Source organism: Pseudomonas sp. S9, assembly GCF_000222125.1.
Taxonomy (GTDB): domain Bacteria; phylum Pseudomonadota; class Gammaproteobacteria; order Pseudomonadales; family Pseudomonadaceae; genus Aquipseudomonas; species Aquipseudomonas segetis.
On sequence record NZ_AFFX01000011.1, the window covers coordinates 1 to 227463 of the forward strand.

A 227463-nucleotide genomic window follows, 5' to 3' on the forward strand; every position below is an offset into this window, starting at 1 on the left:
GTTCGCTTACCTGGTCCCAAGTGAGTGCAGAGCCGTTCAGGTCCTGCATTTCCTGTTGTGTGAGGGATACCAGCGAGCCGTTGCAGGTGGGCACGCCCTCTGCGCTGACTAACCAATCGCCCTCACACGCCAGAAAATTCATTCGTCGCTCGCCAGCTCAGCGACAGGTTTAATTTCAGGCTCGCCAGTTAGCGAGCAGTCAGGGCAGACCGTGTAGTAAGGCGGTTGAGACAGATCAGCCAAAAAGTCGGACTGATCAGGCGCTGTGTTATGCAACTGGCCCATCACACGCAGGCAGAGATTGCAGACGACGCGATCAACTATCAGCACGGTCATGCCCTCCGATTAGCTGGCTTTTGCCGAGTCGGATGGTTTGGCCGTGCCAGTGCTGGACGGGGTTGGTGTTGGGCTCGGTATTGGACGGGGTTGGTGTTGGGGTCGGTGCAGAACGAGTGCCGGGCTTTTCTACGGCCTCGATGTGGACAGCAAGATTGTTGCCTTTCTGTTTGCCAGCACGCGCAACCTCGAAGGTGATGCGCACTTGTTGCAGCGGATCAAACTGAGAACCGGCGGCGAACACTTCATCAGAGACTTCATTCGGCACGTCCATGCTGACAATGGACAAACCGTTTTCAGTGATGCCGTCGGGTTCATCGCCGTAGAACACTTTGACGATCTTTACATCGTTGCCGTTTTGGCTGAATGCCAGTTTCTGAGTGCCGAGAAATGCAACTTCCATAGTTGAACGAGCCATGTTTACCACCTCTTTGAAGTGCGCTTGATTGCGCGGTTTTGCCTTTCTTCGGGCTGAGTTTTCCCGCACCGGATAACTTTCAGTTTTTCCGGAGTGTGGTTTTCAGTTCGAAGCGGCGTTTCTGTTAAGTCGCTAAATTCGTGGTTTGTGTTGCCTGTTTAAAACCAAGGGCCATGCCCTTGTTATCCCGTTTCGCCCTCTAAGCCCGCGACGGTGAAGCTGTCCCGGACTCAGACGGCGATCTACTGTCAGGCGGTTGCTCGGCTACCCCGCAGGCTTGGACGGCTTGTTGAATCGCTTCATCCAGCACATCGGTTACCTGCATAAGCCCTTGCTGAATGCCCAGGATGGAAACGACAGAAGCGGCTAGACAGACAAACACAAAGGGAATCGACCAGTGCCAGAGCAGTGCGACTAGATAGCGTGCAGTGCGAAAGGCTGACTTTGATTTAGCAACCTCACTGCGACAGATCTCGAAGGCAGCAACGCAAAAGATGACTGCCAAGATGATTTGTAAAGTGATCATCGGAAAATCGCCCAAACAATACTGAGATTGATCGTGACGCAGGTGCTGACTATTGCTAGCTCAGTCCACGTTATGCCCGTTCCCCAAAAGGTCATTGGTGAACCCCCATGTTGGGACGTAAGGCACCGGCTTGCCCGAGTCGTGAATAACGCTCCAATACTTGGGAGGTCGGTTGCTGGGCGTGTGTTTCGCGCATTTGGAAGCCGTCTGGCAGTACCAGCGGCCATTGACGAGATACGGCAGCCCACGGGGTTTGCAGTCGTTGCAGGGTGTGGACTGGTAGAGAACGGGCTTTGCCATTTCGGCCAGTGTCCAACATACAGAGCAGGCGCAGTTCTCGGCGTGGGGTTGATGCAGGTAGCGGTTGAGCGTCATAGCACATGCTCTCCCCTAGTCGTCCGTTGGTGATGTTGATCACTGGGCGTCCTCCTGACTTTGTTTGACCTGGGCAAAGCTGGCTTCTAGACGAATGATTAGCTCTGCATTTATAGAGCGGCGTGATGCCTTTGCGGCTTGTTCGACCTGGGCACGTAGTGCAGCAGGTAAACGGAGCTTTAATTGGGCGTCTAGGCGGCTCATTAGCACTATTCCTTGTCGCTAGGTCGTTGAGTCAACTTGTCGATATCGATGTATCGGGTCTTGCCCACCTTTAACGATGGGATCTGACCTGATTGAACCCACTGGTGAGCAACGTAGGAGGGCACGTTGCACAACTCTGCCAAGGCGGTGATAGTGACGAGCTTCATGCTGTCCACTCCTGCTCCAGGAGCCAACTGCGAAGCATGGTGCTGTTGATCATCCGACGCTTACCGAGCTTCAAGGTTGGCAGCACACCTTTCATTGCCCAGGCGCGTACAACGCCGTAAGCGACTCCATTTCGCTCAGCCCAAGACTCAATGGTTTCAAGGTCTTGTTGAGGCCCGATCAGCTTTGAAGTATCTAGCTCTTCCAGTTCCATGCTTGTTCCGTCACTATTCGTGTCAGTAGAGATAAATAGCTAATAAACTATTTATCGGCAGGGGAATCCTAACATTAATAAATAATTTATCGATAAATTATTTATTAATCATTTAGAGCTTTTTGGAATGATAGAAGACAGGCTTAGAACTCTTGTGCGCCATATAGGCGCTGCAAAGCTTGCTGAGTGCACAGCCATCACTGAGCGCCAGAGGTGGCAAACAGTTGCGACGAACCGAAAGGTGAAAGCGCGAATTGAGGATATGGAAGAGGTGCTTAGAGTCTTTCCACAATACGAACTATGGCTGTGGAAGGGGGAGATAGACCCCGAACGCGGACAGATATCCCCAAGCTATAACGAAGCTGATTCAAACTTGAGCAGTCAAAGCGCGGGATAGCGATTACAAAAGAAGTTGCTAGGCGTTGGTATGCCCGTAATTAACCAGGAGTTTGATATGTTTATATGGATATTAACGGTAACGCTGGCCAATCCGCTGGCAACAACAGAACCGCAAGCTGTGGCAGCATCTACCTGGTCAACAGAAAAAGATTGCTTGCAAGCTTTGAAGTTAGAGAAAAAAATTGCAAGTTTTGAACGTCTTGATAAAAAAATTAGATGCGGCAAGGCAGAAGTTGTTGAGCAGGACAACTCAATATTTGGTCAAGATGAAATAGCATCTATGCTAGACGAGATAATTGTTGAGCGAGTAAGCAAGAACTGGAAGCAACCCGAAGCTTTACCAAAAGGGAAAAGTGTCGAGATACAAATCGATATTGATAGGTTGGGAAGAATCACAGGCGCTAAAATAATGCGTAGTAGCGGTGTGAATAGCCTTGATAGTTCAGCGCTTCAAGCTGTAATGAAGACAGGTGAGATACCTGAGATTTCTACAGTTGACTCAAAAACTTATAAAGATTTTTACTCCAAAAGAAAGTTTGTGTTTAGAACTGAATAAAAGCTTGTGTTGAAAGTGGTGATGCAGACTGTTAGTAAAGCACTCTGATGTGTTGTTTTTGTGACTTGAAATGCATTTGGTTATGTCTGTCAAATTAGATGTTCTTTGACTGAAAGGGGCGGTTGATGAATTTAATTGAAAAAGTAAAGAGCTTAGACAGAGTGTACTCATGGTCTTTTCATGGTTTTTTGCTTGCTGTGATTTTTGGTGGGGTTTCAATTTATACAGGCTTCTATAAGGATGATAAGCCTGACTTGAATTTTGTCGTAATTTCGGATTCAAGTGTTTTTGATGTTAAAGAAAAAATAGGATTATTGGATATTATTTATGATGGAAAAAGTCTGTCAAAATCTAATCAAGAACTAAAAGCTATAGTCGTTAATGTGGTCAATCAGGGGCGTGGGTCAGTACTTAAAAGCTATTATGATGAAGCTGATCCAGTAGGGCTAGTCATAGAGAATGGAGTTCTTGCTGCTCAACCATCATTAGTTTATGCATCAAATAATTATTTAGAAAAAGCACTAGATATAAAAAAGGTAGGGGGCGATAAGATAGAGTTTTCGAATGTGATAATTGATAAAGGTCAATCGTTTAGCATAAAGCTTTTAGTGCTGCATGATTCCGGTGTTGCTCCTAAAATTATACCTATTGGGAAGATTGCAAATATTGAAACGCTGGATTTGCTAATAAATAATGCCAAGGGTGAGAGTTCTTTGTCATCTGAAGCTGTCTTTAGCTCGTCTGTTAAAACTATTGTGTCGCGAACGCTAGTGTATGGGCCATTGTTTCTGATTTTGGTTATTGGTATTTTTGGTGGCGTTGTTCAGGTTTATGAATGGAGTAAGAGATATAAGCGCGGGAGGGTTGTGGCAGTTTATAGAAAATACAACAAATTGTTACTTGAGAAAAAAGATGACGCTATCCTTGATGCATATAAAAAATATGGTGTGACGCAGTTATTGATAGTCGGGTTTATATTGAAAAGCGAAATTCTTCCAACAATGCCGCGTGGGGTTCACTTTCTTGAAAATGAGTATAAGAAAAGAGTAATCGATGCGCTGGAAAGTTTAATCGATTCTAAGTTAGTCACAGTTTCTGGTCGCGAGATACAAGCTGATGAGGGGAAAGTTGAGGTTTTTAATTCGTTTTTTAGATATTTAAAAAAGAATGGCGAAGTTACGGATATGACAGGATTGAGGTGGTTTAATATTGAAATTGATCCAGATGCTGCTGGGCGTGGTCTTGTTGTAAACTTCAAAAAAAGCGTCGAAAAAGTGTCGAAATCATAGTGAGGTAAAGCAACGAAACGACACCTTGCTGCTTGAATGGCCCCCGGTATACGTTGTAATACAACATTCTAGAACGCTATATACTGAGTTCGACTCCCACTGCCTTCCGCCATTTTCTGGCCTCAACCGAGAGTCGTAGGGGCAAGCGGGGGTTGAATCGAAGGTGCTGGAAAACGTGGTCTGTCTCCTATTGCTAGTTCGCTCTGTGGAGCATGGTAACTATTCATGCCGGAGGCACCTAACGTTTGTTTAAGGGGCGGGCTTTAGTCCGTCCCAGTGAGCGAAGCGAACGATTTGAGCGCATTTAGGCATTAGCTTCGCTTTCAGGTATGTGACAAGCAATACAGATTTTGTTGCCATCAGGATCTCTGAAGTATGCGCCGTAATAGTTTTCATGATATTCAGGGCGCAAGCCTGGTTTACCCTCGCAAATACCACCGTTGATTAGTGCTGTTTTATGGGCGGCATCAACTATTGCACGGTTATTTGCTTGAAAAGCCACCATGCTGCCGTTGCCACAACTATGCGGCTGTTTATTGTATGGTTTTCCTATGAGGAAGAGAGGTTGAGTGCCTCCAGCGCTATGCCAGCCGGCCCAAGGCCTATTTCGATCACAGAAACGGGGTTCTAGGCCCAAGCAAGACATCAATAAGTTATAGAAAGCTAAAGCCCGTTCAAAGTCAGTGACACCAAAAAATACATGCGAATACATGAGGGCTCCCCGCCGTGCCTGCGATTGTTAGGCTATGCTCACTAATCCAAGACAATGAAAGTATCTCTTGCCACGTTTCCAATCGTATTTGTTGTGATTGAGTCGAAGCTGCCGCCAATTAGACCTCCAACCAAAGGAACGAAGTATCAGGGGACAGACCACGTTTTATTTTTCTGCTGCAAGCAGAAATACGGACTGATACGAATGTGCCACATCAGTCAAGTAGAGGGTAGATATCAAGACTCTATGTGTCGAAAAAATATCGAAAACAAAGCGCTTTTATGTGCAAATTCAAGCAGAGCAAAAAGCTCAAGCCCTTGCACTGAGCGGGTCAGAGCAGCAATGACATAGTAAATTGTAGGGTTCAACTTCCACTGTCTTCCGCCATTTCCCGCTCTCAATTTATCTGCACTCCGTAAAGCAATTTCGTGCTTGGGCTAGTGCTTTGGTGGACAAGCTTCGCGTTGTCGCACCCTAGGAAGTCTTGCTATCCGCTTTTTTATCCACCATTGGCCTGGTGTGGCTAGGGTATTTCTCGGTTGTGATCGCGGGGTCAGAACCTGGGCGGACAGTCTTTGAATTGTCGCGCCCTACGCGGGGAAGTGTTTCGCCAGAAACCCCAGCAGCAGCTTATTTACCTCTTTGGCTTTTTCGCTTTGTATCCAGTGGCCGCAGTCGCTTAGCTGGTGTTGTTCCAGGTTGTTGACGCGGCTTGGCATGCGGCTGATTGTGTGGGCTTCGAGGGTGGCGACTGGGTCTTTGTCGCCGACCAGGAACAGGGTGGGTTGGGTGATTTTTACATCCTGCAAATGCTCGATTTTCTGCCAGTTGCGCTCGAAGTTGCGGTACCAGTTGAGGGCGCCGTGAAAGCCGTGTTTGCGGAAGGTTTCAACATAGGCCTGAAAGTCGTTTTCACTGCACCATTGAGGCAGCTCATTGGGTGTTTCGATGCCGTCGAATAACCTGCTGTTGGCTGGGCGGTCTTGCAGTAGCAAGTCACTTGAACTGGCGCCTTGCATAAAGATGCGCAGGCTGCGCGCTATGTCGGCATCCAGTTCCTGCTCGGCCACGCCGGGTTGCTGAAAGTAGAGGATGTAGTTGAAGCGCTCGGCAAAGAGTTCGCGCATGACTTCGATTGCCGGGCGCTTGCCGCGTCCGGCGAAGGGCACGGACATGGCTACCAATGTGCTGACCCGCTGCGGTTCGAGTTGGGCGAGGTGCCAGGCGATCATCGCGCCCCAGTCATGGCCGATGATGCAGGCGTCGTGCTGGTTGAATGCGCTCATGCAGGCCTGGATATCGGCGCAGATTGTCAGCACGTCGTAGGCCTCGACGGCTTGCGGGGCGTCACTGCGGCCGTAGCCGCGCATTTCCGGGATAAACACGCGATAACCTGCGCCAGCCAGCGCCGGTATTTGCTCGCGCCATGAATGCCAGCATTCGGGGAAACCGTGCAGCAGCCAGACCGGCCTGCCATTTTCGGGGCCAGCCATGTGTAGATGCAGGTTGATGCCGTTTACTGCCAGGTCCTGCGCTTGCATGCCAATGTCCTCGCGATTGCCGATAAGCGCCACGCTAGCAGAGGAGGGTGCAGGCTCTAAGCAGCATTCATCAGTCGAATGGCAGGTTACGCAATGGGTCAGTTCAGCGCAGTGCTTGAACGCCGTTATCATCCGGGTTGAAGCCATCCAGGCGCATGCGTTCGGCGAAGGCGGCCAGGGCTTCATCGCCGGTCAGCAGTTGCTGGCGGGCGCTGGTCCAATCATTGGGTTGCAGGCGGATCATCCAGCCTGCGCCGTAGCAGTCCTGGTTGATTAGCGCCGGGCGACGCACTACTTCGCTATTGCTGGCAATCAAGGTTCCGGCGATGGGGGAGCGGGCAGAGGACGCCGCCTTGGCGAACTCGACGATACCAAAGCTGCGGTCCGCCTCAATGACCTGGCCGTCCCGCTTGGGGGTGAAGGCGAATATCTGGCCGTAACTGGCGCAGCCATAAGCGCTGAGGCCAATGGTTAGCGTGGCGTCGGTTTCCTCGCGCAGCCAGAGGTTGTGGTCCGGGGCATAGAGCAGGTTATCGGGGAACTCCAGGGTGTTCAGTTTCATAGGCTCAGGACTTTTTCGTACTCAAGAATCATCTGGGCCAGCTCGCCGCCGCTGGCGATGTCATCCAGCTCGGGGATAAGACCACTTTCGTCGATCACAAGGCCCGGCGCCCGGCACATCAACAAGCGTACGCCTGCGCTCTTGGCCTGCTGGATAAAGTGCCTGACGGACTCGCCATCTGCGGCGGCATAAAGGTTGTCGGCCACCTCGGCTTGCGCCAGCTGTGCCGCCTCGCCGCTGAGGAAGACAGTCACTTGCGCGTCCATGCAGGCCAGCAGGGTGGCGGTGTAGAACGGCGCGGCGCAACGTGCTGCCGTGCTTGGCCCGCTGGTGACTACTATCAAGACGCGCTGAGCGGTTGTGTTGGTCATAAGGCTTTGTCCATCTGGATTAATGCGGCGCGCATGCCGTCTGGGGTTTCGCGCTCGACTATGGCGTAGGGCTTATATCCCAGTTGGCTGTAGAGCAGCAGGCCTGCGGTATTGCCGTTGAAGCATGACAGGCGCATACGCTTGGCGCGCAACTGGGTGCGTGCCTGCTCCTCCATGATCATGATCAGGTGGCGCGCGATGCCTTTGCCACGGGCATTGGGCGCCACCATCACATTGCCGAGCGCGCAATAGAGGCCTTCCTGCCATTGATAATAGTTGGCAAAGCCGACTACTTCATCGTTGAGCAAGACAACCGTGCTGCCGCAGCGTTTGTCGATTGCATCGGCGACCTGAGCTGGCGTGAGTGGCCAGCTCGCCTTGGGATAGCTGTAGAACAGTTCTTCGGCACTCTGCATAAAGGTGGCAATGATGAGCAGGTCACGCGCCTCGGCAGGTCGGTGGCTGAGTCGATGAGGGGTGATCATCAATGCGGAGGGTATTGGCTGAGCACCTTGGCCACGGTTTCGCGGATCGCGGCTTCGCGCTCGGTTGGGCTAAGGGTATTGCGCGGCATGACTTGCTGTGCGCTGCCGCGCCATACCAGTTTGTTGTCCTTGCCGTCGTAGAGGTCTACCTGCAAGGTGCCGACCTTGTAGTCGACCGTCTGGGTTTCGGTGTAGATCGGTCCGCCCCAGTAGCCACCACCCCAGGCGTTATTCCAGCCTCCGCCGTAGTTGGTTGTGTACAGGTTTTGCCGGTCGTCTACGATAAGCGCAACCTGGACGCTGAGATCGCCCTGGGTGTTGGCCGGTGCCGCGCGTAAGCCTCGTTGCTCAAACTGGTCCTTTAGCGCATCACGGATGCGTTGCTCTGTCAGGTCGCTCTTGATGCGTGGATCATCTGGCGAGTAGGTCAGGGCAGGGGTTTTCCACGACCAGCTCTGGTAGCTGGCAAAGTCACGGTTGGTGTCGTAGTCGCGATCAACCTGGATGCCCTGGCAGGCGCCAAGCAGCAAGATACTGGCGAGTAATAACAAATGGCGTTTCATTGCGTGTCTCCGGCAGTAACTTAAGGTTTATTGATGCATGCAAGTCTGGCCTTGGCCACCTGGCGAAACAGTCGGTCTTGAAACTGAGCCGTTCAATTTGGCGGATAGCTTGAGAGCGCGTTATTCGTGGCTTCGCGCAGGGCTTTACTGCGTTCGCTTTCATCGCTGCCGCTGAGCGCCGTGGCCGAGCCGCTCCAGATGGGTTGGCCGTCGCGGCTGTCGAAAAGATCAATTCGCACCACAGCAACTTCTTCCTGATAGGTGCGCACTATGGGCACGCTGCCATAAGCGCCGTATCGATCATAGCGATCATAATAGCCGCTGCCAGCCCCGTAGTAGACCCCTCCTTGATCGTAGGCCTGGCGCAGGCGGGTTTCCAGGCGCACGCTGGCAGTGACCCACAAATCAGCGGTTTTACCGCTTTGAACCGGACGTAGACCGGCGCGGTCGAGGCTATTGCTCACTGCGCTGCCGATCATTTCACTGCTCGCCCAAGCGCTGCCGGCGGGGAGCTGCTTATTTGCGCAGGCCCAGCTGCGATAGCGTCCGTAGTCCCGTGGTGGGGCGGGATAGGCGCTCAGGCCGACATGCCCGGCTGCTTGCACCGGTGCAGGTGGCAATGGCTCGGAGGACGCTTGATACGGGTTGCCGGACTGGCAGCCAGCCAGGGCAAGCAGCGCTGTCAGGCTCAAAATCAAGGTTACTGCATGCTTCATCATGCGACTCCTTTAACGTGGACGGCAGATCCAGTGCAGGTAGCGACCTAAACCTGAAAATGTCGGGTGCCGTCGGTAAGCGAGTTCCATCTCTAAAAGGTCGATGAGTTCTGCCTTTAGCTGAAAATCCCGTGGCATGTAGTCGTGGAAAACCCTTACGCCACTTTGTATTTCGACTTGCCAGTCCTGACTAAGTTGCGTTGCGAGTTCATGCGGGTCAACCGGGCGTTGTGGTGTCAGGCTTTGTTTTTCACCGGAAAACTCGGCTTTGCGTAGCTTGCGAAAATGCCCTTTGAGCAGGTTGCGGTAGATCAAGGCATCCTTGTTATAAAAGGCCAGCGACAACCAGCCTCCCGGCGCAGTGAGCTGATGCAGCACCGGTAGAATGGCCTGTGGTTCGGCCAGCCATTCCAGCACTGCGTGGCAAATAACCAGGTCATAAGGTTGATGACCCTGGCCAAGCAGGTCTTGCCAGGGCGCCTGGATGAAAGTGGCCTCGATACCGGCCTCGGCGAATCGCTCGCGGGCGCCGTTCAGCATCGGTTCGGCAGGCTCGGCCAAGGTCAGCTGATGGCCGCGCTGCGCCAGCCACAAGGACATATGGCCCAACCCCGCGCCAATATCCAGCACCCGCAATGGGCGTTCGGGCAGGGCTTCGGCAAGGTCAGCTTGCAAGACAGCAAGGCGAATTGCACCTTTGGCGCCGCCGTAGATTTTCTCGGCAAAGCGGGTGGCGAGCTCATCAAAATGCCGGTCCTTCATGCCGAGAACCGCCTCTCGCTGTCGGCCAGCTTGGCGCGTACGACCTGGTCCATGTCCAACCCCAACTCGCTGCACAGCAGCACAAGATACAGAATGATATCGCCCACTTCCTGCCCGGCGTGTTCGAGTACATCGCTGGGCAGCTCGCGGGATTGCTGTTCGCTCAGCCACTGGAAAATTTCAACCAGCTCGGCCATTTCGACACTGGCGGCCATCGCCAGGTTTTTAGGGCTGTGAAATTGGCGCCAGTCGTTGTGATCACGAATAGCGTGCAGGCGGCGGGTGAGTTCGGTGATGTTCATGCTGCGCTCCTTTCAAGGCGCGTAGCTTGTGATGGATCTTGAGACTGTGCAAGCGCGCTTTGGCGCGCCGCTCAGGAAACACCGGCATGGGCCGTGATTGCACAGCGCGGCATGGGTTAGCCGTCTAGGGGCTGCCATTGCCCTTGCAAGTGCGGCACCCCATCGCTCCCGTTGAGTACGAACTGCCCGCTTGGAGCATTGGCGCTGGCTTTGAGGATAACGTCGCCAGGCAGCAGCAGCGGTTTTTTGAAGCGCACATAAAGCTGGTAACCGCTGTCTGGAAGCTGGTTGGCCAACTCGGCCAGCACGCGGCCCTTGTTCCACAGGCCATGGGCGATTGCCCGCGGGAAACCAAACAGCTTGGCGCTCAGTGCCGACATGTGGATAGGGTTGTAGTCGCCAGAAACCTTTGCATAGCGTCGGCCAATATCACTTGGCGCATGCCAGTGCGCGATCTCGTTCAGTTGCATGTCCTCCAACTCCGGTGCGGTTTCTGGGCTGGCATCGAGCTTGACGCCGCGACACAGGATCCGGCTGTCGCCTTGCCAAAGCAGGCCGAGTTGGTCTTCCAGGCGGGTGATGATGCTGAATACGGCGCCTTTGTCGTGGGGCTTGAGGTTTTCGGCATGCACGCTGATGGTGAACGGGCCAAGCCCCGCGAGCGGGCGTAATACCTGGATACTATTTTCCAGGTGAACCAGGCCGAGCAAGGGGAAGGGGAAACGCTTGTCGGTGAGCAGTCTCAATTGCAGGGGGAATGCGAGCACATGCGGGTAGGCTGGAGGCAACAGGCTGGACTCGACAATACCGCAGACTTTTCGATAGTCCGCCAGGTTGCGCGGATCGATGGTGATTTGTGCGCGCAGGCCGAGATCCGGCAGCGTCTTGCCCGTGACGCTGCGGTGCAATACCGCCTGCAGGTACAGCCCCGGATGTGCCGACACGGTATCAAGGTCACGCCATTGGATCGTCATTAGTATGCGCCTCATTTAAACGTTGTCAGCAGCTTAGTGGCTGCCAAGCCTCAAGCATTGGCCACTTCGCTCAAGCGCCTGTCATGCCAGTCAACAGGTGGTTGGACAATAGTTTGGCCTCAACCGTTCGGTAATGATGCAAGATGCCTGCTTGAACCGGCCTGGCAAAGCTGCATCGAGATGCAGCGCTGGTATCACACAGTCATAAGAAGTCATGAGCATGCGCGATCTTACGGATGATATTGCGTTGATGCGGCCGGTAATCGCCGCATTACAAGCCAGCGGGACTGATCCTGCCAACGTCCTGGCACGCATTGGTCTGCAAGCAGGGGAGCTGCCCCCCAAGCGTTTTCCTCACGCGCTTCAAGCCTTGTTTTGGCAGGCGGTGATTGATGAGACGGGCGAAGAACACGCGGGTTTGTTTCTTGTCAAGCACCTGCCTGTCTACCAGGGCCTGTTGCTGGAGTACTTGTTTTTCTCGAGTGAAACCTTCGGCGCAGGGCTGCGTCATGCCTTGCGTTACATACGCCTGCTTTCCGATACCTTGAATGCCCGCCTCGATGTCGAAGGCGACCGCGCGGTCCTGACCTTGGCGGCAGCCAGCGACCTGTCGCGTCACTTTGCGGAGGTGCTGGCCGGGGCTGTCATTCGATTGTTCAACGCCCTGACAGAAGATGAGTTCGTCCTTTACGAAGTGCATTTCACCCATCAACGGGGTGCATCGGCAGAGCAATATCGAGCGGTGTATGGTTGCCCTACATACCTGGGAAGCGAGCGTTATGCCTTGGTGTTTGACAGTTCAATCCTGAACAGGTCATCGGCGCTGGCGCAGCCTGAACTGCTGCAGATGCATGATCTATTGGCGCAACGGAAGTTGATTGAAATTGAGCGCATTGACCTGGTCAATAACGTGCGCGAGCTGATTGCCGAACTGGTGATTGACAACCGTGCAACCCTGGAGCAAGTGTCGCTGCGCCTGGGCATGACAAGTCGGCGTTTGCGCGAGCGCTTGACCACCTCCGGTGTGCGCTTCAATGACTTGGTCAGTGATTACCGCTGCCGCCTGGCCAAGGACCTGTTGCTCAATACTGATGAGCGTATCGAAGTCATAGTCGAACTCACCGGCTTCTCTGAGCCCAGCACCTTCTATCGAGCATTCAAGCGCTGGGTTGGCCTGACCCCGGTCGAGTTTCGGAACCGGGGGCGCAGCTAGGCCTCGCTTCACCTCGGGCAAGGTGAAGCGTTCGCGCCAGTTATTGGCGGCTCAGGCGCCCAGCAGGCTTTGTCCACAAACCCGCAAGACCTGGCCGGTCACTGCGCCTGAGGTGGGTTGGGCAAACCAGGCCACCGCTTCGGCTACATCCTGTGGCAAGCCTCCCTGGCCCATCGAGTTCATGCGCCTGCCCGCTTCGCGCAAGGTGAGCGGGATGGAGGCGGTCATTTGCGTTTCAATAAAACCAGGCGCCACTGCATTGATGCTGATGTTCTGCTTGCCCAAGACCGGGGCCATTGACTGGGTCACGCCAATGACCCCAGCCTTGCTGGTTGCGTAGTTGGTTTGCCCCATGTTGCCGGCGATGCCGCTAATCGAGGAAATAAGCACCAGGCGCGCCTCTTCATGCAGCTTGTTCGCATCAAGTAGCGCCTGGGTGAGAGCCAGGGGGGCGTTGACGTTAACGTTGATGACCGAGTTCCAGAAGCCGTCGCTCATTTTCGCCAGCGTTTTGTCGCGGGTAATTCCAGCGTTATGTACCAGGATATCGAGACCTTCAGGCAATGCTTCAAGCAGTATCTGTGCAGCGTTCTCGGCGCAGATATCCAGTGCGATGCTGCGCCCGCCCAGGCGCGCCGCCAAGGCCTCAAGGTCATCCTGCATGGCGGGAACATCCAGTAGGACGACATCGGCCCCGTCTCGGGCCAGGGTCTCGACGATTGCCGCCCCAATGCCACGGGAGGCGCCAGTGACCAGCGCGGTCTTGCCCGTCAGTGGACGTGTCCAGTCCTTGACCTCGGCGCTGCAGGCGCCCAGGTGCAGCACCTGGCCTGATACGTAGGCGCTTTTGGGCGACAGGAAGAAGCGCAGCGCACCCTCCAGCTGGGTTTCTCCACCTTTGCCGACATAGAGCAGTTGCACTGTGCCGCCGCGACGTATCTCTTTGCCCAGTGAGCGGGTAAAGCCTTCAAGCGAGCGCTGCACGCTGGCCGCGACAGGGTCCTTGATACTTTGCGGTGGGCGGCCGATCACTACCACATGGGGGCAACTGCCCAGCCCCTTGAAGGCAGGTTGGAAGAACTCACGCAGTGCGCCGAGCTGCTCGAAACGGGTCAGCTCGCTGGCATCAAACACCAGCGCCTTGAGTTTTGGCGAGTGCTCTGCGGTCCAGCGTGGCAGGTCGAAGCTGCCTTCTTCGTTGGCAAATATTTGATCGCTGAGCTTGTTGGCAAAGCCACTGATAACCTTGCTCATCGGGCCGCTGCTAAGCAGTATGGCGCCATCGACCGGACGATTGCGCCCGGCTGTCCAGCGTTCCAGCCTTAGCGGTGCGGGCAGGCCCAAGGCGCTGACAACGCGGCGGCCAGTGGCTGAGTTGGCGAAAGAGAGATAACGGTCAGACATGAAAGGCTCCTGCACGCTGAACAAAGAAGTGAGCTAAGGGTCTTCTGAAAACGGCTGGCAAAGGCAATGCGATACAGTTCTTTAGCCATCAGAAGTTATTCACTCTACTGTGACAACAGTATGCAGCAATTGACTTGAATCTTTATTGGGCTGGCGCGCTGGTCAATGCGAAACTGCGGTTACCGGCTAGCCTATGCGACACTCAAACTTTATTTTCGCAAGGAGTCACTCATGACCCAACTGCGTCGCGTTGCCATTATCGGCGGCAATCGTATCCCGTTCGCACGCTCCAATACGGCATATGCCACGGCCAGCAATCAGGAGATGCTCACCAGCGCGCTGGGTGGTCTGGTCGAGCGCTTCAACCTGCATGGCGAGCGTCTTGGCGAGGTGGTGGCTGGCGCGGTACTCAAGCATTCACGGGATTTCAACCTGACGCGTGAGTGCGTGCTGGGCTCTTTGCTGTCCCCGCAAACCCCGGCCTATGATATTCAGCAAGCCTGTGGCACCGGGCTTGAAGCAGCGCTACTGGTCGCCAACAAAATTGCCTTGGGCCAGATCGAGTGCGGCATCGCCGGAGGTGTCGATACGACCTCGGATGCGCCCATCGGGGTCAACGAGGGCTTGCGCAAGATTCTGCTCGAGGCCAATCGCAGCAAGTCCACCGCTGACAAGATCAAGACCCTGCTGAAGATCCGCCCCCGCCATTTGGCGCCCTCGCTGCCGCGCAATGGCGAGCCACGCACCGGCTTGTCGATGGGCGAGCACTGTGAGTTGATGGCGCAAACATGGATGATTCCGCGCGATGAGCAGGATCAGCTGGCCGTCGCAAGCCATCAGAAAATGGCGGCGGGATACGCTGAGGGTTGGCATGATGATTTGCTGACGCCATTTCGCAGCCTGACCCGCGATAACAACCTTCGTCCCGATATCGACATCGAAAAGCTCGCAACCCTGAAGCCCGTATTCGAGCGCAGCTCACGCGGTACCCTGACTGCGGCAAACTCAACCCCCCTGACCGACGGCGCTTCCCTGGTGCTGCTCGCCAGTGAAGAGTGGGCGAAGGCTCGTGGGCTACCGATCCTGGCCTATTGGCGTGATGGTGAAGCCGCTGCGGTGGATTTTGTCGATGGCGCCGAGGGCTTGCTTATGGCCCCGGTCTACGCCGTGCCTCGGCTGTTGGCGCGTAACAACCTGAGCTTGCAAGACTTCGACTTCTACGAGATTCATGAAGCCTTTGCCGCGCAGGTCTTGTGCACCCTCAAGGCATGGGAAGATCCCGAGTACTGCAAGACGCGCCTGGGCCTGGATAAACCCCTGGGTTCGATCGATCGCAGCAAGATGAACGTCAAAGGCAGTTCGCTGGCCGCTGGCCATCCATTCGCGGCAACTGGCGGGCGTATTGTGGCCAATCTTGCCAAGTTGCTGGCGGCTGCCGAGCAAACCCAGGCCCGTGGCTTGATCTCCATTTGCGCCGCTGGCGGACAAGGTGTGACGGCCATTCTGGAAAAATAAGACGGGTGCGCTGCGCACCTATCCCCAGGCAAAAAGCGGCGCCTTTCATGGCGCCGTTTTTTATGGCTGCATTTATTGGCGAGCGGCAGGTGTTTTCGCTCGCAGGGTCTAAGCTGCAACTAGTCAACTCAAGGACGGCTTGGGCAAAGGATTCGAACAATGGTGCGTATTGGTGGGTTGCTGCTGTGCTGGTTGCTGTGCGTTTCGGTACAGGCCGCGCAAGTACCGCTCAGTGAGGAAGACCGGGCTTGGGTCAAGGCTCACCCGGTTATTCGTGTAGGTGTTGAGCGTGATGGCTGGGCCCCCTTCGATGTGATCGACAAGCAAGGTGGCTATACCGGGCTCAGTGGCGAGTACTTGCAACTGATCAGCCGCCGGTTGGGAATGCGTGTCGAGGTGGTGCCGTTTGATAACTGGGATGCCGCCCTGGTCGCCTTGCGCACCGATAAGGTCGATGTGTTGCCTTCTGTGGTGCGTTCGCCCGAGCGCGACACCTTCATGCTTTTCACCCAACCTTACATTGTCAGCAGTAGCCTGGTGTTTACCCGCTCGGAAGAGCATCTGCAAACCCTGGCCGATTTGCAAAGGCACGAAGTTGCAGTTGAGCGCGGCTATTTGATTGAGTCGCGGCTCAAGGAAACCGTCCCGGGTATCAGGCTGATGCGGGTCGACAATACCGCTGAGGCATTGCAGGCATTGTCATCCGGACGCGTCGACGCCTATGTCGGCGATATGATCGTTGCAACCTACCTGATTCGTGAACTCAACCTGACCAATATCGAGGTCCGCGCCGAGTCAGGATTAAGCAGCAGTGAGTTGAGATTCGCCGTGCGCAAGAGCGCGCCACAGCTGCAGCGGGTTCTGGATAAGGCGCTGCAGACAGTCACCGATCAAGACACTGCAACTATCAAAGGCCACTGGTTGCCAGCACTGACCGAGTTCAACTGGCAGCGTTTGTTGGTGGTTGGCTGGCCCTATTTGCTCGGCCTCATGCTGTTGATGGGCTTTGTATTGGTGTGGAACCGACGGCTCAGCGTGCAAATTGCCGAGCGCGAGCGTGCAGAGGCAGAGGCTCAGCTACAGCGGCGCACGCTGATTGCCTTGATCAATGCAATTCCGGACCCTATCTGGTTCAAGGATGAAAAAGGCCATTACGGCGGGATTAACCAGGCCTGCGCCGAATTGTTTGGCATTACACCCGAAGAGGCCATCGGCAAGAGCGATCTCGAGTTGCTCGGTGCCGAGTGGGCAAGTGCCCGCGCCGGCCACGACAAGGTTGCCCTGACCCGTCAGGGCGCATTTGAAACCGAAGGCTGGGCGCGCTATCCGGATGGGCGTCGTGCGGTGTTCGATACCTTGCGCACGACCTTTCAGGACGATCAGGGCGCATTGCTCGGCTTGGTTGGCGTGAGCCGTGACATCACCTCGCGCAAACAGGCAGAGGAAGCGCTCTTGGCCGCCAAGGAGATGGCTGAGGATACTGCGCGGCTGAAGTCAGACTTCCTGGCCAACATGAGCCACGAAATTCGTACCCCGATGAATGCCATTATCGGCATGTCGCACCTTGCGTTTCGAGCCGACCCGTCTCCACGGCAGCGCGATTACCTGAACAAGATCCAGCAGTCCGGCCAGCACTTGCTGGGTATTATCAACGACATCCTGGATTTCTCGAAGATTGAAGCCGGCAAGCTGAATGTCGAGCATATCGATTTCGACCTGCGCCAGGTGCTGGAAAATGTCGCCAACCTGATCGCCGACAAAGCCAATGAAAAGAACCTTGAGCTGGTCTTTAACCTCGATCCGGCAGTGCCGCAGTTCCTGATTGGTGACCCGCTGCGCTTGGGCCAGGTATTGATCAATCTGTGCAACAACGCGGTCAAGTTCACCGAGTCTGGCGAAGTCGAGCTGCAAATAAGCCTCGACCAGCGCCGCGCCAAGGAGCTGCAAGTCTGCTTTGCGGTGCGCGACACCGGCATTGGCATGAGCAAGGAACAAATCGGCCGGTTGTTTCAGTCGTTCCAGCAGGCAGACACCTCGACCACTCGAAAATACGGCGGCACCGGGCTTGGCTTGGCCATCTGCAAAAAGCTGGTCGAGGCCATGGGCGGGGAGGTCGGCGTCGAGAGCCAGCAGGGCAAGGGGAGTTTGTTCTGGTGCTCGATACCCTTTGGCATCGGGCTTGCGCAAGATGCGCCACTTGAGCCGCCTGCCCAGCTACAAGGCCGCCGAGTCCTGGTGGTGGATGACAACAGCACCGCTCGCCAGGTACTCGATGGCATGCTCGGCAATATGGGCATGGTGGTTGATGTCGTCGAGTCAGGTGCCCAGGCGCTTAGCCGGATCCCCGAGGCGATTCGCCAGGGTGAGCCTTATGAGTTGGTGCTGATCGACTGGCAAATGCCGATGATGGATGGCATCGAAACCACACGCCGCCTGCGCGCGCTGAACCTGCCAAATCCTCCGCAGATCCTGATGGTTACCGCTTATGGCCGTGAAGAGCTGTTGGTAAGCGCAAATTCAGTGGGAATTGATGATGTGCTGTTCAAGCCTGTGAATCCCGTTCTGTTGCGTGATGCGGTGCTGCGCAGCTTCGATGTGGATCTGGCCGATCTTGATGTGCGCCCGCAGCGTGGCGAGGAACTGCCCGATTTCAGCGGCCATCGGGTGTTGCTGGTTGAAGACAACGAACTCAACCGCGAGGTAGTGATTGGCCTGGCCGAAGGCAGCGGCCTGCAGGTCGACGAGGCCGAACATGGCGAGATTGCCTTGACCAAGCTGCGGGCCAATCCGGATGGCTATTACTCACTGGTCTTGATGGACATGCAGATGCCCGTGCTTGACGGGATTTCTGCAACCTTTGCACTCCGTAAGGAGCCGCGTTTTGCCAGGCTCCCAGTGATAGCAATGACCGCCAATGCGCTGCCTGAGGATCGCGAACGCTGCATTCGTGCTGGCATGAATGACTATATTGGTAAGCCCATCGAACCTCGCGAGCTTTGGGCGACTCTAACGCGCTGGATACTGACCCAGCCCTCGGCTCCCAAGGCGCCCGTAACCGCCGATATGAACAGGGTGCCGAACGCCGCTCAGGCAGTGGTTGCAGGCTGGCGGCTACCCGGAATCGATGGCGATACCGGTTTACGCCGGGTGCTTGGCAAGGTCGGTTTGTACCAACGCCTGTTGACCAAGTTCGCCAGCAGTCAAAGTGATGCTGCAGAGCAAATCCGGGCAGCGATCCAGGCTGGTGAACTGCAGGTTGCCGAACGATTGGCGCACACGCTGAAAGGCCTGGCCGGTAATTTGGGCGCCAATGATTTGCAAGTGCAAACGATGGCGTTGGAGTCTGCAATCAAAGATGCCCAACACCAGGATTTGGAGGAGGTGCTGCAGCGGGTGCAAAACAGCCTGCACGAGCTGGTGAGTGCGATCCGCAAGCAGTTTCCAGAGTTTGATGCGGCCAGTGAGTCAGCGCAAGACGAGGCGGCAATGCGGGATCTGTGCGCCAGGCTTGAACTCTTACTGATCGATGATGATCCGCGCGCCGGGAAGTTTTTTGATGCACATGCACTGCAACTGCGCATCTTCTTCAAGGCTGATTACGATGTGCTTGCCAGTGCCATGCGGGCTTATGACTTCTCTGGTGCGTTACACATAATCCGCGAGCGATGCAGCGACTAGATACGAAGTATTCGGGAGATAGGATGATGGACGACAGTTTCAATTATTCAGATCAGCCGCTGGTGCTTGTTGTTGATGATATTCCTGAAAACCTTGAGCTGATGAGTGAGTTGTTGCTCGACAGTTACCGGGTGAAGGTGGCCAGCAGCGGTATCAATGCCTTGCGAATCGCGGCGAGCGGAACACCACCGGATTTGATTTTGCTCGATGTGATGATGCCCGGCATGGATGGCTATGAAGTTTGCCGTGCGCTAAAGCAAAACCCCCAGACCCAGGCTATTCCAGTCATCTTCCTGACCGCCAAGAGCGAGATTGCCGATGAGCAGCTTGGCTTCGACCTTGGGGCGGTTGACTACATCACCAAGCCGATCAGTCCGCCAATTGTGATGGCACGGGTCAAGTCACACCTGCAACTCAAGGCCGGCGCGGATTTCCTGCGTGATAAAAGCGAGTACCTGGAACTGGAGGTTCGCCGGCGCACCCGTGACATTGAAAAGCACCAGGAAGTCGCAATCGAGGCCATGGCCGGGTTGGCTGCCATGCGTGACAATCCCTGTAGCCAGCATTTGGCACGAATTAAAGCCTATATCGTCACACTGGCCACGGCATTGGCACGCCAGCAGCCAGGCTTGAGTGCGGAACTCGACGAAGAGCGAATCGTCCAGCTTGGACGCTCCGCCTTGCTGCACGGGATTGGCAAGCTGGTGCTGCCTGATCGTATCCTGCTGAGCCCGACCGAACTCAAAGGCCGTGACCTGGAACTGATGCGAAGTCACGCCAAGGCTGGCCATGTGGCTCTGGAAGCCGCAGAGCAAAAGCTAGACGGCGCGAATAGTTTTTTGAGCGAGGCCAAGGACATTGTCTACAGCCAACATGAAAACTGGGACGGTACAGGCTATCCGCAAGGTTTGCGGGGCGAGCAAATTCCGCTCTCGGCGCGACTGATGGCCGTGGCTGGGTGCTATGAGCAACTGACCAGCCATCATGCTTATCGCCAGCCGCTCACCCACGCCGCTGCCATGGCGCGGATTAATGCTGCCAGCGGCACCTTGTTCGACCCTTCGGTGGTGCTGGCTTTCATTGAGGCCGCGGATGCTTTCGCTGCGATCGCCCTGTCCCTGGAAGAAGACGCCGATGCCCTCAACTTCGAGCTTGAGCGCCTTAATGACTCTATGGGCGAAACGATAGAGTTGAGCTTGCCGACCGAGGAATAAACCGGTTACTCACTCCAGTCGAGGGTCAATGCTTCTTTCCAGGCAAAGCGCTCAAAGTGGCTGGCGACCACGCCCTTGAGGCGCTCCAGTTGTTCTGCGGTTTCGGCCTGTACGCTCAGCTGCAGGCCGGTTTCGCTGGCCTGGAGCAATGCCAGGCCGAACTCAAACTCGATACGGCCTTGTTGTTCGTCAAAGCTCACCGGGATCTTGTGGGCGAAATGTTTGCACAGCCGACTGATATAACGCGCCGGGCTATCGGTGCTGACGAATGCTGATGAAGTTAAGGTCATGGGTAATACCTTTTGCAGGTTTGTGAAAGGCCTAATAGGCGACGGTAAAGCGCTGGTGGATGTGCGCGGGTGCTTCCAGCTCATCGATAATTGCCACGGCCAGGTCGGCGACACTGATGCGAGCGGGGGCCTGGCCATCCATCAATAGCTGGTCGGTGCCAAGGCGAAACCTGCCCTTGCGCTCGCCTGGTTCGAGAATGGCAGGCGGCGAGATAAAGCTCCAGTCGAGATCAATTTTGTCTTGCAGCAGTTGCAGCACCTGGCGCGCGCCTTCAGCCCCTTCCTTGTAGGCCGCAGGAAACCCCGGGGTATCGATCAATTGCACGCCAGGGGCGACATACAGGCTGCCTGCGCCGCCAACAACCAGCAAATGCTTGACCCCGGCTTGCTTGGTCCCGGCATAGATCGCCTGGCTGCCTTGAACAAACAGCTGGCGGATATTCGCTTCGCCCCAGCCGGGATTGAAGGCATGCACCACAGCTTCATGCCCGGCAACGGCTTGGGCAATATTGTCCGCATCGTAGGCATCACCTTTGCACGCCTTGAGCAAGGGGGCACCCGGCAGCTTCTCGGGTGAGCGGACAATGCCGGTTACTTGATGTCCGCGCTTCAATGCTTCGGCCAGAACGGCTGCGCCGACAAATCCCGTAGCGCCAATCAGGGCGATTTTCATCTGCTGGATATCCAAGTGATTCAGTGAATACATGGTTTCATAGAGGTAAAGCCCGGATAAATAGGCTATAAACGCTTTTACTGATAAGCAGGGCTTAATAATGGAGCAGTTAAAACGCATGGCAATCTTTGCCACTGTGGTTGAGCGTGGCTCAATGGTTGCCGCCGCCGAGGTGCTTGGAATGACTGCATCGGCGGTCAGCCAGCAGATTCGCAAGCTGGAACAAAGCACCCAGGTCAGCCTGCTGCACCGCACCACGCGCAAGCTCACCCTGACCGAGGCCGGAGCCGCTTTTTACCAAAGCAGCGCGCAGGTCATGGCGCTGGCCCAAGAGGCTGAACAGCGCTTGGCCGAGATGCGGGATGCGGCTGTCGGTGAGTTGCGCATCGCCGTGCCTGTAGGCTTTTCAGGGCGTCATCTGAGTGATGCGCTGGCACCCTTACTGCAAGCGCACAAAGGCTTGACTGTGCAGTTGTTCTTTCAGGATGAGCGTATCGACCTGGTTGACAAGCGTATCGACCTGGCCATTCGCGTAGGCCCCCAGCAAGACTCCAGCCTGGTTGCGCGGCACATTGGCGATGCTGTCTTCGTATTTTGCGCGGCGCCGAGTTATTTATTGAACCGCCCACCGATAAACAGCCCGCAAGACCTGGTCAGCGCCGATTGGGTGATGCTCAGCACCATGCAGATGCATGAAACCCTGAGCCTACAAGGGCCAGACTCCCAGGTTGAGAAAATTCGCATAGAGGGGCGGGTGGGTTTCAACAAACTGTTTGCGGGGGGTAACTTTACACTGGCGGGGGTGGGCATATCGCTGCAGCCCGAGCATGAGATCCGTGATGAGCTGGCGACAGGTCAGTTGCGAGCAGTGTTACCCGGTTGGCAAATGCCGCCAGTGGGGATTTATATAGTGACGCCCAGGCGCGATGTACAGCCGGCCAAGGTGCGTTATGCGATAGAGGCGCTGCGTCGCCACTTGCTGGCCAATTGACAGGTTCCAGCAAGGTAATGGTCGTATAGACTGGGCGCTGTCGAAAGATTGCCGTATAACGAGCACAACAGGTGAAGTGAGCCACAAAGGACCCGTGATTAAAGCTGATGAAGACTCCAAAACGTCTTGAACCCTTGGTCGAAGATGGTCTGATCGACGAGGTGATACGCCCGCTGATGAGTGGTAAAGAGGCTGCGGTTTATGTAGTTCGCTGTGGTCAGGAATTGCGGTGTGCAAAGGTCTATAAGGAGGCTAACAAGCGGGGGTTCCGCCAGGCTGCGGAATATCAGGAAGGCCGCAAGGTGCGTAACAGTCGCGACGCACGGGCCATGGCCAAGGGCTCCAAGTACGGTCGCAAAGGCCAGGAAGATGCCTGGCAGAACGCTGAGGTAGGCGCTTTGTTCCGGCTGGCCAATGCCGGCGTGCGAGTGCCCAAGCCCTACGACTTCCTTGAGGGCGTGCTGTTGATGGAACTGGTCGATGACGGCGAGGGTGATGTTGCTCCTCGCCTCAATGATGTTGACCTGCATCCGGATGATGCCCGCGAGTTCCACGCATTCATGATCGAGGAAATCGTCAAGATGCTGTGCGCCGGCCTGGTGCACGGCGATTTGTCCGAGTTCAACGTATTGCTTGGCCCTGAAGGGCCGGTGATTATCGACTTGCCGCAAGCGGTCGATGCGGCGGGTAATAATCATGCCTTCAAGATGCTTGAGCGCGACGTGGGCAACATGGCTGCCTATTTCGGGCAGTTTGCCCCTGAACTCAAGTACACCAAGTACGCCAAGGAAATGTGGGCCTTGTACGAGGAGGGCAAGTTAACCCCCGAGTCGACCTTGACCGGTGAGTTTGATGACCCTGAAGATGCCGCAGATGTTGATGCGGTGATGCGTGAAATCAAGGCCGCATTGGCGGAGGAAGCGCGGCGCCAGGCGCTACTCGACGCGGATGATGCCCCGGCAGGGGAAGAGCCCCCGCCGCCGTGGATGCAATAGGCAAAAAGCCCCGGTAAAGGGGCTTTTTTGTGTCTCGCGTGCAGGTTATGGCTACAGGTTCGCCGCGCCAAAGGTGTCGCAACTGCCCAGCTTGCCGCTGTCAAACCCGGCCTTGAACCAGCGAGTGCGTTGCGCCGAGGTGCCGTGGGTGAAGGAGTCAGGCATCACCTGGCCGCGGGTCTGCTTTTGCAGGCGATCATCACCAATAGCATTGGCCGCATTCAAGGCTTCTTCCAGGTCGCCAGGTTCCAGCCAGTTCAGGCGGCGTTGTGCGCTGTTGGCCCAAACCCCTGCCAGGCAGTCGGCTTGCAGTTCCTGGCGGACCAGGAGGCCGTTGCTGCCTTCCATGCGCTGGCCAGCCCTGCGTGCGGCATCCACTTTTGCCGATACACCGAGCAGGGTTTGTACATGGTGGCCGATCTCATGGGCAATGACGTAAGCCTGGGCAAAGTCGCCAGCTGCGCCGAAGCGCTGTTCAAGTTCCTGGAAAAACGACAAGTCGAGGTAGACCTGACGATCGCCCGGGCAATAGAACGGGCCTACCGCAGCATCGGCAAAGCCGCAGGCTGAATTGACCCCGCCACTGAACAACACCAGCTTTGGATCCTGGTATTGGCGATTGGCATTTCTGAAAATTTCGCGCCAGGTGTCTTCGGTGTCTCCAAGGATTGAGCGTACGAATTCAGACTGCTGGTCATTGGCAGCCGGGTTTTTGGGCTGTTGCTGAGGGGCTGGCGCGCTGCTTTGCGTGGCCTGGCCGGCAATGTTGCCAAGGATCTGCAGCGGGTCCTGGCCCATTAGCAGCCCGACCACCACTATCACGGCGACCCCGCCGAGGCTCAGGCCACGGCCACCACCGAACCGTCTGCCTGCGCCACTACTGCCGCGGGCATCCACCACGTTGTCACTGCGTCGTCCTTTGCTCCAGCGCATTACTCGATTCCCTGTGATATTGCTGTTAATCAGTGTTGCTCAGTATAAGCCAGACGCCAGTCCAGTCGTCAGTCAGAGTCAATTATGCATATTGCTGGGCTTGGCCCCGGATGGCGCCTAAGCTGGCAGCTATAAATGGCTTGAAAGGGAGTTGGCGATGTTAGTGGCAAGAGTTGTTTTGACGATCCAGGTCATTATTTTGTTTGGCTTGGGCCTGGCATATTTTGTGAACCCGCAACCCATGGCCAACGTTTCCGGCATGCTGCTGATGGAGGCTGCGGCTGTGACCGACGTGCGTGCCTATTACGGCGGCCTGCAAATTGGCCTGGCAGCTTTTCTCGGATTGGCGTTGACACGCCTCGACCTGACCCGCAGTGCCCTGACCTTGATGGTGCTGCTTTACAGTGCGCTGGCCGTGGCCAGGCTGGGCGGCTTGTGGCTCGATGGTGGCGCGGGGCAAACCTTCAACCTCTACGCCTTGCTGGCAGAAGTGGTGGCCGGTGGGCTGAGTTTCTACGCCTTGCGCTGCCTCAATCGAGGCTAGGCGCTACTCAGCCTCAAGTCGTGCCTGAGGGCTGAGTATTGGCTTGAGCCGCGAGTTAGGCCATGAGCTTACTTGCGTACCAGCAGGACACCCGACTCCATGTGGTGGGTGTAGGGGAACTGGTCGAAGACAGCGCAGCGTTCAATGCGGTGCGTATCGCTGAGCTGCTCGATGTTGTCGGCCAGCGTCTGCGGGTTGCATGAGATATACAGGATGCGCTCGAAGCGTCGGGTCAGCTCGCAGGTGTCAGGGTCCATGCCGGCGCGTGGCGGGTCGACAAACACTGTGCCAAAGTCATAGCTTTTGAGGTCGATGCCAGCCAAACGGCGGAACGGACGCACCTCATTGAGCGCTTCGGTCAACTCCTCTGCGGACAAACGCACCAGGGTGACGTTATCGACTTGGTTGTCGGCAAGATTGGCCAGGGCGGCATTGACTGACGATTTGCTGATCTCGGTGGCCAGCACCTTACGTACGCGGGTCGCCAGCGGCAGGGTGAAGTTGCCGTTGCCACAGTAGAGTTCAAGCAAGTCGTCTTGCCGTTCGCCCAGGGCGTCGAAGGCCCAGTTGAGCATCTTCTGGTTGACCCGGCCGTTGGGCTGGGTGAAGGCACCTTCAGGCTGGCGATAACTGAAGCTGCGCCCGTTTACCTCCAACTCTTCAATCACATGGTCGCGGCCTATCACCAGGCGTTGGCCACGGGAGCGTCCGATCAGGCTGACACCCAGTTCGTTGGCCAGCTGTTGTGCTGCATTTTGCCAGTGTTCATCAAGCGGGCGGTGATAGCACAAGGTGATCAGCGCATCGCCGGCCAGGGTCGTCAGGAACTCAGCCTGGAACAGCTTGAAGTTCAGTGCCTCGTTGGCTTGCCAGGCGGCTTTGACACGCGGCATCAAGTCATTGATGCGTTGGCTGGCAATCGGAAAATCCTCGATCAGGATCGGGGTACGTTTGTCGCCTGCGGCAAACATTGCATAAAAGCGTTCATTGCCTTCACGCCACAAGCGAAACTCGGCGCGTAAACGGTAATGTTCGTGCGGCGAGTCGAACACATCAGGTGCAGGCGCGTTGAACGGCGCAAGTAGGCTGATCAGGCGTTGCTTTTTTTCTTCCAGCTGAGCGTCATAGCTGGCTGGATCGAATTGTGGCGCACTCATGAATAACTCTTCAGCGTGGTCGGAAAGCGGCAGGTTAACCTGCCGCGATCATCAGGTGTGGGTGTTACCGAGTACAGCGTATCAGGCGTTAAACCAGGCGAACTTGATCACAAACAAAATCGCCAGGATCACCAGCGCCGGGTTCAGCTCTTTCCAGCGTCCCGCCAGCAACTTGATCGCTGCCCAGGCGATAAAGCCGAAGGCAATCCCGTTGGCGATCGAGAAGGTCAGCGGCATCGCCAGTGCGGTGATTACCACGGGGGCGGCAAGGGTGATATCGCTCCAGTCAATCTCGGCCAGGCCAGCGGTCATCAGTACCGCGACAAACAACAGCGCAGGCGCCGTGGCGAATGCCGGAACACTGCCTGCCAGTGGCGAGAAGAACAAGGCCAGCAGGAACAGGATGGCGACTACTACGGCGGTCAGGCCGGTGCGGCCGCCAGCGGTGACACCTGCGGCTGACTCGATGTAGCTGGTGGTGGTCGAGGTGCCCAGTAATGAGCCGACCATGGCCGCGCTGCTGTCGGCTATCAGTGGCCGGCCCATTTTCGGCATGTAACCGTCGGCGCGCATCAGGCCCGCTTTTTTAGCAACGGCAATCAAGGTGCCGGAGTTATCGAACAGGTCAACAAAGAGGAAGGCGAACACCACGCTGACCAAGCCAATATCCAGCGCGCCCATGATGTCGAGCTGCATGAAGGTCGGGGCCAATGATGGCGGCATGGATAAAAAGCCGCCGAATTGCGAGACACCCAGGGCAATACCAATGCCGGTGGTCAGCAAAATACCGATCAGCACCGCACCTGTAACCCGGCGCGCTTCAAGCGCGACGATAACGAAAAAACCGAGGATTGCCAGCAGTGGCTCGGGCTTGGACAGATCACCCATGCCCACCAGGGTTGCCGGGTTGGAAACGACGATGCCTGATTCCTTGAGGGCAATAAGCGCCAGGAAAAGACCAATGCCCGCGGCAATGGCCGAGCGCAGCTCCAGCGGGATGCTGTTGATGATCCACTCACGAATCTTGAAAATCGATAACAGGAAGAACATGCACGCCGAGAGGAACACCGCGCCCAGGGCGACTTGCCAGGTGTGGCCCATATGCAGGACCACTGTGTAGGTAAAGAAGGCATTGAGGCCCATGCCCGGAGCCAGGGCGATTGGGTAGTTGGCAATAAACCCCATGATCGCCGAGCCGATTGCTGCGGCCAGGCAGGTCGCGACAAAGATCGCGCCCTTGTCCATGCCTGTTTCCCCGAGAATGCTCGGGTTGACGAACAGGATGTACGCCATCGTCAGGAAGGTGGTCAGGCCGGCCAGCATCTCTGTGCGAATGTTGGTGTTGTGTGCTTTGAGTTGGAACAGTCTTTCCAGCATCTGGAGTTCCCCGTGACGCTAAATGCGCCGAAAGTGGCCTGATCGATAGCTAACTACATCCATCCATGGCTGAACTGTATAGCTGGCGATTGTGAAAAAGGCGCGCATCATAGCAGTAAGCCCGCTGGCGGTGAATCAAGGCAGCGTAGTACAGGCGCCGCTATAGGCGCCATGTCGCTTTAAGCACCGATTCCCGACTTCTGGGTTGCGGCCAGTTCTTGCTCGGTCTGTTCCAGGGTGTCGCGATGAGCCAGTGTCGGGAACAGTTTGATCCAGGTGCCGGTGACCAGGAGCGTGCCGACGCCACCGAGCACCACTGCGGGCACAGTGCCGAACCAGTGTGCGGTAAGGCCGGATTCGAACTCGCCGAGTTGGTTGGATGCGCCAATAAACAAGCCGTTGACCGCGCTGACCCGGCCCCGCATGGCGTCAGGGGTTTGTAATTGCACAAAGGCACCACGGATAACCATGCTGATCATGTCTGCAGCGCCCAGCCCCACCAGTACCAGCAGGCTGGACCAGAAAGACGTCGATATTCCGAACGCGATGGTGTCGACGCAAAAAATCGCCACGGCGGTGAACATGGTCCGCCCGACATGGCGATTGATCGGAAAGCGCGCCAACCAGAAGGACATCAGCAAGGCGCCTACCGCGGGCGCTGAACGCAGCAGGCCAAGCCCCCATGGGCCGGTCATCAGGATGTCTTTGGCAAACACCGGTAGCAGGGCTGTTGCCCCGCCGAGCAGCACCGCGAACAGATCGAGCGAGATTGCCCCAAACACATCGGGGCGACTGCGAATAAAGCGAATGCCAGCCAGCAGGTTGTTCAGCGATGCTTTTTCCTTGCTTTGCTGTGCCGGATGCTTCGGCAGGCTGAGCATCAAGCCGCAGGCCAGGGCGTACAGGATTGCGGTCGGTACATAGACCCAGATGCTGCCAAAGGCAAACAGGAAACCACCCAGGGCAGGGGCGACAATGGTTGCGGTTTGCATGGCCGATGCCGATGCAGCAACCGCCGCCGGAAACAACGACGGAGGCACCAGGCGCGGCAGCAGTGCTTGCGTAGCGGGCATTTCAAAGGCCCTTGCCGCACCCAGGCTAAAGGCCAGCAGGAAGATCATCTCGCGGCTGATATCACCGCTGTAGCTGCTGATCACCAGCGCCAGGGCAATCAGCGCCTGAACTGTCTGGCATACGGCAGCAATGCGTGCACGGTTGTAGCGATCGGCCACGTGGCCGGTATGTAGCATAAAGAGTACGCGCGGCAGGAATTCGGCCAGGCCGACCAGGCCCAGGTCGAGCACGCTGCCAGTGAGTTTGTAGATATGCCAGCCGATGGCCACGGTCAGCATCTGGAAACCACTGGCGGGGGGGGGGGCGCGGGGCCCCACAGCCAGAAGGCTATGAAGGGGCGGTGATGGCGCAGCAGGGTTGGCGTGGTGTTTGACATAACAGCGTCAGCTCGGGCGTGGTCGGGCGCAAAGTCTAACTGAAACAAATTGTTTCGGCTGCTTCTGCGCAAATCACCATTAACCACAATGGCTTTATGGGGCCCAGGCCTGCCTGTGTCCTAAAGTCCTGATAAAGTGGTGCGCTATCTAAGGGACGGAGCCGTTAATGCAGCATCTAGATTTACTGGTCGTTCGCCAGGCACTGCAGTGGTCGCAGGCTGGCCAGCGGGTTTGGCTGTGCACAGTGCTATTTACCTATGGCTCGGCACCCAGGGCGCCTGGTTCTCTATTGGTCGTCAACGAACAGGGCAATTGGTTGGGGTCATTGTCTGGCGGTTGTGTAGAGGATGATTTTCTACAGCGTGTGGCTGAAGGCGCATTTGTCGAGCCCGCAACGCTGGTGCGCTATGGCGATGGCAGCGATAGCCACTCCAATGTCAGCTTGCCCTGCGGCGGTGTGCTGGAAGTGCTGGTCGAGAACCTGGCCTGCAGTTGCGAAGTGCTGGCGCATTTGCGTGAGCTGGAGGCTGCATTGCTCGGACAGCGGCGTTTGTTGCGTTCAGTCACTGTGCCACAGGGTTCATGGCAACTGAGTGCGGACCCCGACCACGGGCCTCGGGTACGCCGCGAGCTGGACACCTTGCATATCCGTGTTGGCGCCGCACAACGGCTACTGCTGGCCGGCTACTCCAGCGTCGCCCATGTCTGCGCCGAGTTTGGCAAGACCCTTGGTTTTGAAGTGGTGCTCTGTGATCCACGCGATGAGGTGCTGGACGGCGTCGAACTGCCGGGCGTCGAGATCCGCCGTGAGCTGCCTTCCATGGTAATCGCGGCAGGCGGTTGTCATGCCGATACCGCCGTTGTGGCCCTGACCCATGACCCGCGAATTGACGACCTGGCGATGATCGAAGCCGTGCGTACCGAGGCGTTCTATATCGGCGTGATGGGGTCGCAGCAAACCACGAGCAAGCGTTTCGAGCGTTTGTTGCGCTCGGGTGGACTGTGCGAGGCTGATCTGGCGCGAATACAGGCGCCGATTGGTCTTAACCTGGGCAGTAAAACCCCGGCCGAGATTGCCCTGGCTGTGCTTGCGGATATCGTCCGTCTGCGCAATGGCGTGGCCAAGGCGCAACTTTGAGTTGTCCGTCAAAGGCAGTTGTCGCCGTGGTGCTGGCTGCCGGGCGAGGGCGGCGTTTTGGCAGCGACAAGCGCATCGCGCGGCTCGGTGATGGCCAGGGTCTGCTGGCGATGACTGTTGCTCGCGCCCAGCCCCACTTTGCGCAGCTCTATGTGGCCCTGCGTGAGGATGACGAGCCACAGGCGCTGGGGCTGCCAGGGCACACCCGGGTTATACGCTGCGCCGATGCCGATCAAGGCATGGGCACCAGTTTAGCCGGAGCCATTACCCAGGTCGCAGCGCTGAACAGCCAGGCGTCTGCAATTGCCGTCTTGTTGGGAGATATGCCCTGGCTCGAGGACCAGACATTGCTGCGCCTGGTTCAGGCCGCAGGCAGCTCGCGTATTGTGTTTCCTATGTACAAGGGCGAGCGCGGTCATCCAGTCATATTCGGCCGCAAGTACTGGCCGCAGCTTCAGGGGCTCAAGGGCGAGCAGGGTGCCAGGGCGATACTTCACGAGCATGCCCATGCCTGCGTCGGGCTGGATGTTGCAGACCCGGCAGTCTTGCTCGATGTTGATTGTCCGCAGGCACTGCGCTGAAAACCGCAACTGATCGCGACAATGAACCACAGCGGTTAATTCCAGGTATGCAGCTATCCTTAGTTGGGTATTGATATGGATCAACATCAGGCTTATTGCTGGCGGATGGTTTTCACTGCAACTAGAGGCAAGGGAATGTGTCTGGCATCACTGTATGTGCTAACGATTAGAACGCTGGCGTCATTTGATGATCAGAGTCCAGTACGTTATTAGCGAACCTCGAATGAAGCGAGGTTTTGTATCACCTGATTGAGGACGCGCCATGTTTGGCTTAGAGGCATTGGAGTTAGCCCGGATCCAGTTTGCTTTCACCATCTCGTTTCACATTATTTTTCCTGCAATCACCATCGGTTTGGCGAGCTACCTGGCCGTTCTTGAAGGCTTGTGGCTGAAAACCGGCAAAAGCGTATACATGGATTTGTATCACTTCTGGTCGAAGATATTTGCCGTCAACTTTGGCATGGGCGTGGTTTCCGGCCTGGTGATGGCTTATCAGTTCGGGACTAACTGGAGTGCCTTCTCTGACTTTGCCGGTGCCGTTACCGGCCCCTTGCTGACGTACGAAGTGCTCACTGCATTCTTTCTCGAAGCGGGTTTTCTCGGTGTCATGCTGTTTGGCTTGAACCGCGTCGGGCCTGGCTTGCACTTCTTTTCTACCTTGATGGTCGCCATAGGTACGCTGATCTCGACATTCTGGATCCTTGCTTCCAACAGCTGGATGCAGACGCCCCAGGGGTTTGAAATCGTCGATGGTCGGGTGATCCCCGTAGACTGGTTCGCGGTGGTGTTCAATCCGTCCTTCCCTTATCGCCTGATGCACATGGCAACGGCTGCATTCCTGGCCACAGCCTTCTTTGTCGGTGCATCCGCGGCCTGGCACCTACTGCGTGGTCGTGACAACCCGGCAGTGCGCAAGATGCTTTCCATGGCCATGTGGATGGCGCTGATCGTTGCACCCATTCAGGCGGTGATTGGCGATGCCCACGGCCTCAATACGCTGGAGCATCAACCTGCCAAAATTGCTGCGATTGAGGGGCACTGGGAAAACCCTCCGGGCGAAGCAACGCCGTTGATTCTGTTTGGCTGGCCGGACATGGAGCGCGAGGAAACCCGCTTCAAGGTCGAGATCCCTAAATTGGGCAGCTTGATTCTGACCCACAGCCTTGACAAGCAAGTCCCCGCGCTCAAGGAATTTCCCAAGGAAGACCGGCCAAACTCGACCGTGGTGTTCTGGAGCTTCCGGATCATGGTCGGCCTTGGCTTGTTGATGATTATGATGGGCGCCTGGGCGTTGCTGCTGCGACCGCGCGGCAAGCTTTATGAGAATCGCGCTTTCTTGCACATGGCGCTATGGATGGGACCTTCGGGCCTGATCGCAATCCTGGCGGGCTGGTTCACCACGGAAATCGGTCGCCAACCTTGGGTTGTGTACGGATTGATGCGCACCTCGGACGCGGTTTCAAATCACACGGTCGTGCAGATGAGCGTGACCCTGGTGTTGTTTGTGGTGGTTTATTTCGCGCTTTTTGGTGCCGGTCTCGGCTACATGATGCGCCTGGTACGCAAAGGGCCAGTACCTGCAGAAGGCACTAACCATCAAGAAGGTGGCCCAGGCCAACAACGTACGCCGTCTCGTCCGCTGTCTGCTGCACCGGACGATGAAGACGACACCCAGACTGAAAGGAGCTGAACATGGTCGGCATAGATCTCTCGCATATCTGGGCGGTGATCATCGCTTTCGGTGTGATGATGTACGTAGTCATGGATGGGTTCGATCTGGGTATCGGTATCCTTTTCCCCTTCGTCAAGGACGATCGCGAACGTGACCTGATGATGAACTCCGTGGCACCGGTTTGGGATGGCAATGAAACCTGGCTGGTACTGGGTGGCGCGGCGCTGTTCGGCGCCTTCCCGCTGGCCTACGCGGTGGTGCTGGACGCCCTCTATCTGCCGCTGATCTTCATGCTGCTCGGGTTGATTTTCCGCGGTGTGGCCTTTGAGTTTCGCTTCAAGGCCAAAGCCCATAAGCGGCATATCTGGGACAAGGCCTTTATTGGCGGCTCAATCACCGCGACCTTTTTCCAGGGCGTTACCCTTGGCGCCTATATCGATGGCATCGAGGTGGTTGGCCGTACCTACGCGGGTGGTCCGCTGGACTGGCTAAAACCTTTCGCGCTGTTTTGTGGTTTGGCCTTGGTCGCCGCCTATGCCTTGTTGGGTTGCACCTGGTTGATCATGAAAACCGAGGGACGCTTGCAGGAACAGATGCATGACCTGGGCAAGCCGCTGATTCTTGTGGTCCTGGCGGTTACCGGTATCGTCAGCCTGTGGACGCCTTTGGCTCATCCCGAGATTGCCGAGCGCTGGTTCAGCCTGCCTAATATTTTCTGGCTCTCGCCTGTGCCGATACTGGTTCTGCTTTGTACCTGGGCCTTGTGGCGGGCTGTGCAGAAACGTCAGCACTACGCCCCGTTTTTGCTGACCCTTGGCTTGATCTTCCTGGGCTACAGCGGCTTGGGCCTGAGCCTGTGGCCGAATATCATCCCGCCTAGCGTGACTATCTGGGAGGCCGCATCGCCGCCGCAAAGCCAGGCGTTTATCCTGGTCGGCGCGTTGTTCATCATCCCCTTTATCCTGATGTACACCGCGTGGAGCTACTACGTGTTCCGCGGCAAGATAACCCACGAACATGGCTACCATTAAGGATCGCAGCATGACGGGTTCGCAGCAGAAGAAGCCCTTGTACCAGCGTATCGGCTGGCTGGTGGCAATCTGGGCGGGTAGCGTACTGGCGCTGGGGGTTGTGTCATTGCTGCTGCGCTGGTTTATGAGCGCAGCAGGCATGACCAGCTAAAGGCTTAATGATCTGCGGTGTTCAAGCGCCGTCCACCCTAGAGCAGTTTTGATAGGAACTGCTCTAGCCGCGGGTGCTTTGTGCTGCTGAAGATATTGTCCGGGTTGTCGCTGACCAGCAATTCGCCGTCTTCCATAAACAGCACGCGGTCGGCCACTTCGCGGGCAAAGCCCATCTCGTGGGTCACCACCACCATGGTCATGCCATCGTTGGCCAGGCTCTTCATTACATCCAGCACCTCGCCGACCATTTCCGGGTCCAGCGCCGATGTGGGCTCATCAAACAGCATTACGTCCGGGTTCATCGCCAGCGCACGGGCAATTGCTACGCGTTGCTGTTGGCCCCCGGAAAGCTGCGCCGGGTACACATCCAGCTTGTCCCCCAGCCCCACGCGCCTGAGCAGTTGCTCGGCATCTTGCTCTGCCTTTTTCGGCTCGCGCTTGGCGACCTTGATCGGTGCGAGCATGACATTGCCCTTTACCGTCTTGTGCGGGAACAGGTTGAATGACTGAAACACCATGCCGACGCGTTCACGCAGCTTGTTGATATTGGTGCCGGGGCCATACATGTTGATGCCATCGATAATGATCTGGCCGTTATTGATCTGCTCAAGCTGGTTGAGTGCGCGCAGAAAAGTCGACTTGCCTGAGCCGGATGGGCCAATAATGCCCACCACTTCACCACGGGAAATAGTGGCACTGACGTTTTTAAGGGCATGGCAGCCATTGGCGTAGATCTTGTTAACTTGGGTGGCAACGATCATGTCCTTGCCGGTATAGGCTTCAGTCACTGGCGGCTAACCTCTTTTCAATGCGGCGGACAACCCACGACAGCAAGGTCGTCAGAATCAGGTACAGGCCGGCTACGGTAATCCACACTTCGAATGTCGCGAAGTTGCCGCTGATAGCCTCGCGCCCGGCTTTGGTCAGGTCGGTGATTGCAATTACCGAAACCAGCGAGGAATCCTTGATCAGGTTGATCAACTGGCCCGCCATGGGCGGCAGCGTGCGCTTGAATGCTTGCGGCAAGATAACGTGCGTCATTGCCTTGGGGTAAGACATGCCCAGCGAGCGCGCGGCTTCCATTTGTCCGGGTGAGATCGACTGGATGCCGGAGCGCACGATTTCGGCAATGTAGGCACCGGTAAAGATCGACAGCGCCATGACCCCGGCAGAGAAACGGTCAAGGTTGAGCATGGTGCCGACAAAGAAGTACATGATAAATATCTGTACCAGCAGTGGCGTACCGCGAATCAAGCCGACGTAGGCAAATGCCAGGTTTTGGCAGGCCGGATTGCTGGAAATGCGCATCAAACCCGCCGCCAGGCCGAGCAGGGTGGCGAAGAACAGTGAAATCACCGATATCTTCAGGGTCACCCACAAGCCATGGAGTAGCGGGCCTGCGCGCCATTGCACGGTGCGTGCGACCACATCGCCTTCGAATATCAGGTCGCCCTGGGCCGCAACGGCCTGGTCATAGGATTTGAAAACCTGGGGCTTGTCGCCGGAATCGAGAGTGAGGGTTATTGCATCAGGGGTGACTTCAGTGATGGTGCCATTGCCGCTGGCCCGCAGGTCGAGTGGTGCGGTGTTGACGATATAAGGCAGCACACGTGCCCATTGCCAGCTGTAGTTGATCTGCTTGGAAGCTATGTACAGCGTGCCCATGAGGCCCGCTATGATAAGTACTGATAGGCCGTGCCAAAGCCATCGTCGGGGACTGGTCAACAAAGTGACCTCCTGGAAATTTAGGTTTTACGGTAACGCGCGGGGCAAGTGGAAATCAGGCCAGAGGTTGAGTCTGGCCTGATGGGCTTACTGAACCTGGTCGAGCCAGGCGTCGCTTTCGAACCACTTGGCGTAGAGGCGATCGTAGGTACCTTCACCCTTGATCTGACGCAGGAAGTTGTTCAGCACATTGAGCATTTCCGGGTCGCCCTGGGCAACAGCCCAGCCCAGCGGCTCGAAGGTGAATGGCTTGTCCAGGTGAACGATCTTGTCTTTGTTCTGCGCAAAGTAGATCGCGTTGAATGGCAGGTCGTAGATGAATGCATCCGCCTTGCCGTTGGTAACTTCAAGCACTGCGTCAGACTGGGTTTCAAAGACATTGATCTTGGCTTTGCTGAGCAGACGCTTGACCGCTTGCTCGCCGGTAGTCCCCAGTTTGGTGGTAATGGTGTACTGCGGATCATTGAGGTCTTTGTAGTCGTTGATCTTACCCTTGAGCTTAGGGTTCAGCAGAATGCTCTGGCCGATAACGATATAAGGGTCAGCGAAGTTCACGCGCATATTGCGCTGAGTATTGATGGTCATGCCGCCGTTGATCATGTGGCACTTGCCGGTCAACAGGGTCGGGATGATGCCATCCCAGGCCGTGTTGACCGGGACGTATTTAACGCCCATCTGCTTGGCCAGCAGTTTGCTCATGTCGATATCAAAACCGATGAACTGGCCTGCCTTGCTCTTCATTTCGAAAGGCATGTAGCCGGCGTCGAAACAAACTTTAAGTTCCCCTGATTTAACAATGTCATCAAGAACTGGACCCGCTTGAGCTGTGATTGAAGCACCTAGCAGGCTGGCGGTAATCGCCAAACCAGTAAAAAATTTTCTCATGTGAGAGTCCTTATTCTTTTTGAGCGCATTATTGCGTTCTTATTTGTTGGCATCGGCCTTTTGTAAAGGCTCTTTGTTATAACAGGTTAAGCCTTGAATGAAAAAGTCCGGAGCAGGCAGTTGGTCGCTTAGAGGGAAGTCGGTCGTTATCAGCTACTTGATGGCCTTGAGAATCACGAACTTGGGGTTCGACGCCACTTGTTCGACGCCACGAAACAGGCGCTTGAGCTTTTGGTGGTAGCCCAGGTGGCGATTTCCGACAATCCACAACTGGCCTCCCGTCACCAGGGCCGAATGCGCTTGCTGGAACATCCGCCAGGCGAGGAAGTCGCCCACCACCTGTTGCTGGTGAAAGGGTGGGTTGCACAGCACCCTGTCCAACGACTCAGGCAGTTGTTCAGCCAGGCCATCACCCGCGCGGATATCCACCGGCCGTTCGCCGAACGCGGCTAGCCAGTTCTCCCGCGCCGATTGCACCGCCATGTACGACTCATCAACCAGTGTCAGTTGCGCCTCGGGGTTGTTCAGAGCGTAGGCAAGAGCCAGAACACCGTTGCCACAACCCAGGTCTGCAACCCGTAGAGGCCGTTGATCCCTGGGCAGGTGCGGCAAGAAGGCCCGCGTGCCGATGTCGAGGCCTTCGCGGCAGAACACATTGGCATGGTTGACCAGGTTGAGCGGCGGTTTCTCCAGGCTGTAGCGGCTAGGGTAGGGGGAGACGGGCTGCGGCCTTGGTTCCGGCGATGCAATCAGCAGGCGCGCCTTTTTTACAGCCAGGGACGCCTGAACCGGGCCAATGTATTTTTCCAGCAGATCACCTGCTGCGCGCGGTAAATGCTTGACCATGGCCGCGGCCACAACCTGCGCTCCCGGTGCCAGTTGGCCGTGCAGGCGAATCAATTGCTCTTCAAGCAGGGCCAGGGTCTTGGGGATGCGGATCAGTACGCGATCAAAGGGACCTTGGGGCGATTGTTGTGCCGGTACGAAATTGACCGCATCTGCAGCCAACTGATTGCGCTGCAGGTTGATCTTCAGTGCCATGTGCCCCAGGTGCGAGTCAGAACTGCTGGTGATCAGATGGCGGGGCTGTTCAATAGCTGCCAGCGCGCAGGCCAGCGCGCCAAAGTTGTCGTTGAGAATCAACACGCGCAGATTCGTCCCGCCGCCTTGTTCGGCAAACTGGTTGAGCAGGTATTCATCCGCGGCGTCAAAGGCCTGCAGGGTCTCGTGCGACTGTTCTGGCTGGCGGATCAATTCCAGTGGTGCAAAAGGCGTAACGAATATAGGCATATAAGCTGCTGGTTTTTATCATTGAAAAAGTGCGCGACACTGCAGGTTCATGGGCCGAGCGGTTGCTTAGCTGTCGTACCCTGGTAACCGTGCCACACAAGGGAACTGCCAAAGCCTATCCGCCAACTCAATTGGGGAGCCCTATGAGCGCAAGTGATGACAAGTTTACCCGGCAAACGCTTAGCGATGTGCATGTCTGGTCGCCGACTTTATTCAGTTTGCGCTGTTCACGTGATCTGGGGTTTAGATTTGTTGCCGGGCAGTTCGCCCGTCTAGGCGTTTGCAAACCCGACGGCAGTATTGTTTGGCGCGCCTATTCGATGGTTTCGGCGCCGCATGACGAGTTTCTCGAATTCTTCTCAATCGTTGTGCCAGGCGGAGAGTTCACCAGCGAACTGAGCCGTTTGTCTGTCGGCGACACGCTGTTGGTGGACAAGCAGGCGTTTGGCTTTCTCACCCTTGATCGTTTCATTGATGGCCGTGACTTGTGGCTGGTGGCCAGCGGCACGGGCCTGGCGCCATTTCTGTCGATACTGCAAGGCCTGGAGGTGTGGGAGCGATTTGAAAGGATTATCTTGGTTTACAGCGCCCGGACCGAGCAGGAGCTGGCTTATCAGCAACTGATCCAGCAACTTGGCTCGATGGAGCACATTGCCGAGCATGCGCACAAGCTGGTTTATGTGCCGGTGGTCACCCGCGAGACACTGCCGGGCTGCCTCAACCAACGGATCACCACATTACTTGATAATGGTGAGCTGGAACGCGCTGCAGGTGTAGCGATGGACGCCGAACACTCAAGGGTGATGCTTTGCGGCAATCCCCAGATGATTGATGACCTGCGCCAGCTATTGAAGCAGCGCGACATGCATCTAAGCCTGACCCGCAGGCCAGGCCAGGTCGCCGTGGAGAATTATTGGTAGGGTACGACAGGTGCAGGGCGTGACAACGCGAAGCTTGTCCAGAGAAGTGGCGAATAGTGCGGAGATTTGGAGTTGCAAGCGGCGGACGAAAAAGCGCCCGCCGCGCTAGGAACTCAGGCCATCCAGGTAGGGTGCGACAACGCGAAGTTTGTCCACCGAAGTGGCGAGTAGTCCGGGTGTTTGGAGCTGCAAACGGCGGACGAAAAAGCGCCGTCCGCCCTATGGGGTCAGGCCATCCAGGTAGGGTGCGACAACGCGAAGCTTGTCCAGCGAAGTGGCGAATACTCCGGAGATTTGGAGTTGCAAGCGGCGGACGAAAAAGCGCCCGCGCCGGGGGCAACCAGGCTTGGCGTGATCACGCCAAGCTGTTCAGCAACGCTGACTGTGAAAGCTTATTCAGCTTTGTTTTTCAGCAGGTCGCGGATCTCGGTCAGCAATACTTGCTCCTGAGTCGGCGCAGGTGGCGCGGCCGGGGCGGCTTCTTCCTTGCGCTTGAGGCTGTTCATCACTTTGATTGCCATGAAAATGGCGAATGCCACTATCAGGAAGTCGACCAGCGTTTGGATGAATTTACCGTAGTTCATGGTCACGGCAGGGATATCGCCTTGCGCCGCTTTGAGCACGACGACTAAGTCGGTGAAATCAACGCCTCCTATCATGACGCCCAGCACGGGCATGATCAGGTCACCGACAAAGGATGCAACGATCTTACCGAACGCGGCACCAATGATAATACCGACTGCCATGTCGACTACATTGCCTTTGACGGCAAAAGCCTTGAACTCACTGATAATGCTCATGTTTCCTATCCCTGCGATATTGGGTGATGTATTCATTCTAAACACTCAAATACATTTAGCCACTCGTCAGACTGGGTTTGTCAAAAATATGGCTGTTGGTTTTCTGGTGCACGCCAGTGCTAAAAAACTTGACGCTGCCACGCTCTGGTCGAGTTTTTGGCGTGGGGTTTGTTCCGTGGCCAAGCAGAGCCCGCAGGCTCGACTAGTCTGAAAGTACATACATCAAGAGGGTGCAGACATGCCGTTGGAACATCACTCACTGAAGAACGAGTTTCCTCAATTCGCCTCGAAGTTCAGCACCTTGGCCCAGTCCAATAAACGTTTTGCCCGGCTAGCTGAAGAGTACGAGGCGCTGGACAAGCGCATTTATGAGATCGAAGACGGCCACGAGTCGATGGATGACTTGAACCTGCAGGGGCTCAAGATGCAACGGGTTACGCTCAAGGACGATATCTCCGCCATGCTCAATAGCCATCAGGACTGATTCGCCAGGCATAAAGGACAACACTTGCGGATTGTCGCTGCTTGCTCAGGAAAGGCTATGATGGGCGCTTTGCTCTGAGGAAGTCTGCCGATGGCTAAGGCCAAACGCCTGTATGGCTGCACTGAGTGCGGCGCCACCCTTCCCAAGTGGGCCGGCCAGTGTGGCGAGTGCAACGCCTGGAATACGCTGGTTGAAACCATGGTCGAGGCCAATGCCACGGCGCCTGGCGGGCGCAGTGGCTGGGCTGGCCAGCAGGCGCCGTTAAAAACCCTGGCTGAAGTCAGTGTTGAAGAGATGCCGCGGTTTTCCACTGCTTCCGGCGAGCTGGACCGTGTGCTGGGCGGCGGTTTGGTGGATGGATCGGTAGTGCTGATTGGCGGCGATCCGGGTATCGGTAAGTCGACCATCCTCCTGCAAACCCTTTGCAACATCGCCACGCGCTTCCCGGCCTTGTATGTCACGGGCGAGGAGTCGCAGCAGCAGGTTGACATGCGCGCTCGGCGCCTGGGTTTGCCGGAAGACAAGCTCAAGGTCATGACTGAAACCTGCATTGAGACCATCATTGCCACGGCGCGCCAGGAAAAGCCCAAGGTCATGGTGATCGACTCGATCCAGACCATCTTCACTGAACAGCTGCAATCCGCGCCTGGCGGTGTGGCGCAGGTGCGGGAAAGTGCCGCCTTGCTGGTGCGCTTTGCCAAGCAAAGCGGCACGGCGATCTTCCTCGTCGGCCATGTCACCAAGGAAGGCGCGCTCGCCGGGCCGCGGGTGCTGGAGCATATGGTCGATACGGTTCTGTACTTCGAGGGCGAGTCGGACGGGCGCCTGCGCCTGTTGCGGGCGGTGAAGAATCGCTTTGGCGCGATCAACGAACTCGGCGTATTCGGCATGACCGACAAGGGCCTCAAAGAGGTAACCAATCCCTCAGCCATCTTTCTTACCCGGGCCCAGGAAGAAGTGCCTGGAAGTGTGGTCATGGCAACTTGGGAGGGCACACGGCCAATGCTGGTGGAGGTCCAGGCGCTGGTTGACACCAGCCACTTGGGCAATCCGCGCCGTGTGACCCTTGGGCTTGATCAGAACCGCCTGGCCATGCTGCTGGCGGTATTGCATCGCCATGGCGGCATCCCTACTTACGACCAGGATGTCTTTCTCAATGTCGTCGGTGGGGTCAAGGTGCTGGAGACAGCATCGGACCTGGCCTTGATGGCTGCGGTCATTTCCAGCTTGCGCAACCGGCCGTTGGCCAATGATCTGCTGGTGTTTGGCGAAGTCGGTTTATCGGGAGAAATTCGTCCGGTACCAAGCGGCCAGGAACGTTTGAAAGAGGCCGCCAAGCACGGTTTCAAACGTGCAATCGTGCCCAAGGGCAACGCCCCGAAAGAGGCGCCGCAAGGGTTGCAGATCATTGCTGTCACGCGGCTTGAGCAAGCCTTGGATGCCTTGTTCGACTGAGCGCGCCGAGCCAGTGCGGCTCAGCTGTCCTTGCCGAGTGCGCTGAGGTCGCGTTCAAGCATGGATTCGTCGCCCAGGTTGAGCTCGACCAGGCGGCGCAGATGGCTTATGGATTCAAGGTCAATGTGTTCGCAAACAAACCCCAGCAAGCCGCTGTCGTCACGGGTCAGGGTCACTTCCATGCGTACCTTGGCAGCCTCGCTCAGGTTGATCTGCACATCGAAAAGCTGTTGCGGATCGGCCTGCCAATGAGCAGGGCGTTCGACCATCAGCCCTTTGAGCGACACGTCATGCAACTTGACTTCCCAGCGCTGCGCGCCCTGGGATATTTCTGTCGGTGCGTCAAAGGCGATGCGATGAAAGCGTCTACGCTCCGTGTCCGGGTCGCTCATATTTAACTCCTTGTTTGCGTTCTCAACACTATAGTCAAGCTTGAAGAGCTAAATACCCCGGTTGGCAGGAAAAATATTTTAATTGTGGTTTTTGGCTAAAACCCCTTTAAAAACTTGGTCGACACGGCGGGCGGCCTGCTCAATTGTGGTGCTGGCTCACGCAACTCATTTGACAGTTTTGCTACTTTAACCAAAGCTGCTAATGCAGTTTTATATTTATATTATGGTGGAGCACAAGAAAAATGGAAAAGCGATTGCTGAGCAAAGGCTTGATTTTCGGTTTGCTGACTGTTGCCAGCGTTGGGGCTTATGCCGAAGCGCCAGGCGGCCCGTCTTGCGGTTGGGGTAACATGCTGTTTGATGGTCAGCGTGGCATTGCACCGCATTTCCTTGCCAGTACAACCAACGGCACCTCCGGTAACGCCACCTTTGGCATGACGTCCGGTACCAACGGTTGCAGCACCAGCGGCAAGCTCACTTATGGTGGGCGTTCGATGCTTGCAATGAACGGCATGCTCGACTCTATCGCTGAAGACATGGCCCAAGGCCAAGGTGAGGCACTGGATGCCTACGCTGTACTGCTGGGGATTCCTGCAAGCGACCGCGCGCAGTTTGCCAAGGTCACGCACGAGAACTTCAACACGATTTTCTCTTCAGCCGACGTCACCAGCGAGCAAGTACTGGCTTCCACCATGGAAGTCATGAGCCGCGACAGCAAGCTGGCCGCCTACGCTAAAACACCTGCGTAAGAACCACTGGTTACGAAAAAGCCCGCCAAAATGGCGGGCTTTTTCGTTTAAACAAACTTGTGCGAAAACGCTGGGCGCCAAGGTTTAACGGATTAACAGCGCGTTACCCATCCGGGCGATTTACGCACCATAAACCGGGAAGCGTGCGCACAGGTCTTTGACTTGCTCGCGTACCTTGGTTTCCACTTCGTCATTGCCAATGTTGGCCAGGACTTCACAAATCCAGCCTGCCAACTGACGGCACTCCTCTTCCTTGAAACCACGAGTGGTAACGGCAGGGGTGCCGATACGCAGGCCCGAAGTTACAAAGGGTGAGCGCGGGTCGTTTGGCACCGAGTTCTTGTTGACGGTGATAAAGGCACGGCCCAGTGCGGCATCTGCTTCCTTGCCGGTGATGTCCTGCTTGATCAGGCTGAGCAGGAACAGGTGGTTTTCAGTGCCGCCGGAAACCACGTCATAGCCGTTTTCCATAAACACCTTGGCCATGGTCTGGGCGTTCTTGATGACTTGCTGCTGGTAGGTCTTGAACTCGGGCAGCAGCGCTTCCTTGAAGCACACCGCCTTAGCTGCGATCACGTGCTCCAGCGGGCCGCCTTGGCCGCCTGGGAATACTGCCGAGTTGAACTTCTTTTCCAGCTCTTCGTTCTTGCGCGCCAGAATCAAGCCGCCACGTGGGCCGCGCAGGGTTTTGTGGGTGGTGGTGGTCACCACGTCAGCAAATGGCACCGGGTTCGGGTAAACACCTGCTGCAACCAGGCCGGCAACGTGGGCCATGTCGACGAACAGGTAGGCACCGACTTTGTCGGCGATTGCGCGGAAACGCGGGAAGTCGAGAACCTGTGAGTAGGCCGAGAAACCAGCGATGATCATTTTGGGCTTGTGCTCGACCGCCAGGCGTTCGACTTCATCGTAATCGATCAGGCCGTCGTCGTTGATGCCGTATTGCACTGCATTGTAGATCTTGCCGGAGAAGCTGACGCTGGCGCCGTGGGTCAGGTGGCCGCCGTGTGCCAGGCTCATGCCCAGGACGGTGTCGCCAGCATTGAGCAGGGCCATGTAGACCGCGCTGTTGGCTTGCGAGCCCGAGTGTGGCTGAACGTTGGCGTAGTCGGCACCGAACAGTTGCTTGGCGCGGTCGATTGCGACCTGCTCGACGATATCCACGTATTCACAGCCGCCGTAGTAACGCTTGCCTGGATAGCCTTCGGCGTACTTGTTGGTCAGTACCGAGCCCTGGGCTTCCATCACCGCAGGGCTGGTGTAGTTTTCCGAGGCGATCAGCTCGATGTGCTCTTCCTGGCGCTGGGCTTCTTGCTCCATCGCGGCAAACAATTCGGCGTCAAAACGGGCAAGATTCAAATCACGGCTGAACATAGCAATCCCCTGAGAAAACAGCTGGGCTGAAGAAATAGGGTGCGGATTCTACCCCATACTGCAGGCGTGCGGGTATGAATGGCGGTCATGTGCCTGACAAGTGGGGCTCATGCCGGCAGCTTGATGACCTTGCCGTGGGCTTGGGGCTCATCAATTAAGAATGAATAATGCCGTGCCGCTGAACTGGGCGCTTATCTGGTGCGCGCGCATCGGCTGGCCGAGCAGGAAACCCTGGATTTCATCGCAGTTGTGGCGGCGCAGGAAATCAAGTTGGGCCTGGGTTTCCACACCTTCGGAAATTACAGCCAGGTTCAGGCTGTGGGCCATGGCAATAATCGCCCGGGCTATCTGAGCATCCTGCTCACCTTGCGGCAGGCCATCGACGAAGCTGCGGTCAATCTTGAGTACGTCGATCGGGAACTGCTTGAGGTAATTGAGCGATGAGTAGCCGGTTCCAAAGTCATCAATCGCAATGCTCAAGCCCAGGCGCTTGAGGCTTGTCAGGGTTTGCAGGGCATTGGCCACATCATTCATCAGGATGCTTTCGGTCAGCTCCAGTTCCAGGCTTGCTGCATCGACGCCGGTTTCGCCCAGAATTCGGGTGATGCGTTTGTCCAGGTCACCGTCGGCGAATTGGCGGGCCGATAGATTGACCGATATTTTAGGCACTCGCACGTCCTGTTCCTGCCAGGACTTCAGTTGGCGACAGGCCTCGGCAATCACCCAGTCGCCAATATCCGCGACCAGGCCAAGCTCTTCCAGCACCGGGATGAATTCGGACGGTGCGACCAGCCCACGTTTCGGGTGGTGCCAGCGCAACAGTGCTTCAACCCCGGTCAGGCGCTGGCCGTTCGCGGAAAACTGCGGCTGATAGAACAGCATCAGCTCGCCCTGTTCGAGTGCGTGGCGCAGGTCGCTTTCGAGCTCGATACGCTCCAGCGCGCGGGCGTTCATATCGCTTTGATAGAACTGGAAATTGTTCTTGCCGCGTTCCTTGGCGTGATACATCGCGGTGTCGGCGTTCTTCATCAACTGGCTGAGTTCCGTGCCATCTTGCGGGCTCAGGGCAATCCCGATACTGGCGGTCACGAAGAACTCGCGGCCCTCAAGGACGAACGCTCGGGCCAGGCTGGCTAGAATCTGCTCGGCCACGTGGATTGCACGATTGAGTGCGTTGTCGCGGCTGGGGCTGGAACTCAACAGCAAGGTGAACTCATCGCCGCCCATGCGCGCAACCGTGTCCTTGTCATTGACGCAGGCTGCCAAGCGCGTGGCGACGTCCTTGAGCATACGGTCGCCCGCCGCGTGCCCCAACGAGTCATTGATGGGTTTGAAGCGGTCAAGGTCGAGAAACATCAGCACCACCCACTCGGCATCGCGCTCGGCTTGATGCAATGAGGTGTGCAGCCGGTCCTGGAACAGGGTGCGGTTTGGCAGCAGGGTCAGGGCGTCGTAGTAGGCCAGGCGATGGATGCGTTGCTCGCTGGCTTTACGCTCGCTGATATCACTGAAGAAGCACACGTAGCTGACGAGATCGCCTTCGTCGTCCTGGACTGCGGTGATGCCGACCCAGGCCGGGAAGTTCTCGCCGTCGCGTCGCTTGAGCCACACTTCACCTTCCCAGCTACCGCGTTGGTTGAGCTGGGACAGGATGAAGTTCAGCTGGTTTGCCTGCTGTCGGTCGGCCGTCAACCGGCTCGGCAACTGGTCAATCACCTGGGTTGAGTTGTAGCCCGTCACGCGGCTGAATGCTTCGTTGACCTGCACTATATAGCCAGCGGGATCGGTAACCAGAATGGCGGCGGTTGAGTGCTCGAAAACCGTGGCCGCCATGCGTAGTTCATTCTCAACGCGACGGTGCTGAGTCACGTCGCGGGCCACGCCGTGCAGGCCCTTGAATCGATTGTTTTCGTCCCACATGGGGACTAAACGCACTTCCATCGGGACCTTGCGTTCGTCACTGCGCAGGCAGTCAAACATAAACAGCCGTGGTTGCAGCTTGCTGGCCAGTTCAGCCATGCGCATCGGATCGCCCAACGCCGTGCGCAACTCATCGACGATTTCCTTCAGCTCCTTGAGCTGCGCGGGCGTGGCGGCCAGGCTGAACATGCCTTGGGCTTTTACCTGCTCGGGCTCGTGACCGAGCAGGGTCTTGATCGAGGGGCTGATGTAGTCAACCTGCAACAGGCTGTCGGTCGAGAAAATCACATCCGAGGTGCTTTCAGCCAGCAGTCGATAGCGCTGCTCGCTATCGCGCAGGGATTCACTGTGCTCGATCTGCTCCGAAATATCCTTGGCTACGCCTATCAGTCGATCAACCTGGCCTGTTGCGTTACGCGACAGCGCTTGCTCACGAATGCTGAACCAATGCCAGTCGCCATTGCGATGGCGCCAGCGCAGCTGTGACTCAAGCAGGATACCGTTGCCGACCACGTGTTGCAGGTTGCGGATGCGGTGATAGTAGTCGCTGTCGTCGGGGTGCAGCAGATGTTCCCAGAAACGTTCGCCAAAGGCGTCCAGCTCCTGCAGGTCGTAGCCAAGCTGCAGGCCCAGATGGTGATTGCTGAAGAGCACTGACTTATTGCTCAAGTCATGCACGTAGAGTGTGTCGGGCACGGCCTGGACCACGCCTGACCAGAATCGCTCGCGTTCGATCAGCGACAGTTCGGTGTGCTTGCGACTGGTAATGTCGGGGATGCTCAGAGTTACCCAAATGAGGTTTTCTTCGTCCTCGGGCAGGTTGATCAGCAGCCACAGGTGGCGCTCTTGATCATCGGGCGTAAGCAGGCTGATTTCTTGATCAAACTGGCTTTTCCCGGTCAGCAGGGCGTTAAGCAATTCGCCGCGATAGTCGGCCAGATCCAGCTCGCCACGGTTGAACAACAGCTCCCAGATTTCGCCTGGCGTGTTGACCTTGAGCAGGCGCAGGGCGACATGGTTGGTTTCGCTCACGCGCATCAGGCGCGGCAGTTGCTGGCGCTGTTCAGGGTTGTCTTGCAGCCACTGCTCCAGCCCGTCGGCTGAGGTGACCTGCTGATCACCCAGGTATTGCATGAGCGTTGCAAGGTCGAGCACGCACAGTGCGGTGCTGGTGCCGTCGAAAATGTCCTGATAGCGGCGGCGCGCATTGAGCAGCACGCGCGTGGCGTGTTGCTCGTCTGTGACGTCACGCAGGACCCAGGCGTAGCCATTGCGATTCTCGCCATCGCTCAGGTTGCTGCGGTTGATATCGAATAAACCCTTCTGGCCCTTGAGCTCAATTTCCAGCGGTTCGGAACTGATGTCACTGCCGAACGCGTTGCCTTGCAGCAATAGCGGATCAAGCTGCGGCAACATTTCAAAGATATGTTGCCCGCGTGCTTTGTCGGTCAAGCCAAACAGGCTTTGCGCCTGGGGGTTCAAATATTCGATATAGCCTTGGCTGTCTGTAACCAGAACCCGTTCCTCGATGGCGCCAAGCGCGCTTGCTGCCTGGTGTAGCGAGCGTTTCGAGTCGGCATTGGCTTGGTGCAGGCGGCTTTGATCGAGCAGCAGCCTGTATAGCGCGAGCAGGGTCAGGCCCGAACACAGGATAAACAGCAGGAATTTACCGGCGAGCGTGGGGAGTTGCTGGGCCCAGACCAGGTCTTCGTCGAATAAGGCGCGCAGTTGCCAGTCGCTGTGTTCAATCGGCGAGATATGGATAGTCTGGGCCAGGTCGCTGGCGGTTACCGGTGGAAATACTCGGTTACCGGTCCTGGCATTGCTGTGCGGGCCGACAATGGCGCGTTGGGTCAGGCGGTCTTCCAAGAGCCACTGGTAAGCATCCAGTTGCTGGTTGCGTAGCCAGCTGGCGATGGCGCCACTGCCAAAGCGTAACAGCCAATAACCGTCTTCCTTGTTCAGCAGCAGGTAATAACGGCCGTCAGGCTCGGCAGTGAATGCATAGTGGTAGGCCGCGTCATGATGGCGACTGACAAGGCTGGCAATGAAGTCTGCGTCAGCCTTGCCGGCAGCGCTGTCGACGATAATCTCGCCGCTGGAGGAGAGGCTGGCGATGCTGTCGATGGCCGGGTAAATGGCGGTAAGGGTTTCGAGTAGCTTGTGTGCTTCATCCGCGCTTTCCGGATTCAGCCCTTTGGTGCGCAACAAGGTCTGCGCGGACTGGGCCTTGATCGACATGTTCATGCTCAGACTGTTGGCCAGTTGGCTGCTGTACACCAGCCCCAGCTGGCGTTGAGTCTGCAACAGGTTGCGCGATTCAAGCATCAGTTGCCAAAGCAGCAGTGCCAGCATTACCAGCACCAGAACCACCAGGCTACGCTTAAGCGAGCTACGCATTGGCGTAGCTTGAGGCTCTGGCGGCGGGAGCGGAGTCTTGGTTGAAGCGGTAGATGGCACTTATATGACCTGGCAACTACAAATGGCGCTGAAGGTTTGGCTCAACAGGGAAGTTTGCACACTGCGAACAGTCGATCGCGCACGGCCCGCAAGAATGCCACAATTGTGGCAAAGTGCCAGCCCGTCCGACGAGTGTAATTTGCCCTACAGCCTGCATTCCGGTAGCTTTGCAACTCACGCGCGAGCAATCCATGCTCGTAAGAACCTGTAAACAGATTCTCTGTGTAAGGGTTTAAGCCAGTCAGAATAGCTTGAAGCCTTTATTTGCTTAGGTAAATTGGCCTCCATAACTATTTGCTAGGTATTTAAAACCGGTCGTCGGAATCGTTATGCGTTCTCAATATTCACGGAGCCAGTAGCCGTAGCGAGTGTATCGCCCCGCTCTGTCCGTAAGGCGGCATGCCCGTGTCCCAGTTTCCTGTCTAAGTATCAAGGTTATCCATGGCCCAATACGTCTATACCATGCATCGGCTGAGCAAAGTTGTGCCACCGAAGCGGGAAATCCTCAAGAATATCTCCCTGTCATTTTTCCCGGGCGCCAAAATTGGCGTGCTTGGCCTTAACGGCTCGGGTAAATCCACGCTGCTGAAAATCATGGCGGGTGTCGATACCGAGTTTGATGGCGAAGCGCGCCCAATGCCCGAGTTGAACGTGGGTTACCTGCCGCAGGAACCGGTTCTCGACCCAAGCAAGACCGTGCGCGAAGTGGTTGAAGAGGCCGTCAGCGCGATCAAGGATGCACAGGAGCGCCTTGATCAGGTATATGCCGCCTACGCCGAGCCTGATGCCGATTTCGACAAGCTGGCCGCTGAGCAGGCCAAGCTCGAAGCCATCCTGCAAACCTCGGACGGCCATAACCTGGAGCGCCAGCTGGAAGTCGCGGCCGATGCATTGCGCCTGCCAGCCTGGGACGCCAAGGTCGAGCACCTGTCCGGCGGTGAGAAGCGCCGTGTTGCGCTGTGCCGCCTGCTGCTGTCGGCCCCGGATATGTTGCTGCTCGACGAGCCGACCAACCACCTGGATGCCGATTCGGTCGCCTGGCTCGAGCACTTCCTGCATGATTTCCCGGGCACCGTGGTTGCGATCACCCACGACCGCTACTTCCTCGACAACGTGGCTGGCTGGATTCTCGAACTCGACCGCGGCGCGGGGATCCCGTACGAAGGCAACTACTCGGGCTGGTGGCTTGAAGCCAAGTCTGAGCGTCTGGCCCAGGAATCCAAGCAGCAGTCGGCCCATGAGAAAGCCATGAAGGACGAACTGGAGTGGGTGCGCAAAGGCGCCAAGGCACGTCAGTCCAAGTCCAAGGCACGTCTGCAACGTTTCGAGGAAATGCAGTCGCAGGAATTCCAGAAGCGTAGCGAAACCAATGAAATCTATATCCCGGCAGGTCCGCGCCTGGGTGACAAGGTCATCGACTTCGTCAACGTCAGCAAGGGTTACGGCGACCGCGCTCTGATCGACAACCTGTCGTTCAGCATGCCAAAGGGTGCCATCGTCGGTGTGATCGGTGGTAACGGTGCAGGTAAGTCGACCCTGTTCCGCATGCTCATGGGTAAAGAACAGCCAGACTCGGGCAGCATCGAGATCGGTGAAACCGTGCAGATGGCCTGTGTAGACCAGAGCCGCGAAGACCTCGACGGCAGCAAGACCGTGTGGGAAGCCGTGTCCGATGGCTCCGACATGATCAAGATTGGTAATTATGAAGTGCCGTCGCGTACCTATGTCGGCCGCTTCAACTTCAAGGGTGGCGATCAGCAGAAGTTCGTCAAGGATCTCTCCGGTGGTGAGCGTGGTCGCTTGCATCTGGCGCTGACCTTGAAAGAGGGCGCCAACGTCTTGCTGCTCGACGAACCGTCCAACGACCTCGACGTGGAAACCCTGCGTTCGCTGGAAGAAGCATTGCTCGATTTCCCTGGCGCTGCCATTGTGATCTCGCACGATCGCTGGTTCCTTGACCGCGTCGCCACGCATATCCTGGCGTACGAAGACGACTCGCACATCGAGTTCTTCGAGGGTAACTACACCGAGTACGAAGCCGATCGCAAGAAACGCCTCGGCGATGCACCCGCCCAGCCGCATCGTGTGCGCCACAAGAAGCTCGCGCAGTAGCGCCTTCCTGGCTTGAGTCAGAAGCCGGCCTCCTTGAGGCCGGTTTTTTTTTGGCCTGAATTTGTATGGTGAGCCTGGCCCGAGGGCTTTGTGCTGGCCGACTTAAGCGAGGTGTGCACAAATTTTTCCTTGCGTACCCGCACGCAAGACAGGCCATGGGCCAAGTTAATAGTCTGCGCTCAACCTGAAATTGAGCGGAGCATTAGCGTGAACAACTGGCGCAACATCAGTCTGTGGATGGATCAGCTCGACCAGCCGCTGCATGCCCGCCCTGCATTGGGCGAGGACTTGCAGGCGGATGTAGCCATCATTGGTGCTGGCTACACCGGGCTGTGGACCGCTTATTACCTCAAGCGCCAAGCGCCGCAATTGAAGATTGTGATAGTCGAGGCGCAAACCGCAGGCTACGGCGCATCAGGCCGTAATGGCGGCTGGTTGATCGGTGACCTGCTCGGCAGTGACCGGCTGCTTGCCGGTCTGGGTGCCCAGGCGCGACAGGCTTCACACCAACTGTTGCATGGCATCCCCGACGAAGTTGCCGCCGTGTTGGATCGTGAGTCCATCGGTTGTGATTACCGCAAGGGTGGCGTGCTTTATTGCGCCGCCCGCTATCCGGAGCAGGAAGCCACGCTGCGGGCGCAGTTGCAGGCCGCTCGCGCGCAAGGGCTGGGCGAGGAGGATTATCGCTGGTTGACGCCTTCCGAGTTGGCGGGGCAGTTGCGTATCGCCAATCCATATGGCGCGCTATACAGCCCGCATTGCGCGACCATCCAGCCAGCACGCCTGGCCCGCGGCCTGGCTGAGTGCGTCGAGCGCATGGGCGTGAAAATCCATGAGCATAGCCGCGTCACTCACTGGGATTCGGGGCTTCTGCGCACCGCTCAAGGCTCGGTAAAAGCCGATTGGCTGGTGCCGGCGGTTGAAGGCTATGCCGCATCTCTGCCACCGCTCGGGCGCTATCAATTACCGGTGCAAAGCCTGATCGTCGCCACCGAGCCTTTGCCAGCCGAGACCTGGGCTCAAATCGGCCTGGAGCATGGCCAGGCGTTTAGCGAGAGCAGTCGCCAGGTTACCTACGGCCAGCGCAGTGCAGATGATCGCCTGGTCTTTGGTGCCCGTGGCGGTTATCAGTTCGGCGGTCGTTTGCGCAGCGACTTCACCCTCAAAGAGCATGAGCTTGAGTTGCGCCGCTACCTGTTTGGCGAGTTGTTCCCGCTGTTGCGCAACGTGCGCCTGACGCATTCGTGGGGCGGCAACCTGGGCGTTGCCCGGCGGTTCCGCCCGCACATGCTGATTGACCGCAAGGCCGGTATCGCCTTGTCTGGCGGTTATGGCGGCGAAGGCGTCGGTGCCAGCAACCTGGGCGGCCGAACCCTGGCTTCATTGATTCTGGGCCAGGACAACCTGCTCACCCAGCAACCATGGGTGCTGGGTGATACACCGCTAAGCGCCTTGTCTGGCTGGGAGCCGGAGCCCTGCCGCTGGCTTGGCTAAAACGCCATTATCAAAAGCTTTGTCCACGAAGATCGCGTGCTGGCCAACCCGGCAACGGCGCCTTGGCGGCGTCAACTTGCCCAGCGTCTGGCCGGATTTATGGAAGGCCTGATGCGCTGAGCGCATGGGCAACAATAGAACCACCTCAAAACCCAACGGGGCACAACCATGAGCATCACTCAATTCAAACAGACCGCAACTCTCTTGCTGGATGAATCCAATCCGGTTGCCGTACCGCTCGGTGAGCCCGTTGCGATTGCTTCGACCCACAGTGTCGAGCGTTCCGACGGCGTTGAAACCGGCGTTTGGGAGTGCACGCCAGGGCGCTGGCGGCGGCAGATTGTGCAACAGGAGTTTTGTCACTTTATTGCCGGTCGCGCCACCTTCACCCCGGATGGAGGCGAGCCCGTGGTGATTGAAGCCGGTGATGCAATTTTACTTCCGGCCAATTCAATGGGGGTTTGGGATATCCAGGAAACCCTGCGCAAAAGCTATGTGCTGATTTTTTAAGCAATACAAAACAACAAAAAACAGAGGTTAGCGTCATGTTCAAGAAACTCATTCCAATGCTGTTGCTGGCTTCCACATGCCATGCGGCGGAGACGGTTCGCATCTATAACTGGTCTGAATATATCGCTCCAGACACCCTGGAAAATTTCAAGGATGCCACGGGAATTGGTAATCACTACGACGTCTACGACAGCAACGAGACGCTAGACGCCAAGTTGATGGCCGGGCATTCGGGGTATGACGTGGTATTTCCTTCGGACCATTTCATGGCGCGGCAAATCAAGGGTGGAGCCCTGAAGATCCTGGACAAGAGCCAGCTACCCAATTGGAAAAACCTCAATCCTGCCTTGCTCAAGGCCTTGCAGACCAATGATCCGGGTAACCAGTATGGATTTCCCTATCTATGGGGCACCACCGGCATTGGCTACAACGTCGACAAGGTCAGGGCGGTGCTTGGCGATGATGTTCCACTTGATTCCTGGGACATCATTTTCAAGCCAGAGAACATGAAGAAACTCAGCAAATGCGGGGTTGCGATACTGGACAATGGTCCCGAACTCTTGCCTATCGCCTTGCATTACCTGGGGCTGCCCCATCACAGCAAGGACCCGGCCGACTATAAGAAAGCCGAAGCCCTGCTCCTGCAAATGCGTGAAAACGTTTTGTATTTTCACTCATCGAAATATGTCAGCGACCTGGCCAATGGCGACATCTGCGTAGCCGTAGGTTTTTCGGGCGACATCCTGCAGTCTGCGACCCGTGCCGCAGACGCCAACAACGGCGTGCATATTGACTATGTCGTACCCAAAGAGGGCGCGCCGCTCTGGTTCGACATGGTTGCCATGCCCGCCGACAGCAAGAACGAAGCCGCCGGCTATGCATTTATGAATTATCTGCTGCAACCCGAAGTGATGGCCAATATCACTAACTTCGTGCATTACGCCAACGGCAACAGCGCTGCCGACAGCCTGGTCGACCCGATACTGAAGGCCGACCACAAGATTTATCCACCGCAACAAACCATGGACAAGCTCTACACGCTCGAAGCCATGCCGCTCAAGATTGACCGCATCCGCACGCGGATCTGGAGCAAGGTAAAAAGCGGGATCTAACCAGGCTCAGCCACACAAAATATCCCGCTGTGTGCGGGATTTTTTGTGTGGCTATGATCAGTGCCCGGCCTGGGGGACTTTCACTTGCTGGTCGCGCGATATAGACGCAGGCTTTCGACCCGGTCTCGATAAGCGTTAAGGCGTTCCTTGAGTTGGTCTTTATGCTGCGTGGCCACGCAGTGCAATAGCACGTTGAGCGCACTGGTCAGGCCACCGGTCGACTCCAGGATCAAGCCGGTCTTGGTCTTCATGGTGATGATGCTGGGCGTGTCGATGTGTTTGGCAATCCCATATTCATCGGTGAAAACCACCAGGTCCGTGCCTTGCCTCAGGCAGTTCTGTGCGAAGGAGATCCCAGCGTCTGCATAGGGTGCAATGTCGATCAGGATCACGCAGCAGCGCTGGTCATGACTGTCGATCCATTGGCCGAGCACACCGCTGTACAGATCTAGAAATTCGACACCGGAGCGTACCAGGGCCAATCGGTTGGCAAAGTCTTCAGCCAAACCGCGAATCGTTTGGAAACCACAGACAAATACGCGCTCGGCCTGACTCACCTTGGCGACTATGTCGCGCCAATACTGACTACCAAGCTGGTCGGCGAACTCGTTGAGCGCGGCCACTTCCTGATGCAAGTGAGCAACCAGGTCTTCGGGTTGCTGCATACGTTCAATCAGTGTGGTGTTGAGTAGCGACTGCATTCGCACATCATCACGCAGCTCTTCCTTGAGGCTTTTCAAGCCTTTGTAACCCAGGCGGCGCAGAAAGCGGCTGACAGTATTCGGGCTGACACCGCTTTTGGCCGCAAGCGTTGCCCCAGTCTCGAACGCGAGCGTTTCCTGGTTGGCCTGGATATAGGCCAGCAACGTGCGTTCAGCCGGTGTCAGCTTGCCTTCGAGGCGTTCCATCCTGCTGTCGAGCATGTGCGTGTCCCTGATTATGATAAAAAGATCTGGAATTAATATATCAAAGTGTTGATCTTTGGAATAAATATATTCTACTCTCAAGCTGTATCGCAAGGAGATGCCGGTCGCAGGCAACAGGGGTCAGGCCTTGTTCAGCATAAAAAAGCCAACCTGCCGCGTCGCTGTCTCGGATTCCTGCCGCAACAACAATTACAGCGGTCGTGCTCGATCGGCGCGACCTCAAACGGAGAACAGGAACATGCTAACACTGCGTAAAACCACGCTCTGTGCCGCCCTTGGCGCTTTTCTCTTCGCCAATGGCGCCGCCGCGGCCGAAGAGCTGCACCTGTACAATTGGGGCGACTATATCAACCCCGAAGTACTAAAGCGTTTCACCGCTGAAACCGGTATCAAGGTGTCGCTTGATACCTATGGCAGTAACGAGGAAATGCTTGCCAAGTTACAGGCGGGGGCGAGCGGCTATGACATCGTCTTCCCGTCAGTGCATATGCACGACAGCATGGCCGCGCTGGATTTGCTGGAGAAGACCGATATCAACCAGAGCCCGGCCTTCGCCAATATCGACCCGCAGTTCCTGCGCGCAAAGTCTGACCCCAACGGCGAATATTGCATGCCGTATGCCTGGGGGACCGTGGGTATTTTTTACAACAAGACCAAGGTATCCAAGCCTATTGAAACCTGGGATGACTTCTTTGCTGAAGCCAAGGCAGGCAAGAAAGTCATCATGCTTGATGACATGCGCGAAACACTCGGTGTAGGGCTGATCGAGAACGGAAAATCAGTCAACAGCACCAACCGCGATGACCTCAAGCTGGCGGCCGACTGGCTACTGCAACGCAAGCCGTTAATCTCAGCATTCACCTATGACAGCGTGCCTATGGTTCAGTCTGGCGATGCAGTAGCTGCGCAGTATTTCGTGGGCGCCGAGATGTACGTCAAGCAAGAGCCGGAGAAACTTGCCTACGTGATTCCAAAAGGCGGCGCGACCATGTACCAGGAAGATATGTGCGTACTCAAGAGCGCCCCGAACAAGGCCAATGCCAAACGGTTTATGGAGTTCTTCCTTGATCCTGAAATCGCCGCGCTCAATACCGCGCAACAAACCAATGGCACGCCGAACAAGGCTGCGTTGAAGCTGCTGCCGAGCGATTTGCGTGACGATCCTCAGATCAATCCTCCGGCGGATGTAATGGCCAAGCTGCAGATCTTCGAAGATATCGGCAAGGCGCTGAAGCTGTACGACCGCACCTGGACAAAAGTTCGCACAGCCAACTGAGTCGCGAACCCGCGGCCAATTCTCCTGCAGTGAATCCCGGTCAATGAGGCCGGGGCGGAGTTACTCATGAGCGTCTACACCCGTATTGCGCCGGTCGTCGAGATTCGCGGCGCCGTAAAGCACTACCGTGCACCCGAAGGCCACCTGGTGCCTGCGCTCGACGGCATCGACCTGAGTGTCGGTGCCAACGAGTTTGTGACCTTGCTTGGGCCTTCAGGCTGCGGCAAGACTACCCTGTTGCGTGTTATCAGCGGTTTCGAGCAACTGGACGACGGCGAACTGCTGATTCAGCAAACCCAGATGAACAGCGTGCCGGCCCATCAACGGCCAGTGCACACGGTATTCCAGAGTTATGCGCTGTTTCCACACATGAGCGTCGGCGACAATGTTGGTTACGCGCTTGAGGTGCGTGGTGTCGGTAAGGCTGAGCGTCGTACGCGCATTGCCGAGGCGCTCGAACTGGTTGGGCTTGGCGGCCTTGAGCGGCGTAAGCCGGGACAGCTTTCAGGGGGCCAGCAACAACGCGTTGCGCTGGCCCGAGCCTTGGTTGATCGTCCGGCCTTGTTGCTGCTGGATGAGCCACTGTCGGCACTCGACCGCCAATTGCGCCAAAGCATGCAGCGTGAGTTGAAGAAGCTGCAGCATGAACTGGGCATTGCGTTTGTCTTTGTCACCCATGACCAGGAAGAAGCGCTGACCATGTCCGATCGGATTGTGGTGCTCAATGGCGGCCACATTCAGCAGGTCGGCACGCCAACCGAAATCTACGACCGCCCGGCTAATGCATTTGTCGCTGGGTTTATCGGTGAGAGCAATCTGTTCGAGGCCAGTGTCAGCGCAGGTAATGGAGATAACGCCGACCTGCTCAGCCAACGAGGCGACTTGCTGCAGGTCCCGCGTCGCGACCTGAAGGTCGGGCAGAAGCTGCAGGCCATGTTGCGACCTGAGCAGTTTCAACTCGACAGGCCGCAAGCCCAGGGGGCGGCGCTGGAAGGCAAGGTCGAGCAGACCCTGTTTATTGGCAAGGACTTCGAGGTTAGCCTGCGCACGGTTCATGGCAGCCAGGTAAAGGCGGTCATCCGTGATACAGGTCGTCATGATCTGCATCGCCTGCAGCCGGGCAGCAGCCTGCAATTATGGTACGCGCTTGACGCTGTTCACCTGATTCCCGAGGTCAAGCCATGAGCACGCTAGAGGGACGCAAGCGCCTGCAGCTGTTAGGTTTGTTGAGTCCAGCGACATTTGTCATCGGCCTGTTCTTCATCGCCCCGCTGGTGATCATGGCGACTTACAGCATGCTTGAGCCTGGCCTGTATGGTGGTGTCGAGTGGAACTTCTATCCGGACAACTTCGGTCGCGTACTGGGCTGGGCTGATGGCACGCTTGAAGAGTTTGACCCTGTCTATTTAGAAATCATCCTGCGCTCATTCAAGCTGGCGGCGATCACCGTGTTCCTGACGCTGCTGGTGTGCTATCCCGCAGCCTTCTGGGTCGCTCGGCAACCGGAGAAGATGCGCAATTTCTGCATGTTTCTCATCACCTTGCCATTTTTCACCAGCCTGATCATACGTCTGTACGCCTGGGTGCTGATCCTGCGTCCGAGTGGTTTTATCAACACCACGCTGCTGGCGCTCGGCATCAATACCCCGATCAACCTGATTTACACCGAAACGGCGGTGCTGATCGGCATGACCTACATTTTTATTCCCTTTATGTTCATGCCGGTTTACGCCAGTGTCGAAAAGCTCGACCGGCGCCTGCTCGAGGCCTCGGCTGACCTGGGTGCAAGCCGCTGGCAGAGTTTCTGGAAGATTATTTTTCCCATGACCCTGCCGGGTGTTGCCGCCGGGTCGATCATCGTATTCATTCCCAGCCTGGGCAATTTCATCGTGCCTTCGTTGCTGGGCGGTGCTCAGGTCCTGATGATTGGCAGCCTGGTTGAGCAGCAGTTCCTGGCAGCGCGCAACTGGCCCTTCGGTGCCGCGCTGGCGATGTTGCTGATGGTCGCGGTCCTGATCTGCCTGATTCTCAATGTGCTGGCTCAGAACCGCAACAAGGCAGGTGTTTCATGAACTCACTTCTTGCGCGTCTGGGGCGCGGTTTGTTGGGCGGCTACAGCCTGGCATTCTTTATCTTCCTGTACCTGCCTATTGCATTGATCGTGGTGTATTCATTCAACTCCAATCCGATCAACATGATGATCTGGAATGGCGCATCGCTCGACTGGTATCGCTCGCTGTTTGGCCTGTCCAACAGTCTCGGCTCAAGCAAGATGTACGTTGAATCCAGTGATCAGTTGTTGGCGGCATTGCGTACCAGCTTGACCATCGCCCTCAGCACCACGGCGATCTCGACTGTTGCCGGGACCTTCATGGCCTTGGCCTTGGCGCGCTACCGCTTCCGCCTGCAAGGTTTCTACCGGGTGTTGATGTTTATGCCAATGCTGATGCCCGACATTGTATTGGGCATCGCCTTGCTGATTTTCTTCGTCGGTATCGGCATGCCGTTGGGCAAGGCATCGATCATCATCGGCCACTGCACCTTTCTTATCAGCTATGTATTTCTGGTCGTCAGTGCTCGTCTGGCGGGCATGGATACACGACTTGAAGAGGCCTCGGCCGATCTTGGCGCATCACCCATGTACACTTTCCGGCGTATCACCTTGCCGCTGATTCTGCCGGGTGTGATTGGTGGCGCGCTCCTGGCCTTCATCATCTCGATGGACGACCTGGTGATCACTTACTTTATCTCCGGTGTCGACTCGACCACCTTGCCGGTCTACATCTACGGCATGATCCGCAGGGGCATCAAGCCCGAGATCAACGCCATCGCCACACTGCTGCTGATTGCCTCATTCATTATTGCTGCCGTCGGTTTGTACCTGCGCAGCCGTCAGCCCGCGACAACCAAGGAAGACACACATGGCTAAGCTCCGCGCCCGCGAACTCGGTCTGCCTATGCCCGGCAAGACCGGCCCGAACAATGCCATAACCGATGTGCCTGGTGTGCTGGTTGGTTATCAAACGCTCGACGCAGTTGCGGCCAACGGCAAACGGGTGAAAACCGGGGTCACGGCAATTTTGCCGCGTGGTTACCAGCCAGAGCCACAACCTGTATGGGCGGGCTTTCATGCGCTTAATGGCAACGGCGAAATGACCGGCACGCATTGGATAGAGCAGGGCGGATATTTTCTCGGCCCCATGTGCATCACCAACTCGCACAGTTTCGGTATCGTGCATCATGCAGCCACCCGCTGGACCATCAACCACTTCGCAGATGCCTGGCAGGCCGAACATTTGTGGGCCATGCCGGTGGTTGCCGAAACCTATGACGGGGTGATCAACGATATCAATGGCCAGCATGTGACCGAGGCTGATGCGCTTTGCGCTATAGATTCAGCCGCAAGTGGGCCCATCGCCGAAGGCAATGTGGGGGGTGGCAACGGCATGATCTGCTACGGCTTCAAGGGGGGGACTGGCACCGCCTCGCGTAGTCTGGAGATCGATGGCAAGCACCATATGCTCGGTGTATTGGTCCAGGCCAATCACGGTCAGCGCAGTTGGCTCAAGGTGCTTGGTTCGCCGGTTGGTGAGCGTTGGCCTCAGGCTGTGCCGGCAGGTCTGGATCGTGAGCGTGGTTCCATTATTGTGGTTATCGCGACCGATGCGCCGCTGTTGCCTCATCAACTCAAGCGCCTGGCGCAGCGTGCTGGCCTTGGTATTGCGCTGGGCGGCACACCAGGTGGCAATAACTCCGGGGATATCTTTCTCGCCTTCAGCGTCGCCAACCCGCGGCCACTGCCACAGCTGGCGCAGACCAGACAGAACCTCGACTACCTCAATGATGAGTGTTTTGATGCCATCTACATGGCGGCGGTGCAAGCCACCGAGGAGGCTGTGTTAAATGCCATGTTGGCCGCAGAGGATGCGCCCATGCAAAAGCCTGAAGGTACCTGCCCGGCAATTGATGGCGAACGATTGCTGGCGATGATGCAGCCGAACTGATGCCTGGGGCGGCCCCGCGAGGTATGAGTACAGCGGGGCTGTTGTCGCGCGAGTCAGCCTGTGGCGCAACTTCCTTATTCAGCGAGATTTTTCAGGTAAGCGATATACAGTTTGCCGGGGCTTTGTGCGCTGATGTCGAGGGCTTGTCCGGCGTCTGCCTCGTCGAGTAGCAGTCCTTCTCCTGGGGCCAACAGATGCTGGGCGCTGCTGGTTTGGCAGCGCAGCGGACCACCCGAATGGCAATAGATCATCAGCACTGTTGCCTGCTCTGTCGCGGGCAGGTTGTGGCCCTCGATGATCTCCAGCATCTGCAACTGGTGAGTCCAGTCGGCGCGGCGGCTGATCAGGTTGAAATCGGTCACCTCACCATCAATCAGTTCGGCGTAGATCGGGGTTTCGCCGCGAAACGACCAGGGCTCAGAGGCGAGTGTCAGCAACTTTGGTGCACTGCCTTGGCAGCTCAAGCGCAGGCCCGCACCACTCAATATCGCCAGGCTGCGATCCAGTCCGATAAAACTGGAGAAGGCCCCATCTGCGCCAACCCTGGCGCTGCTGATACGCCAGGCAAAATCATTGAGTTGCGCATCCACCGGGAAAATAGCCAGTTCTGCAGTGCTGCCTGCACCGTTTTTCCACGGCATGTGCTTGGCGGTTGCCAGGCCGATTCTACGGATACTCATTATTAATGCTCAATTCAATGTATATACATATTGCGGGCTTATGGAATTGTGAGCTGAAAGGGTCTTCGATTTTGTAGCTTGAAGCATAACCCTCTGCTCTTGTCAGCAATTTAGCGCTGATCATGGGGGCTGGGCAATAGCTTTCCTGCAATTAACAGGCTGAGAAGCGGTACGAAAAACTGACGGAAGGGGGCTTGACCCTTATTTGAATCACTTTTAATGTATATACATAAGAATTAAGGAGCTCCCTATGCCTTTATCCAGTCAAGATGCAAAGCTCTGGCGCGATGTCAGCGTTTTTGATGGCTTGCAGACGCTGCCTGAACCCATGGCTGTATTAATCAGGGGCGGTGTGATTGCAGGGCTGTGGCCTGAGTCAGTTTTTGCGCTGCAGGACGCCCAGGGGGCTCAAGAAGTTGGGCGAGGCGGGGTGATGACCCCTGGCCTGGTCGATTGCCATACCCACCTAGTCTTCGCCGGTAACCGCGCCGCAGAGTTTGAGCTGCGTCTAGAGGGCGCCAGCTACGCCGAGATCGCCCGTGCTGGCGGCGGTATTATCAGTTCGGTGCGCGCCGTGCGTGACGCCAGCGAAGAGGCGCTGCTGGAGCAGACACTGCCGCGATTGCAGGCGCTGATTGATGATGGTGTTACCAGCGTCGAAATCAAGTCGGGGTACGGTCTGACCACCGCCGATGAGCTGAAAATGCTGCGCGTCGCTCGGCGCCTGGCCGAACAACTTCCGGTTCATGTCACCACAACATTGCTCGGCGCCCATGCCTTGCCACCCGAGTTTGCTGACAACAGCGATGGCTATATAAGCCTGGTCTGTGAGCAGATGATCCCGGCTGCCGCCCGTGAAGGCCTGGCCGATGCGGTGGATGTGTTTTGTGAAAACATCGCCTTCAGCCCTGCGCAAACCGAGCGCGTCTTCATGGCTGCCCAAGCCCACGGCCTGGCGATAAAAGTACATGCCGAACAACTCTCCAACCAGGGCGCCAGTGCCTTGGCCGCTCGCTACGGGGCGCTCTCTGCAGATCATATCGAGTTTCTCGATGAGGCCGGGGTTAAAGCCATGGCGCAAGCCGGCACTGTTGCTACATTGCTGCCGGGGGCGTTCCACACCTTGCGTGAAACCCAATTACCGCCGATTCAGTTACTGCGCGATCACGGTGTGCCAATGGCCCTGGCCAGCGATGCGAATCCGGGTACCTCGCCTATTTGTTTCCCCACCTTGATGCTCAACCTGGCGTGCACGCTATTTCGCATGACGCCGCGTGAAGCCCTGGCCGGGGCGACTGCCCATGCGGCCACCGCGATTGGGCGCAAGGACCTTGGTCGTATCGCGGTCGGAGCGCCCGCCAACCTGTGTGTCTGGGATGTGCAGCAGCCTGCCGAACTGGCTTATGCGGTCCAGCCCGGGCGGATGCGCCAGCGTGTTTTTGCAGGAGTGCTGACCCATGACCGTTGATCGTCACTCTATGCAGCTCTGGGTTGGACGTACCGATCCTGAGGCAGACAGCCCACGCTGGCATCAGCGCATTCAACCACTGGCGCCCGATGTGCAGCCTGGTGTTGCCTTGATCGGTTTTGCCAGTGATGAAGGTGTGCGCCGCAATCATGGTCGCGTCGGCGCTGCCGCTGGCCCTGAAGCTATTCGCAAGGCGTTGGCGAATCTGGCCTGGCATCGCAATGGCCCGGCATTCGATGCCGGGGACGTGGTTTGCGCCGATGACAATCTTGAAGCGGCGCAAGCGCGCCTCGGGGCCAATGTCGCGGCGTTGCTCGACGCCGGACACTTGCCGATCGTCATGGGCGGTGGGCATGAAGTTGCTTTTGGTAGCTGGCAATGTATTGCCGGGCGCCTGGCCGGTGTGGCTGCACCAAGTATTGGCATCATTAATTTCGATGCCCATTTCGACCTGCGTGATCCTGCCTTTGTGCGTTCATCGGGCACGCCATTCGCGCAAATCGCCGAGCAATGCGCGCAGCGCAATTGGCCATTTCGCTATGCCTGCCTGGGCGTGAGTCGGGCGAGCAATACCCGCGCCTTGTTCCAGCGGGCCGAGGCCCTGGATGTGCTGGTGCGCGAGGACCGCCAAATCCGCGCCGACAGCCTCGATGAGATTGCAGCAGATGTGCAGGGCTTTATTGATGACTGCGATGTCATCTACCTGACCATTGATATCGATGTGCTGCCAGCTTGCGAAGCCCCTGGCGTGAGCGCTCCGGCAGCGCGTGGCGTGTCGTTGGCGTTGCTCGAGCCCTTGCTGGAATTAATCCGCGACAGCGGCAAGTTGCGCCTGGCGGACCTGGCCGAGCTGAACCCAAGTCATGACATCGACAGCCGCACCGCTCGGGTGGCGGCGCGCTTAATCCACCTGCTGTCACTGACGGGCTGAGGCGCAGGCCCCAACACCGTTTTTTCTCCAACAAAAACAACAGTGAGGAAATACCCGATGAATGTTTTCGCTAACCCGGACGAAGCTGCTTTGCAGCCTGCTTCAGGTGCGTTGTCATGAGTGAGCAACTGTCGTTGACCACTGGCGTCTCCAGGTCACGAGCCTTGGCGCGCCTGCTGGGGTACAGCCTGATCGGCTTGCTGGTCTTTTTTGTTCCATTCACCATCGGTGGACGTTCGACCATTCTTCTCGACCATGCTGCCAGCGCCTTGCAAGCCAATGCCCGGCCACTGGTCATCGTCATCGCATTGCTGTTTATGCTCTACGGCGCGCTGCAGCCCTGGTTCAGTGGCAACTGGCGCAAAGACTTGACCACCACTGTGTTCAGTGTGCTCAAGGTGTTTGGCCTGTTGGTCGGTGTTGCATATCTGCTGGAGCTTGGTCCGCAAGCCTTGTATGCGCCGGGCATGTTGCCTTTTCTGTTCGACAAGCTGGTGTTGAGTCTTGCCCTGATCGTTCCGCTGGGCGCGCTGGCGCTGGTGTTCCTCATCGGTTTTGGCCTGCTCGAACTGATCGGCGTTTTGATGCAGCCGGTCATGCGTCCAATCTGGCGTACGCCGGGCAAGTCAGCCATTGATGCGGTGGCCTCGTTTGTGGGCAGCTATTCGGTGGGTTTGCTGATTACCGACCGCATGTATCAACAGGGTCATTACAGCCTGCGCGAAGCGGCGATCATCGCCACGGGGTTTTCCACAGTGTCGGCGCCATTTATGGTCATTATCGCCAAGACGCTCGGCCTGATGGACAGCTGGAACCTGTATTTCTGGAGCGCGATGCTGGTCACCTTCAGCGTGACGGCGGTTAGCGCGCGTATTTACCCTCTGTCGAAATTGCCGGACGAAAGTGCTCCTGAGCCAGAACTCAAGGCCGGTCAAAGCCGTATTGCCAGCGCCTGGAACGCAGGCCTGACCCAAGCCAGCCAGGCGCCTGCCCTGTGGCTGTCGCTGCGTGAAACCTTTGTCGATGGCCTGCGCATGACGGCAGCCATCTTGCCGAGCATCCTGGCGGTGGGCCTGCTCGGTTTGCTGGCCGCCAAGTACACCCCCATTTTCGATGCCCTGGGCGTGCTTTTCTATCCGCTGACCTGGCTGCTTGGCGTGAGTGATCCAATGCAGGTGGCCGGAGCCATCGCGTCGGGGCTGGCCGAGATGTTTCTCCCCGCAATATTGCTTAAGGATGCCGAGGTGATGGTCAAGTTTGTCGTTGCCATCGTCTCGGTCAGCAGCGTGCTGTTTCTTTCCGCATCCATTCCCTGCGTGCTTGCCACGCGGATTCCCCTGCGTTTGCGCGACCTGTTGCTGGTCTGGCTGCAGCGCACTGTTTTAAGCCTGGTATTCAGCATAGTGCTGGCCTACCTGGTGCACTCACTCAACCTTATTTAAGCCTTGACGCTACTTCAAAGGAGCCTGTTATGAGCCTCTTCCGTGACACTGAAATCCGCGCTGCACGCGGTAGCAAACTGACCGCCAAAAGCTGGCTGACCGAAGCGCCATTGCGCATGCTGATGAACAACCTCGATCCTGAAGTAGCCGAGAATCCCAATGAGCTGGTGGTCTATGGTGGCATTGGCCGTGCAGCCCGTAACTGGGAATGCTACGACAAGATCGTCGAGGTGCTGACCCGCCTTGAGGACAACCAGACGTTGCTGATCCAGTCGGGCAAGCCGGTCGGTGTATTTGAAACCCATGCCGATGCACCGCGTGTACTGCTCGCCAACTCCAACCTGGTGCCACATTGGGCGACCTGGAAGCACTTCAATGAACTCGATGCCAAGGGCCTGGCCATGTATGGCCAGATGACTGCTGGCAGCTGGATCTACATCGGCTCGCAAGGCATCGTTCAGGGCACATACGAAACCTTCGTCGAAGCTGGTCGCCAGCACTACGACGGCAACCTCAGCGGGCGCTGGGTACTCACCGCCGGCTTGGGCGGCATGGGTGGCGCCCAGCCGTTGGCGGCAACGCTGGCGGGGGCTTGCTCGCTGAACATCGAATGCCAGCAGAGCCGCATCGATTTCCGCTTGAAGACCCGCTATGTCGATGAGCAGGCTTCGGATCTCGATGATGCACTGGCGCGCATCCACAAATACACCGCTGAAGGCAAGGCCATCTCCATTGCGCTGTGTGGCAATGCGGCTGAAATTCTGCCGGAACTGGTGCGCCGTGGTGTGCGTCCGGACATGGTCACTGACCAGACCAGTGCCCACGATCCACTCAACGGCTACCTGCCAAAAGGCTGGACCTGGGAAGAATACCGCGACCGTGCCCAGACCGATGCCGATGCGGTGGTCAAGGCCGCCAAGCAGTCGATGGCCGAGCATGTAAGTGCCATGCTGGCATTCCAGAAAATGGGGATTCCAACCTTCGACTACGGCAACAACATTCGCCAGATGGCGCTGGAAGAGGGCGTCGAAAACGCGTTCGACTTCCCGGGTTTCGTGCCGGCCTATATTCGTCCGTTGTTCTGCCAGGGCATCGGCCCGTTCCGTTGGGTCGCGCTCTCCGGTGATCCGGAAGACATCTACAAGACCGATGCCAAGGTCAAAGAGCTGATCCCGGACGACAAGCACCTGCACAACTGGCTGGACATGGCCCGCGGACGCATCAGCTTTCAGGGCGTGCCCGCCCGGATTTGCTGGGTCGGCTTGAAGGACCGCGCACGCCTGGCCCAAGCCTTCAATGATATGGTGGCAAGCGGTGAACTCAAGGCGCCTGTGGTAATTGGTCGGGACCACCTCGATTCAGGTTCGGTTGCCAGCCCTAACCGTGAAACCGAAAGCATGCTTGATGGCTCCGATGCTGTCTCTGACTGGCCGCTGCTCAACGCCCTGTTGAACACGGCCGGTGGCGCGACCTGGGTCTCGTTGCACCACGGCGGTGGTGTCGGCATGGGGTATTCGCAGCACTCAGGCGTGGTGATCGTGGCCGATGGCACGCCAGAAGCCCGTGCGCGACTGGGCCGGGTCTTGCGCAACGATCCAGGCACAGGGGTGATGCGTCATGCCGATGCCGGCTACGAGATCGCCGCTGACTGCGCGCGTGAGCAAGGGCTGGATTTGCCTATGCTCGGCGACCGCTAGGCGTTAGGGCCCAGCCGCTGGTGACAGCGGCTGGGCAATGGATGCAACATCCCATAAGGCAGACAACAATGAACTCCAAGAGTCAACAAAGCCTGAACCGTAGTGTATTTATCCCAACATTCCTGGTGGTCCTGGTCGCTGTAACCATCGGTTTGTTGAACAATGAAATGTTGGTCCGAGTGGCCAAGGACGTCTTCTACTTTTCACTTTCCGACTTCGCCTGGCTGTACCAGTTGTTAGCGATTTCGGTGCTGGGCCTCGTGGCCTATATCTTCTTCTCCAAGGCCGGGGATATCCGTCTTGGCGGCGCCAATGCAAAGCCGACATTTTCAATGGCATCGAACTTTGCGATGGCCTTGACGGGCGGGATCGCAACCGGCGTGGTGACCTATTCGGTCAATGAGCCAATCATTTATCTGGGCAATATCTACGGCGAAATTGCCAATCAGTCCTTTGCTCCAGGCAGTGCAGAGGCTGCGATTTTTTCCCTGGCGCGCTGTTTCCATAACTGGAGTTTCATTCCCTATGCAATGTATTCGATTGTCGGCTTGATGATCGCCTAAATGCATTACAACCGGAAAAAGGAATTTTCGATCGCCGCCACGCTGTCGCCTGTGATTGGCGCGCATAACCAGCGGCCAGTGGTTAAATCACTGATCGATATTGTTTCGGTGCTGGCTATCGCACTGGGCTTGGCATCGTCGCTGGGTGCGGGGCTGGCCCTGATCAGCTCCGGTATCGAGGCGCAGTACGGCATTCAATCAAGCCCCGTCACCTGGCTGATCCTGTCGCTGTTGATCACGGCTGTATTTGTCACCTCGGCGCTGTCCGGACTCAAGCGTGGCATCCAGTTCCTGTCGTCAATCAATGCCTATATCTTCTATGCCTTCGTTGTCATCCTGCTGATCGTCGGGCCACTGAGCTACATCTTCAATTTGTCGGTGACCTCCATTGGCTACTGGCTGGATAACTTCTTCCTCTGGTCGTTTGACACCAAGGAATCTGGAGGCGAGGCGCTGGTGACCTGGTGGACCATGTACGACTGGTCGATCTGGATTGCCTATGCGCCGCTGATGGGCTTGTTCCTGGCGCGTATTTCCTATGGTCGCACGCTGCGCCAGTTCCTGATTATCAACTGGATTCTGCCTTCGGTGTTCGGCATGGTCTGGTTTGCGATCTGGGGCGCTTCAGCCATCAAGTGGCAGCTTGATGGCAGCCTCGATTTGATCAAGGTAATTACCGATCATGGCGCCGTGGCGGGCCTTTGGGGCTTCTTGCAGCACTTGCCCATGTCGGCCCTATTGGTGCCGCTGGCAATCTTCACCTTGATTATCTCCTTCGCCACTGCGGCGGATTCCATGACCTCGACCATTGCCTCGATCTGCACCAAGAACATTCGTGCGGACGAGGAGTCGCCCAAGTCACAGAAGATTATCTGGGGGCTTTCGATCAGTGCGATTGCCTTCATCATGGTTGCATTCGGTGGTGGCGCGCAGGGGGTCGATGGCATCAAGTACCTCGCCGCTGCTGGCGGCTTCACCCTATTGTTCCTGTTTATCCTTATCGCGGCTTCGGCAGCTCGGGTTTTTGTTTTCAAAAAAAAAACACTGGACAGCCAAGAGCGTGTCAGTCGCGAGCAGTTAGGGGTGGTAAATGAACAACCCATTGCCTGATGTATTGCTGAGCGAAGCGCCGGTTACCTGGTCTGATGTCGTCAACGTCGCGCGCCATGGCGCGCGCATGGAACTGTCGGCTTATCGCTGGATGCGGGTTAATGAAGCCCGTGAGGCGGTGATGGCGATTGCACATTCAAGCAAGCCGCACTACGGCATCAACACTGGCCTCGGTGCCTTGTGCGATGTGGTGTTTGCCCCCAGCGAGCTGAGCAAGCTTTCGCGACACACCCTGATGAGCCATGCCTGCGGTGTGAGTTCACCGCTGCGCAGCGAGCAGGTGCGGGCCATCATGTGCTGCGCGGTGGTTAACTACAGCCACGGTTATTGCGGGGTGAGCGCCGATGTGGTCAACGGTCTGCTGAACTTGCTCAACCAGGGCATCACGCCGGTGGTGCCCGGGCAGGGCTCGGTCGGTTACCTGTCGCACATGGCGCATATTGGCCTGGCGCTACTGGGTATTGGCGATGTCGAGTTTGCCGGGCAGATTGTGACCGCCAGCCAGGCCTTGGCCAGTATCGACATGCAGCCTGTCGAGCTAGGCCCCAAGGACGGCTTGTGCCTGGTCAACGGCACGCCGGCGATGACCGGTCTGGCCTGCTTGACCCTGGCGGATGCTTATCACCTGGCGAGCTGCGCCGATGTGGTCGCCGCGATGAGTTTCGAGGCCTTGGGCTGCCAGTTGGATGCGATCAGTTTTGCAGCCATCCAGCGGAAAACCCATGCGGGCATGCAGCAGACCATGGCCAATCTGCATCAGTTGCTAGCGGGCAGTGAAGTGGTCGCCAAGAGCCAGGGCGCGCATCTGCAGGATGCCTTGAGCTTGCGTGCCATCCCGCAAGTGCATGGGGCTTGTCGGGATCAACTGCAGCACGCGGCGCGCCAGGTCAGTGACGAACTGAATTCGGCCACCGACAACCCATTGGTAGTCAAGGAAGGCGCTGAATATCGGATCATTTCCCAGGCCAACCCCCACGGCGAGTCGGTGGCCATGGCGTGCGACCTGTTGACCATCGCGGTGTGCGAGTGGAGCAGTATCTCCGAGCGCCGGGCTTACCGTCTGGTCACGCCGCAGGCCAATAAGCTGCCGCCGTTTTTGACCAAGGGTGGTGGGGTGAAATCCGGGATGATGATCGCGCAATACAGCGCAGCTTCCCTGGTGGCGGATAACAAGCGCCTGGCATTGCCAGCAGTGACCGACAACTTCCTGACTTCCGGGCTGCAAGAAGACCACCTGAGCCTGGGTGAAAGTGCGGCATTGAAGCTGGACAAAGCCATAGAAAATGCGTTTTACGTCCTGGCGATCGAGTATCTGCTGGCAGCCCAGGCGTTCGACTTCATTGAGGTCCGGCCATTCGGCCAGGGCACAGGTTGTGCCTGGGGCTTGTTGCGCGAACTGGTGGCCAGCTATGAAGAAGAGCATCCCTTGTATCAGGATATTCGTCACACCTATGAAGTGCTGCGCGATGTGAACACGCTGTTCGCCCTGCGTCAGGCGCTGCCGAATTTCGATCTCTGAGTGGATACCATTATGTCCGTTTTAACCTTGATACCGGGCCAGTTGAATCTTGCCCAATTGCGCAATTTTTACCAGCATCCACAACAGGTAGTGCTCGATGCGAGTGCTGACCAGGGGATTGAAAACAGTGTTGCCTGCGTGCAGGGCATTCTTAGCCAGGGCCGCACGGCCTACGGGATCAACACCGGTTTTGGTTTGTTGGCGCAGACCCGTATTGCGACTGAAGATTTGGAAAACCTGCAGCGCTCGCTGGTGCTTTCCCACGCCGCCGGTATTGGTGAGCCCCTGGATGACGCCATGGTGCGCCTGATCATGCTGCTCAAGGTCAACAGCCTGTCGCGTGGTTTCTCGGGTATCCGGCGCAAGGTTATCGATGCCTTGCTGGCGTTGATCAATGCCGAGGTATATCCGCATATCCCGCTCAAGGGGTCGGTGGGCGCATCCGGTGACCTGGCGCCATTGGCGCATATGTCCCTGGTACTGCTGGGTGAAAGCCAGGCCCGTTATCGCGGTGAATGGATGCCTGCAAAAGAAGCATTGGCAGTCGCTGGGCTGGAGCCTCTGACGCTGGCTGCCAAAGAGGGCTTGGCGCTGCTCAATGGCACGCAGGTTTCCACCGCTTACGCACTGCGCGGCCTGTTTGAGGCTGAAGACTTGTTTGCGGCCGCGTCGGTCTGTGGCGCCTTGAGTGGTGAAGCCATGCTCGGGTCGCGGGCGCCCTTTGATGCTCGGATTCATCAGGCCCGCGGCCAGCGTGGGCAGATTGATGCGGCGGCGGTATATCGCTATTTGCTGGAATCGAGCAGTGAGGTTGGCCGCTCCCACGAAGCCTGCGACAAAGTGCAGGACCCCTACTCGCTGCGTTGTCAGCCTCAGGTCATGGGCGCTTGCCTGACGCAATTGCGCCAGGCAGCTGAAGTGCTTGAGGTCGAGGCCAACGCGGTGTCGGATAATCCCTTGGTGTTCGCCGCCGAAGGCGATGTTATCTCGGGTGGTAATTTCCATGCCGAGCCAGTGGCCATGGCGGCGGATAACCTGGCGTTGGCCATTGCTGAAATCGGTGCGTTGAGTGAGCGCCGCATCTCGCTGATGATGGACAAGCATATGTCGCAGTTGCCGCCATTCCTGGTGGCCAATGGCGGCGTCAATTCAGGTTTCATGATCGCCCAGGTGACGGCTGCGGCGCTCGCCAGCGAGAACAAGGCATTGGCCCATCCGCACAGTGTCGACAGCTTGCCAACCTCTGCCAACCAGGAAGACCATGTTTCAATGGCGCCCGCTGCCGGTAAGCGCCTGTGGGAAATGGCGACCAATACCCGTGGGGTATTGGCGGTTGAGTGGCTGGGGGCCTGCCAGGGCCTGGATTTCCGCGCCGGCCTGACAAGTTCCGCACGCCTGGAGCAGGCGCGCAAGGTGTTGCGCGATGCTGTGCCTTATTATGTTGAGGATCGCTTTTTCGCACCCGATATCGCCGCCGCCGATGAACTGCTCAAGCAGCGCGTGCTGTCGGGCCTGATGCCTGCCAGGCTACTGCCATCGCAACCTGTGGAGGCGTAGCAGGCGAGTGGTCGCGACAGTTGTAACGGGCTGTGCATGTGGCTCGTCCTAATCTGTCGCGGCCTGTATTATTAGGACGACGCCCCCACACAAAGGAATCTACGTGGCCAGCAAGACCCCACGTTATCGTGTTATCGAGGAGCACCTGCTGGAGCGCATCAGCAGCGGGGCATATCCGGTTCATCACCAAATTCCTCCCGAGGAACAATTGGCCCGCGATTTTGGCGTAAGCCGAATGACGGCGAACAAGGCTATTCGCGATTTGGTGCAAAAGGGTTATCTGATCCGCCAGGCCGGGCTTGGCACCTTTGTTACCGACCGCAAGGCTGAGTCGTCGCTGCATGAGGTGCTCAATATCGCCACCGAGGTCATCAGTCGTGGCCATGCCTACAGCAATGATGTGATCCGCTGTGAGGCCATCGAGGCTGATGATGAAGTGGCGCTGCGCCTGGGTGTGCGTCTCGGCACCGAGGTGTTCCATACCATTTTGGTCCATCGTGAAAGTGGCGTGCCTATCCAGCTCGAAGATCGTTTCGTCAATCCGCGCTGGGTGCCTGATTACCTGCAAACCGACTTTTCGCAAAAAACACCCAATGAGGTGCTGGTCGCCAAATGCCCGATTTCGGATGTCGAGCATGTTGTCGAAGCCCTGTTGGGCGACAGCCAAACTGCCCAGTGGCTGGATATCGACACTGCCGCGCCGTGCCTGAGCATGGTGCGTCGCACCTGGTCGGATGAGCACTTGGTCAGTTACGCCCGGTTGATACATCCCGGTGACCGTTACAAGCTGCGCTCGCGTTCCAGCCGGCGTGGTTGAGCCGGGCTCGACTCGATAGCCGACAGTAAAATGCCGGGCCACAGTTGGCCCGGCATTTTTGCAATTGTCACAGGCGTCTATTTCACCCTGGTTGCCGGGAAGGCTTGGCTACCCAGGACGCTGCCATCAAGCTCCTTGCCGTAATAGCCGTTGTCATCTGCGTGAAACGTCTTGGCCGTAGTGGCTACATCCTTGGTGAAGCGCGGGTCCTGCGGGCGTTCGCGACTGTTCATGTAGGCGGCTACATCCCAGGCTTGTTGAGGGGTGAGCTGTACGGCCTTGCCCAATGGCATGTTCTCGAAAATGAAGGTCGCCGCAGTATTGACCCGGTGCATGCCGGCGCCCCAGTTATAGGACTGCGCTCCCCAAAGGGCCGGAATGACCGGCAAATCCGCCATAACCCTGCCTTGGCCTTCGCTGCCGTGACACAAGGCGCAGTGTTGCTCATAGACCTTGGCGCCCCGCGCAGGCGAGGGGGCTTGCGCAGGATTGTCGAGTGCAGCGAAAGCGCGCCCCGGCATATGACCGCGAGCGTCGAGCTTGACCTTGTCGGTCAAGGGACCGGGTAGTTTGAATGAAGCCACATTACCGCCTTCTTGCAGGGCTTTGTCGCTCATCTCTGGCACAGGCTGGTCCTGCATGCCGAATGCATCCAGCAAACCGCCCATCAGCAGCCAGTACGAATAGGCCGATATTGCGACCAGCTCTGGCGAGTCGATTGCCGGGGCCTTGCCGTTCATGGAAAAGTTGAAACAACCCTGGACGCGTTCGGCAAAGTTGCTGATCCTATTATTTTTCTTACGAAACTCAGGGTACGCGAGATACGCTGCCCACATTGGCGCTGCATAGGCCTTGCTGCCTGCGTCGAGATGGCAATTGGTGCAATTGAGTTGATTGCCCACATATTGGCCGCTCAGTTGCTGGCTGTTGACGAACAGTTGGTAGCCCTTGCGGATCTTGTCGCCAAAGGCGCCTTTAGGAATCTCACTCAGCTCACGGGGCTTGAAATAATCCAGGTTTGCCGCTTTGGGTTGCGCCGGGATTTCATCTTGCATGTCGGCCATCGGCACCTCGGCGCGAGCGAATCCGCTAGCAGCCAGTAACAGGAACAGCCACGCTTTGTTGATAGGCATAGGTCGCTCCTCTATTGGATGGCTGACAGGTAATCGGCCAAAGCCTGGATTTCACTGTCTTTGAGTTTGCTGGCGATGTGGCCCATGGTGTTGTCCGGGTCGCCGCTGCGTTGTTTTTTTTGCCAGGCGACTAGCTGGTCTTTCAAATAGCTGCTCTGTTGTCCCGCCAGGCGAGGAAAGGGGCCACCGCCAACGGCTGATGGGCCATGGCAGCTGTAGCAAGCAGGTAGTGAACGGTGCGGGTCACCTTGGTAATAGAGCTTTTCAGCACCTGACTGAACCAGGGCGTCACCGCGTTTTTGCAACTCAGGCGCAGTACCTTGCTCGGCGTAGTAGGCCAGTGCTTGTTGGCGAACATTGAGGTCGACCAGACTCTCAGCCATTAATGTCATGACCACGTTTTTTCGCTCGCCAGAAATGAAATGCTCGATCTGTGCGTTCATATACAGGCTGGTAAGCCCGGCGAGCTTGGGACCTTGTGATGTGCCTTGCCCTTGCGCGCCGTGGCAGACAACACAGCTTTGCGCGGCCTCGGGCACTTCAACTGCACTGGCGTGGTTTACCAGAAACAGTGTCAGCAGCGAGCTGATAACTAAGTGTTTGTTCATACGATCCTTCGAGTGAGCATGAATATGCCTTAATCATAGGCGCCTTCGTCAGCCCCGCCACTGTTTCATCGGTTGGTACTCGCAGGCAGGGCATGATCCCCAAGCGCTTGATCTGGAGCAGTAAGGCGGCCAGCAATAGCCCAGATAATGTTTGTGCTACTCGCAGTGCAAGGTGCGAGGACCTGCATAAATAACAGTCAGGCTCTGGCGTGAACGAGCTCCGGCCTTCTCACGCATAGGCCATGAGCAGCTATATTTTCAACCGCATGCCCGGTTGATGCCCGACCCGTTTAAGGAGCAACCATGAAACCGATCCCGGCGTTAATCGCCTTGACCATTGCTCTGTCGATTTGGTTTGTTATTCCTGTCCCTCAAGGCGTAACGCCCGAGGCCTGGCATCTATTGGCGATTTTTATCGGCACTATCGCCGGTATCATCGGCAAGGCCATGCCCATAGGCGCGCTGGCGATGATTGGCATCATGCTGGTGGCGATTACCGGGGTGACCAGTGATAAGCCCAGCGTTGCGATCAAGGATGCCTTGAGCGGGTTTTCCAATTCGCTGATCTGGTTGATCGGTATTGCCATCATGATTTCGCGGGGGCTGATCAAGACAGGCCTGGGCAACCGTATTGCGTATTACTTTATTTCGATATTCGGCAAGCGCACTTTGGGTATCGGCTACGCGTTGGCGCTTTCAGAGTTGACCCTGGCGCCAATCACACCGAGCAATACGGCAAGGGGCGGGGCGATCATGCACCCGATCATGCGCGCCATCGCCAGCAGCTTTGGTTCATCGGCGGAGCAGGGCACGGAAAAGAAAGTCGGCGAGTACCTGGCGCTGGTCAACTACAACGCCAATCCTATTACTTCGGCGATGTTTATTACCGCCACGGCCCCCAATCCCCTGATTGTCAGCTTGATCGCCAAGGGGACCGGCAGCCACATCGAGATATCCTGGGCCATGTGGGCATTGGCGGCCTTGCTGCCGGGGCTTGTGGCTATTCTACTGATGCCGCTGATTCTCTATGTCTGCTTCCCGCCAACGCTAAAGCAAACCCCGAATGCCACGCTGTTTGCCAAGCAAAAGCTGGAGGAACTGGGTGGTTTTAAAGGGCCGGAGAAGATCATGCTGGCTGTATTCGCCCTGCTGTTGTTGCTTTGGGCAGGGGTTCCCGCCATGGTCCTTGGCGAGGCCTGGAAGTTCGATGCCACCACTGTTGCGCTTTTAGGGCTTTCGATACTGCTGGTGACGGGTGTCTTGACCTGGGAAGACATTCTTAAAGAAAAGACCGCCTGGGACACCATTACCTGGTTTGCTGCCTTGGTCATGATGGCCAGCTTCCTTGGCAAGCTAGGCTTGATTGGCTGGTTTTCAGGGGTGATCCAGCAGCAGATTGGATCATTCGGACTGGGCTGGGTTGGAGTGATCGCCTTGCTGGTGCTGGTGTACTTCTATTCACATTATTTCTTTGCCAGCACCACGGCGCATATCACCGCGATGTACGCAGCTTTTCTGGCTGCGGGTATTGCCTTGGGCGCGCCACCATTACTCTTGGCCCTGATCCTGGCGTTCTCCTCATCCTTGATGATGTCACTGACCCATTATGCGACCGGAACCGCGCCTATTGTCTTTGGTTCAGGCTATGTGAGCCTTGGGCGCTGGTGGATTGCCGGGCTGGTCATGAGTATCGCCAACCTGGCTGTTTGGGGTGGAGTCGGTGCGTTCTGGTGGAAGGTTCTGGGCTATTGGTAAGCGACAGGCGGGACGGGTTGTTTCAGCCGTTGCATTGGCAAGCTTGATTGTGAACCCAGCGATGGTGGGCAAGCTTCGCCTTGCCGCACCCTAAGTATGGACACAACCGCGCGGGTGGATGAGGTGCTTTATCCACCCGCGAGTAGCTCTCAATAGTTGTACCACTTGAGTTCCAGCATCAAGGTGTTTTCTGGCGTGCTCAGGTGGCTGAAGTCACGGGCGGCGCTGAAACGCACACCAAGGTCGCGTGAGATCTCCCATTGCTGGGTCAGGTTGATGCTGCGACGTACCTCGCCGTTATAGAAATAGTCGGCCTTGCCTTCCAGGAGCAGGTTGCCCAGAGGGTTGCGCCATAACAGCCCGCTATTGAACCCGGCTGCCGGGGCGACAAAGGCGGCAAAGTCACGGTTGTTTTCAACGCGTGCAGTGGCCGGCGCAAAGCCGATGGTGTTGTCAGCCAGTTGCCATGTGCCGCCACCGCCGCCAGTCAAATAGGTCGCCAGGGATTCGTCGTCATCCTTGCCCGAGACGCGTTCCGCTCCACCTGAAACCTGCCATGACCAGGGTTGCAGCAGTTCATTGCGTGGTGTCAGCGAGCGAATCTTGGCCAGGTCGAGTTGCTGCAACTGCCAGTGGTTGTTTTCATATTGGCGCAGTTTGAGCTGGGCGATCTCAATCTGGGCGCCTATGGGGAAGCCGTAGAGGTTGTCGTTGAGTTCGTGATAAGCCATGCCCAAGCCATATTCGGCAAAGGCCTTATCACCACGGCTACCGGCACCCAGTTGCCATGTGCGTGACTCGTGCCCCTCTTCTGGCAAGTCGGGGCGCTCAAGGTCGAGCAACGGCGGCGGGTTCTGATTAATGGCCTTGAGTAGATTGAAGCTGCGCGCAGCAGTTGTTGCGTCACGTTCGCCACTGGTGGACTGGTAGCGCAGCAAGCGGAATGCTCCGTCCTGAATCAATGCCCGGCGCTTTTCGGGTAGTTGCCCAAATGCCGGGTCATCCAGTGCGGACTGATCGGCCGCCAGGCGCAGCACCCATTGTTGCTCGTCATCTGTGAGCTCAACGGCGCGGCCGAGCAGTTCGCGCTCACGGGATGGGCGGTAGTCAATGCGTTCGATCAGCCCGGCATCCTTGACTGCACGCACTGTGTCGGTCGGAATGGCTGTAATCGGGAAGTCGTCCGTCAGCTCGATGCCGGGCCGTGCGATTTCAAGTAATTCAAGCAGGCGATACGAGCAGTTTTCATCGAAAAAGAAGTAGTCGAACTCGATATCCTTGAGCTCCCAGACATGCTCCATCATGCGCCGGGTTTCCTGCGGGGTCAGGTTAAGCCGGTATTCCCACAGGTCGCGATTTTCCAGGCTGCGATATTCCGCCAGTTTTTCCCGGTAGGGCACCACTGCAAAAAAGCCGGGGTAGCCGCCCATCAGACCCTTCCAGGCGTAGAGCATGCTGTTGTCCATGCCCTCGATAAAGGCCCCGAAGTTGAGCGCGTAGCTGAGCAGGGCCGTGTTGTTGCTGTCCACGTCAGCCTGGTCGATGCGCAGCAATGTGTGGCCAAACATCGAGGACGGGCTGTTCAGATAGGCCGCTGGGAACACCAGTACGGTGCTGTTGGGCGAGACTTCAGTCATCCACTCGCTGTATTTCTGGCACTGCGGTTTCGGCAGGTCGGTCAGGGAAAGCTGCTCGCTCAGCCAGCGGGTGCGCGCCGGATATTTGCACTGGGCATGCTGGTCGGCGAGTGTGGCGGGTGCATACAGCGCTTTGACGGTGGCGCTCAGCTCAGCCGCAGGATCGCTGTCGCCATTGCTGGCGATAAAGAAGTCGTCGTCATCGATATAACTGCGCCAGCCGCCAAGCTTGCCGGTTTCATAATGGCCCAGGGATATCCAGAAGGTTGGCATAGCCAGTGCTTGCAGCTGAGCTTCAGGGGTATTCGGGGCGGCGTGTAGGGTTGCGCAGCAAGACGCCGCCAAGACTGCCAAAATCCGTTTCAATGTTTAGATTCTTATACGAAAAGTCAGACAGGAGCTTTGGCGATGCTGGCCGCTGGTGTCAAGGTTCTGAATCAAGATCTCAGCTATCCATCTAAATTAGTGGCTTGGAAGGTGCAGGTTTCCCAATAAAGACACACACTGTATGCAGATGATCAGCGAGGAACCAGCCATGACTGACTTCGATCCCTCTGCGTTACTCGATGCCTTGCACCACGAGTACAACGTGCGGGCGACGGCTATTCGGGCAAGTCTGTCCGGCAGCCACTCGCCGGACTTTACCGAACAGGCCGCGCAGCGCCAGAACGATGAGGTGCTTGAGGCCCTGCTGGCAGATGCAGAAGAGGGCCTGCATGCGGTCGGCCTGGCCAAGCTTCGCCTGGCTGAAGGAACCTATGGTCAGTGCATGAAGTGCGCCGCACCCATTGAGCTGGCTCGACTGCAAGTGTTGCCGACAGCTGTTTATTGCCTGGCATGCGCCGAGCAAAGCGCAATCAGCGACTGAGCCCGAAGGCAAATAGGCCCAGATCGGAATTAGTCGGCATTGATCCGCTGCTTTAGCTTGTGATCAGCGTCCGAAGCGGCGATTATTTCTATCGTATGTGCCCTCCGTACAAGGATCTCCAATGCCTGATTCTGTTGCTACCCAATTGCGGCTAGCGCCTGATGCTCTAACCCGTCCCTTTGCTCCCGAGCAGTTCAACTTTACGACCACAGATGACTTGGAGCCATTTCGCGGTATTTTGGGCCAGGAACGTGCAGTAGAAGCCCTGCAGTTCGGCGTGGCGATGCCCCGTCCCGGTTATAACGTTTTTGTCATGGGTGAGCCCGGAACCGGCCGCTTCTCGTTTGTGCAGCGTTACCTCAAGGCCGAAGGTAAACGCATGGACACGCCTGCCGACCATGTCTATGTCAATCATTTTGACGAGCCGCGCGAGCCCCGCGTGCTTGAACTAAGCGCGGGTTCCGCTGGCGAGTTCATTGCCGATATCAACCTGCTGATCGACAACCTGCTGGCGACATTCCCGGCAGTGTTCGAGCACCCCTCGTATCAGCAGAAGAAGAGCGCCATCGACCGCGCCTTCAATAAGCGCTATGACCAGGCGCTTGATGTGATCGAGCGCCTGTCATTGGAAAAAGGCATCGCGCTTTATCGCGACAGCAGCAACATTGCCTTCACCCCCATGCTGGAAGGCAAGGCATTGGATGAGGCCGAGTTTGCGCAACTGCCCGAAGCGGATCGCGAGCGCTTTCATCTCGATATCGCAATGCTTGAGGAGCGTCTGAACGAAGAGCTGGCCAGTTTGCCGCAGTGGAAACGTGAGTCGAGCAACCAGTTACGTCAGCTGAACGAAGAAACCATCACTGTTGCCCTGCAGCCGCTGTTATCGCCTCTGTCGGAGAAGTACGCCGAGAACGCAGAAATTTGCGCCTATCTCCAGGCAGTGCAGGTCAATCTGCTGAAAACCGTAGTTGAACAGCTGGTTGATGTTGAGAAGGTTGACGCCCAAACCCGCAAATTGCTTGAGGAGCAATACTGCCCAAGCCTGGTGGTTGGCCATCACGTCGACGGCGGTGCTCCGGTTGTTTTCGAGCCGCATCCGACCTACGACAACCTGTTCGGCCGTATTGAATACAATAATGACCAAGGCGCGTTGTACACCAGTTATCGCCAACTACGCCCAGGGGCGCTGCACCGCGCCAATGGCGGCTTCCTGATTCTAGAAGCCGAGAAAATGCTCGGTGAGCCCTTTGTCTGGGACGCGCTCAAGCGCGCCTTGCAATCGCGGCAACTGAAGATGGAGTCGCCGCTGGGGGATCTCGGCCGGATTGCGACCGTCAGCCTCAATCCGCAGGTTATACCGCTGCAGATCAAGGTCATCATCATCGGCGCGCGCCAACTGTATTACGCATTGCAGGACCATGATCCAGACTTCCAGGAAATGTTTCGCGTGCTGGTCGATTTCGACGAGGACATTCCCTTGGCCGATGAAAGCCTGGAGCAGTTTGCCCAGTTGATGAAAACCCGCACCTCAGAAGAAGGCATGGCGCCCTTGACTGCGGCAGCAGTAGCGCGCCTGGCCACCTTCAGTGCCCGGCTGGCAGAGCATCAGGGACGCTTGTCGGCGCGTATTGGCGACTTGTTTCAACTGGTCAGCGAGGCTGACTTTATCCGCCAACTGGCCAGTGAAACCGTGACCGATGTCGGCCATATCGAGCGCGCGCTCAAAGCCAAGGCAACCCGCACCGGGCGCGTTTCTGCGCGGATTATCGATGACATGCTGGCCGGGATTATCCTTATCGACACCAGCGGCGCGGCAGTGGGCAAGTGCAACGGCCTGACCGTTTTGCAGGTTGGTGATTCTGCATTCGGCGTGCCTGCGCGAATCTCGGCAACTGTGTATCCGGGCGGCTCCGGCATTGTCGATATTGAGCGTGAAGTTAACCTGGGGCAGCCGATTCACTCCAAGGGCGTGATGATTCTGACCGGGTATCTCGGCAGTCGTTATGCCCAGGAGTTTCCGCTGGAGATCTCCGCGAGCATTGCGCTTGAGCAGTCCTACGGTTATGTCGATGGCGACAGCGCCTCGCTTGGCGAAGTCTGCACGCTGATTTCAGCCTTGTCGCGCACACCGCTAAAACAGTGCTTTGCGATTACCGGCTCGATCAACCAGTTTGGCGAAGTGCAAGCCGTTGGTGGTGTGAACGAGAAAATCGAAGGCTTCTTCCGCCTTTGCGAGGCGCGCGGGCTGACGGGCGAGCAGGGCGCGATTATCCCGCAGTCCAACGTCACGACCCTGATGCTCGATGATCGTGTGCTGCAAGCGGTTCGTGACGGGCAATTCCACATTTATGCGGTGCGCCATGTCGATGAGGCGCTGAGCCTGCTGGTTGGCGAAGATGTGGGGTCGCCAAACGACAAGGGCCAGTTTCCGACGGGCAGTGTCAACGCACGGGTGGTTGAGCGTCTGCGCGAGATCGCTGAAATCGACATGGGCGAAGAAGACAAGGAGCCTGAAGCTCTAGCCGAAAAGGTCGCCAAGGCGGTGCCAACGCCGTCCGATAAAAAGCCGCCTGCCAAAAAGCCTGTGCCAGCCAAACCTGCTGTATCCAAGACGGAAAAGCCTGAGTAAGGCATTGCCCCTATAGCGTTCGGTACCGGGCAAGTTGCCCGGTATTCGAGGGCGGCGCGGCAGGCTCCTGGCGCGGGTCCATCCACACACTAACCCACGGGCGGGGCGACCGCGCCTGTGGCTTCCCTATCAGTGGTTTTCGGGTGTAGGCTGTAGACCTGATCATGAGAGGGTCGCCGCGATGTCGCGTAGTCTCTGCCTCACACGTCAATGCCTGGGCTTGGTCACGCGTATCGAATGCGTGGTGTTGCCACTGGCCGGCGAAAATGGACTTTGGACGCTGATCTGCGCCGCCGGTATTTCCGGGTCTCAACCTTCTGTAATCAAGGCGCAAGGCCCATTCTACGGGCCTTCTGTGGCAGAGGGGGTCTTGGCGGGAATTGCCGAAAGCCTGGCTGATCAAGGTTATGGCTGTTGTCCTGATCTGCTCATCTGGCGCTTGCATATACAGTCTGAGTTGCGTCAGTTAAATGGCCATCGCTGCCGTAATCTTGGCGACTACCAGTTCCATCCGGAAAACTGATCAAAGGATTGCCAAGGGCTTTTCGGCAAGGCTTGTATCTTCTGCGTTTGCGCGGTTAATCCCGAGCCTCTCCACAGAGTTATCCACAGTTGGCCGAATAAGTCTTCAAGGTGTTTCAGAGGGCTTTTACGGCGCAACCGCGCAGGTATAATCGCGAGCCAATCTATCCCTGGTGAGGCTTCATGGAACGCTTTATTGAAAATGCGATGTACAGCTCGCGTTGGTTGCTCGCACCTATCTATTTTGGCTTGTCGTTGGGGCTGCTGGCCCTGGCGCTCAAGTTCTTCCAGGAAGTCTTGCATATCCTGCCCAACGTGTTTTCGATGGCTGAAGCCGACCTGGTCCTGGTTATTCTTTCGCTGATCGATATGGCGCTGGTTGGCGGGCTGTTGGTCATGGTGATGCTTTCAGGCTACGAGAACTTTGTCTCTCAACTGGATATCGACGCCGGCAAGGAAAAGCTCAGCTGGCTGGGCAAGATGGACTCAGGTTCATTGAAGATGAAGGTCGCGGCGTCGATCGTGGCCATTTCCTCCATTCACTTGCTTAAAGTGTTCATGGACGCGAAGAACATTCCGGACAACAAGTTGATGTGGTACGTGCTGATCCACATGACTTTCGTGCTCTCGGCATTTGCCATGGGTTACCTGGACAAGCTCACCAAGCACGAGAACTGATCCAGTCCTTTACTTGCGTGCCGGTTAGAGCCTGGGCCTGGCTTTGTGCTAGGCTTGCCGGCCTTTTAAACCCGCAGCGGAGCAGTTCATGTCCGAACTTAATCTTTCTACTGACGAAACACGCGTCAGCTACGGCATTGGCCGTCAACTTGGCGGTCAACTGCGTGACAACCCGCCACCGGGCGTGAGCTTGGAAGCGATCCTGGCTGGCCTGACCGATGCTTTTGCCGGCAAAGAAAGCCGCGTTAGCGAAGCTGAGATGAACGCCAGCTTCAAGGTGATCCGTGAAGTCATGCAGGCTGAAGCCCACGCCAAGGCCGAAGCGGCAGCCGGCGCTGGCATCGCCTTCCTGGCTGAGAACGCGAACCGTGACGGCATCCAGGTTCTGGCCTCCGGCCTGCAGTATGAAGTGCTGGCTACAGGTGACGGCGCAACCCCGACCCGCGAAGACACCATTCGTGCCCACTACCACGGCACCCTGATCGACGGCACTGTTTTCGACAGCTCCTACGATCGCGGCCAGCCTGCTGAATTCCCAGTCGGCGGCGTGATTGCCGGTTGGACTGAAGCACTGCAGTTGATGACTGCAGGCAGCAAATGGCGCCTGTATGTGCCTAGCGAACTGGCTTACGGCGCCCAAGGCGTTGGCAGCATCCCGCCGCACAGCGTTCTGGTGTTTGACGTCGAGCTGCTCGAAGTCCTGTAATTCCAGTCCGTACTGAGTCCGGCAGCGGTTATGCCGGGCTCAGAAACGCTGAGTGCCGTGATTGCTGTGTTCTGGCATAGCGTTCACGCAGTGTGATTGCGCGCTTTTTGCGCAGAGCAAGGGTTTGATCGTCCAGGCGCAATGCCCGGGCGTAGCAGAACAGGAACAGGTTGCGCACCAGTTCTTTCAGTACCAGGGGTTCGCTCGAGCTCAGTTCGTGTAGATCCAAATCGCCCATGTCCCGCAGCTCATCCAATGCTTCTTCCTCAAGCACTACGCAGACTTCACCTGTGTCACGATTGAGGATGCGCAGATAAGGATGTGGCCGATCAAGCCAGGCATCAATCAAATAAGTCATATCTCATCTCCCTGTAAGTGTTAGATGATAATAATTCTTATTCGCATAATAGCAAGGATCAATTAGTGTTATTCGTCGGGCATCAAAAAGCCCGTCACTTGGACGGGCTTCGCGGGGAGCAGGCAATGCCTCAGTTCGTTCGAGCCACGGCAAAGCGGCTTAATTCGACCAGTGCATCGCGGTATTCGTTGGCAGGCAGCACATCCAGGCAGGCGATTGCCCGTTCAGCATAGTCGCGAGCCTGCCTGGCGGTGTAGTCCAGTGCGCCAGCGGCTTCGACTGCGTTGCGAATGCTTTCGAGGTTCTCGATGCCGCCTTTCTGGATCGCCTGGCGCACAAGGGCGGCTTGCTCGGCTGTACCTTCGCGCATGGTGTAGATCAGCGGTAGGGTCGGCTTGCCTTCAGCCAGGTCGTCGCCGACATTCTTGCCCAAAGTGGCCGCGTCGCCGCGATAGTCGAGCAGATCGTCAACCAGTTGGAAGGCAACACCAAGGTGGTCACCAAAGGTGCGCAGGGCTTCGGTCTGTTCTGCCGTGGCACCGGCCAATGCTGCAGCACTGTGGGTCGAGGCCTCGAAAAGCATGGCGGTTTTGCCGCGAATGACTTCCATGTAGGTCGCTTCAGTGGTACTGGCATCGCGAATCTTTGACAGTTGCAGCACTTCGCCTTCTGCAATCACGCGAGTGGCTTTGGAGAGGATTTTCATGACCGGCATCGAGCCAAGCTCGACCATCATCTCGAAGGAGCGCGAATAGAGGAAGTCACCGACCAGTACGCTGGGGGCGTTACCCCACTGGGCATTGGCGGTGCTGCGTCCGCGGCGCATATCGGACATGTCGACCACGTCGTCATGCAGCAAGGTGGCGGTGTGCAGGAACTCGATAGTCGCCGCGAGCAGGCGCAGGTTCTCGTCCTGCAGTCCAAGTGCCTTGCCGCTGAGCAGGACCAATAAAGGACGCAGGCGCTTGCCGCCGGCTGAAATAATGTAGTCGCCGATTTTCTCTACCAGCGGTACACGCGAGACAAGTTGTTGACGGATAATGCCGTCAACGGCGGTAAAGTCGTCCGCCACCACGCGGTAGAAAGCCTGGGGTTGCATCAGTTGCAGGTGCTCCTCTAAGGTTGCGCGGCATGCTAGGCGGCAGGCTCAGGGCTGTCAAGGTAATGGCCAGAGTCGCTTGAGCAGATTAAGGTGTTTGGATGACAGCTTAACAAAGGCTGAGCGCAGCTATATTACTGTCATAAAATGCAGCGCTGCATCAATATACTGCACAGCATCCCATGGCCTCCTGTTGCTTGGTGATTGTGGGGCTTGCGCGGCGTTACCAGCTTGCGTACAATCGCGCACCCTGAACTTCCCCCTGGGCATTTCCCTGCCTTACGCAATTGCAAGGGCGTCTTTTCCGGCCCCGAGCAGCCATGCCAGCCGATAACTATCCCTCTAAAGAGCTGGGTGAGCAGGATTAACGGAGATATACCATGTACGCTGTAATTGTTACTGGTGGCAAGCAATACAAAGTCACCGAAGGCGAATTCCTGAAGATCGAAAAACTCGAAATCGGCACTGGCGAATCCGTCACTTTCGATCGCGTTTTGTTGGTCGGCAACGGTGACGACGTTCAAATCGGTGCACCGGTTGTAGATGGCGCTAAAGTTGTTGCAGAGGTTGTGGCGCAAGGTCGTCACGATAAGATCCGCATCATCAAGTTCCGTCGTCGTAAGCACCACATGAAGCGTCAGGGCCACCGTCAGTGGTTCACTGAGATCAAAATCACCGGTATTTCGGCCTGATTCATTTCAGCCTGATCCCTTTATAGGAGTATTGACTCATGGCACACAAAAAAGCTGGCGGTTCCACCCGCAACGGTCGCGACTCAGAAGCCAAACGCTTAGGCGTTAAGATGTATGGCGGCCAGGCTATCAAAGCAGGCAACATCATCGTGCGTCAGCGCGGCACCCAATTCCACGCTGGTTACGGCGTTGGCATGGGCAAAGATCACACTCTCTTCGCTAAAATCGAAGGCGTGATCAAGTTTGAAGTAAAAGGCGCCTTAGGTCGCCGTTACGTGAGCGTTGTCGCGGCTTAATCGCGGCAAGGTTAAAAGCCCTGTCCTTGCGGCGGGGCTTTTTTGTTTTTGTATTCTTGGGGTTCTTGCCAAACTGTCCTGATAAAAGGCTTATGATTAAGCTCTTGTGCTAGGTCAATTTTGCAAGCACCTGTGTTCTTTGATTGTTGTTGACCCGCTGTACTGGTGGGAGGCGTGCTCATGAAATTCGTCGATGAAGTATCGATTTTTGTAAAAGCCGGTGACGGTGGAAACGGTTGTATGAGTTTCCGTCGTGAAAAGTTCATCGAAAATGGTGGGCCGAACGGCGGTGATGGTGGTGATGGTGGCTCGGTGTTCTTGATGGCCGATGAGAACCTCAACACCCTTATCGATTACCGTTACACCCGGCGTTTCGATGCTGAGCGTGGCTCCAACGGTGGCAGCACCGATTGCACGGGGCGCAAGGGTGAAGAGTTGGTCCTGCGTGTGCCGGTTGGTACCACGGTGATTGATGCGGGCACCCAGGAAGTGATTGGTGACCTGACCAAGGCGGGTCAGCGCCTGATGGTTGCTCAGGGTGGTTGGCACGGCCTGGGTAATACCCGGTTCAAGTCCAGTACCAACCGTGCGCCGCGCCAGACCACGCCGGGTAAGCCGGGTGAGTCGCGTGACCTCAAGCTTGAGCTTAAAGTGTTGGCTGATGTCGGTCTGCTGGGTTTGCCTAACGCCGGTAAGAGCACCTTTATCCGGGCGGTCTCGGCGGCCAAGCCAAAGGTTGCAGATTACCCTTTCACCACACTGATCCCTAATTTGGGCGTTGTCAGTGTCGATCGCTACAAGAGTTTCGTGGTTGCCGATATTCCAGGCTTGATTGAAGGTGCCTCCGATGGTGCTGGCCTGGGTATTCGCTTCCTCAAGCATCTGGCGCGTACGCGTCTGTTGCTGCATCTTGTCGATATGGCGCCGCTGGATCTCACTGATCCGAGCGAGTCGGCGGTCACTATCGTTGACGAACTGACCAAGTTCAGTCCGGCGCTGGCTGAGCGTGATCGCTGGCTGGTGTTGAACAAGTCGGATCAAATGCTCGAGGAAGAGCGTGATGAGCGTGTGGCGGAGATTGTTGCAAGCCTCGACTGGAAGGGGCCTGTCTATGTAATCTCGGCTATTTCTGGCGAAGGCACCCAACGCCTGTGTCAGGACATCATGACCTACCTTGAGGCGCGTACCGAGAAGATCGCTGAAAACCCTGTGTTTGCTTCCGAGTTGGCTGAGCTGGATCAGCGCATCGAAGATGAGGCGCGTGCGCGCCTGCAGGCCTTGGATGATCAGCGTGCGTTGCGTCGTTCGGGTGTCAAGAGCGTCGAGGATGTCGATGAAGACGACTTCGATGATGAAGATGACGACGACGGCCCGGAAATCTTTTACGTCCGGGATTAAGCCATTATCAACGCCGCTTAATAGCGGCGTTTTTGTATGTTTCGTGACTGGTAAATGTTTTGCATTTTGCTGCAAGGCTGGGGTTGAGGAATCATGCGTGACAAGGTAACTGGCGCACGGCGCTGGGTGGTTAAGATCGGCAGCGCGCTGCTGACTGCAGATGGTCGAGGCCTGGATCGCGCGGCGATGGCTGTGTGGGTCCAGCAAATGGTCGCACTGCGTGAGCAGGGTGTGGAGCTGGTGTTGGTGTCTTCGGGTGCCGTAGCCGCTGGTATGAGCCGTCTGGGCTGGTCGTCGCGGCCAAGTGCGATGCATGAGCTGCAGGCCTCGGCCGCCATTGGCCAGATGGTGCTGATCCAGGCGTGGGAGTCGAGCTTTGCCGAGCATGGCCGGCGCACAGCGCAAATTTTGCTGACCCATGATGACCTGTCTGATCGCAAGCGCTATCTGAATGCACGCAGCACCTTGCGCACCCTGGTCGAGCTCGATGTGGTGCCGGTGATCAATGAAAACGACACCGTGGTCACTGATGAGATTCGCTTCGGCGACAACGATACCCTGGCGGCGCTGGTGGCCAACCTGGTCGAGGCTGACTTGTTGGTGATCCTCACCGATCGCGACGGGATGTTCGATGCCGATCCGCGTAATAACCCAAATGCCAAGCTGATCCACGAGGCGCGTGCCGATGATCCGGCCCTGGACGCCGTGGCAGGAGGTGTGGGTGGTGCTCTGGGTCGTGGTGGCATGCAGACCAAGCTGCGTGCTGCGCGTCTTGCTGCGCGCTCGGGCGCGCATACGGTTATTGTCGGCGGTGCCATTGAGCAGGTCCTGGCGCGGCTCAAGTCGGGCGAGCGCCTGGGTACGCTGCTGGCGCCTGAGCGCGGTATGTTGGCGGCGCGCAAGCAGTGGCTTGCCGGGCACTTGCAGACCCGCGGGACATTGGTTCTGGATGATGGTGCGGTCAAGGCGCTGTCGACTGGGCGTAAAAGCCTGCTGCCTGTTGGTGTGCGCGCGGTAAAGGGCAGCTTTCGCCGTGGTGAAATGGTGGTCTGTGTGGCTGCTGATGGTCGGGAGATTGCGCGCGGCTTGGCCAACTACAGTGCGCTTGAGGCGCAAAAGATCATTGGTCAGTCCTCCGATGCGATTCAGGGTTTGCTGGGTTATGTTGATGAGCCGGAATTGGTTCATCGGGATAATTTGATACTGGTCTAGGAGGGCGCTTTATGCGTATGGCAAATGGATTGCTGGGTGCGTTGCTGATATTGCCTGTGCTGGCTTCGGCGGAGGAGATCGGCGAGGTATCCACCGTTTTCAAGTGGATGGGGCCCAATGACAAGATTGTCGTTGAGGCTTTCGATGATCCCAAGGTCCAGGGCGTAACCTGTTATCTGTCGCGCGCCAAGACCGGTGGTGTCAAAGGTGGCTTGGGGTTGGCTGAGGATCGTTCTGATGCCTCGATTGATTGTCGCCAGACCGGGCCGATCAGCTTCACTGGCAAGCTTAAAGAGGGTGAAGAGGTGTTCAAGCAGCGCACCTCGCTGGTATTCAAGACCATGCAGGTGGTGCGTTTCTTTGATCAGAAGCGCAATGCGCTTGTCTATCTGGTGTACAGCGACAGGGTGATCAAGGGCAGTCCGCAGAACTCGATGGCGGCAATTCCAATCATGCCCTGGCCGGCAGCCAAGTAGGGCGCGACAACTCCAAGCTTGTCCGGCTCAGGCGGCTGACCTTTAAATTGCAGGCAATAAAAAACCGGTCATGAGACCGGTTTTTTAAGGCGTTACGCCAAGAACTGACTGCTAATTAAGCAGCAGTGCTGAGTGCCTTGATGTGGGCATTCAGGCGGCTCTTATGACGAGCTGCTTTGTTCTTGTGCAGGATGCCTTTGTCAGCCATGCGGTCGATGACCGGAACAGCTGCAGTGTAAGCAGTTTGGGCCAGGCCAGCATCTTTAGCGTCGATAGCTTTCACAACGTTTTTGATGTAGGTACGGACCATCGAGCGCAGGCTGGCGTTATGGCTACGACGCTTCTCAGCCTGTTTTGCGCGTTTTTTGGCAGAAGGTGTATTGGCCACCGTCAAGCTCCTCGAAAATTTGGGGTTGCAAACAAATAAGGCCGCGAATCATGCCTAGAAGGTATTCGTCTGTCAAGACTAATGACGTTTCCCAGCTATAGCCTGACAAGTGGCAGGCCGCTACACTCGACGCCTTCGTGAGCCGGTGGATTGTCCGCTGGCTCACTTGCATGCGGAAAAATCATTATCTCATGAATTTGCTCAAGTCGCTGGCCGCCGTTAGTTCCCTGACCATGCTTTCGCGTGTTTTAGGTTTTGTGCGCGATACCATTATTGCCCGCACATTCGGTGCTGGCGTGGCTTCGGACGCCTTTGTGGTGGCTTTCAAGTTGCCAAACCTGCTGCGAAGAATTTTTGCCGAAGGGGCATTTTCGCAAGCCTTTGTTCCTATTTTGGCGGAGTACAAGACCCAGCAGGGCGATGAAGCGACGCGAACCTTCATTGCATTCGTCAGCGGATTGCTGACCTTGGTGCTTGCATTCGTGACCTTGCTTGGCGTCCTGGCGGCGCCGTGGATCGTGTGGATTTCCGCGCCGGGCTTTGCCGATGAGCCCGATCGCTTTGCGCTGACCACTGATCTTCTGCGGGTTACCTTTCCTTATATATTGCTGATATCCCTGTCGTCGCTCGCCGGGGCCGTGCTCAACACCTGGAATCGCTTCTCTGTGCCGGCCTTCGTGCCGACCTTGCTTAACCTCAGCATGATAGTGTTTGCCTTGTTTTTGACCCCTTTCTTTGCCCCGCCGATCATGGCGCTGGGCTGGGCGGTGTTGGTCGGTGGGGTGTTGCAGTTGCTTTACCAGTTGCCGCACCTGAAGAAGGTGGGGATGTTGGTGTTGCCGCGCCTGAACCTTAAGGATCGCGGCGTATGGCGCGTTCTCAAGCAAATGGGGCCAGCGATTTTTGGTGTGTCGGTCAGTCAGATTTCACTGATTATCAACACCATATTTGCTTCGTTTTTGGTCGCGGGCTCGGTTTCATGGATGTATTACGCTGATCGCCTGATGGAGCTTCCATCTGGTGTGCTTGGCGTTGCGCTGGGTACCATTTTGCTGCCGGCGCTGTCGAAAACCTATGCCAGCGCCAACCGTGAAGACTACTCGCGTCTGCTCGACTGGGGGTTGCGCCTGTGCTTTGTCCTGGTGCTGCCAAGTGCGGTAGCCCTGGCGGTATTGGCTGAGCCCTTGACCGTATCTTTATTTCAGTACGGCAAATTCAGCGCCACGGATGCACTGATGACGCAGCAGGCGTTGATTGCCTACGCCGTGGGGTTGCTCGGGATTATCCTGGTGAAGATTCTGGCGCCTGGCTTCTATGCGCAGCAGAACATCAAGACGCCGGTGAAAATCGCAATCTTCACTTTGTTTTCAACCCAGCTTATGAACCTGGCCTTTATCGGTCCGCTAGCCCATGTGGGTCTGGCCTTGTCCATCGGTTTGGCGGCGTGCCTGAATGCAAGCTTGCTCTATTGGCAGTTGCGCAAGGCTGATATGTTCCAGCCGCAGCCGGGCTGGGCGATGTATCTGGTCAAGCTGGTGGTGGCGGTAAGTGTGATGGCCGGGGTGTTGTTTGGCGTCATGCATTTCATGCCGCAATGGTCCTCCGGCGGAATGCTTGAGCGTTTGTTGCGCCTGGGGGTGTTGGTGGCGGCGGGCTTGCTCAGCTATTTCGCCAGCTTGCTGTTGATGGGCTTCAGGTTGCGCGACTTTTCACGCAAGGCCATCGCCTAGCTTGCAACTTAACTTTTCAGTCCTAAATCAGTAGGGTGGGTACCGCTTTTTTGCCCGCGATTTGTCTGCACAAATATTTGGATAATGGGTTGTGTTTGGTGGGCAAGCTTCGCGCTGTCACACTCTAGAGGTGATTTAGGGCGGACAGCGCTTTTCTGTCCGCCGTTTAGGGCGCGGAGCAAGGTTGTTTGTTGGCAGTGATGGAGCGGGTAACGTTTTTTACTCACGCTTGTCCGTTCGAAGAACCGAAACCGGGTTAATTGAGTAGCAGATTTCTGATCTGCTGCGACGTTGTTGCCTGTTGTCTGCGGTCGGGTATGCGTATAATCGACCACTTTATGAGCAAGAAGCGCGTTATGCAGCTGGTACGAGGCCTACACAATCTGCGCCCCCAGCATCGGGACTGTGTTGCCACCATTGGTAATTTCGACGGCGTCCATCGTGGCCATCAGGCTATTTTGGCGCGTTTGCGCGAGCGAGCCGCAGAGCTTGGCGTACCCAGCTGCGTGGTGATTTTTGAACCACAACCCCGTGAGTTTTTTGGTCCGGATACAGCGCCGGCACGGCTGACCCGCTTGCGTGACAAGCTCGCACTGTTGGCGGCTGAAGGGGTTGATCGGGTATTGTGCCTGGCGTTCAATCGCCGTTTGCGTGAGCTGAGCGCCGCAGAGTTTGTGCACAAGGTGCTGGTTGAAGGCCTGGGCGTGCGTCACTTGGAAGTGGGTGACGACTTTCGCTTCGGTTGTGATCGTGCCGGTGATTTTGCGTTTTTGTCCGCCGCCGCCAAGCGCGAAGGCTTCAGTGTCGAGGCCGCGACCACAGTTGAGCTTGATGGCATCCGTGTCAGCAGTACGCGGGTTCGTGAGGCGCTGCAAAACGCTGACTTCAGCCTTGCAGAGCACTTGCTGGGGCGACCATTCCAGATCGCGGGGCGCGTGTTGCACGGCAAGAAGCTGGGGCGCCAACTGAATGCGCCAACCGCGAATATTCAGCTCAAGCGCCATCGTGTGCCGCTGACCGGGGTTTATCTGGTCAGCACTGAAATTGACGGTAAGACCTGGCCCGGGGTTGCCAACATCGGCGTACGGCCCAGTGTGGACAGTGATGGTCGCGCCCACCTTGAGGTGCACCTTTTGGATTTTGCCGGTGATGTCTATGGCCGGCGTTTGACGGTGGCGTTCCACCACAAGCTGCGTGATGAGCAGCGATTTGCCTCTCTTGAGGCGCTGAAGACGGCAATTGCTGCCGATATTGCCGCCGCCCGTGCCCATTGGCAGGGCCAACCGCTTAAGTGAAGAGCCGAGATGACCGACTATAAAGCCACGCTAAACCTGCCTGATACCAAGTTCCCGATGAAGGCTGGCCTGCCGACGCGCGAGCCGGAAACCCTGAAGCGCTGGAACGACATCAACCTGTATCAGAAACTGCGCGAGCTGGGCGAAGGCCGTCCAAAGTTCGTGCTGCACGATGGCCCTCCATACGCCAACGGCAGCATTCACATCGGTCATGCGGTCAACAAGATTCTCAAGGACATCATCACCCGCTCGAAAACCCTGGCCGGCTATGATGCGCCTTACGTTCCGGGTTGGGATTGCCACGGCCTGCCGATCGAGCACAAGGTCGAGACCACGTGCGGAAAGACCCAGCCCGCCGATCTCACCCGTGAGCGTTGCCGCACCTATGCGGGCGAGCAGATCGAAGGCCAGAAAGCCGATTTCATCCGCCTCGGTGTGCTTGGTGACTGGGAAAAGCCTTACCGCACCATGGATTTCGCCAATGAAGCCGGTGAAGTGCGCGCTCTGGCTGAGATGGTCAAGCAAGGTTTTGTCTTCAAAGGCCTGAAACCAGTCAACTGGTGTTTCGATTGCGGCTCGGCCCTGGCCGAGGCTGAAGTTGAGTATCAGGATAAAAAGTCCGACGCCATCGACGTCGCCTTTGCCTGTGAAGACAACGATAAGCTGGCCGCTGCATTCGGCTTGGGCGGCCTGCCAAAGCCTGCCAGCATTGTTATCTGGACCACCACGCCATGGACCATCCCGGCCAACCAGGCGCTCAACGTTCATCCCGAGTTCAACTACGCACTGGTTGATGTCGGCGACAAGTTGCTGCTGCTCGGTGAAGAACTGGTAGAAAGCAGTCTTGAGCGTTACGGCCTGCAGGGCAGCGTCATTGCTACCGCCAAGGGCGAGGCGCTGGAACTGATTCGTTTCCGCCATCCGTTCTACGAGCGTTTATCGCCTGTGTATCTGGCTGATTACGTCGAGATGGGCTCCGGTACCGGTATCGTTCACTCCGCTCCGGCCTATGGCGAGGACGACTTCCGTTCGTGCAAAGGCTACGGCATGAGCAACGACGATATCCTCAGCCCTGTGCAGAGCAACGGCGTCTATGTTGAATCGCTGCCATTCTTCGGTGGCCAGTTCATCTGGAAGGCCAACCCGAATATCGTCGCCAAGCTCGATGAAGTGGGCGCTTTGCTCAAGCACCAGCCAATCCAGCACAGCTACATGCATTGCTGGCGCCACAAGACACCGCTGATCTACCGTGCGACTGCGCAGTGGTTCGTCGGTATGGACAAGCAACCCAATGAAGGCGGCACGCTGCGTGAGCGCGCGCTGGGGGCAATTGAACAAACCGAGTTTGTGCCAGCCTGGGGCCAGGCGCGTCTGCACAGCATGATTGCCGGCCGTCCTGACTGGTGCATCTCGCGTCAGCGTAACTGGGGCGTGCCGATTCCGTTCTTCCTGCACAAGGAAAGCGGCGACCTGCACCCGCGCACCGCTGAGCTGATGGAAGAAGTGGCCAAGCGCATCGAGGTCGAAGGTATCGAGGCCTGGTTCAAGCTCGATGCAAGCGAGTTGCTCGGAGATGAAGCAGCGCAGTACGACAAGATCAGCGACACGCTGGACGTCTGGTTCGACTCGGGCACCACACACTGGCATGTGCTGCGTGGTTCACATGCCTTGGGTCACACCTCTGGCCCGCGTGCGGACCTGTATCTGGAAGGCTCTGACCAACACCGCGGCTGGTTCCATTCTTCGTTGCTCACTGGTTGTGCAATCGATGGGCATGCGCCTTACAAGGAACTGCTGACGCACGGCTTTGTGGTCGATGAAAATGGCCGCAAGATGTCCAAGTCGCTGGGCAATGTGGTTGCGCCGCAGCAAGTCAACGACAGCCTGGGCGCAGACATCATGCGTCTGTGGGTGTCGTCGACCGATTACTCTGGTGAGATGGCGGTGTCTAACGTCATCCTGCAGCGCAGCGCTGACTCCTACCGTCGTATCCGTAACACTGCGCGCTTCCTGCTCTCAAACCTCAGCGGTTTTGACCCAGCCGAGCACGCATTGCCAGTCGATGAAATGCTTGCGCTGGATCGCTGGGCTCTGGATCGCGCCTTGCTATTGCAGCGTGAAATCGAGGAAGCCTACGACAGCTACCGTTTCTGGAATGTGTACCAGAAGGTGCACAACTTCTGCGTGCAGGAGTTGGGCGGTTTCTACCTCGACATCATCAAGGATCGCCAATACACCACGGCGGCCAATAGTGTTGCGCGCCGCTCTTGCCAGACAGCCCTGTTCCACATCGCCGAAGCGCTGGTTCGCTGGATTGCACCAATCCTGGCATTCACCGCCGATGAAATCTGGCAGTACCTGCCGGGCGAGCGTAACGAGTCGGTGATGCTCAACGGCTGGTACCAAGGCCTGACCGAGCAATCACAAGACGTGGAAATGAACCGCGAATTCTGGGAACGGGTCATGGCGGTCAAGGTTGCGGTCAACAAAGAGCTGGAAAACCAGCGCAAGGAAAAAGCCATTGGTGGCAACCTGCAGGCTGAAGTGACTGTATACGGTGAAGACAGCCTGATTGCTGACTTGAACAAGCTCGGCAACGAGCTGCGCTTTGTGCTGATCACCTCGACGGCAAGCCTGGCTCCACTCAGCGCTGCGCCAGCCGATGCGGTAGAAACTGAAGTGGCTGGCCTGAAGCTGAAAGTGGTCAAGTCGACTCATGCCAAGTGCGGTCGCTGCTGGCACCACCGCGAAGACGTGGGCGTGAACCCGGCCCATCCGGAGATCTGTGGTCGCTGTGTCGATAACATCGAAGGCGCGGGCGAGGTTCGTCATTATGCCTAATGTCTCAAGCCGCTTTGGGCGGCTTGCCTGGCTGTGGTTGGCGCTCTTGGTGTTCGTCATCGATCAGGCCAGCAAGTTCTATTTCGACAACACCTTGAGCATGTACCAGCAAATCGTGGTGATTCCTGATTTGTTCAGTTGGACGCTGGCCTACAACAAGGGAGCGGCCTTTAGCTTTCTTGCTGCCGAGTCTGGCTGGCAGCGCTGGTTCTTTGCTGCAATTGCGATTGTAGTGAGTGTGGTTCTGGTGGTCTGGTTGAAGCGCCTCAAAGCCGATGAAACCCTGCTTGCGGTGGCTCTATCGCTGGTCTTGGGCGGTGCTGTCGGCAATCTGTTCGACCGTATCGTGTTGGGCCATGTGGTCGATTTTATTCTGGTGCACTGGCAAAACCGTTGGCACTTTCCTGCATTCAACTTTGCTGACAGCGCAATCACTGTAGGTGCAATCCTGTTGGGGCTGGACATGTTCAAAAGTAAAAAGTCCGAGGAGCAAGCGGATGTCTGATGTACGTATTGGCCCGGACCGGCAAGTGACTCTGCATTTCGCCATAAAGCTGGAAAACGGCGACGTGGTCGACAGTACCTTTGACAAGCAACCCGCCACCTTCAAGGTGGGTGACGGCAACCTGCTGCCGGGCTTTGAAGCGGCCCTGTTCGGGTTCAAGGCTGGCGACAAGCGCAGCATTGAAATCCTGCCGGAGCAGGGCTTTGGCCAGCCAAACCCGCAAAACCTGCAGGTGATGCCGCGCAGCCAGTTCGAGGGCATGGATTTGTCCCCAGGCTTGCTGATTATTTTCAATGATGCAGCCAACGCCGAGCTGCCGGGTGTGGTCAAAGAGTTTGATGATGCCCAGGTAACGATCGACTTCAACCATCCCCTAGCCGGTAAAACCCTGAGTTTTGATGTTGAAATCATCGAGGTCAAGGCGCTCTAATCAGGCATCGGGGGCGGGCATCTGTAAGGTGCCTGCCTGCAAACAGGCCGTCACTCGGCGTTAAACTGGGCATTCCGTATCAATTCAATCGCACGGCGCAACGAGGCCAATATGCAGATCAAACTCGCTAACCCACGTGGCTTCTGTGCCGGTGTCGACCGTGCTATTGAGATTGTGAACCGTGCCCTGGAAGTCTTTTCGCCGCCGATCTATGTGCGTCATGAAGTGGTGCATAACAAGTTCGTGGTCGAGGATTTGCGCGCGCGCGGGGCAGTATTTGTCGAAGAACTGGACCAGGTGCCAGACGATGTGATCGTTATCTTCAGTGCTCACGGCGTATCCCAGACTGTGCGTGCCGAAGCAGACCGTCGCGGGCTAAAGGTCTTTGATGCGACCTGCCCGCTGGTGACCAAAGTGCATATGGAAGTGGGGCGCTATAGCCGGGAAGGGCGTGAATGCATTCTTATCGGTCATGCCGGACATCCTGAAGTCGAAGGCACCATGGGCCAGTACGACGACAGCAATGGCGGGGCTATCTACCTGGTCGAAGACGAGAAAGACGTCGAAAAGCTTGAAGTGCGCAATCCGGATGCCCTGGCTTTCGTCACTCAAACGACGCTGTCGATGGACGACACCAGTAAAGTCATCGACGCCTTGCGCAGTAAATTCCCGGCGATTGGTGGACCGCGCAAAGACGATATCTGCTATGCCACGCAAAACCGCCAGGATGCTGTCAAACAGCTGGCTGCCGAATGCGATGTGTTGTTGGTCGTCGGCAGCCCCAACAGCTCCAACTCCAACCGCCTGCGCGAGTTGGCAGAGCGCATGGGCACGCCAGCCTACCTGATCGACGGCGCCGAAGACCTCAAGCAAGAGTGGTTTGCGGGTGTGGATGGCATCGGCATCACCGCCGGCGCCTCGGCACCAGAGGTCCTGGTGCGCGGGGTTATCGCCCAGTTGCACGCCTGGGGTGCAACCGGCGAAAGCGAACTCCTCGGCCGACCCGAGAACGTAACCTTCTCGATGCCCAAAGAGTTGCGGGTGAAGCAGGTTTTGTTGTTCCGCTAATTTCTCCAATAAAAAACCGCACACAGTGCGCTGTTTTATTGGTAGTTTTGCGCTTACCAGCAGTCTTGGAAGCTGGCGGCGGTACCGCTTTCACCTTTGGTTCCGCGACTGTTGAGGGTTAGGGTGCCGCACTCGTTATCTCGGGCCTGGGCACCGCGAGGCGCTGCACTTAGCATCACGCAGTTGGCTATTGTTACGTTGGCGCAGGCGGCAGCTGTAATGCTGTAGCGCTGGTCTTCCGAGATTACAGCAGCGTTTGCGTTACCGGCCATTGCCAGTCCACCTGCGCCCAGATTCGTAGTGTAGGTCTGGTTTTGTGAATAGAAACGCTCCTGCGCCTGCATGATGCGCATCAGCCACGCCTGCCCATCTGAGCGGCCGCTGCGCAAGACATAGTTCTGATAGCTCGGGTAAGCAATCGCACTCAAAATTCCGATGATCGCGACGACGATCATCAGCTCCATCAGGGTAAAACCCTTTTGCCTAGACATTAATTCTCTCTCCAATACAGACCGCGAATTGGGTTCTTGATTTCACAGAGTTTTTCGCCTTCAGCGCAGGCTATATCACCCTCTTCATCGCCATCGCCACGGTCCTTTAGGCAGCTCTCGGCACCGCAAAGCAAGCCTACGGCATTGCCATCGCTTAATACAGTTGCAGGCACAGAAGGAATACCGCCGTGGGTGAGGTCAAAGCTGCGCTTGGGTGTTTTGGTTCCAGATATGGTCTGGGTAAACACCGCGCTTGCGTCCGTAATGTTCAAGGCGTAGAAGCGACCGCTACCAACGTCAGGGCCGCAGGTTGTCACTTGCGATCCGTTAGGCCGGAAGGTAGTGAACAATACAGCTCCAGCGAAGGTCGTCGAGTTCGCCAATACTTTCTCACCTGCCGGAAAGCTTATAAACCAGCCGCTGCTGTTGGCTAATGTAGTTGCATCAGGCGTGTAGTCGTCGCCTGGGGTGAGCTGAGCATACAAGTCATTGATCTCAGTGCGTTTGCCCGGTATTTGCGCCGCAGCTATCGCCTGGGCCTTGTTGATCAAGTAGTTGTAGGCATCAAACATGGTCAACGGAGCAACTGCGTCATTGGCGGTTGCATCGGCCAATTCGGTTGCTGTAAGCACATTGCTACTTGGGTCGTAGGCGGTATCAGCAAGGGCTTGGATATCAGCTTGTAGTCCGGAGGCCACACCAGCTAGCGCCAGGCGCTCGCTTTGCAGCGTTTGCAGCAGTTGAGCCTGAGTCACCAGGGGAGAACTGACCTCTTCAAGTGCAGCTTGGTCAGCTGCTACCGTTTGCGCCAGTAAGGCGGTGTTATCTATACCGCTTGGTGCCGCGGGCAAACCGGCAAGCAATGCTTCGAGTTCTGCTTGCTTGGACGCTAGTTGCGCTTTCTTTGCATCGCCTGTGGCTATGTCGCTTGAGTTATAGGCATTGAAGGCTTCCTGCTGTAGCGACTTGACCTCAGTCATGGCGGCGTTGATTGCGGCTGCTTGGTCAACGACTTCGGCGCGAGCCATAACATCTGACGAGTTTTGATAATTGTCGTTCAGAGTGTCCAACTCAGCTTCAAGTGCTGTGGTGTCGCCGTCTACTGCTCTGGTCTCAATGATCTGTTGTTGCTTGGCAATAATCGCGTTGTAGTCATTTTCCAGCGCAGGTGACGTGGTTAGAGCCGTTAATCTGGCCTGAATGGCGCCCCAGTCGGTGGCATCATCATTTTGCAACTGAGCGGCTTTGAATGCCGAGGCTTCGGCAGTGGTCGGCTGCAGGTCGGATATTTGTTTCAGGCCATCCTGGGCAACTACTGTCAGGCTGTGCAACTGCGTTTGCTGATCCGCTTCTTCTGCATGCGCTGTGACGTATGGATCGTTCGTTAGAATTGCATCAATTGCACTTTGTTTCTGGTTAATGCTGGCATTGGTCGTCAGCAACTGCTCTGCCTTGGCGGTGTAGCCGATAGAGCTTTGATAGTTACTGAAGCTTTCCCGCGCCGATGTCTCGTTGGCGGTAAGTGCATCGATTTCAGCACGTTTTACATCGATTTGGCGCTGCAGATCTGCCGCCTGGCTGGTCGACAAATTAACGCTACTAACGTCGGTCAGATTGCTTTCTGTTATCGAGGTGTAGGTCGATGGTGCGGCGTATACGTTCGTATCTTTGATTACATAGAAGCGATCAATGGCTGCTTCGCTCAATGGGTGGCCGCGATAGCCAGAACCGATGCTAGCCAGAACCGATGCTGATGGTGAAATAGGTTTTTCCGCCGCGCTCTTTGATCAGAGAAACGTCTGGTTTGTTGTAGAAACGACGGTTGTTCAACTGATCAGTGCCAGCAATATTGGCAATTCGACCACCGGTTGCAAAGTTGCCGGCTCCAGTGTTGTTGGACTTGATATCGAAGCGAAAGATTTGACCGCGGGTATCGGAGGTGAAGATGGTATCGATCAAACCATCGCCGCCCAGGTCAACCAGGGTTGGGTCAGCGGGCATGCTGTTGGTCATGGTTGCTAGCTTCAGGTTGGCATCGGTATCCCCGCTAGGACCAGCCATCCACAGTTTTTGTCCTGTCGCGGCGTCAACCACATAAAGCGCATTGCCATAAGAATCTTTTTTGGGCAGGTCCGGTGTGGTGTCGTTGTCTTGGATAGGGTCATATCCACCAGTGAAAATCAGTACGTCTTTCGCATTGCCATTCCAATTGACCTTGGCAACTTTAGGTGTCGACCAGGTTTGGCCCAGGCGAGCAAAGCCTATGCTTGCGCCGCCACGGATGACCCAATTCAGTTTAGGGCTGATGGACGATGGGTTGCCCGCTGTGTTGGGTGTTACGTCCAAGGAATAATAGTTACGACCACCACGGCCCATACCCGCATATAAGTTCACTGCAGTTACCGTGCGCAACTTGGTCGTTTGATTAACATTGCCATAGCTAACTTTCAGGTCGAACTGTCCATCAATACCGTATTTCTTATTAACGCTGCCCTGTGGGTCTTCGTAATAGGCCTTTAGGTTGCCCAGCAGTTCTTTAGGCACGAATGAAAAATACTCAGCGCCTGTCTCAGGATTGATTGCGCCAATGAAGCCTTCGTTGGTGCCATAGAACAGCGCCAGTTTATCCTGGTTGTTACTGGTGTTAGCCCGGGTCAGGTCTTCATCGCTGGTGTAAGCGACGACTTTGGGGGTGTTATGCAGAATATCGCCGATCTGGTAGCGAACCGAGTTATCTGCCGGGTTGGTTCCCCGTGCCCAAGTCAGAATGTTGGTTTTCTGGGTATTGGACATTGCGCTGTCACCGAGCATGGCCTTGGTGATAGCGCTGTTGTTTGTCGTCAGCAGATTCGCGCTGGTGGTCAAGTTGACAGGGGAAGGGGTTGCACTGGGCTCGAGGTTACTGCCCGTATAGGTGTATATATTTCGGGTCGATGGGTTGCTCAAGTGGCTGGCTGCACCACCCGCTTCGGCGTTTTTGCCATCAACGGACGGACTCCAAAAGCTTTGGGCGCTATCGCTAAAAAAGCCTGTGCTGGAATCGATCGCATTTTGCCCCCTGCTGTCGGTGACGACCAGGTCGCCATTGACGGTGGTGGCTTTATATTTCTTGACGTTGCCGACCCAGCGAGCACCCTCAGCCGGACGAAAAAGGGCGTAATAAAGATCATTGCGATAACCAAAGTTACTGTAGGCACTCACCGAAACTGTTGGTGTGGTGAAGGTGGTGTTTTCGGCCAGAATATCGGTAACGATGGATTTCAAGGAGCTGACCAGGCCAGATGTATCAGAGGTGACAAAGAATTTCCCCTGACCGTATGTAGCTGTGTCTTGTAGCAGTCGAGTGTCGCTGATGTGGCCGAAGCCAATGGTGTAGGTCGATACTGTCTGGTTGCCAGTCAATGAGGCAGGGCCGCTATCGTTATTGGCCATCCATTCTGCCAAGCCTGGCATCCAGCAACCCGCATTGCTTTCACCGTCAGTCGGGTAGCCGCGGTTGCATGATGTGTACTGGGTGTTGGCGACCCCGGTTCTTACCAAGCTGGAGATGGTGTTGTTACTGCTACTGTCTCCGTTGGGCAAGCCGTCGGTCAGTACAATGATGTTGGATTTCTGGCATGAATTTGTAATGGGCGATATATAAGTGTTGCCATTTCGAGAGCCGCTGTTAATGGTTTTGTTGCGTGAAGTCGAGCCTGTACCATTCTCATAGACGCCACGGGAGCTGTTGCCATAAATGAGATTGCTGCCGCGCATATATTGTACGGCTTCATGGTAACTCTCAAGTAAAGGCGTTGATCCACTTGCATAGTAGCTGGAAAGGTTCGATTTGAACGAGTTGGCAACAGTGCTGGCCTGCTTGACAGGGTTATTGATAAACCCGCCTTCGTTGTCAGAACTAAAGCGTGCCAGTCCGATATTTGAATCATCGGTGATCGCGAGTTCGTCGACTAATTGGTTGACGACTTGTTTTACAACTTGTAAACGTGTGAGTTGGCCATTGTTATTCTTGTTGCTCCGTCCTTCGGTGCTGGTACACCAGTCCCGGGGCATACCATTCCTGTCATTGTAAATAGGTGTGAGGCTGTCGCAGTCAGTACCGGGTACGCCGCTCTGCATTGAGCCTGAAGTGTCAATCAAAAATAGAATGTTTGGCCTGACCCGCTGATCTGCCGGAAGATCGCGGGTGGTATAAATTTCGGTGTCATCCGCCAGTGCAGTGCTGAGTGATAAGGCTAAATAGGTAAAGGCTGAGGCGCCGATTGCGAGTTTACGTTTCAGGCTCATGGACGAGTCCTCAGTTTTGATTCAAAAAAAGTTCAGTTGCAACCGGAATGCGAGACGGTGTGTAAAACACAGAGCCTTGCCAGTCAATTTTGAGGCCCAGTTGATTGTATTCCACGGGCTTGCCGTTTAAATAAACTACTGTGTTGTTATCTAACTTTAGTGTCAGTGGTGCACAGCCAGTGCAGGGTGTCGCTAGTACGGTGCCGTCAACACTTCCTGATGCTGAGTTTTTAATGTTTAAAATAAATACGGCGCTTTCAATATATTGCGGCTCTTTATCATCAGCATTTGAGCTGGTGGCTAATGCTGCAGTTGTAAGGATCAGGCCAATGAGTGCAATTAATTTTTTCATTAAGGGTCTTGTCCTTATTTAAGGTTGAAGAAAACAAAACCCTGAGTCTGATCAGAGTAAGCGCTGTCGGCTATTGTTGAGCGTGCTTTCAATTCATATTGCTGGCAGGTGTAGGCGTCGAAAGAATAACCCTCGCCGTATGCTGCGCAGTCGAGTTTGCCCATGCTGCGCAACTGATTAGCTTGGGTGAGGCCTGGGGCGGTGGTTAATGCCGTTAAATTAGTGAACACTCTCAGATCCGGGAAGCGTTGCCTTAATGTCGCATTCGGTTCAGCCGCCGCATTAGCTTTAGTGAGGTCGATTGCCGTTTGTAATTGTCCCCGGTTGGCTTGGTTGCCAAAAAATGCCATCTGCGATCTTATTTCGGTTTGCGCTAACTGAAAGGCGGTATTGCGAAACTGATTGCTGCTGGCCATTCGTTCTTCGTTGGTGGCGAAGCGTGCAGCGGTTATACCGGCAACTGTCAGTACAACCAGAAAGATAAGTGCCACTAATAGGGTTGCACCTTGCTGCTGCTCTAGAGAGTGTTGAGTGATTTTCATAATGATATCTCTAGATGTTTTTCAGCTGGATGGTGGTAGTGAAAATCTGTCGTGCCAGTCCGTCATCAGGTGCAATCGGTGGTGCATCGAGCAGGTAAAAGTTACGAACAGGTGGGGGAGGGCTGATTGTGTCTACGGAGGTTGCCAGCAGTGCAATACGCACCGAAAGGACCTTGCCCCAGTTAGTTACGCGATCTGCTGATACGAATTGATTGACGCTGGTGGAGTCGCCTCCTGCATCTATCCCGTATAGCACCTGCATATTCTCAACCCCGTCAATCAGGCGCGAGGTCGGGCTGACTGGCTGATTTGTCGTGCGATTGAAGGATCGGCAGGCCAGCGCCGGCGAGGGATTATTGGCATCCGGCGCGGCAATGAAGTAGGTGTTAATGATGATCTGGTTATCCGGTATAACCACGCCAGCGCAGTCGCGCTTTGCACCATCGATAGAAGGGGGTTCAAAGGTAAAGCTGACAGTGTCAGAGACATTGCCCCCGCCATTTGCCGAACAGGCGGTGCCACTGTTGAGTGCACAGTTGCGAGGTTCGATGGGGAAGGGTTTGCTCAGGGGCGTGCCGGGTGAGGTATAGCCTGCAATGCGCGCGCTTTGCGAAATGAACTCCAGGCCAAAGCGCCCATTCTCTTGAAGCTTTGACATCGCGTCATTGACAGCAAGGGTTTGGCGGCTCGAGAGAAAAACTTGAATCACGCCCAGCAGCAGGATAAGGCCCAAGGCCATGCCAATCATCAACTCAACCAGGCTGAGGCCGGACTGCCTGTTCTTGGCTGTATATTTTAGTGGGTTTCTCATCGTTCAACCTGCACAGTGCCGGACATGTTTTCTGGGGTTGCGCCGCTGGTGTTCGTGGATTTGCTTTGCCAGTTCGCGGTAATGGTAAATACGTTGCCATTCGCGCCAATGTCTAAAGGCGCAACACCTGCCGCTGCTGGTCCCAGAAAGTCGCGACTGGTGTAGCGCGCGTCTGCGGCTGTGGCATTAGCTCCATAGGCAGCGGTTGCACCGTAGCTGCACTGGGCTTCCCAGCGATCAAATGTGGCCATCTGTGCGGCCGAACAGTTGCTGGCGTTTACTTTCGCGCCACTCAGTGGGTCAAAATAGTCGCTGCATCGCTGCGGGGGTAAGCTTGCACAGTCGACCGCTGCGGTGTAGTCGGCAACATCGGCATCGGGGTTTGCGCGCATGCGTTCAGCCAACTCCTGCACCACCCAGGTGGCTTGAGTGCGAAAGCCACTGTCGCTTGAACTCTGCAATGCACTGAGCTGCAGAGCGGCAAAGCCCAGCAGGCCGACAGTGAATACCAGGAGCGTAACCAGGGCTTCAATCAGCGATGTGCCGTTCTGAAAGCGCCGCATCTCAGCAGTCATCATCACGATTTACCTTTTTGTAGGAGGCCTTGCCGATTGCGCCAATATAGATGCAGCGTGCTTTTGTACCCGTGGCCTCGAGTTTCGGAGAGGTTATTTTGAATGCCTGTGCACTCACCCCAGAAAGCAGTGTGCCGTCACGGCGAAACGTCAAGCGATTGGCCGACTGCAGATAAGGCGCGGTAATCTGTACGCCGCTGCTGGCCGACTGGAAGTTGCGGATGACGTTGTCACTGGTGCAGTTGGCCATGTCGGTTGGACCTACACACCAACCGTTGCTCCAGCCGGATGAGCTGTTCGTCGCGGGTATGACGGAGACATTGGCGTTAAGTTTGGTTGCCTCGGTACGAGCGAATGCCAAGGCATTCAGTAATTCACTGGATTGGCTGCTCACGCTCTGGGAGACAATGAATGTACTCATGTTGGGCGCCGCAACAGCGACTACGATTGCAAGCACTACAATCGTGACCAAAAGTTCTATGAGGGTGAAACCGCGTTCGCGTTGCATGAGTATCCCCTTTGCCGAGCCTGCAACTTAATCAGTCGCAATCATAGCTACAATCAGCAGTTTACTGACTGGCTGTTGCAAAGGGATGAGTGGTTTCGCACAGAATTATTTTGTCGGCTGCGTCACTTTTTTGATTTTTACTTTGCCGAGTCGGCTAACGATAACGTGGCGTCTTTGCTCGTTTGTTTTCACACCGAGACGAAATGTGCCGTTGCTGATTGATGTGATTCCTCGACCGTTGAAATGCAGCGATTTACCTGCGCCGACTCCGCGCCAATTCAGATCAATCTGATCTGGGATCTCAAGCACCTTCATCAGCCTGTCCTTAGGGTCTAGTTTACGATTGCCATCAAGGTCTTCGAATACGCTTATTTGTTTTGCCCAAACCTTGGTGCAATTTTGTGACTCATCGAGCGGGCACATTGTTATCCGTTTGCCCCTGGCCAATGCCTGGTGGCGGGTGAAGCGTATAAAATTGACTAGCTCGGCACTGAACGAGGACAGGGCGTTGGCCTGCTGTATACGTTGTAGCCCGGGAAGGCTGATACTCAGAATAATTGCTAAAACGACGAGTGTTATGAGCAGTTCAAGCAAGCTTAGTCCTTGCTGTTGTTTAATATGCATATTGCAATTTCCCTTCCTTGGAATCTTGCGGTAGATGCTTCTGGGAGTCTGATGTGGTCGCTGTAATCGTTGGTGGTGGTGTTATCGGTCTTTTGTCTGCGCTGAATCTGGCAAAACACTGCGATGTGGTTTTGCTTGATTCGACAGCCGTTGGTACAGAGGCGTCCTGGGCGGGTGGTGGCATCGTCTCGCCGCTTTACCCGTGGCGATACAGCGATGCGGTAACAGCCTTGGCGCAGTGGTCGCAGGACTTTTACCCAGGCTTGGGGGCGCAACTGCTTGAGACCACGGGCATTGATCCTGAGGTGCATTCAACAGGTTTGTATTGGTTGGATCTGGATGATGAAGCTGAGGCATTGGCTTGGGCCTGCGCTGCGCAAAAAAATCTCAGGTCCGTGGATATCACTGATGTCCAGGCACAAGTACCGGCTTTAGGGATGGGCTATCAGCGGGCGATTCATATGCCGGGTGTGGCCAATGTGCGCAATCCCAGGTTGGTCAAGGCGTTGCGTGCCGCCTTGTTGCAACTGCCCAATGTCAGCATCAAGGAACACAGTCCGGTCAGCGGCTTTATCCGGGATGGCCAGCGAGTGGTTGGCGTGCAAACGGTTTCGGGCGCGGTCATGGCCGATCAGGTTGTGTTGGCAGCAGGTGCGTGGAGTGCCGAGCTGCTCCGGCCAATTGGTATTGAGCTTCCGGTGGAGCCGGTCAAAGGGCAGATGATCCTGTACAAATGCGCTGATGACTTTTTACCGAGCATGGTGTTGGCCAAGGGACGCTATGCGATCCCGCGCCGTGATGGGCATATCCTGATCGGCAGCACACTGGAGTATGAAGGCTTTGATAAAACGCCTACCGACGTCGCGCTGCAAAGCCTGAAAGCCTCGGCCGAGGAGCTTTTGCCTGCGTTGGCTGATGCGCAAGTGGTTGGCCACTGGGCCGGTTTGCGCCCGAGTTCGCCCGAAGGTATTCCGTTTATTGGCCCGCTGCCTGGATTTGACGGGCTGTGGCTCAATTGTGGCCATTACCGCAACGGTCTGGTCCTGGCGCCTGCATCCTGCCAGTTGCTTGCTGATTTGATGCAAGGTCGCGCACCTATCATCGACCCGGCGCCTTATGCGCCAGAAGGCAGGCTTTGACTCGCGTGGTCGAGCAGGATGCGTCCCCACGTAGCTTGTTCGCCAGATAGCGCCAAACAAACAATCTGCGTGGCAAATGGCGGACAGAAAAGCGTTGTCCGCCCTACAGGATGAAATCGTCGCTTGGGGTTGGAGGGCGTGAAGCTTGTTCGGCAGTCATCGACAAATAACCAAGCTGCGCGTGGCAAATGGCGGACAGAAAAGCGTTGGCCGCCCTACAGGATGAAGTCGCCGCTTGGGGTGTGAGGGCGTGAAGCTTGTCCACCGGGCGTGGTCAGTCAATTCCGAGTTTCTTCAGCCTGTAGCGCATCGAGCGAAAGCTCAAGCCGAGGCGTTGTGCCGCCGCCGTGCGATTCCAGCGGGTTTCCTCCAGTGCCTGGACGATAAGCTTGCGCTCGATATCTTCCAGGTAGTCTTCCAGATTATCGATTTGCGCCAGGCTGGTTTCACCTTGCTCGGACGATGAACTCGTGTCTGCAAGGCGCAGGTCGCTCGCAGTGATCTGGTCGTTTTCGCAGAGGGTGTAGGCGCGTTCGAGCATGTTTTCCAGCTCGCGAACGTTGCCGGGAAAACGGTAGCTCTTGAGCTTTTCCAGCGCGTCTGGCTGTAGCGTTGCAGCGTTGGCGCCATCACCATTGGACAGGCGCTTGAGCATGATTCCTGCGAGTTCGGCGATATCTTCGCGGCGCTCACGCAGGGCAGGGACCCTGAGTTCGATCACGTTTAGCCGGTAGAACAAGTCTTGGCGAAAACGCTCGGCGGCAACTTCGGCAGCAAGATCCTTGTGGGTCGCGCAAAGTATGCGCACATCAACCACCACTTCATGCTGGCCACCGACAGTGCGCACGGCTTTTTCCTGGATCGCTCGTAGCAGCTTGACCTGCATGGCCAGTGGCAAGTCGGCCACCTCGTCGAGAAACAGGGTGCCGCCATTAGCCGCCTGGAACAGCCCTTGTTTATCTTCCACTGCGCCAGTAAAGCTGCCCTTTTTGTGGCCGAAAAACTCACTTTCCATCAGCTCGGACGGGATTGCGCCACAGTTGACCGGGACAAAAGGCTGTTCCGCGCGCGGACCTTGTTCGTGGATCAATCGCGCCACGAGCTCTTTACCACTGCCTGACTCGCCGCTGATGTAGACCGGCGCCTGACTTCGCGCAAGCTTGTGGATCTGTTTGCGCAGCGTGCGCATTGGTGGGGAATCACCGAGCAGACGACTGTCTACAGGCACTTCCTTGCCGTCAGCAGCCTGAATGCGCAGGGCAGTGGTGACCAGTTCGCGCAGACGCCCCAGGTCGACCGGCTTGGTGAGAAAGTTGAAGGCGCCTGATTTCAGTGCATTAATGGCAGTATCGAGGCTGCCGTAGGCGGTAATCATGGCGACGGGCATTTGCGGGTGACGCTGGGCGATGTATTGCACCAGATCCATGCCGGTCCCGTCAGGCAGGCGCATGTCGGTCAGGCATAGGTCGAAGGGCTCTTTGGCCAGCCATTCGCGTGCTTCTTTGACATTGCGTGCACAGCGTGTGTCGAGTTTCATCCGGCCTAGGGTTATTTCTAGAAGCTCGCGGATATCGGGCTCATCGTCGACGATCAGGGCTCTCTGGCGGGTCATTGTAAGCTCAGTTTGCTGGCGTGGGCGAAGGTGATGCGAAAGCAACTACCGCCCTCTTCGCGGGGTTTATAGTCAATGTGGGCCTGATTGCTCTCGCATAGTTCACGAGAAATATACAGGCCCAGGCCGGTGCCTTTGGCTTCAGTGGTGAAGAAGGGCTCAAAGATATTTTGGCTCTGTTCTGGTGAGACGCCCGGACCATCATCGAAGATCTCCAGCACGGGCAAATCGCGCTCAGGCTCGCGGAACAGCTGTAACCAGACCTGGCCTCGCGGGTTTTTTTGCGAGCTGTAGCGCAAGCCGTTTTCGACCAGGTTGGTCAGCACTTGAGTGAGCTGGTTGGGATCCATGCGGGTCTGGATCGTGCCCACTTGCGTGTCCAGGTGCAGGGTTTGGTTGGCGGGCATATTGCTGCGGAATTCGCTGGCAAAACGGTGCAGCCAGTACTTTAGGTCGAGAAGCTGTGGTTCGGCCTGGCGCCGACGTGAAAGTTGCAGAACGTTCTCGATCACCAGGTTCATGCGTCTTGTGTGATCGTGAATGATTTGTGCCAGGCGCTGGTCCGGCTGGCTGAGCTCTTCAGACTCTTGGAGCAATTGCGCGGCATGGCTGATTGCACCGAGCGGGTTGCGAATTTCATGGGCAATGCCGGCTGTCAGGCGGCCAAGCGATGCGAGCTTGAGCTGCTGGGCCTGCTGGGCGATCTGCGAGACGTCGTCCAGGAACACCAGAATATGACGTTGCTGGCCGCGCTGCAGGGCAATAAAGCTGGGTTGCACTATGGGGCCGTCCGCAACCGCTTGCAGGCTGGCCGGGCGCATGGCCGGGTTTTGTCGCCATTGCTGCAGGCGTTTCACCAACTCGGGTGTATGCGGGTCAAGTATCTTTCCGACCAGGGCGTCAGCTCCGACCAGGGTAAAGGCGCCCTGGTTGGCCAGCAGGACACGGTGCATGTTGTCCAGTACCAGAATGCCGGTACGCATGCGCTCAATAATCAGGGCGTTGAGGGTTTCCAGGCTGGCAACGTCCGCGGCACGCTCGCTGGCCAGTTGTTCGCTGTCATGCAGGCGCCGGGTAATGCCCTGGACAAACAGCGCCGCCGCGAAACAAAGGGCGCCAAGGGCACCAGCCTGGATATATTGGCTGGCAGCGGCGGGGCGACTGAGGCTCAGGTAGAAGGTCAGGTAGATCAAGCCAACGGCGGCGGTGGCGGCAATAAAGATGCCGATGCGCCCGCGCAGCAGGATGTTGGAGATGGCGACCGCGACGATCAGCAGGTTGCCTATGCCACTGGGCGTGCCGCCCGCTGCATAAAACAGGCAAGACAACAGGATAACGTCGACCATCGCCAGGCTGACAACCTGCATCGAGCGCTTTGGTTGCTGGACTGCAAGCGTGACCAGCACGTTGAATATCAGGTAGAACCAACTGATGCTGCGAAACAGTGTTGCATGGCTCATTTCCAGCAACTGGACGTCCATTTCGCTTGATATCAGTAGCACAAGCAGCAGGCCTATGATCAGCCTGTATAGGTGATACAGCTTGAGAATCCGTATGCCCTGGGTGCCTCCCAAGGCCAGAATGTCAGTGGTCACCTTGCTGAGGGCCTTGCTTCAGGTGCTCTGTACTGCAAAACCATTGCGGTCCATTTTGCTTTGCATGCTCGCGGGGCAGGTGCACGCCGCAATTAGCGCAGCGCACCATGGGTTCTGGCTTAGCAGGCGCTACTGGCTTGGTAGCGCTGCGGGCTCCAATATAGCGTCGCCACAGCCAGTAAAGGGTTGCGGCGATTGCCAGCACAAGTAACAGACGAAATAGGCCCATAACAGACTCTTCTTGATTGATAGCGGCAGTTTAACCAAGCACGCGTGCGCGGCACAGTCGTTATGTCACGCAACGAGCATCTGCTTTGGCGATTGTCATGGTTTTTGCCGGTTGTGAGTGACGCCTGGCTGCATCCGCACGCGCATGGCTTTTGCCGGCAATAAAAAAGGAGGCCAGTGATGGCCCCCTTTTCGGTCACGCAAGAGTGCAGGCTATATTCAGTCGAACAGGCCGAATGTCATGTAGCTGAACCATGAGCGGTCTTTGCCTTCGGCTTCATCGAGCTGCTGGTCAACATCCTTGAGTTCATCCGGAATCTCGTCTTCGGCTTCTTCGTACTGGCGGATGACATCTTGGCTGGCGCGTGTCTCGCCTGGCGGCAGTGGCGCGTCGTTTTCGATCAGGCCCAGGGTGACTTTACTCAGCCAGGTCCGGTCATCGTCATCCTGGCGCAGCGGTACAAATTCGCCGTCTTCGAGGCTGGCGTTGTCCGGATAGTTGAGCTTGAGGGTTTCCAGGCTGCTTTGTGCCAGGTCATTGAGCGTCAGGTGCTGGTAGGACTCGACCATCACCGCTAGGCCGTCACCGACAGAAGGGGTTTCCTGGAAGTTTTCCACCACATAGCGGCCACGGTTGGCGGCTGCGACGTAAGCCTGGCGGCTCATGTAATAGTGGGCTACGTGAATTTCGTAGGCCGCCAGCAGGTTGCGCAGGTAAATCATGCGTTGCTTGGCATCCGGCGAATAACGGCTGTTCGGGTAGCGGCTGGTCAGCTGGGCGAACTCGTTATAAGAGTCGCGTGCGGCACCCGGATCCCGCTTGGTCATGTCGAGCGGGAGAAAGCGTGCAAGCAGGCCACGATCCCGGTCAAAGGATGCCAAGCCTTTCATATAGTAGGCATAGTCAACGTTGGCGTGCTGCGGGTGCAGACGGATAAAGCGCTCGGCGGCAGAGCGCGCGGCTTCTGGCTCGGCGTTCTTGTAGTAGGCGTAGATCAGCTCCAGCTGTGCCTGTTCGGCGTAGCGGCCGAAAGGGTAGCGTGACTCGAGCGTCTTGAGCTTGGTCACCGCGCTGGTGTAGCTATTATTGTCGAGATCCGTTTGGGCCTGCTGGTACAGCTCAGACTCGCTGAGGTTGTCATCCACGGTTTCCTTGGATGAGCAGGCGGCAGTAACGGCGAGAATGGCGATCAGCAGCAGGTGTTTCACTTGCATGGCGGCTTGCGTCCCTGTGACGGCGGCTGTCTTGAACAAAGCCGTCCTGTTATGATGGGCGCCCCTGGCACTCCCGGGGCAAAGACGCCGTATTTAACCACAAGCGCGTAGCTGAAACCAAAGGCTATGCCCCCGCCGTTGCAGAGCATGTCATCTATAAATAAGCAGTCCATACAATTAAGTGCCGAAGTACCGAGTGATTTAGGCGGTCAAAGGCTAGACCAAATCGCCGCGCAGCTCTTTGCGGAGCACTCGCGTTCGCGCCTGACTGCGTGGATAAAAGAGGGCTTGCTGACGGTTGATGGCAAGGTCATTCGTCCGCGCGATATCGTTCACGGCGGCGCCCAGCTTGAGCTAAATGCCGAGCAAGAGGCCCAGGGTGAGTGGATTGCGCAGGACATCGCCCTGGATATCGTTTACGAAGACGATGATATTTTGGTGATCAACAAACCAGCAGGTTTGGTAGTGCATCCGGCTGCGGGGCATTCCGATGGCACCTTGCTGAATGCTTTGTTGCACCATGTTCCAGACATCGTCAATGTGCCGCGCGCCGGGATTGTTCACCGTTTGGATAAAGACACCACCGGCTTGATGGTGGTTGCAAAAAATATTCAGGCGCAGACGCAATTGGTTGATCAGTTGCAAAAACGTACCGTTAGTCGCATTTATGAGTGCGTGGTGATTGGTGTTATCACTGCTGGCGGCAAAATTGATGCGCCTATTGGTCGCAGCTCATCGCAGCGCCAGCGTATGACGGTGACAGACGGTGGTAAGCAGGCAATCAGCCATTACCGCGTGCTTGAGCGTTTCCGCTCTCATACCCATGCCCGGGTCAAGCTGGAAACAGGGCGTACTCACCAGATTCGTGTGCATATGAGCCATGTCGGCTTCCCGCTGATCGGTGATCCGGTCTATGCCGGGCGCTTCCGTATTCCGCCAGCGGCGAGCCCAACGCTGGTGCAAAGCCTGAAGGAATTTCCGCGCCAGGCCCTGCATGCACGGTTCCTAGAGTTGGATCATCCGGTGACGGGTAAGCGCATGAAGTGGGAATCAGCGCTGCCAGACGACCTGGTTTGGTTGCTGACCTTGCTGCGTCAAGACCGCGAGGCGTTCGTCGGGTGAAACGCGTTGCTCATGATTGGTTGATTCCTGACTGGCCGGCCCCGGTGCGAGTCAATGCTTGCGTCACAACCCGCAGCGGAGGCATCAGCCCTGAACCCTTTGCCAGCCTTAACCTGGGCCTGCATGTTGATGACGACCCGGTTGCCGTGGCTAAAAATCGCCAGCGCCTGATCAGCCAGGTGGGTTGTCAGCCCGCGTGGCTGAACCAGGTGCACGGTATCGTGGTCGCCGAGGCGGATACCCGTCGAGTGATCGAGGCAGATGCCAGCTGGACACAAGCGCCGGGCGTAGCCTGTGCAGTGATGACTGCCGATTGTCTGCCGGTGTTGTTTTGCGACCGGGCCGGCAGCCGTGTCGCAGCGGCCCATGCCGGTTGGCGCGGGCTGGCCAATGGCGTGCTGGGGGCGACCCTGGATGTGCTCGGCTTCGAGCCTACGGAAACCCTGGTCTGGCTCGGTCCGGCCATCGGGCCTGACGCCTTTGAAGTTGGCCCGGAAGTGCGTGAGGTGTTCGTCAGCCAGCACCCGCAAGCCGCCGAGGCCTTTGTGCCAAGTCGCAATGCCGGACGCTTTATGGCGGATATCTACCAGCTGGCGCGAATTCGCCTGGCCGCGCGGGGTGTGACCGCGGTCTATGGCGGCGGTTTTTGCACATTCAGCGATCCGCGCTTCTATTCCTACCGCCAGGCATCGCGCACTGGGCGCTTTGCTTCTTTAGTCTGGCTGACTGACTAAAAGCATTTATCGGGCAGACTTGAAAAACGGTCTTGACAGCCTCATCTATTATCCATCTCGGCAGGCTTCCTTGATTAAAAACTAATCAAGTGCTCACTAGCGCGATTTCTATAGCGCGGCCTGCTTTTTAAAGGAAGGATGACGCCATGCGAATAGACCGTTTAACCAGTAAGTTACAACTCGCGCTGTCCGATGCCCAATCTTTGGCCGTCGGCCTTGACCATGCCTCAATCGAGCCGCTGCACCTGATGCAAGCGCTGCTGGATCAGCAGGGTGGCTCGATCAAGCCGCTGTTGATGCAGGTTGGCTTTGATGTCAACAGCTTGCGCCAGGCGCTGAGCAAAGAGCTTGATCATCTCGGTAAAATTCAAAACCCAACCGGCGATGTGAACATGTCGCAGGACTTGGCACGTCTGCTCAACCAGGCTGACCGCCTGTCGCAGCAGAAAGGCGACCAGTTCATCTCCAGTGAACTGGTGTTATTGGCTGCATTGGACGACAACACCAAGCTTGGCAAGCTATTGCTGGGTCAGGGTGTGAGCCGAAAGGCGCTGGAAAACGCCGTCAATAACCTGCGCGGCGGCGATGCAGTCAACGACCCCAATATCGAGGAATCGCGCCAGGCATTGGATAAATACACGGTCGACCTGACCAAGCGTGCCGAAGAAGGCAAGCTTGACCCGGTTATCGGACGCGACGATGAAATTCGCCGAACCATCCAGGTGCTGCAGCGCCGGACGAAAAACAACCCGGTACTCATTGGTGAGCCTGGCGTGGGTAAAACCGCCATTGCCGAAGGTTTGGCGCAGCGCATTATTAATGGCGAAGTGCCGGATGGCCTGAAGGACAAGCGTCTGTTGGCGCTGGATATGGGCGCACTGATTGCTGGTGCCAAGTTCCGTGGTGAGTTCGAGGAGCGCCTCAAGGCGGTGCTTAACGAACTGTCCAAGCAGGAAGGCCGGGTGATCCTGTTTATCGACGAGTTGCACACCATGGTTGGCGCCGGTAAAGCCGAAGGTGCAATGGACGCGGGCAACATGCTCAAGCCGTCCCTGGCCCGTGGCGAGTTGCATTGTGTCGGTGCGACCACGCTCGACGAATATCGCCAGTACATCGAGAAGGATGCCGCCCTTGAACGGCGCTTCCAGAAAGTGCTGGTCGATGAGCCGAGCGAGGAAGATACCATTGCGATCTTGCGCGGTTTGAAAGAGCGCTATGAGGTGCATCACCGTGTAGCCATTACCGATAGCGCGATTATCGCGGCGGCCAAACTCAGCCATCGCTACATTACCGACCGGCAGTTGCCCGACAAGGCCATTGACCTGATCGACGAGGCGGCGAGCCGTATTCGTATGGAGATCGACTCCAAGCCAGAGGTGCTTGATCGCCTTGAGCGGCGCTTGATTCAGCTTAAGGTTGAGCGCGAAGCCCTGAAGAAAGAGGACGACGAGGCAACCCTCAAGCGTTTGGAAAAACTCAAGGACGACATTGCGCGCCTGGAGCGTGAGTACGCGGACCTGGAAGATATCTGGAAGTCGGAAAAAGCCGAGGTCCAGGGCTCTGCGCAGATTCAGCAGAAAATTGAACAGGCACGCCAAGAGCTGGAAACTGCCCGCCGCAAGAGTGATCTTGAGGCCATGGCCAAGCTGCAATACAGCGTGATTCCTGATCTTGAGCGCAGCCTGCAAATGGTCGATCAGCACGGCAAGACTGAGAACCAATTGCTGCGCAGCAAGGTAACCGAGGAGGAAATCGCTGAAGTAGTGTCCAAGTGGACCGGCATTCCTGTGTCGAAAATGCTCGAAGGCGAGCGCGACAAGCTGCTTAAAATGGAAGATCTGCTGCATCAGCGGGTTATCGGCCAGAACGAAGGGGTGGTCGCCGTCGCCAATGCGGTGCGCCGTTCGCGTGCTGGTTTGTCCGACCCGAACCGGCCAAGTGGCTCGTTCCTGTTCCTCGGCCCGACCGGTGTGGGCAAGACCGAATTATGCAAGGCGCTCGCCGAGTTCTTGTTCGATACCGAAGAAGCCTTGGTGCGCATTGATATGTCCGAGTTCATGGAGAAGCACTCGGTTGCTCGGCTGATTGGTGCGCCGCCAGGTTATGTGGGTTACGAGGAAGGCGGCTACTTGACCGAGGCCGTACGTCGCAAGCCGTACTCGGTGATCCTGCTCGACGAAGTTGAGAAGGCGCACCCGGATGTCTTCAACGTGCTGCTGCAGGTGCTTGAGGATGGGCGCCTGACCGATAGCCATGGCCGTACCGTTGACTTCAAGAATACGGTCGTGGTGATGACCTCGAACCTGGGTTCCGCACAGATTCAGGAGCTGGTGGGAGATCGCGAGGCGCAACACGCTGCGGTGATGGACGCCGTTACGACCCATTTCCGTCCGGAGTTCATCAACCGTATTGATGAGGTTGTAGTGTTTGAACCTCTGGCGCGTGAGAAAATCGGGGGTATCGCCAAGATCCAACTGGGCCGCCTGCATCAGCGTTTGGCTGAACGTGAGTTGAGCCTTGAGTTGAGTGACGAGGCGATGGATAAGCTCATCGCCGTGGGCTACGACCCGGTTTATGGCGCGCGGCCGCTCAAGCGTGCGGTGCAGCGTTGGGTCGAGAACCCATTGGCGCAGCTGATTCTGTCGGGCAAGTTTGCACCGGGAAGCACAGTTACCGGTACTGTTGTCGACGACCAGATCAGCTTCAGCTAAGCCTGAGTCATGACCTTGAAGCCCTGCATTATTGCAGGGCTTTTTTATTGGCCTGGGGATTTTGGTTGACAAGCTTCGCGTTGTCACACCCTGCGCGTGTGATGTAGGGCGGACAGCGCTAGATGAGGCAGGGCGTGTCTTACAGGTGTTTGAGCAGGGTTTCGAGCAATACTACCTGGTCATCGGCGATATCGATGATATGAAAGCCGGCCCAGCAATGCTGGCCATCCGCACCGGGGCGGCTCCACAGGCAATCCGCACCCAGCTGTACCTCTCCAATCCCCTCAATCAATTGCTCGCTGACAATCCGGCACTCAATAAGCGCATCGACCGCCAGCGGGGTATCGCTAAACAGCATGAATCCTTCGTTGGAAAGGTCTACAACTCGGCCCAAGCGTTGTCCTGAATGTAAGTCGAAGACTTCCAGCTGCAATTCGGTGCTTAGCCGATTGTGCTGACGACGATCCTCCATGTGAGCTCCTTAGGTTGTTTCGGCTGCGCGGCCGGTAAAGCGCTGCAGCACACGATAAATTGAAGACAGCGCCCGGTCGACCAGTGGTACGTTGCGCTCTGCTGGAACGACCCGGGCGAGTCCTTGCTCCATTTCTGTGGCGAGGGTCGCTAAAGGTTTGATCGCAACGCGCTGGCCGCTGTGATCGACAAACATGTAGTTACGGGTTGTCGGGCTAAACCACGAAAGCTTGAGGCGCTGGGTCTGTCCATTGCTGAAAAATTCAAACCAGGTGTCGAAATCGATCTGGCTGAGCTCCTTGGCGATGGCTTGAGCCCGAGATGACAGCCCGGAAACCGATGGTGCCTGGCTGGCCAGCGCTGCATCCTCTCCCAGCATGGCGCCGAGCTGGCTTTCCAGTAGTTGCGGGCTGAGCTTGGCAGCGACCTGGGGTTGGTTGGCCTGCACGGCATGCTGGCAGGTTACCAGGTCCTGGAGCAGGCGACGGATACCGTCCTCGTGATAGCCACCGAGCAGTCGCAGGCCCTTGCTCAAGTCTTCAAGCAGGCTCACTCGTATGCTTTGCAAGCGGCTCGCCCCGGCCTCATCAAGCACTGTGCCGCTCCAGGCAAGCTGTTCGGCAATCTCGCAGGAGCGCAGCCATTCTGTGCTTGTATCACCGTGGCGCAGTAGCACGAAGACCAATACATCGGCCCAGGTCAGTTCAAGGAAGTTGCGAATGATCGCGGGAGGCTGGCGATTGCTCAAAGACGCATTGATGACTTCGATGGCTTGCTGGCGAGCGCCGAGAAGTTTGTCGCGGCCCTTGGCGGCCTCTACTGCGCGCCGCTCACGCAAGTCCACCTTATGCTTGAGGGTTGCGACGAACTCATTGAATTCCTCGAGTAAATTATCAAACAGCTGCAGGTCACCGCTGAAACCATGGATTACACGCTCGACTACCCAATGCATTTTGGCCAGCAGGCCGCGTTCATCACCTTCGCCGCCATAGAGCACGCCGGCCTGCGCCATGCTGTTGAGCAGCTTGCGCGCCGGGTGGTGATGCTGGGTGAACAGGGCTTTATCAAGCAGCGCGACTTTGAGGTAAGGCGTATGCAGGTGGGACAGCGCGGTTTTGCAGTTGTCGGGCAGGTTGTCGTCATCAAGGATGAAGTCAAACAACATGCCGACCAGGTCGATAATATCGGCTTCTTGATCCGAGACTTTCTGCTGTCCCGGCAGTTCGCTATGTTCTTCGAGTTGGCTTTGCAAGTCAGCTTTCAGGCCATCGACCTGTTGCGGCTGATGCAGGCGCTGGGCAAAGTCATCCGCTGATTGACGTTGCATCCTGTTCAAGGCGTCAATCAGCTCGTTAGCACTGTAGGTGCGGGTGGCCTCGGCCGGGGCAAAACTGCTGATACTGCGTGTACTGCCTTGCAGTGGCGTATTCGGAGCGCGCCGCCGATGCTCGTTGAGCAGTGAGGCCAGGCTGTTAAGTAGCGCCGTGGGATCGCTGGGCAGCGGGGCATCCGCTGCGGGAAGTGGCGCGTAGCCGTGTTCGACGCTCGACATCCTCCAGCCCGTGCCTGGCTGCGCTGCGCCTGCAGGCTGTTCGGACGAGCCCTGTTCATGCGTCGCTTTGCTGGCAGGATTGCTGTTGCGCGGCGCCGTGTATTTCAGGTTTGGCAGGATCCCGCCCTCGATCAGGCGCTGGTTGAGTCCGTCATAAAGGCTGTCGAGGCTGCTCATGACATGCTGGTCGAACAAGGTGTAGAGAATGACCTTGATGCGCAGTGGAAAAGGGCAGGGTTCAAGGGCTTCACGAAATGCCATGGCGATCATCTGTGGCCCAAACGGATTATTGTCCTCCACCAGCTTTACACCGTTGTTAAGCAGTGCAAGTCGCTGTTCCAGGGCAAATAACGGTTGGGCGCAGCGCGCCTTTACCCGGCTCACCATATTGGTTACTTGCAGGCTTTCTTCATACTCCTCGTTCTGGATCAGGCTAAGAGCATCAGCCTTGATCTCGCTGACCGCATCGGCGGGCTTGAGCTTGCCTTCAAGAAATTCAGAAAAGTTATGCGCTATTTTCTGGTGGTACATGCGCTCAATTTGTGGCCGCTGCTTGCGGATCTCGCGCATGTTGTCAAAAAAAAGCGTCTGTACCTGGTTGTTTTCAGCCTTTTCGGCGCACTCGAACAGGGTATCGTCGATCTGGCCGAATACACCGGTCAGGTGCTCCGCCAGCCGGTTCATCACTAATTGCCTGCAATGCTGTACCAGCCCACCATAGCGCGGTTGAATGCCGCGGCTGGCGAGTGTGCGTCCAGATATTGGGTGAACGTTCGGTGGGCCTGGTTTGCTCATGTACTTTCCTAGCAAAAGTGCTTCTAGCCTTTGCATCCTGCGCTGGCTTTATTAGTAGAAGATATAGCAGGCGTTGGGCGCCGTGCAAAGCATTGTCATAAGAGCAAAAAAGGGGGTTGACAGTACGGCCGTAAAACGTGAAATGGCGCGCCTCAGATACGGGAAAGGACTTAAGTCCAGACGCATATCTGAGGCTTGAAGGTATGTAGTTCCGCGATAGCTCAGTCGGTAGAGCAAATGACTGTTAATCATTGGGTCCCAGGTTCGAGTCCTGGTCGCGGAGCCAAACTTTCAATATCGGGGTATAGCGCAGTCCGGTAGCGCGCCTGCTTTGGGAGCAGGATGTCGGGAGTTCGAATCCCCCTACCCCGACCATTTTTGGGTCGTTAGCTCAGTTGGTAGAGCAGTTGGCTTTTAACCAATTGGTCGTAGGTTCGAATCCCACACGACCCACCATTTTCGCTCTTGCTGTTGATAAGAGTTGAATCTTAGGAACAGAGTCATTCACTCTGTTCCAATTAAAAAAGCGCCGATAAGGCGCTTTTTTAATGCCTGCAATTTGCTGCCGAGCCTCTGTCACATCCAAGGTACTGATATGTACCTTGTAGGGCGGACAGTGCCTTTCTGTCCGCCACTTGTGCCTATGGTTGTTGGTTCTGTGTGTCGATTAGTGCAGCTTGAGCCTTGGTTCTGTGCTGCGGCCTATGCGGTCGCTGAGCATCAAGAGCGCGGTGCGAAAGAAGCCGTACAGCGCCATTTGGTGCATGCGATAGAGCGATACATAAAACATCCGTGCCAGCCAGCCTTCGAGCATCACGCTGCCGGTCAGGTTGCCCATCAAGTTGCCCACTGCCGAAAAGCTCGACAAGGAAATCAGAGAGCCGTAATCGCGGTACTGGTATTGCGGCAACTCTTTATCCAGGCCCAGTACGCGGATCTTAAGGGTTTTCGCCAGCAGCGATGCCTGTTGGTGGGCGGCTTGAGCGCGTGGTGGCACGTTGCGCCCTTCGGTGCCGGGCTGCGGGCAGGCGGCGCAGTCACCAAAAGCGAAGATGTCGTCATCCTCGGTGGTTTGCAGGGTCGGGCGTACCACCAGTTGGTTGATGCGATTGGTCTCCAGGCCAGCGATTTCCTTGAGGAACTTGGGTGCGCGAATGCCGGCTGCCCAGATTTTCAGGCTGGCAGTGATGGTTTCTCCGTTTTCGGTAACCAATGCATCGGCCGTCACTTCGCTGACCGCTGAATTGGTCAGCACCTTGACCCCGAGTTTTTCCAGGGTTTTATGCACTGGCTGGCTGATACGCTCAGGCAGCGCGGGAAGGACGCGCGGTCCCGCCTCAATCAAGGTGATGCGCATGTTTTCCGGCAGTATGCGGTTAAGGCCGTAGGCTGCAAGTTCGTGCGCGGCATGGTGGAGTTCGGCTGCCAGTTCAACACCTGTGGCGCCGGCGCCGACAATCGCCACGCTGATCTGCTCGATGTTTTCGCTTTGGCTGGCATGTGCGCGCAGGTAGTGATTCAGCAGTTGGTTGTGAAAGCGCTCTGCCTGCTCACGGGTGTCAAGAAACAAACAGTGTTGCGCAGCGCCCGGTGTGCCGAAGTCATTGGTGGTGCTACCCACTGCGATAACCAGGCTGTCGTAGTGCAGTTCGCGCTGGGGAACCAAAACCTGCCCGTGCTCATCCAGCGTGGCGTCCAGGCGGATTGTCTTGTTGTTGCGATCCAGCCCGGACATGCGCCCGAGTTGAAACTCAAAATGATTCCATTTTGCCTGGGCGACATAGTTCAGCTCGTCGCCTGATGAGTTGAGTGAACCTGCCGCCACTTCGTGCAGCAATGGTTTCCAGATGTGGGTGAGATTGGCGTCGACCAGAATTACTTTGGCTCTACCGCGCTTGCCCAGGGATTTACCCAGGCGGGTAGCAAGCTCCAAGCCGCCGGCGCCACCGCCGACGATCACGATTTGATGGCTCATTTAATAGACTCGCAAGGCTTTGAAAAGAAGAGTTAACACGGGGTAGGGCGAGCGCTAGGCAGCTCATAGCACCAAACTCCCAAGAAATCGGCTGAGGAACCCGAGGGCGATGACTATACACAGCACCACCAATAGCAGGCGCCAGACCTTAAAAGGACGGCGTTCGACTTGGTGTTGTGGGGCGCTCAGATACTGGTCAACACGTTGTTGGTCGACAGGCTTAAGGCGGCTGGTCATGGAAACCTCGATGGTCGAGTGCATCATGGGCCTGATTATAGAAAAATTCCCAATTGCTTACAGGCTCTTGTGCGTTCAAGCCTAGCGCAATTAACCGGACAGGGCGTAATTGATGTTCAGCTGCTGCCCTGTAACAAGCTGGTGCAGGATTGCCTCTTAGTCCGTATCTGCCAGGGGTTCTACCGTCAAGCTGTCGCCGCAACGAATGATGCCACTTTGCAGCACTCTGGCGGTAATGCCGCCGTGGCCCCTCATCGCCTGGAATGTGCCTAACCCAAGCCGTTCTTCCAGGCGTGCGCAGGGTTGGCACCAACCTGTGGTTTCGAACACCGCTTGCCCGATTCTGAAGCGTCGCCCCTTGAGGCTGAATAGGTTGATACCGCTGATTGCGATATTGCGGCGCAGGTCTTCGGGGCGAATCGGATTGTCTGCGTGGCGATTCAATAATGCGCTTACGACCGCAAGGTGTTCCCACTGGATAAAGGTGACTTGGCGAGCATTGCGTGGGCCAGGGCGGCTGTGGTCGCCGGTCAGGCCTTCATCGCGTCGCGCTTCCACGGCATCGAGCATGATCATTGGCGCGCGCGATGCGGGGCGTACACCAGTCCAGCGTACCTGACCCTGTTGCGGAACTGCTGCGAGTAATGCTTTGAGCGGGCTCATTGAATGGTCCGAGTTTGATTTGTTAATGGTGGACAAGTTTCACGTTGTCGCACCCTGCGAAGGGCGATTCATTGGGGCGGACAAGGGTATTTATCTGCGAAATACTGACTGCGATTATTGGCAGATATTACGTTTACAGGCTCATGCCTGCATCGAAAATGACGCTGCGACCAAGGTTGTTGCGTAAAAAGTCGGGCGCATCGGCGTGAGCAAAAATCACCCGGGCGAAGGTCGGGGCAACCACCGAAAGCGAGCGCCAGCCTTGACGAAGGAAGTCGGTGGGCGGCGGGAAGTGGCTGTTGAAATCCAGTATCGAGCGTTTCAGGTTGATGTAGGCGACTAGATCCAGTTCGCCAAGATCAAGATTGCGTTCACGGTAGTTGTGGGCTTTTTTGCTCAGTGTGGGGGCAAGGTGGGCGAGCAGATCCTTGGCCGGGATGCGTTTGGGCTTGGCCTCGCGTCGGACCAGCTGGCTCAGGGAGAATGCCCGCCGACGGCGTTCGAGTTCGGCTCGCCACTCATCATTGAGGCGGCGACCTTCATCGAGCACAAAGAACACCTCGAAATTGGCCTCGCGAAATAATACATCGGGCGGTTCATTACCGGGCGCATTGAACTCTTCAAGCCTGTGGCGCAGGTTGAACGCTTGCAGCAAGCGGTGGCAAACCCAGCGCTCACGCTCCCATTTACGTGCATTCGACAGGAATGTATTGGCTTGCTCGGCATGGTCGGTGAGCAGGCGCAGGTAGTCAGAATCATCCATCTACTTAGCTTAGCTCTATTGTTTGGCCACGCGTGACGATCAGCTGGCGGTTTAGAGCCTTTGGTCAGCGGTGTAGACTGTCGCTCATCTGTCCTGGCTGAGGTGTGGCGAGATGATTGGTGCCGAGTTACTCACGACCACTAGCACGCTGGCCGGCTGGCTGTTGTATGCGCCCGTCGTGCTCTGGGCGATTTGGCGTGCGCCCTGGGTGGCGCTGATCAGCGATCTGCGCCGCCAGCATCTGGTGTTTGCCACGGCTTTGGCGTTGTTTTTGTTATGGCTGGTGCGGCGAGATTTCGAGTCGGGCCTGTCCTATCACTTTATCGGCATGACAGCTGTGACCTTGCTGCTCGACTGGCCGCTGGCGGTGCTGGTTGGCCTGCTGGCGCAACTTGGGTTGCTGGCGTTGGGGCTGCAGGACTTGTCGGCGCTTGGTGTAAACGGTGTGTTGTTGGTGGCGCTGCCGGTGCTGGTGACCGAGTTGTGTGCGCTACGTGTCGAGCGCGAGCAGCCTGAAAACTTGTTCGTGTATATCTTCTTTTGCGGCTTTTTCCCGGCGGCGTTGGCGACCTTGCTGGTGATACTCTCGGCATTTGGCCTGTTGTGGCTGGATGGCGTGTTCGAGATGCCGCCCTGGATTGAAGACTACATCGGCTATTTATGGTTGGTGATATTTCCAGAGGCATTTATCAATGGTTTGGTGGTGAGCGCGCTGGTGGTGTTCTACCCGGACTGGCTGGAAACCTTCAATCGCAGCCGCTATTTGTCTGCGCCCTGGAAAAACGACAAGCAACCACCCGATTCGTAAGGGAACCTCTGAAAAACTACTGCGCTAGATATTACGGCGTTAAAAAACTGCTCAAAATGCTCATTTAGGCCACTAAACTCCGCTTTTTCGCAGTTTTTTGCCTTGTACTATCGTCGCTCGCTACCTTTTTCAGAGGTTCCATAGGGTGGATGACGCTTTTTTCATCCACCATTTACACCGGCCGATTTGTTTGTTGATCGGGTTAGGGTGGGCAAACTTCGCGTTGCCCACCCTACGAAGGGTATGGAGCCCTTTGTCAGTGGGTGCGCGGCGGGATTTCCTCGGAAAACACATCGTCTTCCAGTTCATTACCGGGTATCGCATGCTCCTCGGATGCCCAGGCGCCCAGGTCGATCAGCTTGCAACGTTCCGAGCAAAACGGCCGGCTAGGGCTTTGTGGGCCCCATTCAACAGGTGCTGCGCAAGTCGGGCAGGCGACGAGTGTGGGTGTGGTCATGGTTGGCCCCTATTTAGCGTCAGGTAAAAAGTATGCAGGCGTTCAACTTCGCTGCGCAGCCAAATGAGATCGCGGTCGTTTACCAGTACGTCATCGGCTATTTGCAAGCGCTGCTGGCGTGTAGCCTGGGCGTTAAGAATCGCCTGCACCTGTTCGAGTGAAGTATTGTCGCGCATCAGCGTGCGTTCAATCTGCAGCGTTTCGGGTGCGTCGATCACCAGTACGCGCTGGGTCAATGCGTGCTGGCCGGTTTCCACCAGCAAGGGAGTGACCAGAATTGCATAAGGCGAGGTTGCTTGGGCCAGATACTGGATGATCTCTTGATTGATCAGCGGGTGCAGTAAGGCTTCGAGCCAGCGTCGCTGTTCGGCATCCTGAAAAATCAGCTTGCGCAGCGCTGCGCGATCAAGCTGGCCATCCGCTTGCAGGATAGCTTCGCCAAAGTGCTCGGTTATCTGGCGTAGGGCAGGGCGACCAGGCTCAACCACCCAGCGCGCCGCCTGGTCGGCATCCACCAGATGCACGCCAAGGTCGATAAAGCATTGCGCAACCGCGCTTTTACCGCTGCCGATGCCGCCGGTGAGGCCCAAAATCCAAGGTTTCATGCGCGTGCAGTGGCTCTAATCAATCAAACAGACTGCAGATTGTAGAGCAGGGGGCTTGTTGCTGGCGACCCGGAAGATGAGATGCATGATGAGCGCATGGCCAGTGCGCTCGATCGAGCTATTTCATGCCGGCAAATTGCAGGTAGGTTGAAGTGATCTGCTCGCCCCAGATCAGGGCTATCCAGCCGGCGATGGCCAGGTAAGGACCAAAGGGGATTGGTGTGCTGGTCTCGGCATTGCGCATGCGCAACATGATCACGCCAAGGACTGCGCCAACCAGAGACGACAGCAAGATTGTCAGCGGCAGGATCTGCCAGCCCCCCCAGGCGCCTAGCATGGCCAGTAACTTGAAATCGCCATAACCCATACCTTCCTTGCCCGTGACCAGCTTGAACAGCCAAAACACCGTCCACAGGCTCAGGTAACCGGCAACCGCTCCCCAGAGCGCATCGCCAAGGCTGGTAAACAGGCCAAAGTAGTTGGCGATCAAACCGAGCCAGAGCAGCGGCAGCACCAGTACATCGGGTAGTAATTGGTGGTCGGCATCAATCAGGCTCATTGCCAGCAAGCCCCATGTGAGCAAGAGCATCAAGCCGGTTTGCCAGGTAAAGCCAAAGTGCCAGGCAATAAAAAAGGACAGCGCCCCACAGGCCAGCTCAACCAAGGGGTAGCGCTTGCTGATCGGGGTTTTGCAACTGGAGCATTTGCCACGCAGTGCCAGGTAGCTGACGACCGGGATGTTCTCCCAAGGGCGAATCTCATGCTTGCACGAAGGGCATGCTGAATTGGGCAGAAACAGGTTGAAGCTTTGTTTAGGGGCTTCGGCAGGCAACTCCAATGCTTCACGCGCCTGGGCCTGCCAATCGCGCTGCATCATGATGGGCAGGCGATACACCACAACATTCAGAAAACTGCCAACCAGCAAGCCGATAACCAGCACGCATAAAGAAAAGGCCAGCGCAGAGCTGGCCAGAAAGTCGAGTGTTTGCATGGGTTAGCCGACCACGGACCCCAGTTGGAAAATTGGCAGGTACATGGCGATAAACAAGCCACCAACTACCACGCCCAATACTGACATGATAATAGGCTCCATCAGGCTGGTAAGGCCATCGACCATATTGTCGACTTCATCCTCATAGAATGTGGCAACCTTATCGAGCATTTCATCGAGCGCACCGGACTCTTCTCCGATGGCGGTCATTTGGATGGCCATCGAAGGGAAGGTGTTGGTTGTGCGCATGGAGAAGTTAAGCTGCATACCGGTTGAGACATCGGCTTTTACTTTATTTGTAGCGTTTTTAAATACAATATTACCTGTCGCGCCTGCGACAGAGTCAAGTGCGTCGACTAGAGGAACACCAGCAGCGAAGGTTGTCGATAAGGTTCGCGCAAAACGGGCGACAGCAGATTTATATAAAATATCACCAACAATAGGTATTTTTAACATCGCGCGGTCGACACTATTCCTAAATTTTTCAGAGCGTTTATGTAGTTCCTTAAAAGCAAATGCGATTCCAAAAATAACTGCGATAAACGCAAGCCACCACTTTTGCATTATCTCTGATAAGCCAATTACAAAGAGTGTGAATGCGGGTAGTTCAGCGCCGAAACCAGAAAAAACAGACTCAAACTGCGGTACAACTTTTATCAGCAAAATGCCAGAAACAACCAGTGCGACCACGATAACCGCTATTGGGTAGTTCATTGCTTTTTTGATTTTTGCTTTCAGTGCTTCTGTTTTTTCTTTGTAGGTGGCGATCCTGTCCAGTAGGTTTTCTAGTGCCCCTGCTTGCTCACCAGAGTCTACAAGGTTGCAATAAAGCTCATCGAAGTACTGGGGGCGAGTCCGTAGGGAAGCTGCAAAGCTGTTACCAGCTGCAACTTGTTGTTTGATGTCATCAACCAGTTTGCGCATATTGGGGTTTTCAAAACCCTCGCTGATAATATCGAACGACTGCAGTAGCGGCACCCCAGCTTTCATCATGGTCGCCATTTGCCTTGTAAACAAGGCAATGTCCATGGGCTTGATCTTTTTGCCTGCACTGAAGATTGAGGCAGATTTTTTGCGTACCTTGGTGGGATTGATACCTTGTTTGCGCAGTTGAGCTTTGACCAAGGCAGGGTTTTGCCCATTGATCTCGCCTTTGACCACTGCACCTTTCTTATCTTTACCTTCCCAGGCGAATACGCTGGTTTTTAATGCTTTTGCCGCCATGGTTAATCCTTGGTTACGCGGTTGACTTCCTCAAGGCTGGTGACGCCTTGCATCGCTTTCACCAGTGCCGAGGTGCGTAGATCATTAAAGCCGTCTTTGCGCATCTGCGCGGAAATGTCGATGGAGTTGCCTTCCTCCATGATAATCCGTTGCAGGTTAGGCGTGTTTTTAACCACTTCATATATTCCGACACGGCCTTTGTAACCGCCTTTGCAATTTTCACATCCCACGGGGCCGAAAATCTTGAATGTGCCAATTTTTGCCTCGGGGAACCCTTCTCCCAAAAGCGTCTCGCGCGGTACGTCAATTTCTTTTTTGCAACTGCTGCACAGCTTGCGCGCCAGGCGCTGGGCAATAATCAGGTTGACCGAGGTGGCGATGTTAAACGACGGCACGCCCATATTGCGCAGGCGAGTCAGGGTTTCTGCGGCACTGTTGGTGTGCAGGGTCGACATCACCATATGGCCGGTTTGCGCGGCTTTTACCGCAATGGAGGCGGTATCGAGGTCGCGGATCTCACCGACCATGATGATATCCGGGTCCTGGCGCAGGAATGCGCGCAGTGCCTGGGTAAAGTCCATGCCCTGCTTGGGGTTGACGTTGACCTGGTTGATGCCCTCAAGGTTGATCTCGACCGGGTCTTCGGCGGTGGAGATGTTTACATCTGGCGTATTGAGGATATTCAGGCCTGTATACAGTGATACAGTCTTGCCTGAGCCGGTCGGTCCGGTAACCAGAATCATGCCCTGCGGTTGTTTGAGGGCCGTCATATACAGATCTTTTTGATCTTCCTCATAGCCGAGCGCATCAATGCCCATTTGTGCGCTGGTTGGGTCGAGAATCCGCATCACGATCTTTTCGCCCCACAGAGTGGGCAAGGTGTTGACCCGGAAATCGATGGACTTGGTCTTGGATATACGCATTTTTATGCGCCCGTCCTGCGGTTTGCGCCGCTCGGAAATATCCAGCGAGGCCATGACCTTAAGGCGTGCGGAAATCCGTGGCGCAAGCTGAATCGGTGGGCGCGCCACTTCATGCAGGATGCCGTCAGTGCGCAGACGTACGCGATAGCTTTTTTCATAGGGCTCAAAATGCAGGTCGGAAGAGCCGCCTTTGATTGCATCCAGCAGCATTTTATTGACGAAGCGCACCACCGGCGCATCATCGGCCTCCTGGCCGCCATCACCACCACGCGGCTCATCATCTACCGCTTCAACATCCAGCCCGTCCAGGTCAACATCGGCAAGGTCGTCCATGCCGCTGGTGCCTGAGTCGAAGAACTTCTCGATGGCGTCGCCAAGCTTGTCATCTTCAACCAGGATGGCTTCGGTATTGAGGCCGGTGCTGAACTGGATATCCGTGACCGCTTGATGGTTGGTCGGGTCGGATACGCCAATGAATAGCTTGTTACCGCGCTTCCACAGCGGAATCACCCGGTGTTGGCGCACCAACTTCTCGCTGACCAGGTCGCGTGGTTGGCTTTCCTTGTCTATGGCACCCAAATCAACGAATGACACACCAAACTGGTCGGAAGCCAACTCGGCCAGTGCCCGGCTTTTAACCAGCTTGTTTTGCACAAGGTAGGTCACCAGCGACATTTTATTGCGCGTGGCTTGTTGCTGGGCTTGCTGGGCTGCTTTTTCATCAAGCAGCTCAGCGATAACCATTTGCTTGGCCAGGCCAGTGAGAGAGACGACGTCGTTCATTGCGGGCTCCAGAAACTATGCCTGCGTTATAGCCTAGTTGAAGGGCAGAACCAAATTGACATTCCAGGACTGACAAAATGCGTCACATAATGTCGCTAATCAGGATCGCTTTTGGCTGTATAGAGATCTTTGGACGGGGATTGTCGGCATTTTGGAAGTTGGCACAGTGAATGCATTGATCCGGTCAGGTCGTTGGGCCTATTCATTTCTAGGAGAGTTACATGAAAGCTCAAAAAGGTTTTACCCTGATTGAATTGATGATCGTAGTTGCGATCATCGGTATCTTGGCTGCAATCGCACTGCCTGCTTATCAGGACTACACTGTACGTTCGCAAGCGGCAGCTGCTCTGTCTGAAATTACCCCTGGTAAAGTTGGGTTCGAGCAAGCTGTTAACGAGGGTAAGCCACCTTCAACTGACCCTACCGCTGCAGGCTATATTGGTATTAAGGCAAGTACTTCATTTTGTACTGTTACTTTGACAGGTAATACTGCTATTACTTGTGCAACTAAAGGCGGTAATGCAACTAATTTCAACGGTAAAAATATCGTACTTAACCGTACTGCTGCTGATGGTGAATGGTCTTGCTCTTCTAGCTTAGACGTGAAGTACAAGCCAGGTAAGTGCTCGTAATCTATAATTAGATTTTGATCTAGCTAATAGTGTTATAAATAACGCCCTTCGGGGCGTTATTTTTTTGCCTAGGCAAGTATGCGAGGAATTATATGAAAAGCGCTGGGTTCACTCTTATAGAGTTGATGATTGCCGTCGCTATAGTCGGGGTTCTCACAGCTATAGCCTTGCCCGCATATCAGGATTACGTCGTAAAAGCTCAAGCTACATCTGCACTTGCTGAGATTTCTCATGGCAAAGCCGGGTTTGAATTGGCATTAAATAATAATAAAATACCTTCGTTAGTCACGTCAGATGATGGCTATATTGGAGTAAGAGAGGTAACGACATATTGTCAAGTGTCACTTGTCCCGGCAGGTGCCCCAGATCGGATTCAGTGTTTGACTAAAGGTGGTAATGGTGCGGTATTTAATGGTAAAACTATTTCCATGATTTATGTGTCAAGCGGCGAGTGGGCATGCGTCACTGATGGGGTTGGTGAAAAATACAAGCCCGGTAAGTGTTCTTGAGCATTTGCTGTGCTAAAAAGCACTAAGGAGTTAATTTGAATTTAATGGTTGCCACTAAGCCAAGAGTGATAGCGGTTTTTGTGGTGCTTGCAATTTTTATATTTTCACTGTCAGCGTTAGAGTTACTGTCGTTGAAGTATGAATGGCTAAATCAGCAGCGTATAGCACAACTTTTTCTTTTATTTGTTGCCTCGGTGAGTGTTTTTTTTATCCCGGTTTATCGCTTTTCCCCAAAGGTGTGTGGTGCACTACTGTTGGTGTTTTTACTTGGTGCAACTTCAGCTGCATTTTCAGCGTTTCCGCTATGGGCATTTATAGAGTGGGGAGTGTGGGTTGCACTGTTTCTTTTGGTAGTAGTTGTCGCTGCACTTGCTCGGGAATCTTGGTTTGAACAGGCCGTTTTAGCCGTGATGGTTTGTGTTGGTGTTGTTTTAGGCTATTTATTCCTCATCAATTATGCGATGGCTTTCGTGACGGGTATACGAAAGGTTGATCCATATTTGATGTTTACAGGATTTGATAATCCGCGATTCTTTGGCCAGTTTCAACTGTTGTTAATTCCCGTGCTTGCCGCCCAGGCATTATATTTTTCTGCATTCAAGCGATATAAGCTCTCGGTGGTTGTTATAGCGGCTCTGGTTGTACATTGGTGTATCGTATGGGCGTTAGGTGGTCGTGGTGTATGGCTGGGTTTGGTGCTTTCGCATGTATTGTATTTTTGTGCGGTGCGTAAATTAAAGCCTTTGATTAAATTGCAGATGATCACTGCTGCTACCGGTTTGTTTTTATTTGTTTTTTTGTTTTATTTGTTGCCGCAGGCGCTTGGTGTTGACCCAGTTGTTGATAAGGGTATGCGCGCTGGGTTGTCTGGGCGCGAAGTAATATGGTTGCGCGCATGGGATCTGGCTATAAATCACCCGTGGTTGGGTGTTGGGCCAATGCACTATTCAAGCATATGGGTGGGCACTTCGGCTCATCCGCATCAGGTGGTTCTGCAATGGTTGGCTGAGTGGGGCTTTCCTGCAACCATTGTTGCTATAGCCCTTACCCTGAGAGGGCTCTGGTTTGGGTTCTATACGCTTAAGGGCGAGGCAGCGACTCAGCTGGATGCCGGAATTTGGTTGTCTCTGTGTGCGTCACTTGTTTTGGCGCAAGTTGATGGCGTTTTTGTGATGCCTTACACCCTAGGATGGTTTTTTATTTTGCTTGGGTTGGCTGTATCGCGATGGACTGACCAGCAGGAGAGTTCTGCTGGTCAAAAATATTTCAGTTGGGTCTTGGCTGTTGCTGCGGCGGTTATTATTGCTAGGGTTTTGATTGTTGATGTCCCTAGATTGCCGCAGATGCAGGCTGATTTTTACAATCAGAATAATATCGGAAGTCCTCCCCGTTTCTGGGCGCAGGGCTGGATACCTATGTAGCTTTTTAGGTTTTACTATTAGTAAAGGGGTGGGTTGTGTCTTTGCGAGTTAAAGGTTTTTTGATTCACTTGATCTCATCAGCTATTGCCGCTTTGTTTATATTGTATTGGGTTTTCTATATTTGGTATCCAGCCCCTTTAGATCAAGCTATTGGCGTTAAAACAATTTTTCTTACTCTGGTGGGTGTGGATCTAGTTATAGGGCCGCTACTTACTCTTTTAGTGTGTAAACCTGGAAAAAGCAGTCTTGTGTTTGACCTGTCAGTTATTGTGTTGCTGCAGGTATCTGCTTTGGGGTATGGCGTGATGACCGTAGCGGAAGGCCGCCCGGTATGGCTAGTTTTTGAATCTGATAAATTTAGTTTGGTGCGCCAAATAGATATTGACGCTCGTAAGCTTGATCAGGCAGACAAAATATACCAGTCGCCTTCATGGTTTGGGCCTAAGTGGGTTGCTGCAGTTGAACCTACAGATAGAGAAAGTAAAAATACTTTGGTTTTTGAATCTGCCTTTGCCGGAATCGAGGTTGCTCAGCGACCAAATCTATATGTTCCGTTAGATACCCAGTTTGATATGGTGGTCCACAACGCTCGACAACTGAATGAACTGGGTCGTTATAACTCCGAATTATTGGTTAAAGATGTCTTAAATCAATGGCCGGAGGCAGATGCTTGGCTACCGATGAAGGGGCCGCAACGCTCGCTAGTTGTGCTGGTTAATACTCGAGCAGCTAACATTGTTTCTGTAGTTGATTTAGAACCTTGGGAAGAGTGAGCACGCTCACAACCCCAACCGCATCGACAAATCCACCGCCTTTACATCTTTGGTCAGCGTGCCAATGGACACGTAGTCCACGCCCGTTTCGGCGATGGCCCTTAGTGTGGACTCGTTGACGCCGCCTGAGGCTTCAAGTTTGGCTTTGCCTTGGGTGATGGCGACGGCTTGGCGCATGTCATCGAGTGACAGTTCGTCGAGCATGATGATATCGGCGCCGGCGTCCAGCGCTTCTTGCAGTTCAATCAAGTTTTCGACTTCGACTTCCACTGGCTTGCCCGGTGCGATCTTGTGCGCGGCTTTTACGGCAGCGTCTATATTGCCGCAGGCGGCGATGTGGTTTTCCTTGATAAGGAAGGCGTCGAACAGGCCGATGCGGTGGTTGTGGCAACCGCCGCAGGTGACGGCGTACTTCTGGGCGAGGCGCAGGCCCGGCAGGGTCTTGCGCGTGTCGAGAATCTTGATCTGGGTGCCTTGCACTATATCGGCGTAGTGCTGGCAGCGAGTGGCCACGGCAGACAGGGTTTGCAGGAAGTTCAGTGCACTGCGCTCGCCGGTGAGCAGGGCGCGTGCCGGGCCTTCAAGATGGAACAGCGCCTGGTTGGGTTCGACGCGATCGCCGTCAGCCACTTGCCAGTGCACTGCTACGCGGTCGTCAACCTGGCGAAATACCGCATCCACCCAGGCGGTACCGCAGATCACCGCTGCATCGCGGCTGATGACGGTCGCGTGAGCCAGTCGCTCAGCGGGGATCAGTTGGGCGGTGATGTCACCGCTGCCCATGTCTTCTGCCAGTGCCCGGCGAACGTTGGCCTCGATATCGGCGGTTAGGTCGGCGAGGGTCAGGTTAGGCATGGTGCGCTCCATTTTCGGTGAGCCGCGATTATAAAAGCAGATTTCGCTGCTCTGCAGCTATAAATGCCGGTTTGGCGCAGGCATTGGCTGGCTTTGTCAGGTTGGCTGCAGTTTTTCAGGGGCGCCTTAGAGTGAATCATTTGATGATTTGATGCTCTTAGAACCTAACTGGCTGGTGATCTGTACCGCTCGTCAGTTGGGGCTGCCATGTGTGACCTGAGTCATGCCTGATGCTGTTGAAGGCTTGGTAAGTTGTGCTACCTGGCTATAATGCGTTCATATATAGATTATTGACGCCATTGTATTGACATTCAGTGCTGGCGATTGAGTGCATGCAGAGATAGCAGCCATGGAGGGCGATCTGCAGGAGACGGACAACTATGACAACTGACGCTAAGGTGGTTCACCTTAATCCTCTGACTGCGGAGCAGAACAACGCTGCCTCCGCGGCGAGGCTGCCTGCCGCCTTGATTCAGTTGCGCGACAAAGCTGCACTGCAGCTCAAGCAGGCTTTGCAGGCCCTGTTTGATAATGCCGACGACACGCTGTTTGAAATGGCCGATCGCGCTACCAGCAACGGTGAGCAGAATGCCTTTTTCGAGGCCATGCGTGACCTGCGCTTGAAGCGAAAGAGCGTCGAGCGCGAGTTTCTGCAAGCCATCTTCGAGTCTTTCTCCAGCCTCAATCAATACGCCATTGGCAAAGCGCCAGCCCTCGATAGCGTTTCGTTCGACAGCTTGTCGCTGGTACAGAACGATGAGCTTGAGGAGACGGTGGCCACTGATGCGATGGTCGCCAAGGTGCTCAGTCGTGACAGCCAGGCGCTGGGCCACCTGACTACACGCTTGAATGCAGTGATCAGCCGCAAGCTCGATGACAAGAGCAATCCCTTGGGGCCGGCTTCCTTGTGCGCGGACTTCCTGAGCGCTTGTGCCAGCTTGGGTGTGGATATTCGCGTCAAGCTGATCATCCTCAAGCTGTTCGAAAAATTTGTCCTGGCCGATCTTGATCAGCTTTATGCCGAGGCCAACCAGCAATTGGTTGCGGCAGGTATTTTGCCTGAGTTGAAATCGACACCTGTTCGTCGCTCGCCCAGCCAGGGGCAAGCTGCAAGCCGTGGCGTTGCCGGTGAGGCGGTATCGCACTCGGCCGTCGCTGGTGAGTTTGCCGAACAAGATGTACAGGAGGTTTTCAGCGCACTGCAGGGGTTGTTGTCACAGGCTCGCGGCTCGCTCACCCAGCGCCAGGCGCCGGTCGATGCGATGCCTATTACCAGCAATGACCTGATGCGCCTGCTGTCCCATATGCAGCAGCGTGCGCCTGCGCAGGCAAGCGCCGAGTTCGACTTGCGTGACCAGCTTGAGCAACTGCTCAGCCGGGCCAGTGCCAAGAGCGGTAAGACACGGGTTGTGGGTGAGGTCGATGAGGACGTCATCAACCTGGTGTCGATGCTGTTTGAATTTATCCTTGATGACCGCACCTTGCCGGACTCGCTAAAAGCGCTGATTGCGCGCCTGCAGATTCCGATGCTCAAGGTGGAGGTACTCGACAAGACATTTTTCAGCCGTGGCAGTCACCCCGCCCGCCGCTTGCTCAACGAAATTGCTGCCGCCTCGCTGGGTTGGGGTGATCAGGACAACGCGCAGCGCGACAGCCTGTTCCAGAAGATCGAGCAGATTGTGCAGCGTCTGCTGAATGACTTTGTTGACGACCCACAGATTTTCTCCGAGTTGCTTAGCGATTTCATGGCGTTCACCGTCGATGAGCGCCGCCGCAGCGAGTTGCTTGAACAACGCACCCGGGATGCGGAAGAGGGCAGTGCCCGTTCCGAGTTGGCGCGCAAGCAGGTCGAGCAGGCGCTTAACCAGCGTTTGCTGGGCAAGAAGCTGCCCGAAGTTGTGGTGCGTTTGCTGCAAGAGGGCTGGAGCAGCGTGCTGACGTTGACTTGCCTCAAGCACGGGGTAGAGTCAGACGAGTGGAATGCTGCGCTGGCGACCATGGACGATTTGATCTGGAGCGTCGAGCCCCATGACGATCCCGAGGCGCGTCTGCGCTTGCTGGAATTGGTGCCGGGCTTGCTCAAGGCGTTGCGCGAAGGCATGACCAGTGCAGCCTTTGATCCCTTTGCCACCAGCGAGTTCTTCAGCCAGCTCGAGAGTCTGCACGTTCATGCCTTCCAGCGTTTCAAGCGGATCATGGCCGCGCCGGTGGCCGAGAAAACCCGCGAGCAAAACCAGGCCTTGCTTGATGCCGGGATCGAAGTGCCGCTGCTGGAAGTGCCACCCGCTGATGAGCCTGATGTAGCCCCCATGGTCGAGGTGGTCGAGGAGATTGTGCTCCTGGCTCCTGGTGAAACCGAGGCGCCGCAGCCTGAAGTCGCCTTGCCGGACGATGATGAAATGCTGCCCAAGGTTGATGCGCTGCGTGTGGGCAGTTGGGTTGAGTTTATTGAGGACGATGAGCACAAGCTGCGTTGCAAGCTGGCGGCGATCATCAAGCCAACAGGCAAGTACATCTTCGTGAACCGTACCGGCATGAAGGTTCTGGAGAAAACGCGCATGGCCTTGGCCATTGAGTTTCGGCGCAATGCCATACGCTTGCTCGATGATGCGCTGTTGTTTGATCGTGCGCTTGAGTCGGTGATCGGTAATTTGCGTCGCTTGAAGAACGGCTGATTTCTCAGAAGCGCTTCAAATAAACGCCCGGCCTAGTGTCGGGCGTTTTGCTGTCTGGGGCTCGCTTATTGTGGTGGCGTGGTGGGCAAGCCTAGCGTTGTCACAACCTACGGATGATGTTTAACCCGTAGGGCGGACAGCGCTTTTTTGTCCGCCGTTTATGGTCTAAACAAGGTCGCTTGGCTATTTGTGGTGGGCAAGCCTCACGTTGCCACAACCTACGGATGATGTTTTAACCCGTAGGGCGGACAGCGCTTTTTTGTCTGCCGTCTATGGTCTAAACAAGGTCGCTTGGCTGTTTTTTGTGGACAAGCTTCGCGTTGTCACACCCTACGGATGATGTTTATCTCGTAGGGCGGACAGCGCTTTTCTGTCCGCCGTTTATGGTGCGCAAGGTTTTGAGCGGTTTTCCCCCTTGGCCCTGTCATGCTGCTGCTCTAGAGTAGTCGCCTGTTTAGAGGAAATTGTATGCAACTGGATTCTCGTACAGGTTGGTTTCAAGGGGTTCGCCACTGTCCGTCACCGAATTGCAATGAGCGCCCGGCGGGTGAGATCTCGTTGTTGGTGATACACAATATAAGCCTGCCACCAGGCGAATTCGGTGGCGGCCATGTACAGGCTTTTTTCCAGAACCGGCTCGATGTTGACCAACATCCCTATTTTGCTGAGATCGCAGCGCTGACTGTTTCCGCGCACTTCCTGATTGAGCGTGATGGCAGCATCACCCAGTTTGTCTCCTGTCTGGACCGAGCCTGGCATGCGGGCGTTTCGTGTTTTGACGGTCGCGAAAACTGTAATGATTTTTCCCTGGGGATCGAACTGGAAGGCACCGATGAGCTCCCTTTTAGCGATGCGCAATATCATGCATTGAAAACCCTGACTTTAGCCTTGCAACGTGCTTATCCGCAGATCACTCTTGAGCGCATGCGCGGCCACAGTGATATTGCTCCTGGACGTAAAACCGATCCGGGCCCGGCGTTTGACTGGCAACGTTTGCGCTCTGGCTTGACTGAACAATGAGGCGGATATGAATTTTCTGGTGTTGCTGCTGGTGCTCTGGGTAGAGAAGTTTTCGTCCTGGCGCAGTGCCGTCCAGCAAGATGGCCCCTGGTTGCGGCTGCTGGCCAAGGTTGAACGCAACAAAAAGCAATTGGCTAGCCCCTGGTTGACGCTCGTTGGCATGCTGGCCTTGCCACTGGTTATCCTGGCGCTGGTTCTCACTGTGTTGTCCACTGTTGCCTATGGATGGCTGGCCCTGCCTGTTCATTTGCTGGTCGTGGTCTACAGCCTTGGGCGTGGCGACTTGTGGGTCGCGCTGGGGCCTTTTCGCGACAGTTGGCGGCGCAGTGACAGTGAGTCTGCTTACCTTGTGGCGCGGCGCGACCTGGGCATTGATGCGCAGGCCCCCGACGCCTTGCTGGCCGATGTGCAGCAATACCTGGTCTGGCAGGCCTATCAAAGTTTCTTCGCGGTTATTTTCTGGTACGCCTTGCTTGGCCCGCTGGTTGCGCTGGCGTATCGGCTATTGGCATTGATCGAAGAGCACTCGCAACAAGCTGCATTGCAAGCGCGAGCCAGCCAGCTGCGTCATGCCTTTGACTGGCTGCCCGCTCGGCTGCTCTGCGTCAGTTTTGGCCTGGTCGGTAACTTCGTGGGCGTCAGCCGGGCGTTGCTGCATGAGTTACTGAGCTGGGATATCAGCGCTGCACGGCTGGTCACCAATGTCGCCAGGGCTGCCAGTGAAGTGACTGCGCCCGTGCTGGGGGAGGCTGGGGTCAATAGCCTCGATGAGCTCTGGCAATTGCTGGTGCGCTGCGCAATTCTTTGGTACGCCATCTTTGCGTTGTGGACCCTGTTCCTCTAAGCCTCTGCAGCATCCCGAGCGTCTCAACCTGTCAGGCCAAGGGCCGGTTGAGCGCTTGATCGCGAAGCGTTGCGCCGCTGAGTGTGTGGTCGTTTATCAGGCGATATTCAGTTCGTCACTTACCTTAAGTTACAGAGAATCAGGTCGATAACAGGTATACATTGTCCCTCGCAGGTGTGATGGATTGTGCTGCCTGGCCAATCGTCCTGTTCTGCTGCGTTGAAGTGCGCGTGAGAAGTTAAAGGTAGTCCGTCTGAGAACTACCAATTAATAAAAATAATTCGATCTGGAGACGTCTTGTGAAGACTGCGTTGTATCCGGCCATCGCTCTGATGAACCGCCTCAGCTTCGGCATGAAGTTTGGTTTGATCAGTATCTTGTTTTTCCTGCCCATGCTGGTGACCAACTACTTCCTGATGCATGACGCTTACCGTCAGTATCAGGTGAGCGAGTCTGCGCGCAACAGCATTGAGTTGCTGTCGAGTTCGTTGAAACTACGTCGAGATGCCGAGCTTTACGCCAATTTACTCAGTGTCGATGCCGAACTGGGCAGTAATAGCACTGGCAGTGGCCTGGCCGACGAGTTGAGCGCGACTAAATCCTCGATCGAGAATAATCTGGCTGGCATGCAGCCTGCTGTCAGTTCAGAGGCGGATCTTGCGGAATTCAACGCCCAGTACGAACAGGTAAAGGCGGCTCTGGAAGCGATTGAGGCAGAGCCATCGCTGCGCAGTAAAGTCAACCTGGGCCGTGAGCTGCTAAGTCGGGCCGGCGTGTTTAGCAAGTTGATCGCCAGCCAGGCTGGCTTGATCCAGGACAGTGAACGGGCTGTACGCCAACTGACGAACCTGCTGATCAGCAGCATGCCCCAGGTGACCCAGGCCCTGGGCCAGGGTCGCGAATTGGGGGCGGCAACCCTGGGCCAGGGGCTGTTGAATTCGGCCGACAGCAACACCTTCGCGGATTTGCTTGAGTTTCTGGAAACCCTCGGTAGCGCTTATTCTGTTGATGTCCAGCAGGCCTTGAGCGCTAGCGAGGATGTGCGCTCGGCACTGGCGGGACTGGCCGATGCCAGCCAGAAATCGCTGCCTGAGGCGATCCGTTTGTTCGAGGATCGAGTGGTAGTAGCCGACTCGCTCAATGCGCCATGGCGCGCCTTCTTTACTGATACCACGGCCTTGATCGCCAAGACCTATGATTTAAGCGATGCCGTGGTCAGCCTGCTTGACCAGCGTCTTGAAACGCGGGTGCAAGCCAGTCAAAACCGAATGGTGCTGATGGCTGTAGCGCTGGGGCTGGTTTTGCTGCTCATCTTCTATCTTTACAGCGGTTTCTATGTGTCGGTTCGTACCAGCCTCAAGCAGCTTGGCCTGACCATGAACCAGGTTGCCACTGGTGATATGACCGTTAGCTTCAAGGCCAGCAGCCAGGACGAGGTCGGGGAGCTGGGGCTGGTGTTCAACGGCACCGTGGTGAAAATCCGCGAGCTGATCAATCGCGTGGGGCAAACGGTTGTCGAGGTTGAGCGCCAGGCTGGGCGGGTTGAGTCGGTGTCCGCGCAGAGCAACCAGGCGGTGGCGGGGCAACTGGGGCAGATCGAGCAGGTCGCCACGGCGATGAACCAGATGTCTGCGACCGCGCAGGAGGTGGCAAGTAGCGCTGCGGCTGCGGTAGGCAGCGCCAACAGCGTCAATGATGAAACCATCAGTGGCCGCGCCTTGCTTGAGTCGCAAGTCAGCAGTATTCAGCGGCTTGCCGGCGAGATAGATCAGTCGGTTCTGGTCATCAACCAGTTGGCCAGCGACAGCGCGTCGATTTCCCAGGTGCTGGACGTGATCAAGGGCGTGGCCGAGCAGACCAACCTGCTGGCTCTCAATGCCGCAATTGAAGCTGCACGCGCCGGTGAGCAGGGCCGGGGCTTTGCCGTGGTTGCAGATGAAGTGCGTAACCTGGCCAAGCGCACACAGCAATCCACTGAAGAAATTGAAGTGATGATTTCAAAACTGCAGGGCGGCGTGGGCGCGGCAGTGAAGACAATGGGCGTGAGCCATAAAATGGCTGATGACACGGTGAGCGAGTCGAGCAAAGTGCAGGCCGCGCTGGAGAATATCCTCGGCGCAGTGGGCATGATCGTTGACCAGAACCAACAAATCGCCGCCGCCGCCGAGCAGCAGACGGCCGTTGCCCATGACATCGACCAGAACATCGTGCAGATCAATCAGGCGGGCGAGCGAACCGCAGAGGGCGCCAGCGATACCGAACAAGCCAGTCGTGAGTTGTCGGCGCAAGTGTCGCAGCTCAAGCAGCTGATTGGTGCCTTCCGCGTCTGAACCGGCGGGCAAGCCCCCCCCGTCAGGCGGGTCTTGCCCGAGAGCAGGGGTGCGCAGGGCATGCCAGCGCAGCCCGCGTCCCTTAAACCTCGGCGCTGCAATCATGCAGGCAGGCGTTCGGCAATGCGCGCCAGGTGTTGTAGGATGGTGCTTGCGCGCGGTAGATGTTCCAGCCATTGGTTATCGACAGTTTTCCCCCGCCATGGATTGCGCTGATGCGCCATTGCGACGGTCATCCGTGCTTCAGGACTGTCCGCGTTCATGACTGATTCGCGCACTGCCAATCGCTAAATTCACGCTCATACAGGAGGCGCTCCATGCTCGAGATAGAGGCTGCGCAGATCCAGATGGGTCGTAATGCAGGCGATAAGCACGAAGTACTGTGCATGCTGGCTGAAAGGTTGGCTGACGCTGGTCTAGTCATGCCCGGTTATCTGGACAGCATGCGCGCGCGTGAAGCGCAGAATTCGACCTTCCTCGGCCAGGGTATGGCGATCCCGCACGGCACTGCGGATGGCCACGACCTGATCATCAAGTCCGGTGTGCGTTTGATCCACTTCCCGCAGGGCGTCGATTGGGGGGATGGCCAGCAGGTGTATCTGGCTATCGCCATTGTTGCGCAGACTGATGAGCACTTACGTCTCCTGCAATTGCTCACCCATGCCCTGAGTGATGAAGGCCTGGGCCGGGCCCTGCACCAAGCCACTGAAGCCGAAACCATAGTCGCTTTGCTGCAAGGCGCGCCGCAGGAACTGTTGCTCGACAGCCAGCTGATTCGCCTGGGTGTCACGGTGGAGGATTTTGACGAATTGGTATGGCAGGGCGCGCGGCTGCTGAAAAAGGCTGGCTGCGTTGACTCCGCTTTTATTGCCAAGCTGATGCAGGCCGAGCCGCTGGCCTTGGGCGGTGGCTTGTGGTGGCTCGGTTGTGATCAATCGGTGCAATTGCCAGGTTTGTCTTTTGTTTCGCCCAAACGCGCCGTTGAACTCAATCAACAGCCGGTCAGGGGGCTTTTCTGTCTGGCCAGTCTGGGTGAAGCGCATCGCCCGATACTTGAGCGTTTGTGTGACCTGTTGATCGAGGGACATGCCGACAGATTCAGCCAGGCTAGATCAAGGCGTACCGTGCTCGAGGCATTGGGTGGCCAAGTACCGGCTGACTGGAGTCGGGTCTGTGTCACCCTGGCCAACTCACATGGCCTGCATGCCCGGCCAGCCAAGGTGTTGAGCGAGCTGGCCCAGGGTTTCATGGGCGATATTCGCGTGCGTCTCGCTGAGGAACCGGGGCTTGGCGTGTCTGCCAAGAGCTTGAGCAAGCTGCTTGGGCTCGGTGCGCGGCGTGGCCAGGTGCTTGAGTTCAGCGCCGAGCCCAGTATTGCCGAGCAGGCATTGGCTGCCCTGAAAGCCGCAGTTGAACAGGGCCTGGGTGAACAGGTCGAGCCATTGCCAGTGTATACCGAGCCTGCCGTCCAGGCAGCGATTGAGGATGCGCTGAGCTCGACGCAAAGGCTTGATCAACCCACTGCCGGTTCACGCATGCGTGCGGTTGCCGCGTCTCCGGGGATCGCCATTGGCCCTGCCTTGGTGCGGGTGCCGCCAGTGCTTGAGTATGCGGAAGAAGGACGGGGCGAGCGTCACGAGCGCCAGCGGCTTTATGATGCCCTCAAAGCGGTGGCCGCCGATATTCAGGTGGTCGTTGATCAGTGCCGGGAAACCGATGTGCGCGATATTTTGCTGATGCATCAAGCGATGCTGAGTGACCCGGCGCTGCATGATGACATTCAAGCAAGGCTGGCAGGCGGTGCCAGTGCCGAGGCGGCCTGGAGCGTCGAAGTCGATACCGCTGCCAGGCAACAGGAGTCCTTGCACGATGCCCTGTTGGCGGAGCGTGCAGCCGACCTGCGCGATATCGGTCGGCGCGTCCTGGCCAGCCTGTGCGGCGTGAAGCCGTTGGAGGAGCCCGATGAGCCTTATGTGCTGGTCGTTGAGGAAGTTGCGCCATCGGATGTTGCCAGTCTCAACCGCCAGCGCGTTGCCGGTATTTTGACTGCACGCGGTGGCGCCACGGCGCACAGTGCAATTATCGCCCGGGCGTTGGGGATTCCTGCGGTCGTCGGTGCCGGAGAAAGCGTGCTGGCCTTGTCGCAGGGTACGCAATTGTTGGTCGATGGTGATCACGGCATGGTGCGTATCGCGCCCGACGAGCAGGCCTTGCAGCAAGCGCTGCAAGAGCGCGAGGTGAGCCAGCAGCGACAAGAGCGCGCCTATGCCGAGCGTTTGAAGCCCGCCATCACGCGCGACGGTCATGGCGTCGAAGTGGCGGCCAATATAGGTTCGAGCAGTGAGGCCGGGCTGGCGATCGAGTCCGGCGCTGAAGCGATAGGCTTGATGCGCACCGAGTGGATATTCATGAACCATGCCCAGGCGCCGGATCAAGCGACCCAGGAGCGTGAGTACCGGCGCGTGCTTGATACCCTTGATGGCTTGCCGTTGGTGGTGCGCACCCTCGATGTTGGCGGCGACAAGCCACTTGCCTACTGGCCTATGCCAGCAGAAACCAACCCCTTTCTTGGTGTGCGTGGGATCCGCATGAGCCTGTTGCGCCCTGAGCTTCTCGAAACCCAGTTACGGGCATTGTTCAGCTGTGCCGGTGAGCGTCCGTTGCGGGTGATGTTCCCGATGGTTGGTGGGGTTGAAGAGTGGCGTGCCGCGCGGGATATAGCGCTAGATGTCCGCGCCCAGGTTCCGGTTAAAGATTTGCAATTGGGCATCATGATTGAAGTGCCAAGCGCTGCCCTGCTGGCGCAGGTTTTGGCCCGGGAAGCGGATTTCTTTAGCATTGGCACCAACGACTTGACGCAGTACACCCTGGCCATTGATCGTGACCATCCAAGGTTGTCGGCGCAGGCCGATGGCTTGCATCCGGCAGTGCTAGGCCTGATCCACCAGACGGTCAGCGCTGCTCATGCGCATGGCAAATGGGTGGGCGTTTGCGGCGAGCTGGCTACTGACAGGGTGGCGGTGCCTCTGCTGGTTGGGCTTGGGGTTGATGAGTTGAGTGTTTCTGCGCGTTCGGTTGCGCGAGTCAAGGCGCGGGTGCGAGAGCTTGACTGGGGGCTTTGCCAGCAACTTGCACAACAGGCGCTTGGGCAAGACAGCGCCAGTGCGGTGCGTGCGCTGGTCGAGGCTATTTAGCTCGACCAGCCAAATAGCGCTGCGGCATTGGCGCTGGTGACTGATGCAAGCTGTTCGGCGTCGAGCTTGAAGTGTAGGGCCAGCGCATGGCAGATATCCGGCAAGTGTTCAGGGCTGTTGCGTTGCTGCGGATACATGGCCGGCGGCATATCCGGCGAGTCTGTTTCCAGCACTATCGCGTCGAGGGGAAGTTGCGGCAGTACGCGGTGCATGCGCAATGCTTGTGGCCAGGTCGGTGCGCCGCCAAGGCCGAGTTTGAAACCGAGCTTGATGTATTCGCGAGCTTCCTCATAGCTGCCGGAAAACGCATGGATAATGCCGCCACGCTGGAGCCTTATGCGCTTGAGTGTGGCGATAACCTTGGCATGGGAACGACGCACATGAATCAATGCCGGAAGTTCGAACTCAGCTGCGAGCTGCAATTGTGCTTCGAACCAGGTTTGTTGCTGTTGCCGGTCGAGTGTCTCAATAAAATAGTCGAGACCAATTTCACCCACGGCGCAGAGTTGCGGGTGACCTTCAAGGCGTTGCAGCCACTCGCGCAGCTCCTGCAGGTGATGGGGCTGATGTTCTGCCAGGTAGATCGGGTGTAGTCCCAAGGCGGCGTACAGGTTCTTGTCGCCCTCAACCAATTGCCAGACACGTTGCCAGTTGGCTTGATGCACGCCCAGGATCACCAGGCGTTCAACTCCCAGCTCGCGGCTGCGCGCCAGCACATCAGTGCGGTCGGCATCGAAGTCGGGGAAGTCGAGATGAGTGTTTGTATCGATCAGGCGCATAAAGGCAGGGATGTCTTGGGACGTCTGCCTAGCATCGACGATTTAACCCTGAATCGCCAGTTCTAAGGCTGGCCCTGTTCAGGGTTGCCTGGCTCCGGCGCCTGTTTTGTCTGCGCTTGGGCGGCTGCAGCTGCGCTGTCCTGCTGTCTTTTGCTGCGCCGCTTGGCAATGGATTCACGCTCGACGTCCAACAGCTGCGTGGCCAATGCGCGGTAAAGCGGTACGGGAGAGATGCGTCCAGAAATAGCACTGGCCAGCAGGCTTGCGGCCAGGATGGGCAATGCCATGTCCTGGCTGTGCGATAGCTCGATGGTGATGACCGTGGCGGTCAGCGGTGTTCGGGTGACGCCGGCAAGGTACGCAGCCATGCCAATCAAGCCTGCCGCCTGCAAGCTGATACCGGGTATCCAGTCGGTCACCCAGGGGGCAAAGCTGGCGCCCACCGCCAAAGAGGGCGAAAACAGCCCGCCGGGAATACCGGCCAGGTAGGAGACCACATTGGCGAGGAACTTCCAGATGACAAAGCTGGCATCGGTGACCGGCTGGCCCTCAAGAATCGCCCGGGTTTCGGCATAGCCGGTGCCGAAAACATGCTGCCCGGAGATCAATCCAAGCAATGCCATGACCAAGCCACAAATACCCGCGAAGATCACCGGACGCCTTGCCCGCCAGGCTGCCATCAGCGCCAACGGGCCTAGTTTGGCCGGCAATACCAGGCGACAGTACAAACCACCTGCCAGACCGCCTGCAGCCCCGCAAACCAACACTGCAAGCCAGTCGCGACTCAGCGGTAGCTCGGCACTGAGTTGGCCGAAGTAGCTGTAGTGGCCCATCAAGCCAAGGGTGACCATGCCGCCGATCAAGACCGCAGTCAGCACCAGGCCATTGAGACTTTGCTCAAAGCGGTGGCTGAGTTCCTCAATCGCGAAAACAACCCCGGCCAGTGGTGTATTGAATGCCGCAGCGATACCCGCCGCGCCGCCCGCGATGATCAACCCGGAGCCCGCGCTGCGTGCCTGCAAACCCAGGCGCCTGCCGAATGTGTACATCAATGCCGCGCCAACATGCACGGTCGGGCCTTCACGCCCAATCGAGGCGCCCACCAGCAGGCCCGCGACTGAAAGGACCATTTTTACCGCAGCAATAGGCAGCGACAGCACCCGGTTGCGGAAACGGCTGGATGGGCGCTCAAGTGTGGCAATCACCTGCGGGATACCACTGCCCTTGGCGTTTCTGAACCAGCCTTGAGTGGCCCATGCCAAAGCAGCGAACCCTAACGGGGTGACCAGCCACGGCCAGTAATTGCTATGGTTGAGCATCCGTTGGAAATAGACATTTGCCTCATCCGCCAGCCAGGCAAAAGCAAGTGCAACCAAACCAACCAGCAGCGCCCCAACCCAGAATGCAAGGCGCTGTCGCAAAACGCGCAGGTAGCGACGCCGGGCGCGAAAACGTTGGCGCGCAGTCGGGGTTTTCTGGGCTTCAGAATTGCTGGGCATAAGGCACTGGACCGCATAAGGAAGAGGTCAGGCAAGCCCATGGCGGGCTTGTTGTAATATCTTGCCACATATCGCCGTATGATGCCCTATGGTCTAGGCTGATAACCGTTCCCTGCAGGTGATATTGCCAGGCCAACCGGGGTAGATCGGCACCATATGCATAGCGCCCTGGGTTGATTTCAGTTCTGTAGTAATTCGAGTAAGCCTATGAATGTGCTGACGCCGAATATTGTGCTGGTCATCGCCTGCCTGGTCTTTGCAGCCGTATTCTTTTATCCGCGCCTGATCCGGGCAAACCTTTGGCGGGCGACTGTTACGCCACTGGCTTCGATCATTGGTTCGGGCTTTTTGGTAGCTGGGCCGATCCTTGCCCACGCCGCAGGTGCCTGGGCTTGGCTGGCGATGCTGGCGCTATGTCTGTTGGCATATTGGTTCGGCGCTGCGATTCGCTACAACATCACCCATCTTGAAAAGCACCTGGATGATAATCCGGCGCCTTTCCATGTCTGGCTTGAGCGACTTTCTGAATTGGCCCTGGCCCTGGCCTATTTTGTTTCGGTCGCGTACTACCTCAACCTGTTTGCCGCGTTTGGCCTGCGCATTGGCGAGGTGCTTGAAACCTTGTGGATCCGTATTGTGTCGACGGCAGTCATCGCGGCTATTGGTCTTTTGGGCACATTGCGCGGCCTGGCGGGTCTGGAGCGACTCGAGGTGTGGGTTGTTTCACTGAAAATGACGTTGATTGGCGGCCTTCTGGTCGCGCTGGCCTTGGCTAATTTTCATGAGTGGCAAGCGGGTGAACTGGTTTGGGCGGTCAAGCATCACGATCAGGGCATGCAGTCACTCACGGTGTTGCTGGGGCTGGTGATCCTGGTGCAGGGCTTCGAAACGTCACGCTACCTGGGCTCGAAATACAGTGCCGAAGTCAGGGTGCGCAGCATGCGCTGGGCACAGTGGATTGCCACCGCGATCTACATTGCTTTCCTGTTGCTGATTACCAGCCAGTTCAGTGGCGGCCTGCCAAAGCAGGGCGGTGAAACCGCAATTATTGATTTGCTCAAGCCCATTGGTAGCTTGCTCGGGCCATTATTGATTCTCACGGCATTGTCGTCGCAACTGTCAGCTGCGGTCGCTGACATGAATGGCGCAGGCGGCCTGTTGGCAGAAGCCTCGGGGCGACGCTTTCCTGTACGCATTGGCAATCTGCTAACGGCCTTGGTGGCAATCGGCATCACCTGGTTTGCCAATATCTACGAGATCATCACCTACGCCTCGAAAATGTTTGTGGCCTATTACACCTTGCAGTCGCTGCAGGCGATGCTGATGTCCTGGCGTAAAGGCCACAAACTGCGGGCGGGGTTTTTTGCGTGCGCGGTGTTGATTGGGCTATGCGTGATTATCTTCGCCCAGCCGGTAGAAGCCTAAGCACTGCAGCAACGCTAAGCTTGTCCGCCCGGATCAACTGCGAGCATGCTGGAGTTCGGGCATCTGCAGCGGCGCCAATGGTGGATGAAGAAAGCGCCATCCGCCATTGGCGATCCGCTCGTTTAATGGTGTTCGCGAGTGGCGCGGAACTTGATATCCGGCCAGCGTTCTTCCATCAGCGCTAGGTTGACGCGGGTTGGCGCCAGGTAGGTCAGGTGTCCGCCACCATCAATGGCCAGGTTCTCATGGGCCTTGTTCTTGAAGTCTTCGAGCTTTTTCTTGTCGCTGCATTCGATCCAGCGCGCCGACCATACGGTGATCGGCTCGTAAGCGCATTCGACCTTGTACTCGCCCTTCAAGCGGCTGGCAACCACATCAAACTGCAGCACACCGACCGCACCCAGGATGATGTCGTTGCTGCGCTCCGGGAAGAACACCTGTGTTGCGCCTTCTTCGGCAAGCTCCTGCAAACCTTGGCGCAGTTGCTTGGACTTGAGCGGGTCTTTCAGGCGAACGCGACGGAACAACTCCGGGGCGAAGTGCGGAATGCCGGTAAAGCCAATGCTTTCGCCTTCGGTGAAGGTGTCGCCAATCTGGATGGTGCCGTGGTTGTGCAGGCCGATGATGTCGCCGGCGTAGGCTTCTTCCAGCTGTTCACGCTCGGAGGAGAAGAAGGTCAGCGCATCGGGTACGCGTACATCCTTGCCCAGGCGTGCGTGACGCATCTTCATGCCTTTTTCGTACTTGCCCGAGCAGATGCGCATGAAGGCGATACGGTCGCGGTGCTTGGGGTCCATGTTTGCCTGGATCTTGAACACGAAACCGCTGAATTTTTCCTCGGTTGGTTCAACCAGCCGCTCATGGGCAGCACGAGGCAATGGTCTCGGCGCCCAGTCAACGACGGCATCGAGAACGTGATCAACTCCAAAGTTGCCCAATGCGGTGCCGAAGAAGACCGGGGTCAACTGACCACTTAGGAACTCGTCCTGGTCGAATTCGTGGCAGGCGCCTTGCACCAGTTCGAGTTGCTCTACAAAACGCTCGTATTCATCGCCAAGGTGCGCACGGGCTTCGTCAGAATCGAGGTGCTTGATGATCTTGGTTTCAGTGCGCTCGTGGCCGTGACCAGCGGTGTAGACGATGATGTAGTCTTCGCTGAGGTGGTAAACACCCTTGAAGTCGCGGTAGCAGCCAATCGGCCAGGTAATAGGCGCGGCTTTGATCTTGAGTACGGCCTCAATCTCGTCAAGCAGTTCGATCGGGTCACGAATGTCGCGGTCGAGTTTGTTGACGAAGCTGACAATCGGCGTGTCGCGCAGGCGGCAAACATCCATCAGGGCGATGGTCCGTGGCTCAACCCCTTTACCGCCGTCGAGCACCATCAGCGCACTGTCCACAGCAGTCAGCGTGCGGTAGGTATCTTCCGAGAAGTCTTCGTGACCGGGGGTGTCGAGCAGGTTGATCATGTGCTCGCGATAGGGGAACTGCATCACCGAGGTGGTAATCGAGATACCACGCTGCTTTTCCATTTCCATCCAGTCGGAGGTCGCATGGCGGTCGGATTTTCGCGATTTGACGGTACCCGCCACTGCAATGGCTTTACCCATCAGCAGCAGTTTTTCGGTAATGGTGGTCTTACCGGCGTCGGGGTGGGAAAAAATGGCGAACGTGCGACGTTTCGCGACTTCGGCGGCCTGTGTGGTCATGGGTGATTGCCTGACTGAATACGGTTGCGGGCGGGCGAACGACAGCCGACCCGTAAAACCGCCAATTATAACGTGAAAAGCAGCTACATTTGGTGAATCAGCCGATCAGCAGTCAGGCATGTGCCAATTTGTATTGCCGGGGGGCCGCAATGGGCGGCTCAGGTCGGGTACTCAACTGGCTGCAAAGGTTGTCATCCTGGATTCACATTCTGGGCCGATAGTGGCCTCAATGCTCAATTCGTGCAGCATAAAACACGTTTTGTTTTGAATCTAAAACGATCAGCTGCTTATGGGGCAAATAGGGCTAAAAAAGCGCTTATTGGTGATTGATATACAGGGCGCATGGCCCTAAAGTTCCGCCCCGAACGTCCATGCTGGCAACGATCCATCCGGCTCAAGTACAGACGACGAGAGGTCGCTCTTTTGTGGAAACAGCACAAGGGTGATTCTCGGCGAAATGCCTTGGGAAGTAGGCGACCAAAGTGGGGAGACTGATCAGACGTTCAAAGTTGATGCAGGCGCCGTAAACCTTGGTTACTGCCTCAATTTGCGTTGTTTCGACTGACTGTTGCCAAGGCGCTTTCAATCGAAGCAACCGGCCCCGCCGAATAATTGAACCCTAGCGGACTCAGTTACTCGAAATTTATGTATTCCGGTTTAGCCAAATGGAGTCCACGCATGTCGATCAATGTTGATGATTACTACGCACCCGCCACTTTCCAGAAGATGAAGGCGTTTGCCGATAAGCAAGAAACGCCATTCGTGGTGATTGATACCCAAATCATCAGCAAGGCATACGATGACTTGAGCGCAGGCTTTGAGTTCGCCAAGATTTATTACGCGGTCAAGGCCAACCCGGCCGTGGAAACCATCCAGCTGCTCAAGGAAAAAGGCTCGAACTTCGACATCGCCTCCATCTATGAACTGGACAAGGTGATGGCCTGTGGCGTGAGTGCCGACCGTATCAGCTACGGCAACACCATCAAGAAAGCCAAGGACATCCGCTACTTCTACGAGAAGGGCGTGCGCATGTACTCCACCGACTCCGAGGCGGACCTGCGCAATATTGCCAAGGCCGCACCTGGCTCGAAGGTTTATGTGCGTATCCTCACCGAAGGTTCGACCTCGGCTGACTGGCCACTGTCGCGCAAGTTCGGTTGCCAGACCGACATGGCGCTGGACTTGTTGATCCTGGCCAAGCAACTGGGCCTGGATCCGTACGGCATCTCGTTCCATGTGGGTTCGCAGCAGCGCGATATCGACGTCTGGGATGCGGCAATCGCCAAGGTCAAGGTGATTTTCGAGCGTTTGAAAGAAGAAGACGGCATTGTCCTGCGCATGATCAACATGGGCGGCGGTTTTCCGGCAAACTACATTCAACGCACCAACAGCCTGGAAACCTACGCTGAAGAAATCATCCGTTTTCTCAAGGACGACTTCGGTGATGACCTGCCGGAAATCATTCTTGAGCCGGGTCGTTCGTTGATTTCCAACGCCGGTATCCTGGTCAGCGAAGTGGTACTGGTGTCACGTAAGTCGCGCACTGCGGTCGAGCGCTGGGTGTTCACTGACGTCGGCAAGTTCTCGGGCCTGATCGAAACCATGGACGAGGCAATCAAGTTCCCGATCTGGACCGAGAAGAATGGCGAGATGGAAGAAGTGGTCATTGCCGGTCCAACCTGTGATAGCGCCGACATCATGTACGAAAACTACAAGTACGGCCTGCCACTGAATCTGGCCAGTGGCGATCGCCTGTACTGGCTCTCGACCGGCGCCTACACCACCAGCTACAGTGCCGTGGAATTCAATGGTTTTCCACCGCTCAAAGCCTTTTACCTCTAAGCGATAGAGCAATGCAAAAGCCCGCCAATTGGCGGGCTTTTGCGTTTTTGGTGTTGTGGAGTCGTCAATGGCATTTATGCGCACCGACGAGTGCTAGGCCGCTTAGCTGTTGATGGTTTCGGCGTGATGGCAAGCCACTTGCCGTGAATCGATCAGGCGCAGTTCCGGGCGTTCGACTTCACATTGCTCGGTCGCATAGGGGCAGCGCTTGTGAAAGGCGCAACCTGTTGGCGGGTCGAGCGGGTTTGGCAGCTCGCCACTGATCTTGATCTTGGGTTTGCTCGGGTCTGGGTGGATGGCGGGTGTCGCAGACAGTAGCGCCTTGGTGTACGGGTGCAGCGGGCGTTGGTAAATCTGCTCGCTTGGCCCCATCTCCGCTGGCCGGCCCAGGTACATCACCAGCACGTCGTCGGCTACGTGACGCACCACCGAAAGGTTGTGCGAGATAAAGACATAACCGGTATTGAGCTCTTCTTGCAGGTCCATGAACAGGTTGAGCACTTGGGCCTGGATCGATACGTCCAGCGCCGAGGTCGGCTCATCCGCAACCAAAACCTTGGGCGTCAGCATCATGGCGCGGGCCAGGGCGATACGCTGACGTTGACCACCGGAAAACATATGTGGATAACGCTGGTAATGTTCTGGTCGCAAACCGACTTGCTGCATCATGGCCTGGACCTTTTCGCGCCGCTCGCTTTTCGACAGCCCTGTGTTGATCAACAGTGGCTCAGCCAATTGGTCACCAATTTTTTGCCGGGGATTGAGCGATGCATAAGGGTTCTGGAAGACCATCTGCACATCGCGGCGCAGCTGCTTGCGCTGGGCCTTGTTGGCACCTGTGACTTCCTGCCCGGCAATTTGCAGCGAGCCCGAGCTGGGCTCCTCAATCAAGGTCAGTGCTCGCGCCAGGGTAGATTTGCCGCAGCCGGATTCACCAACCACCGCCAGGGTCTTGCCTGCGGCCAGTTCGAACGAGACGCCATTGAGTGCCTGCACCGTGGCGTTGGGCTGGAACAAACCGGTTGATACCGAATAGTGGCGGGTGAGGTCGCGGGCAGACAACACGCTGTTAGTTGTAGGCGTGCTCATCAAGCCACCTCCGAAGTCAGGTTAAGCGGGAAGAAGCAGCGCACGGCGCCTCGCTCATGCGCCTCAAGGGCTGGCCGTTGCTGGCGACATTGCTCCTGCACGTAAGGGCAGCGTGGCGACAGCAGGCAACCCTGTGGCCGGTCGTAGCGGCCGGGAACGATGCCCGGCAATGTCGATAAACGTTCGGCGCCGAGAGAGTGCTCGGGGATCGCCTTGAGCAACGCCTCGGTGTAAGGATGGGTTGGGCTGTTGAACAGTTCCGGCACCGAGCCGACTTCCACTGCCTGGCCTGCGTACATGACGCATACGCGCTGCGCGGTTTCGGCAACCACCGCAAGGTCGTGGGTGATCAGTACCAGCGCCATGTCCTGCTCACGCTGCAGGTTGACCAGCAGTTCCATGATCTGCGCTTGAATGGTTACATCGAGGGCGGTGGTCGGTTCGTCGGCGATCAGCAATTTAGGTTCGGCGGCAATGGCCATGGCAATCGCAACACGCTGGCTCATACCGCCAGAGAGCTGATGCGGATATGCTTCGAGCCGGCTGGATGCTCCCGGTATTTCGACTTTCTCCAGTAATTCCAGCGCCCGTTGCCGCGCGGCTTTGCCTTTGAGGCCCATGTGCTGGCGCAGCACTTCTTCAATCTGGAAACCAACGGTGAAGCTCGGGTTGAGTGCGGTCATCGGGTCCTGGAAGATCATCGACAGGTCCTTGCCGATGATGTTTCGACGTTGCTTGCCCTTGAGGCGCAGCATGTCGGTGCCGTCAAACTGCAGGCTGTCAGCGTTAACTCTGCCCGGTGCTTCGATCAAACCCATCAGCGCCATCATGGTGACTGATTTACCTGAACCCGATTCGCCAACAATCGCCAGCACTTCACCTTTGTCGACACTGATGTCGAGGCCATCCACAACCGGAACGGCATTCGCGTCGCCGAAGCGTACGCTGAGGTTTTTAATATCAAGCAAACTCATTGTGGGCTCCTCACACTGCGTTCTTGAGTTTCGGGTCTAGCGCATCGCGCAAACCGTCACCCATCAGGTTGATTGCCAGAACGCTGAGCAAAATGGTCAAGCCGGGCAGGGTTACCACCCACCACGCGCGCTCAATGTAGTCGCGTGCCGATGCCAGCATGGTGCCCCACTCAGGTGTTGGTGGTTGCACCCCAAGCCCCAGGAAGCCCAGTGCCGCGGCGTCGAGAATGGCAGATGAGAAGCTCAGGGTTGCCTGCACGATCAGGGGCGCCATGCAGTTGGGCAGCACCGTAATAAACATCAGGCGGGGCAGGCTGGCGCCAGCCAGGCGTGCCGCTGTTACGTAGTCGCGGTTGAGTTCGCCCATGACGGCTGCACGGGTCAGGCGCACATAGGATGGCAGCGAGACGATAGCGATGGCGATTACGGTATTGATCAGGCCAGGGCCGAGAATGGCCACAATCGCCACCGCCAGCAGCAGCGATGGCAAGGCCAGCATCACGTCCATCAAGCGCATGATCCCCGGGCCCATGACCCGTGGAAAGAAGCCTGCAACCAGCCCGAGGAAAATGCCGGGGATCAGTGACATCAGTACCGATGCCATGCCGATCATCAGCGACAGGCGCGCACCGTGAATCAATCGTGACAGCAGGTCGCGGCCGAGTTCATCGGTGCCCAGCAGGAATTGCCATTGGCCACCTTCGAGCCATGCCGGTGGCGTCAGCAGGAAGTCGCGAAACTGCTCGCTCGGATTGTAGGGCGCGACCCAGGGGGCAAACAGCGCACAGAACACAATCAGGATCATGAACATCAGGCCTGCCACTGCGCCTTTGTTATGGGCGAAGGCTTGCCAGAATTCTTTTAGCGGTGAGGGATAGAGCAAGCTCTGATCAACCGCCGTGAGGGAGTTAGCTGTAGTCATTTCAGGCCTCCTTAGCGCTGATGGCGAATGCGTGGGTTGGCCAGGCCGTACAAGATATCGACGACGAAGTTGACCATGATGACCAGGCAGGCGATCAGCAGGATGCCGTTTTGCACCACCGGATAATCACGTGCGCCAATGGACTCGATCAGCCATTTGCCCACCCCGGGCCAGGAGAAAATAGTTTCAGTCAGCACCGCGCCTGCGAGCAGCGTGCCGACCTGCAGACCGATCACCGTGAGCACCGGGATCAGCGCATTGCGCAGGCCATGAACGAAAACCACCCGCGCTGGTGACAGGCCTTTGGCGCGCGCGGTACGCACATAGTCTTCGCGCAGCACTTCGAGCATGGCCGAGCGGGTCATGCGGGCGATGACGGCCAGTGGAATGGTGCCAAGCACGACTGCCGGCAAGATCAGGTGTTGCAGGGCGTCGACAAAGGCGCCTTCTTCATCCGAAAGCAGGGTGTCGATCAGCATAAAGCCGGTGCGCGGCTCTATGTCGTAGAGCAGGTCAATGCGTCCTGAAACGGGGGTCCAGCCAAGCCAGACCGAGAAGAACATGATCAGCAGCAGGCCCCACCAGAAAATCGGCATGGAGTAACCGGCCAGTGATATGCCCATGACGCCGTGATCGAACAATGATCCCCGCTTGAGCGCTGCAATCACGCCGGCAATCAAGCCGACGGTTCCTGCAAACAGCAAGGCGGCCAGCGACAGCTCAAGGGTCGCAGGGAAGAGAGTGATGAACTCATGCCAGACACTTTCGCGGGTACGTAGTGACTCGCCCAGGTCGCCGTGGGCAAGGTTGCCGATGTAGTCGAAATACTGGGCATACAGCGGTTTGTCCAGGCCCAGGCGATGCAGTGCCTCGGCGTGCATGGCTGGGTCGACACGGCGCTCGCCCATCATCACTTCCACTGGGTCACCGGGAATCATCCGGATCAATGCGAAGGTCAGTAGGGTCACGCCGAAGAAAGTCGGGATCAGTAGTCCCAAACGCCTGGCAATAAAAGACAACATAGGGTTTTAACACTCCAGCAATTTTCGGTTCACCTGGCTGCGTGGCCTGGCGATGTTGTTATAACGAGTGCGCAACATGACCCAATACAGTGTTTGCATTCGGTCAGCCTCGGCTATTAAGGCTTGATGCTCACGCGCGCGTAGTTATTTGAGCCCAGGGGACTCTGCACAAAGCCCTGCACATTGGTGCGCAGGGCGGTGAACTGTTTTGGATAGGCAAGGGCAATCCAGGGTGCCTGGTCCTGAAATATCGACAACGCCTCGCGATAGAGCGCAGCACGTTGCGAACGTTGGTTTACCCGGCGTGCTTCATTGAGTAGGGCGTTGAAGTCTTTGTTACACCAACCTGACATGTTTTCACCGGACTTTGCCGCAGCGCATGACAGGTTTGGCGTGAGGAAATTGTCTGGGTCTCCGTTGTCGCCAGCCCAGCCCATAAACACCAAGTCGTGTTCGCCGTTTTTGGCACGCTTGATCAACTCGCCCCATTCATAGACGCGGATATCTGCTGTGATACCGATGGCGGCGAGGTCTGCCTGAAGCATTTGCGCGCCAATGCCGGGGTTGGGGTTGGTCGGGCCGCCACCTGGGCGCGTCCAGATCGACAGCTTGAAGCCATCGGCGTGCCCCGACTCTTCAAGCAATTGCCGCGCGCGCTTTACATCATGGGGCCAGCCAAGCAATTGTGCGTCATGGCCCCAGAGCGTCGGTGGATAAGGCGCAACGGCAGGCGTTGCACCTTCCTCGCCATATTGCGCGCGTACATAGGCGGCCTTGTCGAATGCCATGTTCAGCGCCCGGCGTACACGCACATCGTCCAGCGGTGGTCGGCGGGTGTTGATCGCGATGTAGGCCGTCAGCAGCGAGTCCAGCGCCTGGACCTTGATCCCGTTGCTGGTCTTGAGCGCCGCAATGTCGGTGGGCCGTGGATAGAGCGCTATCTGGCAGGCGTTGGCCTTGAGTTGTTGAATGCGCACGTTCGGATCAGGGGTGATGGCGAACAGCAGCTTCTTGATGGCTGGCGCGCCCTCCCAGTAGTCCGGGTTGGCGTGAAAGCGTATTTGCGAATCCATGCTGTAGCGGTCAAACACAAAGGGGCCGGTGCCAATCGGATGGCTGTTGAGCTGCTTTCTGTTGTTTTTGGCCAGTAGCTGGGCGGCGTACTCGGCGGAATAGATAGAGGCAAAGCCCATCGCCATATCGGCCAGAAAGGGCGACTCAGGGTGATTCAGGGTGAAGCGCACTGTGTGGTCGTCGAGCTTGTCGATGCGCTCAATGATGCTGGCCATGCCCATTGATTCTGCGTAGGGATAGCCGCGCAGCGCCTGGTCGTGCCATGGGTGCTTGGGATCGAGCTGGCGGTTGAAGCTCCAGAGTACATCGTCGGCATTGAAGTCACGGGTTGGGGTAAATATCTTGGAGTGGTGGAACTTGACGTTCTGGCGCAGGTGGAAGGTGTAGCTCAGGCCGTCCTCGGAAATATCCCAGCGTTCGGCGAGCGCCGGTTCCAGGTCGGTGGTGCCCGGGACGAACCGGACCAGTCGTTCAAGCACTGTTTCTGCCGAAGCATCGGCAGTGACCGCCGCGCTGTATTGCACTACATCAAAACCTTCGGGGCTGGCTTCGGTGCAGACAATCAAGCTGTCTTCGTTCGCGGCTTCAGCGGCAGCGGTATCAAGGCCGGTGCCGAGCAACAGCAGGCTGAACAATACGAGTGATTTGGGTTTGGGCATTGAGTAATCCCTGATGCGTATGCGGAATGCGAGCAGCAGCCGTGTAGGGTGCCGGCGCCCGGTTATCCAGCCGAGGATTGCTCGGCTGGATAACAGCTGCCAGGGTTATTTCTCGACGCTTACGCCGTAGAACGAGTTAAGGCCGAATGGACTGATTTTGAAGCCCTTGACCGATTTGCTCATTGGCTGGAATACGGTTGAGTGGGCGACCGGAGTGATAGGCACGTTGTCCTTCAGGATGTGCTGCGCCTGCATGTAGAGCTTGCTGCGCTCATCCTTGTCGTTGAGGGTTTTGGCCTTCTTGACCAGGCCGTCGAAGTCCTTGTTGCACCAGCGGCTGTAGTTGTTGCCGCCGATGGCATCGCAACCGGAGAGCACACCCCGCCAGTTGTCCGGGTCCCCATTGTCGCCAGTCCAGCCGATCAGGAGCGCATCGTGTTCACCTGCTTTGGCGCGCTTGTTGTACTCGCCCCACTCATAGCTGACGATCCTGGCCTTGATCCCGATCTTGGCCCAGTCTGCCTGCAGCATTTCAGCCATCAGCTTGGCATTCGGGTTGTAGGGGCGCTGCACCGGCATGGCCCATAGGGTGATTTCTGTACCTTCTTTGACTCCCGCGTCCTTGAGCATCTGCTTGGCTTTTTCAGGATCGAAGGGGGCATCCTTGATGCTGTCGTCATAAGACCATTGGGTCGGCGGCAAGCTGTTGACGGCCAGTTGGCCCGCACCTTGGTAGACCGCGTTGATAATGGCTTTTTTGTTGACCGCCATATCCAGCGCCTGGCGCACTTCGAGCTTGTCGAATGGCGGGTGCTCGATGTTGTAGGCGATATAGCCAAGGTTGAAGCCTGCCTGGTCCGGCAGTTGCAGCTTGGCATCGGCCTTGAGCGATTCGATGTCCGCAGGACGTGGGAACACGCTGACCTGACATTCACCAGCCTTGAGCTTTTGCATGCGCACCGAGGCGTCGGTGTTGATGGCGAAGATCAGGTTGTCGATCTTCACATCGTCCGGGTTCCAGTATTGCTTGTTGCCGGTGAAGCGAATCTGCGCATCTTTCTGGTAGCGCTTGAACACGAACGGGCCAGTGCCGATTGGCTTTTGGTTGATGTCGCTGGCTTTGCCTTCTTTCAACAGCTGGGCCGCATACTCGGCGGACTGGATGGAGGCGAAGCTCATGGCCAGGTTCTGGATAAATGCCGCATCGACGCTGTTGAGGGTGAAGCGCACCGTCATGTCATCGACCTTGTCGATTTTGGCGATGTTTTGATCCATGCCCATGTCGGTGAAGTAAGGAAATTCTGTTGGATAGGCTTTGCGAAATGGATCGTCTTTGTTGAGCATGCGGTGGAAGGTGAACAGCACGTCATCCGCATCAAAGTCGCGGCTTGGCTTGAAGTAGTCGGTGGTATGGAACTTGACGCCAGGGCGCAGGTGGAAGGTGTAGGTCAGGCCGTCATCGGAGATATCCCACTTTTCGGCAAGGCCAGGAATGACCGTGGTACCACCCCGTTCAAATTGAGTCAGGCGATTGAATACGGTCTCTGCGGCCGCATCAAAGTCGGTGCCCGTGGTGTAGAGCGCAGGGTCGAAGCCTGCAGGACTGCCTTCTGAACAAAACACTAGATTGCTTGCGGCCTGGGCAAATGGCGCGCTGGCGAGTAGTCCAGCTACGAGCATTGCCTGGATGACGGCATTCTTACGCATAGAAACCTCATGGTTGTTGTGGTTATGTTGAGGGGCCCCTTGTGGAGACCTTGGATCAAACTATGCAGGGCACATGCCGGAGACAAGTGCGCCAAGTCATAAACAGGGCTATCAGTAGGTGTGGTGTAACTTGCTGTCGCATTTAGACAAAATTTAGGCCAGAACATGGCGAAACGCCGCTATAGAAGCATAGCGGCGCTGAGCGATTATGGTGCTGTGAAGTGTTACCTTTTAGGGCATCTGCACTTCGATGACGCCATCGGCATTAACCGTGACCTGGCTGGTGCCAGCCTCAACTTCCGGTGGCGCCGAGTCCATCATCATTTTCATGCTTGAGCCGCGCGCCATGCGAATGGGCATTGGTGGCTGGAAACCCCCGCTGTTGATGTTCAGGCTCACCAGCTTATAGCCTTTGCCGCCCAGGGCTTGGGTGGCCAGGTCTGCGCGGGCTTTGAAGGCTTCGACTGCATCCTTGAGCATGGCGTCTTCCTTGCTCTTGCGCGTGTTGTCGGCAATGCTGAAACTCATTGAGCCCATCTGCATGGTTTTCAGCATCTCACCGGTTAGCTTGGATAGCTTGGCAAAGTCTGCACTCTCAAGGCGCACTTCGGCGCGCTCGCGCCAGGCGATGATCTTCTTGCCTTTGTCGTCATACACCGGATAACTGTTGCGGCTGCCGGTTGCCACGCTGACACCTTCCACGGCGCGCGCTTGTTTCAGGGCCGCATTGAGGGTTTGGGTGGTTTCTGCGGCGAGCACTGCGGGGTCAGTATTTTGCGACTCGGTATAGAAGGTCACGTGCATCAGGTCATGGGCGATTTCTTGACTGACTTCAGCGCGCAGCGCCACTTGGTTGTAGTGGGCTTCATCGGCATGTACCGAGAGGCTCAGCAGGCTGCCGGCTGTCAGCAACAGGGCAGTGGCAAAGCGTGGGAGGCGTGACATTGGTTGCATGGAGACTTCCTTAGTTGTCGAGTTGGCGCACATGCGCACTGGGTTCAAAAGAGTAGACGGCGTTTATTGTCGATTGGGGTTAAACAAAGTTAAAAAAATAAATCGACCGGGGCGGCAGTCTGTTTATTGGCCTGTTTAACCAGTAGCAGGAATTGCTCGCCTGGCTATCTGAAATGACTTCGAGTGCTCTGGCCCGATGTTGTTCAGCCGGCAGCTGTTGCAAAAAGCGTCGGCTGCGGCGTGTTGACGCACTAAGCCGTTTGGTGGCTTGGTTATACTCGCCAGACTTGTTACAGGCGTTCTTGGAGAGCTTATGCTCGCACCGGTGCAGTTGTTGTCGGCCAGTCGGCAAAATCTCAGGCGTTTGATCCTGATTCGCTTTTTGGTGCTCGCCGCCCAGGCGGGCGCGGTGGGGCTGGTCTATAAATCGGGTTTGCTGGTGCTGCCCTGGTTTGAACTGAGTATTACCCTGGGCCTGTCTCTGGTCCTGTGCTTGCTTACGGCCCTGCGTTTGCGAGGGCCGTGGCCGGTGACCGAGCAGGAGTATGCCCTGCAACTGAGTTTCGACTTGATTATCCACAGCGTCTTGCTGTTCTACTCTGGCGGCTCCAGCAACCCCTTCGTGTCTTATTACCTGGTACCCTTGACCATTGCAGCCGCGACCTTGCCCTGGCTCTACACCGTGACTTTGTCAGGACTGGCGCTAACCGGTTATACCTTGCTGTTGGTCTGGTCGCATTCGATTGCCGTGCCCCAGGAACAGCGCCAGAGCCTGCTGATCTACGGCATGTGGCTGAGTTTTGCCATGGCCGCCGGGCTGATTACCTTTTTCGTTGCGAAAATGGCCGAAGAACTGCGTGGCCAGGATCAACAGCGCGCAGAGCGGCGCGAAGAGAACCTGCGTGACCAGCAATTGTTGGCGGTTGCCACCCAGGCGGCCGGAGCTGCACATGAACTGGGTACGCCACTGGCGACCATGAGCGTGTTGATCAAAGAGTTGCGCCGTGAGCATCCCGAGCCATTGCTGCAAGAAGATCTGGCTGTGCTGCAGGAACAGGTGAAGCTGTGCAAAGACACGCTGCAGCAGTTGGTTCGCGCCGCCGAAGCCGACCGCCGCCAGGCCGTTGTCGAACAGTCGAGTGTTGAGTGGCTGGAGGTCACGCTCAATCGTTGGCACCTGATGCGCCCTGAAGCGAGCTATCGTTACCAGTGTCTGGGCCGTGGTACGCCGCCGCGGCTGATGACGCCAGCAGATCTGACCCAGGCCTTGCTTAACCTGTTGAATAACGCTGCCGATGCCCACCCAGACAAACTGGATATCCGCCTGAACTGGGACCACCAGTGGCTGTACCTGACCATCCGCGATTTTGGAGCCGGTGTGCCGCTGGCGATTGCCGAGCAACTGGGACGCCCCTTCTTCACCACCAAGGGCAAGGGATTTGGCCTGGGCTTGTTTTTAAGCCAGGCCAGCGTTACGCGGGCAGGCGGTACGGTTAAACTGTATAACCATGAAGAGGGTGGCACGCTTACCGAGTTGAAACTGCCGCGTGCCTATGGCCGCGCATAAATGCGACCTGCAAGGGAGCCGATTGCTCGCCCCCTCTTGAGGGCTGTAGCAAGGACTGCCCCAGCACGGGCTGCCCCAGCATGGGCTGCCCCAGTAATACCGAACACAGTAGTTTTTCAGCGGTTTCCAAGGAGTTGAGCATGTCTGAAGAGGCACTATTTGAAGGTGACGAGCAGCCGCATCTGTTGTTGGTCGACGATGACCCAACCTTTACCCGGGTCATGGCGCGGGCGATGAGTCGACGTGGCCTGCGTGTATCAACCGCAGGTTCTGCCGAAGAAGGCTTGCTATTGGCCGAGCAGGATATGCCGGAGTACGCAGTTGTCGACCTGAAGATGGATGGTGATTCAGGCCTGGTACTTTTGCCTAAACTGCTTGAGCTCGATGCCGAGATGCGGGTGGTCATACTTACCGGATATTCGAGCATTGCCACTGCTGTCGAGGCGATCAAGCGCGGTGCCTGCAATTACCTGTGCAAGCCGGCGGATGCCGATGACGTGCTGGCGGCCCTGCTGACGCAACATGCCGACCTCGACAGCCTGGTCCCGGAAAATCCGATGTCGGTCGATCGCCTGCAGTGGGAGCACATTCAACGCGTATTGGCTGAGCACGAAGGCAATATCTCTGCGACTGCCCGTGCCCTGGGCATGCATCGACGGACCTTGCAGCGCAAGTTGCAAAAGCGACCGGTGCGTCGCTAAGGCATCTGCGAAAAACTACCGGGCTAGGCTTTACCGGGCCAGCCCATCCGCTGTGTGCAAACAGCTTGAGCATCTAGCCGCGACGGCGGCGGATGAAAAAAGCCGCATCGACCCGATTAGCCAAATCTTTTCATTGGCAAGCTTGCTATTATTGTTAGCAGGCTACGGACTTGTCCTGTTCTCCAGATCAAAACGTGCCTAGATACCTGGACGCCTGGAATTGGACTGAGGCAGCTGTGTTCGAAATCGTTCTGCAAACCGTCAGCATTACCGCACCTGTATTCGCCATGCTGTTCCTTGGCGTGGTGCTCAAGCGCTTGCGCTGGATTGATGACAACTTTATCGGCACGGCTTCGGAGCTGGTATTTCGCGGCACCATGCCGACCTTGCTGTTTCTCGGTATCGTCAACGCCGACATGAGCCAGGCCTTCAAGCCGGGACTGATAATCTATTTTGTGCTTGCCACCCTGGTCACCTTCGCTGTCGCCTGGGGCTGGGCGGTGCTGCGTTGCCCGGAGATTGAGCGCGGCATCTATACCCAAGGTGCATTTCGTGGAAACAATGGCGTCGTTGGCCTGGCCCTGGCGACCAGCATGTACGGTGACTATGGCCTGGCGATAGGCAGCGTGCTCGCCGGAGTGGTGATCTTTTGCTACAACATCCTCTCCGTGCTGGTGCTGGCGATATATAGTCCCGGTGCCAAGACTGATCCGGGCACATTGTGCAAAAGCATCCTGACCAACCCGCTCATTATCGGCGTGGCACTGGCGGTCCCCTTTGCCTATTGGCAGATAGAACTGCCGCAATGGCTGCTGGCGTCGGCCGAATACTTCGCACACATGACGCTGCCTTTGGCGCTGATCTGCATTGGCGGCACACTGTCCCTGGCCTCCATGCGCCAGAGCAGCGATATTGCAATCGGCTCAAGTATGATGAAGCTGGTCTGGTTGCCGCTGCTAGCCACGCTTGGCGCATGGCTGGCGGGCTTTCGCGATGCTGATCTGGCTGTTCTGTTTCTCTACTTCGCCAGCCCAACTGCGGCGGCGAGCTATGTCATGGCTCGCGCGGCCAATGGTAACCATGAACTGGCAGCGGCGATTATCGTGATCACCACGCTAGGCTCTGTGGTTTCCATCAATATTGGCTTGCTGATATTGCAAGCTCTTGGCTGGATCTAGGCTCTGATACCGCCCTGGTTTGTTTGCGCTCGGCCACATAGCGGTTGAAGGCATCGAAATCACTGGTACAGAGGAGCGGGGCGATGGCCCTGATTTCTTCGGCAGGCCAGTCCCACCAGGCGGACTCTTGCAGCATCTGCCGGGTTGGTTCATCGAAGCGCCAGCGGATCAGGCGTGCAGGATTGCCCCCCACCACTGCGTAGGCCGGAACATCTTTGGTGACAACGGCACCCGCAGCGACTATTGCACCATCGCCAATGGTCACGCCAGAAAGAATCATGGCCTTTGAGCAGATCCAGCAATCATTGCCGATGATGACGTCACCATTGCTGCCGTGCGCATCCACGATATGAGCGAGTTCTTCCATCTGCAGTGGGAATGGATAGCTGGTTATCCAGTCGGTGCGGTGATGACCACCCAAGTAGATATTTACGTCCCCCGCAATTGAGGTGTAGGCACCCACATGCAGTTTGGTGCCTTCATTCCAGTCATGGACTGTGGGCTTGCCGTAGGTCCCATCGCCGAAGCTGTATTCTGGGTAACGCTGACGCAGTTTCAGCGCTCCTCGATAGAGCCTTGGCGAGTTTTGAATATACTTTCTGGCGCTGCGCTTAAGCAGCTTGGTTAAGCATTTCATATTTATCCCATCCATAGGATCGAAGCTATCCGCTAGCTAATACAAATATTACGGTAGTGTGATGTTGGTGATTTCTATCGCTGTTTGAAGTTCGATACGTGACAGACCAATAAAAGGTTCAGGCAAGGCGCTATTCTAAACGGCTCCGCGAACCAGTAAACGGGGCAGTTCGTCCGGATTTTTCTTGCCTGGGCATCAGTTTTTTTGCTGATGCTCGTCAATGATTTCCTGTGCGGCGCGGAATGCATCGATTGCAGCGGGGGCGCCGGCGTAAGCTGCGCAATGGAGCAGCGTTTCGCGGATTTCCTCGACGCTGCAGCCATTGTTCAAGGCGCCGCGCACGTGGCCTTTTAGTTCCTGCGGGCACTTGAGCGCGGTGAGTGCAGCAAGGGTAATCAGGCTGCGGGTTTTGCGCTCCAGCCCTTCACGGTTCCAGACGGCACCCCAGGCATGGTTGTTGACGTAGTCCTGCAGTGGCTGGGTGAAGTCCGTGGCGTTGCCCAGGGCGCGATCGACGAAAGCATCGCCCATGACTTCGCGGCGCACCTGTTCGCCGTCTAGGGGTTTATTACTCATATTCGCCTGCTCCCGTGATTTGAGTATCAAGTCAGTCGCTGTTTCTGCCAGCTGCGCACGCTGATAATGATCAAGGTGACCACTGTCAGTGGAATGACATAGCCGATCATGGCGTGGCCAAAGGTTTCAACAATCGGTCGGCCAGTGGCGAACAGCACCAGGTACAGGGTGTAGGCACCGTAATAGGCCAAAAACAGCAAGCCTTCCCAGCGATTGATTCGGTAGCCGGTGAAGAAAATCGGCAGGCAAGCCACTGCCACGGCAATCATCACCGGGAAGTCGAACGCCAGTGCATTGGGCGATACCGAAATAGGGTTTGGCGAAACCAGTGCCGCCAGCCCAAGTACGCTGAGCAGATTGAACAGGTTGCTGCCGACGATATTGCCCACCGCGATATCGCGCTCGCCCTTGAATGCGGCCAGGATCGAGGTGGCCAGTTCTGGCAGGGAGGTGCCGATGGCGATTACCGTCAAGCCGATGACCAGTTCAGACAGACCCAGGGCGCGGGCCAGTGTCACTGCGCCTTCAACCAGGAAGTGCGAGCCGCCGACCAGTAGTGCCAGGCCAATGATGATCAGTATCAGGTTGATCAGCCATGCATTGGGTTTGGCTGGCTGGTCGAGCCCGAACTCTTCGGCAAACTCATCGTTGTCTTGATCAGCGCCTTGCTTACGGCTGCTGCGCACCAGAAAGAAGGTGTAGGCGACGATGCCCGTGAACAATATTGCGCCATCAATGCGGCTCAGGTCGCCGTCATAGGCGAGGCCAAAGGTGAGCAGGCTGGCGCCGATCATCAGGGGCACATCCATGCGGATCAACTGGCGCGAGACAACCAGCGGTGCAACCAGCGCGGTGGCACCCAGTACCAGCAATACGTTGGCGATGTTGCTGCCCACCACGTTGCCAATGGCCAGGTCGCCAATGCCGCTCATTGCCGACTGCACGCTGACGGCGGTTTTCGGGGCGCTGGGGCCGAAGGGAAACACCGTCAGGCCGATCACCAGCGGTGTTATGCCGAATTGGGCTGCCAGCTTGGCTGCGCCACGTACCAAGACTTCAGCGCCAGCCACCAAGAGCACCAGGCCGGCGATCAGGTATACAAATGTCAGTAACGTCATACAGGGCTCCAGAAAGATGCGGCTAGTTTAGCCAGTCGCAGATTCGGCGCTAGAGGTAAATAAGGCGATTGGTAACCAGTCTTTACAGCTGATGGCTAGGGTTCCAGTAGCTTGATGCTGACCGGTACGACGCCATCGCGCAGCATGTCGAGTTGTTCGGCGGCCTTTTTTGACACGTCGATTATTCGTCCGCGAGCAAATGGGCCTCGGTCATTTATGCGCACTATCACGGTTTTATCATTGCGCAGGTTGGTCACCTGTACACGGCTGCCGAAGGGCAGGCTGCGGTGCGCCGCGGTGAGCGCGTTCTGGTCGAAGCGTTCGCCATTGGCGGTTTTCTTGCCATGATGCTGGGCGCCGTAATAGGAGGCATTGCCCGTTGCGCTATAGCCCGCGCCAGTAGTCGAAGTGCGAGGGCTGTCGATGGTGTTGCTGGCGCAACCGGCCAGTAGGCTGAACAGTCCGAGGATCAACAGCGTAGGTCGCATACAGGCTCCGAAAAAATCCTGAGCTGTTGCAATGCGTAGCTTGCCTGCCCTGCACAGCTCAAATTCTTGCTTACGACTAGCCACCTCTGGTGGCATTCGTCATCAGCCCTGCAAGCCAGAGGCTCCAGCTTGCAGGGCGGCGGCGCGAAGCTGATCTTGAAACAGTCAGCTCGTTTGTCGCGCGATGACTTGTTAGCCTTCGAGTTTCTTCTTGAGCAGTTCGTTCACTTGTTGCGGGTTGGCTTTGCCTTTGGAGGCTTTCATGGCCTGGCCGACGAAGAAACCGAACATCTTGCCGCGCTTGGCTTCTTCTGCTGCGCGGTATTGTTCAACCTGTTCGGCATTGGCGGCGAGCACCTCATCAAGCATGGCCTCGATTGCACCGCTGTCAGTCACTTGCTTGAGGCCTTTGGCTTCGATGACCTGATCAGCAGAGCCTTCGCCGGCGGCCATGGCTTCAAAGACCATCTTGGCGATCTTGCCGGAGATGGTGTTGTCCTTGATGCGCAGGATCATGCCGCCCAGTTGCTCGGCGCTGACCGGGGACTGCTCGATATCGAGGTTGTCCTTGTTGAGCAGGCTGGAAAGCTCGCCCATTACCCAGTTAGCGGCCAGCTTGGCGTCACCGCAGGTTTTTTCCACCGCCTCGAAGTAGTCGGCCATTTCGCGGCTGGCTGCCAGCACGTTGGCGTCGTAGGCCGACAAGCCAAATTGCGCCTCGAAGCGCTTGCGTTTCTGCACGGGCAGTTCCGGCGGGGTGGCGCGCAAGTGCTCGAGGTAGCTCGGTTCGATAACCACGGGCAGCAGGTCCGGGCAGGGGAAGTAACGGTAGTCGTTGGCTTCCTCTTTGCTGCGCATCGAGCGGGTCTGGTCTTTGTTCGGGTCGTACAGGCGGGTTTCCCGAACAACTTTGCCACCATCCTCGATCAACTCGATCTGACGCTGTACTTCATGGTTGATGGCTTTTTCAATGAAGCGGAACGAGTTGACGTTCTTGATCTCGGCGCGGGTGCCAAATTCAGCCTGGCCCTTGGGGCGTACCGATACGTTGCAGTCGCAGCGCAGCGAGCCTTCGGCCATGTTGCCGTCGCAAATCCCCAGGTAACGCACCAGTGCATGGATCGCCTTGACGTAGGCCACGGCTTCCTTGGCGCTGCGGATATCCGGTTCCGAGACGATTTCCAGCAGCGGCGTGCCAGCGCGGTTGAGGTCGATACCGCTCATGCCCTGGAAGTCTTCGTGCAGGCTTTTGCCAGCATCTTCTTCAAGGTGGGCACGGGTGATGCCGATGCGCTTGACGGTGCCGTCTTCCAGGGTGATGTCCAAATGGCCGATGCCGACGATTGGGTCGTCCATCTGGCTGGTCTGGTAGCCTTTTGGCAGGTCCGGGTAGAAGTAGTTTTTACGCGCAAAAATATTGCGCGGGGCGATATGGGCATCAATTGCCAGGCCGAACATGCATGCCATGCGCACGGCTTCGGCATTGAGCACCGGCAGTGTGCCGGGCATGCCCAGGTCAACCAGGCTGGCCTGGGTGTTAGGCTCGGCGCCGAATGTGGTGGCGCTGGCCGAGAAAATCTTCGACTGAGTCGCGAGCTGTGCGTGAATTTCCAGCCCGATCACGGTTTCCCATTGCATCTGAGTGATCCTTAAAATCCGGCTGGCACGCGAGTGTGCCAATCAGTGACTTGTTGATATTGGTGCGCCACGTTAAGCAGGCGACCCTCCTCGAAATACGGTGCCAGCAACTGCACGCCGACCGGCAAGCCGTCGACGAAACCGGCAGGCATCGACAAACCGGGAATGCCGGCCAGATTGGCGGTGATGGTGTAGATGTCTTCAAGGTAGGCCGCGACCGGGTCGTTGCTCTTCTCGCCAAGTTTCCAGGCCGGGTTGGGCGTGGTCGGGCCAAGAATCAGATCGACATCGTTGAATGCAGCCACGAAGTCGTTCTTGATCAGGCGGCGGATTTGCTGCGCCTTGATGTAGTAGGCATCGTAATAACCGGCAGACAGGGCATAGGCCCCCACCATGATCCGGCGCTTGACCTCGGCACCGAAGCCTTCACCGCGCGAGCGCTTGTAAAGGTCTTCAAGGTTGGCCGGGTTCTCGCAACGATAGCCAAAGCGCACGCCATCGAAGCGCGACAGGTTGGACGACGCTTCGGCAGGGGCAATGACGTAGTAGGCCGCAATCGCGTTCTGGGTGTTGGGCAGGCTGATGTCTTTGACTGTGGCACCCAGGGCTTTCAATTGCTCAACCACGGCCATTACCGCGTCTGCGATACGGCTATCGAGGCCAGCGCTGAAGTATTCCTTCGGCAAGCCAATGCGCAAGCCTGTCAGCGGCTTGGTCAATGCGGCGAGGTAGTCATCAACCGGCTGATCGACACTGGTGGAGTCTTTGGGGTCGAAACCGGCCATGGCCTGCAGCATCAGTGCGCAGTCTTCTGCTGTGCGGGCCAGTGGGCCACCCTGATCGAGGCTGGATGCATAGGCAATCATGCCCCAGCGGGAGACGCGGCCATAGGTCGGCTTGATCCCGGTGAGGTTGGTCAGCGCGGCCGGTTGGCGAATCGAGCCGCCGGTGTCGGTGCCTGTAGCTGCAGGCAGCAGGCGCGCAGCTACGGCCGCTGCCGAGCCGCCAGAGGAGCCGCCCGGGACGCGCTCGAGGTTCCACGGGTTCTTGACCGCGCCATAGTGGCTGGACTCGTTGGCCGAACCCATGGCGAATTCGTCCATGTTCAGCTTGCCCAGGGTTACCGCGCCAGCCGCCGCCAGTTTTTCAACCACGGTGGCGTTATAGGGGGCTTTGAAGTTGTCGAGCATTTTCGAGCCGCAGCTGGTGCGAATGTCGAGGGTGCAAAACAGGTCTTTATGACCGATGGGGGCGCCGAGCAGGGCGCCAGTCTCGCCTGCGGCACGACGTGTGTCAGCGGCTTTGGCTTGCTGGATCGCGAGGTCTTCAGTGACGCTGATAAAGCTATTGAGTTGCGGATCGAGTTGCTGAATACGCGCCAGCAGGGTGCGGGTCAGTTCTTCGGATGAGAATGTCTTGTCGGCGAGTCCGCGGGCGATCTCGGCCAGAGTCAGTGGATGCATGCTAGGCTCTTTCCCTTACTCGATAACTTTTGGAACAAGATAGAGTCCGCTTTCGACCGCCGGGGCAATTGCCTGGTAGTCGTCGCGATGATTTGTTTCAGTCACTTCGTCGGCTCGCAGGCGTTGTGTCGCCTCAAAGGGATGAGCCAAAGGTTCGATACCGTTGGTGTCGACCGACTGCATGTGGTCAATTAGGCCGAGAATGTTGTTGAGGGTCTCGGTTGTTTGTGGGATTTCGCTGTCATTAAGGCCCAGTCGTGCCAAATGGGCGATTTTTTCCACTTCGGAGCGTTCAAGCGCCATTGGATTTCCCTGTGTTAAGCCGCCTGTAAAAAAGGCCGCCTTAAAGTGTGATTGAGTCGTCATGCATGCGATATGCAGGGAACGTATTTCGCAAACCTGCGGTCAAAGGCCGCGATGGTGGGGCACAAGCCCGGAAAAACAGGCAATCTAACACATTGGTGCCTTGCTCAAAATCCCTTCCATTGTTAGAGTTTGCCGCACTTTTTTTACCCACGCGTTTCCTAGGGTCCTATATCCCATGTTCAAAAAACTGCGTGGCATGTTTTCCAGCGATCTCTCTATTGACCTGGGCACTGCCAATACCCTTATTTATGTTCGCGAGCGCGGAATTGTTCTCAATGAGCCTTCCGTCGTTGCTATCCGTACCCACGGTAACCAGAAGAGCGTCGTTGCTGTCGGTACAGAGGCCAAGCGCATGCTGGGTCGTACACCGGGCAACATTGCCGCAATTCGCCCGATGAAAGACGGCGTTATCGCCGACTTTAGTGTCTGTGAAAAGATGCTGCAGTACTTTATCAACAAGGTTCACGAGAACAGCTTTCTGCAACCCAGCCCACGGGTTCTGATCTGTGTGCCATGCAAGTCGACCCAGGTTGAACGTCGCGCCATCCGCGAATCGGCAATCGGTGCCGGTGCCCGCGAAGTGTTTCTGATCGAAGAGCCAATGGCAGCGGCGATCGGTGCCGGCCTGCCGGTTGAAGAAGCGCGCGGCTCCATGGTCGTGGATATCGGTGGTGGTACCACTGAAATCGCCCTGATCTCCCTCAACGGTGTGGTTTACGCTGAATCCGTACGTGTCGGCGGTGACCGTTTCGACGAAGCCATCATTACCTACGTGCGTCGTAACTACGGCAGCCTGATCGGTGAGTCGACGGCTGAGCGCATCAAGCAGGAAATCGGTACTGCCTATGCGGGTGGCGAAGTACGCGAAGTCGATGTCCGTGGCCGCAACCTGGCTGAAGGCGTGCCGCGTAGCTTCACGCTCAACTCCAATGAAGTGCTCGAAGCGCTGCAAGAGTCGCTGGCGACTATTGTCCAGGCAGTCAAGAGCGCGCTGGAACAATCCCCCCCAGAGTTGGCTTCCGATATCGCCGAGCGTGGCCTGGTGCTGACCGGTGGCGGTGCGCTGCTGCGTGACCTCGACAAGCTGCTTGCCCAGGAAACCGGTCTTCCGGTGATTGTTGCCGAAGATCCGCTCACCTGTGTTGCACGTGGCGGCGGTAAGGCGCTAGATATGATGGATCGCCACACCATGGACTTGCTGTCCACGGAGTAAAGCCTTCCGTTTTAGGGATTCTCTGAAAAAGGTAGCGAGCGTAGATAGTACAAGGCAGAAAATGCGAAAAAGCGGCGTTTAGCGGCCTGAATGAGCATTTTGAACAGTTTTTTAACGCCGTAATATCGAGCGCAGTAGTTTCTCAGAGTCTCCCTAAACAAAAGCTGCAAGGCGGGCCCCAGGCTCACTTGCAGCTTTTTGTTAATGTCTGATGCTACGAGGATCCGCCTATCAAACCGCTATTTGCCAAAGGACCTTCGCTCGGTGTGCGCCTGCTGGTGCTGGCCGTGCTTTCGGCTGCCTTGATGGTGGTGGATGCGCGTTTTGATGTGCTCAAGCCCGTGCGCAGCCAGTTGGGCGTGATTGTCGAACCGGTGTATTGGCTGGGTAGCTTGCCTGTGACGCTGTGGGAGAACACCACCCAGGAGCTGAGTTCGCGCACCGAGTTGGTGGCCGAGAATGAAAAGCTCAAGACCGAACGCCTGTTGATGCAGCGGCGCCTGCAAAAGCTGGCGGCGCTGACCGAGCAGAATGTGCGCTTGCGCGAGTTGCTCAATTCGGCGGCACTGGTTGATGACGATGTGCTTGCGACCGAGCTGATCGGTATTGACCCGAACCCGTTTACCCATCGCATCCTGATTGATAAAGGCTCCAAGGACGGCGTGGTCATTGGCCAGCCGGTGCTTGATGCGCGAGGGCTGATGGGGCAAGTGGTCGAAGTCATGCCTTATTCGGCGCGGGTCTTGCTGCTCACCGATACCAACCACAGTATTCCTGTTCAGGTGAATCGTAACGGTTTGCGTGCGATTGCCAGCGGCACCGGTAACCCCGAGCGCCTTGAGTTGCGCCATGTGGCAGATACAGCGGACATCAAGGAAGGCGACCTGTTGGTGAGCTCTGGCCTGGGCCAGCGTTTTCCGGCGGGCTATCCGGTGGCGACTGTGTCGCAGGTGATTCACGACTCGGGCCAGCCTTTTGCTATTGTCAGGGCCATTCCAACCGCCAATCTCAACCGCAGCCGCTACATGTTGCTGGTGTTCACCGACCCGCGTTCGCCAGAGCAACGGGCCACTGAGTCTGCCGAAGCGCAGGAAGCCGAGGATCGCCAGGCAACCGAGCCAGGGTCGCGCACTGCGCCACCTGCAGGCGAACAGGCTCCGGCCGCCGCGCCAGCGTCTTCCAGTCCGGCTCCGGCGACGCCAGTACCCGCGCAACCAGAAGGGACGCAGCAATGAGCAGTGTGCGTGCACGCAATACCTGGGTCGTCTGGCTGAGCTTGATGTTTGCGCTGTTGCTCAGTGTTTCGAGCCTGCCTGCGTTCATGGAAATTGGTCGGCCGCTGTGGCTTGCGCTATTTCTGACCTATTGGGTGCTGGCGCTACCGCACCGGGTTGGCATGGCAACCGCCTGGGTGTTCGGCTTTTTGGCGGATGTGCTCAATGGCTCCCTGCTCGGCCAGAACGCGCTGATCCTCAGTCTGATCACCTTCCTGGTGTTGAGCCTGCACCAGCGTTTGCGGATGTTCCCGATGTGGCAACAGTGCCTGGTGTTGATGGTCGTATTCGGCCTGGCGCAGTTGGTGCAGTTGTGGCTTAACGCACTAACCGGCAGCCGGCCTCCGACCCTTGCCTTTATCCTTCCGGCGGTGATCAGTGTGCTGCTTTGGCCGTGGGTCAGCGTTATCCTGCGCAGTATTCAGCAGCGCTTGGGCGTCAATTAAGCTGGCACTTTCAAATTCGACAAGGAGAATTCTGCATGGCCACGTTGTATCTGGCGTCAGGTTCGTCGCGTCGGCGTGAGTTGCTCACCCAGATTGGCGTACCCTTCATCACCCAAGTCAGCTCGATAGATGAAGCCGTACTGCCCGATGAGCAGCCAGGTACTTATGTAGAGCGCCTGGCCCGGGCAAAGGCACAGGCAGTCTTCGAATCCCTTGATTCACCGGCCGACGCTGTCGTGCTCGGGTCGGATACGGCGGTTGTTCTCGACGGCAAAATCCTCGGCAAGCCAGCCGACCGGAGTGAGGCGCTGGCGACCTTGCAGGCGTTGTCGGGGCGCGAACATCAAGTATTGACTGCGGTCGCGCTGGTCGCGCGCGATAAAACCAAAGCCTTGGTGGTGACAAGTCAGGTAACCTTTAGATGTATTTCAGAGGCTGAAGCACAGGCATACTGGGCCAGCGGTGAACCGCAAGATAAAGCGGGCAGCTATGGCATCCAGGGGTTGGCGGCCGTGTTTGTCAGCCAATTGCAGGGCAGTTATTCGGCAGCGGTTGGCCTGCCCCTGTGTGAAACAGCTGAGTTACTCGCAGAATTTGCAGTTCCGTGCTGGCAAACCTTGCCAGTCCACACTTAAGGAAGTTGTAGGTCACGGGCGAGCGGGCTCCCCGAGTTTGCAGCTTCATCTCAAAAGAGATGGACGCATGAGTGAAGAAATCCTGATCAACATCACGCCGATGGAATCGCGCGTGGCAGTAGTCGAAAACGGTGTGTTGCAGGAAGTCCATGTCGAGCGTACACAGCGCCGCGGGATTGTCGGCAACATCTACAAGGGCAAGGTGGTACGCGTGCTGCCAGGGATGCAGGCAGCGTTTGTCGACATTGGCCTTGAGCGTGCCGCCTTTATCCATGCGTCTGAAATTTCCAGCCGCGAAGGCGCTGCCGTCGAATCCATCAGCGCCCTGGTGCATGAGGGGCAGAGCCTTGTGGTGCAGGTCACCAAGGACCCGATTGCCAGCAAGGGGGCTCGGCTGACCACGCAGCTATCCTTGCCCTCGCGCTCCCTTGTCTACATGCCGCGCACCAGCCACGTTGGCATTTCCCTGAAGATCGAAGACGAGGCCGAGCGTGAACGCCTCAAGCAAGTGGTCGTCGATTGTGTCGGTGCCGAGGGCAGTGAAGAGGCCGGTGGCTTTATCCTGCGCACTGCCGCCGAAGGCGCGGGTGCCGATGAAATTCTGGTGGATATCCGTTACGTACGCCGGTTGTGGGGGCAAATCGCCGGGCAGATGAAGTCCGCGCCGTCGCCCTCGGTGATCTATGAAGACCTGAGCCTGGCCTTGCGTACATTGCGTGACCTGGTCAGCCCGCGCACCGAGAAAATCCGCATTGATTCGCGTGAAACCTTCCAGAAGATCACCCACTTTGTCAGCGAGTTGATGCCAGAGATTTCCGACCGTCTTGAGCATTATCCGGGCGAGCGACCGATTTTCGATCTCTATGGCGTTGAGGACGAGATCCAGAAAGCCCTCGACCGCAAGGTACCGCTGAAGTCCGGAGGCTACCTGGTGGTCGACCCGGCTGAGGCGATGAGCACCATTGACGTCAATACCGGCGCTTTTGTCGGGCATCGCACGCTCGAAGAAACCATTTTCAAGACCAACCTGGAAGCCGCCACGGCCATTGCCCGGCAACTGCGTTTGCGCAACCTGGGTGGGATCATCATCATCGACTTCATCGACATGGAAGATGAAGAGCACCAGCGCCAGGTTCTGCGGACCCTGGAAAAACAATTAGAGCGCGATCACGCAAAGACCAATATCATTGGGATTACCGAGTTGGGTCTGGTGCAGATGACCCGCAAGCGCACGCGCGAGAGTCTTGAGCAGGTGCTCTGTGAACCTTGCGCTTGTTGTCAGGGACGCGGCAAGTTAAAAACCCCGGAAACCACCTGCTATGAGATTTTCCGGGAAATATTGCGTGAAGCAAGAGCCTATCAGCCAGAGGGATACAGGGTGTTGGCCAATCAAAAAGTGGTAGACCGTCTGCTCGACGAAGAGTCAGGCAACGTTGCAGATCTAGAGGCGTTCATCGGTCGCACCATCAAGTTCCAAGTGGAAACCATGTACTCCCAGGAACAATACGATGTGGTGTTGTTGTGACGTACTTGCCCGCTAAACAGGCTTGAGTTAGTTGGCACGCTCAGGAGGCTGGCTGGCAAGGGTTCTGCGTTGGAGCCTCGGGCTCTGTGCGCTGGTGTTAATTACCACGGCACTGCTGGTCAGTCTTGGCCGGCTGTTCACCCCGATGGTTGCTGAATACCGCATCCAGGTCGAAGACAAGGCGCAGGCAGTCTTGGGCCTGCCTGTGTCCATAGGCTCGCTGGAAGGTAGCTGGCACGGCCTGGCCCCGGTATTTGTGGCCCACGACGTGACCCTGGGCAAAGGTGCAAATGCCGTACGCCTTGATCAGATTCGCCTGATTCCCGATCTGGTCGCCAGTGCAATGGCCATGCAGCCTCGCGCCGAATTACTGGCGATCGATGGGCTGCAGTTGAGTGTGGTGCAGAGCGACAGCGGCCAATGGCAGGTGGAAGGCCTACCCAGGCCGCAAGACGATACAGCGATTGATGTCGAAAAACTGCTGGCCCAGTTGAAAATGGTGCGACACCTGTGGCTGCTCAACAGCCAGGTGACCCTGGCGGCCGCAGGCCAGCCCGCACATAGCTTGCGTTATGTGAACCTGACATTGGGCTTTGCTGGCGGTCATCAGCGCCTGGACGGACGTTTGCAGTTGCCGGATGGCAAGCCCATGGAGTTGCAGGTGCGCACGCAGATGGACGTCAAGAAATGGCGCGACCTGCAAGCTGAGGTTTACCTGCAATTACCCGAGACTGACTGGGCCAGCTGGTTGCCACAAGGTCTGACGCAAGAGTGGTCCTTGAGTCATTTGCAGCTTGGCGGGCAATTCTGGCTGTCCTGGGCCGACAGAGCCCTGCAGCGGGCGGTCACGCAAGTCAAAGTGGCCAGGCTTGAAGGCCAGTACGCTGAGCGCAAGCCGGCAAGCCTGACGGACATGCAACTCAACAGCTACTTCGGGCGTGACGCCGAAGGCTTGCAAGCCCAGTTGGCGAATTTCTCGGCGCGCGCGGGTGAGCAACAAATCGGCCCCATGAACCTTACCCTGCGACAGCATGCCAAGCGGGGAGATGCTGCCGAGTTCTGGACGCTCAGTTTTGATCGCCTGGAGGTTGCGCCCTTGCTGCCGCTGGTGGAGTCACTGGCGCCAATACCAGACAAAGGGTTGTCGGCACTGGCCACGCTTAATCCTCGTGGCGCCCTGACCAACGCCACGGTTGGTTTTCACCCTGATGCAGAGGGTGATAAGCGGGTGCAGTTCGCAACCAATACCGATGCAATCAGCTTTTCGGCCTATGATCATGTGCCGGGTATTGAAAATATCACTGGCAGCGTCACCGGCGACCTGGGTTCGGGCACTATTCTGCTCGACGCCAAGGAGTTCTCGCTCGACCTGGCGACCTTGTTCCCCAAGGCCTGGCTGTATCACACCGCCCGTGGCCAGGTTGACTGGCGGATCAACGAACAAGGCCTGACGTTGCGCAGCCCCTATGTCCAGGCCACGGGCGATGAAGGCAAGGCTGCGGCTGACTTTCTTATTCGCTTGACCGGTGATCCCGAGATCGAGGATTACATGGATCTGCGTGTCGGCATTACCGAAGGCGATGCGCGTTTCACAGAAAAATACCTGCCCACACGGGTTCCGGAGTTCAGTCCGGAACTGGCCAATTGGTTGAAAACCTCGATCAAGGCCGGCGCTGTCGATCAAGGCTATTTCCAGTTTCAGGGCTCGCTCAACAAGGGGTCGAGCAAGGCATCCCACAGCATCAGCCTGTACTTTGCCGTGCATGACGCCGAGTTGGCCTATCAGCCGGGCTGGCCAGAGCTCAAGAATGCCCGGGGTGAAGTGCTGATTGAAGACGATCAGGTGCGCATACGTGTTCCACAAGGCCAGGTGTTGAACAGCACGGCAAAGAACGTCCAGGTCAGCATTCCACTTGAACGTCCGGATACACCACCAAACCTGCTGTTGACCGCCGACCTGGAAAGCAGTGTGGTCGATGCCCTGAAGATTCTTAAGGAAGCGCCGATTGGCACCTCCGACATCTTTGCCGGCTGGCAGGGCAAAGGTGATTTAACCGGTGCGCTGGACTTGGATATTCCTCTGCACAAGGGTGCGCCCCCCAAGGTGATCGTGGATTTCACGGCGAAGGATGCCGAGGTCAAAATCGGCAATCCCAAGCTTGATCTCAGCCATGTCTCTGGTGCGTTCCGTTATGACACGGCAAAAGGCCTGAGCGCGCCGAGCATCGAGGCCCAGTTGCTGGGCCACAAGGCTAGGGGCAAGGCCGTTGCGCAAGCGGTTAACGGCCGGGCAACCAGTTTGATTGATGTGAGCGGGCAAGTCCCGTTGCAGAGGCTGACCCAGTGGCTGGCGGTTACCCAGCCTATCCCTGCCAATGGCAATTTGCCCTACCGATTGCGCTTGAACATCGATGGTGAGCAAACCGGCCTGCAGATAGATTCCGGGCTTAAAGGCCTGGCAATCGACCTGCCAGCGCCCTTTGGCAAGTCTGCCGAGGACCAACGCAATGCGACACTGGAACTGGGGCTTGGCGGGGACCAGCGGAGCTACAAGCTGCGTTATGCAAACCTGCTGAGCTTCAATGGTGTCGCTCCCGCCAGTGATTTTCTACAAGGCCGTGGCGAGTTGCGCTTGGGTGGCGGTTTGGCGCAACTGCCATCGCAGAAGGGTTATCGCTTACGCGGCTCGGTCGCAGAGCTGGACTTGTCCGATTGGCAGCGGGCAATCGAACCCTACATGAACTCATCCAAGGGTTCGGCGTTGCAGGCATTCAGCGATGCGCAGTTGGATATCGGACGCTTTGTCGGTTTTGGTAAAACGGTCAACAACCTTGGCTTGGGCGTGCGTCGTTCGGGGGCGGCCTGGGCCTTGTCAGTCGACAGTACGCTGGCCAAGGGCAATGTGATATTTCCAGATGCGTCATCCCGGCCAATCAGCGCGGACCTTGCCTATATCCACCTACCCGAAGATAAGCCAGGCGCCACGGCTAAAGAAGAGGGACCCGACCCGCTGGCGGATGTAGATCCGCGCAAGATTCCTTCGATTGACCTCAAGGTGGCTGAAGTCAAACTGGGTAAGCAGTCGTTGGGGGCGTCGTCCTTGAAAGCTCGTCCGGCGGCCAACGGTGTCCAGTTCAGTGACCTGAATATCAACCTCGCAGGGTTGAGGGTTAACGGCACAGCAGGTTGGCAAGGTGAAGGCAGTGGCGCCAGAAGCTGGTACAAGGGCCGCTTTGAAGGCGAAAAGCTGCAAGATGTCTTGAAGGCCTGGGGCTTTGCTCCGACTGCAACCAGTGAGCATTTCCGCCTCGACGTGGATGGCAACTGGCCCGGCTCGCCCTTGAATCTTAGTCTGGCGCGGTTCAGTGGCGCTATGAACGCCTCGCTGCGCAAGGGCCAGTTCGTCGAAGTGCAAGGCTCGGCATCGGCATTACGGGTCTTTGGTTTGCTCAACTTCAACTCGATCGGCAGGCGCCTGCGTTTGGATTTCTCCGATTTGCTGGGTGAAGGCTTGAGTTACGACCGGGTCAAGGGTGATCTGCAGGCGACCAACGGCGTGTATGTGACCAGTCGGCCGATCACCCTCAAGGGGCCATCAAGCGACCTGGAACTCAATGGCACGCTGAACATGGTTGACGAGTCGATCGATGCCAAGTTACTGGTGACGCTACCCGTTACCAATAACTTGCCGATTGCCGCGCTGATCGTTGGCGCACCGGCAATCGGGGGGGCATTGTTTGTCGTCGATAAACTGCTTGGCGATCATTTCGCGCGCTTTGCCAGTGTGCAGTACGATGTCAAAGGGCCGATCCAGTCACCGAAGATCGACTTCGACAAACCTTTTGAAAAACCCAAATGAGCGGCTCGCCCGGCCTGCCAGAATATTGCCAGGGGCGTAGACTGACGGGAAACAGCTGTCTCGTCGGGGAGAGATCATGAGCCTCTCAGTTATTCAGATGGTTAGCCAGGACGATATTCCGGATAACCTGCAGCAAGCGCGCAGGCTGCTTGAAAATGCTGCCGAGCAAGGTGCCCGCCTTGCTGTACTGCCGGAAAACTTTGCCGCAATGGGGCGTCGTGACTACAACCAGGTTGGTCGTCAAGAGGCGCTGGGGCAGGGGCCGATTTTGCCATGGTTGAAACAGGCCGCTCGCGACCTCAGGTTATGGATAGTGGCTGGCACTATTCCATTGCCGGCTGATGGCAAGCCAGACGCCAAGCCCAATGCCTGCTCTTTGTTGATTGATGCGGATGGCGAGCGCGTTGCGCGCTATGACAAATTGCACTTGTTTGATGTTGATGTCGCAGATAATCGCGGTCGTTACCGAGAGTCGGATGACTACGAGTTTGGCGCCCATGTGGTGGTCGCCGATACCCCCGTCGGGCGTCTTGGATTGACGGTCTGCTACGATCTGCGGTTTCCTGAGCTTTATGGCGCCCTGCGTGAAGCCGGTGCCGAGTTGATAACAGCGCCGTCCGCATTTACTGCAGTGACCGGCGCTGCACATTGGCAGGTGCTTATACGTGCGCGTGCCATTGAGACGCAATGTTACCTGCTGGCTGCCGGGCAGGGCGGTGTTCACCCCGGCGGTCGAGAAACCTATGGTCATTCAGCCATTGTGGATCCATGGGGCCGCATTTGTATAAGCCAGGCACAAGGCGAAGGTGTCCTGGTTGCACCGCGAGACGCTGTCGAGCAGGCTTCGATTCGTCAACGCATGCCCGTGATGGGGCATAAACGATTTTTTGCAGCGGCCGAACCGCGGCTGCCAGGTTTGGAGTAGTTATGAGCGAGATGTTGGTGTCGGTGAGCGATCACCTGTTAAGTCCGGGTGGCCTGACTATCGATAGTTTACCGGGCGTTCTGGGCGAACTGGCCGGGCCTGGAATTGATGCGGCTGATTTGTACTTTCAAAGCCAGGTATCTGAAACCTGGGTGCTGGAAGACGGTATCGTCAAAGAGGGCAGCTTCAATCTTGATCAAGGTGTTGGTGTACGTGCCCAGTCCGGCGAGAAAACCGGCTTTGCCTATAGCAATGCGATCACCGCCGAGGCCTTGAGTCAGGCCGCTTTGGCTGCGCGCTCTATTGCTCGCAGCGGCCAAAACGGCTGCGTTCGCGCCTTTAGTGCCACAGATGTTACTGCGCTGTATGCGCCAAACAACCCGCTTGATGTCATGAGTCGTGCCGAGAAGGTTGAGCTGCTAAAACAGGTTGACCAGGCAACCCGAGCGCTCGATTCGAGGATCAAGCAAGTCACCGTAAGCCTGGCTGGCGTGTGGGATCGTGTCATGGTCGCCTCGACCGATGGCGCGCTCGGTGCTGATATTCGCCCCTTGGTGCGTTTTAACGTCAGCGTTATCGTTGAGCAAAATGGACGCCGTGAACGCGGCGGGCATGGCGGCGGCGGACGCACCGATTATCGCTACTTCCTCAACGAGGACCGCGCCATGGGCTACGCCCGCGAAGCCTTGCGTCAGGCCTTGGTCAATCTTGAAGCCATTGCTGCACCGGCTGGCAGCATGCCGGTGGTGATGGGGGCAGGCTGGTCGGGTGTGCTGTTGCATGAGGCCGTTGGCCACGGTCTGGAAGGTGATTTCAATCGCAAAGGCAGTTCTGCTTACAGCGGCCGCATGGGCGAAAAAGTCGCATCGAGCCTGTGCACCATCGTCGATGATGGCACCTTGGCTGAGCGGCGTGGTTCGCTGAGCATGGACGACGAAGGAACGCCTACGCAGTGCACCACGCTGATCGAAAACGGCGTGCTCAAGGGCTACATGCAGGACAAGCTCAATGCTCGCCTGATGGGCGTTCGTGCCACGGGTAACGGGCGGCGTGAGTCCTATGCGCACTTGCCCATGCCACGTATGACCAACACTTACATGCTGGCAGGCGAAAGCGATCCGCAAGAGATTATCCGTTCGGTGAAGAAGGGCCTTTACTGCGCCAATCTGGGTGGCGGGCAGGTCGATATCACCAGCGGCAAGTTCGTTTTTTCAACCAGCGAAGCCTATCTGATCGAAGATGGCAAGATCACCGCCCCCGTCAAGGGCGCAACCCTGATCGGTAACGGCCCTGAAGCCATGAGCCGGGTTTCGATGGTAGGGAATGACCTCGCGCTGGACAGCGGCGTAGGCACATGCGGTAAAGATGGCCAGTCTGTCCCGGTCGGGGTGGGCCAGCCTACCTTGAAAATTGATGCTATTACCGTCGGTGGGACCGGCGCTTAAGATTAAAAAGCTGCAATCTTTAATGCAAAAAGCTGCAGGGGGAGCCGTTGCAGCTTTCAGGCGCGGGAGGGACCCCGTGCAGTGGTGTTCGACAGGTCAGCGCAGGCCGCGCTTGCTCTCGTCCAGTTCGCGGATGTATTTGAAGATTTTACGCGAGGCCGTAGGCGCCTTGTTTTGTGCGGTTTCATGCTGGCCCTGGCGGATGAGTTGGCGCAGGTGCTGACGATCGGCCTCGGGGTATTCGCCGACGAAGCTTTCAAGGGTTTCGTCGTTGCCGTTGAGCAAGCGGTCGCGCCAGCGCTCAAGGTTGTGAAAGCGTTCGTTGTACTGGCGGGTCGAGGCGTCCAGTTGATCGAGCAGGGTCAGGATCGCGTCAGTGTCCTGATCGCGCATCAACCGGCCGATAAACTGGCTATGGCGTTTTTTCGCCGAATTAGCCGTGTGTTTGGGCGCTTCTGCCAGCGCGGTACGCAGCTCTTCGGTGAGAGGGAGTTTGTTTAGCAGGTCAGGCTTGAGGGCCGCCAGGCGTTGACCGAGCTCTTGCAAGGCATGCAGTTCGCGTTTGACCTGGGTTTTACTCTTCTCTGTGGAGAAGTCGTCAAGGTATTCAGACATGGGGGCGATCCAGTGGAAAACCCCGTCATGATAGCAGTTAGTTCCGAGTTGTAAGCGGTTGGGCCCGACAGGGTGCGGCTCACAACGAAAATAATTTCAGGAGTAGGTATGAGTTCAGTAGACGTCGTTGGCCCACAAGCGGTGCCGCAGTTACAGGCTCAGGTGGAGCAGATCATCGCCGAAGCCAGGAAGCAGGGCGCAAGTGCCTGTGAGGTTGCGGTTTCTGTTGAGCAGGGCTTGTCGACCACGGTGCGCCAGCGTGAGGTCGAGACCGTTGAGTTCAATCGTGACCAGGGCTTCGGCATCACCCTGTACCTGGGGCAGCGCAAAGGTTCTGCAAGTACCTCGGCCACGGGTGATGCGGCTATTCGGGAGACGGTAGCGGCTGCGCTGGCGATTGCCAAGCACGCCTCTGAAGATGAATGCGCGGGCCTTGCAGATGCAGCGTTGATGGCGCGGGATCTACCGGATCTGGATTTATACCATGGCTGGTCGATTACTCCCGAGCAGTCGATCGAACATGCCTTGCGCTGCGAAGGCGCAGCATTCGACGCCGACAAGCGAATCAAGAACGCCGATGGCACCTCCTTGAGTACGCATCAGGGCTGTCGTGTCTATGGCAACAGCAATGGTTTCATCGGCGGTTACGCAAGCACCCGGCACAGCTTGAGCTGCGTGATGATCGCCGAAGACAAGGGGCTGATGCAGCGCGATTACTGGTATGACGTCAATCGCCAGGGCGAACTGCTGGCCAGTCCGGAAGCCATAGGTGCGCGTGCGGCCATGCGTGCTGTCAGCCGTCTTGGTGCACGGCCGGTGCCAACCTGTGAAGTCCCGGTGTTGTTCGCCGCTGAGTTGGCCACGGGCTTGTTCAGCAGCTTTCTGGGGGCTATTTCGGGCGGCAGTATCTATCGCAAGTCTTCGTTCTTGGAAGGGGCTATTGGCCAGCAGCTTTTCCCGCAGTGGCTGAGTCTTGATGAGCGTCCGCATATTCCGCGGGCAATGGGCAGTGCGTCGTTTGACGGCGACGGCCTGGCGACTTATGCCAAGTCCTTTGTCGAGAACGGTGAGTTGCTGTCCTATGTGCTCAGCACTTATTCCGGGCGCAAGCTGGGCATGCCAAGCACCGCGAATGCCGGTGGCGTGCATAACCTGTTTGTCACCCATGGCGATGAAGACCAGCAAGCACTGATCAAGCGCATGGGACGTGGCCTGCTGGTGACCGAGTTGATGGGCCACGGCCTGAATATGGTGACGGGTGATTACTCACGCGGCGCCGGCGGTTACTGGGTCGAAAACGGCGAGATCCAATTCCCGGTCCAGGAAGTAACCATCGCCGGCAATATGCGGGATATGTTCAAGCAAATCGTTGCGGTAGGGAATGATCTGGAGTTGCGCAGCAGTATCCGCACCGGTTCCGTGCTGATCGAGCGCATGACAGTTGCAGGTAGCTGATCAAGCAGGGCGGATGATTTGTCATCCGCCCATTGGTTTGCGGCAATCGCGCACTATTCGCCTTCATCGAAGTAGTTGTTGATCAACTCGAGCAGGGCATCGAGCGCCTGTTCATCCTGCTCGCCTTCGGTTAGCAGGTGTACCGAGGTGCCTTTGCCTGCCGCCAGCATCATCACCGACATGATGCTTTTGCCGTCGACCAGGCTCTGTGATGTACGGCCAACCTTGATGCTGCAAGGATACTGTGTGGCAACGCCGACAAATTTGGCGGCAGCCCGTGCGTGCAAACCGAGCTTGTTGATAATGGTTACTTCGCAGGCGGGCATCGCGGCAATTCCTTAACTGAGGTCGCGGTGGCGAGTCTGGACGTTTTTGAGCTGGGCCTTGAGCGCTTTGCCCAGGCGGTTGGCGATATACACCGAGCGGTGATGCCCACCCGTGCAGCCAATGGCGATCGTCACGTAGGCGCGATTGCTGGCCGCGAAGCGTGGCAACCATTTGCTCAGGTAGGCATGGATGTCCTGATACATGTCCTGGACATCCGCCTGGCTGTCAAGATAGTCAATAACGGGTTTCTCAAGCCCCGAGAAATCGCGTAGTTCAGCGCGCCAATACGGGTTTGGCAGGCAACGCACATCAAATACCACATCTGCGTCAACCGGCATGCCTCGTTTGAAACCAAAGGATTCAACCAGAAATGCAGTGCCCGGATCCGGCTTGTTCAGCAGGCGCAAGGCCAAGGTGTCGCGCAGTTGGTAGAGATTCAGGTGGGTGGTGTCTATCTTCAGGTCGGCCAGATCAATGATTGGCTCAAGCAGCAGGGTTTCATCGGTAATGGCTTCCGCCAACGACCGATTGTCGTTGGTCAGCGGATGGCGCCGGCGCGTTTCAGAGAAGCGTTTGAGCAGCGTTTCTTCGTTGGCGTCCAGGTACAGCAGGTCGCACTGAACATTGCGCGCACGGACTTGTTCAAGCAACTCGGGAAACATGTTCAAGTCGCTTGGCAGGTTGCGGGCATCGATCGACACCGCGACATTGGGGTGAGCTGAATCTTTCTGCTGAAACGCTCGTTCAGCTAGCTGGGGAAGCAAGCTGGCCGGCAGGTTGTCTATGCAGTAGAAGCCGTTGTCCTCGAGTACATCAAGGGCGGTGCTTTTACCTGATCCTGAACGCCCGCTGACTATTATCAAGCGCATGTAGGTTCTCTGTCGTTTAGCTGTTGTTCTGTACGTCGACAACAACCTGGTACAGGGCTTCATTGCTTTGTGCCTGGCGCAGTCGCTCACGGACGTCGCTGCGGTCAAGCATGCTCGCTATTTGACGAAGCAGCTCTAGGTGTTCATCCGTAGCGGCTTCAGGAACCAGTAGCACGAACAGCAAGTCAACCGGGGCGCCATCAATCGCGTCGAAATCGACAGCTGAGTCGAGCTTGAGCAAGGCGCTGATGGGGGCATTGCACGCAGGCAAACGGCAGTGTGGAATGGCAATGCCATTACCAAAACCAGTGGACCCGAGTTTTTCGCGGGCGATCAGGCTTTCGAAAATGTCTTGTCCATCGAGGTCGGGCAATTCGCGCGCAACCAGGTTGGCAATCTGTTCGAGAACGCGTTTTTTACTGCCGCCCGGCACGTTCACCAGGGAACGGCCGGGGGTCAGGATATTTTCAAGTCGGATCATAGGAGTAGGGCGATATCAACGGGCCATTGCGCCCTGTTGACGGTCGAGCTGCTTTTCCTTGTGCTTGATAAGTTGTCTATCGAGTTTGTCGGTCAGTAAATCGATTGCTGCATACATGTCATCATGTTCGGCGTTGGCGACTATCTCGCCGCCTGCAATGTGTAAGGTGGCTTCGATCTTCTGCTTGAGCTTCTCGACCTCCATAATGACTTGTACGTTCGTAATCTTGTCGAAGTGGCGCTCTAGTCGACTGAATTTTTCGTCGATGTACTCGCGCAGGGCGTCGGTCACATCCAGTTGGTGTCCACTGATGTTGACTTGCATACCGCTTTCTCCTTGTTGCCGTGTGTAAGAGACAGGCCGAGTTGCCTGCCGCCGGAACACTGTGGCGCGTAAGACCCCCAGTAACCGAGCCTGACACCTTTACGCCCTTAGTATGGCTGCTTTTAGCTAAGAGCGGGTCAGTTCGATAGTGATTGAGACGATCTTCCTGTTCATCAGCTGTTACATCAATCGCTTGCGTTCACTTGAAGGCGCGATACCGAGTGATTCCCGGTATTTAGCAACTGTGCGTCGAGCTACTTGAATGCCTTGTGTCTCCAGTAAACCAGCGATCTTGCTGTCACTCAACGGCTTTTTTGCATTTTCCGCTGCAACCAGTTTTTTGATGATCGCGCGGATCGCTGTAGACGAGCATTCTCCGCCTTCGGAGGTGCTGACGTGGCTGGAGAAGAAGTATTTCAACTCGTAAATGCCACGGGGGGTGTGCATGAATTTCTGGGTGGTGACCCGGGAAATGGTCGACTCGTGCATGCCCACCGCTTCGGCGATATCGTGCAGCACCAGTGGTTTCATCGCCTCGTCGCCGTAGTCGAGAAAGCCCCGTTGATGTTCAACGATCTGGGTCGCAACCTTCATCAGCGTTTCGTTGCGGCTTTGCAGGCTTTTGATAAACCAGCGGGCTTCTTGAAGCTGGTTGCGCATAAAGGTGTTGTCGGCGCTCGAGTCGGCGCGGCGCACAAAACCCGCGTATTGCGCATTGACGCGGAGTCGGGGCATGGCTTCCTGGTTGAGTTCAACCAGCCAGCGCTCGTTGTGTTTGCGCACAATGACATCGGGTACCACGTATTCGGGTTCGCTGGACTCAATCTGCGAGCCCGGTCGTGGGTTGAGGCTCTGGATCAATTCGATGACCTGGCGCAGTTCGTCTTCCTTGAGCTTCATGCGGCGCATCAGCTGGCTGTAATCGCGGTTGCCCAGCAAATCCAGATAGTCATTGGCGAGTCGTTGGGCTTCGGCAAGCCAGGGGGTCTTGACTGGCAGCTGGCGCAGTTGCAGGGTCAGGCATTCGCGCAGGTCGCGGGCGGCAATGCCTGAGGGTTCAAACTGCTGGATGCGGTGCAGGACGGCTTCTATTTCGTCGAGTTCGATGTCCAGTTCCGGGTCGAAGGCTTCGAGAATCTCTTGCAGGGTTTCTTCGAGGTAGCCCTGAGGATTGATGCAGTCGATCAGGGTAACCGCAATCAGGCGATCCTTGTCGGACATGGGGGACAGGTTGAGCTGCCAGAGCATATGGCTCTGCAGGCTATCGCCGGTCGAAGTGCGCGTGGTGAAGTCCCATTCGTCGTCATCGCTGCTGCTGGGCAGGCTGCTGGCGCTGGTTTGGTAGACATCTTCCCAGGCGGTATCCACTGGGAGTTCGTTGGGGATACGCTCGTTCCACTCGCCATCCTCGAGGTTGTCCACGGTTTGCGGAGCATCCTGGAAGCTGGTTTCCTGGAAATTGTCCTGCTGTGCAGGCTGCTCGGCGGTGGCGGTCTCGGCGCCGTCGGCCATGGGGTCCGAGTTGTCGAAGTCTTCGCCGTCTTCCTGACGTTCGAGCATTGGGTTTGACTCCAGTGCCTCTTGGATTTCTTGCTGGAGATCCAGGGTCGACAGTTGGAGTAAGCGAATGGCTTGTTGCAGCTGAGGAGTCATCGTCAGCTGCTGGCCCATCTTCAGGACTAGCGATGGTTTCATTGCAGACCTTATTTACCGGCGTCTTTGCGCAATCCACTACAGGGCGCCTGATGGGCGCCTCAAGGAAGCAAATTATATGCCCGAATTGCAGTGCTTTGCCTAGCAGTTGACGCTAATCGGTTGAGAAAAACCGGGTTAAAGGCGGAATTCATGGCCCAGGTAGACTTCTTTTACCGTCTGGTTGGCCAGAATCGCTTCCGAGTTGCCTTCCGCAATGAGCTGGCCGTCGCTGACGATATAGGCTGTTTCGCAAATATCCAGCGTTTCGCGCACATTGTGGTCGGTGATCAGCACGCCGATACCCTTGGCTTTCAAGTGGTGGATGATTTGCTTGATATCGCCAACCGAGATCGGGTCAACACCGGCAAATGGCTCATCAAGCAAGATGAATTTCGGTGCTGTTGCCAGGGCGCGGGCAATTTCAACCCGGCGTCGCTCACCGCCGGACAGGCTCATGCCCAGGTTGTCGCGAATATGGTGAATATGGAACTCCTCAAGGAGGCTTTCCAGTTCAGCTTCACGGCCAGCACGGTCAAGTTCTTTGCGAGTCTCAAGAATTGCCATGATGTTATCGGCAACGCTGAGCTTGCGGAAAATCGATGCTTCTTGAGGCAGGTAGCCAATGCCGGCACGTGCGCGGCCGTGCATGGGCTGATGGCTGACGTCGAGGTCGTCAATCAGGATGCGTCCCTGGTCAGCCTGCACTAAGCCCACGATCATGTAGAAGCAGGTGGTCTTACCTGCACCGTTAGGGCCAAGCAGGCCGACGATTTGGCCGCTGTCGATGCTCAGGCTAACGTCACGGACAACCTGGCGGCTTTTGTAGCTTTTGGCCAGGTGTTGGGCTTTCAATGTAGCCATTAATTACTGCCCTTGGGTGGGTTTGTTCTTCGGCTGGATCACCATATCGATGCGTGGGCGCGGCGAGGTCACCTTGGTACCTGTTGCGCGGCCAGCGTTGACGATTTGGCGCTGCGTGTCGTAGACGATTTTCTCGCCTTCGAAGGTGTTGCCCTCTTGAATGACCTTGGCTTGGTCAATCAGGACAATACGTTCATTGGCTGCAAAATATTGGATGGTCAGGCCGTAGGCTTTGACGATTTCTTTGTCTACCGCAGGTTTCTGCTCATAGTAGGCCGGGCGTCCGACTGAAGTGAAAACGTCGATTTCGCCTTTGGCATTCTGGGTAATGGTGACCGTGTCACCGGTGATTTTCATCGTGCCTTGAGTGATGACGACATCGCCGCGATAAACCGCAACACCTTGCTTGTCGTCAAGTTCTGCGCTGTCTGCCTGCACGCGAATCGGTTGATCGCGGTCAGTTGGCAAAGCCCAGGCATGAACGCTTCCTAGCGATGCACCCAAGCTGAGCAGAAGGGGGAGGGTTTTAACGAACCTCATGCTGGCCTCTTACGTTGGACAGCAAGAGCATCCTGCTGTCATTTAAATACGCTTTCATTCCTTGCGCCGTGGTCACCCCATTGGCTGCGTCGATTCTAACGGCTTGCTGCGTCTGCGCATATTCCTTATCGGGAATTACAGTCAGGCGACTGGTCGTAAGCAGTGTTGGCCGCCCCTTTGCATCAGTGCGTTCAACGCGAACCTTGTCTATCAGCTCGACCTCCTTACCGCCCGGGGAGACTTCGCCTTTTTCACTTTGGACATGCCAGGGCAGCTCTGTTCCGCGGTATAGCAGCAAGTCGGGTTGTGTCAGGTAGGAGATGTCCGAGGCTTTGGCATGCTCGACTTTGTCGGCTGTGAGCTCGTAATGCAATTTCCCGTCGGGTTGATATTGCACGGTTTTGGAGTTGACCACATAAAAGTCAATTGTACTTTGCGACGTGGTCTTTGCAGGTTTGTCCGCGAAGCTGTCCGGGTTGATATTCCAATACCCGGCAGCTGCCACGAGCAGTACGCCGAGTATGAGGAGCAGTATGTTCAGTGGCTTGCGCATAGTTTGCTGTTCTACAGGTAGGCTGCTTGAGCCGCTTCAAGGGTGCCCTGGGCGAGCATGATTGATTCGCAGAATTCGCGTGCTGCGCCTTCTCCGCCCCTGGCTTGGGTTACCGCGAACGCGTGTTGACGCACAAAAGAATCAGCGTTGGCTACCGCGACACCCAGTCCCACCCGGCGAATCACTGGCAGGTCGGGCAAATCATCTCCCAAGTAGGCAACCTGTTCATAGTCTAGGCCGAGTTCGCCAAGGAGCTCGTCGAGCACTGCAATTTTGTCTTCTCGGCCTTGGTAAAGGTGTTGAATCCCCAGGTTTTGTGCACGACGTTCCACCACAGGGGTTTTGCGTCCGCTGATTATTGCGGTGCGTACGCCCGAGTTGATCAGCATTTTTATGCCGTGGCCGTCGAGCGTATTGAACGTCTTGAATTCGCTACCATCGACCAGGAAGTATAACTTGCCGTCCGTCAGCACGCCGTCAACGTCAAAAATCGCCAGTTTGATCGCACGGGCTCGTTCTTTGAATTCTGGGGTCATCACATTACTCCGGCACGTAGTAGGTCGTGCATGTTCAGCGCGCCAATTGGGCGGTCGTTGTCATCAACGACCACCAGCGAGCTGATTTTATGGTCTTCCATGATCTTCAAGGCCTCGGCGGCGAGCATTTCGGCGCGGGCGGTTTTGCCACGGGCGGTCATGACTTGATCGATGGTTGCTTCACGTAGATCAATTTCCCGATCCAGAGTTCTGCGCAAGTCACCATCTGTAAAGATTCCGGCCAGTAAGCCGTTTTCATCGATCACGACTGTCATGCCCAGGCCTTTCTGGGTCATGACCAGTAAAGCCTCGCGAAGCGAGGTGCCTCGCTTGACTGTAGGCAAGCCGTCGCCGGTATGCATGACGTTTTCCACTTTCAGAAACAAACGCCTGCCGAGGGCACCACCCGGATGCGAAAAGGCAAAGTCTTCAGCTGTAAAGCCGCGAGCCTCAAGCAGGGCGATCGCCAGTGCATCGCCCAGCACCAGCGATGCGGTGGTCGATGGAGTGGGGGCCAGGTTAAGCGGGCAAGCCTCTTTCGATACGCTGGCATCGAGATTGACTTCGGCGGCCTTGGCCAGAGCCGACTCGGGGTTGCCTGTCATGCTGATCAGTTTGATGCCCAGGCGCTTGATCAGTGGCAATAGGGTCACGATCTCAGCGGTCGAGCCCGAGTTGGAAAGCGCGAGTACTACGTCGTCGCGGGTGATCATGCCCATGTCGCCGTGACTGGCTTCGGCGGGGTGGAAAAAAAAAGCCGTGGGGCCCGTGCTGGCTAAAGTAGCGGCGATCTTGTTTCCGACGTGACCTGATTTGCCCATGCCGACCACAACGACCCGGCCTTTGCTTGAAAGGATCAGCTCGCAGGCGCGGATGAAATTGTCATCAATCCGAGGCAGCAGTTCTTCAACTGCTTCGAGCTCTAGGCGAATGGTGCGCTGCGCGGATTTGATCAGGTCGTTTGACTGGTTCATAGCGGTCGGCCAGGTCATGCTCTGTAAAAGCCAGCGATTATAGCCCGAAAGCGTTGCTGGCTCATCTTAGAATTGTGTCGCACTTGTGTGCTGGTTATGAGTATGAGTGCTTTGCTGTGTTTGCTAATATTGGGAGCGCTTCTGGGGGTGGTGGTATGCTGCATCCCCAATTCGGCCCTAATGGTTGGCATGGTGTCTTCGGTTTAATGCCGTGCGTCTACCAAAGGGAGTTGTTCGTAAGGAGTTTAGATGGGCGCCGATAGTCATTACGCGGTTGAGCTTAAAAACGTCAGTTTTAAGCGCGGTGACCGAGATATTTTCAAGAATATCGATGTGTGCATCCCGCGCGGCAAGGTGATCGGCATCATGGGGCCTTCCGGAAGCGGAAAGACGACCCTGTTGAGGCTGATAGCCGCTGAGCTTAAGCCCTCTGCCGGGGAGGTGTGGGTCAATGGAGTCAACCTGCCGACGTTGTCGCGCAGTGAGTTGTTCGACATGCGCAAGCAGATGGGCGTGCTGTTTCAAAGTGGCGCGCTGTTTACCGATCTCGATGTATTCGAGAACGTGGCCTTTCCCTTGCGTGTGCATACCAAGCTTCCAGACGAAATGATTCGCGATATTGTGCTGATGAAGCTGCAGGCTGTCGGCCTGCGCGGCGCAATCGACCTGATGCCGGATGAGTTGTCGGGGGGCATGAAGCGTCGCGTGGCGCTGGCGAGGGCCATTGCTCTTGATCCGCAGATTCTGATTTATGATGAGCCTTTTGTTGGTCAGGACCCCATCGCGATGGGGGTGCTGGTTCGATTGATCCGCTTGCTCAATGACGCACTGGGTATCACCAGTATCGTGGTTTCCCATGACCTGGCTGAAACTGCCAGTATTGCTGACTACATCTATGTCGTGGGCAATACCCAGGTGTTGGGACAAGGCACGCCCAGTGAGTTGATGAAGTCGGACAGCCCGCGAATTCAACAATTAATGCAGGGCGCAGCCGACGGTCCGGTACCCTTTCACTTTCCGGCGGCTAGTTACCGCGACGATTTACTGGGGGCGCGCTAATGCGCAAAAGAACACCAATCGAACGGGTGGCATTGCTGGGGCGCGCGGGTATTGATGTGGTCGCAACCCTGGGGCGCTCATCAATGTTCCTGGTGCGTGCCCTGTTAGGGCGCGGTACCTCTGGCAACTCATTTCACCTGCTGGTCAAGCAACTGCATTCGGTGGGGGTCATGTCCCTGGCGATCATTGTGGTGTCCGGCTTGTTTATCGGTATGGTCCTGTCGTTGCAGGGCTTCAATATTCTGTCCAGCTACGGCTCGGAACAGGCGGTTGGGCAAATGGTTGCCCTGACCCTGTTGCGCGAGCTGGGACCGGTTGTTGCCGCGTTGTTATTTGCCGGACGTGCTGGTTCCGCGCTAACGGCCGAGATCGGCAACATGAAATCCACCGAGCAACTTTCAAGCCTGGCCATGATCGGTGTCGATCCGCTCAAGCATATTGTCGCGCCAAGGTTGTGGGCCGGCTTTATCTCGATGCCCTTGCTGGCGATGATCTTCAGCGTGGTCGGTATCTGGGGTGGCGCCATGGTCGCGGTCGACTGGCTGGGCGTTTATGAAGGATCGTTCTGGTCGAACATGCAAAGTAGCGTGTCCTTTACCGATGACGTGCTCAATGGTGTGATCAAGAGCATCGTTTTTGGATTTGTCGTGACCTGGATTGCCGTGTTTCAGGGCTATGATTGTGAGCCGACCTCGGAAGGCATCAGTCAAGCCACTACCCGAACAGTGGTCTATGCCTCTCTAGCTGTATTGGGCCTGGACTTTATTCTGACTGCTTTGATGTTTGGAGATTTCTGATGCAAAACCGCACACTGGAAGTTGGTGTCGGCCTGTTCTTGCTGGCCGGATTGCTGGCATTGATGTTACTGGCTCTGCGCGTCAGCGGTCTGACAATGGGTAGCTCTGAAGATACTTACAAGGTCTATGCCTACTTTGACAATATTGCGGGCCTGACCGTGCGTTCCAAGGTGACCATGGCCGGGGTGACAATAGGCAAGGTCGTGGCGATAGATCTGGATCGTGATAGCTATACCGGCCGCGTCACCATGTCCATCGACAAGGAGGTCAATAATTTGCCAGAAGATTCGACCGCTTCAATTTTGACGGCCGGCCTGTTGGGTGAGAAATACATCGGTATCAGCGTGGGGGGAGAAGAAGAGGTGCTCAAAGATGGCGGCACCATTCATGACACCCAGTCGTCGTTGGTCCTAGAAGACCTGATTGGTAAGTTCTTGCTTAATTCCGTAAACAAAGACGAATCCAAATAACGGGGACTGATAATGCTCAAAGTACTTCGTAACAGCCTTGTCGTATTGCTGGCGGCGTTGCCGCTGCTCCCCGTTGCTGCGCCAAGCGCAAACGAGGTGGTCCAGCAAACCACCACCAAGCTGCTCAATGACTTGAAAGCCAATAAAGAGCAATATCGCAGCGACCCTGATGCCTTTTATCACGCTCTGGACTCGATCCTGGGCCCGGTCGTCGATGTTGATGGTATCTCGCGTGGGGTCATGACCGTGCGTTATTCGCGCAAGGCAACCCCGGCGCAAATGGAGCGCTTCCAGACCAACTTCAAGCAAAGCCTGATGCAGTTCTACGGCAATGCGCTGCTTGAGTACAACAACCAGGACATTCGTGTCCTGCCGCCCAGCGGTGCTCAGGATCCAGAGCGGGCTACGGTCAACATGGAAATCAAGGACGGTAACGGCACCATTTATCCGTTGGCCTACACCATGGTCAACAAAGGCGGTTCATGGGTGATGCGCAACATGATCATCAATGGCATCAACGTCGGTAAGCTGTTTCGCGACCAGTTCTCGCAGTCGATGCAGAAAAATGGCAATGATTTGGACAAGGTGATCGACACCTGGCCTGAGACCGTTGCCAAAGCACGCCAGGCCAAGGGTGAGTCGTGAGCCAGGCAAGTATCGATGAGCTATCGCCCGGGGTATTCCAGCTTTCGGGTGTGATTGACTACAGCTCCGGGCCGCAGTTGCGTAAAGAGGGTGGCAAGCTGCTCAAGGCATGCAATGCCAGCACCTGCGTCATCGACTGCGGCGCAGTGGAGAAATCCAGCAGTGTCGGGCTTTCGCTATTATTGGCCTTTATGCGCGATGCTCAGAGCAAAGGTAAAAGCCTGGAAGTGCGCAACCTGCCTAAAGATATGCAGGAAATTGCCAAGGTTTCCGAGCTGCTGGAGATTTTGTCTGGCCAGCAGAGCCCCGGAGCGACAAGCCCTACTCTACCTTCGGTCGAGTAGGTAGTGCCGCACCCTTACCTGCGGATGCTTGTGGATTCGCAGGTTCCTGGCTTTTTTTGTATGATGCGCGACCCCGAGAGCTCAGGCTCCGCTGTCGCTAATGAATACGCTGATTGAGGTTGATCATGCAGGCCCTAGAAGTAAAAAGTCTCCTGGAGGCTAAACTGCCGAATACACAAGTCGAAGTTGAAGGCGAAGGCTGCAACTTCCAGTTGAATGTGATCGGCGATGAAATGGCTGCCCTGAGCCCCGTTAAGCGTCAGCAGCAGGTCTATGCACACCTGAATCCATGGATTGCCGATGGCAGTATTCATGCTGTGACTATGAAATTCTTCAGCCGTGCCGCATGGGCCGCGCGTTCCTAGAGGCAGCGAGACAGTAATGGATAAATTAATTATTACCGGTGGCGTTCGTCTTGATGGCGAAATCCGCATTTCTGGTGCAAAGAACTCCGCACTGCCGATCCTGGCTGCGACCTTGCTCGGTGATGCCCCGGTCACCATCTGCAATTTGCCGCATTTGCACGACATCACGACGATGATCGAGCTGTTCGGGCGCATGGGCATCGAGCCGATTATCGACGAGAAGCTTTCCGTCGAAGTGGATGCACGGGCAATCAAAACCCTGGTGGCGCCTTACGAGCTGGTTAAAACCATGCGCGCTTCGATTCTGGTGCTGGGGCCAATGGTTGCACGTTTCGGCGAAGCCGAAGTCGCGCTGCCTGGCGGCTGTGCCATTGGCTCGCGTCCGGTCGACCTGCATATTCGTGGCCTTGAAGCCATGGGCGCAGTGATCGATGTTGAAGGCGGCTACATCAAGGCCAAGGCACCGGAAGGTGGTTTGCGCGGTGCCCGTTTCTTCTTCGATACCGTCAGCGTCACCGGCACTGAAAACATCATGATGGCCGCCACCCTGGCCAAGGGCCGCAGCGTACTTGAAAATGCCGCGCGCGAGCCTGAAGTGGTTGATTTGGCAAACTGCCTGATCGCCATGGGCGCCAAGATCCAGGGCGCCGGCACCGACACCATCACCATTGATGGCGTTGAGCGTCTCGGTGGGGCACGCTTTAGCGTAATGCCTGACCGCATTGAAACCGGTACTTACCTGGTTGCCGCGGCTGCGACCGGTGGTCGGGTCAAGCTCAAGGATACCGACGCCTCGACGCTGGAGTCGGTGATTTCCAAGCTTGAAGAAGCGGGCGCCGAAATTACCTCGGGTCCTGACTGGATCGAGCTGGACATGAAGGGTAAGCGCCCCAAGGCCGTGACCTTGCGTACCGCGCCTTATCCTGCGTTCCCAACCGATATGCAGGCTCAGTTCATTGCGCTCAATGCAATTGCCGAAGGCAGTGGCGCTGTGATCGAAACCGTTTTCGAAAACCGCTTTATGCACGTCCACGAGATGATCCGCATGGGCGCGCAAATCCTGGTTGAGGGCAACACTGCCGTTGTAACTGGCACCGATAAGCTCAAGGGCGCGCCTGTAATGGCCACCGACCTGCGTGCTTCGGCCAGCCTGGTTATCGCCGCATTGGTGGCTGAGGGCGATACCTTGATCGATCGCATCTACCACATCGACCGTGGTTATGAATGCATTGAAGAGAAACTGCAACTGTTGGGCGCCAAGATTCGCCGCGTTCCGGGCTGAGTTGCAACGCATGTCCCGCCAGTCAGATGGCGGGTAACGCGAACTTGGAACTTCAAGTTCGCGACGTTTAGCTTTTAAGGATTTACAACCATCATGCTCACCATCGCGCTGTCGAAAGGCCGCATTCTTGATGACACTCTGCCGCTGCTTGCTGCTGCTGGGATTGTGCCTACCGAGAACCCTGAAAAAAGCCGCAAGCTGATTATTCCGACCACTCAGGATGATGTGCGCTTGCTGATTGTCCGGGCGACCGATGTGCCGACCTATGTTGAGCATGGCGCCGCCGATTTGGGCGTTGCCGGTAAAGATGTGCTGATGGAGTACGGTGGTCAGGGCTTGTACGAGCCGCTGGACCTGCGGATTGCCAAGTGCAAACTGATGACCGCAGGTGCAGTGGGTGCTGCAGAACCCAAGGGGCGCCTGCGTGTGGCAACCAAGTTCGTCAATGTGGCCAAGCGTTACTACGCCGAGCAGGGGCGCCAGGTTGATGTGATCAAGCTTTACGGTTCCATGGAACTGGCGCCGCTGGTCGGCCTGGCAGACAAGATCATCGATGTTGTCGATACCGGTAATACCCTGCGCGCCAATGGTCTTGAAGCGCAGGAACTGATTGCAACCATCAGCTCACGCCTGGTGGTCAACAAGGCTTCGATGAAAATGCAGCATGGGCGTATCCAGGCATTGATCGACACCTTGCGCGAGGCCGTCGAGTCCCGACACCCCAATTAATACCTCTACGCAGCCCAGTGCTGCGTCCGCCTATCCGTGTCATAGCCAGAATTCTCAGGTGCCCGCGCGGTGCGGCTGGTATTCTACGGGCGCTTGAGCATTTGCTAATTCAAGAGGCCCGATATGACCGCTCCCATCGCTATACGTCGACTCAACGCCACTGATCAAGGCTTTGCCCATGACCTTGATCATTTGCTGAGTTGGGAGAGTGTGTCGGACGACGGCGTAAACCAGCGGGTGCTGGAGATCATCGCCGCTGTGCGCAGTCGGGGTGATGCCGCGTTGGTCGAGTACACCCAGCGTTTCGATGGTCTTGAAGTGGCCAGCATGGCTGACCTGATCCTGCCCCGTGAGCGCCTGGAGCTGGCGCTGACCCGCATTACTCCGGCTCAGCGTGAAGCACTGGAAGTCGCTGCGCAGCGCGTGCGCAGCTATCACGAGAAGCAAAAGCAGGATTCATGGCGCTATACCGAAGCTGATGGCACCGTCCTTGGCCAGCAGGTCACGCCGCTGGATCGTGCGGGCCTGTATGTCCCGGGCGGCAAGGCAACCTACCCGTCGTCGGTGCTGATGAACGCAATTCCGGCCAAGGTCGCCGGAGTGGCCGAAGTGGTCATGGTTGTGCCGACCCCGCGCGGTGAGATCAATGAGATCGTACTGGCGGCCGCTGCCATTGCGGGTGTCGATCGGGTCTTCACCATTGGGGGTGCCCAGGCAGTAGCGGCACTGGCCTATGGCACCGAGAGCGTGCCGCCGGTCGACAAGATTGTCGGCCCGGGCAATATCTATGTTGCAACGGCAAAGCGTCATGTCTTCGGCAAGGTGGGTATCGATATGATTGCCGGCCCTTCCGAAATCCTGGTGGTTTGCGACGGCCAGACCGATCCGGACTGGATCGCCATGGACCTGTTCTCCCAAGCCGAGCACGATGAAGATGCCCAGTCGATCCTGGTCAGCCCGGATGCCCAGTTCCTCGATAAGGTCGCGGCATCCATCGCCAGGCTGCTACCAACCATGGAGCGGGCTGAAATTATCAGCACCTCGCTACAAGCGCGTGGCGCCTTGATTCAGGTGAGCGACATGGAGCAGGCCATTGAGGTGGCGAACCGGATTGCCCCGGAACACCTGGAACTGTCCGTGGCAGAGCCCGAGCAGTGGTTGCCGCAGATTCGTCATGCGGGCGCGATCTTCATGGGTCGCTACACGGCTGAGGCCCTGGGCGACTACTGCGCGGGGCCGAATCATGTGTTGCCGACATCGGGCACTGCTCGCTTTTCATCGCCACTTGGGGTCTATGACTTCCAGAAGCGCTCTTCAATTATCTACTGCTCGGCCGAGGGTGCCTCCGAACTGGGTAAAACCGCTTCAGTTCTGGCGCGCGGTGAGTCGCTGACGGCTCATGCACGTAGCGCCGAGTACCGGATTAAAGACTGATTCAGTCAATTTTGGGTGGACGGCTTCACCCCGTCGGATTTTAGGAGAGTAGGGCAATGAGTAAATTCTGGAGCCCCTTCGTCAAGCAGTTGGTGCCCTATGTGCCGGGTGAGCAGCCGAAGCTGGCAAAGTTGGTCAAGCTCAATACCAACGAAAACCCCTATGGGCCGTCGCCTCAGGCGATTGCGGCAATGCAGGCCGAGGTTAATGACCAGTTGCGCCTGTATCCCGACCCGAACAGCGATCGCCTGAAACAGGCGATCGCGCAGTTCCATGGCGTGCAAACAACGCAAGTGTTCGTCGGTAACGGCTCGGATGAAGTGCTCGCCCATGCATTCCATGGGTTGTTCCAGCACGGCAAGCCACTGCTGTTCCCGGACAGCAGCTATAGTTTCTATCCCGTCTATTGCGGCTTTTTTGGAATCGAGCCCGGGATTATCGAGCTCGATGAGCAGTTCAAGATTCGGGTCGAAGACTATGCCCGCCCCAATGGCGGCATTATCTTTCCCAACCCTAATGCGCCGACAGGTTGCCTGTTGCCGCTTGAGGCTATCGAGCGGTTGTTGAAACTCAACACCGAAAGCGTTGTGGTGGTGGACGAGGCCTATATCGACTTCGGTGGTGAGTCGGCGATTAGCCTAGTGGATAAGTACCCGAACTTGCTGGTGACCCAGACCTTGTCGAAGTCACGCTCCCTGGCCGGCTTGCGTGTGGGTTTCGCGGTGGGGCATGCCGATCTGATCGAGGCATTGGAGCGGATCAAGAACAGCTTCAACTCCTATCCGCTGGATCGCATTGCGATTGCCGGTGCAGCTGCAGCATTTGCCGACACCGCGTATTTCGAGCAGACCTGTCAGGCGGTTATCAACAGCCGTGAGGAGGTGGTTGTGGGGCTGGAACGCTTGGGCTTTGAAGTGCTTCCTTCCGCCGCCAACTTCATCTTTGCTCGCCACGCTGGGCGGGACGCCGCGCAACTGGCTGCCCAGTTGCGTGAGCAAGGGATCATAGTGCGTCACTTCAAGCAGGCGCGTATTGCCCAGTTCTTGCGTATAAGCATCGGCACGCCAGAACAAAACCGAGCATTACTGGACGCCTTGCAAGGCATTTGCTGAGCAATGCACTGCAGCCGCCTCGATTGAGGGGCGGCTGCGTATCAGTCGTGGTGTTACTGGTTCTCGTAAGTCCTGATTGAAGCTGTTGGTCGAACACCCACTTCTGCGGTGAGATGCATCGGCTTGGCATTACGTAGAATTTCTATGCGAATCTTGTCTCCGGGCTTTGTGCGGGCCACTTGGTTCATCGAGCGACGGCCATCGCCTGCCGGTTCTCCGTCGATGTTCATGATTAAATCACCGGGTTGCAAGCCCGCCCGCTGAGCAGGGCCGTCGCGATAAATACCCGCGACAACAATGCCTGGACGACCTTCAAGGCCGAATGACTCAGCCAGCTCCGGGGTTAGCGGCTGTACTTCAATGCCAAGCCAGCCACGGATCACTTGGCCGTGCTCGATAATCGCCTGCATCACTTCAAGCGCCAGCTTCACTGGAATCGCAAAGCCGATCCCCTGCGAGCCGCCTGATTTGGAGAAGATCGCGGTATTGATACCAACCAGGTTGCCATCGGCATCCACCAGTGCGCCACCCGAGTTGCCGGGGTTGATGGCGGCGTCCGTCTGGATAAAGTCTTCGTAGGTATTAAGACCCAGCTGATTGCGGCCAGTGGCACTGATGATGCCCATGGTGACGGTCTGGCCGACCCCGAATGGGTTGCCAATGGCCAGGGTCACGTCACCAATCCTGATGTTGTCCGAGCGGCCGAGGGTGATTGCCGGCATGTTATCAAGGTCAATCTTGAGCACCGCCAGGTCGGTTTCCGGGTCGCTGCCAATCACGCGGGCCAATGTTTCGCGGCCGTCCTTCAGGGCTACAACAATTTGGTCGGCACCTGCGGTCACGTGATTGTTGGTCAGCAGATAACCTTCCGAACTCATGATCACCGCCGAGCCCAGGCTCGACTCCATGCGGCGCTGCCTTGGCAGGTTGTCGCCAAAGAACTTCTTGAATTGAGGGTCTTCAAACAGTGGCAACGCGGGCTTGTTGACGTATTTGGTGGTGTACAGGTTGGCGACTGCAGGCGATGCCAGGTTCACTGCATTTGCATAGGAAGCCGGGCCAACAGATTGGCTGCGCCTGTTGTTTGGCGTCTGGCGAACTTCTACATCATGGCTAGGCAGGCCAACCCATTCTGGAAATTGCTGGATAAACAGCAAGGCGACCAATATGCCAACGAGCAAGGGCCAGCCAAAGTAACGCACTGCTTTGAGCATCAAAGAAGTCCTGAGAGTTGCGAGGGGCAACTGAGCCCCTTAAGGTGGATCATTATAAAGGCCCCTGCGCGAACATTGCATTGGCAAGTATCAATCAAAGAGGAAACAAAATGGCAATTGCCCTGACCACTCTGGTTGCAGAGGCTCAGCGATATTTGAATGCGGACAGCATCAGCGACTATTGCCCCAACGGCTTGCAGGTCGAGGGTCGGCCCAATGTGCAGCGACTGGTAACGGGCGTCACGGCCAGCCAGGCGCTGATCGATGCTGCGATTGAGGCCGAGGCGGACGTAATCCTGGTTCACCATGGTTATTTCTGGAAGGGCGAGGATCCATGCGTTACCGGCATGAAGCAGCGTCGTCTAAAGGCCTTGCTGGCCAATGATATAAGCGTGCTTGCCTATCATTTACCCCTCGATGTGCATCCTGACGTGGGCAATAACGTTCAGCTTGCCGCGCAGTTGGGAATCACCGTCGAGGGGCCGCTCAACCCGGATAATCCACGCACTGTTGGCTTGGTTGGCTCTTTGGATGAACCGCAGAGCGCTCGTGACTTTGCGCGACGCGTGCATCAGGTCCTGGGTCGTGAGCCGCTGCTGGTGGAAGGGCAGCAGATGATTCGCCGGATTGGTTGGTGCACGGGCGGTGGCCAGGGGTATATCGATGAGGCCGTAGCGGCCGGTGTGGATCTGTACCTGACGGGCGAGGCTTCGGAGCAGACCTTCCACAGCGCCCAGGAGAACGGCATCAGCTTTATTGCCGCCGGGCATCACGCCACTGAGCGCTACGGCGTCCAGGCGCTCGGTGAGTACCTGGCAAAACGCTTCGCTATCGAACATATATTCATTGATTGCGCCAACCCGATTTGAGGCTTGATTAAGCAGGTTGCGCTGCTTTGGGCGGTTCGGCTGAGCGATTCCTGAGCAAAATACTGAGCATAAAGTTAGATCGTTTTGATCTAGCAGGCGGCCTGAATAGAAGCTAGCGCTGTGCTAGAGTGCGCCCATGTCCACGGCCCGCTGGCCCCATTACAAAGCAAATCGTGAGTAGCTATGCTCGACAAAATGACCCACCTGAAAGAGCTCGAGGCGGAGAGTATCCACATCATTCGTGAAGTGGCCGCCGAATTCGACAATCCGGTAATGCTCTATTCCATTGGCAAAGATTCCGCCGTGATGCTGCATCTGGCACGCAAGGCGTTCTTTCCTGGCAAGCTGCCGTTCCCGGTTATGCACGTCGACACCCGCTGGAAGTTTCAGGAGATGTATAGCTTCCGCGACAAGATGAAGGCTGAGATGGGCCTGGATCTGATTGTCCATGTCAATCAGGAAGGTGTTGCCCAGGGCATCAACCCGCTGACCCATGGTAGTGCCAAGCATACCGATATCATGAAGACTGAGAGCCTCAAGCAGGCGCTCGACAAGCATGGTTTCGATGCGGCCTTCGGTGGTGCCCGTCGCGATGAGGAGAAGTCCCGTGCCAAGGAGCGCGTGTACTCCTTCCGTGACAGCAAGCACCGCTGGGACCCGAAGAACCAGCGCCCAGAGCTTTGGAATGTCTACAACGGCAAGGTGAAGAAGGGCGAGTCGATTCGCGTCTTCCCCCTGTCAAACTGGACCGAGTTGGATATCTGGCAGTACATCTACCTGGAGCAGATTCCAATTGTGCCGCTGTACTTTGCAGCCGAGCGCGAGGTGATTGAGAAGAATGGCACCCTGATCATGATCGATGATGAGCGCATTCTCGAGCACATGTCCGACGAAGAAAAATCACGTATCCAGAAGAAGATGGTGCGCTTCCGTACGCTGGGCGACTACCCGCTGACAGGCGCGGTTGAGTCGCAGGCGACTACGCTGGCCGACATCATTCAAGAAATGCTGCTGACACGTACCTCCGAGCGCCAAGGTCGTGTAATTGACCACGATGGTGCAGGTTCGATGGAAGAGAAAAAACGTCAGGGGTACTTTTAAGATGTCGCACCAATCTGAATTGATCAGCGAGGACATTCTCGCTTACCTGGCCCAGCATGAACGCAAGGAACTGCTGCGGTTCCTGACCTGTGGCAATGTCGATGACGGCAAGAGCACCCTGATCGGGCGCCTGCTGCATGACTCGAAGATGATCTACGAAGACCACCTCGAAGCCATTACCCGGGACTCGAAGAAAAGTGGCACCACTGGCGAGGAGGTCGACCTGGCCCTGCTGGTCGATGGCCTGCAAGCCGAGCGTGAGCAAGGTATTACCATTGATGTGGCGTACCGTTATTTCTCGACTGCCAAGCGCAAGTTCATCATCGCCGATACACCGGGTCATGAGCAGTACACCCGCAATATGGCAACTGGTGCTTCTACCTGTGATCTGGCGATCATCCTGATTGACGCGCGCTACGGCGTGCAGACGCAGACCAAGCGCCACAGTTTCATCACCTCCCTGCTTGGCATCAAGCACATCGTTGTCGCCATCAACAAGATGGACTTGAAAGACTTCGATCAGGGCGTCTTCGAGCAGATCAAGGCCGACTACCTGAAGTTCGCTGAAGGTATTGCGCTGAAGCCGACTTCGCTGCATTTCGTACCTATGTCGGCGCTCAAGGGCGACAATGTCGTCAGCAAGAGCGAGCGCTCGCCGTGGTATGACGGCCAGTCGCTTATGGAGATTCTTGAGACTGTTGAGATTTCTGGTGACCGCAACTTCAATGACTTGCGTTTCCCGGTGCAATACGTCAACCGTCCGAACCTGAACTTCCGTGGCTTTGCCGGTACGCTTGCCAGTGGCATCGTGCACAAGGGCGACGAGGTGGTTGTCCTGCCGTCTGGCAAGGGCAGCCGTGTCAAATCGATCGTGACCTATGAAGGTGAGTTGGAGCAGGCCGGGCCGGGTCAGGCGATAACCCTGACCCTTGAAGACGAGATCGATGTGTCCCGTGGTGACATGCTGGTTCACGCCGACAGCAAGCCGCAGGTGACCGATAGCTTTGATGCGATGCTGGTATGGATGGCCGATGAGCCCATGCTGCCGGGCAAGAAATATGACATCAAGCGCGCCACCAGCTATGTGCCTGGCTCTATTGCCAGTATTGCTCACCGGGTTGATGTTAATACCCTGGAAGAGGGTGCTGCGAGCAGCTTGCAGCTCAACGAGATCGGCAAGGTGCGTATCGCACTGGATTCCCCTATCGCGTTGGATGGCTACGCACACAACCGCACTACAGGCTCGTTTATCGTGATTGATCGCCTGACCAACGGCACTGTTGGTGCGGGCATGATCATCGCTGAAGCTGTTGGTTCGCAAGGTACGGGGCATCACGGCAAGCTGGCACATGTCTCGGTAGAGGAGCGTGCGGCAAGGCTGGGGCAGAAGCCCGCCACCGTGTTGTTCAGTGGTTTGTCGGGTGCAGGCAAAAGTACCTTGGCATACGCGGTAGAGCGCAAGCTGTTCGACATGGGCCGTGGGGTCTATGTACTGGATGGCCAGAACCTGCGTCATGATCTCAACAAGGGGCTGGCACAGGATCGTTCGGGGCGCACCGAAAACTGGCGCCGTGCCGCTCATGTGGCGCGTCAATTCAATGAGGCTGGCTTGTTGACCCTGGCTGCTTTCGTGGCGCCGGATGCAGAAGGCCGTGAACAGGCCAGGACACTGATTGGTGCCGAGCGCCTGATCACTGTCTATGTCCAGGCTTCGCCGCAGGCTTGCCGTGAGCGTGATCCGCAGGGGTTATATGCGGCTAATGGCGACAACATCCCGGGTGAGTCATTCCCCTACGATGTGCCTCTCGATGCCGACGTGGTTATCGACACGCAGACCGTCTCGGTTGATGAGGGCGTGAAAATGGTCCTGGCTGCGTTGCGCGAGCGTGGTGTGATCTAACCGCAAGGCATAAAAAAACCCGCTTAATGCGGGTTTTTTTATGCCTATGAACAAAGCGCTTTAGCGCTTGCTCTTCAGACCGTAGTTTTCGTCGAGCATGCCGGGAATGTTCTCCATTTTCGGCGCGTAATCCTTGGGTGTTTCGTGGTCGCGTGGCGGTGTCAGGCGTTCGCGCTTGTCGCGTTTATCACCACCTTCGTCTGCATGCAGTGCAGCCATCAGGCGTTGCCGAGTCAGCTCGTCGAGGGCCAGTTTGCTGGTGCCCTCGGTAAGGTGCTCTTGGACGTCCTGATAGCTCTGGGTCAGTTTCTTAACCAGATTTGCAGTGGTGTTGAAATGGGTGACGACATCACTCTGATAGTTGTCAAAACGTTCTTGCAGGTCGTCCAGCTGGCGTTGAGTCCGGCCAGGAACTGCATTGGGCGCCAAGCGCGCAACTAGAAATCCTATTGCGATACCTGCAACCAGGGCTATGGCCGGTATCAGCCAGGCTGTTAGCGTCTGTTCCACGAGTCCTTCCTCTCTAAACGGCTTTGCTTTACGTTAGCGGTTGGCGCCTGCGCTGTATAGCGTAATGCGAGCCGATATGTTTTTGGCGCAGGCTGACAGCCTAGACGAATCGACCCTGCGATGGGTCACGGAGTTCACTTTTGCTTACCCGTGAAACTGCTTTATTTATTCAAGGTCCGAGCGGCCAGCTTGAAGCCCTTTCTCTTGAAGTGCCCGATGCACGCGGCGTTGCGCTTGTATGTCACCCCAATCCTGTGCAGGGCGGCACTATGCTCAACAAGGTGGTCTCGACTTTGCAGCGTACTGCGCGGGACTCAGGCCTGCACACTCTACGCTTTAACTATCGCGGTGTCGGCAATAGCGAGGGTACGCATGACATGGGCGCCGGCGAAGTCGATGATGCCGAGGCTATAGCACAGTGGCTGGGTGAACAATACCCGAATATGCCGCTGACCTTGATGGGCTTTTCGTTTGGTGGTTTTGTTGCGGCCTCTCTCGCCGGGCGACTGGAAGCGCAAGGCATCGAGGTGCAACAGCTGTTCATGATCGCGCCGGCGGTCATGCGCCTGGAAAAAACACCCCTGGCGCAGCGCTGCAAGATGACCGTTATACAACCTGAGGCTGATGAGGTGGTCGAGCCACAGCTGGTTTATGACTGGTCAAGTGCGCTAGAGCGCCCACATGAGTTGTTGACCGTGGCAGAATGTGGGCACTTTTTTCATGGCAAACTGACCGATCTCAAAGATTTGTTACTGCCGCGCCTCTAATTAGTAAGCGAACGCACATGACCACTCGTATTCTTACCGGTATTACCACCACAGGCACGCCGCACCTGGGCAATTACGCTGGGGCAATCCGACCCGCGATTGTTGCCAGCCGCAATGCCGATGTGGATTCGTTTTATTTCTTGGCGGACTACCATGCGCTGATCAAGTGCGATGATCCGCTACGCATTCAGCGTTCGCGCCTGGAAATCGCTGCAACCTGGTTGGCCTGTGGCCTTGACGTCAACAAGGCGACCTTTTATCGCCAGTCGGATATTCCGGAAATTCCTGAGCTTTGCTGGTTGCTGACCTGCGTAGCGGGCAAGGGCCTGCTCAATCGTGCGCACGCCTACAAAGCCTCTGTTGACCGGAATATCGAGCTAGGTGAAGACCCGGATGCGGGTGTGACCATGGGCCTGTTCAGCTATCCGGTGTTGATGGCCGCTGATATCTTGATGTTCAACGCGCACAAGGTGCCAGTGGGGCGCGACCAGATACAGCATGTTGAAATGGCGCGAGACATTGCCCAGCGCTTTAATCACCTGTTTGGCCAGGGTAAGGAGCTCTTTACCTTGCCTGAGGCGGTGATCGAAGAAGATGTAGCGACTTTGCCTGGCCTTGATGGTCGCAAAATGTCGAAAAGCTACGACAACACCATTCCATTGTTTAGTGGCGCCAAGCAAATGAGTGACGCGGTGGCGCGCATAGTGACCGACTCCAAGCTGCCGGGCGAAGCCAAGGACCCCGATAGCTCGCACCTGTTCACTCTCTACCAGGCATTCGCTACGCCTGAGCAGCAAGCTCAGTTCCGCGCCGAGTTGATTGATGGCATGGGTTGGGGGGATGCCAAGCAACGGCTTAATGATCTGTTGAATGCTGAGTTGGGCGAGCCTCGGGAGAAATACCAGGCCTTGATTGAACGCCCCGCGGACCTGGAAGACATTCTTCTGGACGGAGCAGCCAAGGCACGCAAGATCGCCACTCCGTTCCTGATCCAGCTGCGTGAAGCCGTTGGCCTACGCTCGTTTCGCTCGGTTGCCACCAGCACCGAGTCGTCGAAGAAGAAAGCCAGCAAGCGTGCACGTTTTGTCAGCTTCCGTGACGACGACGGCAGCTTCCGCTTTCGTCTGCTCGATGCTTCTGGAGAACAGTTGCTGCTCTCGAAGTCCTTTGCTGATGGCAAGTCGGCGGGCATGGTCAATAAGCGTCTGCAGTCCGGTGAGCCACTTGATGTGCGTGAGCAGGGCAATGGTTTTGCTGTTTGGCTCGATGGTGAGAGCGTGGCAACCAGCCCTGAATTTGCGGATGCAGGGGCCATGAAGGCTGCCGTTGAGCGCTTGCGCGAGGCTTTGGCGCCTGAGCAAGCCTAATAACTCGGCGTTTTGCGCTGATAGCTGATTGATTATCTGCGGGGCAGGGCCTAAAGTACCTGCCCCGTTTTTGTTGCTCAGCTAACGAATATGACTCCGCTAGAACGCTATAAAGCCGATCTCAAACGTCCAGACTTCTTTCATGATGCGGCGCAGGAAGTGGCTGTGCGCCATCTGCAGCGCCTGTATGACGACTTGGTCGCGGACGTGCAAAACAGCAAGCCGGGTTTGTTCGGCAAACTATTCGCCAAGAAAAGCCAGGCGCCGATCAAGGGTCTGTATTTTTGGGGGGGTGTAGGCCGCGGCAAGACCTACCTGGTCGATACCTTTTTCGATGCTCTGCCTTTCGAGCAAAAGGTGCGTACTCACTTCCACCGCTTCATGAAGCGTGTGCACGAAGAGATGCGTGGCCTCAAGGGTGAGAAAAACCCACTGACCATTATCGGTAAGAAGTTTGCCGAAGAGGCGCGGGTTATCTGCTTCGATGAGTTCTTTGTTTCGGATATTACCGATGCAATGATTTTGGCGACCTTGCTCGAAGAGTTGTTCAAAAACGGCGTCAGCCTGGTTGCCACTTCGAACATCGTGCCCGATGGCCTGTACAAGGATGGCTTGCAGCGTGCGCGCTTCTTGCCGGCCATTGCTTTACTTAAAGAGCATACCGACATCGTGAACGTCGACAGTGGTGTTGATTATCGCTTGCGTGCCCTTGAGCAGGCGGAGTTGTTTCATTGGCCGCTAGGTGCTGAGGCCGATGCCAGCCTGCACAAGAGCTTCAAGAGTTTGCTGCCCGATTGCACGCACGCGGTTGAGAACGAGTCGATCAGTATCGAGAACCGACAGATCACCGCGGTGCGAGTCTGTGAGGACGTGGCCTGGTTCGAGTTTCGTGAGTTGTGTGATGGCCCGCGTAGCCAGAACGACTACATTGAGCTGGGCAAGGTGTTCCATGCGGTACTGTTGGCGAATGTCGAGCAGATGGGCGTTGCCACTGACGATATGGCGCGGCGCTTTATCAATCTTGTTGATGAGTTCTACGACCGTAACGTCAAGTTGATCATTTCGGCAGAAGTTGAGCTCAAGGATCTATACACGGGTGGGCGCTTGACCTTTGAGTTCCAGCGTACACTCAGTCGCTTGCTGGAAATGCAGTCCCATGAGTTCCTGGCGCGAGCGCATAAACCGTAAACTGCCGTTCAAAAGGCTGCCAATGGGCAGCCTTTTTTATATGTGCCTTGCACTCAATTGTCCGCGAAGCGCTCCTTGAAACCCGCCAGCAACTGCTTGGCCTGGGCAATCTCCAGTGATTCCATGGCGCTTATTGGTGTGAATGACGCTGCTTGCTGAAGATGCTGCAGGGCTTTGCTGGCTTGATCGTCACCGTAGACGTAGGTCAGCGCATTGGCATATTCATAATGGCCAATGGGAAGGTCGTCGCTAACGGCAAAGGCGCGTGCGAAATAGGCTTCCATTTTTTCTGCGCTGACGCCGTAAGTGAGGCCGCCAAGCATGGAGCCGACCTTGCGAATCACTCCAGCCTGATAGCCACCGTACAGGGTCAGGGCATAAGGTTGCAGTGGTTTCTTGCTGAGCATGGCGTCGAGTTCATCGGGAATCTGTGAGGAATAGCCACGCTTGAGTGATACGGGAATTGGCAACTCTTCGCCCAGGCGTGCCTTAGCGTAGGTTCGGCCGAATTGCGCCACTATGTCGAGCTTGATCAGTTCGCCGGCTTCATCTGTCAGCTCAATCACTTGCTCAAGCAGGCGATGTTTCTCGTCTTGATCGGCCTCGAGAAACATTGCATAGATGACTTGCGAGAACATCGCAGGTATTTGCCCGCCAAAACCCAGGGCCATGCCTTGTTCCTTGGCTTGGGCAAAATCACCCCTAAACATGCTGCGCCATGCATCCTGGAGCTTTGCGGCATAAGCGCTGGCAAGTTCCTCCGGCGTGCCTTGGGCCTGCGAGGCAATAATGGGGGCGCCGAGAATTTGCGGATGCAATTTGGCCATCTTCAATACCCAGGTTTCGTCAGGGTAGGGGTAGTCCGTGCCGAAGCCGCGAGTAAGCTGGGGCCACGCCTGGCGCAGTTTGTCGCCTGAGTAGTCGAAAGCCGATTGGTCGTATGGGAAGGGTTTCCATGCATCCTGCGCGCTGGCGCAGAAACATAGGGTGGCAAGCAGGGCGAAAAGCAGGCTGCGCATGGGAGCGTCCTATGGTTGTTATTGGAGGCCTTGCAAAGGCTGTCTCCGATCATAGGACGCTGGGTTTCAACGCCTACCTATCCAAGGGTTTGCGTTGTATTTGCCTTTTGCCTAGACAGGGCCGTTCTTGTGCTGGAACTGGCGACGGTAAAGGTTGGGTGACAGTTCGGTGTGCTGGCGAAACAGGCGGGCAAAAAAACTGGCGTCGTCGTAGCCCACTTCATAGCTGATGGTCTTGATGCTTTTACGGGTGGCGCTGAGCAGGCTCTTGGCTGTCTCGATGCGTAACCTTTGCAGGTAATGCAGCGGTTTGTCGCCGGTGGCGCTCTGGAAGCGGCGCATGAAGTTGCGAATGCTCATGCCGTGTTCGCGAGCGACGTCTTCAAAACGAAATTTGTCGGCGTAGTGCTCTTCAAGCCACTGCTGGATTTGCAGGATCGTCAGGTCGTGATGCAGCTTCTGGCCGCCAAAGCCAATACGTCCAGGGGTGTAGTTGCGTTGCACCTCAAACAGGATGTCGCGGGCCACGCCCTGGGCGACGCTGGCGCCGCAGAATTGCTCGATCAGGTAGATGAACAGGTCGCATGCCGATGTAACGCCACCTGCGCAGTACAGGTTGTCCGCATCCGACAGATGTTTGTCCTGGTTGAGTATTACCTTGGGGAATCGCTCGCTGAACTCGTTAAAAAAGCGCCAGTAGGTGGTGGCCTCCTTGCCGTCCAGCAGCCCGGCCTGGGCCATCCAGAAAACCCCGGTGGCTTCTCCACAAATAGCGCTGCCTGCCGCGTGGCACTCTTGCAGCCAGGTGAGTACGTTGGGATGGCGGTGGCGCAGGGCATCAAAGTCATCCCAGAACGCCGGCAGGATGATCACGTCCGCCGGTTCCAGGTCGCTGTCGACGGGAATCATCACATCGCTGAAGCTGCGCACAGGCATCCCGTCAGGGCTGACTATATTGATTTCAATGGTTGGGGTCAGGCCCAGGCCTTGCTGCTTGCCGTGGCGCAAGCTGGCCATGTGGAAGAAGTCTTTGGCTTGCAGGACGGTTGAGGCAAACACACCAGTGGTTGCCAAAATGCATACGCGCTTGAGCGGGGTCGAATGAGGGATGGTCATGATCTATTTATTCTTATTGAGTGCGGCGTTTGATCAAGGCTGCAATGGTTGCGGTTGCAGGGCTTCAAGCCGTGTATTTCTTATTGAGTCGGTGCCTCTGGCCGAGCATTAATCCATGGGCAGGGGCGATTTGGTCAAGGTACGGCCTGATCGTCTTATTTTTTGGCGCTTGTGTCCAGTGTGACTATCCAGGTTACTGCCCTAAAGTCACACCAGGTTTGAAAACTGACGATTCCAGGTGAAGGCATGATTCCAAGAACAATATTCAGCTCTGACCATGAACTTTTTCGCGACAGCGTGCGCAAGTTTCTTGAGCAGCACGCCGTACCTTTCCATGGGCAGTGGGAAAAAGAGGGTCACATCGATAGAGCGCTGTGGAACAAGGCCGGTGAGGCTGGAATGCTCTGCTCGCACATTCCCGAGGAGTATGGCGGCATAGGCGCTGACTTCCTTTACAGCACCGTGGTGATTGAGGAGGTAGGCCGCCTGGGGTTAACCGGGATCGGGTTTTCACTGCATTCGGACATAGTTGCACCCTATATCCTGCATTACGGCTCCCAGGAGCTTAAGCAAAAGTACCTGCCGAAGATGGTCAGTGGCGAGATGGTCACGGCTATCGCCATGACTGAGCCCGGTGCGGGCTCGGATTTGCAGGGTGTGAAAACGACTGCGGTGCTCGATGGAGACGAATACGTTATCAATGGTTCGAAAACCTTTATCACCAACGGCTTTCTGGCAGATTTGGTAATTGTGGTGGCCAAGACCGATCCTACGGCGGGCGCCAAGGGCACCAGCTTGTTCCTGGTTGAGGCCAACACACCTGGTTTTTCCAAGGGCAAGCGCCTGGAAAAAGTCGGGATGAAAGCGCAGGACACTTCCGAGCTGTTCTTCCAGGATGTACGTGTGCCCAGGGAAAACCTTTTGGGGCAGGCGGGTATGGGCTTTGCCTACCTGATGCAGGAGCTGCCGCAGGAGCGCTTGACTGTCGGTATTGGTGCCCTGGCTTCGGCTGAGGCGGCCTTGCAGTGGACGCTCGAGTACACCCGTGAACGCAAGGCATTCGGCAAGGCTGTGGCTGATTTTCAGAATACGCGTTTCAAGTTGGCGGAAATGGCCACCGAAATCCAGATCGGCAAGGTGTTTGTTGATCGCTGTCTGGAACTGCATCTGCAAGGAAAACTCGATGTGCCTACGGCGGCCATGCTCAAGTACTGGGGCACGGACCTGCAGTGCAAGGTGCTTGATGAATGTGTGCAGCTGCATGGCGGTTACGGGTTCATGTGGGAATACCCGGTAGCGCGGGCCTGGGCTGATGCGCGGGTGCAGCGGATTTACGCGGGCACCAATGAAATCATGAAGGAGATTATTGCGCGTTCGCTTTAAGCAGGGTGCGCCAATACACAAAAAATCCCGGCTCGTGCCGGGATTTTTTGTAGACGGCTGGTGCTTAGGGAGCTGGGTTGGGCTGTGTCTTGTGGATAGCGTCAATTGCTGCGAGTACTTCGCTTGTTAGCTTCAGTTCGCTGCTTTTGAGGTTGCTTTCAAGTTGCTCAAGCGTAGTCGCGCCTATGATGTTGCTGGTGACAAATGGTCGGGAGGTTACAAATGCCAGGGCCATTTGCGCGGGGTCCAGGCCGTGCTCCTGGGCCAGGGCGACGTAGCGTGCGCAAGCCGACTCCGATTCAGGGTTGCTGTAGCGCGCGAAGCGACTGAACAGGCTCAGGCGTGCCCCTTCAGGGCGTGCGCCGTTGGCGTATTTGCCTGAAAGCATGCCAAAGGCCAGTGGTGAGTAGGCCAGCAGGCCACATTGTTCGCGAATTGCAATTTCGGCCAAGCCCACTTCAAAGCTACGGTTGAGCAGGTTGTAGGGGTTTTGGATCGATACGCTGCGCGGCCAGCCCCGGCTTTGCGCCAGTTCGAGAAACTTCATGGTGCCCCATGGCGTTTCGTTGGATAGGCCAATGTGGCGAATCTTGCCGGCCTTGACCTGTTCGTCGAGCGCTTCAAGCACCTCCTCGATTGGGGTGAATTCGCTGTCTTGATGCTTGTAGTCAAGCTGGCCGAAGAAGTTGGTCGGGCGTTCGGGCCAGTGCAGTTGATAGAGGTCGATCCAGTCGGTCTTCAGGCGCTTGAGGCTGGCGTCGAGTGCGGCAGTGATATGTGCTCGGTTGTGTTTGAGCCTGCCGTCGCGAATGTAGTCGATGCCGTTGCCTGGGCCGGCGATCTTGCTTGCCAGCACCCAGTCGGCGCGGTCACCGCTCCTGGCGAAGTATTCACCAATGATCTGCTCGGTCTTGGTGTAGGTTTCTGCACGCGGCGGCACGGGGTACATTTCCGCAGTGTCGATAAAGTTGATGCCGTAAGCCTTGGCTCGCTCAATCTGGGCGAAACCTTCCTCGCGAGTGTTCTGTTCGCCCCATGTCATGGTTCCCAGGCATATGGCGCTAACTGAGATATCGGTTTTACCTAGTTTGCGAAAATCCATTACTTCGTCCTCTGGAAAAAGAGTTATACAATCAGGTTGCTAATTTTTTCGCAATCTGCATAATTGCGCAGCTCTTTCTGCAGTGGAAGTGATGCGCCGTCTGCCGAAGAAATCTTGCCGTGTAACGGACGCGCTGACCCGAGCCCCCGATAGCGTCTGTCTCCGGCTGCCTTTGACCTTGTCAAAGTACGCACTATTCAGTAAGATCCGCCGTCTTATTTATCAGGGCGGCCCCTGAGGCTATAAAGAATGAAAACTTTTACTGCTAAACCAGAAACAGTAAAGCGCGACTGGTTTGTCGTCGACGCTGCTGGTCAGACCCTGGGTCGTCTGGCTACCGAAATCGCTACCCGTCTGCGTGGCAAGCATAAGCCTGAATACACTCCGCACGTTGATACTGGCGACTACATCGTCGTAATCAATGCTGAGCAGGTACGTGTTCCCGGTGCAAAGACTACCGATAAAATGTATTACTCTCACTCCGGTTTCCCGGGTGGCATCAAGTCGATCAATTTCGAAAAACTGATCGCCAAGGCGCCAGAGCGCGTGATCGAGACCGCGGTTAAAGGCATGTTGCCGAAGAATCCGCTGGGTCGCGACATGTACCGTAAGCTGAAAGTCTATGCGGGCGCTGCTCACCCTCATACTGCTCAGCAGCCCCAAGAACTGAAGATTTAACGGAATAGTTCATTATGTCGGCGACTCAAAACTACGGCACTGGCCGTCGCAAAACCGCAACCGCACGCGTTTTCCTGCGTCCGGGCAATGGCAGTATCTCTATCAATAACCGCACTCTGGACGTGTTCTTCGGTCGCGAAACTGCCCGCATGGTAGTTCGTCAGCCGCTGGAACTGACCGAGATGACCGAAAAGTTTGATATCTTCGTTACCGTTGTTGGCGGTGGTGTAAGTGGTCAGGCTGGCGCAATCCGCCACGGTATCACTCGTGCGTTGATGGATTATGACGAAACTCTGCGTCCGGCTCTGCGCAAAGCAGGCTACGTGACTCGTGATGCTCGTGAAGTTGAACGTAAGAAGGTTGGTCTGCGTAAAGCGCGTAAGCGTCCGCAGTACTCGAAGCGTTAATTCGCTACCTGCGTTCAAAAGCGCCCAGTTTCCTTTCGGAGCTGGGCGTTTTTTATGGGTGCTAAACTAGTCTGCGACATCGTGACGCATACTTGAATTGCGCGCGTGCTAAGGTATTTAGAGCTTTTGCTGGGGTAATTAACCTTGTCACAAAAGGGGCTTTTCTTTACCATTTGGCGAATTTTTTGCGCGACCAGAATTTTACTTAGTATAGGTCTGAATAACAGGCCACAAAGCTGATGGGAGACGACTGAATGAGCAATGACGGCGTGAATGCAGGCCGGCGTCGCTTCCTCGTAGCGGCCACCTCTGTGGTGGGTGCTGCAGGAGCGGTGGGTGCCGCGGTCCCGTTCGTGGGGTCATGGTTCCCAAGCGCTAAGGCCAAGGCTGCCGGTGCACCTGTGAAGGTGAACGTTAGCAAGGTCGAGCCGGGGCAGCAGATGGTTGCTGAATGGCGGGGGCAGCCGGTATTTATCGTGCGCCGCACTGAGGAAATTCTCAGTAACCTGACCAAACTCAATGACCGTGTAGCGGACCCTGAGTCCAAGGCCTCGGTACAACCTGAATATGTGGACCCGGTAACGCGTTCGATCAAGCCGGAAATACTTATTCTCGTAGGTATTTGCACGCACTTGGGTTGCTCGCCGACTTTCCGTCCAGAAGTTGCTCCGGCAGATTTGGGGCCAGATTGGCTGGGCGGCTATTTCTGTCCTTGCCATGGTTCGCACTACGACTTGGCTGGCCGCGTATTCAAAGCGCAGCCTGCTCCGTTGAATCTGCCAGTGCCGCCATATTCATATGACTCGGATGACATTGTCACCGTTGGCGTGGATCAGGAGAAAGCTTGATGAGCAAATTCATGGAATGGGTTGATGCCCGTTTTCCCGCCACAAAAATGTGGGAAGACCACCTCAGCAAGTACTACGCACCCAAGAACTTCAATTTCTTTTATTTCTTTGGCTCGCTTGCCCTGTTGGTTCTGGTAAACCAGATCCTGACGGGTGTCTGGCTGACCATGAGCTACACGCCGTCGGCTGAAGAGGCGTTTGCTTCGGTCGAATACATCATGCGTGATGTCGACTATGGTTGGATCATCCGTCTGATGCACTCAACCGGTGCTTCGGCATTCTTCGTTGTAGTCTATCTGCACATGTTCCGCGGCCTGCTGTACGGCTCGTACCAGAAGCCTCGTGAGCTGGTCTGGGTCTTCGGCATGCTGATTTACCTGGCGCTGATGGCTGAAGCCTTCATGGGCTACCTGCTGCCTTGGGGCCAGATGTCCTACTGGGGTGCCCAGGTTATTATCTCGCTGTTCGGTGCCATCCCGGTTATCGGCGATGACCTGACTCAGTGGATTCGTGGTGACTACCTGATTTCCGGGATTACCCTGAACCGTTTCTTCGCCTTGCATGTCGTGGCCCTGCCGATTGTTATTCTCGGCCTGGTTGTGCTGCATATCCTGGCGCTGCACGAAGTGGGTTCGAACAACCCGGATGGCGTTGACATCAAGAAAAAGAAAGATGAAAACGGCGTTCCGCTCGATGGCATCCCGTTCCATCCGTACTACACCGTAAAAGATATCGTGGGTGTGGTGGTGTTCCTGTTTGTCTTCTGCGCGATCATCTTCTTCTTCCCTGAGATGGGTGGTTACTTCCTCGAGAAGCCTAACTTCGAAGTTGCAAACGCGTTCAAGACCCCAGAGCACATTGCCCCGGTCTGGTACTTCACGCCGTTCTACGCAATTCTCCGTGCGGTTCCCGATAAGCTCCTGGGCGTAATTGCCATGGGTGCAGCTATTGCCGTGTTGTTTGTGTTGCCTTGGTTGGATCGCAGTCCGGTCAAATCGATGCGTTACAAAGGCTGGCTGAGCAAAATCTGGTTGCTGGTATTCTGCATCTCCTTCGTCATCCTCGGCATTCTGGGTGTGTTGGCGCCGACCCCAACGCGTACGTTGACCTCGCAGATCTGTACTTTCCTGTATTTCGCGTACTTCATCCTGATGCCGTTCTATACCAGGATGGAAAAAACCAAACCGGTTCCGGAAAGGGTGACTGGCTGATGAAAAAACTATTTGCTGCAATGATCGTGGCGTGTCTGCCGGTATTCGCATTCGCGAATACTGCGGGTGTTCACTTGGACAAGGTCGATATCGACCTGACAGACAAAGCTGCTATGCAAGATGGTGCACGCACCTTTGCCAACTATTGCATGGGTTGCCATGGCGCCAAGTTCCAGCGTTATGAGCGTGTTGCCGATGATCTTGGTGTTCCGCACGAAGTCATGCTCGAAAACCTCGTTTTCACTGGCGGTAAGATCGGTGATCACATGCAGAGCAGCATGCGCTCTGAAGACGCCAAGGGATGGTTCGGTGCTGCGCCGCCGGACCTGACTCTGGTTGCGCGTGTGCGTGGTAATGACTGGCTGTACAGCTACTTGCGTAGCTTCTACGAAGATCCATCCCGCCCACTGGGTGCGAACAACACTGTTTTCCATAACGTGGGCATGCCTAACGTTCTGGTTGGGTTGCAGGGTCGTCAATACATGGGCTGCAAGCAGGTCCAGGTGGTTGAGGATGGCAAGAAGCAATACGATCCGCTGACGGGTACACCTATTACCCACAAGGCCTGCGACCAACTGGTTGTCGAGCCTAAGACAGGCTCACTGTCGGAAGAAGAGTTTGATGAGAAGATCAAGAATCTGGTGACCTTCCTCGCTTACTCGGCTAACCCGGTGAAACTGGAAAGCCAGCGTATTGGTACCTACGTTCTGCTGTACCTTGCCTTCTTCTTTGTATTTGCCTACTTGTTGAAGCGTGAGTACTGGAAGGACGTGCATTAATCTGTAATTCTCTGTTGTTGACCTGCGCGCCCTACTGGGCGCGCAGGTTTTTCTGCTTCATATAACTTTATAAGCGAGGAGGACCGCCATGGGCGTGACCAATCGGTTGGCCTGTTACTCCGACCCCGCCGACCACTATTCCCACCGCGTACGTATTGTGCTCGCCGAGAAGGGTGTCAGCGCCGAGATCATTACTGTCGAGCCGGGTCGTTACCCGCCAAAGCTGCTTGAGGTAAATCCTTATGCCAGCTTGCCGACGCTGGTTGATCGTGACTTGGCGTTGTATGAGTCGACTGTGGTGATGGAATACTTGGATGAGCGTTATCCACACCCACCGCTCTTGCCGGTTTATCCGGTGGCTCGTGCAAACAGTCGTTTGTTGATTCACCGTATCCAGCGTGACTGGTGTGCCTTGGTCGACCTGATTCTCGATCCGCGCAGTAAAGAGCCCGCTCGCGTGCAGGCGCGCAAGGAGCTGCGTGAGAGCCTGACTGGCGTATCTCCACTATTTGTCGACATGCCCTACTTCCTCAGTGAAGAGCTGAGCTTGGTAGACTGCTGCTTGTTGCCAATTCTCTGGCGTTTGCCAGTCTTGGGTATCGAGTTGCCAAAACCCGCTAAACCGCTGCTCGACTACATGGAGCGGCAGTTCGCCCGTGAGGCCTTCCAGGCCAGCCTGTCCACGGTTGAACGTGATATGCGTTAACGCGCGAGGAGAGACCTATGAACTCGAGTCGTCCCTACCTGGTTCGTGCTCTGTATGAGTGGATTGTTGATAACGATTGCACGCCACACTTGTTGGTCAACGCCGAGTATCCGGGTGTGCAAGTGCCTGCCGGCTTCGCCAACGACGGGCAGATAGTGCTCAATGTGTCACCCAGTGCTGTGCGTCACTTGCATATGGATAACGAGGCGGTGAGTTTCGAGGGGCGCTTTGGTGGTGTGGCGCATACGCTGTACGTGCCGGGGCCCTCGATACTTGCGGTTTACGCCCGTGAAAACGGCCAGGGCATGGTCTTTGACCTGGAGCCGCCTGCTGTTGATGAAGATGCAGTGCAAGCTCCTGATGATCAGGGCCCGCCCGAGACCGATCCGCCACGTCCAAGTGGTCGGCCAAGCTTGAAGGTCGTGAAGTAGCTACAAGGCAATCGACAAAAAAGGCGATCCGAGGATCGCCTTTTTTGTGCCTGCAAGCTGCTAGTTGATGTACTGGAACAGCTTTATGATCTTCTGCACACCAGACACGCCCTGTACTACCTGCGCGGCGCTCTGGGCCTCCTGGCGCGTTACCAGGCCCAGCATGTAGACGATGCCGTTCTCGGTTATCACCTTGATATTGGTGCTCGGAACATTGCTGTTGGCAAGCATTTCAGCCTTGATTTGCGCGGTAAGCAGTGAATCATTGCTGCGAGCGATCAGTGAGGTCGGCGGCAGGATTTGCAGTTCGTTGTAGACCTTCTTCACGCCTTGAACGCTATTGGCCGCTTTTTCGGCGGTTTGCTTGAGTTCTTCGCGCGGGGTTTGCCCGGCCAGCAGTACGATGCCGTTATAGCTGCTTACCACTATATGCGAGGTCGGGCTGGTCAGGTCCGGGCTTGCCTTCTGCACGGCGCTGCGTACGTCCGGGTCGAGCAGCTTGTCGTCAATCGAGTTGCCGATGCTGCGGTTGCTGCAGCCACTAACCAGCAGGGTTAGTGCGAGTGCTGCAATAGCCAGTGGTGAACGGATCATTCTTCACTCCCAAATAGTAGGCTGTCGATTAGGTCGCACAAGCAGTGAATGGTCAGAAGGTGAACTTCTTGTATGCGTGCGGTGGATTTTGCCGGAACGCGGATTTCCACGTCCTCGGGCAGCAGCAGCGAGGCCATGTTACCGCCGTCACGGCCGGTAAGCGCAACTACGGTCATTTCACGATCGTGTGCGGCCTGGATGGCTTGAATGACGTTGGCTGAGTTGCCGCTGGTGGAAATTGCCAGGAGTACGTCACCAGGTTGGCCCAGTGCGCGTATTTGCTTGGAAAAAATCTCGTTGTAGCTGTAGTCATTGGCAATCGAGGTGATTGTCGAGCTGTCGGTGGTCAGCGCGATGGCCGGCAGGCTTGGACGCTCACGCTCGAAGCGATTGAGCAGTTCCGAGGAGAAATGCTGGGCATCGCCAGCCGAGCCGCCATTACCACATGCGAGAATCTTGCCCTCGTTCAGCAGGGCGTTGACCATCGCCATGCTGCCTTGCTCGATGAGTGGTGCAAGGACTTCCATAGCCTGCTGTTTAGTGTCGATGCTGGCTTGGAATAACTGGTGAATACGGGCTTGCATATCCATCGAAGATGTCACCTTAAGTTTTGCGGGTGCTGAGGTTTAAGCGAGTTGGAGCTGCCTTATTGTGACAATGAATGGCGAGGTCGTTCATGTATCAAACGCATTTTTAATCCAATTCAATTGCAACTTGCCTTTGCTGTCGGGGTTTATGGCGACGACATCAAAGCGGCAGGGGTGTTGGTTCCAGCGTGACTCTTGTTGCAAAAAGGTCATGGCCGCTTGCGTGAGTTTACCGCGCTTGCGCCTATCAACGCTTTCTGTCGCGCCGCCCCAGGCGTTGTGGTGGCGATAGCGAACTTCAACAAATACTACTGTATCGATGTCGAGCATGACCAGATCAAGCTCGCCGCTCCTGCACCTCCAGTTTTTTGCGATGAGGCGCAGGTGGTGTTGCTCGAGATGTTGGCAGGCCATTGCCTCGGCAGCGTTGCCGCTGCTTTGGCTGCTGGTGCGATCAATCAAGCGGGGTGTCTGGCAGGCGCTGGATCTGGCCGCCAGTGAATTGTGCCCAGGGCAGCTGGCGTACAACTCGTTGCTGGGCGTCCAGGCTCAGGCTGCCGGTAAGACCGTCGATGCGCGTGCTTGGCAGTGCCTTCAGCTGATCCAGACGTGGTGCCAGGATAAAGGCGTCAGCGCCCATTGCGTAGAGACGACCAAGGCTGCCGCCTGCTTGAGGCCACTGGTTGATTATAAGTTGGCGAGTTGGGTCGTCGGTGTTGAGCATCCACGGGGTTTCGGAGAACTCAATGCCTTCCATGTCCAGATACTGGGCCTGGTTGTATACGCCGCTATTGAGGGTTGATGTGGCGTAGACCGGCATATCGCCTGCGTACTGGAACACCAGCGTTGGCTTTATTTGTTGTGCCTGCTGCGGCGTGGCGGCGAGGAACATGAAATCGACATCCTGGCGACGCGAAGGCTGTGCGGCGACTTCGGTGCCAAGTTTTTCCTCGATGCTTTTGCTGCGCGCTTCACTTTGGCGCAGTTGCAGTAGCTTGCCGATTTGCTGGGCCAGTTCAACGGGTTGGGCGATGCTCTGGGCTGCAAGCAGTTCGCCGCCCTGGGCCTCCCAGCTCTGGCGGAACGCGGCGAGGACGCGACTGCCCCAGTCGCCGCTCGGCGCTAGCGCGATGGCGCGGCGCATGCCGTCAGACCAGGCGCGGCGTGCTGCTTCGCGTGCTTCATCTTCGGCGGCGAGGCCAAACTGGAACAGCTGAGGAGGCGCTTCCTGTTCGTTCTGGCTGTAGTTAAGGGCCAGGGTAGTGATGGGCAGTTGTTCGCGGCTGCTGAGTTGGGTTACCAATTCTTTTTCCAGCGGGCCAATCACCAGTTGTGTGCCGGCGCTCTGCGCTTGCTGGTAGAAACTGTCCATGGAGCTGATGCGCGAGCTGTCGTAAATCTGTACGTCGGGCAGGGTTTCACCCGCTTGCTGGGCTTGGTAGTACGCCGCCATGAACCCATCACGCAGGGCGCGACCAACACTGGAAAGCTTGCCTTCCTGCGGCAAGAGCAGGGCAATTTGGCCAATCGGTTCGCTCGACAGTTGCTTCAGGTCTTGCAGGGGCTTGGGTAATTGCACCGCTGCCGGGTGGGCTGGGTGCGTTGCAACCCAGTTATCAATGGCAGCTTGCTGCTGTTCGAGGGTTGCTGCGCTCTTTGATGCGCTGGCAAGTGCCAGCCAGCCTGTAAGGTCGGCATCGCCGGTGGTTTGCAGCTGATTGGCGGGCAGGCGTGAAACCAGAGCCCAGATGGCTTCGTGGTTGCTCGCGGCCGTCGCATCGCTGAGCAAGGGCGCAATGTAGATGCGTTCGCGGGCTGCGGCGAGCAGTTGGCCGTCTTGCTCCAATGCCTTGGCGCGGGTCAACTGGCTGCGGATCTGTTGCTCGACCGGTAGCTCGCCGAGACGCTCGAAGCTTGGGTGGCTAAGCGCTTGAAGGGCGGCCTTGGGGTTTTTCCGTGCCAATGCTAGCTCGGCAGCAAGGGTGCTGGCGAATACCTGTTGGGCAGGCTTGAGTGTTTCAAGCTGGACTTGTTCGAGAATGCTGCTGGAGCGGCCAATATCCTTTTGTTTGTAGGCCTGGTCTGCAGCGGACAGGCGCAATAAGTTGGCTTCCTCGGTCTGCGCATCTCCAGCCTGCTGGAGCAATTGCTCAATGCTGGCTTGAGGTGTGCGCGGTAGTTCACCGACAGAGTTTGATGAGCTGGCACAGGCGGCAAGCAAGCCGACAAGGCAAAGGAGGAGAAGCGGGCGCAGGCGGGCGATCATGTAAGCGTTCCTGATACTTGATCAAATGAGGGGTGAATTGTACCCAAGCTATGCCGAAGGTGCGATGTCGGCGGCGCTAAGGAACCTCTTAAAAACGACTGCGCCAGGTATTGCTGCGTGGGAAAAGTGCTCAAAATGCTCATTTAGGCTAGCTAAACTGCGCTTTTTCGCACCTTTTCGCCTTGTGCTACCGGCACTCGCTACTTTTTTCAGAAGATTCCCTAAACGGGCTACAATGCGCGTTTTAGTGATAAATGAGGCGTGTGCAGTGACTTCTACAGATGCGTTGAGTTCAGCTTTGGGCACGCTTTATGTGGTTGCCACGCCCATTGGCAACCTCGATGACATGAGTGCCCGTGCCTTGAAGGTGCTGGCTGATGTGGCCCTTATTGCTGCAGAGGATACCCGGCATTCGGCGCGCCTGATGCAGCACTTTGGTCTATCTACGCCTCTGGTTGCCTGCCATGAGCACAATGAGCGTGATCATGGTGGCAAGTTTTTGCAGCGCTTGCAGGCGGGTGAAGATGTTGCGTTGATTTCCGATGCGGGTACGCCGTTGATTTCCGATCCCGGTTATCACCTGGTGCGCCAGGCGCGGGCCGCGGGTGTCGCCGTGGTGCCTGTGCCCGGTGCCTGTGCATTGATCGCCGCACTGTCGGCTGCAGGCTTGCCGTCGGATCGTTTTATCTTCGAGGGCTTCTTGCCGGCTAAGTCGGTGGGGCGTCGCTCGCGACTGGAACAGGTCAAGGAAGAGCCGCGCACGCTGATCTTTTATGAGGCGCCGCATCGTATTGCCGAGTGCCTTGAGGATATGCGTTCGATCTTTGGTGATGAGCGCCCGGCATTGCTGGCGCGTGAACTGACCAAGACCTTCGAAACCCTCAAGGGCCTGCCGCTGGGTGAGTTGAGTGCATGGGTGGCGGCTGACAGTAACCAGCAGCGCGGTGAATGTGTCGTGCTGGTCGCGGGCTGGCAAGCCCCGGAAGGAGATGCCGCAGTCAGTGCCGAGGCGCTGCGTGTGCTCGATTTGCTGTTAAAGGAGATGCCGTTGAAGCGTGCAGCGGCTTTGGCGGCGGAAATCACGGGTGTGCGCAAAAACTTGCTCTATCAGTTGGCGCTGGAGCGTCAGTCGACGAAGTAACTGCTGAAGCCCACTGGTTTCGTGCTATGTGTGCGTTTTTTGTGGCGTGGCTTGCCTGTGGGGCAGGTGGTTGATATCGGGTTTTTCCCGCGCCAATGCTCGGTTGCGCTTGTTCTAATGTCCAAGTGCAATTACCCTAGTCGGCGGAGAGTCGATCGGACAGTCGCTGCCGTGCTTTGTTTACAAGGTGCGGGGGAGGAAAGTCCGGGCTCCATAGGGCGGAGTGCCAGGTAATGCCTGGGAGGCGTGAGCCTACGGAAAGTGCCACAGAAAATAACCGCCTAAGCGCTTCGGCGCCGGTAAGGGTGAAAAGGTGCGGTAAGAGCGCACCGCACGGCTGGTAACAGTCCGTGGCTAGGCAAACCCCACTCGGAGCAAGACCAAATAGGGTTTCATTGGCGTGGCCCGCGCTGAAACCGGGTAGGTTGCTAAAGGCGTGCAGTGATGTACGTCGTAGAGGAATGACTGTCCTCGACAGAACCCGGCTTACAGATCGACTCTCCACCTTTCTACTTGGTAGTACGCTTGGTGTCCTTCCTTGCGATTCTAATACCTAAATAATCTTACTCTTAACAAACTACTTTAAGTTTGAAGCGCAGTTGCGTGTGTATGCTGGCATTTAATCTTTGAATGTCGACTTGAGCTGTTCTCCCACCTTCGTAAAATTCGCTAAATCTCCGTTCTATAAGGGTTTTTCCCTGTTTAAGCACCTTGACGGTGGGGTATGCGCGTTCCTATAGTGTGCGCAGGTGGTAAGAAGTGGCGAAAAGTGGGTTTTTTGGGCATGGATAGCTAAATAACAAGGGGAAACGCAATCGTGTTTCGTGGAGCCAACACCATAAGTCTCGACGCAAAAGGTCGACTCGCGATGCCCAGCCGGTATCGCGACGAGCTCGTGTCGCGCTGTGCTGGCCAACTGATCATCACGATTGATGCGATTGACCCTTGCTTATGTGTGTATCCCCTGACCGAGTGGGAGCTTATCGAAGCCAAGCTCCGTGAATTGGCCTCCTTTCGTGAAGAAAACCGTCGTTTGCAACGCTTGTTGATCGGTAATGCGGTTGACCTTGAGCTCGATGCCAGCGGTCGCTTCCTGGTGCCGCCACGCTTGCGCGAATACGCCAAGCTGGACAAGCGCGCCATGCTGGTCGGCCAACTCAATAAATTTCAATTGTGGGACGAAGATTCCTGGAATGCAGTGGCAGATGCCGATTTGGCAGCTATCAAGCAACCGGGTGCTTTGTCTGACGATCTACGTGACTTGATCCTGTGACTATGAATAGCGATTTTCGCCATATAACCGTGCTGCTCGACGAGGCTGTCGAAGGGCTGGCTGTGCGCGCGGGTGGTCGCTATATAGATGGCACCTTCGGCAGGGGTGGGCATAGCCGGCTTATCCTTGACTCGCTCGGCCCTGACGGCCAATTGCTAGGGTTCGACAAAGATCCCCTGGCAATAGCCACAGGGAAAGCGCTAGCGGCCGAAGACGGCCGCTTTGTCGTTGTACAGAGAAGTTTTGCGGAACTTTCTGCCGAGGCGGCTGTCCGCGGGCTTTCGGGTAAGGTCAGCGGCATTCTCCTTGACCTCGGTGTTTCCTCGCCCCAGTTGGACGATGCCACTCGTGGCTTCAGCTTCCTCAATGATGGCCCGCTGGATATGCGCATGGATCCATCGCGTGGCGTCAGTGCGGCGCAGTGGATTGCCAGTGCCAGCGAAGAAGAGATTGCCCGCGTTTTCAAAGAGTACGGCGAAGAGCGGTTCGCCAAGCGGATGGCGCGTGCCGTGGTCGCGCGTCGCGCGGAGCAACCTTTCGAGCGCACGGCCGATTTGGCGCAAGTGCTGACCGTTGCCAACCCTGCGTGGGAGAAAGGTAAAAACCCAGCTACCCGTGCATTCCAGGGCTTGCGTATTTATATCAATAACGAACTGGGTGATCTGGAAGCCGGGCTTGACGCTGCCATGGAGACCCTGGAAGTTGGTGGGCGCTTGGTGGTCATCAGCTTCCATTCGCTGGAAGACCGGATTGTTAAGCAGTTCATGCGTAAGCACGCCAAGGGCGAGCAGGACAAGCTGCCGCGTGATCTGCCGATTATTCCAAAAGCCTTCGAGCCACGCCTGAAGCTGATCGGTAAACCGGTTTTTGCATCTGAAGCCGAACTCAAGGCCAATCCGCGCTCACGCAGCGCGGTCATGCGCATCGCGGAGAAGTTGCGATGAACCTGCGCATGGCGAAATCCTTTCCGCGCGGCAGCGTGCTGATGCTGGTGCTGTTTATTGCAGTGCTGGGTTCATCGCTGGCTGTCTCCTATTGCGCGCATTGGAATCGCCAACTGCTCAATGAGCTTTACGCTGAGCTGAGTGTGCGCGACAAGGCCCAGGCCGAGTGGGGGCGTTTGATCCTTGAGCAAAGTACCTGGACTGCACACAACCGTATCGAGACCCTGGCCAGCGAACAGCTGAATATGCGCATCCCGGACGCCGCAGAAGTGCGCATGGTGAAGCCATGATCAAGCTCGAAGGCGCGCTTTATCCATGGCGTTTCCGTCTTGTGCTGCTGCTTTTGGCCGTTATGGTCGGTGCAATCGTTTGGCGAATCATTGACCTGCAGATTTTTGACCACGACTTCCTGCAGGCGCACGGTGATGCGCGCAGCGTTCGCCATATCCCAATTCCTGCCCATCGTGGCCTGATGACTGATCGCAATGGCGAGCCGCTGGCGGTGAGCACGCCGGTGACCACCCTTTGGGCCAATGGCAAGGAGTTGCAAGCCGCCAAGGCTATGTGGCCGACCCTGGCTGAAGCCCTGGGGCAAAAGCCGGATGATTTCGCCAGGCGCCTGCAAGCTAACGCCAATCGCGAGTTTATGTACTTGGTGCGTGGCCTGACGCCGGAGCAAGGTCAAAAAATCCTCGACCTCAAGGTGCCTGGGGTTTATTCGATCGAAGAATTCCGTCGTTTCTATCCTGCCGGCGAAGTGGCTGCCCACGTAGTTGGTTTCACCGACGTCGACGATCGCGGGCGTGAAGGCATGGAGCTGGCGTTCGATGAATGGCTGGCGGGTGTGCCAGGCAAGCGTCAGGTGCTGAAGGATAGGCGCGGCCGCTTGATCAAGGATGTGCAGGTCACCCAGAACGCCAAGGCCGGCAAGGCATTGGCGTTGTCCATTGATCTGCGCCTGCAATACCTGGCACACCGCGAACTGCGCAATGCACTGGTTGAGTTCGGTGCCAAGGCAGGCAGCCTGGTGATGGTTGATGTCAAGACCGGGGAAATCCTGGCCATGGTCAACCAGCCTACCTATAACCCCAATAACCGTCGCACCATTCATCCGGCAGCCATGCGCAACCGGGCAATGACCGATGTATTCGAACCGGGCTCGACAGTTAAGCCGTTCTCGATCAGCGCTGCCTTGGAAACAGGGCGCTGGAAGCCAACCGACACGGTAAACGTAGCGCCAGGCTGGTTGCGTATCGGCAAGTACACCATTCGCGATGTATCACGTAACAGCGGTGTGCTCGACCTGACCGGCATCCTGATCAAGTCGAGCAACGTCGGGGTCAGCAAGGTAGCCTTCGACATCGGTGCTGAAGCCATCTACAGCGTCATGCAGCAAGTGGGTTTTGGCCAGGATACGGGCCTGAGCTTCCCGGGCGAGCGAGTCGGTAACCTGCCAAACCATCGCAAGTGGGGACAAGCCGAGACAGCCACCCTGGCTTATGGCTATGGCCTGTCTGTCACCGCTGTACAGCTTGCCCATGCCTATTCGGTGCTGGCAAACACCGGCCGCTCGGTGCCCTTGTCGCTGATCCGCGTCGACAAAACACCCGATAGCGTCCAGGTTATTCCAGAAGACATCGCCAAGACCGTGCAGGGCATGTTGCAGCAAGTGATTGAAGCGCCGGGCGGTGTTTATCGCGCCAAGGTGCCCGGCTATCACGTAGCTGGCAAAAGCGGCACGGCGCGTAAGACCACCGCAGGTACCAAGGGCTATACGCCGCACTCCTACCGCTCGCTGTTCGCCGGCTTTGCTCCTTCGCATAACCCGCGCATTGCCTTGGCCGTGGTGATTGATGAGCCAACCAAGGACGGCTACTACGGCGGTCTGGTTTCGGCGCCGGTGTACAGCCGTGTGATGGCTGGTGGCCTGCGCTTGATGAACGTGACACCTGACAATTTGCCATCTGAAGAAGATGTGAAAACAGTTGATGCAACATCGAATAAAGGAGGGCGCGGCTGATGCCAATGCCTCTTAATCAGCTGTTACCTAAAGCGAGCAGCTGTGTTTTGATTCGCGAGCTGACACTCGACAGCCGCAAGGTGCGTCCGGGCGATCTGTTTTTGGCAGTGCCGGGCCTGAGCCAGGACGGTCGCGAGCACATCGCCGATGCGCTTGAGCGTGGTGCTGCTGCCGTTGCATATGAAGCGGGCGGCGCCTTTGACATGAGTGTCGACAAGGCCGAACTGGTTGCAATCAAGGACTTGGCCGGTCAACTGTCGGCGATCGCCGGGCGCTTTTATGGCGAACCAAGCCGCGGCCTGCATATGGTCGGCATCACTGGCACCAACGGCAAAACCAGTGTCAGCCAGTTGCTGGCCCAGGCGTTGGACAAGCTCCGCGAGCCTTGTGGGATTGTCGGCACCCTGGGCAATGGTTTTTATAACGGCCTGGCCCAGGGGCTGCACACCACGCCTGATCCCATTGGCGTACAGGCGGTGCTGGCTGACCTGAAAAAATCCGGCGCCCGCGCGCTGGCGATGGAGGTCTCGTCGCATGGTCTGGACCAAGGCCGGGTTGCTGCACTTGATTTCAACGTTGCGGTCTTTACCAACCTGTCCCGTGATCATCTCGATTACCACGGCACCATGGAAAACTATGCCGCGGCCAAGGCCAAGCTCTTTGCATGGCCAAACCTGCGTTGCCGGGTGATTAACCTTGATGATGCATTCGGCAGGCAGTTGGCCGTGCAGGATCATGAGTCGCGCCTGATCAGCTATAGCCTGGATAACGCCGAGGCCTACCTGCATTGCCGTGACGTGCAGTTTGACGATCATGGCGTGCGCGCGACACTGGTTACGCCCCGTGGCGAAGGCAACCTGCGCAGCGCGTTGCTCGGTCGCTTCAACCTGAGCAACCTGCTAGCCGTGGTAGGTGTCTTGCTTGGGCTGGATTATGCCTTGGATGAGATTCTCAAGGTGTTGCCAGGCCTGCAGGGGCCTATTGGTCGCATGCAGCGTCTCGGCGGAGTCGAAGTTGCTGGCGTCAAGCAGCCACTGGTTGTAGTCGATTATGCCCACACGCCGGATGCCCTGGAAAAAGTCCTTGAAGCATTGCGTCCGCACGTCAAGGGCAAGCTGCTCTGCGTGTTTGGCTGCGGCGGTGATCGTGATCGCGGCAAGCGTCCACTAATGGCTGCCGTTGTCGAGCGCTTGGCGGATCAAGTCATAGTCACCGATGACAATCCGCGTAGCGAGAAACCTGAGCAAATCTTCGCCGATATTCGTGACGGTTTGGTGAATGCCGATAACGCACAGTTTATTGCCGGGCGCGGCGTTGCCATCGCCCAGGCGATAGGCGCTGCCAGTGCTGACGACGTGATAGTGCTCGCCGGTAAGGGCCACGAGGATTACCAGGAAATCAACGGTGTGCGTCAACCATTCTCCGACTTGCAGGAAGCGGCCAAGGCTTTGTCCGCATGGGAGGTGGCTCATGCTTAAGGCCCTGCGACTAAGTGAAATTGCCGATGCCTTGAATGCACGCCTGATCGGCGAAGACTGCGCATTTGCTGCCGTGAGTACCGATAGCCGCTCGATCAAGCCCGGGCAGCTGTTTATCGCCCTGAGCGGGCCGAATTTCGATGGCCATGACTATCTGGCCCAAGTGAGTGAAAAGGGCGCCGTTGCCGCGCTGGTCGAGCGTGAAGTGGCAAATGCGCCGCTGTCACAGTTGCTCGTTGCCGATACGCGCCGCGCCCTGGGCCAGTTAGGCGCACTTAATCGCCAGGCGTTTGGCGGTCCATTGGTGGCGGTGACCGGCTCCAGCGGTAAAACCACTGTCAAGGAAATGCTCGCCAGCATCCTGCGTGAAGCCTTTGTCGAGCATGGCTCTGCGGTATTGGCCACGCGCGGTAACCTGAACAATGAGTTGGGCGCGCCGCTAACCCTGCTAGAACTGGGACCCGAGCACAAGGCCGCAGTGATCGAGCTGGGTGCGTCCGGGGTCGGCGAGATTGCCTATACAGTGTCCCTGGCCCAGCCGCAGGTTGCGATTATTACCAATGCAGGCACTGCGCATGTGGGCGAGTTTGGCGGGCCTGAAAAAATTGTCGAGGCCAAGGGCGAAATTCTGCAAGGTCTCGGTGATGACGGCGTGGCGGTGCTCAATCGAGATGACAAAGCCTTCGATACATGGGCTGAAAAGGTCAAAGGCAAGCAGTTGCTGAGTTTTTCGATGGGCAACAGCGCGGCTGACTTCTTCGCCAGCGAGATCGGTCGCGACAGCCGTGGTTGCCCGAACTTCCACCTGCACAGCGAGCAAGGACAAGCACGTATCCAGCTCAATGTGCTGGGTGAGCATAATGTCGGCACCGCCTTGGCTGCAGCTGCTGCGGCAAGCGCATTGTCAGTACCGCTGGTCGATATCAAGACCGGTCTTGAGGCGCTGCTTCCGGTCAAGGGCCGTGCGGTCGCACAGTTGACCGCCAATGGCATGCGCGTCATCGATGACAGCTACAACGCCAACCCGGCTTCAATTTGCGCGGCGATTGACATCCTCAAGGGGTTTTCAGGGCGCAAGGTGCTGGTCCTGGGCGACATGGGCGAGCTTGGCACTTGGGCCGAGCAGAGCCATCGCGATGTAGGCAAATATGCCAAGGGCAAGGTTGATGCGCTGTTCGCCGTCGGCCCGCTCATGGCGTATGCCGTAGAAGAGTTTGCCAGCAATGGCCGGCACTTTGCCGATCAAGCCAGCCTGATCGAAGCCTTAAAGGCCGAAAGCAACGACACCACAATTCTAATTAAAGGCTCACGCAGCGCCGCGATGGAAAACATCGTGGCGGCGCTTTGTGGCATATCCGGGGAGAAACACTAATGCTGCTGCTGCTGGCTGAGTACCTGCAACAGTTCCACACTGGTTTCGCGGTGTTCCAATACCTGACACTGCGCGGGATTCTTGGTGTGCTCACGGCGCTGGCGTTGTCGCTGTGCCTGGGGCCGTGGATGATCCGCACCCTGCAAATCCGCCAGATTGGCCAGTCGGTGCGCAATGATGGCCCGCAGTCGCACCTGTCGAAGAAAGGCACGCCAACCATGGGTGGCGCGCTGATTCTCTCTGCGATTGCCGTCAGCACCTTGCTTTGGGCCGATCTGAGCAATCGCTATGTGTGGGTGGTGTTGGCCGTGACCCTGCTGTTCGGCGCCATTGGTTGGGTCGATGACTATCGCAAGGTGATCGAGAAAAACTCCCGTGGCTTGCTTAGCCGCTGGAAGTATTTCTGGCAGTCCGTGTTTGGCCTCGGCGCGGCGCTGTTTCTGTTTGTCACTGCGCAAACGCCAGTTGAAACCACGCTGATTCTGCCGTTGCTCAAGGATGTGAGCATTCCGCTGGGTGCTGGTTTCGTGATCCTGACCTATCTGGTTATCGTCGGCTCAAGCAACGCGGTCAACCTGACCGATGGTCTCGATGGCCTGGCCATTTTGCCAACCGTCATGGTCGGCGGTGCCCTTGGCATCTTTTGCTACCTGTCGGGCAACATCAAGTTTGCCGATTACCTGTTGATTCCCTATGTACCAGGCGCTGGCGAGCTGATCGTATTCTGTGCCGCATTGGTCGGTGCAGGCCTGGGCTTTCTCTGGTTCAACACCTATCCGGCCCAGGTGTTCATGGGCGATGTTGGCGCGCTGGCGCTGGGTGCAGCGCTGGGCACCATTGCGGTGATCGTGCGCCAGGAAGTGGTGCTGTTCATCATGGGCGGTGTGTTCGTGATGGAAACCCTGTCGGTGATTATCCAGGTCGCATCCTTCAAGTTGACCGGCAAGCGGGTGTTCCGCATGGCGCCGATCCATCACCATTTTGAACTCAAGGGCTGGCCTGAACCACGGGTCATCGTTCGTTTCTGGATCATCACCGTGATTCTGGTGTTGATCGGCCTTGCCACCCTCAAACTGCGCTGAGGACGAGATGAGTCTGATTGCTTCTGACCACTTCCGCATTATTGTCGGCCTCGGCAAGAGCGGCATGTCCCTGGTGCGCTTCCTTGCGCGCCAGGGTGTGCGCTTTGCCGTGGTCGATACGCGTGCGAATCCGCCGGAGCTGGGCACCTTGCGTGAACAGTTCCCGCAGGTTGAAGTGCGTTGTGGCGATCTGGACGTTGAATTCCTTTGCCGCGCCAGTGAACTGTTGGTGAGCCCAGGTATCGCGCTGGCGACCCCTGCATTGCAGGAGGGGGGGAGCCGCGGGGTGAAACTTTCCGGCGATATAGAGCTGTTCGCACGTAATGCGAAGGCGCCAATCATCGCGATCACCGGTTCCAACGCGAAAAGCACGGTGACCACCCTGGTCGGTGAGATGGCTCAGGCAGCGGGCAAGAAAGTGGCGGTCGGCGGCAACCTGGGAACGCCAGCGCTGGATCTGCTCAGCGACGACGTTGAGCTGTACGTCATGGAATTGTCGAGCTTCCAGCTGGAAACAACCGACCAGCTCAATGCGCAAGTGGCGACATGCCTGAACATCAGCGAAGACCACATGGATCGCTACAGCGGTTTGCCGGCATACCACTTGGCCAAGCACCGGATCTTCCGTGGCGCCAAGCAGGTCGTGGTCAATCGTGATGATGCCTTGTCGCGTCCGCTCATTGCCGATCAAGTGCCTTGCTGGAGCTTTGGCTTGGGTAAGCCGGACTTCCAGCGCTTTGGCCTGATCGAAGAGCAAGGTGAAAAATACCTGGGCTTCAAGTTCGATCGCCTGATGCCTGTTCGCGAATTGAAGATTCGCGGCGCACACAACCAGTCAAATGCACTGGCGGCACTGGCCCTGGGCCATGCTGCCGGCTTGCCGATGCAGGTAATGCTGGACACTCTGAAGGAATTCCCTGGCCTGGCCCATCGCTGCCAATGGGTGGGTGAGCGCAATGAGGTGGGTTACTACGATGACTCCAAGGCAACCAACGTCGGCGCTGCGTTAGCGGCAATTGAGGGTTTGGGCGCTGATATCCAGGGCAAGCTGGTGTTGATCGCCGGTGGTGATGGCAAAGGGGCTGATTTCTCCGCCCTGCGCCAACCTGTTGCCCGTTTCTGCCGCGCCGTCGTGCTGCTGGGGCGCGATGCCGAGCGTTTGGCGCAGGCCTTGGGTGATGCTGTGCCATTGATCCAGGTTAAAACCCTTGCACAAGCCGTACAGCGAAGTGCCGAGTTGGCCGAGCCAGGCGATGCGGTATTGCTGTCGCCGGCCTGTGCCAGTCTCGACATGTTCAAGAACTTTGAAGAGCGCGGACGTTTGTTCAGCCAGGCAGTGGAGGCACTCAACTGATGTTGTCCTTCCTGCGTCCTTATCCTTCGCCACTGTTCAGCCGTCGCGGCTTTGACATGGA

Annotated in this window: 211 protein-coding genes, 3 tRNA genes, 1 other RNA gene and 4 pseudogenes (1 of these 219 only partly in view); 118 read left to right on the plus strand and 101 right to left on the minus strand. The window is 56.6% G+C overall.

What is annotated here, in order from left to right:
* Positions 1–316 precede the first annotated feature (316 nt).
* The 5 genes from PSES9_RS23910 to PSES9_RS0118745 form a co-directional block, all read right to left on the minus strand.
* The gene (locus PSES9_RS23910; protein ID WP_010489550.1) at positions 317–754 is read right to left on the minus strand and encodes a hypothetical protein; all 438 of its coding nucleotides are present in this window, start codon (positions 752–754) and stop codon (positions 317–319) included.
* A gap of 586 nt (positions 755–1340) precedes the next feature.
* Positions 1341–1655 (minus strand): lysogeny maintenance protein PflM, encoded by a 315-nt coding sequence (pflM, locus tag PSES9_RS24715; RefSeq protein ID WP_083840292.1) that lies wholly within the window; start codon positions 1653–1655, stop codon positions 1341–1343.
* A 39-nt stretch (positions 1656–1694) separates the two neighbouring features.
* The gene (locus PSES9_RS24720) at positions 1695–1859 is read right to left on the minus strand and encodes an Arc family DNA-binding protein (protein WP_010489554.1); all 165 of its coding nucleotides are present in this window, start codon (positions 1857–1859) and stop codon (positions 1695–1697) included.
* Between the two features lie 5 nt (positions 1860–1864).
* Positions 1865–2026, minus strand: a complete 162-nt coding sequence (locus tag PSES9_RS24955; RefSeq protein ID WP_138943161.1) for a helix-turn-helix domain-containing protein — start codon at positions 2024–2026, stop codon at positions 1865–1867.
* Positions 2023–2238: a hypothetical protein gene (locus PSES9_RS0118745; protein WP_010489556.1), complete on the minus strand. Its 216-nt coding sequence runs from the start codon at positions 2236–2238 to the stop codon at positions 2023–2025. Before PSES9_RS0118745 ends, PSES9_RS24955 begins: the two co-directional genes overlap by 4 nt.
* A gap of 427 nt (positions 2239–2665) precedes the next feature.
* On the opposite strand from PSES9_RS0118745, the gene PSES9_RS0118755 reads away from it, so the two are divergent.
* Together PSES9_RS0118755 and PSES9_RS0118760 are read left to right on the plus strand one after the other, a co-directional pair.
* Complete coding sequence (locus tag PSES9_RS0118755) at positions 2666–3193, plus strand: TonB family protein (RefSeq protein ID WP_029529653.1); 528 nt, start codon at positions 2666–2668, stop codon at positions 3191–3193.
* 125 nt (positions 3194–3318) lie between these two features.
* Positions 3319–4482 carry a hypothetical protein gene (locus PSES9_RS0118760; RefSeq protein WP_010489561.1) on the plus strand — a complete coding sequence of 388 codons (1164 nt, stop codon included), beginning with the start codon at positions 3319–3321 and terminating at the stop codon, positions 4480–4482.
* 304 nt (positions 4483–4786) lie between these two features.
* On the opposite strand, the gene PSES9_RS0118765 is transcribed toward PSES9_RS0118760, so the two are convergent.
* The 10 genes from PSES9_RS0118765 to PSES9_RS0118810 form a co-directional block, all read right to left on the minus strand.
* Positions 4787–5194 carry a VOC family protein gene (locus tag PSES9_RS0118765; protein ID WP_029529654.1) on the minus strand — a complete coding sequence of 136 codons (408 nt, stop codon included), beginning with the start codon at positions 5192–5194 and terminating at the stop codon, positions 4787–4789.
* A gap of 590 nt (positions 5195–5784) precedes the next feature.
* Positions 5785–6735, minus strand: coding sequence for an alpha/beta fold hydrolase (locus PSES9_RS0118770; protein ID WP_036988362.1), 951 nt, complete (start codon positions 6733–6735; stop codon positions 5785–5787).
* A gap of 103 nt (positions 6736–6838) precedes the next feature.
* Positions 6839–7297: a glycine cleavage system protein H gene (locus PSES9_RS0118775; RefSeq protein WP_010489567.1), complete on the minus strand. Its 459-nt coding sequence runs from the start codon at positions 7295–7297 to the stop codon at positions 6839–6841.
* Positions 7294–7668, minus strand: coding sequence for a DsrE family protein (locus PSES9_RS0118780; protein ID WP_010489569.1), 375 nt, complete (start codon positions 7666–7668; stop codon positions 7294–7296). Before PSES9_RS0118780 ends, PSES9_RS0118775 begins: the two co-directional genes overlap by 4 nt.
* Entirely contained in the window at positions 7665–8153 is a 489-nt protein-coding gene (locus PSES9_RS0118785; RefSeq protein WP_010489571.1) for a GNAT family N-acetyltransferase, read from the minus strand. Before PSES9_RS0118785 ends, PSES9_RS0118780 begins: the two co-directional genes overlap by 4 nt.
* A complete protein-coding gene (locus tag PSES9_RS0118790) occupies positions 8153–8716 on the minus strand; it encodes a DUF4136 domain-containing protein (RefSeq protein ID WP_010489572.1) in 564 nt (187 codons plus the stop codon). The genes PSES9_RS0118785 and PSES9_RS0118790 overlap by 1 nt, the downstream gene beginning before the upstream one ends.
* Before the next feature lie 92 nt (positions 8717–8808).
* On the minus strand, positions 8809–9432 hold the full coding sequence (locus tag PSES9_RS0118795; RefSeq protein ID WP_010489574.1) for a DUF4136 domain-containing protein: 624 nt from the start codon (positions 9430–9432) through the stop codon (positions 8809–8811).
* A gap of 12 nt (positions 9433–9444) precedes the next feature.
* Complete coding sequence (locus PSES9_RS0118800; RefSeq protein WP_010489575.1) at positions 9445–10194, minus strand: methyltransferase domain-containing protein; 750 nt, start codon at positions 10192–10194, stop codon at positions 9445–9447.
* Positions 10191–10496, minus strand: coding sequence for a nucleotide pyrophosphohydrolase (locus PSES9_RS0118805; RefSeq protein WP_010489576.1), 306 nt, complete (start codon positions 10494–10496; stop codon positions 10191–10193). The genes PSES9_RS0118800 and PSES9_RS0118805 overlap by 4 nt, the downstream gene beginning before the upstream one ends.
* A gap of 116 nt (positions 10497–10612) precedes the next feature.
* Entirely contained in the window at positions 10613–11470 is an 858-nt protein-coding gene (locus tag PSES9_RS0118810) for a MaoC family dehydratase (protein ID WP_010489577.1), read from the minus strand.
* A 220-nt stretch (positions 11471–11690) separates the two neighbouring features.
* Here PSES9_RS0118810 and PSES9_RS0118815 point away from each other — a divergent pair, with 220 nt between their 5' ends.
* Positions 11691–12683, plus strand: a complete 993-nt coding sequence (locus PSES9_RS0118815; RefSeq protein ID WP_010489578.1) for an AraC family transcriptional regulator — start codon at positions 11691–11693, stop codon at positions 12681–12683.
* Positions 12684–12734: 51 nt separating this feature from the next.
* On the opposite strand, the gene PSES9_RS0118820 is transcribed toward PSES9_RS0118815, so the two are convergent.
* Positions 12735–14087, minus strand: a complete 1353-nt coding sequence (locus PSES9_RS0118820) for a 3-oxoacyl-ACP reductase (protein ID WP_010489579.1) — start codon at positions 14085–14087, stop codon at positions 12735–12737.
* Between the two features lie 231 nt (positions 14088–14318).
* Here PSES9_RS0118820 and PSES9_RS0118825 point away from each other — a divergent pair, with 231 nt between their 5' ends.
* The 3 genes from PSES9_RS0118825 to PSES9_RS0118835 all read left to right on the plus strand — a co-directional run bounded on the left by PSES9_RS0118825 (position 14319) and on the right by PSES9_RS0118835 (position 20494).
* Positions 14319–15602: an acetyl-CoA C-acetyltransferase gene (locus PSES9_RS0118825; protein WP_010489580.1), complete on the plus strand. Its 1284-nt coding sequence runs from the start codon at positions 14319–14321 to the stop codon at positions 15600–15602.
* Between the two features lie 159 nt (positions 15603–15761).
* The gene (locus tag PSES9_RS0118830; protein ID WP_010489581.1) at positions 15762–19280 is read left to right on the plus strand and encodes a response regulator; all 3519 of its coding nucleotides are present in this window, start codon (positions 15762–15764) and stop codon (positions 19278–19280) included.
* A gap of 26 nt (positions 19281–19306) precedes the next feature.
* Positions 19307–20494, plus strand: a complete 1188-nt coding sequence (locus PSES9_RS0118835; RefSeq protein WP_010489582.1) for a response regulator — start codon at positions 19307–19309, stop codon at positions 20492–20494.
* Positions 20495–20499: 5 nt separating this feature from the next.
* Here PSES9_RS0118835 and PSES9_RS0118840 read toward each other — a convergent pair whose 3' ends face one another.
* Positions 20500–20784, minus strand: a complete 285-nt coding sequence (locus PSES9_RS0118840; protein WP_010489583.1) for a DUF2218 domain-containing protein — start codon at positions 20782–20784, stop codon at positions 20500–20502.
* A gap of 31 nt (positions 20785–20815) precedes the next feature.
* The gene (locus tag PSES9_RS0118845; protein ID WP_029529656.1) at positions 20816–21457 is read right to left on the minus strand and encodes an NAD(P)-dependent oxidoreductase; all 642 of its coding nucleotides are present in this window, start codon (positions 21455–21457) and stop codon (positions 20816–20818) included.
* A gap of 100 nt (positions 21458–21557) precedes the next feature.
* Here PSES9_RS0118845 and PSES9_RS0118850 point away from each other — a divergent pair, with 100 nt between their 5' ends.
* Together PSES9_RS0118850 and PSES9_RS0118855 are read left to right on the plus strand one after the other, a co-directional pair.
* Positions 21558–22448 carry a LysR family transcriptional regulator gene (locus PSES9_RS0118850; protein WP_010489585.1) on the plus strand — a complete coding sequence of 297 codons (891 nt, stop codon included), beginning with the start codon at positions 21558–21560 and terminating at the stop codon, positions 22446–22448.
* Between the two features lie 107 nt (positions 22449–22555).
* Entirely contained in the window at positions 22556–23443 is an 888-nt protein-coding gene (locus PSES9_RS0118855) for a PA4780 family RIO1-like protein kinase (protein WP_010489586.1), read from the plus strand.
* A 51-nt stretch (positions 23444–23494) separates the two neighbouring features.
* On the opposite strand, the gene ypfJ is transcribed toward PSES9_RS0118855, so the two are convergent.
* Positions 23495–24376, minus strand: a complete 882-nt coding sequence (gene ypfJ / locus PSES9_RS0118860) for a KPN_02809 family neutral zinc metallopeptidase (RefSeq protein WP_010489587.1) — start codon at positions 24374–24376, stop codon at positions 23495–23497.
* Positions 24377–24533: 157 nt separating this feature from the next.
* Here ypfJ and PSES9_RS0118865 point away from each other — a divergent pair, with 157 nt between their 5' ends.
* On the plus strand, positions 24534–24920 hold the full coding sequence (locus tag PSES9_RS0118865; RefSeq protein WP_029529657.1) for a DUF4345 domain-containing protein: 387 nt from the start codon (positions 24534–24536) through the stop codon (positions 24918–24920).
* A gap of 68 nt (positions 24921–24988) precedes the next feature.
* Here PSES9_RS0118865 and trmA read toward each other — a convergent pair whose 3' ends face one another.
* From trmA to PSES9_RS23915, 3 genes and pseudogenes are all read right to left on the minus strand, one after another.
* Positions 24989–26077, minus strand: coding sequence for a tRNA (uridine(54)-C5)-methyltransferase TrmA (trmA, locus tag PSES9_RS0118870; RefSeq protein ID WP_010489589.1), 1089 nt, complete (start codon positions 26075–26077; stop codon positions 24989–24991).
* An 81-nt stretch (positions 26078–26158) separates the two neighbouring features.
* Positions 26159–27454 carry an NCS2 family permease gene (locus tag PSES9_RS0118875; RefSeq protein WP_010489590.1) on the minus strand — a complete coding sequence of 432 codons (1296 nt, stop codon included), beginning with the start codon at positions 27452–27454 and terminating at the stop codon, positions 26159–26161.
* A gap of 179 nt (positions 27455–27633) precedes the next feature.
* Positions 27634–28904, minus strand: a pseudogene (locus PSES9_RS23915) (MFS transporter).
* A gap of 167 nt (positions 28905–29071) precedes the next feature.
* On the opposite strand from PSES9_RS23915, the gene PSES9_RS0118885 reads away from it, so the two are divergent.
* From PSES9_RS0118885 to PSES9_RS23920, 5 genes are all read left to right on the plus strand, one after another.
* Positions 29072–30043, plus strand: a complete 972-nt coding sequence (locus PSES9_RS0118885) for an XdhC family protein (RefSeq protein WP_010489592.1) — start codon at positions 29072–29074, stop codon at positions 30041–30043.
* Positions 30040–30624 (plus strand): nucleotidyltransferase family protein, encoded by a 585-nt coding sequence (locus PSES9_RS0118890; RefSeq protein WP_036988354.1) that lies wholly within the window; start codon positions 30040–30042, stop codon positions 30622–30624. The genes PSES9_RS0118885 and PSES9_RS0118890 overlap by 4 nt, the downstream gene beginning before the upstream one ends.
* 262 nt (positions 30625–30886) lie before the next feature.
* The gene (locus tag PSES9_RS0118895; protein WP_010489594.1) at positions 30887–32314 is read left to right on the plus strand and encodes a cytochrome ubiquinol oxidase subunit I; all 1428 of its coding nucleotides are present in this window, start codon (positions 30887–30889) and stop codon (positions 32312–32314) included.
* A 2-nt stretch (positions 32315–32316) separates the two neighbouring features.
* Positions 32317–33327, plus strand: a complete 1011-nt coding sequence (gene cydB / locus PSES9_RS0118900; protein ID WP_010489595.1) for a cytochrome d ubiquinol oxidase subunit II — start codon at positions 32317–32319, stop codon at positions 33325–33327.
* Between the two features lie 10 nt (positions 33328–33337).
* On the plus strand, positions 33338–33478 hold the full coding sequence (locus PSES9_RS23920) for a DUF2474 domain-containing protein (protein ID WP_036988355.1): 141 nt from the start codon (positions 33338–33340) through the stop codon (positions 33476–33478).
* A gap of 37 nt (positions 33479–33515) precedes the next feature.
* On the opposite strand, the gene PSES9_RS0118910 is transcribed toward PSES9_RS23920, so the two are convergent.
* From PSES9_RS0118910 to PSES9_RS0118925, 4 genes are all read right to left on the minus strand, one after another.
* Entirely contained in the window at positions 33516–34241 is a 726-nt protein-coding gene (locus PSES9_RS0118910; RefSeq protein WP_010489599.1) for an amino acid ABC transporter ATP-binding protein, read from the minus strand.
* 19 nt (positions 34242–34260) lie between these two features.
* On the minus strand, positions 34261–35208 hold the full coding sequence (locus PSES9_RS0118915; protein ID WP_029529658.1) for an amino acid ABC transporter permease: 948 nt from the start codon (positions 35206–35208) through the stop codon (positions 34261–34263).
* Between the two features lie 84 nt (positions 35209–35292).
* Positions 35293–36090 carry a transporter substrate-binding domain-containing protein gene (locus PSES9_RS0118920; RefSeq protein WP_010489602.1) on the minus strand — a complete coding sequence of 266 codons (798 nt, stop codon included), beginning with the start codon at positions 36088–36090 and terminating at the stop codon, positions 35293–35295.
* Positions 36091–36243: 153 nt separating this feature from the next.
* Entirely contained in the window at positions 36244–37380 is a 1137-nt protein-coding gene (locus PSES9_RS0118925; protein WP_010489603.1) for a methyltransferase, read from the minus strand.
* A gap of 143 nt (positions 37381–37523) precedes the next feature.
* On the opposite strand from PSES9_RS0118925, the gene PSES9_RS0118930 reads away from it, so the two are divergent.
* Positions 37524–38300: a ferredoxin--NADP reductase gene (locus PSES9_RS0118930; RefSeq protein WP_010489604.1), complete on the plus strand. Its 777-nt coding sequence runs from the start codon at positions 37524–37526 to the stop codon at positions 38298–38300.
* A 392-nt stretch (positions 38301–38692) separates the two neighbouring features.
* On the opposite strand, the gene mscL is transcribed toward PSES9_RS0118930, so the two are convergent.
* A complete protein-coding gene (gene mscL, locus PSES9_RS0118935; RefSeq protein WP_010489605.1) occupies positions 38693–39100 on the minus strand; it encodes a large-conductance mechanosensitive channel protein MscL in 408 nt (135 codons plus the stop codon).
* 238 nt (positions 39101–39338) lie between these two features.
* On the opposite strand from mscL, the gene PSES9_RS0118945 reads away from it, so the two are divergent.
* Complete coding sequence (locus tag PSES9_RS0118945; RefSeq protein WP_010489607.1) at positions 39339–39584, plus strand: YdcH family protein; 246 nt, start codon at positions 39339–39341, stop codon at positions 39582–39584.
* A gap of 90 nt (positions 39585–39674) precedes the next feature.
* Positions 39675–41039, plus strand: coding sequence for a DNA repair protein RadA (gene radA, locus PSES9_RS0118950; protein WP_010489608.1), 1365 nt, complete (start codon positions 39675–39677; stop codon positions 41037–41039).
* Between the two features lie 20 nt (positions 41040–41059).
* Here the strand turns inward: radA and PSES9_RS0118955 are convergent, their stop codons facing one another.
* Complete coding sequence (locus PSES9_RS0118955) at positions 41060–41431, minus strand: PilZ domain-containing protein (protein WP_010489609.1); 372 nt, start codon at positions 41429–41431, stop codon at positions 41060–41062.
* 242 nt (positions 41432–41673) lie between these two features.
* On the opposite strand from PSES9_RS0118955, the gene PSES9_RS0118960 reads away from it, so the two are divergent.
* Positions 41674–42180 carry a DUF3015 domain-containing protein gene (locus PSES9_RS0118960; RefSeq protein ID WP_010489611.1) on the plus strand — a complete coding sequence of 169 codons (507 nt, stop codon included), beginning with the start codon at positions 41674–41676 and terminating at the stop codon, positions 42178–42180.
* A 120-nt stretch (positions 42181–42300) separates the two neighbouring features.
* Here PSES9_RS0118960 and glyA read toward each other — a convergent pair whose 3' ends face one another.
* On the minus strand, positions 42301–43554 hold the full coding sequence (glyA, locus tag PSES9_RS0118965) for a serine hydroxymethyltransferase (protein WP_010489612.1): 1254 nt from the start codon (positions 43552–43554) through the stop codon (positions 42301–42303).
* Positions 43555–43704: 150 nt separating this feature from the next.
* Complete coding sequence (locus tag PSES9_RS0118975; protein WP_010489613.1) at positions 43705–47874, minus strand: EAL domain-containing protein; 4170 nt, start codon at positions 47872–47874, stop codon at positions 43705–43707.
* Between the two features lie 501 nt (positions 47875–48375).
* Here PSES9_RS0118975 and ettA point away from each other — a divergent pair.
* From ettA to PSES9_RS0118995, 4 genes and pseudogenes are all read left to right on the plus strand, one after another.
* Positions 48376–50046 (plus strand): energy-dependent translational throttle protein EttA, encoded by a 1671-nt coding sequence (ettA, locus tag PSES9_RS0118980; protein WP_010489615.1) that lies wholly within the window; start codon positions 48376–48378, stop codon positions 50044–50046.
* A gap of 207 nt (positions 50047–50253) precedes the next feature.
* A pseudogene (locus PSES9_RS23925) lies at positions 50254–51660 on the plus strand (NAD(P)/FAD-dependent oxidoreductase).
* A gap of 48 nt (positions 51661–51708) precedes the next feature.
* Positions 51709–52050 carry a cupin domain-containing protein gene (locus PSES9_RS0118990; RefSeq protein ID WP_010489619.1) on the plus strand — a complete coding sequence of 114 codons (342 nt, stop codon included), beginning with the start codon at positions 51709–51711 and terminating at the stop codon, positions 52048–52050.
* Between the two features lie 35 nt (positions 52051–52085).
* A complete protein-coding gene (locus PSES9_RS0118995) occupies positions 52086–53162 on the plus strand; it encodes a polyamine ABC transporter substrate-binding protein (RefSeq protein ID WP_010489621.1) in 1077 nt (358 codons plus the stop codon).
* An 80-nt stretch (positions 53163–53242) separates the two neighbouring features.
* Here the strand turns inward: PSES9_RS0118995 and PSES9_RS0119000 are convergent, their stop codons facing one another.
* Positions 53243–54085 (minus strand): MurR/RpiR family transcriptional regulator, encoded by an 843-nt coding sequence (locus tag PSES9_RS0119000; RefSeq protein WP_010489622.1) that lies wholly within the window; start codon positions 54083–54085, stop codon positions 53243–53245.
* Between the two features lie 241 nt (positions 54086–54326).
* Here PSES9_RS0119000 and PSES9_RS0119005 point away from each other — a divergent pair, with 241 nt between their 5' ends.
* The 5 genes from PSES9_RS0119005 (at position 54327) to PSES9_RS0119025 (ending at position 59368) form a co-directional block, all read left to right on the plus strand.
* Positions 54327–55364: a polyamine ABC transporter substrate-binding protein gene (locus PSES9_RS0119005; RefSeq protein WP_010489624.1), complete on the plus strand. Its 1038-nt coding sequence runs from the start codon at positions 54327–54329 to the stop codon at positions 55362–55364.
* A 66-nt stretch (positions 55365–55430) separates the two neighbouring features.
* A complete protein-coding gene (locus PSES9_RS0119010) occupies positions 55431–56549 on the plus strand; it encodes an ABC transporter ATP-binding protein (protein WP_010489627.1) in 1119 nt (372 codons plus the stop codon).
* The gene (locus PSES9_RS0119015) at positions 56546–57436 is read left to right on the plus strand and encodes an ABC transporter permease (RefSeq protein ID WP_010489628.1); all 891 of its coding nucleotides are present in this window, start codon (positions 56546–56548) and stop codon (positions 57434–57436) included. The genes PSES9_RS0119010 and PSES9_RS0119015 overlap by 4 nt, the downstream gene beginning before the upstream one ends.
* Positions 57433–58293, plus strand: a complete 861-nt coding sequence (locus PSES9_RS0119020; RefSeq protein WP_010489631.1) for an ABC transporter permease — start codon at positions 57433–57435, stop codon at positions 58291–58293. Before PSES9_RS0119015 ends, PSES9_RS0119020 begins: the two co-directional genes overlap by 4 nt.
* Complete coding sequence (locus PSES9_RS0119025; protein ID WP_010489632.1) at positions 58286–59368, plus strand: DmpA family aminopeptidase; 1083 nt, start codon at positions 58286–58288, stop codon at positions 59366–59368. The genes PSES9_RS0119020 and PSES9_RS0119025 overlap by 8 nt, the downstream gene beginning before the upstream one ends.
* Positions 59369–59442: 74 nt before the next feature.
* Here PSES9_RS0119025 and PSES9_RS0119030 read toward each other — a convergent pair whose 3' ends face one another.
* Positions 59443–60048, minus strand: a complete 606-nt coding sequence (locus tag PSES9_RS0119030) for a HutD/Ves family protein (protein WP_010489634.1) — start codon at positions 60046–60048, stop codon at positions 59443–59445.
* A 250-nt stretch (positions 60049–60298) separates the two neighbouring features.
* On the opposite strand from PSES9_RS0119030, the gene hutI reads away from it, so the two are divergent.
* From hutI to hutC, 8 genes and pseudogenes are all read left to right on the plus strand, one after another.
* Entirely contained in the window at positions 60299–61516 is a 1218-nt protein-coding gene (gene hutI / locus PSES9_RS0119035) for an imidazolonepropionase (protein ID WP_010489636.1), read from the plus strand.
* On the plus strand, positions 61506–62447 hold the full coding sequence (gene hutG / locus PSES9_RS0119040; protein WP_010489638.1) for a formimidoylglutamase: 942 nt from the start codon (positions 61506–61508) through the stop codon (positions 62445–62447). The genes hutI and hutG overlap by 11 nt, the downstream gene beginning before the upstream one ends.
* 116 nt (positions 62448–62563) lie before the next feature.
* Positions 62564–63889 carry a YjiH family protein gene (locus PSES9_RS0119045; protein ID WP_010489640.1) on the plus strand — a complete coding sequence of 442 codons (1326 nt, stop codon included), beginning with the start codon at positions 62564–62566 and terminating at the stop codon, positions 63887–63889.
* 29 nt (positions 63890–63918) lie between these two features.
* The gene (gene hutU / locus PSES9_RS0119050; RefSeq protein ID WP_010489641.1) at positions 63919–65586 is read left to right on the plus strand and encodes a urocanate hydratase; all 1668 of its coding nucleotides are present in this window, start codon (positions 63919–63921) and stop codon (positions 65584–65586) included.
* Between the two features lie 68 nt (positions 65587–65654).
* A pseudogene (locus PSES9_RS23930) lies at positions 65655–67259 on the plus strand (BCCT family transporter).
* Positions 67240–68778: an HAL/PAL/TAL family ammonia-lyase gene (locus PSES9_RS0119060; RefSeq protein WP_010489642.1), complete on the plus strand. Its 1539-nt coding sequence runs from the start codon at positions 67240–67242 to the stop codon at positions 68776–68778. Before PSES9_RS23930 ends, PSES9_RS0119060 begins: the two are co-directional and overlap by 20 nt.
* A 12-nt stretch (positions 68779–68790) precedes the next feature.
* Positions 68791–70335 (plus strand): histidine ammonia-lyase, encoded by a 1545-nt coding sequence (gene hutH, locus PSES9_RS0119065; protein ID WP_010489643.1) that lies wholly within the window; start codon positions 68791–68793, stop codon positions 70333–70335.
* Between the two features lie 103 nt (positions 70336–70438).
* Complete coding sequence (hutC, locus tag PSES9_RS0119070) at positions 70439–71152, plus strand: histidine utilization repressor (RefSeq protein WP_010489644.1); 714 nt, start codon at positions 70439–70441, stop codon at positions 71150–71152.
* A 77-nt stretch (positions 71153–71229) separates the two neighbouring features.
* On the opposite strand, the gene PSES9_RS0119075 is transcribed toward hutC, so the two are convergent.
* Positions 71230–72285, minus strand: coding sequence for a c-type cytochrome (locus PSES9_RS0119075; RefSeq protein ID WP_010489645.1), 1056 nt, complete (start codon positions 72283–72285; stop codon positions 71230–71232).
* Positions 72286–72296: 11 nt separating this feature from the next.
* Positions 72297–72893 (minus strand): c-type cytochrome, encoded by a 597-nt coding sequence (locus tag PSES9_RS0119080; protein WP_010489646.1) that lies wholly within the window; start codon positions 72891–72893, stop codon positions 72297–72299.
* A gap of 303 nt (positions 72894–73196) precedes the next feature.
* Between PSES9_RS0119080 and PSES9_RS0119085 the strand changes: the two genes are divergently transcribed.
* The gene (locus tag PSES9_RS0119085; RefSeq protein WP_010489647.1) at positions 73197–74648 is read left to right on the plus strand and encodes a DASS family sodium-coupled anion symporter; all 1452 of its coding nucleotides are present in this window, start codon (positions 73197–73199) and stop codon (positions 74646–74648) included.
* Between the two features lie 149 nt (positions 74649–74797).
* On the opposite strand, the gene PSES9_RS0119090 is transcribed toward PSES9_RS0119085, so the two are convergent.
* Positions 74798–76651, minus strand: a complete 1854-nt coding sequence (locus tag PSES9_RS0119090) for a lipoprotein N-acyltransferase Lnb domain-containing protein (RefSeq protein WP_010489648.1) — start codon at positions 76649–76651, stop codon at positions 74798–74800.
* A 169-nt stretch (positions 76652–76820) separates the two neighbouring features.
* Here PSES9_RS0119090 and PSES9_RS0119100 point away from each other — a divergent pair, with 169 nt between their 5' ends.
* The 5 genes from PSES9_RS0119100 to PSES9_RS0119120 all read left to right on the plus strand — a co-directional run bounded on the left by PSES9_RS0119100 (position 76821) and on the right by PSES9_RS0119120 (position 81688).
* Entirely contained in the window at positions 76821–77153 is a 333-nt protein-coding gene (locus tag PSES9_RS0119100) for a TraR/DksA family transcriptional regulator (RefSeq protein WP_029529661.1), read from the plus strand.
* Positions 77154–77274: 121 nt separating this feature from the next.
* Positions 77275–79782 (plus strand): Lon protease family protein, encoded by a 2508-nt coding sequence (locus tag PSES9_RS0119105; RefSeq protein WP_010489650.1) that lies wholly within the window; start codon positions 77275–77277, stop codon positions 79780–79782.
* A gap of 181 nt (positions 79783–79963) precedes the next feature.
* A complete protein-coding gene (locus tag PSES9_RS0119110; protein WP_010489651.1) occupies positions 79964–80305 on the plus strand; it encodes a PA4575 family protein in 342 nt (113 codons plus the stop codon).
* A 182-nt stretch (positions 80306–80487) separates the two neighbouring features.
* On the plus strand, positions 80488–80982 hold the full coding sequence (locus tag PSES9_RS0119115; RefSeq protein ID WP_010489653.1) for a TIGR00645 family protein: 495 nt from the start codon (positions 80488–80490) through the stop codon (positions 80980–80982).
* Between the two features lie 88 nt (positions 80983–81070).
* Complete coding sequence (locus tag PSES9_RS0119120) at positions 81071–81688, plus strand: FKBP-type peptidyl-prolyl cis-trans isomerase (RefSeq protein ID WP_010489654.1); 618 nt, start codon at positions 81071–81073, stop codon at positions 81686–81688.
* A 136-nt stretch (positions 81689–81824) separates the two neighbouring features.
* On the opposite strand, the pseudogene PSES9_RS23935 reads toward PSES9_RS0119120, so the two are convergent.
* A pseudogene (locus tag PSES9_RS23935) lies at positions 81825–82046 on the minus strand (PA4570 family protein); the annotation flags it as partial.
* 130 nt (positions 82047–82176) lie between these two features.
* Positions 82177–83145, minus strand: a complete 969-nt coding sequence (locus PSES9_RS0119130) for a polyprenyl synthetase family protein (protein ID WP_010489658.1) — start codon at positions 83143–83145, stop codon at positions 82177–82179.
* A gap of 380 nt (positions 83146–83525) precedes the next feature.
* On the opposite strand from PSES9_RS0119130, the gene rplU reads away from it, so the two are divergent.
* The 5 genes from rplU to PSES9_RS0119155 all read left to right on the plus strand — a co-directional run bounded on the left by rplU (position 83526) and on the right by PSES9_RS0119155 (position 87219).
* Positions 83526–83837 (plus strand): 50S ribosomal protein L21, encoded by a 312-nt coding sequence (gene rplU, locus PSES9_RS0119135; RefSeq protein WP_010489660.1) that lies wholly within the window; start codon positions 83526–83528, stop codon positions 83835–83837.
* Between the two features lie 38 nt (positions 83838–83875).
* Complete coding sequence (gene rpmA, locus PSES9_RS0119140; protein ID WP_010489662.1) at positions 83876–84133, plus strand: 50S ribosomal protein L27; 258 nt, start codon at positions 83876–83878, stop codon at positions 84131–84133.
* Between the two features lie 180 nt (positions 84134–84313).
* A complete protein-coding gene (cgtA, locus tag PSES9_RS0119145) occupies positions 84314–85531 on the plus strand; it encodes an Obg family GTPase CgtA (RefSeq protein WP_010489664.1) in 1218 nt (405 codons plus the stop codon).
* Positions 85532–85624: 93 nt separating this feature from the next.
* Positions 85625–86743, plus strand: a complete 1119-nt coding sequence (proB, locus tag PSES9_RS0119150) for a glutamate 5-kinase (protein ID WP_010489666.1) — start codon at positions 85625–85627, stop codon at positions 86741–86743.
* A gap of 11 nt (positions 86744–86754) precedes the next feature.
* Positions 86755–87219: a CreA family protein gene (locus PSES9_RS0119155; RefSeq protein ID WP_010489668.1), complete on the plus strand. Its 465-nt coding sequence runs from the start codon at positions 86755–86757 to the stop codon at positions 87217–87219.
* 115 nt (positions 87220–87334) lie between these two features.
* On the opposite strand, the gene rpsT is transcribed toward PSES9_RS0119155, so the two are convergent.
* Positions 87335–87607, minus strand: coding sequence for a 30S ribosomal protein S20 (rpsT, locus tag PSES9_RS0119160; RefSeq protein ID WP_010489670.1), 273 nt, complete (start codon positions 87605–87607; stop codon positions 87335–87337).
* A 191-nt stretch (positions 87608–87798) separates the two neighbouring features.
* Here rpsT and murJ point away from each other — a divergent pair, with 191 nt between their 5' ends.
* The 6 genes from murJ to ispH all read left to right on the plus strand — a co-directional run bounded on the left by murJ (position 87799) and on the right by ispH (position 95476).
* A complete protein-coding gene (gene murJ, locus PSES9_RS0119165) occupies positions 87799–89337 on the plus strand; it encodes a murein biosynthesis integral membrane protein MurJ (RefSeq protein ID WP_010489672.1) in 1539 nt (512 codons plus the stop codon).
* A gap of 356 nt (positions 89338–89693) precedes the next feature.
* On the plus strand, positions 89694–90632 hold the full coding sequence (ribF, locus tag PSES9_RS0119170) for a bifunctional riboflavin kinase/FAD synthetase (RefSeq protein ID WP_010489674.1): 939 nt from the start codon (positions 89694–89696) through the stop codon (positions 90630–90632).
* A 9-nt stretch (positions 90633–90641) separates the two neighbouring features.
* A complete protein-coding gene (gene ileS / locus PSES9_RS0119175) occupies positions 90642–93473 on the plus strand; it encodes an isoleucine--tRNA ligase (protein ID WP_010489675.1) in 2832 nt (943 codons plus the stop codon).
* Positions 93466–93978 (plus strand): signal peptidase II, encoded by a 513-nt coding sequence (lspA, locus tag PSES9_RS0119180; RefSeq protein ID WP_010489676.1) that lies wholly within the window; start codon positions 93466–93468, stop codon positions 93976–93978. The genes ileS and lspA overlap by 8 nt, the downstream gene beginning before the upstream one ends.
* Positions 93971–94408, plus strand: coding sequence for an FKBP-type peptidyl-prolyl cis-trans isomerase (locus tag PSES9_RS0119185; protein WP_010489677.1), 438 nt, complete (start codon positions 93971–93973; stop codon positions 94406–94408). Before lspA ends, PSES9_RS0119185 begins: the two co-directional genes overlap by 8 nt.
* A gap of 111 nt (positions 94409–94519) precedes the next feature.
* Positions 94520–95476 (plus strand): 4-hydroxy-3-methylbut-2-enyl diphosphate reductase, encoded by a 957-nt coding sequence (ispH, locus tag PSES9_RS0119190; protein ID WP_010489678.1) that lies wholly within the window; start codon positions 94520–94522, stop codon positions 95474–95476.
* 53 nt (positions 95477–95529) lie between these two features.
* Here ispH and PSES9_RS0119195 read toward each other — a convergent pair whose 3' ends face one another.
* The 9 genes from PSES9_RS0119195 to PSES9_RS0119230 all read right to left on the minus strand — a co-directional run bounded on the left by PSES9_RS0119195 (position 95530) and on the right by PSES9_RS0119230 (position 103666).
* Positions 95530–95967, minus strand: a complete 438-nt coding sequence (locus PSES9_RS0119195; protein ID WP_010489679.1) for a type IV pilin protein — start codon at positions 95965–95967, stop codon at positions 95530–95532.
* Complete coding sequence (locus tag PSES9_RS23940) at positions 95967–97673, minus strand: hypothetical protein (protein WP_010489680.1); 1707 nt, start codon at positions 97671–97673, stop codon at positions 95967–95969. Before PSES9_RS23940 ends, PSES9_RS0119195 begins: the two co-directional genes overlap by 1 nt.
* 28 nt (positions 97674–97701) lie before the next feature.
* Entirely contained in the window at positions 97702–100254 is a 2553-nt protein-coding gene (locus PSES9_RS23945; protein WP_010489681.1) for a pilus assembly protein, read from the minus strand.
* 10 nt (positions 100255–100264) lie between these two features.
* Complete coding sequence (locus tag PSES9_RS0119205) at positions 100265–100606, minus strand: hypothetical protein (protein WP_010489682.1); 342 nt, start codon at positions 100604–100606, stop codon at positions 100265–100267.
* 14 nt (positions 100607–100620) lie between these two features.
* Positions 100621–101148, minus strand: a complete 528-nt coding sequence (locus PSES9_RS24370; RefSeq protein ID WP_010489683.1) for a pilus assembly PilX family protein — start codon at positions 101146–101148, stop codon at positions 100621–100623.
* Between the two features lie 10 nt (positions 101149–101158).
* Positions 101159–101959: a PilW family protein gene (locus PSES9_RS0119215; protein WP_010489684.1), complete on the minus strand. Its 801-nt coding sequence runs from the start codon at positions 101957–101959 to the stop codon at positions 101159–101161.
* Positions 101956–102537 (minus strand): type IV pilus modification protein PilV, encoded by a 582-nt coding sequence (pilV, locus tag PSES9_RS0119220; protein ID WP_010489685.1) that lies wholly within the window; start codon positions 102535–102537, stop codon positions 101956–101958. Before pilV ends, PSES9_RS0119215 begins: the two co-directional genes overlap by 4 nt.
* On the minus strand, positions 102524–103042 hold the full coding sequence (locus PSES9_RS0119225; RefSeq protein ID WP_010489686.1) for a GspH/FimT family pseudopilin: 519 nt from the start codon (positions 103040–103042) through the stop codon (positions 102524–102526). Before PSES9_RS0119225 ends, pilV begins: the two co-directional genes overlap by 14 nt.
* Positions 103043–103147: 105 nt before the next feature.
* Positions 103148–103666: a GspH/FimT family pseudopilin gene (locus PSES9_RS0119230; protein WP_010489688.1), complete on the minus strand. Its 519-nt coding sequence runs from the start codon at positions 103664–103666 to the stop codon at positions 103148–103150.
* Positions 103667–103719: 53 nt separating this feature from the next.
* On the opposite strand from PSES9_RS0119230, the gene thiO reads away from it, so the two are divergent.
* Positions 103720–104805, plus strand: coding sequence for a glycine oxidase ThiO (thiO, locus tag PSES9_RS0119235; RefSeq protein WP_010489690.1), 1086 nt, complete (start codon positions 103720–103722; stop codon positions 104803–104805).
* 274 nt (positions 104806–105079) lie between these two features.
* On the opposite strand, the gene PSES9_RS0119240 is transcribed toward thiO, so the two are convergent.
* From PSES9_RS0119240 to PSES9_RS0119255, 4 genes are all read right to left on the minus strand, one after another.
* On the minus strand, positions 105080–106417 hold the full coding sequence (locus tag PSES9_RS0119240) for a sigma-54-dependent transcriptional regulator (protein ID WP_010489692.1): 1338 nt from the start codon (positions 106415–106417) through the stop codon (positions 105080–105082).
* Positions 106414–108012 carry a two-component system sensor histidine kinase NtrB gene (locus PSES9_RS0119245; protein WP_010489693.1) on the minus strand — a complete coding sequence of 533 codons (1599 nt, stop codon included), beginning with the start codon at positions 108010–108012 and terminating at the stop codon, positions 106414–106416. Before PSES9_RS0119245 ends, PSES9_RS0119240 begins: the two co-directional genes overlap by 4 nt.
* Positions 108002–108241, minus strand: a complete 240-nt coding sequence (locus tag PSES9_RS25425) for a PP0621 family protein (protein ID WP_010489695.1) — start codon at positions 108239–108241, stop codon at positions 108002–108004. Before PSES9_RS25425 ends, PSES9_RS0119245 begins: the two co-directional genes overlap by 11 nt.
* A 218-nt stretch (positions 108242–108459) precedes the next feature.
* Positions 108460–109455, minus strand: coding sequence for an outer membrane protein assembly factor BamD (locus PSES9_RS0119255; protein ID WP_010489698.1), 996 nt, complete (start codon positions 109453–109455; stop codon positions 108460–108462).
* Positions 109456–109602: 147 nt separating this feature from the next.
* On the opposite strand from PSES9_RS0119255, the gene rluD reads away from it, so the two are divergent.
* From rluD to clpB, 3 genes are all read left to right on the plus strand, one after another.
* Entirely contained in the window at positions 109603–110577 is a 975-nt protein-coding gene (gene rluD, locus PSES9_RS0119260) for a 23S rRNA pseudouridine(1911/1915/1917) synthase RluD (protein ID WP_029529662.1), read from the plus strand.
* Complete coding sequence (gene pgeF / locus PSES9_RS0119265; protein ID WP_010489702.1) at positions 110574–111311, plus strand: peptidoglycan editing factor PgeF; 738 nt, start codon at positions 110574–110576, stop codon at positions 111309–111311. Before rluD ends, pgeF begins: the two co-directional genes overlap by 4 nt.
* Before the next feature lie 146 nt (positions 111312–111457).
* Positions 111458–114022 carry an ATP-dependent chaperone ClpB gene (gene clpB, locus PSES9_RS0119270; protein WP_010489703.1) on the plus strand — a complete coding sequence of 855 codons (2565 nt, stop codon included), beginning with the start codon at positions 111458–111460 and terminating at the stop codon, positions 114020–114022.
* Between the two features lie 139 nt (positions 114023–114161).
* On the opposite strand, the gene PSES9_RS0119275 is transcribed toward clpB, so the two are convergent.
* A complete protein-coding gene (locus PSES9_RS0119275; protein WP_010489705.1) occupies positions 114162–114494 on the minus strand; it encodes a PilZ domain-containing protein in 333 nt (110 codons plus the stop codon).
* Positions 114495–114503: 9 nt separating this feature from the next.
* Positions 114504–116840, minus strand: coding sequence for a DUF1631 domain-containing protein (locus PSES9_RS0119280; RefSeq protein ID WP_029529663.1), 2337 nt, complete (start codon positions 116838–116840; stop codon positions 114504–114506).
* A gap of 210 nt (positions 116841–117050) precedes the next feature.
* Between PSES9_RS0119280 and PSES9_RS0119285 the strand changes: the two genes are divergently transcribed.
* The 3 genes from PSES9_RS0119285 to PSES9_RS0119295 all read left to right on the plus strand — a co-directional run bounded on the left by PSES9_RS0119285 (position 117051) and on the right by PSES9_RS0119295 (position 117296).
* Positions 117051–117126, plus strand: a tRNA-Asn gene (locus tag PSES9_RS0119285).
* 12 nt (positions 117127–117138) lie between these two features.
* Positions 117139–117215, plus strand: a tRNA-Pro gene (locus PSES9_RS0119290).
* A 5-nt stretch (positions 117216–117220) separates the two neighbouring features.
* Positions 117221–117296: transfer RNA gene (locus PSES9_RS0119295), tRNA-Lys, on the plus strand.
* A 211-nt stretch (positions 117297–117507) separates the two neighbouring features.
* On the opposite strand, the gene PSES9_RS0119300 is transcribed toward PSES9_RS0119295, so the two are convergent.
* The 4 genes from PSES9_RS0119300 to PSES9_RS0119315 all read right to left on the minus strand — a co-directional run bounded on the left by PSES9_RS0119300 (position 117508) and on the right by PSES9_RS0119315 (position 120478).
* Complete coding sequence (locus PSES9_RS0119300) at positions 117508–118815, minus strand: NAD(P)/FAD-dependent oxidoreductase (RefSeq protein ID WP_010489708.1); 1308 nt, start codon at positions 118813–118815, stop codon at positions 117508–117510.
* 63 nt (positions 118816–118878) lie between these two features.
* On the minus strand, positions 118879–119052 hold the full coding sequence (locus tag PSES9_RS23955) for a DUF3094 family protein (protein ID WP_010489710.1): 174 nt from the start codon (positions 119050–119052) through the stop codon (positions 118879–118881).
* A 156-nt stretch (positions 119053–119208) separates the two neighbouring features.
* Positions 119209–119715: an MOSC domain-containing protein gene (locus PSES9_RS0119310; RefSeq protein ID WP_010489712.1), complete on the minus strand. Its 507-nt coding sequence runs from the start codon at positions 119713–119715 to the stop codon at positions 119209–119211.
* Positions 119716–119848: 133 nt separating this feature from the next.
* Positions 119849–120478 (minus strand): DUF1780 domain-containing protein, encoded by a 630-nt coding sequence (locus PSES9_RS0119315; protein WP_010489713.1) that lies wholly within the window; start codon positions 120476–120478, stop codon positions 119849–119851.
* A gap of 112 nt (positions 120479–120590) precedes the next feature.
* Between PSES9_RS0119315 and PSES9_RS0119320 the strand changes: the two genes are divergently transcribed.
* Positions 120591–121286: an energy-coupling factor ABC transporter permease gene (locus PSES9_RS0119320; protein WP_010489716.1), complete on the plus strand. Its 696-nt coding sequence runs from the start codon at positions 120591–120593 to the stop codon at positions 121284–121286.
* A 256-nt stretch (positions 121287–121542) separates the two neighbouring features.
* Here PSES9_RS0119320 and yacG read toward each other — a convergent pair whose 3' ends face one another.
* The 5 genes from yacG to pilB form a co-directional block, all read right to left on the minus strand.
* Entirely contained in the window at positions 121543–121743 is a 201-nt protein-coding gene (yacG, locus tag PSES9_RS24725) for a DNA gyrase inhibitor YacG (protein ID WP_010489719.1), read from the minus strand.
* Positions 121740–122348: a dephospho-CoA kinase gene (coaE, locus tag PSES9_RS0119325; protein ID WP_010489721.1), complete on the minus strand. Its 609-nt coding sequence runs from the start codon at positions 122346–122348 to the stop codon at positions 121740–121742. Before coaE ends, yacG begins: the two co-directional genes overlap by 4 nt.
* Before the next feature lie 118 nt (positions 122349–122466).
* The gene (locus PSES9_RS0119330) at positions 122467–123339 is read right to left on the minus strand and encodes a prepilin peptidase (RefSeq protein ID WP_010489723.1); all 873 of its coding nucleotides are present in this window, start codon (positions 123337–123339) and stop codon (positions 122467–122469) included.
* 3 nt (positions 123340–123342) lie between these two features.
* Entirely contained in the window at positions 123343–124563 is a 1221-nt protein-coding gene (locus PSES9_RS0119335) for a type II secretion system F family protein (RefSeq protein WP_010489725.1), read from the minus strand.
* Between the two features lie 2 nt (positions 124564–124565).
* The gene (pilB, locus tag PSES9_RS0119340) at positions 124566–126269 is read right to left on the minus strand and encodes a type IV-A pilus assembly ATPase PilB (RefSeq protein WP_010489727.1); all 1704 of its coding nucleotides are present in this window, start codon (positions 126267–126269) and stop codon (positions 124566–124568) included.
* Positions 126270–126490: 221 nt separating this feature from the next.
* On the opposite strand from pilB, the gene PSES9_RS0119345 reads away from it, so the two are divergent.
* The 4 genes from PSES9_RS0119345 to tfpZ all read left to right on the plus strand — a co-directional run bounded on the left by PSES9_RS0119345 (position 126491) and on the right by tfpZ (position 129604).
* Entirely contained in the window at positions 126491–126901 is a 411-nt protein-coding gene (locus PSES9_RS0119345; RefSeq protein WP_010489728.1) for a pilin, read from the plus strand.
* Between the two features lie 92 nt (positions 126902–126993).
* The gene (locus tag PSES9_RS25550; RefSeq protein ID WP_010489729.1) at positions 126994–127410 is read left to right on the plus strand and encodes a pilin; all 417 of its coding nucleotides are present in this window, start codon (positions 126994–126996) and stop codon (positions 127408–127410) included.
* Between the two features lie 44 nt (positions 127411–127454).
* A complete protein-coding gene (locus PSES9_RS0119355) occupies positions 127455–128831 on the plus strand; it encodes an O-antigen ligase family protein (protein WP_010489730.1) in 1377 nt (458 codons plus the stop codon).
* Positions 128832–128866: 35 nt separating this feature from the next.
* Positions 128867–129604 carry a TfpX/TfpZ family type IV pilin accessory protein gene (tfpZ, locus tag PSES9_RS0119360; RefSeq protein ID WP_010489731.1) on the plus strand — a complete coding sequence of 246 codons (738 nt, stop codon included), beginning with the start codon at positions 128867–128869 and terminating at the stop codon, positions 129602–129604.
* 6 nt (positions 129605–129610) lie between these two features.
* Here tfpZ and nadC read toward each other — a convergent pair whose 3' ends face one another.
* The gene (gene nadC, locus PSES9_RS0119365) at positions 129611–130459 is read right to left on the minus strand and encodes a carboxylating nicotinate-nucleotide diphosphorylase (RefSeq protein WP_010489732.1); all 849 of its coding nucleotides are present in this window, start codon (positions 130457–130459) and stop codon (positions 129611–129613) included.
* Positions 130460–130839: 380 nt separating this feature from the next.
* Between nadC and PSES9_RS0119370 the strand changes: the two genes are divergently transcribed.
* The 4 genes from PSES9_RS0119370 to PSES9_RS0119385 all read left to right on the plus strand — a co-directional run bounded on the left by PSES9_RS0119370 (position 130840) and on the right by PSES9_RS0119385 (position 137328).
* The gene (locus PSES9_RS0119370; protein WP_010489733.1) at positions 130840–133134 is read left to right on the plus strand and encodes a DUF1631 domain-containing protein; all 2295 of its coding nucleotides are present in this window, start codon (positions 130840–130842) and stop codon (positions 133132–133134) included.
* A gap of 468 nt (positions 133135–133602) precedes the next feature.
* Complete coding sequence (ampD, locus tag PSES9_RS0119375) at positions 133603–134154, plus strand: 1,6-anhydro-N-acetylmuramyl-L-alanine amidase AmpD (protein WP_010489735.1); 552 nt, start codon at positions 133603–133605, stop codon at positions 134152–134154.
* Between the two features lie 7 nt (positions 134155–134161).
* Positions 134162–134998, plus strand: a complete 837-nt coding sequence (gene ampE / locus PSES9_RS0119380; protein ID WP_010489737.1) for a regulatory signaling modulator protein AmpE — start codon at positions 134162–134164, stop codon at positions 134996–134998.
* A 299-nt stretch (positions 134999–135297) separates the two neighbouring features.
* Positions 135298–137328 carry a methyl-accepting chemotaxis protein gene (locus tag PSES9_RS0119385; RefSeq protein WP_010489739.1) on the plus strand — a complete coding sequence of 677 codons (2031 nt, stop codon included), beginning with the start codon at positions 135298–135300 and terminating at the stop codon, positions 137326–137328.
* A gap of 101 nt (positions 137329–137429) precedes the next feature.
* Here PSES9_RS0119385 and PSES9_RS25085 read toward each other — a convergent pair whose 3' ends face one another.
* Positions 137430–137591, minus strand: coding sequence for a hypothetical protein (locus tag PSES9_RS25085; protein WP_157998250.1), 162 nt, complete (start codon positions 137589–137591; stop codon positions 137430–137432).
* Between the two features lie 54 nt (positions 137592–137645).
* On the opposite strand from PSES9_RS25085, the gene ptsP reads away from it, so the two are divergent.
* Positions 137646–140522 (plus strand): phosphoenolpyruvate--protein phosphotransferase, encoded by a 2877-nt coding sequence (ptsP, locus tag PSES9_RS0119395; RefSeq protein WP_010489741.1) that lies wholly within the window; start codon positions 137646–137648, stop codon positions 140520–140522.
* On the opposite strand, the gene PSES9_RS0119400 is transcribed toward ptsP, so the two are convergent.
* Together PSES9_RS0119400 and PSES9_RS23960 are read right to left on the minus strand one after the other, a co-directional pair.
* Positions 140519–141301 (minus strand): TatD family hydrolase, encoded by a 783-nt coding sequence (locus PSES9_RS0119400; RefSeq protein WP_010489742.1) that lies wholly within the window; start codon positions 141299–141301, stop codon positions 140519–140521. The genes ptsP and PSES9_RS0119400 overlap by 4 nt on opposite strands.
* Before the next feature lie 62 nt (positions 141302–141363).
* Positions 141364–142800: a chloride channel protein gene (locus PSES9_RS23960; protein WP_010489743.1), complete on the minus strand. Its 1437-nt coding sequence runs from the start codon at positions 142798–142800 to the stop codon at positions 141364–141366.
* A 207-nt stretch (positions 142801–143007) separates the two neighbouring features.
* Between PSES9_RS23960 and PSES9_RS0119410 the strand changes: the two genes are divergently transcribed.
* Positions 143008–144225, plus strand: a complete 1218-nt coding sequence (locus tag PSES9_RS0119410) for a hypothetical protein (protein WP_010489744.1) — start codon at positions 143008–143010, stop codon at positions 144223–144225.
* A 122-nt stretch (positions 144226–144347) separates the two neighbouring features.
* On the opposite strand, the gene PSES9_RS0119415 is transcribed toward PSES9_RS0119410, so the two are convergent.
* Complete coding sequence (locus PSES9_RS0119415) at positions 144348–145931, minus strand: peptide chain release factor 3 (protein WP_010489745.1); 1584 nt, start codon at positions 145929–145931, stop codon at positions 144348–144350.
* Positions 145932–146609: 678 nt separating this feature from the next.
* On the opposite strand from PSES9_RS0119415, the gene PSES9_RS0119420 reads away from it, so the two are divergent.
* Complete coding sequence (locus PSES9_RS0119420; protein WP_010489747.1) at positions 146610–147773, plus strand: type III PLP-dependent enzyme; 1164 nt, start codon at positions 146610–146612, stop codon at positions 147771–147773.
* 102 nt (positions 147774–147875) lie between these two features.
* On the opposite strand, the gene PSES9_RS0119425 is transcribed toward PSES9_RS0119420, so the two are convergent.
* The 7 genes from PSES9_RS0119425 to PSES9_RS0119455 form a co-directional block, all read right to left on the minus strand.
* Complete coding sequence (locus PSES9_RS0119425; RefSeq protein WP_010489749.1) at positions 147876–148862, minus strand: peptide ABC transporter ATP-binding protein; 987 nt, start codon at positions 148860–148862, stop codon at positions 147876–147878.
* Positions 148862–149836 (minus strand): ABC transporter ATP-binding protein, encoded by a 975-nt coding sequence (locus tag PSES9_RS0119430; RefSeq protein WP_010489750.1) that lies wholly within the window; start codon positions 149834–149836, stop codon positions 148862–148864. Before PSES9_RS0119430 ends, PSES9_RS0119425 begins: the two co-directional genes overlap by 1 nt.
* A gap of 10 nt (positions 149837–149846) precedes the next feature.
* Entirely contained in the window at positions 149847–150758 is a 912-nt protein-coding gene (locus PSES9_RS0119435; RefSeq protein WP_010489752.1) for an ABC transporter permease subunit, read from the minus strand.
* A gap of 11 nt (positions 150759–150769) precedes the next feature.
* Positions 150770–151780, minus strand: a complete 1011-nt coding sequence (locus PSES9_RS0119440) for an ABC transporter permease subunit (RefSeq protein ID WP_010489754.1) — start codon at positions 151778–151780, stop codon at positions 150770–150772.
* A 116-nt stretch (positions 151781–151896) separates the two neighbouring features.
* Complete coding sequence (locus PSES9_RS0119445) at positions 151897–153513, minus strand: ABC transporter substrate-binding protein (RefSeq protein WP_010489756.1); 1617 nt, start codon at positions 153511–153513, stop codon at positions 151897–151899.
* A gap of 105 nt (positions 153514–153618) precedes the next feature.
* Entirely contained in the window at positions 153619–155220 is a 1602-nt protein-coding gene (locus tag PSES9_RS0119450; RefSeq protein ID WP_010489758.1) for an ABC transporter substrate-binding protein, read from the minus strand.
* 231 nt (positions 155221–155451) lie between these two features.
* The gene (locus PSES9_RS0119455; protein WP_010489759.1) at positions 155452–156165 is read right to left on the minus strand and encodes an SIMPL domain-containing protein; all 714 of its coding nucleotides are present in this window, start codon (positions 156163–156165) and stop codon (positions 155452–155454) included.
* 322 nt (positions 156166–156487) lie between these two features.
* On the opposite strand from PSES9_RS0119455, the gene PSES9_RS0119460 reads away from it, so the two are divergent.
* The 3 genes from PSES9_RS0119460 to PSES9_RS0119470 all read left to right on the plus strand — a co-directional run bounded on the left by PSES9_RS0119460 (position 156488) and on the right by PSES9_RS0119470 (position 159620).
* Entirely contained in the window at positions 156488–157741 is a 1254-nt protein-coding gene (locus PSES9_RS0119460) for an ATP-binding protein (RefSeq protein WP_010489761.1), read from the plus strand.
* A 140-nt stretch (positions 157742–157881) separates the two neighbouring features.
* Complete coding sequence (locus tag PSES9_RS0119465) at positions 157882–158442, plus strand: response regulator transcription factor (RefSeq protein ID WP_010489763.1); 561 nt, start codon at positions 157882–157884, stop codon at positions 158440–158442.
* Positions 158443–158678: 236 nt separating this feature from the next.
* The gene (locus PSES9_RS0119470; protein ID WP_010489765.1) at positions 158679–159620 is read left to right on the plus strand and encodes an AEC family transporter; all 942 of its coding nucleotides are present in this window, start codon (positions 158679–158681) and stop codon (positions 159618–159620) included.
* Here the strand turns inward: PSES9_RS0119470 and PSES9_RS0119475 are convergent.
* From PSES9_RS0119475 to gatC, 7 genes are all read right to left on the minus strand, one after another.
* Positions 159577–160257, minus strand: coding sequence for a CatB-related O-acetyltransferase (locus tag PSES9_RS0119475; protein WP_010489768.1), 681 nt, complete (start codon positions 160255–160257; stop codon positions 159577–159579). The two genes, PSES9_RS0119470 and PSES9_RS0119475, sit on opposite strands and share 44 nt — an antisense overlap.
* 195 nt (positions 160258–160452) lie before the next feature.
* On the minus strand, positions 160453–160833 hold the full coding sequence (locus PSES9_RS0119480) for a carboxymuconolactone decarboxylase family protein (RefSeq protein WP_010489769.1): 381 nt from the start codon (positions 160831–160833) through the stop codon (positions 160453–160455).
* Positions 160834–160859: 26 nt separating this feature from the next.
* The gene (locus PSES9_RS0119485; protein WP_010489772.1) at positions 160860–161951 is read right to left on the minus strand and encodes a calcium/sodium antiporter; all 1092 of its coding nucleotides are present in this window, start codon (positions 161949–161951) and stop codon (positions 160860–160862) included.
* Between the two features lie 95 nt (positions 161952–162046).
* Entirely contained in the window at positions 162047–162439 is a 393-nt protein-coding gene (locus tag PSES9_RS0119490) for a septal ring lytic transglycosylase RlpA family protein (protein WP_029529666.1), read from the minus strand.
* A 192-nt stretch (positions 162440–162631) separates the two neighbouring features.
* Complete coding sequence (gene gatB / locus PSES9_RS0119495; protein WP_010489776.1) at positions 162632–164077, minus strand: Asp-tRNA(Asn)/Glu-tRNA(Gln) amidotransferase subunit GatB; 1446 nt, start codon at positions 164075–164077, stop codon at positions 162632–162634.
* Between the two features lie 11 nt (positions 164078–164088).
* On the minus strand, positions 164089–165540 hold the full coding sequence (gene gatA / locus PSES9_RS0119500; RefSeq protein WP_010489778.1) for an Asp-tRNA(Asn)/Glu-tRNA(Gln) amidotransferase subunit GatA: 1452 nt from the start codon (positions 165538–165540) through the stop codon (positions 164089–164091).
* Between the two features lie 15 nt (positions 165541–165555).
* A complete protein-coding gene (gatC, locus tag PSES9_RS0119505; protein WP_010489779.1) occupies positions 165556–165843 on the minus strand; it encodes an Asp-tRNA(Asn)/Glu-tRNA(Gln) amidotransferase subunit GatC in 288 nt (95 codons plus the stop codon).
* Positions 165844–166081: 238 nt separating this feature from the next.
* Between gatC and mreB the strand changes: the two genes are divergently transcribed.
* From mreB to tldD, 8 genes are all read left to right on the plus strand, one after another.
* A complete protein-coding gene (mreB, locus tag PSES9_RS0119510) occupies positions 166082–167119 on the plus strand; it encodes a rod shape-determining protein MreB (protein WP_010489781.1) in 1038 nt (345 codons plus the stop codon).
* A 266-nt stretch (positions 167120–167385) separates the two neighbouring features.
* Complete coding sequence (gene mreC, locus PSES9_RS0119515) at positions 167386–168354, plus strand: rod shape-determining protein MreC (RefSeq protein WP_010489783.1); 969 nt, start codon at positions 167386–167388, stop codon at positions 168352–168354.
* The gene (mreD, locus tag PSES9_RS0119520) at positions 168351–168839 is read left to right on the plus strand and encodes a rod shape-determining protein MreD (RefSeq protein ID WP_010489785.1); all 489 of its coding nucleotides are present in this window, start codon (positions 168351–168353) and stop codon (positions 168837–168839) included. Before mreC ends, mreD begins: the two co-directional genes overlap by 4 nt.
* 35 nt (positions 168840–168874) lie before the next feature.
* Positions 168875–169474 carry a Maf family protein gene (locus PSES9_RS0119525; protein WP_010489787.1) on the plus strand — a complete coding sequence of 200 codons (600 nt, stop codon included), beginning with the start codon at positions 168875–168877 and terminating at the stop codon, positions 169472–169474.
* Between the two features lie 67 nt (positions 169475–169541).
* Entirely contained in the window at positions 169542–170999 is a 1458-nt protein-coding gene (gene rng, locus PSES9_RS0119530; protein ID WP_010489788.1) for a ribonuclease G, read from the plus strand.
* Between the two features lie 31 nt (positions 171000–171030).
* Entirely contained in the window at positions 171031–174858 is a 3828-nt protein-coding gene (locus PSES9_RS0119535; RefSeq protein ID WP_029529667.1) for a YhdP family protein, read from the plus strand.
* Positions 174859–174934: 76 nt separating this feature from the next.
* Entirely contained in the window at positions 174935–175783 is an 849-nt protein-coding gene (locus PSES9_RS0119540) for a carbon-nitrogen hydrolase family protein (protein WP_010489792.1), read from the plus strand.
* Between the two features lie 2 nt (positions 175784–175785).
* The gene (gene tldD, locus PSES9_RS0119545; protein ID WP_010489794.1) at positions 175786–177228 is read left to right on the plus strand and encodes a metalloprotease TldD; all 1443 of its coding nucleotides are present in this window, start codon (positions 175786–175788) and stop codon (positions 177226–177228) included.
* A gap of 96 nt (positions 177229–177324) precedes the next feature.
* Here tldD and yjgA read toward each other — a convergent pair whose 3' ends face one another.
* Entirely contained in the window at positions 177325–177843 is a 519-nt protein-coding gene (yjgA, locus tag PSES9_RS0119550) for a ribosome biogenesis factor YjgA (protein ID WP_010489796.1), read from the minus strand.
* A gap of 108 nt (positions 177844–177951) precedes the next feature.
* On the opposite strand from yjgA, the gene pmbA reads away from it, so the two are divergent.
* Positions 177952–179298: a metalloprotease PmbA gene (pmbA, locus tag PSES9_RS0119555; protein WP_010489798.1), complete on the plus strand. Its 1347-nt coding sequence runs from the start codon at positions 177952–177954 to the stop codon at positions 179296–179298.
* Between the two features lie 53 nt (positions 179299–179351).
* Here pmbA and PSES9_RS0119560 read toward each other — a convergent pair whose 3' ends face one another.
* The 10 genes from PSES9_RS0119560 to PSES9_RS0119605 all read right to left on the minus strand — a co-directional run bounded on the left by PSES9_RS0119560 (position 179352) and on the right by PSES9_RS0119605 (position 186458).
* On the minus strand, positions 179352–179624 hold the full coding sequence (locus PSES9_RS0119560) for an HPr family phosphocarrier protein (protein WP_010489800.1): 273 nt from the start codon (positions 179622–179624) through the stop codon (positions 179352–179354).
* Between the two features lie 12 nt (positions 179625–179636).
* The gene (gene rapZ / locus PSES9_RS0119565) at positions 179637–180494 is read right to left on the minus strand and encodes an RNase adapter RapZ (protein WP_010489802.1); all 858 of its coding nucleotides are present in this window, start codon (positions 180492–180494) and stop codon (positions 179637–179639) included.
* A gap of 16 nt (positions 180495–180510) precedes the next feature.
* A complete protein-coding gene (gene ptsN, locus PSES9_RS0119570; protein WP_010489804.1) occupies positions 180511–180975 on the minus strand; it encodes a PTS IIA-like nitrogen regulatory protein PtsN in 465 nt (154 codons plus the stop codon).
* A gap of 15 nt (positions 180976–180990) precedes the next feature.
* The gene (hpf, locus tag PSES9_RS0119575) at positions 180991–181299 is read right to left on the minus strand and encodes a ribosome hibernation-promoting factor, HPF/YfiA family (RefSeq protein ID WP_010489806.1); all 309 of its coding nucleotides are present in this window, start codon (positions 181297–181299) and stop codon (positions 180991–180993) included.
* A gap of 180 nt (positions 181300–181479) precedes the next feature.
* The gene (locus tag PSES9_RS0119580) at positions 181480–182994 is read right to left on the minus strand and encodes an RNA polymerase factor sigma-54 (protein ID WP_010489808.1); all 1515 of its coding nucleotides are present in this window, start codon (positions 182992–182994) and stop codon (positions 181480–181482) included.
* A 135-nt stretch (positions 182995–183129) separates the two neighbouring features.
* On the minus strand, positions 183130–183855 hold the full coding sequence (lptB, locus tag PSES9_RS0119585) for an LPS export ABC transporter ATP-binding protein (protein ID WP_010489809.1): 726 nt from the start codon (positions 183853–183855) through the stop codon (positions 183130–183132).
* 3 nt (positions 183856–183858) lie between these two features.
* Positions 183859–184395: a lipopolysaccharide transport periplasmic protein LptA gene (gene lptA, locus PSES9_RS0119590; RefSeq protein WP_010489810.1), complete on the minus strand. Its 537-nt coding sequence runs from the start codon at positions 184393–184395 to the stop codon at positions 183859–183861.
* Positions 184382–184948, minus strand: coding sequence for an LPS export ABC transporter periplasmic protein LptC (gene lptC / locus PSES9_RS0119595; RefSeq protein WP_010489812.1), 567 nt, complete (start codon positions 184946–184948; stop codon positions 184382–184384). Before lptC ends, lptA begins: the two co-directional genes overlap by 14 nt.
* A gap of 11 nt (positions 184949–184959) precedes the next feature.
* On the minus strand, positions 184960–185484 hold the full coding sequence (locus tag PSES9_RS0119600; RefSeq protein ID WP_010489814.1) for a KdsC family phosphatase: 525 nt from the start codon (positions 185482–185484) through the stop codon (positions 184960–184962).
* Positions 185484–186458: a KpsF/GutQ family sugar-phosphate isomerase gene (locus tag PSES9_RS0119605; protein WP_010489817.1), complete on the minus strand. Its 975-nt coding sequence runs from the start codon at positions 186456–186458 to the stop codon at positions 185484–185486. Before PSES9_RS0119605 ends, PSES9_RS0119600 begins: the two co-directional genes overlap by 1 nt.
* A gap of 249 nt (positions 186459–186707) precedes the next feature.
* Here PSES9_RS0119605 and PSES9_RS0119610 point away from each other — a divergent pair, with 249 nt between their 5' ends.
* From PSES9_RS0119610 to hisC, 10 genes are all read left to right on the plus strand, one after another.
* On the plus strand, positions 186708–187517 hold the full coding sequence (locus PSES9_RS0119610) for an ATP-binding cassette domain-containing protein (protein WP_010489820.1): 810 nt from the start codon (positions 186708–186710) through the stop codon (positions 187515–187517).
* Positions 187517–188314 (plus strand): lipid asymmetry maintenance ABC transporter permease subunit MlaE, encoded by a 798-nt coding sequence (gene mlaE / locus PSES9_RS0119615; protein WP_010489822.1) that lies wholly within the window; start codon positions 187517–187519, stop codon positions 188312–188314. Before PSES9_RS0119610 ends, mlaE begins: the two co-directional genes overlap by 1 nt.
* Positions 188314–188784 (plus strand): outer membrane lipid asymmetry maintenance protein MlaD, encoded by a 471-nt coding sequence (mlaD, locus tag PSES9_RS0119620; RefSeq protein WP_010489823.1) that lies wholly within the window; start codon positions 188314–188316, stop codon positions 188782–188784. The genes mlaE and mlaD overlap by 1 nt, the downstream gene beginning before the upstream one ends.
* 12 nt (positions 188785–188796) lie before the next feature.
* Entirely contained in the window at positions 188797–189429 is a 633-nt protein-coding gene (locus tag PSES9_RS0119625; protein ID WP_010489825.1) for an MlaC/ttg2D family ABC transporter substrate-binding protein, read from the plus strand.
* On the plus strand, positions 189426–189773 hold the full coding sequence (locus PSES9_RS0119630; RefSeq protein ID WP_010489827.1) for an STAS domain-containing protein: 348 nt from the start codon (positions 189426–189428) through the stop codon (positions 189771–189773). The genes PSES9_RS0119625 and PSES9_RS0119630 overlap by 4 nt, the downstream gene beginning before the upstream one ends.
* A 125-nt stretch (positions 189774–189898) precedes the next feature.
* A complete protein-coding gene (locus PSES9_RS0119635; protein WP_010489829.1) occupies positions 189899–190138 on the plus strand; it encodes a BolA family protein in 240 nt (79 codons plus the stop codon).
* A 16-nt stretch (positions 190139–190154) separates the two neighbouring features.
* Positions 190155–191420 carry a UDP-N-acetylglucosamine 1-carboxyvinyltransferase gene (murA, locus tag PSES9_RS0119640; protein ID WP_010489832.1) on the plus strand — a complete coding sequence of 422 codons (1266 nt, stop codon included), beginning with the start codon at positions 190155–190157 and terminating at the stop codon, positions 191418–191420.
* Positions 191421–191513: 93 nt separating this feature from the next.
* Positions 191514–192149 (plus strand): ATP phosphoribosyltransferase, encoded by a 636-nt coding sequence (gene hisG, locus PSES9_RS0119645; protein ID WP_010489834.1) that lies wholly within the window; start codon positions 191514–191516, stop codon positions 192147–192149.
* Between the two features lie 123 nt (positions 192150–192272).
* Positions 192273–193583 carry a histidinol dehydrogenase gene (hisD, locus tag PSES9_RS0119650; RefSeq protein WP_010489836.1) on the plus strand — a complete coding sequence of 437 codons (1311 nt, stop codon included), beginning with the start codon at positions 192273–192275 and terminating at the stop codon, positions 193581–193583.
* Between the two features lie 56 nt (positions 193584–193639).
* Positions 193640–194695, plus strand: a complete 1056-nt coding sequence (hisC, locus tag PSES9_RS0119655; protein WP_010489837.1) for a histidinol-phosphate transaminase — start codon at positions 193640–193642, stop codon at positions 194693–194695.
* A 53-nt stretch (positions 194696–194748) separates the two neighbouring features.
* On the opposite strand, the gene algW is transcribed toward hisC, so the two are convergent.
* Positions 194749–195909 carry a Do family serine endopeptidase AlgW gene (gene algW, locus PSES9_RS0119660; RefSeq protein ID WP_010489839.1) on the minus strand — a complete coding sequence of 387 codons (1161 nt, stop codon included), beginning with the start codon at positions 195907–195909 and terminating at the stop codon, positions 194749–194751.
* Positions 195910–196019: 110 nt separating this feature from the next.
* Between algW and PSES9_RS0119665 the strand changes: the two genes are divergently transcribed.
* The 3 genes from PSES9_RS0119665 to cysN all read left to right on the plus strand — a co-directional run bounded on the left by PSES9_RS0119665 (position 196020) and on the right by cysN (position 199779).
* Positions 196020–196778 (plus strand): Nif3-like dinuclear metal center hexameric protein, encoded by a 759-nt coding sequence (locus PSES9_RS0119665; RefSeq protein ID WP_010489841.1) that lies wholly within the window; start codon positions 196020–196022, stop codon positions 196776–196778.
* A 183-nt stretch (positions 196779–196961) separates the two neighbouring features.
* Complete coding sequence (gene cysD, locus PSES9_RS0119670; protein ID WP_010489843.1) at positions 196962–197879, plus strand: sulfate adenylyltransferase subunit CysD; 918 nt, start codon at positions 196962–196964, stop codon at positions 197877–197879.
* 1 nt (position 197880) lies between these two features.
* A complete protein-coding gene (gene cysN, locus PSES9_RS0119675) occupies positions 197881–199779 on the plus strand; it encodes a sulfate adenylyltransferase subunit CysN (protein ID WP_010489845.1) in 1899 nt (632 codons plus the stop codon).
* 60 nt (positions 199780–199839) lie between these two features.
* Here cysN and PSES9_RS0119680 read toward each other — a convergent pair whose 3' ends face one another.
* Entirely contained in the window at positions 199840–200289 is a 450-nt protein-coding gene (locus PSES9_RS0119680) for a YhcB family protein (RefSeq protein ID WP_010489846.1), read from the minus strand.
* A 140-nt stretch (positions 200290–200429) separates the two neighbouring features.
* Between PSES9_RS0119680 and PSES9_RS0119685 the strand changes: the two genes are divergently transcribed.
* The 3 genes from PSES9_RS0119685 (at position 200430) to zapE (ending at position 203611) form a co-directional block, all read left to right on the plus strand.
* Positions 200430–201056, plus strand: a complete 627-nt coding sequence (locus PSES9_RS0119685; protein ID WP_010489847.1) for an alpha/beta hydrolase — start codon at positions 200430–200432, stop codon at positions 201054–201056.
* Positions 201057–201073: 17 nt separating this feature from the next.
* Complete coding sequence (locus PSES9_RS0119690; protein ID WP_010489848.1) at positions 201074–202423, plus strand: tryptophan--tRNA ligase; 1350 nt, start codon at positions 201074–201076, stop codon at positions 202421–202423.
* A gap of 90 nt (positions 202424–202513) precedes the next feature.
* Positions 202514–203611: a cell division protein ZapE gene (zapE, locus tag PSES9_RS0119695; RefSeq protein ID WP_010489849.1), complete on the plus strand. Its 1098-nt coding sequence runs from the start codon at positions 202514–202516 to the stop codon at positions 203609–203611.
* Between the two features lie 53 nt (positions 203612–203664).
* Here the strand turns inward: zapE and PSES9_RS0119700 are convergent, their stop codons facing one another.
* Together PSES9_RS0119700 and PSES9_RS0119705 are read right to left on the minus strand one after the other, a co-directional pair.
* Positions 203665–204630: a hypothetical protein gene (locus tag PSES9_RS0119700; RefSeq protein ID WP_010489850.1), complete on the minus strand. Its 966-nt coding sequence runs from the start codon at positions 204628–204630 to the stop codon at positions 203665–203667.
* A 111-nt stretch (positions 204631–204741) separates the two neighbouring features.
* Entirely contained in the window at positions 204742–205647 is a 906-nt protein-coding gene (locus PSES9_RS0119705; RefSeq protein WP_177313055.1) for a GlxA family transcriptional regulator, read from the minus strand.
* Between the two features lie 345 nt (positions 205648–205992).
* Between PSES9_RS0119705 and PSES9_RS0119715 the strand changes: the two genes are divergently transcribed.
* Positions 205993–207129 (plus strand): acyl-CoA dehydrogenase family protein, encoded by a 1137-nt coding sequence (locus tag PSES9_RS0119715; protein WP_010489852.1) that lies wholly within the window; start codon positions 205993–205995, stop codon positions 207127–207129.
* A gap of 64 nt (positions 207130–207193) precedes the next feature.
* Here the strand turns inward: PSES9_RS0119715 and PSES9_RS0119720 are convergent, their stop codons facing one another.
* Positions 207194–208231: an NADP(H)-dependent aldo-keto reductase gene (locus PSES9_RS0119720; protein WP_010489853.1), complete on the minus strand. Its 1038-nt coding sequence runs from the start codon at positions 208229–208231 to the stop codon at positions 207194–207196.
* A gap of 249 nt (positions 208232–208480) precedes the next feature.
* On the opposite strand from PSES9_RS0119720, the gene rplM reads away from it, so the two are divergent.
* The 7 genes from rplM (at position 208481) to PSES9_RS0119755 (ending at position 213291) form a co-directional block, all read left to right on the plus strand.
* Positions 208481–208909, plus strand: coding sequence for a 50S ribosomal protein L13 (gene rplM, locus PSES9_RS0119725; protein ID WP_010489854.1), 429 nt, complete (start codon positions 208481–208483; stop codon positions 208907–208909).
* A 14-nt stretch (positions 208910–208923) separates the two neighbouring features.
* Positions 208924–209316, plus strand: a complete 393-nt coding sequence (gene rpsI / locus PSES9_RS0119730; RefSeq protein WP_010489856.1) for a 30S ribosomal protein S9 — start codon at positions 208924–208926, stop codon at positions 209314–209316.
* A gap of 254 nt (positions 209317–209570) precedes the next feature.
* Positions 209571–210164 (plus strand): ubiquinol-cytochrome c reductase iron-sulfur subunit, encoded by a 594-nt coding sequence (gene petA / locus PSES9_RS0119735; RefSeq protein WP_010489858.1) that lies wholly within the window; start codon positions 209571–209573, stop codon positions 210162–210164.
* A complete protein-coding gene (locus PSES9_RS0119740) occupies positions 210164–211375 on the plus strand; it encodes a cytochrome b (RefSeq protein ID WP_010489859.1) in 1212 nt (403 codons plus the stop codon). The genes petA and PSES9_RS0119740 overlap by 1 nt, the downstream gene beginning before the upstream one ends.
* Positions 211375–212154, plus strand: coding sequence for a cytochrome c1 (locus PSES9_RS0119745; protein WP_010489861.1), 780 nt, complete (start codon positions 211375–211377; stop codon positions 212152–212154). The genes PSES9_RS0119740 and PSES9_RS0119745 overlap by 1 nt, the downstream gene beginning before the upstream one ends.
* A gap of 88 nt (positions 212155–212242) precedes the next feature.
* Entirely contained in the window at positions 212243–212860 is a 618-nt protein-coding gene (locus PSES9_RS0119750) for a glutathione S-transferase N-terminal domain-containing protein (protein ID WP_010489863.1), read from the plus strand.
* A gap of 17 nt (positions 212861–212877) precedes the next feature.
* The gene (locus tag PSES9_RS0119755) at positions 212878–213291 is read left to right on the plus strand and encodes a ClpXP protease specificity-enhancing factor (protein ID WP_010489864.1); all 414 of its coding nucleotides are present in this window, start codon (positions 212878–212880) and stop codon (positions 213289–213291) included.
* Between the two features lie 60 nt (positions 213292–213351).
* On the opposite strand, the gene PSES9_RS0119760 is transcribed toward PSES9_RS0119755, so the two are convergent.
* From PSES9_RS0119760 to PSES9_RS0119775, 4 genes are all read right to left on the minus strand, one after another.
* Positions 213352–213885, minus strand: a complete 534-nt coding sequence (locus tag PSES9_RS0119760; RefSeq protein WP_010489866.1) for a BON domain-containing protein — start codon at positions 213883–213885, stop codon at positions 213352–213354.
* Complete coding sequence (locus tag PSES9_RS0119765) at positions 213882–214475, minus strand: phosphoheptose isomerase (RefSeq protein WP_029529668.1); 594 nt, start codon at positions 214473–214475, stop codon at positions 213882–213884. Before PSES9_RS0119765 ends, PSES9_RS0119760 begins: the two co-directional genes overlap by 4 nt.
* Positions 214476–214559: 84 nt before the next feature.
* Positions 214560–214934, minus strand: coding sequence for a YraN family protein (locus PSES9_RS0119770; protein WP_010489870.1), 375 nt, complete (start codon positions 214932–214934; stop codon positions 214560–214562).
* Positions 214927–216738 (minus strand): penicillin-binding protein activator, encoded by a 1812-nt coding sequence (locus PSES9_RS0119775; protein ID WP_010489871.1) that lies wholly within the window; start codon positions 216736–216738, stop codon positions 214927–214929. Before PSES9_RS0119775 ends, PSES9_RS0119770 begins: the two co-directional genes overlap by 8 nt.
* Before the next feature lie 235 nt (positions 216739–216973).
* Between PSES9_RS0119775 and rsmI the strand changes: the two genes are divergently transcribed.
* From rsmI to ftsW, 11 genes are all read left to right on the plus strand, one after another.
* Positions 216974–217879, plus strand: coding sequence for a 16S rRNA (cytidine(1402)-2'-O)-methyltransferase (rsmI, locus tag PSES9_RS0119780; RefSeq protein ID WP_083840294.1), 906 nt, complete (start codon positions 216974–216976; stop codon positions 217877–217879).
* Between the two features lie 147 nt (positions 217880–218026).
* Positions 218027–218384, plus strand: an RNA gene (rnpB, locus tag PSES9_RS24375) — RNase P RNA component class A.
* A gap of 312 nt (positions 218385–218696) precedes the next feature.
* Positions 218697–219152, plus strand: coding sequence for a division/cell wall cluster transcriptional repressor MraZ (mraZ, locus tag PSES9_RS0119785; RefSeq protein WP_010489877.1), 456 nt, complete (start codon positions 218697–218699; stop codon positions 219150–219152).
* Between the two features lie 2 nt (positions 219153–219154).
* Positions 219155–220096 (plus strand): 16S rRNA (cytosine(1402)-N(4))-methyltransferase RsmH, encoded by a 942-nt coding sequence (gene rsmH / locus PSES9_RS0119790; RefSeq protein WP_085987597.1) that lies wholly within the window; start codon positions 219155–219157, stop codon positions 220094–220096.
* Positions 220093–220386 carry a cell division protein FtsL gene (ftsL, locus tag PSES9_RS0119795; protein ID WP_010489881.1) on the plus strand — a complete coding sequence of 98 codons (294 nt, stop codon included), beginning with the start codon at positions 220093–220095 and terminating at the stop codon, positions 220384–220386. The genes rsmH and ftsL overlap by 4 nt, the downstream gene beginning before the upstream one ends.
* A complete protein-coding gene (locus PSES9_RS0119800; RefSeq protein WP_010489883.1) occupies positions 220383–222116 on the plus strand; it encodes a penicillin-binding transpeptidase domain-containing protein in 1734 nt (577 codons plus the stop codon). Before ftsL ends, PSES9_RS0119800 begins: the two co-directional genes overlap by 4 nt.
* Entirely contained in the window at positions 222116–223594 is a 1479-nt protein-coding gene (locus PSES9_RS0119805) for a UDP-N-acetylmuramoyl-L-alanyl-D-glutamate--2,6-diaminopimelate ligase (protein WP_010489884.1), read from the plus strand. Before PSES9_RS0119800 ends, PSES9_RS0119805 begins: the two co-directional genes overlap by 1 nt.
* The gene (locus PSES9_RS0119810; RefSeq protein WP_010489887.1) at positions 223587–224966 is read left to right on the plus strand and encodes a UDP-N-acetylmuramoyl-tripeptide--D-alanyl-D-alanine ligase; all 1380 of its coding nucleotides are present in this window, start codon (positions 223587–223589) and stop codon (positions 224964–224966) included. Before PSES9_RS0119805 ends, PSES9_RS0119810 begins: the two co-directional genes overlap by 8 nt.
* Positions 224966–226048 carry a phospho-N-acetylmuramoyl-pentapeptide-transferase gene (gene mraY / locus PSES9_RS0119815; protein ID WP_010489889.1) on the plus strand — a complete coding sequence of 361 codons (1083 nt, stop codon included), beginning with the start codon at positions 224966–224968 and terminating at the stop codon, positions 226046–226048. The genes PSES9_RS0119810 and mraY overlap by 1 nt, the downstream gene beginning before the upstream one ends.
* A 7-nt stretch (positions 226049–226055) precedes the next feature.
* A complete protein-coding gene (gene murD / locus PSES9_RS0119820; RefSeq protein ID WP_010489890.1) occupies positions 226056–227402 on the plus strand; it encodes a UDP-N-acetylmuramoyl-L-alanine--D-glutamate ligase in 1347 nt (448 codons plus the stop codon).
* Positions 227402–227463: the beginning of a putative lipid II flippase FtsW gene (ftsW, locus tag PSES9_RS23965; RefSeq protein ID WP_010489892.1), read on the plus strand. It continues 1177 nt past the right edge of the window; 62 of the gene's 1239 nt are visible here — the first part of the coding sequence; the start codon lies at positions 227402–227404; its stop codon lies beyond the right edge, outside the window. The genes murD and ftsW overlap by 1 nt, the downstream gene beginning before the upstream one ends.

Coding starts and splice junctions, on each gene's coding strand:
- PSES9_RS23910 (WP_010489550.1), bottom strand. CDS start 754: ATGGCTCGTTCAACTATGGAAGTTGCATTTCTCGGCACTCAGAAACTG.
- pflM (WP_083840292.1), bottom strand. CDS start 1,655: ATGACGCTCAACCGCTACCTGCATCAACCCCACGCCGAGAACTGCGCC.
- PSES9_RS24720 (WP_010489554.1), bottom strand. CDS start 1,859: ATGAGCCGCCTAGACGCCCAATTAAAGCTCCGTTTACCTGCTGCACTA.
- PSES9_RS24955 (WP_138943161.1), bottom strand. CDS start 2,026: ATGAAGCTCGTCACTATCACCGCCTTGGCAGAGTTGTGCAACGTGCCC.
- PSES9_RS0118745 (WP_010489556.1), bottom strand. CDS start 2,238: ATGGAACTGGAAGAGCTAGATACTTCAAAGCTGATCGGGCCTCAACAA.
- PSES9_RS0118755 (WP_029529653.1), top strand. CDS start 2,666: ATGCCCGTAATTAACCAGGAGTTTGATATGTTTATATGGATATTAACG.
- PSES9_RS0118760 (WP_010489561.1), top strand. CDS start 3,319: ATGAATTTAATTGAAAAAGTAAAGAGCTTAGACAGAGTGTACTCATGG.
- PSES9_RS0118765 (WP_029529654.1), bottom strand. CDS start 5,194: ATGTATTCGCATGTATTTTTTGGTGTCACTGACTTTGAACGGGCTTTA.
- PSES9_RS0118770 (WP_036988362.1), bottom strand. CDS start 6,735: ATGCAAGCGCAGGACCTGGCAGTAAACGGCATCAACCTGCATCTACAC.
- PSES9_RS0118775 (WP_010489567.1), bottom strand. CDS start 7,297: ATGAAACTGAACACCCTGGAGTTCCCCGATAACCTGCTCTATGCCCCG.
- PSES9_RS0118780 (WP_010489569.1), bottom strand. CDS start 7,668: ATGACCAACACAACCGCTCAGCGCGTCTTGATAGTAGTCACCAGCGGG.
- PSES9_RS0118785 (WP_010489571.1), bottom strand. CDS start 8,153: ATGATCACCCCTCATCGACTCAGCCACCGACCTGCCGAGGCGCGTGAC.
- PSES9_RS0118790 (WP_010489572.1), bottom strand. CDS start 8,716: ATGAAACGCCATTTGTTATTACTCGCCAGTATCTTGCTGCTTGGCGCC.
- PSES9_RS0118795 (WP_010489574.1), bottom strand. CDS start 9,432: ATGAAGCATGCAGTAACCTTGATTTTGAGCCTGACAGCGCTGCTTGCC.
- PSES9_RS0118800 (WP_010489575.1), bottom strand. CDS start 10,194: ATGAAGGACCGGCATTTTGATGAGCTCGCCACCCGCTTTGCCGAGAAA.
- PSES9_RS0118805 (WP_010489576.1), bottom strand. CDS start 10,496: ATGAACATCACCGAACTCACCCGCCGCCTGCACGCTATTCGTGATCAC.
- PSES9_RS0118810 (WP_010489577.1), bottom strand. CDS start 11,470: ATGACGATCCAATGGCGTGACCTTGATACCGTGTCGGCACATCCGGGG.
- PSES9_RS0118815 (WP_010489578.1), top strand. CDS start 11,691: ATGCGCGATCTTACGGATGATATTGCGTTGATGCGGCCGGTAATCGCC.
- PSES9_RS0118820 (WP_010489579.1), bottom strand. CDS start 14,087: ATGTCTGACCGTTATCTCTCTTTCGCCAACTCAGCCACTGGCCGCCGC.
- PSES9_RS0118825 (WP_010489580.1), top strand. CDS start 14,319: ATGACCCAACTGCGTCGCGTTGCCATTATCGGCGGCAATCGTATCCCG.
- PSES9_RS0118830 (WP_010489581.1), top strand. CDS start 15,762: ATGGTGCGTATTGGTGGGTTGCTGCTGTGCTGGTTGCTGTGCGTTTCG.
- PSES9_RS0118835 (WP_010489582.1), top strand. CDS start 19,307: ATGGACGACAGTTTCAATTATTCAGATCAGCCGCTGGTGCTTGTTGTT.
- PSES9_RS0118840 (WP_010489583.1), bottom strand. CDS start 20,784: ATGACCTTAACTTCATCAGCATTCGTCAGCACCGATAGCCCGGCGCGT.
- PSES9_RS0118845 (WP_029529656.1), bottom strand. CDS start 21,457: ATGAAAATCGCCCTGATTGGCGCTACGGGATTTGTCGGCGCAGCCGTT.
- PSES9_RS0118850 (WP_010489585.1), top strand. CDS start 21,558: ATGGAGCAGTTAAAACGCATGGCAATCTTTGCCACTGTGGTTGAGCGT.
- PSES9_RS0118855 (WP_010489586.1), top strand. CDS start 22,556: ATGAAGACTCCAAAACGTCTTGAACCCTTGGTCGAAGATGGTCTGATC.
- ypfJ (WP_010489587.1), bottom strand. CDS start 24,376: ATGCGCTGGAGCAAAGGACGACGCAGTGACAACGTGGTGGATGCCCGC.
- PSES9_RS0118865 (WP_029529657.1), top strand. CDS start 24,534: ATGTTAGTGGCAAGAGTTGTTTTGACGATCCAGGTCATTATTTTGTTT.
- trmA (WP_010489589.1), bottom strand. CDS start 26,077: ATGAGTGCGCCACAATTCGATCCAGCCAGCTATGACGCTCAGCTGGAA.
- PSES9_RS0118875 (WP_010489590.1), bottom strand. CDS start 27,454: ATGCTGGAAAGACTGTTCCAACTCAAAGCACACAACACCAACATTCGC.
- PSES9_RS0118885 (WP_010489592.1), top strand. CDS start 29,072: ATGCAGCATCTAGATTTACTGGTCGTTCGCCAGGCACTGCAGTGGTCG.
- PSES9_RS0118895 (WP_010489594.1), top strand. CDS start 30,887: ATGTTTGGCTTAGAGGCATTGGAGTTAGCCCGGATCCAGTTTGCTTTC.
- cydB (WP_010489595.1), top strand. CDS start 32,317: ATGGTCGGCATAGATCTCTCGCATATCTGGGCGGTGATCATCGCTTTC.
- PSES9_RS23920 (WP_036988355.1), top strand. CDS start 33,338: ATGACGGGTTCGCAGCAGAAGAAGCCCTTGTACCAGCGTATCGGCTGG.
- PSES9_RS0118910 (WP_010489599.1), bottom strand. CDS start 34,241: ATGATCGTTGCCACCCAAGTTAACAAGATCTACGCCAATGGCTGCCAT.
- PSES9_RS0118920 (WP_010489602.1), bottom strand. CDS start 36,090: ATGAGAAAATTTTTTACTGGTTTGGCGATTACCGCCAGCCTGCTAGGT.
- PSES9_RS0118925 (WP_010489603.1), bottom strand. CDS start 37,380: ATGCCTATATTCGTTACGCCTTTTGCACCACTGGAATTGATCCGCCAG.
- PSES9_RS0118930 (WP_010489604.1), top strand. CDS start 37,524: ATGAGCGCAAGTGATGACAAGTTTACCCGGCAAACGCTTAGCGATGTG.
- mscL (WP_010489605.1), bottom strand. CDS start 39,100: ATGAGCATTATCAGTGAGTTCAAGGCTTTTGCCGTCAAAGGCAATGTA.
- PSES9_RS0118945 (WP_010489607.1), top strand. CDS start 39,339: ATGCCGTTGGAACATCACTCACTGAAGAACGAGTTTCCTCAATTCGCC.
- radA (WP_010489608.1), top strand. CDS start 39,675: ATGGCTAAGGCCAAACGCCTGTATGGCTGCACTGAGTGCGGCGCCACC.
- PSES9_RS0118955 (WP_010489609.1), bottom strand. CDS start 41,431: ATGAGCGACCCGGACACGGAGCGTAGACGCTTTCATCGCATCGCCTTT.
- PSES9_RS0118960 (WP_010489611.1), top strand. CDS start 41,674: ATGGAAAAGCGATTGCTGAGCAAAGGCTTGATTTTCGGTTTGCTGACT.
- glyA (WP_010489612.1), bottom strand. CDS start 43,554: ATGTTCAGCCGTGATTTGAATCTTGCCCGTTTTGACGCCGAATTGTTT.
- PSES9_RS0118975 (WP_010489613.1), bottom strand. CDS start 47,874: ATGCGTAGCTCGCTTAAGCGTAGCCTGGTGGTTCTGGTGCTGGTAATG.
- ettA (WP_010489615.1), top strand. CDS start 48,376: ATGGCCCAATACGTCTATACCATGCATCGGCTGAGCAAAGTTGTGCCA.
- PSES9_RS0118990 (WP_010489619.1), top strand. CDS start 51,709: ATGAGCATCACTCAATTCAAACAGACCGCAACTCTCTTGCTGGATGAA.
- PSES9_RS0118995 (WP_010489621.1), top strand. CDS start 52,086: ATGTTCAAGAAACTCATTCCAATGCTGTTGCTGGCTTCCACATGCCAT.
- PSES9_RS0119000 (WP_010489622.1), bottom strand. CDS start 54,085: ATGCTCGACAGCAGGATGGAACGCCTCGAAGGCAAGCTGACACCGGCT.
- PSES9_RS0119005 (WP_010489624.1), top strand. CDS start 54,327: ATGCTAACACTGCGTAAAACCACGCTCTGTGCCGCCCTTGGCGCTTTT.
- PSES9_RS0119010 (WP_010489627.1), top strand. CDS start 55,431: ATGAGCGTCTACACCCGTATTGCGCCGGTCGTCGAGATTCGCGGCGCC.
- PSES9_RS0119015 (WP_010489628.1), top strand. CDS start 56,546: ATGAGCACGCTAGAGGGACGCAAGCGCCTGCAGCTGTTAGGTTTGTTG.
- PSES9_RS0119020 (WP_010489631.1), top strand. CDS start 57,433: ATGAACTCACTTCTTGCGCGTCTGGGGCGCGGTTTGTTGGGCGGCTAC.
- PSES9_RS0119025 (WP_010489632.1), top strand. CDS start 58,286: ATGGCTAAGCTCCGCGCCCGCGAACTCGGTCTGCCTATGCCCGGCAAG.
- PSES9_RS0119030 (WP_010489634.1), bottom strand. CDS start 60,048: ATGAGTATCCGTAGAATCGGCCTGGCAACCGCCAAGCACATGCCGTGG.
- hutI (WP_010489636.1), top strand. CDS start 60,299: ATGCCTTTATCCAGTCAAGATGCAAAGCTCTGGCGCGATGTCAGCGTT.
- hutG (WP_010489638.1), top strand. CDS start 61,506: ATGACCGTTGATCGTCACTCTATGCAGCTCTGGGTTGGACGTACCGAT.
- PSES9_RS0119045 (WP_010489640.1), top strand. CDS start 62,564: ATGAGTGAGCAACTGTCGTTGACCACTGGCGTCTCCAGGTCACGAGCC.
- hutU (WP_010489641.1), top strand. CDS start 63,919: ATGAGCCTCTTCCGTGACACTGAAATCCGCGCTGCACGCGGTAGCAAA.
- PSES9_RS0119060 (WP_010489642.1), top strand. CDS start 67,240: ATGAACAACCCATTGCCTGATGTATTGCTGAGCGAAGCGCCGGTTACC.
- hutH (WP_010489643.1), top strand. CDS start 68,791: ATGTCCGTTTTAACCTTGATACCGGGCCAGTTGAATCTTGCCCAATTG.
- PSES9_RS0119075 (WP_010489645.1), bottom strand. CDS start 72,285: ATGCCTATCAACAAAGCGTGGCTGTTCCTGTTACTGGCTGCTAGCGGA.
- PSES9_RS0119080 (WP_010489646.1), bottom strand. CDS start 72,893: ATGAACAAACACTTAGTTATCAGCTCGCTGCTGACACTGTTTCTGGTA.
- PSES9_RS0119085 (WP_010489647.1), top strand. CDS start 73,197: ATGAAACCGATCCCGGCGTTAATCGCCTTGACCATTGCTCTGTCGATT.
- PSES9_RS0119100 (WP_029529661.1), top strand. CDS start 76,821: ATGACTGACTTCGATCCCTCTGCGTTACTCGATGCCTTGCACCACGAG.
- PSES9_RS0119105 (WP_010489650.1), top strand. CDS start 77,275: ATGCCTGATTCTGTTGCTACCCAATTGCGGCTAGCGCCTGATGCTCTA.
- PSES9_RS0119110 (WP_010489651.1), top strand. CDS start 79,964: ATGTCGCGTAGTCTCTGCCTCACACGTCAATGCCTGGGCTTGGTCACG.
- PSES9_RS0119115 (WP_010489653.1), top strand. CDS start 80,488: ATGGAACGCTTTATTGAAAATGCGATGTACAGCTCGCGTTGGTTGCTC.
- PSES9_RS0119120 (WP_010489654.1), top strand. CDS start 81,071: ATGTCCGAACTTAATCTTTCTACTGACGAAACACGCGTCAGCTACGGC.
- PSES9_RS0119130 (WP_010489658.1), bottom strand. CDS start 83,145: ATGCAACCCCAGGCTTTCTACCGCGTGGTGGCGGACGACTTTACCGCC.
- rplU (WP_010489660.1), top strand. CDS start 83,526: ATGTACGCTGTAATTGTTACTGGTGGCAAGCAATACAAAGTCACCGAA.
- rpmA (WP_010489662.1), top strand. CDS start 83,876: ATGGCACACAAAAAAGCTGGCGGTTCCACCCGCAACGGTCGCGACTCA.
- cgtA (WP_010489664.1), top strand. CDS start 84,314: ATGAAATTCGTCGATGAAGTATCGATTTTTGTAAAAGCCGGTGACGGT.
- proB (WP_010489666.1), top strand. CDS start 85,625: ATGCGTGACAAGGTAACTGGCGCACGGCGCTGGGTGGTTAAGATCGGC.
- PSES9_RS0119155 (WP_010489668.1), top strand. CDS start 86,755: ATGCGTATGGCAAATGGATTGCTGGGTGCGTTGCTGATATTGCCTGTG.
- murJ (WP_010489672.1), top strand. CDS start 87,799: ATGAATTTGCTCAAGTCGCTGGCCGCCGTTAGTTCCCTGACCATGCTT.
- ribF (WP_010489674.1), top strand. CDS start 89,694: ATGCAGCTGGTACGAGGCCTACACAATCTGCGCCCCCAGCATCGGGAC.
- ileS (WP_010489675.1), top strand. CDS start 90,642: ATGACCGACTATAAAGCCACGCTAAACCTGCCTGATACCAAGTTCCCG.
- lspA (WP_010489676.1), top strand. CDS start 93,466: ATGCCTAATGTCTCAAGCCGCTTTGGGCGGCTTGCCTGGCTGTGGTTG.
- PSES9_RS0119185 (WP_010489677.1), top strand. CDS start 93,971: ATGTCTGATGTACGTATTGGCCCGGACCGGCAAGTGACTCTGCATTTC.
- ispH (WP_010489678.1), top strand. CDS start 94,520: ATGCAGATCAAACTCGCTAACCCACGTGGCTTCTGTGCCGGTGTCGAC.
- PSES9_RS0119195 (WP_010489679.1), bottom strand. CDS start 95,967: ATGTCTAGGCAAAAGGGTTTTACCCTGATGGAGCTGATGATCGTCGTC.
- PSES9_RS23945 (WP_010489681.1), bottom strand. CDS start 100,254: ATGAGCCTGAAACGTAAACTCGCAATCGGCGCCTCAGCCTTTACCTAT.
- PSES9_RS0119205 (WP_010489682.1), bottom strand. CDS start 100,606: ATGAAAAAATTAATTGCACTCATTGGCCTGATCCTTACAACTGCAGCA.
- PSES9_RS24370 (WP_010489683.1), bottom strand. CDS start 101,148: ATGAAAATCACTCAACACTCTCTAGAGCAGCAGCAAGGTGCAACCCTA.
- PSES9_RS0119215 (WP_010489684.1), bottom strand. CDS start 101,959: ATGAGAAACCCACTAAAATATACAGCCAAGAACAGGCAGTCCGGCCTC.
- pilV (WP_010489685.1), bottom strand. CDS start 102,537: ATGATGACTGCTGAGATGCGGCGCTTTCAGAACGGCACATCGCTGATT.
- PSES9_RS0119225 (WP_010489686.1), bottom strand. CDS start 103,042: ATGCAACGCGAACGCGGTTTCACCCTCATAGAACTTTTGGTCACGATT.
- PSES9_RS0119230 (WP_010489688.1), bottom strand. CDS start 103,666: ATGCATATTAAACAACAGCAAGGACTAAGCTTGCTTGAACTGCTCATA.
- PSES9_RS0119240 (WP_010489692.1), bottom strand. CDS start 106,417: ATGACCCGCCAGAGAGCCCTGATCGTCGACGATGAGCCCGATATCCGC.
- PSES9_RS25425 (WP_010489695.1), bottom strand. CDS start 108,241: ATGGGCCTATTTCGTCTGTTACTTGTGCTGGCAATCGCCGCAACCCTT.
- PSES9_RS0119255 (WP_010489698.1), bottom strand. CDS start 109,455: ATGCAAGTGAAACACCTGCTGCTGATCGCCATTCTCGCCGTTACTGCC.
- rluD (WP_029529662.1), top strand. CDS start 109,603: ATGTCATCTATAAATAAGCAGTCCATACAATTAAGTGCCGAAGTACCG.
- clpB (WP_010489703.1), top strand. CDS start 111,458: ATGCGAATAGACCGTTTAACCAGTAAGTTACAACTCGCGCTGTCCGAT.
- PSES9_RS0119275 (WP_010489705.1), bottom strand. CDS start 114,494: ATGGAGGATCGTCGTCAGCACAATCGGCTAAGCACCGAATTGCAGCTG.
- PSES9_RS0119280 (WP_029529663.1), bottom strand. CDS start 116,840: ATGAGCAAACCAGGCCCACCGAACGTTCACCCAATATCTGGACGCACA.
- PSES9_RS0119300 (WP_010489708.1), bottom strand. CDS start 118,815: ATGAGCCATCAAATCGTGATCGTCGGCGGTGGCGCCGGCGGCTTGGAG.
- PSES9_RS23955 (WP_010489710.1), bottom strand. CDS start 119,052: ATGACCAGCCGCCTTAAGCCTGTCGACCAACAACGTGTTGACCAGTAT.
- PSES9_RS0119310 (WP_010489712.1), bottom strand. CDS start 119,715: ATGAGCCCGCTCAAAGCATTACTCGCAGCAGTTCCGCAACAGGGTCAG.
- PSES9_RS0119315 (WP_010489713.1), bottom strand. CDS start 120,478: ATGGATGATTCTGACTACCTGCGCCTGCTCACCGACCATGCCGAGCAA.
- PSES9_RS0119320 (WP_010489716.1), top strand. CDS start 120,591: ATGATTGGTGCCGAGTTACTCACGACCACTAGCACGCTGGCCGGCTGG.
- yacG (WP_010489719.1), bottom strand. CDS start 121,743: ATGACCACACCCACACTCGTCGCCTGCCCGACTTGCGCAGCACCTGTT.
- coaE (WP_010489721.1), bottom strand. CDS start 122,348: ATGAAACCTTGGATTTTGGGCCTCACCGGCGGCATCGGCAGCGGTAAA.
- PSES9_RS0119330 (WP_010489723.1), bottom strand. CDS start 123,339: ATGCAAACACTCGACTTTCTGGCCAGCTCTGCGCTGGCCTTTTCTTTA.
- PSES9_RS0119335 (WP_010489725.1), bottom strand. CDS start 124,563: ATGGCGGCAAAAGCATTAAAAACCAGCGTATTCGCCTGGGAAGGTAAA.
- pilB (WP_010489727.1), bottom strand. CDS start 126,269: ATGAACGACGTCGTCTCTCTCACTGGCCTGGCCAAGCAAATGGTTATC.
- PSES9_RS0119345 (WP_010489728.1), top strand. CDS start 126,491: ATGAAAGCTCAAAAAGGTTTTACCCTGATTGAATTGATGATCGTAGTT.
- PSES9_RS25550 (WP_010489729.1), top strand. CDS start 126,994: ATGAAAAGCGCTGGGTTCACTCTTATAGAGTTGATGATTGCCGTCGCT.
- PSES9_RS0119355 (WP_010489730.1), top strand. CDS start 127,455: ATGGTTGCCACTAAGCCAAGAGTGATAGCGGTTTTTGTGGTGCTTGCA.
- nadC (WP_010489732.1), bottom strand. CDS start 130,459: ATGCCTAACCTGACCCTCGCCGACCTAACCGCCGATATCGAGGCCAAC.
- PSES9_RS0119370 (WP_010489733.1), top strand. CDS start 130,840: ATGACAACTGACGCTAAGGTGGTTCACCTTAATCCTCTGACTGCGGAG.
- ampD (WP_010489735.1), top strand. CDS start 133,603: ATGCAACTGGATTCTCGTACAGGTTGGTTTCAAGGGGTTCGCCACTGT.
- ampE (WP_010489737.1), top strand. CDS start 134,162: ATGAATTTTCTGGTGTTGCTGCTGGTGCTCTGGGTAGAGAAGTTTTCG.
- PSES9_RS25085 (WP_157998250.1), bottom strand. CDS start 137,591: ATGAACGCGGACAGTCCTGAAGCACGGATGACCGTCGCAATGGCGCAT.
- ptsP (WP_010489741.1), top strand. CDS start 137,646: ATGCTCGAGATAGAGGCTGCGCAGATCCAGATGGGTCGTAATGCAGGC.
- PSES9_RS0119400 (WP_010489742.1), bottom strand. CDS start 141,301: ATGCGCCTGATCGATACAAACACTCATCTCGACTTCCCCGACTTCGAT.
- PSES9_RS23960 (WP_010489743.1), bottom strand. CDS start 142,800: ATGCCCAGCAATTCTGAAGCCCAGAAAACCCCGACTGCGCGCCAACGT.
- PSES9_RS0119410 (WP_010489744.1), top strand. CDS start 143,008: ATGAATGTGCTGACGCCGAATATTGTGCTGGTCATCGCCTGCCTGGTC.
- PSES9_RS0119415 (WP_010489745.1), bottom strand. CDS start 145,931: ATGACCACACAGGCCGCCGAAGTCGCGAAACGTCGCACGTTCGCCATT.
- PSES9_RS0119420 (WP_010489747.1), top strand. CDS start 146,610: ATGTCGATCAATGTTGATGATTACTACGCACCCGCCACTTTCCAGAAG.
- PSES9_RS0119425 (WP_010489749.1), bottom strand. CDS start 148,862: ATGAGCACGCCTACAACTAACAGCGTGTTGTCTGCCCGCGACCTCACC.
- PSES9_RS0119430 (WP_010489750.1), bottom strand. CDS start 149,836: ATGAGTTTGCTTGATATTAAAAACCTCAGCGTACGCTTCGGCGACGCG.
- PSES9_RS0119435 (WP_010489752.1), bottom strand. CDS start 150,758: ATGACTACAGCTAACTCCCTCACGGCGGTTGATCAGAGCTTGCTCTAT.
- PSES9_RS0119440 (WP_010489754.1), bottom strand. CDS start 151,780: ATGTTGTCTTTTATTGCCAGGCGTTTGGGACTACTGATCCCGACTTTC.
- PSES9_RS0119445 (WP_010489756.1), bottom strand. CDS start 153,513: ATGCCCAAACCCAAATCACTCGTATTGTTCAGCCTGCTGTTGCTCGGC.
- PSES9_RS0119450 (WP_010489758.1), bottom strand. CDS start 155,220: ATGCGTAAGAATGCCGTCATCCAGGCAATGCTCGTAGCTGGACTACTC.
- PSES9_RS0119455 (WP_010489759.1), bottom strand. CDS start 156,165: ATGTCACGCCTCCCACGCTTTGCCACTGCCCTGTTGCTGACAGCCGGC.
- PSES9_RS0119460 (WP_010489761.1), top strand. CDS start 156,488: ATGCTCGCACCGGTGCAGTTGTTGTCGGCCAGTCGGCAAAATCTCAGG.
- PSES9_RS0119465 (WP_010489763.1), top strand. CDS start 157,882: ATGTCTGAAGAGGCACTATTTGAAGGTGACGAGCAGCCGCATCTGTTG.
- PSES9_RS0119475 (WP_010489768.1), bottom strand. CDS start 160,257: ATGAAATGCTTAACCAAGCTGCTTAAGCGCAGCGCCAGAAAGTATATT.
- PSES9_RS0119480 (WP_010489769.1), bottom strand. CDS start 160,833: ATGAGTAATAAACCCCTAGACGGCGAACAGGTGCGCCGCGAAGTCATG.
- PSES9_RS0119485 (WP_010489772.1), bottom strand. CDS start 161,951: ATGACGTTACTGACATTTGTATACCTGATCGCCGGCCTGGTGCTCTTG.
- PSES9_RS0119490 (WP_029529666.1), bottom strand. CDS start 162,439: ATGCGACCTACGCTGTTGATCCTCGGACTGTTCAGCCTACTGGCCGGT.
- gatB (WP_010489776.1), bottom strand. CDS start 164,077: ATGCAATGGGAAACCGTGATCGGGCTGGAAATTCACGCACAGCTCGCG.
- gatA (WP_010489778.1), bottom strand. CDS start 165,540: ATGCATCCACTGACTCTGGCCGAGATCGCCCGCGGACTCGCCGACAAG.
- gatC (WP_010489779.1), bottom strand. CDS start 165,843: ATGGCGCTTGAACGCTCCGAAGTGGAAAAAATCGCCCATTTGGCACGA.
- mreB (WP_010489781.1), top strand. CDS start 166,082: ATGTTCAAAAAACTGCGTGGCATGTTTTCCAGCGATCTCTCTATTGAC.
- mreD (WP_010489785.1), top strand. CDS start 168,351: ATGAGCAGTGTGCGTGCACGCAATACCTGGGTCGTCTGGCTGAGCTTG.
- PSES9_RS0119525 (WP_010489787.1), top strand. CDS start 168,875: ATGGCCACGTTGTATCTGGCGTCAGGTTCGTCGCGTCGGCGTGAGTTG.
- rng (WP_010489788.1), top strand. CDS start 169,542: ATGAGTGAAGAAATCCTGATCAACATCACGCCGATGGAATCGCGCGTG.
- PSES9_RS0119540 (WP_010489792.1), top strand. CDS start 174,935: ATGAGCCTCTCAGTTATTCAGATGGTTAGCCAGGACGATATTCCGGAT.
- tldD (WP_010489794.1), top strand. CDS start 175,786: ATGAGCGAGATGTTGGTGTCGGTGAGCGATCACCTGTTAAGTCCGGGT.
- yjgA (WP_010489796.1), bottom strand. CDS start 177,843: ATGTCTGAATACCTTGACGACTTCTCCACAGAGAAGAGTAAAACCCAG.
- pmbA (WP_010489798.1), top strand. CDS start 177,952: ATGAGTTCAGTAGACGTCGTTGGCCCACAAGCGGTGCCGCAGTTACAG.
- PSES9_RS0119560 (WP_010489800.1), bottom strand. CDS start 179,624: ATGCCCGCCTGCGAAGTAACCATTATCAACAAGCTCGGTTTGCACGCA.
- rapZ (WP_010489802.1), bottom strand. CDS start 180,494: ATGCGCTTGATAATAGTCAGCGGGCGTTCAGGATCAGGTAAAAGCACC.
- ptsN (WP_010489804.1), bottom strand. CDS start 180,975: ATGATCCGACTTGAAAATATCCTGACCCCCGGCCGTTCCCTGGTGAAC.
- hpf (WP_010489806.1), bottom strand. CDS start 181,299: ATGCAAGTCAACATCAGTGGACACCAACTGGATGTGACCGACGCCCTG.
- PSES9_RS0119580 (WP_010489808.1), bottom strand. CDS start 182,994: ATGAAACCATCGCTAGTCCTGAAGATGGGCCAGCAGCTGACGATGACT.
- lptB (WP_010489809.1), bottom strand. CDS start 183,855: ATGGCTACATTGAAAGCCCAACACCTGGCCAAAAGCTACAAAAGCCGC.
- lptA (WP_010489810.1), bottom strand. CDS start 184,395: ATGAGGTTCGTTAAAACCCTCCCCCTTCTGCTCAGCTTGGGTGCATCG.
- lptC (WP_010489812.1), bottom strand. CDS start 184,948: ATGCGCAAGCCACTGAACATACTGCTCCTCATACTCGGCGTACTGCTC.
- PSES9_RS0119600 (WP_010489814.1), bottom strand. CDS start 185,484: ATGACCCCAGAATTCAAAGAACGAGCCCGTGCGATCAAACTGGCGATT.
- PSES9_RS0119605 (WP_010489817.1), bottom strand. CDS start 186,458: ATGAACCAGTCAAACGACCTGATCAAATCCGCGCAGCGCACCATTCGC.
- PSES9_RS0119610 (WP_010489820.1), top strand. CDS start 186,708: ATGGGCGCCGATAGTCATTACGCGGTTGAGCTTAAAAACGTCAGTTTT.
- mlaE (WP_010489822.1), top strand. CDS start 187,517: ATGCGCAAAAGAACACCAATCGAACGGGTGGCATTGCTGGGGCGCGCG.
- mlaD (WP_010489823.1), top strand. CDS start 188,314: ATGCAAAACCGCACACTGGAAGTTGGTGTCGGCCTGTTCTTGCTGGCC.
- PSES9_RS0119625 (WP_010489825.1), top strand. CDS start 188,797: ATGCTCAAAGTACTTCGTAACAGCCTTGTCGTATTGCTGGCGGCGTTG.
- PSES9_RS0119635 (WP_010489829.1), top strand. CDS start 189,899: ATGCAGGCCCTAGAAGTAAAAAGTCTCCTGGAGGCTAAACTGCCGAAT.
- murA (WP_010489832.1), top strand. CDS start 190,155: ATGGATAAATTAATTATTACCGGTGGCGTTCGTCTTGATGGCGAAATC.
- hisG (WP_010489834.1), top strand. CDS start 191,514: ATGCTCACCATCGCGCTGTCGAAAGGCCGCATTCTTGATGACACTCTG.
- hisD (WP_010489836.1), top strand. CDS start 192,273: ATGACCGCTCCCATCGCTATACGTCGACTCAACGCCACTGATCAAGGC.
- hisC (WP_010489837.1), top strand. CDS start 193,640: ATGAGTAAATTCTGGAGCCCCTTCGTCAAGCAGTTGGTGCCCTATGTG.
- algW (WP_010489839.1), bottom strand. CDS start 195,909: ATGCTCAAAGCAGTGCGTTACTTTGGCTGGCCCTTGCTCGTTGGCATA.
- PSES9_RS0119665 (WP_010489841.1), top strand. CDS start 196,020: ATGGCAATTGCCCTGACCACTCTGGTTGCAGAGGCTCAGCGATATTTG.
- cysD (WP_010489843.1), top strand. CDS start 196,962: ATGCTCGACAAAATGACCCACCTGAAAGAGCTCGAGGCGGAGAGTATC.
- cysN (WP_010489845.1), top strand. CDS start 197,881: ATGTCGCACCAATCTGAATTGATCAGCGAGGACATTCTCGCTTACCTG.
- PSES9_RS0119690 (WP_010489848.1), top strand. CDS start 201,074: ATGACCACTCGTATTCTTACCGGTATTACCACCACAGGCACGCCGCAC.
- zapE (WP_010489849.1), top strand. CDS start 202,514: ATGACTCCGCTAGAACGCTATAAAGCCGATCTCAAACGTCCAGACTTC.
- PSES9_RS0119700 (WP_010489850.1), bottom strand. CDS start 204,630: ATGCGCAGCCTGCTTTTCGCCCTGCTTGCCACCCTATGTTTCTGCGCC.
- PSES9_RS0119705 (WP_177313055.1), bottom strand. CDS start 205,647: ATGGCCAGCTTGCGCCACGGCAAGCAGCAAGGCCTGGGCCTGACCCCA.
- PSES9_RS0119715 (WP_010489852.1), top strand. CDS start 205,993: ATGATTCCAAGAACAATATTCAGCTCTGACCATGAACTTTTTCGCGAC.
- PSES9_RS0119720 (WP_010489853.1), bottom strand. CDS start 208,231: ATGGATTTTCGCAAACTAGGTAAAACCGATATCTCAGTTAGCGCCATA.
- rplM (WP_010489854.1), top strand. CDS start 208,481: ATGAAAACTTTTACTGCTAAACCAGAAACAGTAAAGCGCGACTGGTTT.
- rpsI (WP_010489856.1), top strand. CDS start 208,924: ATGTCGGCGACTCAAAACTACGGCACTGGCCGTCGCAAAACCGCAACC.
- petA (WP_010489858.1), top strand. CDS start 209,571: ATGAGCAATGACGGCGTGAATGCAGGCCGGCGTCGCTTCCTCGTAGCG.
- PSES9_RS0119740 (WP_010489859.1), top strand. CDS start 210,164: ATGAGCAAATTCATGGAATGGGTTGATGCCCGTTTTCCCGCCACAAAA.
- PSES9_RS0119745 (WP_010489861.1), top strand. CDS start 211,375: ATGAAAAAACTATTTGCTGCAATGATCGTGGCGTGTCTGCCGGTATTC.
- PSES9_RS0119750 (WP_010489863.1), top strand. CDS start 212,243: ATGGGCGTGACCAATCGGTTGGCCTGTTACTCCGACCCCGCCGACCAC.
- PSES9_RS0119755 (WP_010489864.1), top strand. CDS start 212,878: ATGAACTCGAGTCGTCCCTACCTGGTTCGTGCTCTGTATGAGTGGATT.
- PSES9_RS0119760 (WP_010489866.1), bottom strand. CDS start 213,885: ATGATCCGTTCACCACTGGCTATTGCAGCACTCGCACTAACCCTGCTG.
- PSES9_RS0119765 (WP_029529668.1), bottom strand. CDS start 214,475: ATGGATATGCAAGCCCGTATTCACCAGTTATTCCAAGCCAGCATCGAC.
- PSES9_RS0119775 (WP_010489871.1), bottom strand. CDS start 216,738: ATGATCGCCCGCCTGCGCCCGCTTCTCCTCCTTTGCCTTGTCGGCTTG.
- rsmI (WP_083840294.1), top strand. CDS start 216,974: ATGCGCGTTTTAGTGATAAATGAGGCGTGTGCAGTGACTTCTACAGAT.
- rsmH (WP_085987597.1), top strand. CDS start 219,155: ATGAATAGCGATTTTCGCCATATAACCGTGCTGCTCGACGAGGCTGTC.
- ftsL (WP_010489881.1), top strand. CDS start 220,093: ATGAACCTGCGCATGGCGAAATCCTTTCCGCGCGGCAGCGTGCTGATG.
- PSES9_RS0119800 (WP_010489883.1), top strand. CDS start 220,383: ATGATCAAGCTCGAAGGCGCGCTTTATCCATGGCGTTTCCGTCTTGTG.
- PSES9_RS0119805 (WP_010489884.1), top strand. CDS start 222,116: ATGCCAATGCCTCTTAATCAGCTGTTACCTAAAGCGAGCAGCTGTGTT.
- PSES9_RS0119810 (WP_010489887.1), top strand. CDS start 223,587: ATGCTTAAGGCCCTGCGACTAAGTGAAATTGCCGATGCCTTGAATGCA.
- mraY (WP_010489889.1), top strand. CDS start 224,966: ATGCTGCTGCTGCTGGCTGAGTACCTGCAACAGTTCCACACTGGTTTC.
- murD (WP_010489890.1), top strand. CDS start 226,056: ATGAGTCTGATTGCTTCTGACCACTTCCGCATTATTGTCGGCCTCGGC.